Source organism: Aerococcus christensenii (genome assembly GCF_001543105.1).
Lineage (GTDB): Bacteria > Bacillota > Bacilli > Lactobacillales > Aerococcaceae > Aerococcus > Aerococcus christensenii.
In genome coordinates, this window is the sequence record NZ_CP014159.1 from 287,853 (window position 1) to 518,538 (window position 230,686).

Genomic DNA, 230,686 nt, shown 5'->3' on the forward strand with positions numbered 1-230,686 from the left:
CTAACTGTCTACTCGTCAGTCTTTCTTCTAATAAAGCCCGTCGATCCAACCAGCCCCATTCATTGAAGTATTGATCAGAAATCAAAACATAGGAGTCACTTTCATCCACTTGGCTGACTACTACTTGTTCACCTAAATGTTGGTCTGAGTATCCAGATGCTGATAATTGAAATCCAGGGACGCCCCACGGCTTGGTATCAATCGAGTAGCCTTTATTCACAATCTTCGCGTGATAAGGGGTGACACTCGTTGCTTCGAAATTATGGTCATCCACTTGAACAAATGCTCGCTTATCTAGCCAACCCAAACTTTCTCCCTTTTGAAGGGCTAAAACATAAGCCCGATTTTCACTTTCCATCACAAGAGTGACCGCTTCATTTAAGTGTTGGTTAGACCAGTCTAAGGTCTTAAAATCGTCCTCTCCCCAAGGCTTAGAATCAAAGGAATACCCTTTAGCAACAACCGTATCTTGATAACTCGGTAAAACGAATCCTTTGAAAGCACGTTTATCGATCCATCCTAATTCTTGATTGTTTTTCCAAATATTAGCATAGTAACCCGACTCATTTTCATAGCGAATCGTCACCACTTGATTTAAATAGTCAGCAGAAGTTCCTACCCCTGCTGATTGAAATCCAGATTCTCCCCAAGGTTTTGTATCTATGGTGTACCCCGTATGCGTAATTTCTGCCGTATAATATCTTTCAATTCCTTGACTATGATCAACGGTTAATGACTCACCTGTTGCTCCATGTTTTTCATTTTTGTGCGGAGCAAGTTGCTTTTTCACTAATTGAGTTTTTGAAACTTCCTGATTTTTTTGTGATGAAATGTTCTCTGTTTTACGATTGATGTTTGAATCACTTAATACCTGATCCGCTAAAACATCAGGGCAAATGAAAAGTAGTCCTGTCAACATAGCCATTCCACATACGATCTTATTCTTTAAACGCACAGTTACCACCTTTTCTTTATTTTATAAAAATTACTTAACGATATGACTAAAAAGTAACCCTAGGCTTACTCCTAAAAAAAGTCAAACCACTTACCTGAAGTCTATACCCCATGATAAATAACGTCAATCTCCCTTCATGATTTCCCTAAAAATATCTCTAAAAAGTCTTACTTCCTACTTAAACTCATTTTTTATAAACGCGACTTTCTAAAAAAAGGTTCCAATGCCAACTGACGAGCACTGAAACCTGCTGTTTTCGATGAAGCTTTGCGAACTTTTCCTATTTTTCTGAGAGATATCGCGTCAAGAATTCTTTCGTCCGTTGATGATTTGGATGATTAATGACTTGATCAGGCTCCCCATCTTCGACAATAACTCCCTTATCCATAAAGCAAATTCGAGAAGAAACATCTCGAGCGAAAGCCATTTCGTGAGTAACTACAATCATAGTTAAGCCTTCATGAGCCAATTCTGTCATGGTTTGTAAAACTTCCCCTACCATCTCTGGATCGAGAGCTGAGGTAGGTTCATCAAATAGAAGGATCTCTGGATTCATAGATAAAGCACGCGCAATCGCTACTCTTTGTTGTTGTCCCCCAGATAATTGATCGGGTCTTGCATCACGATAAGGGGCCATACCAACTTTTTCTAAATTTTTCAAAGCAATTTTTTTAGCTTCTTCTTCACTTCGTTTGAGAATCTTCACTTGTCCAATCATACAATTCTTTAAAACATTCATATTTTTAAAGAGATTAAATTGTTGGAAAACCATCCCCACCTTTGCCCGATAGCTATTCTGATCAAAGCCAGGCGTCAGAATAGAACTTCCATGATGGCAAATGTCTCCAGCTGTTGGGGTTTCTAGGAGATTCATACATCTCAAAAGCGTAGATTTCCCAGAACCAGAAGACCCAATAATTGAAATCACTTCGCCAGGAGCCACTGTAAAATCAATGTCCTTTAAAACTAAATTATCTCCAAATTTCTTCTCTAAGTGTTGCACTTCTAAAATTGCATTATTCATGAATGTTCACCTCACTTGTTGATGATTGATACACGGTATAATGATCGCTCCCTGACATTTTCTTTTCAACGAGACGTAACAAGCGGGTCGTTGCAAAAGTTAATACAAAGTAAATCACAGATACGATAAAGAATGTCTGGAAGGTAAGGTAAGTTTTACCAGCTGCGGAACGAGTCACGAAGAATAATTCTGTTACAGCGATAACATTTAACACCGAAGTATCCTTGATATTAATCACAAATTCATTCCCTAAGGCAGGAAGAATACTTCGAATAGCTTGAGGGAGAACAACAAAAATCATAGTTTGAAGATGGCTCATCCCAATCGCTTTAGCAGCTTCACTCTGTCCATTATCCACACTGATAATGCCTCCACGAATAACCTCTGCAAGATAAGCTCCAGTGTTAATGGAAACAATCAGAAAAGCAGCCAACATCGCGGACATATCAATATCTAAAAATAGTTTAGAACCATAGAAAATTAACATCGCTTGAACCATCATTGGGGTCCCACGGAAAATTTCAATATAAGCTACAATCACAAAATCGAATATTCGATAAATTGCTTGAACAATTGCATTTGCTCCATTAATTGGAGTAGAACGATAAATAGCGATCAAAAGTCCGATACAGAAACCGATAAGAGTTGACACCAAAGCAATCACCATGGTGTTCAAAGCACCCTTCATAAATTGTCCTTTGTAAGTTTTCCAAATACCAGCTACTTCTGACCAGAAGCCTTGACTTTCTCCCCGATTATTGAGGGCCACCATTTTGTCCATTAATTGGCTACGATCTTCAGAAGTAAAATTGTTTAAGACTTCATTAATCATAGGAGTTAATGGAGATCCCTTTCTTAAACCAACACAAGTCTCTGTGGATTGTCCCTTAAGATCAAATCCCTTTCCTTTTTCAAAACGAATAATCTGTAAATCAGAGTTAGCAGCAGTTGCAGCAAGTGCGCTCGGTCTTTCAGAAACATAACCATCGATTTTCTTACTTAGAACTGAAGAAATCATCGTTGGGAAAGAATCCATTGCTGTTTGTTTGTCTACACCTTCCATTTGATCAATAAGGCCATAGTGGAAAGTATTTAATTGGGCGGTTATCTTAGCTCCTGGGAAGTCTGCTAAGGAAGTCGCTTTTGCATATTTACTATCCTTACGTGTTACCACACAAATTTCAGAATCATAATAACTTCTCGTAAAGTCGATTTGTTCCAAACGTTGAGGTGTTGGGGACATCCCAGCGATAATAGCATCGATCTTTCCGGATTGTAAAGCAGGTGGAAGACCGTCCCATTCCATCTTTACAACTTCCAATTTTAATCCTAAGGCATCCGCAATACGTTTAGCGGTTTGAACGTCATAACCATTTGCGTATTCACCTTTCGCATTAGCGATTTCAACTGCCCCATCTTCCTTTGACGTTTGAGACCAGTTATAGGGAGCATAGTTAGCTTCCATCCCTACTCTAAAGACTCCTGGCGTTTCTAAGCCCTTATTCAAGGCTTCAGAATCGACGGCTACCTTCCCTCCTTCTATTGCCAAAACACTAGGTGCAGGAATTACTAATGCCATCATCATTAACACGGTGACTAGCCTACGCCATATTCTCATTGCAAAAACCCTCTTTCTTTTCAAAATCTTAGAAATAGAAAAAACCTCTATTTCTGATCGAAAAGAGGTTCACATTGTTTTTATTTAAAATCCTGTCCTTATTATTTATATGGGGGACAGGATTCAAAAACTGGATAGTGCTCCACAAATGTGACAGTCGTATGAATATTCTTCATACGCCCAACCCTTTCATCCGGCGACGAAAGCATTTCGGCGAATTCCCCTTTCCTTATCTTCCTAGCTCCCGCTCAGATAAGTACTGATGGTTTTCGCGCCTCTATCTCGATATGTTTATAATATAAAGTATTTTTGTTTTAAACGCAAGTCTTTTTTTTAACTTTTTTGATAAAAACGCTTTCATTCAATCCATATATCTTTACCTATTCTTTGATGCACTTCTCATAGGCTAGCCGTTCACTGCCGTCTAATAAACATATTTTTCCGCAGTAACGATATTCCTCTTGCTTTAAAATATGTCGCATACGCTGATTATCTGAGTGAGTATCTATCCGCACACTTTTCCTTCCTCCTTGTTTGATTTGTCTCTCAAACTGAGTAAATAACTGCCGACTAAGCCCCTCGCCTTTGACTAAAGGATTCATCACTAAACGATGAACGGCTCCGTATGATTCGTTCGACCAAATCCTATACTTTTCATAAACTTGATCATAGAAAGAAAGTCCATAAAAACCTATCGGCTCATTCCCCCGATAAACAAAATACCCTTCTTCAGCGATTAAAAGCGTTTTGAGACTCGCCTCCAAAGCTGGCCAATCTTGCCATTGATCAATTTCTTCTCGATTCAAATCCTCTCGTGCTTGTAAAAACCAAGTCTTCAATCTCTCAAAATCACTCTTATAAACCGCTGGATGAATCGTCCACTTTTTCATTCTTCCCTCCTTCCCTCTTAAACACAAAAACCGGGTCAACTTTCGCGCCCAGTTTTTGTTTAAGATTCATTCTATTTCTTTTGACGAACGTCTTCAAATTCTTTTAGCGTATCGTCTTTATCTGTCCAAGCTTTTTGATCAGCTCCGCCAGATACTTCTTTGATTTTGGCTTCTGTTTCAGCGCTTTGGTAAGCTTTTACCACTTTCTTGTAAAGCTCTTTATCTTTATTTTCAGCTTTCACAGCAATCACATTTTTGTATTGTGTTCCTAACTTACTTAAATCATCTGTATCTGAAAAAATGCCATCTTTTATCTTCAAACCTGCAGAAACTGCATAATTGGTATTGGCCACTACTGCATCTGCATCTTTCAATTTACTTGGGACTTGAGCAGCATCAACCTCTACAATTTTAAGATTTTTAGAATTTTCAGTAATATTTTGAACAGTTGGTGTTATCCCTGCTTCTTTATCTAATTTCAAAAGACCTGCTTGTTGTAAAAGTAAAAGCGCACGCCCACCATTTGTAGGATCATTAGGAATCACGACTGTTGCTCCATCTTTAAGGTCTTTAAGATCTTTTACTTTTTCAGAATAGGCGATCATAGCAGAAATATAGGTGTAACCAATTGGCACTAAATCTTTTTTATTCTTCTGGTCATAGTCATTCAAAAAAGCCACATGTTGAAAAGCATTCATATCAATTTCATTTTCAGCAACCGCCGCATTCGGTTGAACATAATCTGAAAAAAGTTTAACTTTAAGATCGATACCATCGTCTTTCAACTTTTTAGAAACATCGTTCCAAACTTTTTCTTCATTTTCCCCAGCTACTCCCACAGTCACTCGATTAGCTTTATCTGTTTTGTTGCCACATCCTGCAATGGTTAATACTGATAAGGCACTGACTAATAACACCTGCCATTTCTTCATTTGCTTCCCTCTTTCCTAATATTTCTAATGTTCGTAATGTTTAACGAGTCTATCAGCAATTGCTTGGCTAATAAACACAATAATCAAAATAATTAAAGTGGCTACAATCGTTATATCGTTTTGATAACGTTGATATCCTCTTGTAATCGCTAAATTACCAAGACCGCCTCCGCCAACAACACCAGCCATAGCTGTCAAGCTGATCACATTGATCACAGTTAGAGCAGATGTCCGAATAAGACCTGGTATCGCTTCTTTCAGATAAACTCTAATCACAATATCTCGAATAGAGCAGCCCATAGCTTGAGCGGCTTCAATAATCCCTTCATCAATTTCTAATAAGGCATTTTGAACTTGTCTCGCATAGAAGGGAATCGTTCCTACAATCAGCGGCACAAGAGAACCTGTTGTCCCAATAGAAGTTCCTACAATCAAGCGTGTAAATCCACCAAGCAAGGCGATCAAAATAACAAAAGGAATCGATCGACCGATATTAACGATCTTATCCAATATAGAATAAACCGCCCGATTTTCTTTTAAACCGCCTGGCATGTATAAGACCAACAAGACCCCTATAAGTATTCCAATAGCAAAACCTATCACGCAAGTAACAATCGTCATATACAAAGTTTCTAGGGTTGCTTTTAACATTTGATCTTGAATCGCTAACACATTAGGCATGATCGTTTTAAAAAAAGCCATTCTACTCTACCCCCTTTTTAGAAAAATCAATCGTATATTCTCGACATTTCACGCCATTATCCTGCATATATTGGAAAGCAGATCGAAGTTGTTCTTCCGTTCCATTTAAAGAAATTAACATGGTGCCTACAGGTGTCTGTTGTAAAATTTCCACATTTGCAAATAGAATATTAGCTGGCAATTGGAAACGTTGAGCAAGGGAAGCAATGAGAGGTTCCCCTGTACTTTCTCCTGTAAAATCAATGCGAATGACCCGATCATCTGGCTGAATATTTAAAAGATCTGGATTTTCTAAAATATTTTCGATTCCTTTTTCTGTTGGGCTAGCCGAACGAATAAAGTCTCTTGTGAGTGCTTCTTTAGGTTGACGGAAAATATCTAAGATGCTTCCTTCTTCAATTACTTTCCCGGACTGCATAACTGCTACCCGATCACAAATTTGTTTGATAACACTCATTTCATGGGTAATAATAACAATCGTAATCCCCATTTCTTTATTCACACGTTTTAATAATTCCAAAATTTGTCCTGTGGTCTTAGGGTCCAAAGCAGAAGTTGCTTCATCACATAAGAGAACATGAGGATCGTTTGCAAGTGCTCTAGCAATAGCGACTCTTTGCTTTTGGCCACCCGATAATTGAGAAGGATAAGCCTGACCTCTGTCACCTAAGCCTACTAAGTCCAACAATCGCTTGACCTTTTCATCAATTTCTTCTTGACTTAATCCAGACTCCTTCAAAGGAAAAGCAACATTTCCTGCCACAGTTCTTGCATTCATCAAGTTAAAATGCTGGAAAATCATTCCTATTTTCTTACGCGCTTCTCTTAAATCACGAGAATTTAATTCGGCTATATTTTCACCATTGACAATGACTTGCCCACTACTTGGTTTTTGTAGGCAGTTAATGGTACGTACTAATGTACTTTTACCCGCTCCAGAATAACCAATGACTCCAAAAATTTCTCCGTTATTTACGGTTAAAGAGACATTATCGACAGCTTTTAAATGACCATCTGGCGTATCAAAGGAAACGGAGACGTTGTTTAATTTAATCAAATGAACGTCATCCTTTCTACATCTCATTTATTTGTTTTTTTATTCTATCATCTTTTCCGACCTTATGACGAATCAAGTTTTTATTAAGTTTGATCGCTTTAATTGATCAGTCTTCCTTAAAAGCAGATTCTTTTACTTTTTTTCTTGTCTACTTTATAATTATTCTAAAGTAGAAATTAAAAATTGCTTTTGAAGGAGGAATTTTATGTCTTACACTAAAACTAAAATTGCGCTTAATCAACTCGTCGCAGATCTTGTACAGGGCCACACAGTCCTTCATCAAATTCACTGGTATATGCGCGGAGAAGGCTTCTTATTTTATCATCCTAAATTAGATAAATATATGGATATTCTCAGCGAACAACTCGATACCGTTTCTGAGCGATTAATCACCATTGATGGCTCCCCTTACTCTACACTTAAAGAATTTGCTGAACATACCAAAATTGAAGATCGTTCCGGTCAATGGAATACCAGCATTTCTGAAGACATGCACCGAGTTTCCACAGTTATTCGTCAATTAGTTGAAGACTATCAACAAGGCGTTGATGCCGCCAGTGAAGAAGGCGACGCGGCCAGTGAAGACGTCTGCACAGGCTACTTACGTGACTTACAAAAAGTCCTTTGGATGCTCCAAGCAGAGATAGGAAAAGCTCCAGAAATTGAGCGTTAAGATTTTTCTTATCAAAACCTCAAAAAAAGAGTCACTCCTTATTAAGCGAGTGACTCTTTTTGGTTTTAACTATTTTCCAAGAACTTGTTTCGCTTGGTCACAAATTGTTGCAAAAGCTTCTGGATCGTTGATCGCAATATCAGCTAACATTTTACGGTTAATATCAATATTGGCTTGATGTAAACCATTCATTAAACGGCTGTAGCTCAATCCGTTCACACGAGCTGCAGCATTGATACGTGTGATCCATAAACGACGGAAGTCACGTTTTCTCTTCCGACGATCACGGAAAGCATACATATAAGATTTCATAACGGCTTCTTTAGCCATCTTATAGTTTGTTGATTTTGCTCCAAAATAACCTTTTGCTAATTTTAAATATTTTTTACGACGACGACGAGTCACCGTACCACCTTTAACACGTGCCATATTATTCCTCCTTGAGTCTTTCTAAGATCTGTTCTATAAAGCTTCTCTTAATAAGCTTCTAACATTTGTTTGATACGTTTCATATCTGTTGAATGTACCAAAGTTGCTTGTTTGTGCTGACGACGTTGTTTCTTAGTCTTTCCATGGAAACGGTGAGAACGTTCTGAATGGCTACGTTTTAATTCGCCAGAAGCAGTCCGTTTGAAACGTTTAACTGACGCACGATGTGTTTTTTGTTTTGGCATATTTAAATCCTCCTGAAATTAATCTTCTTTTGGTGCTAACTGTAATTGCATGGAACGACCTTCCATTTTAGGTTTCTGTTCCACTACGGCAACATCAGCTAATTCTCCAGAAAAGCGATCAAGCACTTCCTGGCCAAGATCTTTATGAGTAATAGCACGGCCTCTAAAACGAATAGAAACCTTCACCTTATTATGCTTTTCAATGAATTTTCTTCCTTGACGTAATTTGGTTTGGAAGTCATTTTCATCAATAGTAGGACTCAAGCGAATTTCTTTCACTTGAATAATCTTTTGATTTCGACGTTGTTCGCGTGCTTTACGTTGTTGTTGATAACGATATTTACCATAATCCATAATGCGGGCTACTGGAGGATTAGCATTTGGTGAAACCATAACTAAATCCAAACCTTCTTCTTCCGCTTTACTTAAGGCGTCTCGTTTACTAATAACCCCGAGTTGTCCGCCATTGGAATCAATCACACGCAACTCTTTAGCGCGAATTTCTTCATTGATAAATAATTCGTTGTTCTTATTTTTAGCGATACCTATTCACCTCCAAAATTGACTATACTAACAATATTTGTGAGAGGTCTGCATAGAAAAAGGCGACGGAATAAGCATCCCCGTCGCCTTCACACATTCTTGTGCTTTTGTATCTATCAGCCCGAGGACTTCTTTGTCAACTCAGGCGAGAAACGGGTGTTTCTGCTTCTTTTCTCAACTTTTTTATTGTACTCTCTTTTTCTATCTTTGTCAAAGACTTTTTTATTTCTTATACTAAGAATTTTTATCAATCTTTTTTAGTTATCATACCGTCCTAACAATCGTTTCACTTTTTCATAAACTTTGAGGAAGGTCGGATGCGGAGACCAAGTAAAGGTACCCATTGTTCGTTCAGCATACCCATTAAAAGAAACTTTAAAACGAAAGAGGCCATTATTTTCATCAAACGGCTCACTAATTCCTAGAAAATTATAAACAGGAATCTTCTTATCCAAAGCCAATCGAATCGTTTGATCTTGAATAAGGTGAGGAGCATTAATCAAGGAATACTCTTCATTAGACCCTGAATAAAGATAGGTTAATTCGTAAGGACTAATAATAAAGAGTGCCACTGCCAACACTGTTTTTTCTTCTGTGGCTTGATCAATCCATTCCTTAGCATCTACCAAACGTTTGCCCTGTGCTTCATATTGCGAAAGGATTTCGCGATGTTGATTATTTTTCTTCCGACTATTTGGATTAAGGGCTAAGTCTGCTTCTAGAGCATCTAATTCTTCTTTGAGTACTTGCCGACGATTTTGGAGTTTTTCTTGATAGGCTTTAAAATCAATCTCAGCCAAAATAAATTGCGCTCTGTCCCCCATCGTCTGATAAACCTGTTCAAAATAAATATACTCTTTAGGCGAAATTCCTAAACGGTGGCAAGTTTTTTCATAACAAGCATAAAATCTAGGCATTTCCTCTAAACCCGTAATTTCACGAACAACTGTTGGATAATGATGGGCTTGCTTTAAAGATTGTTGTGCCCCTTTGAGATAAGATTTCTCTGGTTTTGAAGGATCCACACCCTTCAAATATTTTTTATAATTCCAATCAAAACCTGCAAATTCTGGACGAAGATCTAGTTTATGATAGCTATATCCTGCTTTTTGGAAAATCTCAATCAAAGATTCATTTTGAAATTTAGGATTTTCTCCACGAACATCTGTGACTACATAAGGCACATCAGGTTTAATCAACAAAGAAATGCCCCCATTATTTTTCACATAAGTCTGCAAGGCTTTTAAAAAGGCACTAACGGTCTCTGAATTCTCAGCAGATGAAGGTAACCACCCTTCTATTTCATAAGCTTTTCCTACACGAGTAGGAAGAGCTGCTAATAAGGCTGCTTCAAGGACTTGATGGTGATCATCTTCTAAGCCTACAAAATGAATTTTGCGACCACGTTTTTCCTTCAAATGTGCCATATCTATTGATTGTAAGTGATTACTCTTGCCTAATTTTTTAATCCATTGATCAAAATCTTCTGATGATAATTCAACAAATTTCATGTCTTCTACCTTCTCACCTTAATGTTTCTTCCCACTATGTCGACGTTTTTTATTCAATTGCCGTGCCATTTTCTTAGCAGCGAGTTCTTGGACCCGGTTCTTCTTTCGACGTCCGCCATCCATTCTACCAAATCCTCCCATGCCACCACCTGGCATACCACCCATTAATCCGCTGAGGGCACTCATGTCTCCATTGGTCATAGCAGACATCATTGTGCGCGTCTGATTGAATTGTTTGATCAATTGGTTGACTTGAATCAAAGTCGTTGCAGATCCTTTGGCAATACGTCTTCTTCGACTTTGATTAATGGCATCTGGGTTTTGCCGTTCTTCTTCTGTCATGGATTGAATGATCGCCTTAGTTCGTACCATATCTTTAGGATCAATATTCATTTTGTCAATGGGTAACATCTTATTCAAGCCAGGAATCATCTTCAAAATACTTTCAAAAGAACCTAACTTATTGACTTGATTCATCTGCTTCAAGAAGTCATTGAAGTCATAGGTATTGGCTTTCATTTTTTCAGCCATAGCCGCTGCTTCTTCCTCATCGAATTCTTTTTGAGCCTTTTCGATGAGAGTCATCATATCTCCCATTCCCAAAATTCGATTGGACATCCGGTCTGGATAGAATGTTTCAAGTTCAGTTAACTTTTCCCCCATCCCAGCAAATTTGATAGGTTTTCCTGTTATCGAGGCGATTGACAAGGCTGCTCCACCGCGAGTATCCCCATCTAATTTCGTCAAAACAACTCCTGTCACATCGATAGTTTCATTGAAAGTCTTGGCAACATTCGCTGCTTCTTGCCCTGTCATGGCATCAATCGTCAGAAGAATTTCATCTGGATGTACTGCTTCTTGAATATTTTTAAGTTCTTCCATCAAGGTTTGATCGATTTGTAGTCGCCCTGCGGTATCAATAAATACCGTATCATACCCCTTCTCTTCTGCATAAAGGAGTGCTTTTTTAGCGATTTCAACCGGGCTCACTTGGTTCCCTAATTGAAAGACAGGTACGTCTAATTGCTTCCCGATTGTTTCTAATTGATCAATTGCAGCCGGGCGATAGACATCCCCTGCAACAAGAAGAGGACGCCGATGATCTTCTTGTCGAAGATGGTTAGCTAATTTCCCAACTGTTGTCGTTTTACCTGCCCCTTGTAACCCAGCCATCATAATAACAGTTGGCCCTTCCTTAGCATATTGGATACCGACTTGTTCTCCCCCTAAAAGAGCAGTCAGTTCTTCATCCACAATTTTTATAATTTGTTGAGCAGGACTCAAAGATGCTAATACTTCACTATTTAAAGCTTTTTCTTGAACTTTTCGGACAAAATTTTTCACAACTTTGAAGTTCACGTCCGCTTCTAAAAGCGCTAGGCGAACTTCCCGCATCATTTCCTTCAAGTCACCTTCTGAAATTTTTCCTTTTTTTCCTACTTTTTCAACCGCTCCTTGTAAACGATCGGATAAACTTTCAAATGCCATGATTTTCCCTCTTCTATCTATTAATCTTTACTATCCTCAATGAGCAATAATTCTGTAAGTGTCTTTTTCAAATAAGTATCTGTTGGATATTGGGTATCAAAATAGCGAAGTAACTCTTCTCCCCGTTCATTTCTTAACTGATAATATTTTTTCAAATGTAAAATCTTTTCATAATGTTTTAAAATTTTTTCTGTTCGTCGAATATTATCATAAACAGCTTGCCGACTTACTTGACTATATTCCGCTATTTCTCCCAAAGAATAATCATCTCGATAATACATCTCGATATATTCTCTTTGTTTAGGCGTGAGGAGATCTCCATAAAAATCAAACAGTTGATTCACTTCATTGGTCTTACTAATTTCCACAAGATTCCTCCTTTGGGAATAGATACTTTCAACCCTTAAGAATACCGAAGGGACTAAAGAAAGTCAATGTATCCTCCATCTCTTCTAAAAAAGCCTCATTTCTGATGAACTACTCTTCAGGAAGAATGACGTCCAACATAGAAACAAGGTCCTTTCCTTAGTCTTTCACTTCAACCACTGATCGAACTAATTGATAAATGAAATTTTCAGCGCTGAAAATTTGTAAATCATCCATAGCTTCTCCAAGTCCAATTAACTTCACGGGAAGATCTAATTCATAACGAATAGCAAAAATAACCCCACCTTTAGCCGTTCCATCTAACTTCGTCAGAACTAATCCTGTTAAATCTACTGTTTTATGGAATTCTTTGGCTTGAACGAGCGCATTTTGTCCAGTTGTCGCATCTAAAACCAACAAAGTCTCGTGAGGGGCAGAAGGGATTTCTCTTTTGATTACTCGATTCATTTTTTCTAATTCATTCATCAAGTTGACCTTGTTTTGCAATCGACCGGCCGTATCAATGAGCAAGTAATCGTATCCTTCAGTTTGGGCTTTTTTCATCGCATCATAGACTACGGCTGAAGGATCTCCATTTTCTTTGCCGATCACCACTGGAACATCTAAGCGTTCTCCCCATTTCATCAATTGTTCAACAGCGCCTGCCCGAAAAGTATCGCCCGCAGCGAGAAGGACTTTCTTACCTTGGCTGGCATAGCGATAAGCCATTTTAGCAATCGTTGTTGTTTTCCCTACACCGTTGACGCCAACAAAGAGATAAACCGTTGGGCCTTCTTCATTTTCTTGAAGAACAACCTTTCCTTCTTCTCCCTTATCATAGATTCGAATGAGTTCTTCAATAACTGTTTGCTTGACTTCTTCTCCTTGGGTAATGCCTTTTCTTTGGATAGCTTCTCTGACAGCATCTGACAAGGCTAAAGTCATATCAAAACCCACATCGCTTGTTATCAAAGTTTCCTCTAAATCATCAAAGAAATCTTCATCCACTTCACGAAATCCTGCAAACAAATCATTCATTTTTTGAGAAAAAGTTTTACGAGTTTTTTCAACCCCCTTATCGTATTTCTCAAAAATAATTTTCTCTTCTTCACTCGATTTCGTTTGATGGGTTAAAGCGGGATCTTCTCCTGTAAACGCTTGTTTAATTCGATCAAATAAGCCCATTTTTATTTCTCCTTTTTGTCCAATATAAAACGATGAATAGCGTGAGCCACACCGTCTTCCCCATTACTCTTTGTCACATAAGTCGCATGGGCCTTCACTTCATCACTAGCATTAGCCATAGCGACTCCTGTTCCTGCCCACTCTAACATTGCAAGGTCATTTTGTTCATCCCCAATAGCCATCACTTCTGCTGCTTGAATTCCTAAATATTGACTCAGAGCTTCTAGTCCGGTTCCCTTATCAATTCCCTTAGGCATCACTTCCAATTGGTAAGGATGCGACTGCATCACAGAATAAGTTTGACTTAACCAAGCAGGCAAGTTCTTGATTTGACTTTGAAGATGTTCTTCTTCTGTATTAACAACAATTTTATAAAAATGATAGTCTTCCTGTAAATCATCCGACTGGTAAGAATAGAAAGGCATATAAGTCGTCAATTGATCATAGGTGCCTGGCCAGTCCTTAGGATAATGCATACGATAAGCGGCATCGATGCCCACCGCATCCACAGGTAAGTCTAACTCTTGCATAACCGCTTCGATCTTTTTCAAATCTTCTCTTTTCATGATTGTTTCAGAAATCACTTCTCGAGATTGATTTCTTAATACCAAACCGCCATTATAGGTAATACTATAATGATCAGAGCTATTCATTTGACATTGATCCAAGACAAATTGAATGCCTTCAATAGGGCGTCCTGTACAGATAACCACTTCCACTCCGGAGTGAATAGCTTGTTGTATGCTTTGACTATTCGCTTCACTAATCGTTTTATCGTCCCTTAAAAGGGTACCATCTAAATCAATCGCTATTAATTTTATCATAGACTCTTTCAAGCTCCTTCTTTGGCTTATTTTTGCTAGGCTTTATTATACCATGTCCTCCGTTTGATAAAGGCAAAGGTGCCGCGTAAACTTTCATTTAGTCTGTTAGATCGGCAACATCCTCTAATCGTACAGAGGCTAATTTAGATACCCCCCGTTCTTGCATCGTCACCCCATAAAGAATATTGGCGGATTGCATGGTTCCTTTTCTGTGTGAAATCACGATAAACTGTGTTTTCTCTGAAAAGTCTTGCAAATACTTGCCATAACGAGCCACATTATTATCATCCAAAGCAGCTTCTACTTCATCCAGAATCGAAAATGGAACAGTTTTGACATCTAAGATCGCAAACAAAAGCGCTATCGCCGTTAAAGCACGCTCCCCACCAGATAGCAAGCTTAATAATTGGAGACGTTTGCCTGGCGGTTGGGCCATAATCTCAATTCCTGTATGTAAAAGATCTCCTTCATCAGTTAAACGTAAGCTTGCTTTTCCTCCTCCAAATAGAGCAGGGAAAATCCGTTCAAAGGCCTGTTGAATAGCTCCAAAAGTTTCTTTAAAGCGTTCTGAAACTTCTGTATCCATCTCCTCTATCGTTTGGTATAAATTATTCATGGCCTCTAAGATGTCATCCCGTTGTTTGATCATAAATTCGTATCTTGTATGAACTTCTTCATATTCTTCAATCGAAGCAAGATTCACAGGACCTAATTGGTCAATTTGACGTTTGAGTAAACGAACTCTATTCGAGGCTTCTTCAACAGAAATTTTTAAATCACTCACTTCTCTCGCTCGCTCATACGTTAGCCCGTACTCTTCACGCAACTGCTCTAAGTGATTGTCAATGGCAACTTCATACCGACCGGCAGAAGCTTCCAATTTGGCCAATTTTTGCAAGAGAGATTGGAGCCCTTGATTGAGTTCTTTGTAAGCCTCATCATGTTCAGCTTGTTGATTTTGCATGACCCGCCGTTCAGATTTAGCGGTATGCAATTGTTTTTCTAATTGCTTTTTCTCATCCAACAAAGCTTGATAAGTCGTCTCAAGTTGAGAGAGGGAACTCTCTTCTTCCCCACTATGACTCTCCAACTCTTCAAGATAGTTTTCTAAATGAGTAATTTCTTCTTGACTAGAGGCTAGCTGCTGATCTTTTTCGCAATAAGCGATACGAGTTTGTTTAAGTTGTTCCTTTAAGACTGCCAAAGTCGTGCTAATTTCTTGATAATCTTTTTGAATTTGTGCTTCTTGAAGGGATTTTTCTTCTTCAGACATCCGCTGATGATCCATTTGCTGTTTGAGGGTGGTTAAGTGATGCGTTAAGTCTTCCAGAGAATCTTGCTTAGCTTGCAAGTCTTGTTGACTATCTTCCCTATCTTGAGAAAGAACAGTCTCATCATACTCTCCCGCTTGCAACTCTTTAATCACTTCTTGCAAGCGCTCATTGAGGGACTCTTCTTTTTCTTTAAGCCGCCGCTCTTCAAAGCGACTTTCATCGCCTTCTTTTTGTAAGGTCAAAAGCTCTTCTTGTAGAGCTTTTAAGTGAGAAGTAGCAGCTTCAAGCTGGTCTTCTTCTTCATGAAGGGACTGCGTTAACTGGTCAATAGAAGCTTGAAGTTGGCGCAGTTGATTTTTTCGAGAGAGCAGTCCCCCTTGCTTTTGCTTCGTAGCTCCCCCAGTAAGTGATCCCCCCGCATTAACTACATCTCCCGCAAGAGTAACCACCCGATAGCGGTAATGAATTTTTTTAGCAATTTGTCGCGCATATGTGAGATCCTGTGCCACCAAGATTTGTCCCATCAGATTCTCCATAATCGTCTTATACAAGGACTGGTAAGACACTAAATCGACTAATACGCCTAAGAAGCCATGCTCTTTGACCAGTTGAAGTTTTTGATCTCGAGGAATAGATCGACTTTTAATCGTATCTAAAGGTAGGAAGGTGGCTCGCCCTGCCTTTTTCTCTCGTAGACGTTTAATGATAGCTTGAGCCGAAGCGCCACTATCCGTCACAATATTTTGCATGGCTCCCCCTAAAGCGACTTCACAAGCAAGTGCATACTCTTCTGGAACTTCTAAGAGTTGAGCAACGGCTCCATGCATCCCTGAGAATTGTGCTTTCATAGCCAGCGCATTCTTGACCCCAAAATAAAAACCATCATGATGATCTGCTAAGGCTTGTAAGCTATCTTTTTGGGCTTTTTTCTGCAAAAGAGCAGTCGTCGTTTGCTGATAGCCAGCCTTTAGTTTCTCCACTTGCTTCTTTTTTTCAGTGAATGCTTGGGCTTTTTCTTGATAAGTTTTTACCAAAGAACGGACATGGTCGCTCGCTTCTTGCCAAGCTTTTTGATGAGCATTAACTTGATCCGCAAACGCCTTCTTCTGAGCTTCTTGCTCTTCTTTCCGCTTTTGAAGCCGCAAATTCTGCTGCTCATATTGGTCAAGATCTTTTTGTATTTGTTGAATCTGATTTTTTAAATCAGATTCTCTTTGTAGAAGGCTGATATAGTCATTTCGCAAGCTTTCTAAGTCTATCCCCTCTTCTTGCTTAATCTGCTGAAGGGATTCCTTCATGCGATCATAGAGGGCCTGCTTAGCTTCGACTTCCTCTTGTTGTTTTCTTTCCTTTGCTTGAAGGGCGTTAGCTTCATCCTTTTGTTGATCCAATCTCGTCTTCAACTGTTCCAAAGTTTGCTGCTGACTTTGTTGGTTAAGGAATTGATATTCTTTTTTTTGATTGGCTATTTGGATACGACTAGATGCTTTTTCTGCTTTTTGAACGACTTGAACGTAAGCTGCATTTAACTGATTAACTTTCATTTCGCTCTGGTCCAATTGAACTTGATCGTCGGCTAATTGCTCTTGTAAGTGCTCAAAAGCTTGACGTTTTTCTTCATGTTCTTTTTGATAAGCTTCTAAGTCTTTTTTAGTCAGTTGCCATTTTTCATTTAAAGTTTCAATTTGAACAGCTGTTAAAGCAATTTCAATTTCACTTAATTCCTTCTTCTTGATTTGATAACTCTCAGCAGCTTCTTTCTGAAGGCGAAGAGGCTCTAGACGTCCTTCAATTTCATGGACAATATCTTTTATCCGATTCAAATTTTCATGAGCTTTGAGAAGCTTGCGTTCAGCTTCTTGCTTACGCGATTTATATTTCATCACACCTGCAGCTTCTTCAAAAATTGCCCGTCTCTCTTCAGGCTTTTGAGAGAAAATCTCTTCTACTTTTCCTTGAGAAATAATAGAAAAAGATTCTTTACCAACTCCGGTGTCCATCATTAACTGCGTAATATCTTTTAGCCGACAAGCTTTCTCATTAATTTGATAAAGACTTTCACCGTTCCGGGTATAACGACGACTAATGCTGACTTGGTCGACCTCTGGCATCAAGATATGATTCTTATTATCAAAAATCAAAGAAACTTGCGCATACTGAGATTGACGCCTTTGGGAAGAACCGGCAAACACAACATCATCCATTCGTTTCCCACGTAAAGATTTTGCAGACTGTTCACCTAATACCCACTTAATCGCTTCTATAATATTCGATTTTCCAGATCCATTCGGTCCAATAATTGCAGTAAAGCCTTTATCCAATTCAATTCTTGTTTTATCTGCAAAGCTCTTAAAGCCTACCATTTCAATTGCTTTTAAATACACAAGACACTTCTCCTATTTTTGCTTTTCTACCTTATCCAAGGCCTCCTTAGCTGCTGCTTGTTCAGCCATCTTCTTAGAACTTCCGCTTCCATGTCCAATCACTTGACCATTCAAAGAAACCTCTACATCGAAATTTTTTTGATGAGAGGGGCCAGTTTCTTTGACAATTTCATAAGAAAGATGAATTTGCCCATTTTTTTGAAGTTCTTCTTGTAAGGCCGTTTTATTATCTCGATGATCTTTAAATTCGCCGCTCTCGATCTTAGGATAAACGGTTTGCTTTAAAAATTCCTCAACAGCATCTAACCCAAGATCGAGATATAAAGCCCCTACAACAGCTTCAAATAAATCACATAGTAGGGATGGACGCTTACGTCCACCATTTGCTTCTTCCCCATGTCCTAATCGAATAAATTGATCAAAGCCGCATTCCTTGCACCGTAATGAAAAAGAATCTTCACACACAATCAAGGCCCGCATACGAGACAAGTCTCCTTCTGGCAACTGAGGATAATGTTTATAAAGATAGGTGGATACCAATAATTCAAGAACAGCATCTCCTAAATATTCAATACGTTCATTATCCTCTAATTCTTCCATTTTTTTCTCATTCATATATGAAGAATGCGTCAAAGCAATATGGTAAGGTGCATCCTCTTGAATCACCAGACCAAATCGATTTTTAAATAAATCCCTAATATTGTCACACATACAAAATCCTCCTTTACCGTCGCATCTTTTATTCACAGTTCGGATGAATCGCTTCTAAAAGATCGCCTATCGTTTCAATATTTTCAACTGTTTTATCACTAATATTATGACCGAATCGATCCTCTAGCGTCATTACAAATTCTACCACATCTAGAGAATCCGCTCCTAAATCTTCTTTGAATCGAGTTTCAGCGGTTATTTTATCATCTTCAATGCCGTAACGATCTACGATCATTTCTCGAATGGCTTGTAATCGGGTCTCTTTACTCATTTTCTCTCTCTTCTTCCTTAACGGATGCCATACTTTTCAGTTCTTCAGCCAGCGCTTGGTACATCCCTGAATTTACAATTTTATAAGTTTGACGAAGGGTCGCCAAAACCGTTTGAGCAGAAGCATTGCCATGGCACTTAATCACTGGGGCCTTTACTCCAAATAAAGTCGCTCCTCCTGCCGTATCTGGATTAAAGGACTGTAAGGCTTCTTTTAAGGTTCCTTTAATCAACAAGCCTCCCAATTTGGTTTTCAAATCTCCTGACTTGATGGTTGTTTTTAAAAGTTGCAACAAATGCGTTGCGGTTCCTTCAATTGCTTTTAACACAGCATTTCCTGTAAAGCCATCAGAAACTACTACATCACAAACGCCGCCTAAAAGATCGCGGGACTCTACATTTCCAATAAAATGAATGCCTTCAGTTTCTTTTAGCAAGGCATATGCTTCCTTGGTGAGATGGTTACCTTTACTATCTTCAGTACCATTATTCAATAAACCTACTCGGGGTTGAGCGATTCCTAACACTTCTTGGGCGTATCGACTCCCCATTAAAGCATTTTGTTGAAATTGTTTAGCTTTAGAATCTGCGTTAGCTCCCATATCTACTAAAACAAACTGATGGGAAGGATCTGTCAAATTAGGCAAAGTCCCTAATAAAGCTGGTCTTGAGATTCCCCTAATTCGACCAACAATGATCGTCCCCGCCGCTAAAATTGCCCCTGTATTTCCTGCTGACACCAAAGCGTCCGCTTGACCATCTTTTACAGCACGGGCAGCCACCATCATCGAAGATTGTTTTTTTCTTCGAACAGCCTTTACGGGCTCATCTTCAAACTGAATCACTTGATCACAATGAATAATTTCAATGTTGGAAGGACGTTCATTTTTTAAATAAGGCGCAATTTCTTCAGATTTCCCATAAAGCTGAATCGTCATCTCAGGAAACTCTTTAGCAGCTAATAGCGCCCCTTCAACAATAGCACCAGGTGCGTTGTCTCCACCCATGGCATCCACAGCAATTTTCATAATTTTTTCTTCCTTTCGTTTATCCTTAGGCTTGATATTTTCCGATGTTTTCTTCTAACCATCTGAGCAAAAGGGGATAAGCTTTTGGATGATCTTTGAAATAAGAAACAAAACGCTCCGCATCTTGGCGAGCCGCCTCTAAAATGGATTGGTCTTCAATAGGATCTGCTAAAGCAAATTCTGGCCAACCACTTTGTTTCGTTCCAAAATAATCTCCTGCTCCTCTTAGTTCCAAATCTTTCTGACTTAAATAGAAACCATCTGTTGACTCCGTCATAATTTTCATACGTTCTTTGCCATTAGAACTATTAGGCATCGCCATCAGTAGACAATAAGAAGGGGCGGACCCTCTCCCTACTCTACCTCGCAATTGATGAAGTTGAGCCAATCCAAAACGATCTGCATCCAAAATCACCATCACTGTGGCATTTGGAACATTCACGCCCACTTCAACAACTGTGGTCGCTACCAGAATTTGCACCCTGTTTTCAGAGAACTCTTTCATCACCTGTTCTTTTTCATCACCAGTCAGTTGCCCATGAAGAAGCCCTACTTGAAATTGATTTTTAAACCTAGAGTGATAATCTTCATAAACCGCTTGTGCATTTTCTGCTTCGATTTTTTCAGATTCTCCAACTAAAGAGCAGATGATATAAGCTTGATGTCCCTTCTTTAACTCTTCTCGTAACAAATGATCCCCTTGCTCCATTTGATCCGTTTTTAGCCATAACGTCTTAATCGCTCGTCTTCCTATCGGCATTTCAGTTAATTGAGAAACTTCCATATCTCCCATAATTGTAATTTCTAAAGTCCTAGGAATAGGTGTAGCTGTCATATACAAAACATTAGGAACTTGCTCTTTATTTTTATCAATTAATTTTTGTCTTTGTTTTACTCCAAAACGATGCTGTTCATCAATAATCACTAACCCTAACTTATGAAAAACCACTTCTTCTTGAAAGAGCGCATGGGTTCCAATAACACATGGCAATTCTCCTGAAGAAAGTCCTTCTAAAATCCGCCTTTTTTCTTTAGCAGGCGTAGATCCACTCAAAAGTGCCACCTTAATATTCAACTTTTCAAAAAAGGAAGAGGCGGCTTGAAAATGTTGATCTGCTAAAATTTCTGTAGGTATCATCAAAGCCCCTTGGTAGCCCGCATTAACAACAGCCGCCAAAACTACAAGGGCGATAATCGTTTTCCCGCTACCGACATCTCCTTGAAGAAGCCGATTCATTGGATAAGGTTGAAGGAGATCAAAACAAAGCTGATTAATCACAGACTTTTGCCCATCTGTTAATTCAAAGGGAATAGTTTGAATACAAGCACGTAGCCACTGATTATCATAATGAGCTTGTACCCCATTAAGGTTTCTATGCCGCAAGTATTTTCTCCATCTCATTCTCAAAGCGTAGAGGAACAGTTCCTGATATTTAATCTGCCGACGAGCCGCTGAACTTTCTTCTTGATCTTTTGGAAAGTGAATGCCTCTTATCGCTTCTTTATGCGTCAAAAAATGATAATGCTGAGTAAGTTCCACAGGAAGTAATTCAGGAATAAGATCTCCGTAACTGTCTAAAGCAAGAGACACCCATTTTTTCAATTCTGTCTGGGAAAGCCCTTTTGTTGTATGGTAAACACACGCTAGTTCTTCTTGATCTTTTGGGTCAGCCGAAATATTCAAAATTTTAAAGCCATTAAGCTGTTGCTTAATCTGATCATAAACCCCATAAATCACGAGTTGACAATCAGGTTGAACCTGCTTTTTGAGATATGGTTGATTAAAGAAATTGACATTGATCACCGCTTCTTGAACCTTAAAACGAAAATGAAGGCGACTACCTTTGCGGCCTCTAAAGTAGTGCACAACGGGAGCTGTGACCACTATACCGCTCAGTGTCGCCTTTTGATTATTTTCTAATTCTTCAACGGATTTTACCGACAAATCCTCATAACGAAAAGGAAATTGGCACAACAAATCATAGATCGTTTCAATTCCAAGTCGCTTTAAAAGCTCTTCTTTTTTAGGACCTACGCCTGGCAAAACACTTACTGGATCTGTGATTTGTCGCATTGCCTTTCCTCCTATTTATCAATTTCTGATAGAATTTTGATCAATTCTTTCCGATTGTTGTACCCCGCTAATTGATTGATAACAAGGAATTCATCACAATCTAACTGGATATGTAGTTCATTAAATTTACGCTTCAATTCTCGAGGATTTCCTACTACTTTTGTGCATTCATAAGGTTCTAATTCCTTTAATTCTTCCTCTGTAAAAGGATAGTACTGAGATTCTTCTGTCGTTAACAACTGATATAGATTTCTCTTATTCCGTTTAAAGGCTAAAATCCATGCATTAAGCCCCTTTTCGAGCGGCTCGATCAGATTTTTATTCTTCGACGAAACAGCGTACATCGCTACTGATACGTGAGGACCAGTATGGGTGGCATTAGGAACAAAGTACTGACGATAAAGAGCAATTGCTTTTTGGCACTCTTCATAATCTGGATTTAAAAATAAACCAAAAATAATTCCCCATCCATTTTCAGCAATATACTTAATGTGTTTACAGCTCGAAACTAAAACATTCATAGGGATATCCTGATCGAAAAGAATAGGCATCGCTCTTGGTCTTCTTCTCTCTTCTTCTGGCTGATGGTCCGTTAAATAACAATGTAACTCCATTAACACTTCTTCATAAGGCTTCGTATTCTTAAAATCGAAACCTCCCATCTTTTCTTGGTCACTGCGTTCTTTGGCGTTGCTATAACCTACCCCAGCTTCAATCCTTCCAGGAGCTAAACAAGCTAAGACCTTAAAATTCTCAGCAATCTGATAAGCACTTAGATTGTCTAACATCACGCCCCCTGTCCCCAATTTGATAGAATGGGTTTGTGCAGCTGCGTAAGCTAACACTACCTGTGGACTCGAACCTAATAAAGCGGGGGTACTGTGATGTTCTGCATACCAATATCGCGATAAGCCTAATTGGTCCGCATATTTTAATAATTCGACAGAATATTTAAAAGCTTCAACAGCATCTACTTCTCGATCACGCGGAATAAAATCTAAAATTCCAAATCTTGATTTATTTTCTGTCATACGGATTCCAACTCCTTTAATTAATTCCTTATTCTACAGAAAGGAGATAGTTATAAACAGGTTGCTTGCCTTCATACATTTCGATTTCTAAATCTTCATAGCGTTCAGAAAGTTTAGTACGAAGAGCTTCTGCTTCTTCTGGCTGAACATCTTCCCCATAGATCACAGTTAATAACTCACTCTCTTCATCTTGCATTGCATCAATCGTTTGTAAGGTTACATTTTCAAGTCCTTGATCGCTTATCAAAATGTCGCCATCCACAATTCCCATAAAGTCACCTTCATGAATCTCTACTCCATTCAAAGAGGTATCTCGAATAGCGTGCGTAATCTGTCCACTCTTCACATCTTCCATTGCTTGAGTCATAGCCTCTTGATTGCTTTCTAAATCTTGCTCTGGATCAAAAGCCAATAAAGCAGAAAGGCCTTGTGTAATGAAGCGACTAGCTACAACCACTGTTGGAATCTCACTCACTTCTGCGGCTTGCTTGGCAGCTAAGAAAATATTTTTGTTATTAGGCAATAGGATGACTTTTTGGGCATTTCCCTCTTCAATAGCCTTAATAAAGTCTTCTGTTGAAGGATTCATAGTTTGACCCCCATTAATAATGGAGGTTGCCCCTAATTCCTTCAGCATGGTTTGAACGCCTTCTCCAACAGCTACGGCGATAATGCCATAATCTTTCTTTTCTTTAGGTTTAGCCTTATTTTCTAAAATATTATCATGTTGAAGACGCATATTGTCCACTTTTATCTTAATAAGTGTTCCAAACCTTTGTCCATAATTTAAAACATCTCCAGGATGTTCCGTATGTACGTGAACCTTAACTACTTCATCGTCATTCACAACAAGTAATGAATTGCCACGTTCATTAAGATAGTTTCTAAAGTTCTCATAATCAAAGTCTTCTTCCGCTTTCCCTTTTTCAGCTAATCTCACCATGATTTCTGTACAGAATCCATATTTAATATCTTCTGAAGAAACAGAATGCGAAGTTTTATAATAATTTTCTTCATGAGCTAACTCTGATAAATTCGCTTGAGATAATTCTTGACGATAGGCTGGCACAGCTTCCCCTGTCAAAGATTCTAAAAATCCTGCATAAATGAAACAAAGGCCTTGTCCCCCACTATCTACAACCCCAACTTCTTTGAGTACAGGTAGTAAATTAGGGGTGTTTTCTAAAGCTTGGTTAGCCGCCTGATTGGCCGCTTTCATCACTTCAATAACATCCTTTGTATTCTTGGCACATTCTTCTGCAGCTTCACTCGCTTCCCGAGCTACTGTTAAAATAGTTCCTTCTACAGGCTTCATCACTGCTTTATAAGCTGTTTTTACTCCTGATGTTAAACAAGCAGCAAAAGCTTTGGCATCTAATTCTTCTTTTCCTTGACAAGCCTTAGAAAACCCTCTAAAAATTTGAGACAAAATAACGCCCGAATTCCCACGAGCTCCCATCAAAAGTCCCTTAGCTAACGCATCTGAGACAGCCTCTACTGTTTGGCCATCACTTTGATTAACGCGGTCTAACCCTGCTGAAAAAGAAAGATTCATATTGGTTCCAGTATCTCCATCTGGAACAGGAAACACATTCAATGAATCCACATAATCTGCACCCGCTTTTAATCGATCACATCCTACTGCGATCATACTTTTTAATTGATTAGCCGTAATAATTTTTTCGCTCATTCCTTTGGCCTCCCTCCCTTTTACTGTTCTTCATGACGAATGCCTTGTACAAAAACATTCACAACATTTGCAAAAACGCCTAAATATTTACTGAGGTCATACTTAACTGAGTTTTGAACATTTCGACAGATTTCAGAAATTTTGGTCCCGTAATTAACCATAATATAAACGTCGACAATTACTCGTCCTTCTTCATTGCGAACGACGACCCCTCGCGTATAATTTTCAATTTTTAAAATTTCAGAGATACCATCCCGAATTTGCTTTTTGCTTGCCATCCCAACGACTCCATAATTTTGAGTAGTAGCCATTCCAACAACCTTAGCAATCACTTCATTTGTAATTTCAATTTGGCCGTATTCGGAATCTATTTTAACTGGCATGATAAGTCCTCCTCGTCTACTTCTTTTAATTTGCTAAAGAATTAAACTCTTCTATCAGTTTTTAAATTACTTCCTTAATTGTAACAATATTTTCCTCATTATGCACCATTAACCCTAATTTATTAGTCTGCTTCTTTTCTTTCATTTAAAGAAAGTAACTTCAGAACTAAAAGAAGTGCAGGTAGCCCTTGTCGTCTACCTGCACTTCTTTTGATTTTGAACGGTATCTCACGATGACAAAGTTAGTATTTATTCCCTCTCATCTGAAAAAAAGCCCTATCAAAGAGGGCTATGTATTATACACGTTCAATTTGACCTGATTTTAAGGCACGGGCGGATACCCATACACGTTTTGGTTTACCATCAATTAGTACGCGTACTTTTTGTAAGTTTGGTTTAAAGGTCCGTTTGGAAGCGCGTAATGAATGTGAACGATTGTTTCCGGATTTTGCTTTACGTCCGGTGAAATAACATTCTTTTGCCATGTGAATCTCTCCCTTCGTCAGTGTTTTGAACATACTAGAATAGTTTAACACATCTTGTAATATCTGACAAGTCTTTTCTGCCCACAAAAACTTCTTAACACATATACAACTATTCCATCTACTCACTCTCTAAAAGTAATAAAGACTTCAGTCCTTACTTTGTATAAAGATAAAAAGACCTTCTTCAAAATCAACAACAGCATATAGAAACTCTGGCAAAAATTCATTGCTAATAAAAGAACGAGGAAAATCACTGGAAAAATTTTTCAAGGTATACTTGCACTGAGACAAGTTCACCCCCTTCACTGCGCCAAAAGAAATTAAAGAAAAATAAGTCATTTCCTCTCTTGCCACTAGCTCATGGTGCCCAGGCTCAAGAAAAGAAACTACATTCTTATCATCTATCAAATGCAATCTTCCCCGAATCGACCAAAATCTTTCCTGAAGGACTAACCATAAATTGTTTAAACTATGGTCTAATCTTCCTCCTAAAGCGCCATATAAAAAATAACTTTCTGCATCTGGCCATCGCTTCATAATGGCATCCAAAGCCGCTTCAGAATCCGTTTCGTCCTTTTCACAAGGGAGGATAATCATTTCTTGGCTGTTGGTTTTAAGCTGTTCGAACTCTTCCTCGCTAACAGAATCAAAGTCTCCTACAGCCAAGTCCATCGCATAGCCCTTATTTGCTAGATAATGAGCTCCTCGATCCACACCAACAACTTTTATATCTGGGGATTTTTGAGCTTCTTTTAAGATCTCTAATTGCGAAACATCCACATACCGTGTACAAAAAGCTATCACTTTCACCATGATTTTCCTCTTTTCTAATTAATAACAAGCTTGTCGAAGCGCATCTATTGCCGCTTTAGAGTCTCCTCTATAGACAAAAGAGCCTGACACACAAACATCTGCTCCGTTCGCCTTGCAAGATTTAATCGTGTGATCATCTACTCCCCCATCGACCTCAATGAGATAGTGAGCTTGAATTTTTTCTCGGTAAGCTGCTAATTCTTTTATCTTGTCACAAACTTCTGGAATAAAAGCTTGACCGCCAAATCCTGGGTTCACGCTCATCACTAAGACCATATCTAGCATAGAAAGGATTGGAGTAATCACCGAAACAGACGTAGCCGGATTCAGAGCCACGCAGACCTTCATCCCATGAGATTGAATCAATTGAATCGTCCGGTGCAAATGCGTCACCGCTTCATAATGGACGGTCATAGAATCCGCTCCAGCTCGCGCTAAAGCTTCCACATAATCATCGGGATTATCTACCATCATATGGCAGTCAATAAATAACTTGGTATGTGGACGCAAAGCTTCAACCATATTCGCGCCAAAAGTCAAATTAGGTACAAAGTGGCCATCCATAATATCCACATGGACCCAGTCCGCTCCAGCATCTTCGATACGTTTGACCTCTTCACGCATCCGCCCTATATCTGCATTTAAAATACTTGGTGCAATCTTCACTTTTACTTCCTCCTTATATTTTTGGAATAGTTTGGTTTCCGATTCATAATTTCTTGATAAAAATCCAAATAACTTTCATAGCGTGATTTCGTAATCTGCCCCAGCTCCAGAGCCGCTTTAATAGCACAGCCAGGCTCGTGGGTATGACTACACTCACGAAACTTACAGTCTGCTTTTCGACTTTTCATTTCTGGAAAGTACTCCGATAAATCTTCACCCTCAATATGATCAAAAGAGATGCTTGAAAAGCCAGGCGTATCTGCCAGTAAACCAGAAAAAACTTTATGCAATTCTACATGACGGGTCGTGTGTCTTCCTCTCCCTAAAGCTTTTGAAATTTCTCCAGTCTCTTTATTTAATCCAGGTAACAGATTATTCAAAAAGGTTGTCTTCCCCACTCCGGATTGTCCTAAAGTAACAACAGTTTTCCCTTGAAAATAAGGTTTTAGTTGATCCAAGTTTTCCTTCAAAGCTAAGTTATCCAAACAAGAATAGCCAATTTCACAATACATTTCTCGCAAAGATTGAAATTCTAATTTCCTAGAAGCAGGTAATATATCTAATTTTGTAAAATAGATAAGCGGTTGAATCTTGTGGCTTTCTACAGAGACTAAGAGACGATCAATTAACTTTTGAGGGATTTTAGGATCTTCTACAGAGACGACTATAATGGCTAAATCTACATTGGACACCGGTGGTCGATGCAAAATATTTTTTCGTCCTTCAATAGCCATAACCAAACCTTCTCGCTCATTCTCCGCTTGGAAAGCGACCTCATCTCCCACTAAAGGGATTTGTCCTTTTTTTCGAAAATTCCCCCTTGCTCTTGTTTGAAAGATTTGCTGGCTATCATCTTCTTCAACATAGTAGAAGCCAGATAGGACCTTCATAATTTTTCCTTTTCTCAAAGGGACGGTTGCTTTATCACTCTTCACTCGCCGTCACCCGCTTTTCCATAATCACTCGTCCATTACGCATCACTTTAAATCGTGCGGATTTATTCGCTTTTGTTTCAAAATGTAAGGTATAAGCCGTATCATTATTTATTTTCAAAGTGTCAATTGGCGTGTCATAATTATGATTAAGATCATCCACATACACTTCTATGGAATCACTTTCTCCATTTCCTGAATAAGGAATAGTAAATGTATGCTTAAATCGCCGGCTTTGCCCTTCATCTCCCTTAGAAAGGGTCACTTTAATCTTCGTTCCTCGTGTAAAGGACGATCCCGGAGCTAAACTTTGATCTATAACTAACCCTTTGCCAATATGATCAGAATATTCTTCTGAAAATTCAACATTTAGCCCTACTGTTTGAGCATATTTTTCCACTCCCTTTCGGTCAAGGCCCTTAAAGTCTGGCATCGTGTAAAGCTTTTTGCCTTTGCTGACTTTGAAATGAAGGGTGGTTTCACTTGGAAGGACTTTCTTGCCTGGCGCAGGAGTTTGTTCAATAATTTTTCCCTTATCCAATCGATCACTCAGCTCTTCTGAGATTTCTACTTTAAAGCCTTTTTCTTTAGCACTTTTTTCAGCTTGATCCACATCTTTTCCGGTATAATCTTCAACCTCTACAGGTTCTTCCCCTTGACTAATGAATAAATCGATCGTTTCACCGCCTTTAACGCGTCTTCCCTTACCAGGATCTGTTCGAATAACATTTCCCTTAGCAATCTTTCGACTATATTCTTGTTTTTTCTCACCTACTTTCAACCCCTTAGCTTCTAAAGTTAACTTAGCATCCACTTCACTATAATTGGTAACATCCGGCACTCGAATATTTTTCCCCCGTGTCCATGACAATAAAAGAATCAAACAAACCGTTAAAAAGACAATCGCTGCTATTATTTTTTTAGGTATAAGAAACTTCTTATGCGGCTTTCCCTTATCTTTCGGCTTATCTGCCTTGGCATGTGTTTGAGGAGGATTTTTCCTAACAGAAGTTTGGGCTAAATCTTTGGAATCCTCTTTTACAGGTTGAAAACTCCGAGGAGTTGAAGCTAAACTTTTTTCTAAACTTGCCTTGTCCATCACACGCGTCTCTCCACCAGAGACACTTGGTACCACATAAGGGGCTTCGTAAGCTCGACTAGGATCAAGACTCGTAGAGAGAGCCTTAGCCATCTCCTCACAGGTCTGATAACGATCCTCTGGGTCTTTCGCTGTCGCCCGTCGAATCACATTTTGCATGGCCTGGGGAACATCTTTACGGTAATTAGAAATGGACGGCAAGTCTTCCTGAAAATGTTGAATAGCAATACTTACCGCAGATTCCCTATCAAAAGGCACCTGTCCTGTCAACATTTCAAAGCTGACAATCCCTAAGGAATAAATATCTGATTGAGGACTAGCCATGGATCCTCTGGCTTGCTCCGGAGAGAGGTAATGCACGGATCCAATAATCGTATTGGTTTGCGTAATCGAAGTTTCAGTAGAGATTAAAGCAATCCCAAAATCCATGATTTTAACCGTTCCATCCGGTTTAATCATAATATTTTGCGGTTTGAGGTCGCGGTGAATAATTCCCTTTTGATGGGCGGATGCCATTCCACTGAGGACCTGAAGCATAATCTCCTGGTATTCTCTAAGAGAAAATGGTTGATGATCCTTGATATAACTTTTTAAATCAACACCGTCTACATATTCCATAACGATGTAATTGCCATCCATATCCTCCCCAACATCATAAATATTCACGACATTCGGATGATCAAGTTCAGCAATAGACATTGCTTCCCGTTTAAATCGACGCTTGGCATCATCTAGTCCATTGCCACCGATACGAAGAAATTTAATAGCTACCTGTCGTTCTAAAATAGGATCATAAGCCAAGAAAACAGTTGCCATTCCTCCAGAACCAATGTGTTCAATAATCCGGTAACGTTCTCCTATAATTTGACCCGTTCTCACAAGAGGTCCCCCCTCTCTATTTCAGCTAAGATAACAGATATGTTATCTTTTCCACCAGCTTGATTAGCTGCCTGAATCAGTGCTTCAGCGGCTTGATTCAGATCTGTTTCTTGATTGAGAAGGTGGGTAATTTCTTCATCGGTCAACATATCAGTCAACCCATCGGAACACAATAATAGTCTTTCGCCTTCTTGAAGACTTACCCAGTGTGTATCAATTTTTATAGCATCATTGACCCCTACAGATTGAGTTACAATATTTTTTTGAGGGTGATTCTGAGCTTCCTCTGCTGTAATAATATGTCGGTCTAATAATTCTTGAACAAAAGAATGGTCTTTGGTAATAGGAATAAGCTTTCCATCGTCCACTTGATAAGCTCTACTGTCCCCCACATGAGCCACTAAGGCCTTCTGACCTAAAACAGCAATAGCTACAATGGTGGTCCCCATTCCTTCTAAATCAATATACTCTTTGGAGACTTCTACAATCCGATTATTAGCAGATTCAATTGCTATTTTTAACCATTCTTCTGCTTGGACAGGCACCATCTTTTCTGTCTTTTCCCAAGCTTTTCCAACATCAAAAATAGCCATTTCACTAGCTACATCCCCAGCATTATGTCCACCCATTCCATCACATAGAAGCAATAGCGTTTGCTGGCTACGATTTGAAAAAGTCCCTATTTGGTCTTGATTGGCTTTGCGCTTCAATCCAATATCTGTCAATTGACTAACTTTCATTACTTTTTTCTCCCATCTGTCTTTTCGAATAAAGCAATAAAGAATCCATCACTCATAAAATAATGTGGTAGGATTTGAAGAGTTCCATTCGTTTGAAGAGCCTCTTCTAAAGGCTTTGCCCAAGAGGTCAAAGGTACTAGGGCAAAATCTTGATGACTTTCTAAAAACTGTTGGACAACTTCTTCATTTTCTTCACCACTTATTGTACATGTACTGTAGAGTAATTTTCCCCCTTGTTTGAGTAAAGGGGACACCTTTTGTAAGATCTCCAATTGTAGAACTTGAAGTTCTTTTAAATCTTCTATTTTTTTCCTTCCTTTCGTATCTGGCTTTCGTCGGAAAAGACCTAAGCCAGAACAAGGAGCATCCACTAAAATCGCATCAAAACTTTCTTCCTCATATACCGTAGGAAGATCTCTAGCATCGTGGTTAACCACTTGAACCCGATCGGACACTTGCATTCTTTCTAAATTTTCCTGAATACGGTTTAATTTATTCGCAACTAGTTCATTCGCCACTACTTGTCCATTTTTTCCAACATATTCCGCTAATTGAACGGTTTTTCCACCTGGTGCAGAACAAGCATCCAATACCCGCTGCCCTTCCTTAGGATGCAGAAGGTCAACCGCTAAAGCTGCAGCTTCATCTTGAATGGTCAGTTTACCTTCTTTAAATAAAGCAGTCTGTAAAGGATTTCCTTTTTCAACGCGATAACTATGCGGATTGATAGGACTTTGTTGAAGAACTAGGCCTTGTTGTTGAGCCAGCTGCAAGCAGAGTTCCTTATTTTCCAAAGTCTTTCGTGAAAAGCGAACAGTAACTTGCGCAGGGGATTTCAAAGATTGAGCCAATTCAACCATTTTTTCCCAACCAAACCTTTTTTCAAAATAATTCACCCACTGCACAGGCAAACTGGCCTCCAAAGCGAGCTTCTCTTCTCTTTCTACCTCTTGGGAATCAATAAAAGAAGAAATATCTTCAAAGCGTCTCATCATTTCACGAAGTACGCCATTAACAAACCGTGCCAAAAAGCTATTTCCTCTTTTTTTGGCGATTTTTACCGCTTCATTCACTAAAGCATGTGCAGGAATAGCATCCAAATAATAAAATTGGTAAGCACTTAAAATGAGAAGTTCAATGACCCAAGCTTTACAACGATTTGGCTTACTAATCAACACCTTGAGTACAGTCATCAAGGTAAAATGGTATTGACTACTTCCATAGACTAATCGCGTATAGAGGTCTCTCTCTTTTTCGGGAAGTTGTCCTTGCGTCAGAGTTTTATTGACTTCTTGATGAATATAGTGCTGATGATGATAAATACTCACCAAGCTTTCCATAGCTTGATAGCGTGCCGTCTGTTTAATCACAAGCGGATTGGAACTTATCTCCGACTTCAAAATGTCCTGCCCCTCCATTCAAAAAGTTTTGTATGGTCATTGCCTTCTTTCCTGCTGGCTGAATTTCTGTAATAGCTAGAACTGTTCCTTGGCCACATGCTATCCAAAAAGCTGCCGGCTTTTTAGCCAACTTAATAAGTGTACCGGGTTCTTGCTGAGTTTCTTCTCCTTCTACTACTCGACTTGCCCAAATTTTCCAGCGCTTATCATTCCATATCGTATGAGCTACTGGCCAAGCATTAAAGGCTCGGATTTGGTCATGAATTACTTGAGCAGTTTGATGCCAATCGATTTTTTCTTGTTCTCGCGTAATATTAGGAGAAAAAGTAGCCAATTCTTCGTCTTGTTCGACCTCTTCCAGAACACCTGCAAATAAATCAGGGAGAGTGTCCATAAGGAGGTCTGCTGCTAATTCACTTAATTGGTCAAACAATTCAGAAACCGTCGTCTCAGATTCAATCGCTATGGTGGCTTGCGTTAAAATAGGACCCGCATCCATCTTTTTCACCATCCGCATGATAGTAATTCCTGTCTGTTTTTCTCCCTTCCAAATGGCATAATGGACAGGCGCTCCTCCACGATACTTCGGTAATAAAGAAGCATGGAGGTTAATGGCTCCATACCGTGGCAATTGCAACAAACGTTCAGGCAAAAATTGTCCATAAGCTGCCGTTACCAAAAGGTCTACTCCTGAATCCAAAAGTTCTTCTACCCCTTGGTCTTGACCAATCTTTTCCGGTTGATAGACAGGAAGTCCCGCCTCAAGAGCGGCTTCTTTAACAGGAGAAGGCGTTAATTTCCGCTTCCTTCCCACTTCACGATCTGGTTGAGTCACAACCCCCACCACTTCATAATCTGGTGAGTCTACTAAAGTTTTTAAACTAGGCACCGAAAAAGCAGGTGTCCCCATAAACACAATTTTTTTCATCTATTGAAATTCCTTTCTTACCTTTAGAGAAAAGTCATAGGTTCCACATCAATCATGACATAAATTTTCTTTTGGCTCCACTCCTGGGCCAATTTCTTTAGCGTTTCTAAGCTTTCTCTAATGGTTTCTAATTGCCGATAATGGTATAAAATCTGAAAATAATAACGATTTTTCTTTCGAGCGATAGCACTTTGACTAGGTCCAATAAGACGATTATCTTGAGAATAATCTTTCTCTTTGAGAGCATCTAAAACTTGATAAGCCTTTTTCAAAGCTTGTTTCTCCTCAAAACTAGAAATAGTAATACGAATGGTATAGAAATAAGGCGAGTAATGATTCAGTTTTCTAAAATGCATTTCTCGCTGATAAAAGCCTTCGTAATCTTGAGAAGCCGCAAATTGCAAGGCATAATGTTCCGGGTTAAAGGTCTGAATAATTACCCTTCCCTCTTTATCTCCTCTTCCTGTCCGCCCACTCACTTGTGTGAGCAATTGGAAGGTGCGTTCAGAAGCTCTAAAATCCGGTAAATAAAGAGAGGTATCCGCATTAATGACTCCTACTAAAGTGATATTAGGGAAATCTAAGCCTTTAGCAATCATTTGCGTTCCCAAAAGAATATCCGCTTGGCCCGATGCGACTTTAGAAAGCAAGCGTTCGTGCGCTCCCTTCTTACGCGTCGTATCATTATCCATTCGAACCACTGTCTGTTCAGGGAACAGCTGGTAAATTTCTTGTTCGACTCTCTCCGTTCCAGATCCAAAATCTCTTAAATGTTTTCCTCCACACTTCAAGCAACACTGAGGATAAGGGAGGCTATATCCGCAATAATGGCACTGGAGTTGTTTAGCTTGATAATGAAACGTCAAGCTCACATCGCAATCCTTACATTGAAAAACATAACCACAATCTCGACACATAAGATAATTGGCATACCCTCGTCTGTTTAACATGAGAGCTACTTGCTCACCTCGGCGAAAAGTTTCCTCCATCGCTTGCTTTAATTCATAAGAAAATTGATAATAATTTTTCTTTTTGAACTCTTGCCGCATGTCCACTAAAGTCACTTGAGGCAAGGCCATATGGTTTGTTCGATGAGACATTTTTAGTAACTGATAGACTCCATTTTGAGCGCGCGCTCTAGATTCTAAAGAAGGCGTTGCCGATCCCAAAAGAACAGGACAGTGATGGTAGTGCCCTCTCCATTTAGCAATCATACGCGCGTGATAACGCGGGGTATCATTCTGCTTGTATGTCGATTCATGTTCTTCATCTATAATAATGACTCCGATATGATCAAGCGGCGCAAATATAGAAGAACGTGCCCCGACCGCTATCTTCGCCTGTCCATTTCTTAATTTAGACCATTCATCAAAGTGTTCTCCCACACTCAATTGACTATGAAGAACAGCTACCAGCTTTCCAAACCTTCCTTTTAATTGCTCTACCATTTGTGGCGTTAAACTAATCTCTGGGACCAACAAAAGGGCTGTTTTCCCTTGATCTAAGGCATGTTGAATTAATTGCAAATAAACTTCCGTCTTGCCACTTCCTGTAACGCCTTGAAGAAGAAACACTTTCTCTTCCTCTGCATCCATGGCTTTCCTAACCGCTTCAAAAGCTCTTTTTTGTTCAGAAAATAGAGTCTTTGCCTCTTGCAATGGAATATTTTTGTGAGCATAAGGATCCCGAGATACTCTCTCTTCAAGCAGACGAAGCCATCCTTTTTCTTGTCCTTTTTTTATAATTTCTAAGCTGATATTTTTTTCATCTTTTAAGACTTTTACTGGGATTTTATGGGGGGATAACTGCATCAGTTCTTCACAAAGCTCTCTTTGTTTTTTGGCACGAGAACTTATGCCTTCTAATTGAATCTGTAACTGTTCAGGACTTAAAAGCGGCTGTACCCACTTCTCCATCTTATATGATTTTCGATCCTTCACCAAATACTTAATTCGAACTTCTCCTGCTTTTACCAACTGAAGATAAGTATTCAATTGTCCAAATTCATCACAAACCTTCCAGGTCACCTGGTTTTCTTTTGAAAAATATTTTTTTCGATTCTTCTGACTGATCGTGGGAGTTGGACAGAATACTTTGTCATAGTCCACCTTTAACAAACGAGGGAGCATGGTTTGATAACACTCTACAACAAAATTAAACAGGGAACGAGCCATCTTACATCCTAATTCCAAAAGTTCTTCTGTTAATACCGGCCGATCATCTAACAAGCCGCTTATTGTGCGAAGCTCTCCCGAAAAGATACTATTTTCACAAATCTCTACAACATAAGCCAATACTTGCCGTTGTCCAAAAGGAACACTTACTCGCATTCCTCGACTAACTAATCCTTGATATTGGTCAGGAATTTTATAATCATAAAGCTGATCCGTTTGCATGCTAGGGACATCAACAATCACACGAGCTATCGACTTACTTTTAACAAAGGCCATTCTCCCGCTCCTTTCTCCCTTTTTATTGTACTCGATTCTTTTCACTTTACCAACACTCAGCTAAAACAAAAACAGTAACTTTCGCAAAATACACGAAGAGTTACTGCTTTTTCAAGACAAGTCATTTTTTATTATTCCTCTGAAACAGAATTAGGATCAATAGTTAAATCATCACTGATAATCTCTTCAAGGGCTTGTCCTACATATTTAGGTGATTTATACTCTGATAACATTGGATTTTGATTCACTTGCAAATCAATTGCTCTCTTAGCTGCTAGTGAACACAAAGAATATTTCGAATTTACTTTTTTTAGCAATTCATCAACTGATGGATAAATAATCATTAGGCTTCTCCTTCTTCCAAATAATTTTCAACCACATCATCAATAAAGCGATCCACTTTTAGATGTTCAGCCTTAATAATAGTCTGAATACGTTCTACTGCCTTATTGACAGCATCGTTTTCAACCACATAATCGTATTGAGTCATGAGTTGTAATTCTCTACGTGCAGTTTCCATTCGTTCAGCGATCACTTCTGGACTATCTGTTCCTCGATTAACAATTCTAGACTCCAATTCTCTTAGGTTAGGTGGAGCTAAAAAGATAAATACCCCATCTGGCATACGTCTTTTAACTTGCAGAGCCCCTTGGACTTCAATTTCTAAAAACACATCCTTACCATTATTGGTCATTTCATCAATGTATGCTAAGGGTGTTCCATAATAATTGCCTACATATTCAGCATACTCTAATAATTCTTCATCTGCTATCATTTGTTCAAATTTATCTTTTGAAACAAAGAAATAATCCTTGCCATCTCTTTCACCTGGGCGCGCTTGACGTGTCGTGGCTGAAACAGAATAAAAGAATTGCTTTTTATCATGATCCGTTGCAAACAGGGCCTTACGTACCGTCCCCTTCCCTACACCAGAAGGTCCGGAAAGCACCACCAATAATCCTTTCGATTTCATAAAACACCTTTCATTCTTCAACAGTTTATAAAATTTATATTAACATAAAATTTTAGCCTGTGGAGCTTTTTCTTGCAAAATCTTCAAAAGCTTTTCAAACTTTATTCTCTTTGGCCCTTGATTGCCTCTGCTCACCTCTTTTTAGAACACATGTTTCTTTTCTTGACTATCAAACGCCTGTTCGGTATAATAAATTTAACAAACAGAACAAGTGTTCTAAAATCTTAATAAGGAGGTCTTTTTATGCAAAATCCTATTTCAATCCATTCACCCTTTCAAAAAATTCGCTCTATAAATTCAGAGTCTCCTAAACTCTTCCGCCTACACAGTCTCGTGCAAACCCAACACCCTATCTACATCCAAGTGAAGCGAAACATGGGCAATATGTATACCAAAGATACTCTTTTTGGGCGAGTAATTTCAATTTCTCACGCTAAAGATATGTTTCTTTTTGAAGACTTAAATAGTCAAATTAACTATCTCATTCCTCTTAATTCTTTAATCTCCATCCTTTCTCCACAGGATCTTACTGAATAATATTAAAACAGAAATATTATTTCTAATATCTTTATCAGCTTTAAAGCACATAATCTTTCAAAAATAAGAAAGATTATGTGCTTTTTTTCTTCTTAAAGAATAGGAGAAAGTAACCGAGAAAACTTCTGTTTAAACTTTTTCCAAGTGGATTGTTGTTCGAAATAAGAGAGACCTAAACGTGTACATTCCTTCATATCCGCTTCAAAGGCTGCATTTAAAGCAGCTACCTTTTTCGGATGATAGATAAATGCATTTACTTCAAAATTCAATCGGAAACTCCGAATATCAAAATTGGCAGTTCCAACACTTGCTATCGAGTCATCAATCGTCACAACTTTAGAATGTAAAAAACCTTTATCATAACGATAAACCATGGCTCCATACTCTAGCATTTCTTTCAAATAATATTCCGTTGCTCGATAAACAAAAGGATGATCCGGTTGAGAGGGTACCATAATGTGCACTTCAATCCCAGACAAAGCAGCCACTTGAAGGGCTTCATAAACTGCTGAATCCAAAATAAAATAAGGCGTTTGAATATAGATTCGTTTTCTTGCAATGGAGATCATTTTTAAAAATCCCATTTTAATCTGGTCAAATTCATCTTCTGGTCCACTCGACACAATTTGAATAGGGACTTCTTCTTTGCCATAAATTTGAGGGAAATAAACTTTAGCAGTTTCTAATACTTCCGATAGATTTCGGGTATCCACGTCCGTAGAAGCAGACCAATCTACAATAAATCGGCTCTGTAAGGCTTGAACAGCTTCTCCTACTAAACGAAGGTGCGTATCTCGCCATTCACCTAAAGAGCCTAAGCCGAGATAGTCTTTAGCAATATTGAACCCTCCAATATAGCCCACTCGACCATCTATAACTACAATCTTTCTATGGTTTCTAAAATTCACGCGGAAATTTTGAATCCATTTAGAATGTCCAAAAAAACTCGCAATTTGTCCCCCAGCCTCACGCAGAGATTGCAAATCTTTGACAGTTAATCGGCGACTGCCTAAAGAATCATAGAGCAAGCGAACTTCTACACCCTCTTTTGCCTTCTTTTCAAGCGCCTTCAAAAGCGGTTTCCCCATTTCATCCGGCGAAAAAATATAGTATTGCATATGAATATGATGCGTAGCAGATTCAATATCTTTTAATAACTCTGCCAACTTTTCTTGTCCATCTGTCAAAATTTTGACTTCATTGTGCATCGTTAACAAAGAAAAATTACTTCGATACAAAAGGATCATCATCTCTTGAATATCTTTGGGATAGTTTTTAATAAAAGGCTGCTTGCCCTTTTGATCCCTATTTCGATTGACAAGAGTCGTCATTCCCACAGCTTCTTTCTCATTCAGTTGAAAGATTTCTTCATCCGAAATCTTTCGGCCTAGAAAGAAATAAATAACAAAACCGAGTACTGGCAACAAAATCAAAACCAATAGCCAAGCCCAAATGGTCGCAACTGGTCGTTCTTGACGAAATACAGTATAAATAGCAGAAGCCGTATTAATTAAGAAAATTCCTAAGATAAATAGAGTGACTCCATTTTCCCTTATTCCTTCTAACATAAAGCGCCTCTTTTCACCCTTTATCTCAGCCAAATTTACCTAAAAAGAAAGCCCTCCAAGTTCTCTCACTTACAGGGCAGTCTCTTCAATTATTAATCATCATTTAATAAGCGGGACCGCTCACGTCTTGAAATATACGGCGTTGATTTAGGAATAAAATTCTTAGATGAAATATTCATCATCACAATCAAGATCAGTAATGAAATCACCGTATTCGCAAAAAAGCTCGTTAAATTTTCTTGCCACACGCCGTAAGTTCTTATCTCTGTTTGGTGAACGAAAAATGTGTTTATGACAAACCGACACATAAAGTAAGCCATCCAAGAAATAATGGTTCCTGTCACAAGATTTAAATAAGCAGACCCCATTTTGTGGTTATAGAGTGTCCGCTGTAAATTTCTAGCAAATAAACCAGCCATTCCAAGCAATCCAGAAGCGATGACTATTCCTACTAATTGAGGGATCTGAACACCAGGCTGGTTCAATCCTAAACAAGATAAAGTCCCTAAGACTATTCCCATCGACACACCAGCCAAAGCGCCACGTCGAAAAGAATAATAGATCAAAAGCGTATAACCTATCCTTACTGCAATATGCCAGGGACTGAGCACATCTGGAAAAGCAGATTGAATAAAGTAAGCCAATGCCACGTAAAACAAGCCTTCTACTAAAACGATGACTCTTTGTGATACTTTCATAGGCTATCCCTTTCTTCCTTTTTGATTTTTAGTATTCTTTGACGCTTTGGTGGCTTCTAATTCTTTCGTTCCTTTTTTGAAATTTCTCCTTCCTCTGCGATGAGAAGCTTCCATAATGACTGGGAGGACCATTGGCCGTCGTTTAGTTTCTTTAAAGAGATACTTAGCAACGACCTCCCTAATTGAAGACTTCACTTCACTCCATTCGAAGTTTTTCGAATCTTCTAGAGCTTTCTCCACCGTTTCGACGACTAAAGCCTTGCTTGCGTTGAAAAGTTCCTTATTTTCTTTCACATAGACAAAGCCTCGTGAAATAATTTCTACTTGGGAAAGAATCTTTCCTTCGTTCCGAGAAATAGTTAATACCACCACAAAGATCCCATCTTCTGATAAGATTCTCCGATCTCTTAGAACGATATTCCCAATATCCCCTACACCTGAACCATCCACTAAAACATTCTGAGCAGGAACTGAAGCGCCTAAACTCATTTGCCCTTTTTTATAGGTTAGAACATCTCCACGATTTAACAAGAAAATTTCGCTGTCTTGATAGCCCGTTTTTTTAGCTAATTTTCGGTGAGCATCCATTAAGCGGTATTCACCAGATACTGGAACAATATATTTGGGTTTAAAGAGTCCCATAAGAATTTCTAAATCTTTTGGAGAAGCGTGTCCACTTGATTTATAAGCAGATAAAACTTCTACAGCATGGCCTCCTGCTCGATAAATATCATCTTTAGTATCCGCCATTAAAGTTTCCAATCCTACAGACGGACTAGAAGTAATTAATACTTTATCTCCTTTTTGGATCGTTACACGTTTATGATTGCCTCTGGACATTTCTTGCAAGGTCTTCAAAATCTTACCGTGCCCGCCTGTTTCTAGAATAATTACACGATGATCTTCTGCTTTATCTAATTTATCTAAAGGTTGAATCAAATCTTTGGATGGAAGAGTCAATTTATTTAAGCGAATGGCTACATCAATGATTTGTTCCACTTGATCACCTGATAGGTAAACATTCCGATGTAACTTCTGAGCAACATTGAAAACTTGTTGTATCCGTAAAATATTACTATCTACTGTCGCAATAACTACTCTACCTTCTGCTTTACCCACTTCTTTTAAAATAGCTTGTTCCAAAGAAGCTTCTGAAGAATTTTCAAAATAAGAATCTGCATGTTGAGAATCTGCTAGTAAAGCAATCACTTCATTAGAAGCAATTTCATTCATTCGGTTAAAATTCGTTTGATAACCATTTCCAACGGTCATATCAAACTTAAAGTCTCCCGTATAGACAATGCTTCCTTGTTTCGTTTGAATGGCAATTCCTATAGATTCAGGGACGGTATGAGTGGTATTAAAGAACTTGACAACTGCTTCTTTAAAATCAATTTCATTGGAATCATCAATCACATAAAAATCTTTAAAATTCTTTACTCCCCGTTGTCTACATGTAATTTTAGCCAATTCAATCGTTAATTCTGTTCCAAAAACGGGAACGTTGACTTCTCTCAATAAATACGGCAAAGCCCCGATTGCATCCGCATGACCGTGAGTTAAAAATACCCCTGCCACTTGATCTTTATGCTCAATGACATAAGTAAAATCAGGAATCATAATATCAATTCCTAACATTTCATCAGGTGGGAAAATTAATCCACAATCTAATATAAAAATTTTATTATTCACTTCCACAAGGTACATATTTTTTCCGTCTTCACGTACCCCGCCTAATGGAATAATATTTATTCCACTCATTCACTTCTCCTCTTTCTATTTTCTTTTTTTAGAAAATTTGTTTGAAAGGCTTCTCTCCCTCTACTTATTTGTTTTAAATCAATCCGCGCTGAATCATAGCTTCTGCAATTTCTATTGAATTATAAGCAGCGCCTTTCCACAAATTATCTGACACTACCCACAAATGAAAGCCTGTCTTAACATCTAGATCTTTTCGAATTCTTCCAACAAAAGTTTCTTTTCGATTAACTGCTTGAATAGGTTGTGGGTAAATTTGTTCTAAAATATCATCTTGCACAAGCACATTTGGTGCTTGTGCAAGTACCTTTTGAATGGCTTCAATCGTCACGTCTTCTTTTTCGACTTCAATATAGACGGATTCTGAATGACCTTTTATAACTGGAACTCGTACACATGTCGCTGAAACAGGAAGGTTCGGTAAACCCATGATTTTTTTCGTTTCATTGGTCATTTTCATTTCTTCAAACGTATAATGATTATCTTGGAATTTATCAATTTGGGCCAATACATTGAAAGCCATCTGATAATGCTTTTTATCTCCACCAGTAGGTAAAATGTGAGGAACTTCTATGGGTTCTTCATTCAGAAGGCAGCGAAACTGATTTTTCATTTCTTCAACAGCCCGAGCACCCGCACCTGATACAGCCTGATAAGTGGAAACAATCACCCGTTTTAAACCAAATGCCTCATAAATAGGTTGTAAAGCCATTACCATTTGAATAGTGGAACAGTTAGGATTAGCAATTAAACCTTTATGGCTGTCTAAGGCTTCCGGATTAACTTCTGGAACCACAAGAGGCGTATTTTCATCCATACGAAAAGCACTCGTATTGTCTACTACAATAGCCCCAGCTTTCACAGCAATAGGGGCAAATTCTAAAGAGCGCTCTCCACCCGCACTAAAAAAGGCAATATCAATATTTTTAAAAGAGTCTTTCGTTAACTCTTCTACCTTATACATCTTGGCTCCAACTTTTAGCTCTTGACCAGCTGAACGTTTGGACGCGAGTAATCGTACTTGATCATAAGGAATCTTAGAATAAGCTAATAAATACCGCAATTGTTCTCCGACAGCTCCTGTAGCACCAACAATCGCTACGTTATATTTTTTAGTCATATTTTTCTCTCCTTATCCCATAAAAAGCTATTCTCATTCTACCAAACTATTATCACTTTAACAAATACTGATCCTTTTTTTCTAACTAGCCTTCCAAGAAAAATTTAAAAATTGTCACAAGTTTTCTTTTACCATTCAGAGTATTCTTTTACCATTCAGAGTATAATAAGGAAAACGAACGGAGTAACTACAGTGAAAAAATTTCTAAAATACCTTATCGGCTTAATTATTTTATTGGGAGGCGTTCTTGTAGGGATCTTATTCTTTACGAATCCATCTTCCCCATTCCAAACACCAGCAATAAGTCAGGAAGGGCCTTCTCCCGCTGCCCAAACTGCGCGCCAAAATGTTCAAGGATTAAATCCTGATTTAGATATTAAAGGAGCTTTGGTTTACCCTAATGCGCATATTTACGGTCCCTTGGTTGAAGGTCTTACAGAAGAAAATATGCATTACGGCATCGCTGCCTTCTATCCCGACGAGCAAACCTTAGGCGAAGGGAATTATCCCGTGACTTCCCATAATATCGACTATTTTAAAAAAGGCGTCTTACTGAGTCCTATTGTTACCGAAGCTAAAATTGGTGACTTAGTCTATGTCACAGATCTTCAAAATATTTACACATTTAAAGTTGATTTTAACGAAACCGTGCCTGAAACCCGTGTAGACCTTGTCGAAACAAATTGGGATCATCCCATTTTAACGATGATGACCTGTTCAAAGCCCGTACAGCCTGTCCACACTCGAAAAATTGTTCAAGCCTCTCTTGTGGATACCGTAGACTTTGACCATGCCGATGAAAAAATCCTTGAACTCTTCCAACCTAGCTATAACTTTTATAAATTTGATCACTTCCAAGTAAGCAATAGTGGGGATATGTAAGGATAAAAAAGTTCCCTCAACTACAAAAAGCTGACTTGAATTGTCTTCTCCTCGACATTCAAGCCAGCTTTTTCTTAGGGTCTATTGATTATTTTCTTCAAGGGCTTTCATGGATAAATTAATTCGCCCACGATTATCTACTTCAATGACTTTAACTTTGACTTCATCTCCCAAACTGACAACATCTTCTACTTTATTGGTACGTTGATTTTGCAATTCAGAAATATGAACCATCCCACTTTGGTGGCTCGTAATTTGGACAAATGCTCCAAATTTTTCAATTCGGGTCACTTTCCCTGTAAAAACTTGACCAACTTCTACCTCAAAAGTAATCTCTTCGATAATAGCGATAGCACGTTTAATCATCGCTTCATCTTCACTAGCGATACTTACACGTCCATCATCATCAATATCAATCTTAACTCCAGTTTCTTCGATGATCTTATCAATGGTTTCTCCGCCTTTTCCAATGACTTCTCCAATCTTCTTCGGATCAATAGTAATCATTTCAATCTTAGGCGCATAAGGGCTGAGATGGTCTCTTGGAGCTTCTAAAGCGGTTGTTAGATGATCTAGAATTTGTAACCGTGCCGTTTTGGCTTGAGCCAAAGATTCTCGCAAGATAGTCTCTGTAATTCCCTTAATCTTAATATCCATTTGTAAAGCTGTAATTCCTTGGCGAGTTCCGGCCACTTTGAAGTCCATATCTCCTAAGTGGTCCTCTAAGCCTTGAATATCCGTTAAAATTGTATATTTCTGATTATCTTTTTCATCCATAATCAAGCCCATTGCAATCCCCGCTACAGGCGCTTTGATAGGAACACCCGCATCCATTAAAGCTAACGTTCCCGCACAAATTGAGGCTTGAGAAGAAGAACCATTTGATTCCAAAACTTCCGCTACTAAGCGAATGGTGTAAGGAAAGTCTTCTTGACTTGGAAGCACACGTTGTAAAGCTCTGTGTCCTAATTCCCCGTGTCCAATTTCACGGCGACCTGGTGACCCATACCGTCCATTAGCCCCAACAGAATATTGAGGGAAATTATAATGATGCAAGAAGTAACGTTCCTTTTCTGGAGATAACCCATCTAAAGGTTGATATTCAGAAAGAGGGGCCAAAGTACAAATCGACAAAGCTTGGGTTTGCCCACGGGTAAATAAAGCGGACCCATGTGTCCGTGGTAAAAGGCCAACTTCAGAAGAAAGTGGACGAATTTCATCAATTTTTCGCCCATCTGGACGTACCTTTTCTTCTGTAATCAAGCGACGGACTTCTTCATATTCTAACTTATCTGCTGCCGCTGCCACCTGACGAGTTTTGGATTCAAGGTCTTCATCCTCAGCAAACTGTTCTTCATAGAAAGCAATCATTTCATCTTTGACAGCTTGTACTCCTTCTTCTCGTTCTAACTTATCAAAGATTTGAATGGCATCTACCATTTTTTGATGATAGCGTGCATAAATATCTTCTTCTAAGTCTTCAGGAAGAACTTCTGGTTGAAAATCTGCTTTTTCTTTACCGATGGCTTGGCGAACTTCCTCTTGGAAATAGCATAATTCTTTAATGGTGGCATGCCCAAATAATAGAGCTTCCAACATTTCTTCTTCACTGAGTTCTTGGGCAGAGGATTCTACCATGTTAATAGCGGTTTTCGTCCCTGCAACGGTTAACTCTAAATCGGATTCCTTTTGTTGTTCTAAAGTCGGATTAATCACAAAATCACCATGAACGCGTCCTACATTAACCCCAGCAATTGGCCCATCGAAAGGCACTTCAGAAATCGTTATAGCCAAAGAAGACCCTAACATTGCTGCCATTTCTGGACTACAATCGTTATCTACAGATAACACGGTGTTAATAATTTGAATTTCGTTCTTATAACCTTCCTTGAACATCGGACGAATAGGTCGATCAATTAAACGTGCAGTCAAGGTCGCATGTTCTGTTGGACGACCCTCCCGTTTAACAAAACCTCCAGGGATCTTACCTGCAGCGTATAATTTTTCTTCATAATTCACTTGAAGAGGGAAGAAGTCTTGATCTTCCTTTGGTTCTTTAGCAGCGACCATCGCTGTTAAAACTACTGTATCTCCATATCTTACCAAAACGGCAGACGTGGCTTGCTTGGCTAATTGGCCAATCTCTACTTGAAGCGGACGTCCTGCCCAGTTCATTTTAAATACCTGTTTTTCTGACATCTTGTCTCCATTCTACCCGCTTGCCCTACTAAACAAGGATATAAAGCTTCCCTAAGCAAGCCTCATAGCTTTGATTAGTAAGTACAAAAAGCGGGATGATTTAGTAATAATTTCCCCTTACTTGAGAAAAAGCGAGATTCAATAAGAATCTCGCTTTACGCTAATCATTAACGACGTAAACCTAAGCTTTGGATAAGGTTACGGTAACGTGTAACATCTTTTTTACGTAAATAAGCTAATAAGTTACGACGATGACCGATTTTCTTCATTAAACCACGGTAAGAAGCATGGTCTTTCTTATGTGTTTTGGCATGGTCGTTGAGGTGGTTAATATCTGCTGTTAATAAAGCAATTTGAACTTCAGCAGAACCTGTATCTCCTTCATGCGCTGCATATTTTGCAATGATTGCATCTTTTTCAGATTTTGTTAATGACATGTAACATTCACCTTTCTTTCTTTTAGTCGCCTTCTTCTGAGCCTATCGTCGGTGACTCACTAAGCCAAGAAGGAGGTCTATGTGCTATTGCACAACTATCATTATACGAACAAACAGACAAGTTTGCAAGAATCTATCTCTGTTTTTTATAAAATTATCAAACTTTTCTACGTCCTGCTTCTTCTCATATTCTTCCTATCATTTGATAGCGTATTCTGCTTTCAATTCTAAAAGAATATCTCGAAGTTCTGCGGCCTTTTCAAAGTCTAGAACTTTGGCTGCCGCTTGCATTTCTTGTTCGACATGATGCAAGGCTTCTTCTTTGTCCGTGCGATTCAAAGCACGAATCGTGTCTGCCAAAGATTCTGTTCTTTCTTCCTGAGGCTTAGACGTAATATGGATAGATTCTCGAATACCCTTTTGAATGGTTTTTGGAATAATCCCATGAGCTTGATTATATGCTTTTTGAATTTTCCGGCGCCGCTCCGTTTCAGTGATTGCAGCCTTCATAGAGTCCGTCATTTCATCTGCATACATAATCACATGTCCATGAGCATTTCGAGCAGCCCGTCCAACGGTTTGAATGAGAGACCGTTCATTACGCAAGAAGCCTTCTTTATCAGCATCTAAAATAACCACTAAAGAAACTTCTGGGACATCAATCCCTTCTCTTAGTAAGTTAATCCCTACCAAGACATCAAATACCCCTAAACGAAGATCTCGAATAATTTCTGTTCTCTCTAAAGTTTTGATATCACTATGAAGGTACTTAACTTTAATGCCAACATCTTCTAGATAATCTGTCAAATCTTCTGCCATTTTCTTCGTTAAAGTAGTGACAAAGACCCGTTCCTTCTTTTCTATTCTTTCATTAATTTCGCTGATTAAGTCATCAATTTGTCCCTGAATCGGACGAACTTCTACTTGAGGATCTAATAAGCCTGTTGGGCGAATAATCTGTTCAACAATTTCACCATTCGCCTTTTGAATCTCATAATCTCCTGGAGTAGCAGACACATAGATGGCTTGGTTCACCCGCTTTTCAAATTCTTCTAACTTCAGGGGGCGATTGTCTAAAGCACTTGGCAAACGAAAACCGTACTCTACCAGCTGTTCCTTTCTTGCCTTATCGCCATTATACATTCCCCGAACTTGAGGCATAGTCATATGAGATTCATCCACAATTAACAGATAATCCTCAGGGAAAAAATCCAATAAAGTATAGGGAGGTTGCCCTGGTTTTCTCCCATCCATGTGTCGGGAATAATTTTCAATTCCATTGCAGTATCCCATCTCTAAAAGCATTTCGATATCATAACGGGTTCGCTGTTCTAAACGCTGGGCCTCAAGTAACTTGCCTTCTTCCTTGAAGCGTTTCAATTGAATATCTAATTCTTCTTCAATTGTTTCTACGGCGCGATGAATCTTATCATAATCCACCACAAAGTGAGTGGCAGGATAAATGGGGAAATGTTTTACATCATTTTTCACTTCTCCTGTCATTACATCCACTTCACGAATACGATCAATTTCATCTCCAAAGAATTCCACTCGAACAGCTTCCCCTTCTCTGGAAGGTAAGAAAATCTCAACAATATCTCCCCTCACTCGAAAGGTTCCCCGTCGAAAATCAATATCATTTCTTTCATATTGCATATCAATTAGCTGCCGCATCAAATCATCCCGATCTATTTCTTGACCTTGCCGAATAGATAGGACATGATTGCGATATTCTTCTGGATCTACCAAGCCGTAAATACAAGACACAGAAGCCACAATGATGGTGTCTCTTCGCTCTAAAATCGATGATGTCGCAGAATGTCGTAACTTATCAATCTCATTATTCACAGAAGCACTCTTTTCAATGTAAGAGTCGCTCGAAGGAACGTAGGCTTCCGGCTGATAATAATCATAATAAGATACAAAATATTCCACCGCATTATTCGGGAAAAACTCTTTGAGCTCAGAATAAAGCTGGCCCGCTAAAGTTTTATTATGTGCCAATACCAAAGTAGGGCGATTGGTTTTCTCAATCACATTTGCCATGGTAAAAGTCTTTCCTGTTCCTGTTCCCCCTAAAAGGACTTGCTCCTTATCTCCCTTTTCGACGCCCCGAACCAATGCTTGGATCGCTTCGGGTTGGTCGCCGTTCGGTTGATAGGGAGCCACTAATTCAAATTGATCTTTCACGCCTCTGCCTCCTTTGCTCTTAGTTTAGCATGGATATTCATGAAAAACGATACTTCCGCTTTTCTATTTTCTCTGTCTCATTGCTGCCGTATTTTTTAAGAGTTTCATCTTTTCTTCTTGCATCACTTCCTTAAATTCTGTATAATAGTTTTGTTAGTGACCTGTTCACTTGAAAAAAGTTCGAAAAGAAAGAGGTGGACTCTGTGGCAAATATTAAGTCAGCTATTAAACGTGTTCGTCAAAATGAAAAGAATACCGCTCAAAACACCGCTAAAATTAGCGAAATGCGTACCGCAATTAAGGCTTTTAACCAAGCCGTAGAAGAAGGTGCTGATAACACCCAAGAATTATTCACACGCGCACAAAAATTAGTAGCTCAAGCAGCTAACAAGCACTTAATTCACGCAAACAAAGCAAGTCGTACAACAGCTCGTATGGCTAAAAAATTAAATGCTTAATTTCAATTTTTTTGAAAAAAAGGAACTAACGAAAAATTTTCGTTAGTTCCTTTTTTCTTATCTTAAAAGCCGATTCAAAAATCGAATTCTCCAATTTTTGAATTGGCTTTTATTTTAGAGGTTATTCTTCTATATTCCTTAACCTAAAGTCAGATCTCCTTCTTTGATCCAGCCTATCCGTTCCAATAAGCGTCTAAACAAGGGCGAAAGAATCGCAGGTAAAATGAAAGAAATTAAAATTAATCCCAAACCATCCATAAAAGTAATTCCAATTTTGGCGCCTGAAGCCACTTCATTTACCCAGCCTTGAATCACTTCAATTTGCCCACATAAACCACAGGTGCCCATCCCTGAATTAATGGCAGGGCCATTAATTTCTAACTTGAAGACACAAGTAGCCAAAGGGCCTGTCAGAGCTGACGTTATAATGGGTGGAAGCCATACACGCGGATTTTTAACGATATTAGGCATTTGAAGCATCGATGTCCCAATTCCTTGAGAGACTAAACCGCCCCATTTATTTTCTTTAAAAGACATCACCGCAAAACCTACCATTTGAGCACAGCATCTAGCAACAGCTGCCCCACCTGCAAGTCCGGTTAAACCCAATGCAGCACAAATAGCGGCTGAAGAAATAGGAAGTGTTAATGCAATTTCTACCACTACCGATACTAAGATTCCCATAATAAAAGGTTGTTGTTCAGTCGCCCACATAATCAACTTTCCAAAAGTCATAGCCGCTTTTCCAATAGGAGGAGCTATCCACCAAGAAAGTAAAATACCTAGCACAATAGTAACCAAAGGGGGCATCAAGATATCTACTTTCGTTTCTCCAGATACCATTTTCCCTACTTCAGCTGTTAATATAACTACAAAAAGAACCAACCGCTAAAGGGCCACCAGCTCCACCTAAAGCATTGGAGGCAAATCCAGCAGTCACTAAAGAAAATAAAACCAAGGGAGGGCATTTCAAAGCATATCCAATCGCTACCGCCATGGCAGGACCACTCATGGCCATAGCTAAGTCGCCTAAAGTATAAGCCTTGCCATTAATGGTCGCTAAAGTGTCCACCAAAAAGCCAAGTCCGGTTAGACTCCCTATCGTATTAATAATGGTTCCTATCAACAAAGAACAGAATAGTCCCTGAGCCATAGCAGCTAGGGCTTCAATCCCATATCTTTGAAAAGAAATTTCTATATTTTTTCGCTTAAGAAACGTTTGCATAAAGATATACCTTCTCCTCTATTTAAATTGTCTTTATTATGGGAGTTCCTCCCTGCAAATTCAACACAAACAAAATTGGTGATTTTCCTCTGGAAAGGCCAACTTATTTATCCTGAAAAAAGAAGTGAGGGAAGCCCTCACTCCTAAACCTTTTTGGAAAACCGTAAAATAAAATATTCAATGCCTAAGTTCGCTTCTACCTGTCCACTCTTGATCGAATAATCCAAATCCACTAATTTTTCATAAGCTAAAAGAATCTCTTGAGAAGCATAACGAGCGACTTGTTTTGCACCCATTTTTATTCGATAAGGATGCACACTCAGTGTCTGTGCTATTGCACCTTGATCATACCCGGCTTGATTCAAAAGCACGATTTGGCTATACAAGCGAAAATTAGATAATAGTAAAGCAAGAATAGCAATCGGCTGTTGCTTCTCTAAAACCAATGTCCGATACAAAGCTAACGCCTTATCTAATCGCTTCGTCATCACAAAATCCGTTAAATGGAAAATATTATTATCTAAAGATGGCACCACAACGGTTTCCACATCATGCTTAGTAATTTTGTCTGTCTCTCCCACAAACAGGAAAATTTTGTCAAGCTCATTCATGGCTTTGGAAAGTTCATAATTAATTCTTTCCAAGAAAACCTGCAAAACTTGTCGATCCATAGCATATCCGGCTTGACGGACATAATCCTTAACATAGGTCGTCACTGTTCGTTCGTCCGCTACCCCTACATCTACCAGAGTCGCTACCTTTTTCAAGTCTTTGACTAGTTTCTTTCGACCATCTAATTTTTCAAAGTCGCAATCAAAAACGACAACGACACCTTCTGCAGGCGAATGGACATAGTCTAGGAGAACTTGTCCATTCTCTTCTCTTTTCCCTCGTTCACTCGACAAAAAAGCTGGGTTCTTTATCCAGATGACTTTAGGTTCTGAAAAGAAGGAAACGGTATTCGCTTCTACCATGGCATCTTCTAAAGTCCATTCTTCCAAGTCTATTTTTACCCAGTTAAAATCGTTGACTTCTTCTTTAGAGCCAATAACTGCCTCTATTAGATGCTTTTCAAATTCTTTCTGTAAATATTTTTCCTGGCCCACCATTACATACACAGGATCTACTTTTCGAGACTTAAGCGCTCCGATGACTTGTTGAAAGCTCATAGCTACCTCCTTATATTCTCTGTTATTCTACCGAATAACAGAGACTTTGTCACTGATCATTCTCCCTAGCACATTGAAAATATCCTCCCAAAAAGGAATAAAAATAATGGGTTCCACCGTCTTGATCTGCTCGATAAACCATCACTTTCAAATCTTTTAAGTTTTTAATCACCCGTTTAGAAGGATGACCGTAAGTATTTTTCCTTCCTACTGAAATCCAAGCGACTTTGGGATGAATACGCTCTAGTAAGTCTTTAGGACTAGAATAATCTGAACCATGATGCGCCACCTTCAAGACATCGACCTTTTTTCGACGAAGATTATCGACCATTTTTCTTTCAGCTTCTCCACCAATATCTCCCGTAAAAAGATAGGTTTTTTGACCTAAATGTGCATAAAGTGCTAGTGAGTCTTCATTTTTCCCTTGACCAATATGATCTGGCATTAAGACTTCAACCTTTTGCCCTTTATCCAAAATCAATTGTTGTCCCTTCCCTAACCAATGCACCTGAATTTTAGGATTTTTACTTGCTTTTAATCCTTCCTTTAAGATCCTTAACACTTTCGTATTTTCTTTCATTCCTATAGGCAAATACAAATTATCTACCGACCACACCTTTAATAATTCTGGAATAGAGCCATAATGGTCTATATCGCCATGCGTTAAAAAAATTCCCGCCAATGATCGAATCCCTTGTCTCCTTAAAGTAGGCGTAATTTCCCGACTAGCTAAAGACTCTATCGGACGCTCTTGCCACGCTTCTTTAGGAAAAGAAGGGAGACCACAAGCATCGATCAAGTAAGCTCGACTCGAATAAGGCGCTTGAAACATTAAACAATCCCCTTGTCCCACGTTCAACATAGCGACCTGACCAATCGGGCGAAGACTTGGCCAAGCATAAAGAGCTCCCAAAAGGCCTAATAGTAAAAGACTCGTCCTTCGACAATTTTTTCTTAAGATAAAGCTATCGATCCATTGGCCTATTCCTAACACTAACACCAGTACTAAAATTCCTGGAAGATATCCAATGATGACATGAAAAATCTCCCAAGTGATCATTTCCTGACTGATAGCTTCTGTTGTTTGAATACCTAAAGCAACCAATCCTCTTAAAGGGCTCAACATCCAACCTAATCCCAGCCAATATCCAAAAGCTAACAACAGTAAACAAGGAAATAGAATAACCGTAAATAGCCAAGCATAAAAATAATTAGCAAACACCATCAAAAGATTAAACGAAGCATAAGTCTGAATCAAAAAGGGTAGCGTGATCAAAGTACAAGTTAAAGCATTTCCTAAAGTTAACTGCCAGCTTTTCCATTGATCTCTGGCCTGACTAATAAAAAATAAACCCAAAGATAAAGCATACGTCAATTGAAAGCTTAAAGAAAAAAGGGCTTGAGGTTTGAAAAGTAAATGGGCTAGCATTACCCCACATGTACTTTCTAACAGATGGGGGCGTTTTTTTCGTCGGCGTTGAATAAATACCAACACATATACCCCCACCGCTCGAAACATACCGTAAGGCCATCCCAAAATTGTTCCATAAATTCCTAATACCCCTAGGGCCACCCAATCATAATATTCTCTCAATACACCTATTCTCAAAAGTGTCTTTTTCAAAAGTTTGAGTAAATAATTCACATGAAAACCTGATAAACTAAAAAGATGAATAATTCCAATGGCTTGATAGGACTGCATGACTTCCTTGTCTATTCCAGACCGTTCATTAAAAAATAGAGCCTTCACATAATTGCCAATAATAGGTTCTCCCATACCTTCTAAAGAACAATAAATGGCCTTCCTTACATTAGACAACACCGCCAGTGGCCCTCTCATGTTTCCTAAAATTTGAAGGTGATCCACCGATAGGGGCCAATAAATCTCTTCTCTTTCTAAAAATTGACGATAATTAAATCCTCCCAGATTATTTGCAGCATTGGGGACCTTTAATTCGCCAGTGACTTTTATAAGCAAAGATTGCCCTCTATTTAGCCAACTTTCTTTCACTTCTAATTGAGGTAAGCGATAAAAACTCACTAGCCATTCTCCACTTTTTACTTCTCGCCCCATGAATTGTAATAAATCTCCTTTTACTTTCACTTCATGGATGGGAACTTCCAGAATAAAAGTCCCTCTGCCTTCTTGAAAATGACTCCCTAACCGCCAATAATAGCCCATAAGAAAAGCCAGCAGAAGGGCATCATAGATCAGCACTTTCTTTAAAAATTTCTTATCCGCCTTTTGTTCTAATAACCACACATAATAAACCAAAACACCGACTTCCCACGTACTCCCATGAAAAATTAAAAGGATCTCTAAAATATACCCAATCGTTACCCATATAAGAACTCGTTTCATCTGTTACACCTTAATCTGAGAACGAATTTTCTCTAAAGTTTTCTTGCCAATACCGCCGACTTTCGTTAGTTCATCCACAGATTTAAATCTTCCATTCTGCTCGCGATATTGAATAATATCATTAGCCTTTTTAGGGCCTATCCCTGAAATATTTTGAAGCTGTTTCGCATCCGCTGTATTAATGTTAATTTGAGAAGTACTCTCCTTCCCAGCTACTCCACCTGTTCTTTCTCCTAAATTGCCTCTCAAAAAGTCAGGGACTTCTTCTCCTTTTTTAGGGACATAGATGACCATTTGATCGGTCAATTTCTGAGACAAATTCACTCCCCGATCCTCTGCTTCTTCTAACAGTCCGCCTGCTTTATTCAAGGCATCCATCACTCGTTCTTGAGCAGTCATGCGATAGACCCCTGGTTGATGAACAGCACCTTTAATATCAATATAAATTTCTTCCTGAGTATTCTCTTTGTCAGGACTTTTTTCACTTGTCGATTGACTTTCTAAAGGAGCTTCCAAAGCTTCTTCAGGAGAAGAAGGCTCTTGAGAATGCCCTCGTCCTCCCAAAATAAACACTACGACAAGGATACTCACTAGCCCTCCTATTGCCAATTTCCCATATTTTTTCAGGAAATCTTTTTTATCTAATTGTTCCAGAATTTTCCAATACTTATCCATGACGATCACCTCTCATTGAGTGTCTCCGCCTTTTTTTAGGAATTTCACGTCCTCTCTTTGAATAGAACATGTCTTTCGATTTTTATCAACAAAAAAACGTTGGAATAGCCAACTTAGGCCCCCAACGTTTTGATATACAAATTTTTTATTTAATTTTTCATTCTGCCAATCGGTAACAAACTACCCGCGTAATACCATAGACCACATTCCTAAAGCAGACTAACTGTCCCACCTTTTCGGGTAAATTATCTTCACTTCCTAATTCACAAACAAGCGTCGCCCCATCAGAAAGCCACTGCTCCTCTTGAAATTGTTCTAGTAAAGCCAACAAAGTCTGCCCCTTATAAGGAGGATCTAAAAATATCCAATCAAAAGTTAACTGCGGCTCTTCTTGTCTTAGTCGCTTTAAACTCCGTTGATTGTCCGCCGTTAGCAGACGATATCTACCTTCAACATGCGTTTTAGCAATATTTTTGAGAATAGTCTCTTGGGCCTGTCGGTTCTTCTCACAGCCATAAACAAAATCCGCACCTCTTGACAAAGCCTCAATTCCTAAAGCGCCAGATCCTGCGTAAAAATCCAATACGCGTCCCCCTTTGAGATGCTGCCCGATAATATTAAACATGGATTCCTTCACCTTACCCGTAGTCGGTCGGGTATTCTTACCCGGAACCGCTTGAAGCGGAATGCCCCCAAATTCTCCGGCTATCACACGCATTTTTTTCTTCCTTTCCCTTTTTTCTCTTTATAAAAGCGGTTCTTGTGTAAGAACCGCTTGAACATCTTCTATCCATCTATTTCAGAGGATATTCAAAATCATTTTCTTTTTTTAAACGTTCTGCTCGCTCAGTTTCCGGTTCGAGCGCTACAGAAAAATCATAATTAATCGTTTGCCGAGGCGAAAGACTCACCTCTTTTACAAAATCAAGGCTCGAGAGGGTTTGAATAACCTCTTCCCCCTTATCTGTGTACAGAATGGCATAACGACGGCGATTAGACACGTAGTAAATCTTCCCATATCGATAAAGATATCTTATTTTCTTCATATTTTTCAGCCAAACGATAAGTTCTTGGCGTTGAGGTAGTTCTAAAGACATATTTTTTCCTCCCTTCTTTTTTGCTGTCATTCCTTCAAAAAAGTTTCTTTTATTTTTCATTTTGGAGATAAAGTGCTCGCTGATTGCGATCATCAATGGCAAGCGCTAATCCCAACATAATCCCTGTCGTCAAAATTGAAGATCCTCCATAAGAAATAAACGGGAAAGTTACTCCTGTAATAGGAATAAGCCCTGTAATTCCTCCCAAATTGACTAAAATCTGGCTCAAGAAGTAAAAGCCGATTCCAATCATAATCAGCTGATGATAGTTATTAATAATTCTTTTAGCTCTGTAAAAAATATAAAAAATCAAGTAAAAATAAGCTAATAAGATTAAAAACATCCCTATAAAGCCATATTCTTCTCCTACAATCGCCATGATAAAATCAGTGTGTGCTTCTGGCAGGTAACCTGTCTTCTGAATACTGTTGCCAGGTCCTCGTCCAAGTAATCCCCCCATAGCTAAAGCATAATAAGAATTCACTAATTGCAGACCTGTTCCCTTGGCATCCCGAAAAGGATTAGCAAAAGAAATCAGTCGCGCTAACTTATAAGAAACTTTAGATAGAAAAGAGAGATTGAAAAGTTTCAAAAAAACAACAGAAAACAAGTAAACCCCTGTTCCCCATCCTAAGAAACGCTTCGTAAAAATTAAGGGGATCCCTGAAGCAAGGGTCATGCCTATTAAAATCAAGCTTAAAAGTAAAACCCCACCTGTATCCGGGAAAAGAAACACAATAGCCAACCAAGCCAACAATACCAAAGGCAATTTAAAATTCTTTTTTAAAGTGGAGCCCATGCCTTCATTGACCACCTCTTGTTGATGCCGATCTAAATAATCTGCCCACAACAAAATCATTAATGGCTTTAAGAATTCTACTGGTTGAATAGAAATAGGTCCCAACACAATCCAGCCCTTTGCTCCATTAATGGTAGGCATAAGGAAGAAGACCACCACTAAAACAACAGACATACCAACAATTAAAAAATTTTTGAGTTGATTCCTTCGAAAAATTTCCGGTCGTATGCGATAAACAAATAAGCACATCAATCCCCCAAAAAGAGCAAATATAATCTGGCGAACCAGATAAGTAATAGATGACGCATATTGACTTTCAACTAACGCTTTATAATTGGAAGCAGAGGCCACTGCAACTAGTCCAATCGCTAATAACAATAAGCTCGGAACGATCAAATTAAAATTTAATCCCTTAGAAAAATTCTTAAAGAAAGGATTTTCCCATTGCTTTTCTCGCTTTTTGTCAACATGTAAATTCTTTTTTGACACTTCTTTCCGCCCCTTACCCTAGACTAACAATACAATTATAGCACAGCTAGAGACTTCTTAATAGATTTCATCTTTCTGACTTCCTTCATTACTAAAAAAGGACCTCCTTACACAGGAAGTCCCTTACTGCCTAGCTATAGTAGATTAACTATTTTTCTTTTGACGTTTGGTATGACGTGCACGTTCAGCCTTATTTAAGATTTGTTTACGTAAACGAACATTTTCTGGAGTAACTTCGCAGTATTCGTCATCATCCATAAATTCCAAAGATTGTTCCAAGTTCAAAATCTTCGGTGCCTTAATCGTAGCGGTTTGGTCCTTGGTTGCAGAACGGACATTGGTCAAATTCTTAGCCTTAACAATATTCACATCAATATCATTTTCACGTGAATTTTCTCCGACAATCATTCCTTCATAAACTTCGGTTCCTGGATTAACGAAGATCGTTCCTCTATCTTCTACTTGCATAATTCCGTAAGTGGTTGCCTTACCTGTTTCAGTAGAAACCAAAGCCCCATTCCGACGGCCGCCCAGAGGGACTTTAATATTGGGTTGATAGCATTCAAAAGTATGGTTGATGATCCCATAACCATGTGTCATTTGAACAAATTCAGTGGAATAACCAATCATCCCACGGGAAGGAACTAAATATTCCAAACGAACAGTCCCACGCCCAGTGTTCACCATGTTACGCATCGTTCCTTGCCGTTCGTTCAAGGATTGAATAACAGCCCCTTGATATTCTTCTGGTGTATCAATTTGAACAGCTTCAAATGGTTCACACATTACGCCTTCTATTTCTTTATGAATAACCTTTGGACGAGATACTTGCAATTCGAATCCTTCACGACGCATAGTTTCAATTAAGATAGATAAGTGTAATTCCCCACGTCCGGATACGATCCATTGATCAGGTTGATCTGTGTCTTCTACCCGTAAGGAAACATCTGTATGCAATTCATATTTCAAACGGTCTTCAATATTACGTGCGGTCACCTTTTCACCTTCACGACCCGCAAAAGGTGAATTATTGGTTAAGAATGTCATTTGTAGGGTTGGTTCATCAATATGCAAGGCTGGTAAAGCTTCTTGAATAGTGGTGTCTGTTACCGTTTCACCCACGTAAATATCTTCCATACCAGAAACTGCAATAATATCTCCGGCTTTTGCTTCCGTAATATCAATACGATCTAATCCTAAGTAACCAAATAATTTAGTGACACGGAAATCTTTCTTGGTGCCATCTAACTTATTCAAAGTAACGGTGTCTCCTACACGAATAGTTCCTCTAAAGACACGTCCCACCCCAATACGTCCAACATAATCATTATAATCTAACATGCAGACTTGGAATTGAAGAGCTTCATCTTCATTATCCTCAGGGGCTGGAATATTATTGATAATGGAATCAAACAAATAATCCATGGTTTTTTCTTGATCTTTGGGATCGGAGGAAAGCGAAGTTGTTCCGTTCATTGCAGAAGCATAAACCACTGGAAATTCGATTTGGCTTTCATCTGCACCTAATTCAATGAATAAATCCAAAACTTCATCCACAACTTCTAAAGGACGAGCGGCTGGTTTATCAATTTTGTTAACAACCACTACCGCAGGTTTGCCTGCTTCAAAAGCTTTTTGCAAAACAAAACGTGTTTGGGGCATAGTTCCTTCAGCAGCATCCACTACTAAAACTACCCCATCTACCATGGTCATAATCCGTTCAACTTCTCCACCAAAATCGGCGTGCCCTGGTGTATCCATAATGTTGATACGGGTTCCTTTATAGTTAACGGCGGTATTTTTCGCTAAAATGGTAATGCCTCGTTCCCGCTCAATCGCATTAGAGTCCATTGCCCGATCTTGTAATTGGGTACGTTCATCTAAAGTATCTGATTCCTCTAATAATTGGTTAACCAAGGTGGTTTTTCCATGGTCAACGTGAGCGATAATTGCTACATTACGAATATTTTCGCGCTTTGCCATTGTTTACATTCCTCCCGTTTATTCGTTTACTCGACGATTCATTGTACCACGCATCCTCAAAAATGCCTAGTTTTTTATCTATATCTCTTTTAAAACAGTTAAAAACTCCAAAAACTTCAAGTTTTAAGCAGCTGCTTCTCCAAAAGAAAATCACCAGCTTCTTTTATTAAGAAAGAATGATCCTCTGCTAATCCTTATAGTTTTCTAAAAAAGTCGCATACGCACTCGGATAAGCCATCAAAGCAGGAGTTTCGGTCATAAGGTTGATCTCTCCCCCGTCTAGGCGTGTTATCCGAATAGGCGTCCCCTTTAATAAAGCCATCCCTGCAGCTAGATCCCAAGGTTTTAAATTCATTGCCGCATAAAGAGCAATATCTCCCTTTAACAAAGCCAAAATTTCCATGCTGGCAGATCCATAACATCTAAAGCCTAAAGAATGATCCACAATTTCTAAGAAATTGTGGCTATTTCCCAAGACTAATCGCGAACTTGCCGCCATTAAACTGTCTTTTAGAGCCTTATCTTGACAAGGAAGGGAATACACTTGTCCATTCCGACGAAGTTCTTTCCCACAAATTCTTTCAAAATAATCATCCTGCATCACATCATAGATAGCTCCAAAAGCAGGGCTTCCGTCGACAAAATACCCGATCATAATCGCAAAATTCTTCTTCTGACAAACAAAATTTGTCGTACCGTCAATCGGATCAATAATCCAAACAGACCCTGTTAGGTCTTTAATTTGATCCTTGCCGCCTTCTTCTCCTAAAATTTTATCATTCGGATAAGTCTTTTGAATCTTCTCTCTAAAAAAAGCTTCTGTCGATTTATCGATATTGGTCACTAAATCTTTGGGACCTGATTTCGTTTTCACCTGCATAGGGCGTGTCAACTGTTCTCTAATCCGTTGACCAGCCTCTTGCATCCAGTTTCGAACTTCTTCAGCTAAGTTTTCTATTTTCAAACGCTCGCCCTCTCTCTAATCTACATGTAAAGCGGCTTTGGAATCTGCCGCATTCGCCAACTGTACCACTTGATACAAACTATACCCAGATCTTTCCTCAAATTCCTTCCCTAATTGCTTTTCTTCCATCTTCGAAGGAACAATCCGCTTAAAGGCCTGATATCTTTCCAAGAATTTTTCAGCACGGATTTGATCTTCATAGGCCTCTTCTACAGCCACCCATAAATCAATTAAAATACTAATTTCTTCATTAGAAAGTCCCGAAAGTAAGGGATAAGAATAATTATTCATCTGCGTAACCTCTTCATTTTTTCTTTTTATTATAGCATATCACGAATTTTTATCGAAAGGTTCCTAAAAAGCCAATAAAGGAAAGAAGCCTGATCGTCAGAGTTTTCTTTCCTTTATTTGTTAAAATTTTAATTGTTTAGAAAGTACAGATAACAAGAAACAAATTCCCCAATAACAGGCTGCCATAATCACAAACATAGGAATCACTTGATTGGTATTCTGACCATAAATAATTCGCGCATTGTGAGTAAGTTCTGGCAAGGAAATAATAGTAGCTAAAGAGGTGTCCTTAATCAAAGCAATGAGTTGGCTAACCAAAGCAGATAGCATAGACCGAATCGCTTGAGGAAGAATAACATGGCCAATAGCTTGAGGATAAGTTAAGCCGGTAGAAAGAGCTGCCTCTGTCTGCCCCTTATCTACCGCTTCCATACCTCCACGAATAATTTCAGAGATCATTGCAGACTCGAAAACTGTCATTGCTGCAATCGCAGACCAGAAAATATTCAAACGGAGTACCATTTGTGGCAGAGCAAAATAAGTAAAAAATATAATAAGAAGCAGCGGTAGATTGCGTATAATATCAATCACAAAACCTACTCCCTTGGATAGGAAAGCAATCTTAAGATAGCGAATAATCCCTAAAAGCGTTCCAAACAAAAGACTGAGCAGAATTGTAATCACAGTCACTTGAAGGGTTACTCTTAAACCTTGCCAAAGGAAAGAAAGATTTGCCCATTGAAAAGCGCCTAAAAAATCCATAACATTCTCCCCTTTCTATTGTAGAGCTAAGTGCCGTTCTAACTTTTTCATCAAATAAGTCAGAGGAACGGTAATCACTAAGTAACACATTCCCACAAGGATATAAGATTCAAAAGTCGCAAAGGTTTCACTCGCAATAACGTCCCCATAATACATAATATCCAAGCCGGCGACCATTGCCAATACACTAGAATTCTTAACCAAATTAATAAATTGATTACCTAAAGGTGGAAGAGATAAACGAATAGCTTGAGGGAAAATAATATAGCGCATCACTTGCCGTTTAGTAAATCCTTGAGACAGTCCGACCTCTTTTTGACCCTCAGGAACGCTTTGAATGCCACCTTTCACAATATCTGCAATAAAAGCAGACGTATAAATAGTCAACCCAAAAAGTCCAGCTGTAAAGCCATTAATTTTAACAAAATAAAGGGGAATTACCACATAAAAGAACATGCAAATAACTAAAAGGGGAATATTTCTGAAAAATTCTACATAAATATTTCCTATTTTCCGAATACCCAAATACGTGGAAGTCTGCATCATCCCTATTAGACTACCGATAATGGTTGAAAAAAATAAGGCTAACAAACTAACTAACCACGTATTGCAAAAACCTGCCCACAAAAGAGATGAATAAGTTTCTAATAAGTTAATCAACTTTATTCCTCCTTTTCCGTCATAATCGACGAATCTTCTGCATCTTTAGGGAACCATTTGTCAAAAATCTTTTGGTAACTTCCATCAGCCACTAATTCATCCAAGGCTTCATTAATCGTATCTAGCCAAGCCTCTTGTCCTTTATCAACAGCTATGCCATAAGGATCTCTTGTATAGATTCCTCCTACTAAGTGATAACCGGGGTTATTGGTCATAATTCCTAGTAAGATCGAATTATCTGTTGTCATAGCATCTCCTTGACCGGATTTGAGTGCTGTGAAAGCTTCCGAATAACTTTCCATTTCTAACGTTTTAACGCGAGGAGCTACTTCTTTGATCTTAGAAGCTGCGGTAGTCCCCTTAACGGTTAGCACAATCTTTCCTTCATCCAAATCTGACAGAGACTGAATAGAAGAATTTTCTGGTACCATAACGGCTTGGCCAGCTTTAAAGTAAGTTTTTGAAAAATCTAAAATTTGTTTTCGTTTATCTGTTATCGTCATAGTGGCCATAATAGCATCAATATTTCCATTTTTGACTAATGGCACCCGCGTTTTAGCTGAAACTTCTACAAATTCTGCCTCAGCTTCAGGTCCAGCTATTTTTTTCGTTAAAGCCTTAGCGAGATCAATATCAAACCCCTCAATTTCTTGGTTTTTAATGCTGTAATAACCAAAAAGATTAGTGTCAACTTTGACTCCCCAACGAATAATTGCTGGAGAACTTTCATGAATCCGTTCAGAGATATCCTCTGGTCGCTCTCCTTTATGGCATCCACTCAAACTCATCAAAGCAAATAAAAGTGAAGCCATTCCTAAATTCTTGATTTTTTTTATTTGTCCCATACAGTCTCCTACTCTATGCCTTCTAAGGAAGAAATAAATTCTTTTGCCCGTTTAGAATTCGGACATTCAAAGAAATCTTCACTTGGCCGATCCTCTATAATTTCTCCATTAACCATAAAAATAGTTCGGGTGCTGACATGACGAGCAAATCGCATTTCGTGCGTAACCACAATCATTGTCATATGATCATCTCGTGCTAAGCTCTTCATAACATGGAGAACTTCCCCTACCATTTCTGGATCTAAAGCCGAAGTAGGTTCGTCAAACAATAGCACTTTAGGCCGCATAGCTAGGCCTCTCGCAATAGCTACTCTCTGCTTCTGACCGCCTGAAAGTTGGCTCGGATAAGAATCTTTTTTATCCCACATATTCACACGTTTTAATAATTTTTCCGCGCGTTCATATGCTTCTTCTTTACTTTCTTTTAAAACTTTTACGGGAGCTAATGTGACATTTTCTAATACTGTCATATGTGGATAGAGTTCGAAATGTTGAAATACCATTCCAAAATCTCTGCGTATCTTTCGAATATCACATTTTGAATCCGTCACATCCTGTCCATCACAATATAAATGTCCGGAAGAAATTTCTTCTAAAGCATTAATACAGCGAAGAAGAGTCGACTTTCCAGATCCAGAAGGTCCAATTAGGGTGACTACCTCACCTTCATCAATTTCTAAATTTATATTGTTTAAAGCATGAAAATCACCATAATATTTTTCTACATCTTTGAATTGAATAATCAACGCTTTCACCTCTTCTAGTGTTTTCTATCCATTCATGAATTCTTATAAAATTTGAGTGACAGATAAAAAAATTGTACAAGTATTCAATCAATAAGTCAAAATATTTCACACAATCCTTTCAAAAGTATAAAACAAAAAAGCAGAGTGCCTCACGGGCATTCTCTGCTTTTAAACTGTTTGTGAACTTTCTAATTAGGCTATTAGAAAGTTCAATTTATTTTTAAATTACATGTGAATAGCTTGTCCTAAGACACCTTCAGCTGTATCCATCATAATTTCACCAAGTGATGGGTGACCATGGATGGTTAAAGTAATATCTTCTGCATTCATTCCGGCTTCAATTGCTAATCCAGCTTCAGCCATAACATCAGAAGCGCCTACTCCGACCATTTGTGCACCAACAATCACATGATCTTCTTTAGTAGCTACAAGGCGAAGGAATCCTTCTGTTTGATGTAAGGATAAGGCACGTCCATTTCCAGCTAATGGGAATTTCGTTGATTTAACATTCAAACCTTTTTCTTTGGCTTGTTTTTCTGTTAAGCCATAGGAAGCTACTTCTGGATCCGTGAAAGCAACAGATGGCATTACACGGTAGTCTACTGCAGCAGGTTTCCCGGCAATAGCAGCTGCAGCCACTTTACCTTCATAAGAAGCCTTATGTGCTAAAGCAGCACCAGGAACGATATCACCAATAGCGAAGATGTGATCTACACTTGTCCGGCCTTGATTATCAACTTCAATTAAGCCACGTTCATTCATTTTAACGCCGATAGCTTCTAACCCTAAGTTTGAAGTATTGGGACGACGACCTACACAAACTAATACGTAGTCTGCAACGATTTCGTTAGCTTTGCCGTCTACTTCATATTTAACAGTTACAGAATCTCCATTATCAATAGCTTCTTTAGCCATTGCTTTAACATGGATATCCATTCCTTTGGCTTTCATTCCTTTTTGAACAACAGCTACTAAGTCTTTTTCAAAGTTTGGCAAAATTTGTGCCGAGCCTTCTAGGATAGTGACTTGACTGCCTAAGTTTGCATAAGCAGACCCTAATTCAGACCCAATAACACCCCCGCCAATAACGACTAATTTCTTAGGAACTTCTTTTAAGTTCAAAGCGCCAGTGGAATCAATCACACGGCCACCAAATTTAAAGCCTTTAATTTGAATTGGAGTAGAACCAGTGGCAACAATCGCATTGTTGAAGCTATAAAGTTGATGAGTGTCATCTTTACCCATTACGGTTAATTCATGACTTCCATTAAAGTAAGCTTCCCCACGAATAATTTGAACCTTGTGTTTCTTAAGTAGCATTTCAACGCCACCTGTCAAGGTCTTAACCACTTTATTGTCTTTCCATTCTTGAGTCTTAGTGAAATCTAGAGTAGCTTTAGAATCTACCCCAAAGATTTCTGACCCATGATTAGCATTATGATAAGCATGTCCTGCTTGAATTAAAGCTTTTGATGGAATACAACCTACATTTAAGCACACGCCACCAATATATTCCCGTTCAATAATGGCCACTTTTTGACCATCTTCAGCTGCACGAATAGCAGCTACGTATCCGCCAGGGCCAGCCCCAACGACAACGGTGTCTAACTCAATCGCCATTGCACCAACAACCATTTATCTGAAAACCTCCCTTAAGATTCCATTAATAATAATTCTGGATCAGCTAGCAAACGTGAAATTTCGTTTAAGAATTTTTGACCTGTCATGCCATCTACAATACGGTGGTCGAAGGTCAAAGATAATTTCAAGACACGTCCAACTGCTAATTCGCCGTTTTCATCTACAACTGGTTCTTGAACAATAGAGCCAAATCCTAGAATAGCTACTTCTGGGTAATTAATGATTGGGGTGAAGAATTCACCACGCGCGGAACCAATATTAGAAATGGTAATTGTACCATTTGACATGTCATCAGGTTTTAATTTACCTGCATGAGCCAATTCAGCTTTTTCATTAATTTCATCAGCAATATCAAACATCGACTTGCTATCTGCCCCATGAATAACTGGAACAAAGAGACCTTGTTCTGTATCTGTAGCAATTCCAACATTGTAGAAATGTTTAACGAGGAATTCATGAGCATTATCATCAACAGAAGCATTTAACATTGGATACTTCTTAGCAGCAGCTACTACAGCTTTTACTGCGTATGGTAAGAATGTTAACTTGGTATCACGTTCAGCAGCAATCCCTTTGAATTTCTTACGATGTGCCCAAAGTTTAGAAACTTCCACATTCTTGAATAAGGTAACATCTGGAGCAGTGTATTTAGAAGTTTCCATTGCTTTAGCGATAGCTTTACGCATTGGAGTCATCTTCACATGTTCTACTTGACCTTCGAAGTTTTGTGGAGCTGGAGCGGCTGGTGCGGCTTCAGCAGCAGGTGCTGCAGCGGCAGCTGGAGCAGCGGCAACGGCTACGCCACCTTGGAAGTTATCAATATCTTGACGTAAGATACGTCCATTTTTACCAGTACCTGGTACTTGTTTGATATCTACACCTTTTTCGCGCGCATATTGGCGAACAGATGGCATAGCTAAAATCAAACGATTTGGATCAACAGCAACAGGTGCTGGTGTTGGAGCAACTGGGGCTGGGGCAGCAGGTGCAGCTGGTGCTGGTGTTGGAGCAGCTGGGGCTGGGGCAGGTGCTGGGGCAGCTTCTGCAGCCGGAGCAGCTTCTGCAGCCGGAGCAGCTTCTGCACTGTTATCTGGTAAACCTTCTCCTTCAAAGGAAATAAGAGGTTCCCCGACCATTGCAACTTCCCCTTCTGGTACATAAATCTTAACGACTTTACCACTTACTGGGGCAAACACTTCTTCAACAGATTTATCGTTTTGAACTTCAACAATAACGTCTTCTTCTTTTACTTCGTCGCCTTCAGCAACATGCCAGCTAACAATCTCGCCTTCGCTCATGCCTTCGCCGACATCTGGCATATTGAAAATATAAGCCATATTTGCAAATCATCCCTTCTGTATTTATCCTAACTATTAGAAGTTAATAGTTTTCTTAACGGCTTCCTTGATGTCTTCTACATTTGGTAACCAATCATTTTCAGCTAAACCAAATGGATAAACAGTATCTGGAGAAGCAACAAATTCTACAGGTGCTTCTAAGGAAAGAATATTCCGCATAGAGATTTCAGCAATAATATTGTTTCCAGCACCAGCTTCACGCTGTGCTTCTTGAACCATGACTACACGTCCTGTCTTTTGAACAGACTTGCCGATGGTTTCATAATCAACTGGAGAAACAGTTCTTAAGTCAATAACTTCAACAGAAATGTTTTCTTTTTCTAATTCTTCTGCTGCTTTGAGGGATTCACGTACCATGTAACCATAAGAAATGATTGTTACATCTTTCCCTTCACGTGCGACATTTGCTTCACACAATGGAACGGTGTATTCTTCTTCAGGTACTTCTTCACGGAAAGAACGATACAATTTCATATGTTCTAGGAAGATGACTGGGTCATTATCACGAATAGCTGAGATTAAAAGTCCTTTAGCATCATAAGGGTTAGAAGGAATAACCACTTTAATACCTGGCGTTTGAACAAACAAACCTTCAACAGAGTCTGCGTGCATTTCTGGTGTATGAACACCACCACCAAATGGTGAACGAACAGTAATTGGGAAATTACGTGTTGCGCCATAACGGAAGCGGTAACGAGACATTTGACCTGCAATAGAGTCCATTACTTCAAACACAAATGCGGAGAATTGAATTTCCATAATTGGACGGAACCCTTGTAAGCATAGACCGATAGCTAAACCACCAATACCGGATTCAGATAATGGAGTATCGATAATACGGTCTTCACCATATTTATCAAACAAGCCTTTTGATGCACGGAAAACCCCACCGTTCTTACCAACATCTTCACCAAATAGTAAGAGCTTGTCATTACGTGCCATTTCTTGATCCATCGCTTCAGTGATGGCTTCAATCATTGTTTTTCCTTTTGCCATGCTTAGTCACTCTCCTTTGCTTCAAAAATAGCAATTTGTTCTTTGATATTTTGTCCTGGATTTTCAAACATGTACTTCAAGAAGTCAGAAACTTTTTGTTTAGGTTCAGCTTCAGCAGCTTTAATTGCTTCTTGAATTTCTTCTTTCAAGCTTTCAACATATTCTGTTTCTGTCTTTTCATCCCAAAGTCCCTTGTTTTCAAGGAAAGCACGGTAACGAATTAATGGTTCACGAGAAGTCCATAATTCAATATCTTCTTTTGTACGATAAATCTTAGGATCATCACCAGAAGTAGAGTGTGCGCCTAAGCGGTTTGTGATGGTTTCAACTAAAACAGGACCATTACCTGCTGCTACCCATTCACGTGCTTGTTTAGCAACTGCATAAACAGCTAATGCATCGTTTCCATCTACTTGTACTCCAGGGAATCCCGCTGCAACTGCCTTTTGTGCTAAAGTTTTAGCAGCACTTTGTTTAAAGCGAGGTGTGGAAATCGCAAATCCGTTATTTTGAACAAAGAACACGATTGGAGCTTTGAAACGACCTGCATAGTTCCATGCTTCATAAGAGTCACCCTGGCTAGAACCACCATCACCTGTATAAGTATAAGAAACATTCTTGGAGCCATTTAATTTTTGACCAACGGCATTCCCCATACCTTGCATTAATTGTGCCCCGATAATAATTTGTGGAGGCATTGCGTTCAAACCTTCTGGATATCTGTTTCCATCAACGTGACCACGTGACCAATGGAAAGCTTTTTCAATAGAAAGACCTTTAGCCACAAGTTCTGGGATATCACGATAACCTGGGAATAGCCAGTCACCTTCTTCAAAAGCATAAGAACTTGCCATTTGGGAAGCTTCTTGGCCATAAGTAGGTGCATAGAATCCTAAACGACCTTGACGAGAATAAGCCATAGAACGTTCGTGAAGAGTTCTAGAGAAGACCATTCTCTTCATCAATTCTACGAGTTGATCGTCTGTCAAATCAGGCATAATGTCAGGATTAACGACATTTCCTTCTTCGTCTAGTATGCGAACCATCTTAAATTGGTCAGCGATACCAGCCAGTTGTGCTTCATAATCTACTGGTTGTTTTGCCATCTGTACACATTCCTTTCTGAATAAAAACCTATTAAAAAGTGTATCTAAATTGTTCTAATCACTCTTCACTCTCTCAATTTATCATCTTCCAAAATCAATTTCAACGAAACCTCTTCCAGATTTTAAACTTTCTATATTAATACAGCTCTCTTATATGTGAAAGCATTAACAGAATATACATGTTAACGCTTTCACATTACCGTCGTTACACTGTTTGCTGAGGGAGCAGCTTCTTTTCAGTTCACTGTTCATCTGTTTTATTTCTGTTTCTTTTTTTATTCCTTGTTTATATAACATCCGACCTTTGACTTATTCTCTATTATTTGAGAAAATATGTTATTGTAAGACACGTGTTTGATCACGTAACGTTGAGGAGGAACTTTATGTATTATATGAATGACATTACCAGAGACGGAGAGCCTGTCCTAAGACAAGTTTCTGAAAAAATCGAATTTCCTTTAACCAAAAAAGATTTGCAACTCGCCCATGATATGATGGAATATCTCTACAACAGTCAAGACCCTAAAATCGGTAAGGAAATGGGACTTCGCGCAGGGGTTGGCTTAGCTGCTCCACAAGTTGGTGTAGGTCGCCAAATGATAGCCTTATTAGTTCCGAAACTTGATCCAAACGCTTATGCTGACGATTTCGACCTAGAAAAAGTGATGGTCAATCCTAAAATTGTGAGCCATTCCGCCGAAAAAATCTGTTTGAAAGAAGGCGAAGGCTGTCTCTCCGTAGATGACGATGTTCCTGGTTATGTTCCACGTTACGCGCGCATTACCGTTACTTATCAAGATATACAAGGGAATTCCTACAAAAACCGTTTTAAAGGATATCCCGCTATTGTCCTCCAGCATGAAATCGATCACTTAAATGGTCATCTTTACTATGATCGAATCAATCATGAATCACCTTTTACATTGGAAGATTTAACTTATTTACTCGGTGAAGAATATTAATAAAGGTGCTAAAAAGGCTGCTCTTTCTCTCTTAAAGGAAAGAACAGCCTTTTTTTCTCTTAGTGACGATCCCGTTGAATTTCTTGCAAAATAGCAGCCGCAATCTTAAATTTATTAGCTAACGGGATCTTAACTTCAGAATGCTGAGTGAGAATAGTTACCGCATTATTTTCAGAACCAAAACCTATATTTTTTTGACTGACATCATTGGCAACGATCATATGCACGCCCTTTCGTTGAAGTTTCTCTTTGGCATAGTCTTCCACATGATCCGTCTCCGCTGCAAATCCCACTAAATAGGTCGTTTCATTCGATAACCCTTTTAAAATATCTGGATTTTCTACAAGATTGAGTTGCAGACCAGTAGCTTTTGGTTTAGACTTGTCCTTTTTAATCTTTCGTTGACTTTGATTTTCAACTCTAAAATCACTCACCGCAGCTGCCATAATAAGCACATCCGCCTCAGCATTAAGTGCGGTCATGACATCATTTAATTCGCAAGCGGTTGTTATCTCTCGGGTTTGGATTTGAGGTAAAACAGGTAGTACTTGTGCACTTTTGGCACAAACAAGGGTCACCTCTGCGCCCGCTAAGGCTGCCACATAAGCCAAAGCGACTCCCATCTTCCCACTTGACCGGTTTCCAATGAAACGAACTGGGTCAATAGCTTCTTCAGTTCCTCCCGCACTAATGGCGACTTTTTCTCCAGCTAAAGAAAACTTCCCTTTGAGATCTTCTAAAGCACTCAAAGCATATAGCGCCTGCAAAATTACCTCCGGATCAGGCATTCTTCCCTTGCCAGAATATCCCTCCGCCAGAAAGCCATCCTCAGGCTCAATCACAAAAAGGCCAGCTTCTTTGAGGGTAGCTATATTTTTTTTTGTGGCAAAATTAGACCACATGTTACTATTCATCGCTGGAACAAGCATCTTCGGACACGTCATCGCCAAGAGTGAAGAGGTTAGCTCATTATCTGCCAGTCCATTTGCCATTTTAGAAAGAGTATTGGCAGTTGCTGGAATAACTACTGCTAAATCTGCCCAATCCGCTAAATGAACATGTCCCACCTCTTCTGGATAAATCTGCAGTTCTAATAACACAGGATATTTGGTCAAGACCTTTAAAGTCTCAGCTGTCACAAATTTCTCAGCTTGGGGTGTCATGGCTACTCTGACTTGAGCGCCTGCCTTTATCAATCCTCTTACAAAAGAAGGAACCTTATAAGCTGCTATTCCTCCTGTTATCATAACAGCAATTTTCTTTCCTTTTAGCACAATAATCTCCTTCCTCTATTTCTTTTTCTGATGAATAATTGCCAAAACATAATCTTTCATTTCTTCTACTGTAGCTTCCATCCGATGACGAACAGGTGCTTGAAATAAAGCTGTAATTGTCGGTGGAAAAGCTATCCCACTTTTTTGGTGAATAAACTCTAATCGCTCTCTATCTGTTTCAGGATTTTCTACAGCTAAAGCTTTTAAAATAGCTTCAGGAAATTTATAAGGACTAGCCGTTGAAACAATAATATTTTTCCCTTTTAAACCCTTCTTTGCCTTATGACCACATACAGAAGCCACCGCTGTATGGGGATCCATAAGGTATCCTTCTTTAGTGTATACTGTTCCAATCTCTTTTAAAGTTTCTTCTTCACTCGCATATTCTCCCACAAAATCTGACAGCTGTTTGCGAACTTCATCAGAGAGATGATAACTTCCCTTAAGATTGAGAGCGTCCATATAGTCCTTTACTTCTTCACTGTTTTCTCCAACCGCATAGTATAAGAGACGTTCAAAATTAGAAGAAATCAAGATATCCATCGAAGGGGAAATCGTTAACTTAAAGGGACGACATCTGTCATAAGTTCCTGTTTGGAATAAATCATAAAGAACCGTATTGTCATTGGAAGCACACACGAGCTTATCCACAGGAAGCCCCATTTTTTTGGCATAATAAGCCGCTAAAATATTTCCAAAATTTCCAGTAGGTACTGTAAAATTGATCTTCTCTCCCTCTTTTATCTGTCCTTCTTTAAGGAGCTGCGCATAAGCATAAAAATAATAAACTATTTGAGGAAGCAGACGGCCAATATTCATAGAATTTGCCGACGAAAACTGACAGCCTTCTTGAGCTAGCTTTTCTCTAAGTGAAACATCATTGAACAATTTCTTCACTTGATTTTGGGCATCGTCAAAATTCCCTTCTACGGCTATGACATAAGTATTTTCTCCTTCTTGCGTAATCATCTGACGTTCTTGAATGGAGGAGACCCCTCCTTTGGGATAAAAGACGATAATCTTTGTCCCTATTACATCCTTAAAGCCCGCCATAGCCGCCTTACCAGTATCTCCAGAGGTTGCCGTTAGAATCACAATTTCATTTGTATTGTGATTCATTTTAGCAGCTTTTTTCATCAAATGAGGCAAAATAGAAAGTGCCATATCTTTAAAAGCAATCGTTTGTCCATGAAACAATTCCAAGTGATAGTGGTCTCCTACCTGCACCAAAGGCGCCATCCTCTCATCATCAAAATTCTCACCATAAGCCGCTTGAACACAAGCCTTAATCGATTCTGCACTAAAATCCGTCAAAAACAGCCCCAACACCCATTCCGCCATCTCTTGATACGTATAGGTCTTCACTTCCTGCCATGTCCGATTGATTCGTGGAAAATCAACCGGCACATAAAGCCCCCCGTCTTCTGATAAACCTTGCAAAATCGCTTGTGAAGCAGTTATTCTGATCCGATTGTCCCGCGTGCTTGTATATAACATAGATGCCCTCCTCAAGTCACTAATCATCGTGTTAATCATATCATACTTCCTTTCGCCCTGAGGAAAAACTTTCTTTTCCCTTTTAAATCCCTTCTAACATAAAAAACGTCAAAAAAGACGTTCTTTTATAGAAAAGAACGTCTCATGTATGCGATATAACTGAGAAGAAAGCTTTATTTTTTAGGCTGATACAACACAGGAGCCGTTTTGAGTAAAAGTCCCACAGCAATCGCTGCAACCACCCAAGTGGCCAGCCCTGTTCCACCATTCACCATCAGCGAATACATCCAAGGATTCATCCCTTTCGGGGCATAAGACCGCCAAAAGAAATAACCCGCTAGAAAATGAACAAAATATTGTACAAACATCCCGATAAAAGTTGACGCACCTACCCAGGTAAAGAAGGAAGCCAACTTCTTCTCGTCCAGTGCCTTTTTGATTTGAGGAGCAAAAGTCCCCGCAAATCCCGCCATCATAAAAGCGAAGAAATATTCGATAAACACTTGAACGGGTGTCAGAATCGTTGCTTGCCCCGTCAGTAATTGGATCATTCCAAATAAAAAGCCTGCATACATACCCGCACGCACATTATGACGAATAGCTATCACATAGAGAGGAATCACTCCTAAATTGACCCCTAACCCACTCCCATTCGTCGTCGGTAAAAGACCAATAAGATAAGCAAGAACCCCCGCCATAACAATTTCTAATAGATATAATAGCCGCTTATTCTGTCCCATAGGATACCTTCTTTCTCTTCTGTTGGAAGATCATGTGGCCCTTTTATTTTTTCTGCTACCTTGCCCCTCTTTCTATCCTTCTGTTAATAATAAAAACAGGTAAGAAAGTCCCCTTACCTGTCCAGTTAATCGCACTTTCTTTCGCTAGCATTACCTAGTTACAAGTTCAAAGGGTCTGTTTCTCACATCTCAGCTTAACGCTCCCCTAGTGTTTCAATGATTGAATAATGTATACGCCGTCTTCTGGGTCACAATTTTTGATCCGCACCTGCACCGCTTCTTCTCGAGAAGTGGGAATATTTTTCCCTACAATGTCTGCTCGGATCGGTAGCTCGCGATGACCTCGATCAATCAAAGTCACCAAAGAAATTTTACTTGGGCGACCATAATCTACCAACGCGTCCATTGTAGCACGAATTGTTCTTCCTGTCATCAACACATCATCACAAATAAAGACATGTTTACCAGTCACTGAAAAATCTAACTGATTTAAGTGGAGTGTTTGCTTTCTTTCCAGACTGGTTACATCATCCCGATACCCACTAACATCCAAAAAGCCTAACGGAATCTTAACTCCTTCTAATTCTTCAATACGCTGTGCTATCCGTTCCGCAATCACTGCTCCTCTTGTTCGAATACCTACAATAGCCATATTTTCATGTCCATGATTTCTTTCTAACACTTCATAAGTCATTCGGGTTATTGCGCGACGCATCTCATCTTCATTTAGTACTTCTTTTCTTTTTTTCATACTCGTCTCCTCATTCTTTTCTCTGGTATTATTGTATCGAATCCTTTGCTATTGTGCAATGCATACCCTAAGCCTTATCTCCTTTCTCTTTATTCTACCTACAACTTCCGCTATACTAAGAGTATTACAAAAAGGAGACGATAATAAGCTATGAGGTCTACACCCTTTTACCATTTATCTCTAAAAGAAAGATTAGAAATCCTTGTTCAAGGAGGTCATATTACCCCTGACCAAGCAACTTTATTAGAAAACAACCAGTCTCTTCCCCTGGCTACAGCTGACCACATGATCGAAAATGCCATTGGAACTTACACCCTCCCTTTAGGAATTGGAAAAAATTTTGTCATTAACGGCAAAGAAATCCTTATTCCGATGGCTATCGAAGAACCAAGTGTGGTGGCCGCCGCTTCAAATGGTGCTAAAATGGCTCGAGCAGGCGGAGGTATCACCGCCCATGTCCTTACCCGACTACTCACCGGAGAAATTGTTTTCACCGGCCTTTCTTCCCAAAAAGAAGCTAAGATTTTGGAAAGGTATATTCACTCCCACCAATCCCCCCTCATTCAGCTAGCGGAATCTGCCCACCCTTCTTTAAAGAAACGCGGCGGAGGGATCAAAAAAATTACCCCTTACTTCCAAGAAGACTCCGAAGAAAATTTTTTCATATTATATGTCACTTTAGATACTCAAGAAGCCATGGGGGCCAATATGACAAATACCATGTTGGAAGCTTTAGCACACCATCTAGAAACACTCAGCCAATCCGACAAAAATTTGCCGCCTTTGACTTGTTTAATGGCTATTCTAAGTAACTATGCCACTAAATCTCTCGTTCAAGCTGACTGTGAGGTTCCTGTCCAAGCTTTAGGCAAATCCATAGAAGCCGGTACAGCCATCGCTGAACGCATTGTTCAAGCTAGTCGTCTCGCTCAAATTGACCCTTACCGCGCATGCACTCACAATAAAGGCATTATGAACGGAGTAGACGCTGTTCTTATTGCTTCAGGAAATGACTGGCGAGCAAACGAAGCCGCCTGCCACGCCTATGCTGCAAAAGATGGAAAATATCGGGGACTAAGCCAATGGACTTTCGATAAACAGACTCAACGCTTAAAGGGAACACTCACCCTTCCCCTCACAGTAGGAAGTGTCGGTGGCTCTATCAAAATTCATCCCACCGCTCAAATTGCCCATCAACTGATGCAGTCCCCCAATGCCAAAGAATTAATGCTTATGATTTCTAGTGTCGGTCTTTGTCAAAATCTTGCCGCTTTGCGTGCTCTAGTCAGTGAAGGCATTCAAGCTGGCCACATGGCCCTTCAGTCTCGCTCCTTAGCCATGAGCGTTGGAGCAAAAGAGGATGAGATCGAGCCACTCACAACTCTCTTAAAAACAAGCTCCACCCTTTCCCAAGAAGTTGCAAGGCGCCTTCTCTCTCAACTTCGTCAAAATACCCTTTAACAATAAAAAAAGCACCGCTTTTCCAACTAGCTCTCAAAAGTTGACGATCTAAGTTCAACTTTTCAAAGCCGCTCTCTAAAAGTCGGTGCTTTTTTGTATGGATATTCTTTTATTTTCTATAATACCGGCAATGCCCTTCTAACTTATCCAATCTAAAGAAATCCTCATCTCGGTGAGGAGGAATATTTTGTAAAGAGCCGTCTTCAACCAACCCTTCTTCAAAAAAGTTTTCATATTCTGCTATACTTAATTTTTGGCGCCCATTAAGAAGATTAGCATGAGCAGTTGGCTGAAGGTAATTCTCGAAACCTTCCACTAATTCCAAAGAATAAAACTCACCTACTGCGCCTGATCCATAACTATACATCCCAATTTTATCTTGGGCTTGAAGATTTTTTCCATTTTCTAATAAAGAAAAGAAGCTCAAATACAAAGAACCGGTATAAATATTCCCTACGCGCTTATTGTAAAGGCGACTCGCTTCATAGTATTCATAATAAGTGGCCTTGTCCTCTTCCGCCATATCCTTCGTCAATTGATTTAGGCCTTTCTTCCCCATCTTAGTATAAGGGAGATGGAAACAGAAGGCTTTGAACTCTTTCAAATCTCGGCTATGGGTTTTGCGGTAATCTGTCCATGTTTCTTCTAAAGCTTTCAAGTAACGATCGTTGGAATAATGACCATCTACGCAAGCATTCCTCGTATAATTCGGACGCCAAAAGTCATTAACATTGACACTATAATAAGTAGCATCGTCTTTCACCACGGCAACGGAAGGTTGAGCTGCAATAATCATTGCCACAGCTCCTGCTCCTTGAGTGACTTCCCCTGAAGTTTTTAACCCATAGCGAGCAATATCCGAACAAACTACCAAGGCTTTGGAGTTAGGATGAAGTGTCACATGTTCAACAGCCGTTCTTAAAGCAAAAGTTCCGCTATAACATGCCTCTTTCATTTCTATACAACGTGCTTTAGCTTGAATGTTTAAACCGTCATGCAAAAGAATCGCTCCGGCTTTGGATTGATCGACACTTGTTTCAGTAGCCAAAATAACCAAGTCAATCGCCTGACGATCCTCTTCTGTGATTAAGGGATAAGCGGCATTTAAAGCCAAACTAATGGTATCCTGAGACAAGGGAGGTACCGCTTGTTCTTCTTGACCCAAACCAATCAGATATTTATTCGGATCTTCTCCTCTAGCCTTTGCTAAATCTTTTAAATCAATATAATACTTTGGTACATAAAAATTGAACCGATCAATTCCTACTTGCACTTTTTATCCCCCTTACACATTCTTACTCTTTCCAAAGATTTATTGTAACACATCCCCTCCTTTTGCATGAAAGAGGAAAATAGGACTTAATAAAAACAAAAGATTTCAAAATCGTCCGTTGCTATATGCTATAATAAAATAAAATAGAATTGGAATGAGGAGGAAAAACATGTTTAAGAAAGCCCTCACACCTGCTCAAAAAAAGCGAAACCATAAAATAATCTGGTATTCTTTTTTACTCATTATTTTATTGATTCAAAGCTACTTAGACCGTAAGAATAACGCTTAGTCATTCTCCTTTTATTTACAGAAAAGCCTGAAAAAAGATGTTTACTTGTCTTCTTTCAGGCTTTTTGTTTGATATTTTTAAGCTTGACGTAATTGACGATAATAGTCGACTTCACTATCTAAGCAGTAAATAAAGTGCCCAGGAGAAACTTCATGCATACTTTCTTCACCGGTAAACTCTTTATGATCATAAGGAATACGGTGACGATTGCGTTCATGAATAGGGTCTGGTTGAGGAACAGCAGAAAGTAAACTTTGAGTATAAGAATGAAGCGCGTGATAATACAATTCATCCGCTTCTGCTAATTCTACTAATTTGCCATGATACATAACGCCAATGCGGTCAGAAATATATTTAACCATGGATAAATCATGTGCAATAAAGAGATAGGTTAACTTATATTCTTTTTGAAGTTGTTGTAAAAGATTAACAACCTGCGCTTGAATAGAAACATCCAAAGCAGAAATTGGTTCGTCCGCAATAATCATCTTTGGATTGACAGCTAAAGCCCGGGCAATCCCAATTCTTTGTCTCTGACCCCCAGAAAATTCATGCGGATAACGAGAAACATGATCTGGTTTCAAACCAACCACTTTCAAGAGTTCACGCACACGCTCTTTGCGTTCTTTGTCACTAGCTCCAATTTTATGAATGACTAATCCTTCCGCAATAATATCTTCTACTTTCATCCGTGGATTTAAAGAAGCGTAAGGATCTTGAAAAATCATTTGAATATCTTTTCTAAAAGAGAGTTCTTCTTGATAGCTCTTAATTTTAGAAATATCATTTCCTTCAAAAATAATTTCTCCTGAAGTGGGTTTATAAAGATGCATAACCGCCCGTCCAGTTGTCGTCTTTCCAGAACCAGATTCTCCAACTAAACCGAATGTCTCCCCTTCATAAATTTCAAAGTTAATATCATCAACCGCTTTAACTTCATTCTTTTGACCAACATTAAAATACTGTTTTAAATGTTTAACGGTTAATAAGGCTTTATTTTGATCAGTCATGACAAGCCTCCTTCTTTTGTGCTTGTTTATGGGCTTGATCTAAGACCCCAATATTTTCATGCGTATCTGTTGCGCCTTGTGATTGAAGTTCTTTATACACTTCAAATCGACGTTGAATTTCATCAGGTGCTTGTACTGCTGGACAGTCTGGATGAAGCAACCAAGTCGCTGCCGCATGCGTCTCTGAGACTTTAAACATCGGAGGTTCTTCTTCATAATCAATAGCCATCGCATAATCACTCCGCAAAGCAAAAGCATCTCCTTTTGGAGGATCTAATAAATCTGGAGGAGTTCCTGGAATAGAGAGGAGCTCTCCTTCCGTATCCAACGTTGGCATGGAAGTAATTAATCCCCAAGTATAAGGATGCTGTGGATTGTAGAAAATTTCATCCACTGTTCCGTATTCTACAATTTTGCCGGCATACATCACTGCCACACGGTCAGCCACATTAGCTACTACTCCTAAATCATGAGTAATAAAAATAATTGACGTCTGACTAGTTTCTTGCAAGCTCTTCATTAAATCTAAAATTTGTGCTTGAATAGTCACATCTAAAGCGGTTGTTGGCTCGTCAGCTATTAAAATCGATGGACGACAAGCCAAAGCAATGGCAATCACAATACGCTGCCGTTGTCCACCAGAAAATTGATGAGGATAATCTTTCATACGGCGCTTTGCATTTGGAATACCTACTTGTTCCAGCAACTCTAAAGCCCGTTTATAAGCTTCTTCTTTGCTGGTGTTTTGGTGGATCCGAATAGGCTCTGCTACTTGATCTCCAATTCGCATAACTGGATTCAAAGAAGTCATTGGATCTTGGAAAATCATAGCAATATCTTCCCCACGAATGGCTTGCATTGCCTTATCATCTTTTTCGAGGAGGTCTTCTCCTTTAAAGATAATATGTCCTCCTTTATAAACAGCGTTATTCGCTAATAGGCGCATAATCGTACGAACAGTCACAGATTTTCCTGACCCAGATTCTCCAACAATAGCTAAAGTTTCTCCTTTTTTCACTTCAAAAGAAACGCCTCGAATCGCTTGAACTTGGCCAGCAAAAGTATCAAATCCGACTTCTAAATTTTTTACTTCTAAGATATTTTCACTCATTGCTAACCTCCTAATCATTTATCTTAGGATCTAAAGCATCCCGTAACCCATTGGCTAACATATTAAAGGAAATCATCACTGAACAAAGAACTCCAGCTGGATACCACATAAGATGTGGCAAGAATCTGAAAGTCTTGTATCCATCATTAATCAATGTTCCCAAAGAAGCTTGGGGTGCAGGAATTCCTAATCCAATAAAGCTCAAGAACGCTTCAAAGAAAATCGCTGCTGGAATAGAAAAAATGGTTTGGATAATCACTACCCCTGCAATATTAGGTAAAATATGCTTCACCGCAATATTAAAACCCGATTCCCCTAAAGAACGTGCAGCTAACACATATTCTGCATTTTTGATTTTTAAGGTTTCTGCCCGAACTAACCGAGCCATAGTGATCCATTCTGTAAAAGCTAAAGCAATAATAATGGAAGCAATCCCTGGTTTTAATACTAATAAAAGCAAAATCACAATAACAAGATTTGGTACCCCAGACATAACTTCTAGAAAACGTTGCATCAAATTATCGACTCTGCCACCAAACCATCCAGAAACAATTCCGTAAGGCACCCCAATCACTAAATTAAGAGTAGCTGCAACAATACCAATAAAGAGAGAAACGCGCGTTCCGTATAAAATCCGAGATAAGAGATCTCTTCCTAAAGCATCCGTTCCTAAATAGAAATATTGCCCATTCGGCACTCCAGCGTGTGCATAAGCATCAATCGCTGCACCTGCCACTCTCGTTTTTCCATCAAATAAAGATAACCATTCTAATCCAGGAATTTTAGGAGGTAAGTTAGCAAATTGAGCGTTTTGAGCTGCATAATCATGAGGAGCTAACAGGGGAGCCATTAAAGCCAAAACTGTTACAATAACTAAAATCACTAAAGATACAATTGCGGCTTTATTTTTCGTTAATCGACGCCAAGCATCTTGAAGGAAGCTCAGAGAAGGTGCAGAAATGGTCTCAGCATCCATAAAGTTTTTATGGGACACTGGTTTAAAATTATCCGCTGACATAGCTTTTATAGCGAGATTTTTTTCAGCCATCTAATTTTCCCCCTCACTAGCCACACGAATACGTGGATCAATAATACCGTATAAAATATCAACAATTAATAAAATAACAACTAAGGAAGTCGAATAAAACATCGTCATTCCCATAATGGTCGAATAGTCATTTGTTGTAATTGACTTAACGAATTGTTCTCCAATTCCCGGAATAGCAAAGATATTTTCAACAACCATTGACCCTGTCATCAAGGCAACAGATAGAGGCCCTAGGATCGTTACCAAAGGAATCAAAGCATTTCTTACTCCGTGCTTGAAAGCCACCGCTGTTCGACTCAATCCCTTAGCTCGCGCTAATTCAATATAATCAGAATTCAACACATCCACCATCTCCGTACGTACAAATCGTGCAGAGTTCGCTAAAGGCGAAATAGCTAAAGCAATGGTTGGAAGAATAGAAGAAGCAAATCCTTTATCCCACAAAGCAATTGGAAACCATCCCAATTTCACCGCAAAAATAAGTTGTAATAACACAGCAAACACAAAGTTAGGAATAGATTGCCCTAAAATAGATAAGAAGGTTAATGTTGAATCTATCCATGTATTCCGATACATAGCAGACAAAACACCAAAAACTGTTCCAATCACAGTCCCTAAAACTAAGGCTTGCGCCCCTAATTGAATAGATGGCCAAATTCTTGCTCCTAATAATTCGGAAACAGGCGTATTATTAAATTGGAAAGAAATACCAAAGTCCCCTTTGACCATTCCAAAAATATACCGAATATATTGAACAAAAATGGGATCATTTAAGCCATAGCGTTCATTCATAATATAAATTTGCTCAGGTGACAATTTATCTTCATTAGAATAAGGGGTTCCTGGCAGTAACTTCATCAAGAAAAATGTAATCGTTGCAATTAGAAATAGTGTGAGAATCATAAAAAATATTCTTCTAAGTAAAAATTTCCCATAAGATTTCATAAATTGCAGCACCTCCTCATTTATGGTAACTTAAGACTAATAGGAAAGAAAAAGAAAGGGACACCATGAAAAAAAAATTAAAATTAATTTTATTGATCGTTTTAACGCTATTACCCCTACTCTACCACTTAACCCTCTCTTCAAAGGGATTCTTTTTAGACCTTAGCAACGGCTATTTTATGATAGCCGGCTTTATCCTTATTCCTTCTTTAGGTCTATGGATCATCCATTCTGGGACTTTTGACAACTTCCATGCTATGTGGAAGAAATATGGCCTTCACCTGTTTCGACCAAATCCCGTTCAAGATAATCAAGAACCTCTTGTTCCTTTGTCGGATTTAATGACAAAGAATTATCAACAAGGACTAATGATAGGTGGCTTTTTCTTAACGTTATCTCTTACATTTTTAATATTATACTTACTATTTTAGCAAAAATCATTGCACTTTTGTTTGAAATTTCATAAAAATTTAAAAAAACGCCAAAATTTAATCTTTTTTTGAAGGAAAAATCGTTTTATTGAGATTCCATCCAAAATTCCACTCCTTTTATGGCATAAAATCTAACACATTCTTCTTTTCCTAACCTTTTTAACATTTTTTCTTCTCATCATCTCCTCCCAATCTCTACCAAAAAAGCTAGGCCCTCTTGCCTAGCTTTTTTTGCATCTAGTAGAGAATCTTTTCTCTTAGTCATGTCATAAATGGTTCACTTCTGAAATTATTCAAAATAAGCTGTTCTAAAGTCAAATTCTAAATTGACAGGTCTAAAGATAATTCCCTTTAAGCGAGGATTGCGCAATTGAGTTTCTGCCGCTTGATAAAGAACTACTAAAGCATGATCATCGGTCAATATTTTTTGCGCTTTTTTGAAATCTTCCCAACGTTCCTTAGGTTTCAACGCATCTTCATTGGCAGCTTTAGCTAAAATGGCATCATATTCTGCATTACTATAATCCCCTGAATTATACGCATTTCCTGTCTTATAAAGGTCATAGAAGTTAGAAGCATCTGCATAATCTGCTCCCCATTCCGTTAAGACCAAATCAAAATCTTTCTTTTTCATTTGTTTTAAGCGATTTTTCTTTGGAACATTAACCAATTCTACTTGAACACCTGGCAAATGATTTTGAATCTGCCCTTGAATATATTGACATTCTTTTTTCGCTTTTTCATCATCATCTGCTAACAAACGAATGGTCAGTTGATCTTTTCCTAATTCTTTTTTAGCTTCTTCCCATAATTCTTTAGCTTTGTTACCATCTGCTTTTTCTGGGACAGCAACTTCATCTACAAAGTCTTTTTGAGTGTCTGGATTAAAATAAAATTTCTTTGGCAAAAAGGTAGAAGTAGCAACCGATCCATCTCCAATAATTTGTTGGGTAAGAGCCTTATTGTCGATAGCAAAATCAATAGCTTCACGAAGCTTTGCATTATTTAGATAATCTTTTTTCCGGTTAAATTCAAGATAACTTAGCCGTGCTTTTTCTCTCTTCACTGCTTTAGGATGATCTGCAAATTGTTTCACCGTCTCACCCGTTAAAATAGCATTATCGATTTTTCCAGCCTCAAATAAATTCACATTAGTCGAAACTTCTTTCATTACTTGAACTTCGATTGTTTCAACCTTCACCTTATCTGCTGCAAAGAAATTAGGATTTTTCTTTAACGTCCACTTATTAGAGGAACCATCCCATTCTGTGATTTGGTAAGGTCCACTTGCTAAAACATTTTCTGCAGACGTCCCATACTGATCGCCTTTTTCTTCTACAAACTTCTTGTTTAAAGGATAGAAAGAAACAAACGCCAATAAGTGATTAATATACGGTGTTGGACGATTTAATCGAATTTCAATCGTATAATCATCCAAAGCTTTTACTCCGATCGTTTGATAATCTTTTTGTCCCTTCAAAATTTCAGGACCATTTTCAAAATTTTCTAGCAAATATGAATAGGAAGCTCCTGTCTTTGGATTTGCTAATCTTTGAACTGCATATACAAAATCATGCGCTGTAATCTTATCCCCATTAGCCCATTTGGCATCTTCACGTAATTTTATTTTAACTAATTTTCCATCTTTAGAAATTTCAGGAAGCTCCTTAGCTAACGAAGGATGAACTTCATTTTTTTCATCTTCCCAAAATAATCCTTCTTGCAAATGTCCAAGATAGTTAGCTGCATTGATATCTTGAACTAACGAAGAATCTAAAGTGGATAACTCAGTTGGTGCCGCATACACTACTTTATTTTCAGCTGCTCCTTTAGAGTTCTCTGAAGATTGACTACACCCAGCACTTATCAAAGCCATTCCTGTTAACCATCCAACCATTACTTTCTTCAATCGCATGATTTGTTTGCCTCCTTAAAAATTAGATATTTTTACCATTTTATCTCTTTTTTAACAAAAGTCAATCAATTTTGAAAATACAAACAAATAAAGCATCTTGATTATTAAATGTAAGGAAAGTACTCTGATAATCCTTCTAACCTCTTCTTAATTTAAAAGAAAATCGTATCAGATTACCACTTAAAAAGTGATGCTCTAATACGATTTTCATCTATTTTATTCTTCTTTATTCTTCTAATTCTTCACTAAACTTATTTGGCATCTTTATCGATATAAGCAGAACGATAATCAAAGTCTACCCCGCCACTCCGGTAAACAATACCTTTTACACGAGGATTTCTTAATTCAGCATCTTTAGCTTGATAGAGAACCACAGCAGGAACATCTTCTGTAAAGAGTTTTTGAGCTTTTAAAAAGTCTTGCCAACGTGCTGCTGGATTTTCTGCATCTTGTATAGATGCTTTCTTTAATAAAGCGTCATATTGAGCATTTGAATAGTTAGAACGATTGTAAGCATTTCCTGTTTTGAATAAGTCAAAGAAGTTGCTTGCATCTGCATAATCTGCTGACCAACCAGATAAAGCCATGTCGTAATCTTTATTATTAACCTTAGCAATTCGATTTTTACCTGGCAAAGTCACAAGATCTACATGAACGCCTGAAAGGGTATTTTGAATTTGCCCTTGAATATATTCTCCAACTTTCTTAGAGCCTTCATCATCAGAACACAATAATTTCACAGAAATCTCGCTCTTACCCAATTCAGCTTTGGCCTTTTCCCATTTTTCTTTTGCTTTATTCACATCATAAGCCGAAGGAATATTAGCATCGTCGACAAAATCAGCCCCCGTTTCTGGGTTAAAAATAAAGTCTCTAGGAATAAAAGTACTGATCGCTGTAGAGCCGTCTGCTTTAATCTTGTTTGCTAACTCTTCATTGTTAATCGCATGAGCAATAGCTTGTCTGAAATCTTTATTTTTCAGTGCAGGATGTTCATGATTCATTTGAATGTAATAAGTTGAAGCTTGTGGGCGATATTGAAGCGATGGGTTGCCTTTATATTGTTTGACCACTTCTCCACGTAGAAGAGCATTATCTACTTCTCCGTTTTCAAATAAATTAGCTGCCGTCGCATTTTCTTTAATAACTTGGACATTAATTTCGTTTAATTTTACTTTATCCGCGTTGTAGAAATTAGGATTTTTCTTCAATTTGAATTTTAATCCTGTTCCATCCCAATCAGTAACTTGGAAAGGTCCAGAAGCAATAGAATTATCAGAAGATGTCCCATAGCGATCGCCTTTTTCTTCTACAAATTTCTGATTTAATGGAGAAAAACAACAAAAGGCTAATAAATGATTTAAGTATGGAAGAGGTTTGGATAATTTAATTTCAATGGTGTAATCATCCAAAGCTTTTACCCCAATTTTATCAACAGGCGCCTTTCCAGCTAATACTTCTTCAGAATTTTCAAAACCATCTAGCAGATAAGAGTAGGCTGCCCCTACTTTAGGATCTGCTAACCGGTGAATAGCATACACAAAATCATGCGCTGTAATCTTATCTCCGTTGGACCACTTGGCATCTTGTCTCATTTTGATAGTATGCGTCAAACCATCTTCTGAAACTTTTGGTAATTCTGTTGCTAGATCAGGTTGAGGTTGATTCTTTTCATCCTCCCAATACAAGCCGGCTTGGACTTGTCCAATGAAGTTTCCACTCGTCGTATCTTGACTAAGGGTTGAATCTAACGTTGACATTTCTTGTAATTCTGTTCTATTCACTACATCCGTTTTGGAAGAGTTTCCCCCACCACATCCAGCGAGACCCAAAGCAGTTCCAGCTAAGAAAGTTAATGCATATTTTCTTAGTTTCATATAAATCCCTCCTATTTCTTCTTGGATTACATTAGCAAATATAACTCCCAATTTACTGACAATTATAACAATTCTCCCAGCTATTAAACAAGCCCTGTCAATGCTTCTTAAGTGATATTTTTTTATTTTTTATCCAAAAAACTCTTATTTTCTTCACTTTTTAACTTTCACACTTTGCTCAGTTTTTATTTTCTATTTTTAGAGTTCTTCAAGTTGTCCAAGTTTTCTTAGGGTTTCTGTATACAAAGCCAACAACGTTTCAAGCGAATCTATACAAATATACTCGTTAGCTTGGTGAGCAATTTTTTGATCGGTTGGCAGACTTGCTCCAAAGCTAACACAATTAGGAATAAATTTACTATAAGTGACTCCCCCACTAATTTGTAATTCTTGATCCAAATCTGGATAAAATTCTTTATAAGTCTGCATCAAAGCCTGAATAGCTGGGCGATTAGCATCCTGCAGAGTCCAAGGAACATCATAAGTCACTAAAAATTCAAAATCCGGGAAACTTTTTTGCAATTGCTCAGCTAACCAACGACTATCTGTTGAATTTGGATAGCGAATATCAATTTCAAACATAATTTCTCCGCTTTCTTTCCAATGGATTGTTCCTAAGTTAAAGGTTAATTTTCCCATTTCCTTTGTTCCTTGAGCAATCCCTACACCTTCTCCATTAAATTGTCCCAATCTTTCAAAAAGATAGCTGGCATAATCATCTTGATAAGCTTCTGATACAAGTGCTAATGCTTGTACGATCGCATTAATCCCTAATTCAGGCGTTGAGGCATGCGCCCCTACTCCCTTAATGTCAATTTGAACCTTATCTTCTACTTTGTGTATTACCGCATCTATATTGTGCAAGTTGCAATAGACTTCAGCCGGCTTACTATTTGAGGTCTTAAGAATAAGTGTAGCTGAAGATGCCACCACATTAGAACCTTCTCCTCCCTTCAAACTGAGGATCAAACTTTCTTTTGGAACTTGACTGCTACATTCAACAGTGTAAGCTCCCTTTTCCCCTATACAAAGTGGGAAAGTTCCATCCGGCGTAAAGGCAAAATCAGGAGCAGGAACTTGCCAACGATAGTATTTCATATCATCCATATTCGTTTCTTCATCCCCACCATAAACTAAACGCAACTGATTTTTCAAAGGAATGCCGTAATCTTTTAAGATCTTGAAAGCATAGTAGACTAAAACGGCAGCTCGTTTCATGTCATCAGTGCCGCGCGCATAGAGACGATTTCCTATAATTTCTGCAGAAAAAGGATCTCTATCCCATCCAGCACCCACGCCAACAACATCTAAGTGACTAACGACCTCCACAGTCTTTTCCTTCCCGGTATGAGGAGAATCAATAGTGACTACATGTCCTTCATAATTTTTAACCACAAAGCCATCCTTTTTAGCCATATTCTCTATCCAATTCAAAGCTTCAGCTACCCCTTTACCATAGGGCTGCCCTTCTTTAGCAGTCGTCATATCTCGTACAGACGGAATACGTAAACAAGCTTGTAAACTTTCAATTAAATCCTCACGATAAGCAGCAAAATCTATCCTTGCCATGAAATCTCCCTCTTTCCTTCACTTATCTTTTCTCTAGTCTAACAAAACCTTAAGCTAAGATCTATTACTAAAAAAGAATTTATTCTTTAGATTCATGCTATAATAAGGACAAATCCATTTATAGGAGGTTGCCTATGTCGAACAACAGGCTGGAAATATTAAAACATACCCTTATTCAAAATCATCTTGATGCATTCCTTATTTCCGATCCTTTTGCCATTTCTTACTACTATGATATAGAGTTTGATCCTAACGAAAGAATTTGGTTAATGATTGTTCAACCTGATCAACAACCTATCCTTATTGCTAATGAATTATTTGTATTCGAGCAACCAGAAGGCACAAAAGTTCATTGGATTAAAGACGGAGATTCTATTGTAGATTGCTTAGAAAGTTCTGGCTTCCTGTCCTCTTCCTCTCCTTCGCTTACGATAGGTGTAGATAAGTCAATGATTGCCGGATGGTTAATGCCTTTGATGGAAGCTTTCCCTCAAATTACTTGGCAATTGGCAGGAGACATCGTAGATAATCAACGGGCGATAAAATCTTCCGAAGAACTTACAGCTTTAAAAGAAGTGGCCAACATCACCGATCGGTCCATTGCACGTTTGATTGAGGAAGTTATTCCTTATGGGCCAAGTGAAATAGAAGCATGCGAAGCCTTGAAAAAAATATTCGTTGAAGAAGGAGCGAATGGAGGCTTAAGTTTTGAACCAATTATCGCTTATGGAGCGAATGGTGCAGACCCCCATCATGTTCCAGACCATACTCTCCCACACTTAGGTGATTCTATCATTATTGATGTTGGATGTCGTCATAATTTTTATTGTTCAGATATGACTCGAACTGTCTACTACGAACAGCCCTCCCAAGAAGCCCTAACTATCTATCAAACAGTAAAAAGAGCTCAAGAACTCGGCTTTGAGGCAGTCTCTGTCGGTCAGCCCTTAAGTCAAGTAGACCTCGCCGGAAGAAACTATATTAGTCAAGCTGGTTATGGCCAATACTTTACTCACCGTATTGGTCATTTTATTGGACGACAATGTCACGAAAAAGGAGACGTTTCTTCTGTTAACGATCAGCTGATCCAAAACGGAAACGCCTTCTCCATTGAACCTGGTATTTACCTTCCTGGAAATACTGCCGTACGTATTGAAGATATTTTCATCGTGCATGATGGCAAAGCAGAACGTTTAAATAATTACTCGCATGAATTACAGATAATTTCCCCTAAAAAATAAAAAAACTTTTAAAGTCTGGTCACTTTGAAGAGCGATCAGACTTTAAAAGTTCAAATAACTAAAACTAAAATGTACCATCCGATTAAATAAGCGCATAATCATTGGTCCAACTATCCAAGCTAATATTAGCGCAATTAAAACTAAAAAAATAACTCCCCATCTCTTTGAGGATTGGGTGGGAGAAGACCAAGATCATTGTCGCTTTTTTTGAGTTTCAAAGAAAATCTCATTGGTATCTAAATCTTGGAAATTAGTTGAACGGAGTTTTTCCTGACAGGCCTTTTGAAAAGCTTGGCGATTGAACTCTTCTGTATTCTGATTGTACTGCATGGGATGAGAGTGGGTATTTTTTTCATGCTCATAAATTTTTCTGGCTTGTCGGTAGTCGCTTCTTCTCATCTCATCACCTCATTTACTTATAGTACAACCGCTACAATCTGTTGCTTTTCTGTTCTAAGTTTACCACAAATTTATTTTAATTGATAATGCTATACAACCTTACAAAATCAAACTTATGTGCTATGATACTAAAGATATGTATAAAGATAGGAGGATCCTATGTCAAAGGAAAAAAAATTATTTACTAGTGAAAGCGTCACAGAAGGTCATCCCGATAAAATTGCGGATCAAATTTCTGATGCTATTTTAGATGCTGCTTTAGCCCAAGATCCAGCCAGTCGTGTGGCATGTGAAACAATCGTTAACACGGGCTTAGTTGTCGTTTTTGGTGAAATTTCTACCCAAGCCAATCTTAACTATCAAAATATCGTTCGCGAAACCGTTCATAAAATTGGTTACTCTCGTGGAAAATACGGATTTGATTCAGAAAACCTAGCCGTAATCGTGGCATTAGACCAACAATCTCCAGATATTGCACAAGGCGTGGATATGTCTCTAGAAGCTCGCTCAGAAGAAGACTCCCAAGCAAATGAATCGGCTGTTGAATCTCTTGGGGCTGGCGACCAAGGCCTAATGTTTGGCTACGCTACTGATGAAACTCCTGAATTAATGCCTCTTGCTATTACCTTAGCACATCGCCTCACCCAACGCCTTGCTGAAGCTCGAAAAAGTAACGGACTCCCTTACCTTCGTCCAGATGGGAAGGCGCAAGTAACGGTAGAACTCGATGAAGAAGGACGTCCTTTCCGTGTGGATACCATCGTAGTTTCTACACAGCATTCAGAATCTGTCAGTCAAAAACAAATTCACCAAGATGTCCGCAAATATATTATTGAACCCGTTATTCCACAAGAACTATTAGATGATCACACCACCTACTATATCAACCCAACTGGTCGCTTTGTTATCGGGGGGCCTAAGGGAGATGCAGGCTTAACAGGTCGTAAAATTATCGTCGATACGTACGGAGGAGCTGCTCGTCACGGTGGAGGAGCCTTCTCTGGAAAAGATGCAACCAAAGTTGATCGTTCAGCTAGCTACATGGCACGTTATATTGCCAAAAATATCGTTGCTGCTAAATTAGCAAAACGTTGCGAAGTTCAATTAGCTTATGCCATTGGGGTCAGTGAACCTGTTTCAATTAGTGTGAACACTTTTAAGACCTCTACAGTAGATGAAGACAAACTATTAGAAGCCGTTCGTGAAATTTTTCCACTTTCTCCTTCCGGCATCATTTCTTGTTTGAACTTACGTCAACCAATTTACGAACCTACTGCAACCTATGGACATTTCGGCCGTCCTGCCGAAGGGAACTTCTTCTCCTGGGAAAAAACTGACCGCGTTCAAGCGCTTATTCAAGCTGTTAAATAAAATTTAATTACTGAATAGATAAAATTCTATAATACTTGGTGCTGATGAAAGTCCTTAACTCTTCATCAGCACCTTTTCTTTTTACAAACATACTTTCCACGCAAAGCACGTATTTTTTCAAAGATGAAAAAGTTTCCCTATTTCTCCGGCTATTAAAAAGCTCCCTTCTTAGAGACTATTAAACTCCTCATCTGGCAAGTTGACATAAAACCCTCTTTTCTTATAGAATTACAAAAAAGATATTTCAAGTAAAAAACTCTATTTTAGGCACACATGTTTGAGGCTTTTAAATGATTTCTCATTTCATAAAACACTGATATAGAACTTATGCTCGTATACTATACACGTCATTAAAGAAGATTTTTTAACTTAAGTAATAAACGTATTAAAAGGAGTAATGAGATGGAAAAAAGAATAATATCTTTAATTATTACAATAGGTTTTCTTGTCGTTTTAATTTTCAACTTTTTTAAAGACTTAAATTTATTGCTTCTAATTTCAAACTGTATAGGCTTCTTTTTGGTTATGACTATTTTAATTACCCATGTAAAGTATTTAATTTTTAATAGTCATAAAAATTAGTGGAATGAAGTCAATCACATCTTATATATCAAAGAAAAAATTCTGGTTCTCTACTATGCGGTGCCGAGAAGAGTTAATGGCTCTTTCTTGACACCTTTTTTAATATTCAAAAAGTGATGTGACCCCAAAAAGTTAGACTTTTTTAAACGTAGTAGTTTTATCGACTGCTACGTTTTTCTATGCAGCCGTAAGGCTGATCCGATATTGAACAGGACTCATCCATCCTAGTCGTTCTTTGATTCGTTTTTCGTTATAGTACTTGATATATTTCTCTATGGCGGATTTTAATTCTTCGTAACTGTAATAGATAACCCCATAATAAATTTCTTGTTTTAGTAAGTCCAAAAAGTTTTCCATCACTGAATTATCGTGACAGTTGCCTTTCCTGGACATACTTTGGAAAATTCGTTCTGCCTTTAAGCAATCTGTATAACTTTTCATCTGATAAGCCCAACCCTGATCTGAATGAAAAGTACGACGATAAGGACAATCTGATGTTACTTGAATGGCTTGATCTAAAGCTGTCATCACATTGATAGCAGAAGGGCTTCTATCGATACTATAACTTAAGATTTCGCTATTAAACATATCTATAAAGGAATCTAAATACAGCTTAGCTTGTGCATCGTCATACGCCCCTTTTTATCGACTTCGTAATATTTAAATTCAGTCGTGTCAGTTGTCACCTTTTGGTGAGGAATCGAGGTGCAGAAACGACGATGGATTCTATTAGGCGCTATTCGACCATATTTACCTTTATAAGAATTATATTTTCGACTTTTTCTCGTGTATGAAGTAACTTGAAGCTTTAATTTTTGCATGAGTCGTTGAATTTTTTTCTTATTGATCAGAAAGCCTTGATTTTTCAGCGCAGCGGTCATACGCCGATAGCCGTAATCTTTATTTTCTTGGCAAATTTCTATGAGTTTTGTTTCGATTTCTTGATCTGGATTTTTTCGATTGAATCTTTTCTGCCAGTACATAAAAGTGGCTTTTGGCATACCTGTATATTTGAGAAGATCTTTCAGTTTGAATTGTCCTCGGAGGCTGTGTATGATGTTAGCTTTTTTTTCGTTTTGGCTTCTTCCTCTAAACGCAACCTCCTCAACTCTTTTAAAAAAGCATTCTCTAACTTGGCCCAATATCATTCATCTTCCAACTGTTTAATCCGATCTGTACTCGTATCTACTGAATCTGCCCCATTGGGACGTTTGCCTTTCTTCTCTTTCTTTTCTCTTGTTTGTTTATCCATCGTCGAATTTGACTTTTACTTTTTATTCCATATTGTTTAGCAAGAAATGCGCAGCCACCTTTACCTTCTAAGTAAGCTTGAACAACTTCTTTCTTAAATTGATAGCTATACTTTGACATAAAAATACCGACTTCCAAAATCTTAAGAATATCTTACTTCTTTGAACTTTATCCTAGCACTTAGTTCATATAGATTTATGCTAAAATAGAACTACTTAACAAGAAGAGAGGAATTATTATGATTAGTGCCTACCATCGTCCCACGCGGATTACGGTTTCACTTCCAAATATTTTACACAACTATCAACTCTTAAAAGGACTCAGACAACGCCCTGTTTTTGCGGTCATTAAAGCAGACGCATATGGGCACGGCAGCCTGCCAATTGCTAAGGCTTTGGAAGCTATCGAAGCTGACGGATTCTGTGTCGCTGTTTCTGATGAAGCTTTAGAACTGAGACAAGCAGGCATCACTTCTAGAATTTTAGTTCTTGGTTTAACTGAACCCCAAGACGCTTGTTTACATGCTCAAAAAAATATAGATCTCACCGTCTCATCTCTCGATTGGCTAAAAAAAGCTTATGATTTTCTCAAAAACTCTTCCTCGCTTCCCCTTAATGTTCACTTAAAAATAGATTCTGGTATGGGAAGAATTGGAGTCAGAGATACAAAAGAAGCTCAAGCCATTATCGACTATATCAAAGATCACCAAGATCACTTAACCTTAGCAGGTATTTTTACGCATTATGCCACAGCGGATAGCAGCCAGGCAAATTGCAAAAACTATGTAGAAAATCAAAGTCAATTTTTTAAAGAAAAAATCGATGCTCTTCATCTTGAAGTCCTCACCCATCGCCCTATTATTCATCAATCAAATACGGCTTTAAGTTTCTGGTATCCTGAAAAGACTTTAGATGCGATTCGTTTAGGGATTGGATTATACGGCTGCAATCCTTCTGATGGAGAAGTGACCCTTCCAAGTGATCTTCCAATTCTTCCGGCGCTCTCTTTAACGACAACTTTAAGTTACGTGAAACAGCTCCCTGCAGGTCAGTCCATCTCGTATGGGGCAACTTACACGACTGAAAAAGATGAATGGATAGGGACACTCCCTATTGGATACGCAGATGGTCTCCCGCGTTCCTCAACCGGTTATCAAGTGCTGATCGATGGTCATCTTTGCCCTATCGTAGGTAGAGTCTGCATGGATCAATGTATGGTTCGGTTACCTTACGCCATGCCTACTGGGACCCTCGTCACTATTATAGGGACCGACCCTATCAGTGGTCAGTCTCTCTCTGCTGAGTCTCTCGCTCAATATAACCATACCATTTCCTATGAACTATTTTGTGGATTTTCTCCACGTATTCCTCGCCACTATCTCAACTAAAGATACCTTTTCCCAGCGAGGTAGCCTTCTGTATTCGGACAAGATTCCTAAAAGTTAATCCGTATATGACTTTTGGAATCTTGTTTTCTTTTCAAGCAAAGATTTTTTTGATGCCATTTTTATGTTATGCTTAATTTATAAGGTAAAACTCGTCAACAAGGAGAAGATCATGTCTACTACTATTCCTTACCGCATTAAAGTTACTCCTCTTCGGAAAGAACAATTCGAAATTTATAATCGATCGCTTTACCACAGAAAAGAATTACTTTTTGTGATTCGCCCTTTTCGCTTACTGATTAATCAGAACGAAGTTGCTCTGAATAAACAGCAAATTCTTGTCCTTCCCTCCACAATCAACGCTCAATTTATTCTTGAAGAAAACATTAAAGAGATCAGCCCTATCTACGCTTACCTCTTCTCAATCGGTGAACCCTACTTAGAAACCATCACGGATTCCTTTGTTACCACTCCTGAATTGCAACATCTCTTTCTAAAATTACAACGTTTTTCTCCTACACCTACCGCATTCAAACATCTTTTGACGATCGTAAGGGAAATGGACCGCACTCAGTATTTTAAAAAGAGTGACCTCCAGCAAAAGAGACTCTATGCCCTGACTTGTCAACTTTTAATAGATATTTCCCATCTTTCTACTCACGAAGGCTTCCAAATTACCAACCGCCCACATCCACAACTTGCAGAAGCGATTCGGCATTATATTGACGAAAATTACCAAGCAGCTATTCGTCTCAGTGATCTCAAAGAATTATTCTCCTGTTCACAATCCACACTCAATCGGATTTTTGAACAAAATTACCACTCAACCATTCATCAATATATTATTAAACGACGCATAGAATACGCACATGAAATGATCACCTTAGGGCATCCGATCAAAGAGAGTTGGCAATCAGCAGGATTTAATGATTATTCCAGTTTCTATAGAGCCTTCAAAAAGTTTTATAAATATCCGCCTCATTTAACCGGCAAATAAAAATCAGCCTCCTCTATTGAGAAGCTGATTTTTATTTTAAGACGCTTTTTTGCCTATTCCGTTTTATTTTTTAACTTTTTATCCAACTGACGCATCGTATCCACAATGTAATCTTCAGCTTCTTCCACTAAATCTAAATACAAACCATAATAAACATAAGCGCTTTGATAAGCATGCATAATCATTGAACGACTGGCCACTGCTTTCAAAGCATTAACCATATCTGGATTAGGATAATCCACAATGCGATAATCTTTCTTAAATTGTAAAAGTTCTTCACCTTCTAAAGGTGTCACTTGACCAATCTTTTCTTGCAAATGATTTAGCCGTTCGCGTGAACGTGAATTATTGTCATCCCAAGCTAAGCTAATATAGTAAAGCTGAGCTGCTGCTTGTTTTTCTCCTTTCTTTTCATAGAAGTAAGCGAGGTAAGACATTCCACGCGAAAAGTCCTCACGACGTATCGCATGTCTAAAGCCATTAAAAAGAGTAGCATAGCTCATACCATATTGTTCCATCAACAAATACACCCCTGCCAAATTAAAGATCGTCTTGGCATTATAAGGGTTCCATAATAAGGCTTGCTGATAAGCGTCCGCAGCTTCTTGCCATTCATTAGCCGCCATCAAAATCTCAGCATAGGCAATATACAAACGCGAATAATCACGTTTCGTTGGCCGTAATTCAAGGCCTGCCGATTCATACCATGAAAAAATAAACAAATCAATTAAGTTAAAAACGCTATAGTATTTTACATTTAGCTTAGGCTTATAGTCTTTAAACTCTGACTCCATCGCATTAATAAAGACATTCATTTCAAATTGCGCATCTGTTGCGCGATCTTCCGCCACCAGCTGATTCATTCTTTGAATAAAAGCGTCATCCGATCCGGTCGTCAAATCCATCCATAATTGTTGAATAGGGGCGCTTTCTTCAGGATAAGCCTCCAGAAGTACTTTTTCAATATGCTTTCTTAAAGCTTCATCTTTTTCTAATTCTTTAAAATGTTCCTTCACTTCATTGACAATATAGGTGATGTCTTCTTTAAAATCGCCTGTAAAATTTCGACTTAACTCCTCTAAAAGACTTTGTTGTTGTTGCTTCATAAGTATCCTCTCAAATCCTCTTTGTCCCTAAATATTAAGTGCTCTCTTGTAAGGAGACCTTTTTGCCATGTGTGCATCTTCTCCTAGAGCTTACTCACTTCACTTATTATAGCATATTCTTTTTCTACTTTAATGTGAGAAAAATCCAAAAGAATTTCCTAAAGGCAAATAAATCTGCTATTATAATTAAAAAATCAGGATTTTTAATGAGGAGGATTCCCATGACGGCTTATTTTCCAAAAGGAAACTGGGAAGAAACGTTATATCAGCGGTTAAATCAACTTATCGATACCTTTCACGCCTCTCCCAACACACCCCTTCATGAGCGGGCTTATGTTGTTTTTGATTTTGATAATACCTCTATCTATAACGACATAGAAGATCACACCACGCTCTACATGACACAACAGCTCGCCTTCCGTATGACAGCAGAAGAATTCTCTTCTTCCCTTCAAGCAGGCCCTTTTGATTTTAATTTGCCCATTAGTCCTGAGTTTTCTTCCCTAACTACCCTCGACTTTATTCAATTATTAACGACTGATTACTGCCAACTTTACACCCAATATCTCTCCCCTTCAACCTCCTCCAGGCCTTCCCTCTCACTCCTTCAGCGTTCTCCTCTTTTCCAACGCTTTTATTTTCATATGCGCGTTTTTTATACTGCCTTCAACCAACGTTACACCCGTCTTGCTGGGCAAGCTTGGCCGGCTTATTTCTACCAAGGCTATTCTTCTACTGATTTATTCACCCTCACGCAGCAGGCTCTCAAATGGGGAAGTCAGCTTCCCTTGACTTACACCTCTTTGACCGCCCCTCTTCTTCCCTCTTCTACTCAAAACTTCAGACCTGGCTTTTCTCAAGGCTTGCGCCTACCGCTTGACATCCTTCATCTCTATCAAGCCTTTAAAGCCCATCAAATCGAAGTCTACATTCTTTCGGCCAGTCCTCTCCCACTGGTTCAAGCCGCTGTTCATTATTTCGGCTATCCCCTAGCCCCAGACCATATTCTAGCCATGAAATTACAAAGAGATTCCACAGATCATATGCAAAACAGAATGGCTAAAGGTGCTTTCATTACTCAAGGAAAAGGAAAAAAAGAAGCCTTAGATCAACTTCTAAAGCCTCTTCATCGTCAAAAACTGCCCATTGCTTTTTTCGGAGATAGTATGGGGGATTATAATCTCCTTCAACTAGGCCCACAAATGAAAACCGCTGTCCTTTTTAATCGTTATCTCAAGGACAATACTCAAGCTTTTGCCCAAGAAGCCGTTCGAACTTATCAAGATCCCTCCGCCATCTACTTCTTACAAGGCCGAAATGAGCAAACGGGACAATTATACCCTAGTCAATCGAGCTTAGGTTTAGATAATACGCTTCACCTCTTCGTCTAAAAGAAAACGCCTCTTGATGCTCTTCAACAGAAAACAAAAGGCTTTTTCTCTTAGATTCCTACTCTACTTTTAAATCTTCATCTACCTTGTAAGTAAGCTCAATTCCATTCTTAGCATAAACGAGGACAACATACTCTTCTAAAGTTAAGCCGTGACGGTCAATATAATCTGCCGCTTCTTTACCCACATAGCGAAAATGCCAAGGTTCAAATTGATAACCGGTTTCTTTTTCTCTCCCTTTAAGATATCGCAAAATAAAGCCATAGTCTTTAGCGTGAGTTTTCATCCACTGAGCTTCAGGGGTTTCGGCAAAATCTTCTACCAATCCTTTTCCTCCTTGATCCCACTGTTGCGTCACAATATCCAAAGCTAATCCCAAAGAATGTTCAGATGTTTTGGGAGGAGCCACATACTCTCTGGCTTTTTTTTCGGCTTCTTCTGGAGAAAGACCTTGCTGAAGATAAACTTGCTTATAACTCTGATAATTCGCTGTCTGTGTCGCTAAATTACGATAAGCAGAAACGATCTTCAGCTTATAATTCTCCTTTTCTGAGGCATCCATGAAGGCTTGAACAGATTCTTTGATTCTTTCATCGTAAGTCTGTCCGTCTATTCCTACATAGAGTGGAGACGTAATATCTTCCTTCAAAGGGAACAGCTCATTAACAATTTGGAGCTTCCAATCTTTAGGATCTACTTGTTCAGGTAAATCCTGTAATAGATTCCAAACCGAAGTTTCTGGATGGTTCGATTGAATACTTTCTAAAGTGACGGGTTGAATCTGTGTGTCCTCAACTGAAGCAATGCTCACTTCTTGCTTCTCTAATTTTTCTGAAATTTTTGCCAAATCTAGAGTTTCTGCTGAAGAATCAGCTGGCGAATGTACTGCAAAAAAAATATCTGTTCCCACAAAAGCTAACAAATAAACAAGAACAATAACGAGAATAAAGGCCTTTGGGTGTCTTTTTAACCAATTTTTCATTGTTATCCCCCTTTTTCTTTTATTCTTTATTATACCACGAGATGAATAGAGAAACTTTAGTAAAATTGTGGTACAATGCCATTATCTATGGATATAAGAAAGTAGGAATTTCATCGTGAGTCGCAAAAAAATCTCTCAAGCGAAACGTATTGTTGTCAAAGTAGGGACCAATTCTCTCATGACCCCAAAAAACACGATTCGCTATCGACGAATTGATCGTTTAGCTTATGTTCTCTCTGAATTAACACAAAAGGATCGCGAAATCATTTTGGTTACTTCTGGCGCTATTGGTGTTGGATGCGCTAAAATGAATTTAGCTAAACGCCCACATAAAATTTCAGACCAACAAGCAGTCGCTGCCGTGGGACAAGTCGCCTTAATGAACACTTATGCACGCTTCTTTGACTATTATAGCAAACAAGTTGCCCAAATCTTGATGACAAGGGATGTCGTCGACTTTCATGACTCCCTTTTCAATCTCAAAAATAACTTTGACTCTCTTTTCCACCATCAAATTATTCCTATTGTCAATGAAAACGATGCAATTGCTGTGGATGAGATGGATCACAAGGTTCGCTTCGGTGACAATGATAGTCTTTCTGCCTTAGTCGCTTCGATTGTAGATGCCGACCTTCTCATTTTACTTACTGATGTCGACGGCTTCTACGATTCCAATCCTCAGACCAATCCAAATGCTAAGAAATTTAATGTAGTGAATGATTTAAGTGATGACCTACTCACAATGGCTGGTGGCAACGGTTCTAAATACTCAACAGGAGGGATGAAAACAAAATTAAGGGCTGCTAAACGTTGCTTAGACGAAAACCGCTCCATGGTCATTATGTCTTCCAATGATCCTACACAAATTTTCGATCTGTTAAACGAACAACCTGTCGGTACACTCTTTACACGTTAGGAGGCAAAAAAATGATTAATGAAACAGATTTAATAAAAATGGGACAAGCCGCCAAAAAAGTGACTCAACTTCTAAGAAGCTTGTCTAGGAAAGAAAAAGATCAAGCTTTATTCGCAATGGCTGACGCTTTACGAAAAGGCACCGCTGACATTCTTTCTGTGAACCAAGAAGAATGTCAGCAAGCCCTAGATAATGGTAAAGGAGAAGCCTTTATTGAACGGATGACACTCACTCCAGACCGCATAGAAGCCATGGCAAACGGTCTAGAACAAGTGGCACAACTCCCTGATCCTATTAATCACGTGGATGAAATGTGGATCAACAAAGACGGCTTACAAATTGGAAAACGTCGGGTTCCGCTTGGGGTTATCGGCATTATTTACGAATCTCGTCCAAACGTTACTTCAGATGCTGCAGGACTTTGTTTTAAAACGGGAAATGCTGTGATTTTACGTGGGGGGAAAGAAACCATCCAAAGTAACCAAGCTATTATTAATGCCTTACAAGCCGGTCTAAAAGCAGTTGACCTTCCTGAAGAATGTATTCAATTTATTGATAATCCTAGTCATGACTTAGCCAATCAGTTTATGCAACTTCACTCTTATGTCGATTGCCTAATTCCTCGTGGGAGCAACCGACTCATTCAAAATGTCGTTCAAAATGCCACCATTCCAACCATCGAAACCGGTGTAGGGAATTGTCACCTTTATGTCCATCAATCAGCTGATCTAGAGGTTGCCTGCAAGCTCTTAGTGAATGGTAAAACTCAGAGAATTTCTGTCTGCAACGCCTTGGAAAGCTTAGTGGTGGACAAAGCGATCGCTGATCAATTCCTCCCTATGGCTGAAAAAGCCCTCAACGCCGTTCATCCAGTAACCATCCATGGCGATGATCGTTGTTGTGAGATCCTTCCTCATGCCCTTTTAGCTACAGAGGATGATTTTGCTAAAGAATATCTTGATTATGAAATCTCTGTAAAAGTGGTAGACGATTTCCAAGAGGCCGTCTCCCATATTGAAACCTATTCCACTCATCATTCAGATGTCATTGCTACTCAAGACTATCAAGTCGCCAATGACTTCCTAAATGCTATCGATTCAGCTTGTGTGTATGTCAATGCTTCTTCCCGCTTTACAGACGGAGAAGTTTTCGGGTTTGGAGGAGAAATTGGTATTTCTACCCAAAAATTACATGCCAGAGGGCCTATGGGTTTAGAAGCTCTTACTTCTTATAAATACGTTATTTACGGACAAGGACAAATCCGTTCTTCATCCTTAATAAAAAGGCGTCTTTCTTCTTGAAAGTCAAGAAGAAAGACGCCTTTTAGTTTGAAAAGTGATTCTCTATGATTGCCCTTTACGCATCCACAACCGTTACATCGCTCACCGTTAAATCGAGATCATCTAATGAATAGTTCGCCTTAGTAGGTGTTCCTTGCATTGGAATATCATCCACAACCATAATTGCAAAACCAGAGGCCCAGTTGCCTAAAAATTCAGAAGGAATTTCCCAGTCTACATCTTCAAATTGTACAGCAAAATCGTTCACCTTAAACTCTAAATGTGCATTAAACGCTTTAATGGACTTCCCCGTCAAATTAATCATCACAAAAGCCGTCCGTGCGGTATGTTGTCTCAAATTAGGTTGAGCTTCAATCGCAAATAAATTGACTTGTCCTTGTTCAAAATATTCTTCGTAAGTATCTACAAAATTTTGAACGGTTTGCAAGATGCGGCTAACATCTTGCTTGGCCATTGAGGCTTGTAAATGTTGTAACTCTTGATTTTGAGCAAATGTAAGGGCTGCACGTATTTTATTTGACATAATCTTCTCCATCCATTCTTTTATTTATTGGTTTAATATCCTTTGCTAGTGTCGGAGCCTTGACCTGGCTTTTCATCCAATCAACGAATCCCATCCCCAAAATTGTTAACAAAAAATATCCCAACTTTCTCATAAGGCATGGTCTTCTTCTGATTTGAACTCTTCTAATTCAATCTCTTCATCACTGTATCCATAACCATAATAAGCATCCATCGCTGAAACATCCGCTCCATTATAAATAGCGCCTATCACTCGAGCATTCACACTATCTAAAAGCCCTTTGGATTTTTGAACATTAGAATAAGTAGCGACACCTTCTCTCAAAACAAAAATCGTCGCATCTGTTCGACTCGCTATAATTTGAGCGTCCGTAACAGGGAGTAGCGGAGGGGCATCAATAATTACAATATCAAATACCTCACTTACATCACTTAACAGGTCATTCATACGCTTAGACGATAAGAGTTCTGCAGGATTTGGTGGAAGAGGTCCTGCAGGCATCACATACAGATTGACTTCTGGAATATACTCACACACGTCCATATAAGACACTGTACGATCTGTCAAATATGTGGTCAATCCTCTTCTAGAATGCAGATCAAAAGTCTTATGGACAGTAGGCTTGCGCAAGTCTCCATCAATCATCAAAACTCGAACGCCATCCAAATCTGCCATCGTTGTGGCCACATTTGCTGCAACCGTAGACTTTCCCTCAAAAGGGCCTGATGACGTAAACATCAAAGTCTTCAACTGAAATTCTTCCACAGCAAATTGAATGTTTGTCCGGATCGTTCGAAATTGTTCAGATACCACATGATTAGGATCATTCACTGTCATTAATCCCACACCCAATCTTTGAACCTTATTCTTCTTATCCATCTGTCTTTTTTTCCAATTAAACATCCTTGTTGCCCCTTCTATTAGACACGCTTTTTAAGTGAACGATTGTCTTCTTTTCCAGGAAATTGGCGATTAAAGCGAGAAATATTAATCGATTCACTGCTCATTTGAGGAATAACTCCCATCAGAGACCATCCCATCCATTTAACAACTTCTTGATGACGGATGGAATCATCTTTGACAATACGAACGATTTGAATGATTAAAGCAACGAGTCCTCCTACACAAGCTCCTAGCAAAAGATTTATCCAATGAATAGGAGAAACTGGCCTTTTATTCACTTTAGCTGGAGTGAGTAAAGTCACTTGATCCACAGGAATTACTTTGGGAACTTCTGCAATAAAACGATCCGATACTTTTTGGGCGAGATCAGCTGCCCTTTGGGGATTACTATCTGACACATGTAACTGAACCACCGTAGATTGCTCATCGGTCTCTAACTGAATCTTCTTGCTCAGCTCCTCCCCCGATAATTGATAGGTCTTGGCAATCTCATCCAAAACCAGCGGCGTATGAACTAAATCGCCATATGTTTTGATCAGATCTAAACCTCCATCTTGTCCTGTTTGATCCGCATTGCCTCTTTTTATCGCAATCTGGGTATGCGATTGATAGACTTCCGGCGCCAAAAGGAAGCTGTAAACACTCATCCCTAACACTCCCAGTAAGACGCCTAAGTAGATAGGCAGCCATTTCTGTTTAGTTCTTCGCCATATCTTCTTCACTGAATACTTTGCTGAATGATTCATGATGTACTTTCCTACTCCCTTTAGGCTTATAATACCATATCTATGCTTTATAATCTAAACCATTTCTCAAAGAAATGAACGGCTTTATTTTCTAAGAAATGCGGTAATTGGAGAACCGTTTCTCCATTGACTAACGCTTTAGCATTCTCCTGCAAATTAAAAGAAAAATCATTGCCATATTCTTTTGCTATCAATCGATAGGCTTGCTTTAAACGATAATCTCGTGCGCATTCCGCAAAAGATCCCATCGATGTCACCAGTCCATGATTTAATAACCAACGCGTGTTCTTTTCTGGGTCTTTTCCTACTTCTCCTAAATAAGCGTTGGCAGAAATTTGAAAACAGCACCCTTGATCCACTAAATTATACAACCATTCAGAATTTCCCATGAGTGCTTTATTCTTTTCAACACCTACTAAGACTGGTAAAATTTCTTGATTCAAACACGCAAATAAAAACGGTTGAAGGCCTTCTGCTGTCACATCTTCTGATAATTCAACCAAAAGATAACGATTATTCAAATCCATATAGAGCAAATTCTCAAAGTCTAACTCGCCCTCAAAGGGTTCCTCTATTTTTAAAATTTGCCCAGGGAAAACCACCACAGAGATGCCTCGCCGATCGAGCTGCTCTTGAAATCGAGAAATTCTTTGCATTGCCTTTTCTGTTTGGGATAATTCACCTTCATATCTCTTTGTCATTAAGAGATGCGTAACGCCGCTCTTCCACGCTTGATTCACTAAATCTAGACTCTTTTCAAAAGCTTCTTGACTATCCTCTTGTAGTGAACAGCAAGCTACATCTACTAGCATTTTGATCCCCCTATTTCCATGTTTGACTTTCGATTAAACGCCCTTTCTCATCGTAAACCACCTTAATATCAAAAGGTGTCTGTCCCAAAAGTAAAGGTTCGAGGAATTTAACATCCCCTGCCCATAAATTTAAGTCAAACAGCTTTTCTTTGGGGATCCATGCCATCACCCCTTCATCATTTTCAACAACCTCATCACTCGCTATGGTCCCTGTATACACAAACATATATAAAGGGGGATCTGTTCCATAAATAAAGGTCACTATCCCTGCAAAATGAGGAGCTAACAAATCCCAACCAGTTTCTTCCTTAACTTCTCGTTTCGCACACTCTAAGGGACTTTCTCCTTTTTCAAATTTGCCCCCAATGCCTACCCATTTCCCGCAATTTATATCTTTTTCTTTTTTTACGCGATGAAGCATCAACAAGCGATTATTCCGTTCAATATACACTAAACTTGTCAAAGTCATAAGAAAGTCCCTTTCTTAAGTATTCACGTCAAAGGTTTAAGCTTGCGGATAATTCTCTAAACTTGGCAAAACAGCTAAACCTAACGTGCCTATGCCACCGTGATTACCAACAACAGGCGTTAACCAATCGATTTCTAAGGAGATATCTGGCAATTGTTCATGAATAAGGCGCGCCATTTCTTCTGCCCCTTCTCTACTATCGACATGCACCAAAGCGCCTGAAACTCGGTGAGAATATTTTTTAGCTTCTTCAATGAAACGATCGGCTAACCATTTCAAAGCCCGCCGTTGGGTACGTACCTTAGCTACTAAATCTATCGATCCATCCTTACCAAATTCAATAATAGGAACAATTTTTAAAAGAGAAGCAATAATCCCCTTAGCGCGAGAAGCTCGTCCACCTTGAACTAAATGATTAATATCTCCTATAGATGCCCACATGGTGGTATGGTCATTTAACCATTTGAACCGTGGCAAAATTTCCTCTGTTGAAAGTCCTTCTTCCACCATTTTGATCGTTTCTTTCACTAAAAAACGAAGAGGTAACCCTACACGACCATTACTTAAAGTAACCGTCTTAATTTGGTCTTCATATTCTTTGGCAACAGATTGCCCGGTTTGATTGGTTCCACTTAAAGCATAAGATAAAGGGATAAAATAAACAAGATCATATCCCTTATTGATCAAAGACTGATACACTTCATGAAAAGCTTGAGGTTGGGGTTGAGAGGTCTTAGGAATTCTATCTGCTTTCTGAATCGCATGATAGACTTCTTCTATTTTTAGGCGATCAGGGACTTCTGTAAATGTTTCTCCCGATGAAAAATTAAGTTGTAAAGACACATAATAAACATGTGGATGATTTAATAAGTTTTCATCTAAAGTAGCGGTACTATCTGTTAAAAATGCAATCTTCATTATTTACCTCCATTATTTGCCCTAAAATGGACAATTCTCTATTTTAGGTAAGACACAAAAACCAAAACTTCCACTCCCTAAGTGAGTTCCAATAACAGGAGGGATGGTGGCATATCTTATCTCCAGCTCTTTGCCCCAATCTGTATTTTGAATCATTTCTTGTATCTGTTGACAAGAATCCTCTTCAGGAGTCCCTAACAAGCAAACTTGGTATCCCTTTTCATACATCTTACCTTCTTCATGAATAATCTCTACCATTCGGTGAATGACTTTCTTACAGGTTCGAATTTTTTCGCTCATCCCCAACTCTCCAGAACGTTGGACATAAATGAGAGGAAGGATTTTTAAAAGATTTCCTAAAACTACCATACTCTTGCTGGCACGTCCTCCCTTAACCAAATTATTCAAATCTCTCACTGTCACATAGATAACCATTTGCTCATCTAGCCATTTTAAACGGTCGACAGCCATATCTAAATCTAACTCAGCCACTAATTTTAAGCCATTCTCAACCAAATAAGCTAATGACAAGCCCGTTTGCCGCGTATCAATAAGTCGAATCTTTAACTTATCTTGATACTCCCCAGCAACTAATTGACAATTTTGAAAAGTTCCACTTAGAGCAGAAGACATAGTCATCACGAGGACCTGATCATAGCCTTTCTCCACTAAACTTTCCATCACATCATAGACTTCTCCAACACTCGGTTGGGAAGTTGTCGGCAGGGTTTCCATACTTTTCAATTCACTATAATAAGTTTTGAGAACAGTTTCATCAGTTGTTTCTTCTAAACTATGCCCATCCGGATAAATAACACGTAAATGAATCACATAAACATCCGGATGACTGGCTAAAGATTCAGGAAGAGACGATGTACTATCTGTAATAATTGCTGTTTTCATAATATTCTCCATTATTTGCTTTTCTTAAAAAGGCCGGAGTTTTGTCCCCCGACCTATCATTTCTCTCAGAATACTTAGGATTCGATTGATTTTTAAATAGGGAAGACTTACCGGACATCACCATTATAGATGCTTGGAATCACAACATAATCCACTGTCCGAATGGCCTCTAGGTCCTTGCCTCCTGCATAAGAAATCGAACTTTGTAAATCTTCTTGCATCTCTTTTAATGTATTGAAGAGACTACCGCGACTTTCAATTAAAATTTTCTTACCTTCTACATTTTTATATTCACCTTTTTGGAATTCTGAAGCCGAACCAAAATATTCTTTGTATTTTTGGCCATTTTGCATTACTTCTTCACCAGGAGATTCTTCGTGAGCAGCTAAAAGTGATCCAATCATCACCATACTTGCTCCAAAACGAATACTTTTAGCAATATCTCCATTGGTACGAATTCCGCCATCAGCAATAATCGGTTTACGTGCGGCCTTTGCACATAAACGAATAGCTGCTAATTGCCAGCCCGCTGTTCCAAATCCTGTTTTGATCTTAGTGATACATACTCTCCCAGGTCCAACACCTACTTTTGTAGCGTCTGCCCCAGCATTTTCCAAATCACGAACAGCTTCTGGGGTTGCAATATTCCCAGCAATAACGAAAGCATTGGGTAATTGTTGCTTAATATACTTAATCATTTTAATGACTGACTGTGCATGCCCGTGTGCAATATCAATAGTTATGTAGTCAACCAGCTCGCCTGAAGCCTTTACTTCATCAATAAAATCAAACTCCTCAGGCTTTACCCCTAGACTAATCGAAGCATAAAGGCCTTTTTCATTCATCTTCTTAATGAAGTCTAACCTTTTATGAGGTTCAAAACGATGCATAATATAAAAATATCCATTTTCTGCTAATTTTTCGGCTAATTCTTCATTTAGAACAGTCTGCATATTAGCTGGGACCACCGGGATTTTAAAAGTTCGTGGTCCAAATTGAATACTCGTATCACATTGTGAACGGCTTTGAACAATACACTTAGCGGGAATCAACTGAACTTGTTCATAATCAAATGTCTGCATATTTTATCTCTCCTAAAGCGTACACTCTTTTACTGTCTTCATCCTAAGACAATTTACATTGTATCATGCAAGCTTTAAAAATCAAGTCACCTTACTCTCGGCTCAACGAAAAGATTGTTCTCTACACCTCCACTCTGTTCTAAAAGAAAAGCCGTAAAAAGAATCTCTTCTACGACTTTTTTCGTTTAATTACTCTGATTCTGTTTGCTTTTCAACGCTTGATAAACATTATTAGGCACTAATCTTTCTATATTTCCACCTGCAGTAAACACAGCTTTCACCATACTCGAAGACAAGTAACGATATGTCGGATCCGGCAACAAGAAGACCGTCTCAATATTTGGAGCGAGTTCCTTATTAATAGCTTCTATTCCAGCTTCATATTCCAAATCTTGGGGATTACGGATTCCACGAAGAAGCACCTGACAGTCCAATTTCTTTGCCAGATCTACAGTTAACCCTTGGGGAGAAACTATCACTTCCACGCCTGAAATAGACGATAAAGCTTCTTTTACTAAACTCAACTTTTCTTCTAACGAAAAATAAGACTGTTTTTCTGAATTATGCGCAATCGCAACATAGACATGATCAAATACATTTGCTGCTCGCTTAATAAGATCCACATGTCCTAAAGTTATCGGATCAAAACTTCCAGCAAATAAGACTTTCCGTTCCATAACATCAGTCTCCTTTTTCTATTACTGAACAACTGCTTGCGGTTTAACAGAAAGCGGTACTACTGATTGAGGAGGCTGAACTTCAGAAGGCTCTTCAGGAGCAACAGCAGGTCTGCTTTCAACCGTAGATTGAGGGGCGCTCACTGAAGGAGCCGCTGCTGGTCTTGGTTCCTGTTGAGGACTTGCAATATTGGCTCTCTCTTCTGACGACACATCCGGTAAGCCATTATTTGCTTGTATTGCTCGACTAATTTGTTGAGAGGGTTCATGCGTTTTCTCATACATTAGCCCATCTTCTCCAAAGAACTTTCGAATCAACGCATCTAAATCTTTGCGTTGATAAACGCCAGGATCAATCAACATATCCCCCGAATCTAAGATGCCATTCTTATTCGTATCTTCCACAGGGAAATAATCCGGTATGACCCCAAATTCAATAGGATACACAATTGCTGACTGCGTAGGTTCTAAACCTAACAATTCACGAATTTGATTCGACATCTTAATGCGATCTGCTTCTTTTAACATGAGATACCATCCAAAAGGAAGCTTCAAGTCCACCCAATCTTCAAAAACCAAATGAACAGGTTTTTTGACAGCTTTTAAATAGTTCTTCTGTAGATCCATCATGTCTCTAGCTCTCAAATCAGTTTTTAGTGATTGACCCAATTTTTCTAAAATTTCCTCATAATTAAAGGCAGTATCCACAGATAAGAATTTATCAATCACAGCTTGAACAACTTGCTGTTGCCGTTTTTGTCGACCGATATCGCCTTGCGGATCTTTTTCCCGCATTCTGACATACTGCATAGCTTGTTCCCCATTAATATGCATCGTTTGTCCTTTAGTGAAAAAGGCACCATCTTGTTCAAACGTCATCGGTGGAACAACATCAATCCCATCCAAGCTATCAATAATATCAATAAAAGCTTTCATATTAACTTCTACATAATGGTCAATCGGAATATCTAATAACCGCTGTACAGAATTAATAGTATCTTTTATCCCACCATCCATATAGGCGTGGTTGAGCTTATCAAATTTATTGCTCGTCCCCTGAGCCGCTAGCGTGTCCCGAGGAATACTCAAAATCGTGGATTTATTTTCTTTCGGATTAATAGTCACCACCATCATGACATCTGTACGCCCTTCTTCAATATTTTTATACATCAAAGCGCCGTTATCGACCCCTGCTACTAAAATACTTACCGGATCTTCTTTCTTCAAAGAAATGGCTTCTTTCCGCATTTTTTGACGATCAACCGCTTGATAAATACTATCCGTAAAATGAAAAATATTGTTTAAAAAGCGCCCCACGCCATAAACAAGTCCACAGGCCAGTAAAAGCGATAAAATAATCATCACTAGCCGCTTTTTATTTCTACGCGGAGGTTTTGGTAATTTTTGGGTATGTCGATGACTTCTACGTTCCATCCGTGAATGACCTTCATTCAACGTCATGCCGTTGCCCCTTTCTTTATTCTAAATTATAGTCGATCTCTAAATTTGTGATGCCTAAGGCTTGATCCCCATCTTCCCAATTTTGCATAGTTAAGATACGTGGTTTTTGGGAGGTTATCACTAAAGTATGCTCATATTGCGCACACCAAGAGCCATCAACGGTCCGCGCAGTCCATCCATTACTATCGATGGTGGCATGCCAATCTCCCATGGTAATCATTGGTTCAATACAGATAGTCATCCCTTCTCTTAGACGTTTTCCCCGTCCAGCAATTCCATAGTGAGGGACTTGAGGCTCTTCATGCATGGTAGGTTGGATTCCATGTCCCACAAAATCTCTAACGACTCCAAAGCCACAAGATTCTGCATAAGATTGAATGGCCTCTCCGATATCTCCTAACCGATTGCCCGCAACGGCTTGCTCAATTCCTAAATACAAACATTTTTTGGTGACATCCATAAGACGTTGAACTTCTTCATCTACTTTTCCTACTGCAAAAGTATGACAAGTATCTGTAAAAAAGCCATCCAAAGACAATACCGTATCTACTGAACAAATATCCCCAGCCCGAAGTTTTTTCTTGCTAGGAAAAGCGTGACAAATTTCATCATTAGTCGAGGTACAAGAGGCATAAGGGTAGCCTTCAAATCCAATTTCTTCAGGAACAGCTCCTGCTTTTCGAATTCTCTGTTCTACAAAATCATTAATATCTAAAGTCGTCACTCCCGGTTCAACCATTGTCCGTAAATCTTCCATAATTTTGGCTACAATAGTACCTGCTTGATCCATAGCTTCTATTTCCCGTTCGGATTTTATAGTGATCACAATTGATCATCCCTTCTCTGAAATCTTTTCTACGTTAGTATACATTAAAAGAGAGCATAAAAAAATAAACTTTCTTCAAAGAAGTTATTACAGAGCTCGGGAAATTGTACGATTTTTTAGAATTAATCGTTTTTTACTAGTTTTTTTGCGCTTTATCCTATACAATAAGATCTGCAAGAAATGCTAAATTTAGTTTATTGCATATTTCTGGCAAATTATTCCATAGATGGGGAGATGGATTATGGGAAAACAACAAAAATTAGAACAGATATCGTACCTCTACATTAAAGACCAAATTATTCAAGGCCTATGGTTACCAGGACATCACATTGTTGAATCCAATATTTCAACAAAACTCGACATGAGTAGAAGTCCTATTCGTGCGGCTTTAGCTGTCCTATCTGAAGAAGGTACGATTGAAATGCGTCCATATCGTGGATTCTATGTCAATGAAAAATTAAGCAAAGATGTACTCGTTCCTTTTAGGTTACGTTACTTTATCATTTGCTACTTCCGCTTAATGGATCGTATTGTCAAAAGCCGTACAAACGGGAGAAGCTGTGCAGAACAATTAACAGTTGAGCTTAATAAATTAAAAGCAGCTTTTGACCATAAAAACTACGAAGAATGCGCCCAATTAGAAATGGCTATCTTTAAAAAATTACTTAGCTTGGCCAATCATCAATTCTTAGTAGACGAAGCGCTACTATGCTACGAATCCGTAGTAACCAAAGTACACAAAAATCTCAGTTCCGCTTCTGCTTCCACTCAAGAAAACTATCAACGTCGCAACATCATTTATTTAGAAGATATCATTACTTTGATCAGCCGAGATAAATTTGACGAAACACGTACCATCTGCGAATTATTAGCGATACACCAATATCACCAACTTTCTGCAAAAGAACAAAACGCATTTGACCACGCTTCGCCTTACCTCATTAAATAATAAAAAAGCAATGTCTTATAAAAAGGCATTGCTTTTTTATGCCTTTCATAATCTTTTAGGCTTTTTTAAATGCCTAATTTTTGCTATAATTTAGAATATCTTAAGAAAGGTGACAAATTTTCATGAACGCTTTAATTGTTTACGCCAGTATGACAGGCAATACAGAAGAGGCCTGTGATGTTATGATGGCTGCCCTAGAAGATCTAGGCGTCACATGTGAAATGGAATCTTCTTTAAATATTTTTGGTGAAGATTTTCTCGATGTCGATATTTGCGTCTTGGGGACTTATACCTATGGAGCAGAATTACCAGAAGAAATCATAGATCTTTACGAAGACTTAGACTCTCTAGACCTAAGTCAAAAAGTCTTTGTCACCTTAGGCTCTGGAGATCACGCTTATGAAGCTTTTTGCCAATCTGTCGATGATTGCTATCAACAATTCATAAAAGCGGGAGCTCATCCTGCTGCTCCCCCTATTAAGATTGAATTAGATTGCAAGCAAGAAGATATTTCTACTATTGAAGTAGCAGCTGCATCAGCTGTTGAGTGGGTTCAATCTCACTCTGCTTAATTGAGAATTCCACCCAAAAACTTTATTAACGAGGAGGTCATTATGAAGGGACCAAAAAAAGCCCATCAACTTTTAGAAGATATCGAAAATCTCAAGCTTGATGAAACCTTAGAAAATTTAGATAAAGGTTCTCCTCATTTAAACTGGGGCTACCTCTTCATCGGGTTGGTGGCTATTTTCTTAGTTGTTTGGTTAGTAGTCGAATGGGCTTCACCTAATAAAACAGACCTTTACGTTCAAACACAAACCGAACAAATCCAACAGCTCGAACAAAAAGTCCAGCGGTTAGAACACCGCATGCAAGTACTTGAAGATAAACAAAAGGCTAGTTAGCAATTTAACTAGCCTTTTATCTTACTAGCAAAAAACTTTAGCTTCCTTTAACTTTTGAGAAATTGCATGGGAGTAAGGGGAATGATAGAATGAATAATGAAATTTTAATAAAAAAGGAAATGACGCCATGAAGAAAAAATATTGGTCCTGCCTCTTTTGTGTCCTAGCCTTGCTGGCTCTCAGCGGCTGTCACAAAGTAAGATTTACAGACCCTAAAAAAATAACCTATGATACGCCAGACCACAAAGAGCCTACTGCAAAACATCCTCGAACAGCACTAGGTCTATCTACGCAGCATAAAATTCATAGCCTCAATCCTAACAAAGTTCAGTCCGGCTACGAGCTAGCAGCTTTAAATATGTTAGGAGAAGGTCTTTTTCGCCTAAACGATCAAGGAGCCATTCTTCCAGGTGTCTGCAATGGTAAGATTGAACGGTCTAATAACCAAATTACTTTCCATTTAAATCCTGAGGCACGTTGGTCCAATAATCAACCCGTAAAAGCTGAAGACTTTGTCTATGCTTGGCAAGAATTAGTTCGACCAGAAAATCATCATTTTTACGGAAATATTCTTAATGACATCGTCGCTCAAGCAACAAACATTCAAAAAGGAGATTCTTCTGTCGATCAACTCGGCATTACTGCATTAGATGATCACACTCTTCTTTTAACTCTAGAAAAGGAGACTCTTCCTACTCAAGATCTCAAACGTCTTTTAGCTTTTCCTGCTCTGTTTCCAATCAATAAAGACTTTGTTCAACATATTGACTATACCCTTTATGGCGATAAAAGCGCCAATAGCTTAAGCAACGGTCCTTACAGTCTCGAAAACTGGGCACCAGAATGGGATACTTGGTCATATGTTCGAAATGAAATGTATCCTGAGAAATCAGACTATCCTACCCAAAAAATCACTGTGCAATATGCCAAAAATCTATCAATCTTTGAAAAATCTTATCAGCAACAAATTTTGGATATGACTTTTTCTAAAAAAACTTCAAAAAATAACCAAGCCTCTCTTCACCCTAAGCATACCGTACTCCATCTCAACGGAAACTCTAACAACAAAAAGCATCAACTTTTAACAGATGAAACTTTCCGAGCTCTTCTCTGTCAATCAATTGATCAAAGTGCTCTCAAAGAAAATCAATCTAAAGAAGCAGACAACGTTCAATTAACGTCTTCTATGGACCCACTAACACCTGATCTATCTCTAGAGAATCCTTCCTCTTCTCTAGATGCTCAGTCTACCCTTTCACGCCTTTTGAAGGAAAATCATTATCAAGCTTTTGAATTAAATCTCATTACCGATGACACAGCAGACTCCGTTCAATTGGCTAACCAATTAAAAGATCAGTGGCAAAATCAACTTTCCCACTTAACTATTAATGTTCTCGCCTTACCTGAAAGTACCCTGCTTACTCGTTATCAAGAGGGCGATTATGATCTAGCGCTTTTAAATCATCAAAGCTACGATAATCAAACTAACCGTATTTTCTACACCCCTTATCTCAACTCTGCCTACCAACAAAGTTTAGGGGAAGATTACGCTAGCTATTCCCAATTACTAACGGAGCAACCCCTTACTCAGAGATTAGAGGATACTACTTGTCAAAAAGCCCAACAGTTCCTTCAAAACCACTATTTACTCAAGCCTCTCTTAAGATCTGAGAGCTACTATCATTTAAGAGATCAAGTAGTAACACAATCGCCATTCCAATCCTCGCTTCTCATAAACTTTAAAGGCATGGCCTACCAACCTAACGACCAAACAATTCCAATTCTTCCTAAAAAGTCCAGTTTAAAGAAATAAGACAAAACACTCCCAACTTTTCTTGAGAGTGTTTTATCTTTGATAAGAAAAGTCATAAATTTCCCTATTTTTTACTTATAAATTGTCTCTTTTGCAGTTCTTAAGAAAATATTTAAAATTAAAAGCAAATTATTCAAGCTTTTTTCAAAGCTTCCTCCTATAATAAAAGAGGTTTTATTTTGAAGAAGCCCTCATTGGGAAAACTCCATTTATAATGAAGGAAAAATATTTCTCTTTGAATAAGTTCTCTTTTTAATTCCAATATGATCTAAATATACAATAGAAGGATGAATCTACCATGAAATTCAATAAAAAATATCTCTACACCTTATTGATTACCTTGGTTTTGGCAATTACTGCCGTCGGTTACCATTTCAATGTTTATGGAAGGGTTGAACAAAAAATTCACGAGCATCTCTCAGGAAAAGTAGGAATAAATGACCTCTACTTTAATGGTAACCACGTTTATCTCAAAAAAGATCTGACTCAGGAAACTATCGATCAAGCAAAAAAAGACGCAGATAGTCTTTCTGATGAATCTAAAAAGAAATATCTCGAAGAAATTGATAAAGTCCAACATAAGTTTGATGTCATCAATGATTTAGGGACTCTCTTTTTAGTCAATGACAAACCTGTGATTAACGGGGATCAAACAGGGGAAACCCTCCTAGTCAATCCTGATCTTTCTGATGATGAGATTCGAAACCGCAAAGGGCTCTATACCTTTAATTATAATGATGCTCTTAATGATGAATTCAAAGTTCGTTATAAGGCAGCCGAAAACGTTGCAAATCTTTCAACAAAATTCACTCAACTCATTGACAAATTGCCTAAAAATTATCAATCTAGCCAGCTAAATGATGACTTACAACACTTCCAAGAAGTTTCCGATCTCATAAAAGATTTAACTCCTATTCATCGCCAGCAACCTAAGATCAAGGCCAAAGTAGATGAAGTTCAAGAAAAAGCCAAGATTTTCTCAAAAGATCTGATCAAACATAAAGGTGATCTTACTGATGATCTTAAGAAAAAGATTTTCAACATTTCTGTTTTAGCTGATCCACTAACAGGAAGCGAAATTGATAATCGAAAACTCTTTGTTTTAACCTTTGATGATGGTCCTTCTAAAAACACCTTAGATATTTTAGATATTCTCGACAAATACCATGTTAAAGCCACTTTCTTCCAACAAGGTAACCACGCCAGTGAATATCCTGAAATTTCAAAAGAAATTATCAAACGCGGCCATCACATTGGAAACCATACCTATGATCATCCGAACATGACGAAGGTTTCTCGTAATGAACTTACAGATCAAATTAATCGAACTCAAAGAGTCATTGAAGAAGCCACAGGCGGCTATAAATCCACTAGCTTCCGTTGCCCTTATGGTGCAGGGATGGACCGTGTAGGCGCTAGCTTCCCAGATCTTACTCCAGTCTTTTGGTCTATTGATTCCCAAGATTGGAAATCTTTAGATCCCGATACAATTGTCAAAAAAGTACTCAATGAAGTGGATCGTCAAAAACATAATATCGTTCTCCATCACGACACCATCGAAGCTACTACTAAAGCCATCGATCGTTATATTCCAGAACTTCAAAAACGCGGCTATGTCTTCGTCTTCCCAGAACAATTACCAGATTTGAGACAAATCACCCCTCACTAGTGCTTAAAATAGTAATAAAAAAGAGTAACCAAATTGAAATGTACCGACCTCCAAAAGTTAGATTTTTGGTCTAACTTTTTGGGGTCACATCAAATTGAAGCGGTTACTCTTTTTTATTATCGCTATTAACCCTAAATTTCGAAAATAAAACCTTTCTTCAAGAATTAAACTCCTATTTTTTATCTCCTAAAAGAGTCCCTGCCTCATATAAGCCAGGTGAAACTTCCTTACTTAAATGTGTCTTACAATAAGTTTGAAAACTCTCATTACGAGGTTGTAAAACCAAGACTTTGTCAACCTTTTGTAAATCTTCAGCATGGAAATCATGACTAGAGATATGTACTTCAGGCGTCCAAAAATAATGAGCACATACATAATAATAGAAACGATCGCTAGAAATATCCCCAGTCACTACTAAATAGCGCTGATGAGCTTTTAAGGATTTATCTGCTAAAAGTCCTCTTATCTGTCGGGGTTGACTATAGAGTCCTTCAGCAGCTGAATGGTATTCCGTATAAGCCTTATGGAAACTTCCCAGAAGAAAAACGCCTAACATCAGTCCAATGATTCCAAACTTAAAGCCTGTCATCTCTTCTTTATCAACTTGGCTCAAGTAATCATTCAAAGTCATAAAATAAATACCAGACATGTAGATTAGGATAGTTTCCATATAACGTCCATAGGTCGCTATACGAACCGCATCTTCGATTGGCATTGCAAACCAATAAGTAGCCAACAAACCTATCCAATACACCCCTAAAATAGTCAGAAGAGAAAATACCACTTTTTTCAAATGCATGCCTTCCTTAAACCAATACCTACTAATGATCCAGACGCCGCCTATCATCACTATCAACAAAGCAAGCGATCTAAAAGATAAGGTATGCCAATTCAAGACTTGTGCAACAAACTTTTAAAGAATCCCTCGATAAAAATCCCCCGTCTTATTCGCAGCACTTACAGCATGCTTGGCATGGCCTAATTGTGAAAAATTGGCCTTGATATGGGCTTCCCACAGAAAATAGCCTAAAAAGCTAAATACTCCCACAAATGCTAAACATTTTCTCTTAAGTGACTTCCCCACATCAGAATATCTAAGACTATAAGCGTAATAAACTAAAGAAAAAATAACCAATATAAGCGCACTTCGTTTCACTAAACATAAAAAATTCAAAATAACACTCACACTTATGGCTTGGTAAACTTTGTTCTGGGAATAATAACGAATATAGGCCAAACTCGCCAAGGCAATCAAAGCTAACAAACTATCCACCATTAAAGTCGTCAACAAACTATCATGCAACGTCAACAGAAAAAATCCCACCATGGCCACTTGGCTTAAATAAGGCAAAACTGTTTTGGGCCGATCTTTCAAAGAAAAAATAGCAGATAAACTCGACAAAATAATCAAGAACTGCCCCACCAACATGTGACCTTCCGAGAAGCCTACCATGGTCACAAAATAATCCACAAAAAGAGAGGTTGTCGGCGGATAAATATAAAAGCTAATCAGCTTATCCCCAGCTTGCGGCAATCGTCCCTCTTGGTATAAGAACTTCACCATAGTCCCCCAATGTGAAAAATCATCATTATGATAGAATCCATTCTTACTTAAATACCATACACCGAAAAGAAACATCACCCCTAAAGTTACTAACCGCCAATCCAACTTCCCCTTAAATTCTTGTCTCGGACTGAGCACTAATCCCGCTACAAGAGCGATTAACCCTAACCCAAAGACACCATAAATAAAGAAAGGAAGTCCTCCTAATAAAGCGCCTAAATAAAGCACCAAGCTCTCCAAAGAAATCACAAAAAGACTGACCAAGGTCCATGGCATCCGCATCCATTTCTTAACCCATAGTCCGTACCCTAAGTGAGACAACAAAAATATAAATAATAAAGCAGCACTTTTCATCTTTTTCCCTCAATAACCCTTTATTGCTTATTTTCCTAAATAAGTCTTATACAAGAATCCATAAATATTACTGTTAAAATCTAATATTCGAAGCGCCAGCCGCTTTTGCCAAGGAATTGACACCTGATGGCCATAGCGTAACCGAGTTTTCTGAATCTGCTGGCGTAAAAGGGTCAGGTACTCTGCAGTTAAATCGTCCGGAATGGATTGAGATAATTTAAAGCCAGTAGACAAGTAGCCGTCTACCACCTTATTCACCGCTTCATTCACTAAATTTGGAAAAGTCACTTCTACATCTTCAAGTAACTTCAACCGCTGCCAAACATTATCATATTGCTTCTCACTGAAAGACGAACTCACAATACTGGTTGGATTTTGAATATAGTAATAACCATAATGATCAGAAATCGTCACTTGCTGGCATTTTTTCAAATAGGAATAGGTTGTGTAGACATCTTCATAGAGATGCCCTTCAGGATACTCCACACCTGCAAACAAATCCCGACGATAAATCTTATTCCAAGCATAGAATTCCGCTCCTGAATAATGAAAGAGAGCCTTTAAAGCAGATTCTCTATCTATATCTTGTAGAGAACAACTTTTTAAAGGAAATTCTTCGTGTCCGTTCATACGCTTAATATTGAAAACGAATAGATCTGTTTGCTCTGATCTTTCCCTTTCAAAACTTTCAAAGATATCTTTTTCATAATAGTCATCACTATCAATAAAAGCTAAGAATTCTCTTTTGGCTTCTTGAATACCATAATTTCGAGCAGAAGAAAGCCCTCCATTTGGTTTATGAAAGACTCGGATCCGAGCATCTTTTTGGCCAAGCTCGTCACACAAACGTCCACTCCGATCAGTAGATCCATCGTCTACCAATAATAACTCAAAATCAGAATAAGTTTGTTCTAAAACACTCTGAACCGCCCGTTCCAAAGTACTTTCTACATTATATACGGGCATGATAACGCTAATCATACCTTTCTCCCTCCTAAATACCATTCATATAAACTCACATACACTTTAGGGCAACATTTATATAGCCACCAAGCCCACCGATAAGGAGGTCGAATAACAGACGACTCTTTAAAATCCTCCCGATGTTTCTTCGCTAAGGCTAATAACTGAGGCCTGTAAGTAGCTTGGTAGTCTGTCCTTGGCGAACAGGTTAATTTATAGGCTGTCCCAAGTAACCCATCCATTAATTTCTTAGCCGTTAAGCCAACCAAACACGGAAAATCTTGGCGCATCACTTCCAATTGTCTTTCCCTCTCATAAACGCTATCCATTTGCCGAGGTTGAAATTTTTCCCCTACTAAGCTCTCTGAAGAAGCATAATAGAACACGCCCACTTGACAAGAAGTCACTACCTTTTTCGCATGAGAGACCGCTTGATAAGACACATAAATATCCTCATAAATTTTTCCTTCTGGGAAGCGGATAGACTCAAACAAGCGACGATCAAAGATTTTATTCCATACATAAAAATCTAATCCGTTATAACTATAAATGGCTCGAACAGCCTCTTCAGCTTCGGTATAAATAGCATCCACGGCCTGTGCGACTTGACGACTATCCTCATCTACCTGTTCATAGTTAAAAATATAGAGATCCATTTGCTCTGCATCTAAGGTCTCTTTAAATCTTTCCAATATTCCTGGTTCATAAGTATCATCACTATCTAAAAAAGCGATGAAATCTCCCTTAGCTTCCTGAATTCCTCGATTTCTTGCTACTGAGGGACCACTATTTTCGATATGCAAAGCCGTAATTTGAGAAGATTTTCGGACCCATTGGTCGCACATTTCAGGTGTGTGATCCTGAGAGCCATCATCTACTAAGATCAATTCAAAATCTTGAAAGCTTTGATCCAAGACGCTTTGCACTGCTCGATCCAGAGTACGTTCTGTATTATAAGCTGGCATAATCACCGATACTAGCATGTATTCTCTATCCTTTCCGTCTTTAATCCTTAGAGGGAATCCTCCTCTTAAAAAGTTTCTCCATTCAAGAAAAGATTCCTACCGATCACTTCTGCAGGAATCTTTAAAAATCAAACACTCTTCTAATAAAGAAGGCTTATTTTTTGTGAAAGCGAAATTTTTCAACTGCCCACTTAGGACAACAAGGATTAGAAAAACCTTGCTTATAGGCAACTACATTCAAAAAGCCAGCATAGGTCCAAAATACCCAACCAATCGGATCTCTATTCGACAAAATAAAATGATTTTCGACAAGATCTAAAACTAAAAGGCTCATCAAAGTGATTAAAAGAATAGCGGCCAAAGTCTTCTGATCTTTATCAACGTTCCAGTCTTTAAAGAATAAATTCTTTAAGTGTGACAAGAGATAGGACACCATGAATCCTCCCATCAAGAGAAAGCCTATCCCCCCTGTTTTCACCAATAAAGCCACATAGGAACTATGCATATTACCCATAGCCCGCTTCAAAGAAGCACGCTCACTCGTTGAGAGTTGGGACATATTCACTTGATCGGTGACTTCATCTGGCTTCATTCGCCGATAAAGGTCCGCATCCGCTAAACCAAAGAGCGGCCGTTGCTTCATTGCCTTTAAGCCAGACTTCCAAATGCCTAAGCGCCCCGCTGAAACCTCTTCATTTCCATCATCATGATGAATCTTAACAGGGGCAGCAATCACATCGCTTAATTTTTTCCCATTTTTTTGTCGTTCTGCAGACAAAAATTCTTCTCTAAAGTTAGCGTCTGTGGCTAATAAATACAGGCCTTGATTCACTATAGGAACATAAGAAAGGACTTTAGCAACAGAGCCATTCACAGAAACCACTAAAAAGATAACCAAAATCGTTTTCCCAATTCTCTTTCCAAAATGAGCAGGTGATGCGGATTGTAATAATTGACCCCCTCTATACAACAAAAACAAGATCCCGGCAGCTATTAAAGCGAGGGTCGTCCCTCTTGAAGAAGCCAAGATGAAATAAAGATATTGCACGATAGCATTCGCCACATATAATTTTTGAAAATGTCGCCAATTGCCTCTTTTTAAAACATTATTCACCAAAGAGGCCGCTACCGATACTGCGCCTAAGGCAGATCCCAGATTAGGACTTGTATATAATCCGAACAAACGATTTTCAATAAAGCCCTGTCTTTGCCAATAGGTTTGTGTCCCATCCAAGACCCAGTAATGGATACTAAAGGCATACAAAATGAGAGATAAGGCGCCTAAAATAAAAATCAATCCAATGAAACAATCATTGAAGCGTTTCATCCACATCTGATTCTCTTTTCCTTCACTAAAAGAAAAAGGATAAACAAGAAAGACAGCCTGCATCGCATAGACCCAGTTAATGGCCGTATCTGGAAATTGGTAAGGAAAATTTAAAAATACAGAGAAGGCAAATCCCACACCAAAGAAGAAGAGAATGGGCCAAAAGCGTGCCGTAAACATTCTTCTTTCAAAGAAAAAATCTTTGGCAATGAGATAAATTCCCCATACAAAAGCAATTTTCATAGGATAATTGGTAATATACAAAGCACTTGGTACAATAAACAAAACATTAATAACCAGTGATATCAATCGAAATAGGTGAGGGTTGTTGATCCCCGCTACTATTTTTTTACTTATCGCCATAAACAAACTCCTTTAACGATTGGGTGGATTAATCATTCAACATGTCATCCATTAAAGTCGTATCTTCTGGCAAGTCTTCCTTAACGGTTTTCCCAATAATTTCATTAATACGTTTAGGTGCAATCCCTGTCCCTGGACGTTTAAAGGTTATCATTTCTCGAGTTAACGCGGTTCCTGCTTTCACATCTTGGGTTAAGACGATCGAACGGCGAGCATTTTTACGAGCAGCGGCTTGTGCTTCTAAATCAGCAGTTGCTTTTCCACGAATTTTCATTTGAAATTCCAATCCCGCTTTAAGAATCTTCATATCTTCTGGATCCATGGCATGGTAATGATCGTTGCCTGGAAGCGTCTTATCTAAAGTGTAATGTTTTTCGATAACCTTTGCTCCTAAAGCCACCGCCGTCTTGATAATATCCATTTGTGGATCTGGGCGAGTATGGTCTGAATACCCAATAATATAATCTGGGAATTCCTTAATCAAGGTTTGAATAATATTCAAGTTAGCATCTTCATTAGGGGTAGGATACTCTAAGACGCAATGCATAATCACAATGTTCTTATTTCCTGTTTTTTCAATGGTTTGAACCGCTTGACGAATCTCTTCTAAGGTTGAAGCTCCCGTAGAGAGAAGAATAGGTTTGCCTTTTTTAGCTTGATATTCAATAAAAGGAAGGTTCGAACAATCTGAAGAGGAAATCTTATAGATATCCATCAAATCATAGAGATAGTCTGCTGATTCAAAATCAAAAGCAGTAGAGAAGAATTCAATTCCTACTTGCTTACAATACTCAGAAAGTTCCTTATATTCTTCATAACCAAAAGAATCAAACTTCTTGAATAATTCATATTGGGACGTTGTTTTTTCTTCACTCGTATCCCAGTAAGAGGGAGAGAACTTGGAAGCGATCGTTTCTGCCTTATAGGTTTGGAATTTAACAGCATCCATCCCTGATTCCTTGGCCTTATCAATCATTAATTTAGCGGCTTCCATCGGCGTGATTTCATTTTCCTTAGCAATATCATAATAGTTCACACCAATTTCTCCAATGACATAATACCCTTGATTCTCTAAAACTGAAAATAAACTCATTTTTTTCTCCTTATTCTAAGATAATCTTTAAAACACGATTTAAACCATGACGTAAGTCATTTCTTACCATTTGTTGACGCATTTGTTGGCGAATTTGTGGAGTTTCCATTAACCAAGTCAAAGTCCTCCCAATGGTTTCTGAATCCAGATGACTGCCTAAGCCTAGATTCATAAAGCCATTGGTAAGGTACCCAAACTCATGCGTCATCTCTCGCTCATTTTGAGCCATCAAGACAGTTGGCACGCCCATTGCTGCTAATTCTAACATCGTTCTTCCTTGAGAAGAAATTGCTAAATCTGCCTTCTTCATATAATCAGACATCACTTTCACATTTTGAATGACATCAATGGCATAAGGCAAGCTTGCAGCTTCTTCTTTCAAAGCTTCATAGGCTTGGTAACCTGGGCCCACAATAATCGTAAAATGAATAGCTTGATTTTGAGAGACATAGGGAATAGCTTCCAGTAATTTTTGACTCAAATTATTCGGATCTACTCCTCCAAAAATCACTAGGACCTCTTGAACCTTCTCGTGAAATTCACTCACTGAAGCAAATAAAAATTCATCTCGAATGACATAGTAGTCAGATCCCCAATAATACTGATTGCCCGACTTTTGAGGGGCATAAAGGTCATTAATGACAGCATCCGCAAGATCTGCCCCAGGCCCTAAATCTTCGAAATTAATCAAGCGAACAGGAAGTTCTTTCAAAGCTTCCATATAAGACAAACTCGTATTGAGCATATCATTCACCACAACATCCGCATGGTAAGTTTTGATAAGATCAATCATTTCTTCATCCGAAGAAATCACAGAGTATGGGAAGTGACTGGCTTCCAATTTCTTTTGAGCCAAATCTGATTTTTCACTCGTTACAAAGTGAACTTGATGGTGGATTAAACCATAAGCTAAAGCTAAGCCTCTATAAACATGTCCCAATCCAATTTTGGAATAGCCTTCTACCCGAATCAGAATGGTTTTCTTGGATAATTCATTTTCACATACCCACCAATCTTGTGGGCGATCTATATCCACTGCTTCGTTCTCTGGGACTTCAAATACAGACAGTTTCTTCCCAATTCGACTATTTTCTTGCATAGCCTGAGCACGAGTAATCAGAAAGGCACCTGTTTCAAAATAATTAGCCGGCAAATATTGACGATTTAACCGTTCTTTATAGTGAGGAATAATTTCTCCTTCTTCATTCTTCCCCCAAGACAAGTGTGGATGATTCACAACACTAATAATCGTTTCTACATCCTCATGCTCCATTAAATAATCAATGGCCTTATCCAAGGTTTTCGTCGTTAGAAGAGGAGAGGTAGCTTGTAAGGTAATAATTACATCATAAGTTTTTCCCTTTTTCTCTTCCATTTTTTGATAAGCATCATAGATAACCGGATCTAGCGTCACATGATCCTCTGCTAAGCCTTGTCCCCGATCAATCACCTGAGCATGATAGGAAGTAGCAACTCGTGCAATCTCTTCATCATCCGTTGTGACACACACATCCATATCATACTGACTTTTTTGGGCATTACGAATGGCATACGCAATAAGAGGATGGCCCTCCAAAATTCGAACATTTTTTCGTGGAATGCCTCTAGAACCTCCACGTGCTGGAATAACAGCAAGAATTTTCATTTTATTTACTCCTTTGATACTGAGTATTTACTTAGGCTATTATAGCACAACAAAAAGCGCCTAGGCATCACCCTAAGCGCTTTATTCTTAACTTTAGGCACTTCTTAAAAATTTCCTTATTCCATTTCTGACTTTCCTTTGATCCAATCTGCGGTTTCTGCGATTTGTTCAGGATATACAAAGATATAACCCTTCTTCTTCAGCATAGGGATGAGCCTCTTTAAGGCTTGGCGACTCATAGGAATAGAGGCGTGTTGACGAATCACTGTGTGTCGTTTCATTTGAGACAACAACCGATAATAAATGCCTTCTTCTGTTTTTTCTTTCCAGTCATTCGCAGAATTATTCCAATAAATTCCCTTCAAAGGCGCACATAACTTTGCTGTTCTCTCTCTTTCCTGCCCATAAGGCGTTCTGAAACTTGTCGGTTTAAAACCCGTTACTTTTTCAATAATTTCTTGAGTTTTTTGAATTTGATCTTTAATTTGCTTGTCTGTTAACTTAGAAAACGGTGAGTGATCATAACCATTATTTCCCACATGGAAACCTTCTTCCACAATTTTCTTCGCTAAGTCGGGATTCTTTTCCACTTGTGACCCTTGCAAATAGAAAGTTGCTTTCACGTCATTCTCTTTCAGAATTTCTAGGACTTCTTCTGTGCCTTCGTCGGGGCCTCCATCAAAAGTTAAGGCCACTAGCGGGCGAAAATCTGCTGGAGAACCTGTCAATAGGTCTGCCAATTCCTCATGAGCAAACAAGTGATCTAAAGGCTGACTTTCAGTACTTTCATCTGCTGTTTGATTTTTCATAGAGGTCGCATAATCTACTAAATGTTCCTTAAAAATCTTATTCTGTAAAACATTATTTAGATGCTCTCGCTGCTTAACCACTTCTTCATAAGCCTTCGCATACTTTTCAATATCTTCTTCTTCTCTCGTTGGGCTAAAGATCGCCGGCAAATCCTTCAATATTTTATCGATTTTCTCTTTTTCTTTTGCAACTTCTTTGATTTTTTGATAGGCCGTCTTAAGCTGAACAACCAAATCATCTTCATAATCAAAATCAAAAAGTGCCGACTTCTCTTCCACTGCTTTCATCTTGACATCACTATCCAATACCCACTCTGCATTGACTTGTGTGCCTACAATCAAAGGGTGCTTGTTTTCTACACAGTTATTCAAAAACGTAATGGCTTCCTGCTTACGTTGAGCCTTTAGAACAAGTTCCTCCAACACTTTTCCTTTTTCTCCACGTAATTGGCGAGTATCATATTTGGCTTTTTCAAACTGCTCAAAACTAATATTGGGATTAATATAATCATACTTTTCATCAAAATAGAGTTGACTCACTTCTTCTTCAACCTTTTCCTCCGTTACCTTTCGGTTATAAACCAAAAGCGAACACACTATTATTAATCCCAAGAAAAGCACGGTGAGAAATATATACTTTTTCTTTTTTGTCATAGCTTGCCTCTATTCTTTCAACGATCTCCCTCTTCTCAATGAAAAAGGACTAGTGACCTTCATTTCCTTTTTTGAAAATAAAATGTTTCTGAATTTGATAAGATACCAAAAAGAGAAAAATATCAACACCAACTTTTATCAAGGTTATTCGACTGGAAGCTAATTCTAGACTCAACAACCATACCAAACTTGCTGATGCTAACATTTGAATAATAACCAAACTGAAATACTTGATCATACTCTTCTCAGCATTAGAGCGAAAAACCCAAAATCGATTCAATACGTAATTAAACAAGCAAGAACATACTCGTGCAAACACGGTCGCTCCATACACTATTTTAAAAGAAGACTCTGTTCCACTTAAAATTTTAGAAAAAATATAGAAAAGGGATAAGTCTAAAACAAACGAAGTCAAAGCCGATCCGACATATTTCAAAAATGTTCCTTCAGCTGCCAAGTAACTAAAAAAAACACTATAAATAGCCCAGGAATCTTTCACCGGCTGGAAATGCGTTCCTTCATTATCATTGTGATAAATCGTTGCAATTGGAACTTCGATCAAAGGCACGCCCTGCTTAGCGGCATCAATAATCATTTTTAATTCATATTCAAACCGATCGCCACTCAATTTCATCAGCCGTTTTAAATATGTCCGAGGAATCACCCGAAGACCCGTTTGCGTATCTGTTAAAGAAATCCCAGTCACCGCTTTTAAGATCGTCCGCGTCATCTTATTTCCAAATTCACTTTTCCAAGGCACATTATTTTGAAAATCTCTCACGCCCATCACCAAAGCGGTCGGATGTTCTTCAAAACAAGAAATACACTTCATCATATCTTCATAGGTATGCTGACCATCTGAATCAATGGTTATCACACCTTCTACGGTAGGCATCTGATTCAAAATATAGTCAAAAGCCGTTCGAAGTGCACGCCCTTTGCCATAATTTCGATCATGTTCAAGCAAGATAACCCCGTATTCCGATTGAGCCTGTTTAAAATAACGCTCATAATTTGAGCCAGACCCGTCATTCACCAACAGAATAGGGAAATTTCTGGTTTCTAATCTTCGAATATTCGCGAGTAAATCTAACATTTTATTATCCGGCTCTAAGGACGGAATAATGATCGCAATCTCAGCCATAATAACTCCTTTTCTCTTACCTTTTAAGAAGCAAGTTTTTTCATAGTATTACAAGACAAACCACCCCCGAGAAGAATCGAACTTCCGGCACATCGTTTAGGAAACGATTGCTCTATCCACTGAGCTACGGGGGCATGATCTAAGAAAGCAAACAGTCTTTCTTAGTAAATGTATTCTTTTTTCCCATCCTTTAACCTAAGCAAAGGATCAATCATTTCTTTAGTATAAGGCTTTTCTTTCACGAGATCAAGTTTTTCAAAAAGCCCCTCTTAAAAATTTCCGAAGCTTCCTATTCTCCGCAATCTCCTTTTAACTAAAGGGAGTTGCAAACCTAAAGCCCCCCTCCTAACAAGAAGCAGCGTCCATAGTCACTAACTTTTCAAATAAGTCTTCGGAATCTTTGGGAACAAACAGTCGGTCCTGGTACAAAGCAGTCACTAAATGAAGAAGTGAGCGACTATTGTCTAAGACTTGTCGGGTATGCCTATCCGCCTGATCATAATACATCCGATACACCCACTCTGTTAAAAATAAAACCGGTGTCTTTTCTTCAAAAAGCAAATAAGGAGAAAGTGCTGCTGTGGAGTTCACAGTCGTCATGATCAAGTTCTTCGTATCAAAAAATAAGAGATATATCTCCCATGGAAGATCAGTTTCTAAATAATCCACAGGTCCATACTTTCCTTTAGGAGAACGGGGATGTAATTTCACGAAAGCCTTCCACCCCACTTGATCGGCTACTTCCTTTACTCGCTGATACACAGCCACCTCATCAATCCCTGTCTTATCATGCAAGAAAGGCTGATCAAAATACAGAAGTCCATGTTCACTCTCCTCTTGAGGGTGAATCTGATAAGCCTTCTGAAAGACTTCCCGAATGATTTCTAAAGCAGGGTTTCCCGCTTTAAGAGGAGGAAGAGAGATCTTTTGATCCGCTAAAGGGCGCTTCACCAAATCTGGGCGATAAAGATACTCCGATTCCCATTTTCCCGAAAAGAGAGAATGTTTATTCCAATCCAACTGTAATTGGTCCACCCAATTATTGACCTGCATAGGCGGTACTCCTAAATAAGGAGCCATCCCATCTTCAAAATAATGGAGGTGAAACTTTTTCCCACTCTTATGGTGCTGAGCATACAACAAACGTCCAAAATAATTATCCCCTGGAAAATACAGATGATCAAAAAATTCCTCAGTAAATGGATTCGTATTAAAGAACAAACGCGGAATACTCCGATAGTTAGGTCCCATCTTCTGATAAGAGATGCGCACCACTCGAATATCTTTCCGTAATTCCCTCAAAGTGCGATATAAGGTCTCTGCTTGAGTAAATTCATCGTAAAGATAGAGGGTCACATCTTCCCTTTTTAAAAAGTTCTCAATCAAATTTAAACTCGTCACCACATGAAGCGGTGTCCAAGCCAGTAAAGCGTGTCTCATGCCTTAGATCCTTCCTTTTTATGTTTCAACATATTTTGTGCCATGGTCTTGAGCGTAGGAAGATCCCGATGCAACAAAAGAAAGGCAATCATTAGATAGAGGACGACCTTGTACAAGAAATTCTGCCACATCAAAGGCCCCTCAGGATGACAAATATCGTAGAACAAGCCCATGCCACTCCCTAAAATCAAAATTCCGACATACCCCAACAAACGTTTTATCTTAAAGTCTACCGGCTCAATCTTACGAGATAAGAGATAAACAATCCCAGTGGTTAACATCCATTGCAATAAAAGAACAACTGCCGGCGTCATCAAGCCCAAGACTTGCGTCAAAGTGGCCGATAAGAAAACACTTAATAAAGAACCCGATAAGGTTGCCAAGAAAATAAACCGCGTGGCCTTGGTATTATAAAAGAGTGTATTCACATAAAACAGATAAATGGAACGAATCTGATAAGCAATCAAAATCACAGGCACTAAGGTCCACGCCAACAAGTAGGAAGGATGGATAAAGATCTGAATCACTTCTTTAATGAAGAAGGCCATGCCTAAACTTATCAAAAGATACAGTCGACTTAAAATATCTGTAAATTGAATGGCCTTCTCCTTTTCCTTACCTCCCATGTCCATCAAGGAATAAAACCAAGGAACATAAGCTGAATTCACGGAATATTGAATGGTATCAATAATCAACATAAACTGAGAAGCTGTAGTATACAAGCCAGCACTCGCCGTAGATACTTGATTATTCAAGAATAACCGCGACACAAAATCCGCAATCTGCGTAGACATTAAATGCGGTAGCAAGGGAACTGAATAAGTCAACGCTTCCTTGAGATAACTCTTGTTAAAACGAAAAGAAATAATATCCTGTTGGTACAAACTCACCAAGGAATACACTCCAAAAGTGAGCCCGGTCAAGAGATAAGACATTAACTGCCCGCTCGCTCCCCATTGAAAAATGACGATAAAGAGGATGTTGCAGGTGACCATCATTGCAAAATTCAACAAACTATTAATGGCATAAGTCTTCGCCCGCTCCATCGTCTGCAAAAGAGTCTGATAGATGGTATAGATAGGATTAACAATAACCGTTAAGACGCCCATAAAGATATAAGGATAAAAAGCAATGCTGCTAATAAAAGGCTCAATCAAAATATCCTTCAAAAGAACGATGATGCCTCCTAAGAGACAACTATTCAACAGAATAAAAATCATGATCGTCCCGTAGAAACTCTTTAATTGCTCCCAGTTCTCTCGATAACGATAATAGTATCTCTGGACCGCACTATTCAAAGAAAAAGTAAATAAGAGCGTTAATACAGCCGTTAAAGAATTAACCACTCCCACAATTCCATAATCTTGAGGGGTCAGATACAACGTATATAAAGGTAATAAAATAAATCCAATCGCCTTTTGAAAAATAGAGGTAATCGAATAAATTCCTGAGTTGATGAGGACTTTTTTTGCTGAAGACGGTTTTTCGTTCGACATAGGTCATCTCCCTTCATAAGATTCCAATATACCTTATACCCATAACGAAAACAAAAAGCAAGAAAAAACTTTGGCTTTAAAAAAAACTTAGAATTTTTCTTACTTTTTGTCCTTTTTATTTTGAATCCGCAAAAGAACCCGTCTGTATAATTTCTTAGCGTACGTCTTACTTCGCTACATAAAAGCAATGCAAAGTCCCACAAATAAGTTTCTGAATTTGGAACGGGTCTCCCTTTTACTCCTCCGTTCCTTTCCATACAAAAAAGCTGCCGAAGCAGCTTCTTTATTGAATATCTTGCAAAATTTGTTTAATATTTCGTTTACCATAAATAACACGTACAAGATTCACGTGCTTTTTCTCTTCGTCAATAAGATAAACAAGCAAAAAGTGATCAACTACAACCTTCCTTAACTTCTTATTCCTTTCGTAATCATGTGTGGCTTTTGACTTTCATCAATATAATAAACTTGCGCCGACTTCAAATTCTTTCTGAAATCAGCCCAGGAGTAATCAGGATCCTCTTTAGACCCCTTCCCTGTTAAAGGTTGTTGTTGGAGTCCATACAAAGGAGATTCATTCAGACGTAAACCTGAAATTTGGCCAGAGTTATCCGTTGCACTGACCGTAATGATTGTCTCTTCGCCCTCGTAGACATGAATTTGCGTGATATTTCCGTTCTGTTGTACGTAAGGTTGACTGCCAGGGGCTGTGGAAGAGACCGTCACCGTCACTTCTGGAGTGACCGTATCTACCGCTCCATTCCGTGATCGCGTCATTCCTCTCACAGGAGTTCCTAAAGGCATAAACGCCGAACGCTCTTCCCTCTTTTCTTCGTGTAAATCAATTGAAGAAAGACTTCTTTGTGTTCGCCTGGACCGATTTGTAGAAGTTGCAGGCTCTTCTTTGGGAGAAGATAGGCTGTGCGTATTTTGAGACTTTGGAGAATCTTCAAGGCCTTTAGAAGACGTCTTTTCAACTTTACCCTCTACGGCTTGTACAGACGTAATAGCCGGGAGAGGGACCTCCTTCAAGGCTTGAAGCTTAGCTACAAGCATCTCCTTCTCTGGACCATCTGCGAGCAAAGTCACCGCTTGATTCGCCTTTTGTTTAGCGGTCAGAACGGCTTGCCACAATTCTTTCAAGTACTGGTGTTCCTCTTTTGTAATTTTGTGATCTGATTGGCTTTGCTCTACAGCTTCTAGGAAGATTTGATAAGCTAGCTGCGCTTGCTTCACTTCTTCTAAGAGAGAGGAATTCACGAGTGGTTTAGGTGCAGACACTTGTTTTTTGGAAGAGACTTCCTTCGAAAGAGGAATGACTTCTTGAGTGCCCTTTTTTCTTCAAGAGGTAAAATCTCTGAAGAAACTCCCCCTTCAGAGACTGAACGATCGACTCCTTCTGCATGAACAAGGGAAGATTCACTAGCAAATAAGAGCCCTGAAGCTATAGCTACAGAAGCGACACCAACGCTTAACTTCCGGATGCCATAATAAGTCATCTTCTCCCCTTTCTTTTTCTCTTTCATCAACTTGTTTTTTGTACTAAACATTTCTTCATCCTCCCTATGCATGCATTACGAAAACATTCTTGTCCTTTGCAACAATTGCTTTTCCTACATACTCAGAATAAAACACTCTTCTTTTCCTTTCTATGCCTGCTTTTTGTACTTTACACTTCTTTTTTTTGAGCGGGTTGTCCCTTTAATTTTTGTTTTGAGAATAATTTGAAATTCTGTGTTTTTAATGAAAGAGGAACAAAGAAGGCCAACCCTATAAAATAAAAAAGCCGCTCTTTGTATAAAAAGAGCAGCAAACTATGGATACTAATAAGATAGTCTTCGTCGCTTAAGAAGACGCCACAAGGTGATCCATATCTTCCAATAATTGATTGAGTATTTGTTTATTTGACATAGTGGTAATCACATGGCAAACTGCACCTTTAACAAGAGGCATATGAGCGCTTAAAAGCACAATATCATAGTCACAATTCGTTTCCGCAAAATTAATCACCCGTGAACAAGTTTCAATCATCGCTTTATTTCTCAGCATCTCTTGGAGAGCATTCTTATACTTCTCGTCGAAGGCATAATTCCCTGTATAGACCAAAATCTTAACTGGACGTACAAGACAAGGAAGTTCCTGAATAAGATTAGGCCAAAGAGAAAGCAACTTAAACAAATACTTGACGCTCCTTTCTTTTGAAGAGTATTGAAGAAGGAATTCCCCTTCTTATGCGATTCAATTTCCACTTTCTACTCAAGAACTTGAAGACAAAATGAGTAATTGTGTAAGATGGAGAGAATCTCATCTTTATATGGGTATACTATACCTTATCGTTTTTATTTCATAAAATTCTCACCCAGAGAGTAAGAGATTGAGGAGCCCATCAAGTATGAAAAAATCCTGTGCCTACTGATCAAATAGAGAACCTAAGTGGATAAGCTCTATTTCTTGATTATCACTACTCTTCTGCACGCGAATCAGTGAGCGATAAGTAATCGGAAGTTTTCTCTCATGAACATCAGATTCGGCAAATACCACAGCCCCGACAACTTCACACTCGAATTCTTTCACCAGACTATGCATTCCCTTCATGGTTCCTCCAACATTCATATAGTCATCTACAATCAAAATATTTTGATGGCGGGATAAACTATTTTTAGTGAGTCCCATTTTTTTTACTTGATTATTATTTCCAGCCACATAAGTGACCGAAACCGTAGAGCCTTCTGTTAATTTGGCTTCTCTTTGAACGACAACAAAAGGCACATTTAAAGCGTAGGCCACTGCTTGCGCTAAAGGAATTCCCTTCGTGGCCATTGTCATGATCACATCAATTTCTTGATTAAAGTAAGCAGAGGCAATAATCGTTCCAATCTTCCTTAAATCTTCAGGATTCCCTAAAATATCGGAAAAATAAAAATAGCCGCCGGGCAAAATACGTTGATTATCACTCAAGCGGAGCGCTAATTGCTCCATATATTTTCTAGATTGATCTTCGGCTAGTCTCGGACGAAAGACTACTCCTCCCGAAGCTCCAGCAAGGGTTTCTACTTTTCCAATGCCGGCTTGTTTAAATTGATCTGCAATAATGCCTATGTCCTCAGATATCGAAGATTTCGCTGCATTATATGCTTTTCCAAAAAATGGCAAAGGAATCGTCGTATACGGGTGATTGAGTAAGTAATGCGTCATATCGACTAATCGATGACTGCGCTTCATTTTCATAAGTCAAACTCCTTCAGTTATTGCTTTTTTTATTATAGGGGAAATCTCCTAGAAATCAATAGTGCCGGCTTGAAATTGTTCGTTTCTCTTACAAAAAAGATTTCCCTCTTAGGGGGTTCCTCCTAGTTTTGATGAAAGAAATGACTTTTTACAGTCATTTTTAGAATGATTTCATGATGCTGAGCCCAATACTTTCTAAAGCAAACAAACCCACAAAAAGGGCTGCAATCGTTGCTCCAGGGGGCGTATCAAAGGTATAGGATAAAACCAGTCCACCTAACATCCCTATCAAACTAATGCCAACTGCTAACAGAATAACGCCATTAAAGCTTTTCATTAATCGCATGGCAATGGCAGCGGGCATGATTAAGATAGAGGAGACTAACAAAGTCCCTGCAATAGGCATCATAATGGCAATCGCCAATCCTGTAACAATGGAGAGACTCATGGAGATCAATTGCGTTGGCAAACCAGAAGTATAAGCAATATCTTCATCAAAGGCATCCACATACAAAATCCGTTTCAAAACAAGATAACTCAGCAAGACGAGAATAGCGAGTACGATTAATAATTTGACTTGAAGGTTACTTACTGTCACAATCGATCCAAATAAGTAAGACTCAATACTATTGGCAGACTCCACGCGAGACATGAGGAGAAGGGCAAGGGCCATCCCTCCAGACATCAACATGGCGATAGAGATGTCGGAATAATGACTATAAACTTTCCGCAAGTATTCGAGTAAAATAGCTGCCACACACACGACACCAATCGTAGTGAGTAAAGGATCGATCTCTAATAAGAATCCCAAAGCCACCCCCGCTAAAGAAATATGCGACAGCGTATCTGACATTAGGGATTGCTTGCGTAAAACTAATAATAACCCTAAAACTGGAGCAAAACAAGCGATGGCTCCACACGCAATAAAGGCGCGAATCATGAATTCATACTGAAACATCGCCATGGCGATCCCTCCTCTCGCGTTAGATGGATATGTTTATCAAAATATTCTTCTAGTTGAATATCTTCATGGGTAACCATTAAAATAGCTTTTCCGTGCTTATGCGTATTATGTTTTAGCAAGCGATAAAAATCTTCTCTCGATTGTTTATCCATACCTGTTGTAGGCTCATCCAAAACAAAAAGATCAGGGTCTGTCGCAAACACACGAGCCAAACAAATTCTCTGCTTTTGACCGCCAGACAGTTCTCCAATTTTTTTGTAGGCTTGTTCTAACATACCCACCGATTCTAAAGCTTTCTTCACATGCTCATGATCCTCTGGCGTTAACCGCTTAAACCAGCGTCCTTGTTGATAACGTCCCGATTGAACAAATTCATAAACTGTAGAAGGAAAACCTGCATTAAAACTCGCCACCATTTGTGGAACATACCCTATCTGGAGGAAAGTGCCGGATACGTTTGTTTTAGAAATCTTAACTGTTCCCACGTCCGGTTTCAATAGGCCTAAAACATTCTTAAGCAGCGTTGATTTTGCTGCTCCGTTCTCTCCTGTGAGAATCACAAACTCTCCCGGATCAACGGTAAAGGTTATGTGATTCAACACCGGTTCACTGCCATAAGAAAATCGAAGATTCTCTACTTCAATATAGTGCATGGACTCAACTCCTTTCATTTTCTTCATTATAAGGCACCAATAAAGTGCAAATCGTAAAGCTTACGATTAACTATAGCATACTTTCTATTTCACCACAAGATCCCAGCAATAGATTCCTTCAATCACTTCTCTTATTCACCCTTAATAAGAATGGGCACTTCCCTATCTTCTCTTACAAAGTTACTCAACTCCTCCTTCATTCTTCCAATTTCATATTTTTGGTGTTCTTAGCTATCAGCTATGATACAATGGCAGACAGAACATGACTCAATAATAAAGGAGATTAAACATCATGCGGACGCATCAAGCGACTTACGAAACCACTATGAAGGCAAGCTTCCTCGCTTATATCGTTCAAGGAATCGTGAATAACTTCACGCCTCTTCTGTTTATTGCCTTTAATCAACATTACGGCATTCCTTTGGAGCAAATTACCCTCTTAATTACTGTGAACTTTACCCTCCAATTAATAATGGACATTGGCTCGACTGCCTTTGTTACACGAATTGGCTATCGCGCTTCCTTATTACTAGCAAACAACATGGCTGCAATAGGCATGGTCCTTCTCGCCATTCTCCCAAATTTCCTATCTAACACTTATCTCGGAATTCTGATTGTCTCCTGCTTCTATTCCATTGGTGGCGAGCTCAACGAAGTTATCGTGAGTCCTCTCGTGGAAACCACGCCATCGAAAAATAAGAAACAAGCCATGAGTCTGCTCCATTCCTTCTATTGTTGGGGATACGTCGGAGTCGTCCTTCTCTCTACCTTCTTCATGGCAGTCTTTGGTACGGAATTTTGGCCAATCCTCGCTATACTTTGGTCACTGGTTCCTCTCGTGAATGCCTATCTCTTTACCTTTGTTCCAATCGCTCCACTTATTCCAGAAGGTGAACTCGGTCTCTCTTTCAAAGAACTCCTCAGTCGGAAAATGTTCTATATTCTCTTCATTATGATGTTCGCAGCAGGAGCAAGTGAAATTGCCGTTGCTCAGTGGGCGAGTCTCTTTGCAGAAAAAGGATTGGACATTTCAAAAACGCTTGGTGACCTCTGTGGTCCAATGATTTTCGCTCTCTTCATGGGGACCTCTCGTCTCTTCTACGGAAAATATGGAAACAAGATCGACTTCGACAAGTATATGCTAGCTAGTGCTTCTCTATGTATCCCGAGTTACCTGCTCATCGGTCTTGTCCCACACCCTCTAGTCGGTTTGTTAGGCTGTGCCCTTTGTGGATTCTCAGTCGGTATTTTCTGGTCAGGGACCTATAGCACATCCGCATCTGTTATCCCTAATGGTGGAACTCTTCTCTTTGCCTCTTAGCTCTTGCAGGAGATATCGATGGCTTCATGACAGCCAAAATAGGGGGAGTCTGCGCTTCGGACTTCTTTGTGCCATCATCTTTCCAACTATTATCTTGAGCTTGTTACTCATTATCCACCACGACAAAGTAAAACGTGCCAAGACTCTATTCGAATCAAACGTTTAAATAAGCCAGTCCTCATCACTTGAAAAATCAAATTTTGGATACAAATAATAAAAAGGCGGTCCTTTGTGAGCCGCCTTTTTCCATTCGTCAAATTTCTAGTCACTAGCATTCGCGTCTTGTAATTGCTCCTTAAAGAAGCACACGGTCTTCTTGACTTAATTGACTAATGTAAACTTCTCTACAAAATCCCTTCAATGCATTGTAAAGATTTTTCGCCTTCCGTTGAGTTTTGGCAAAACCGATAACGGTAGCGCCGCTTCCTGTCATGGTTACCCCTAAGGCGCCAAATTTTATCATTTTTTGCTTTAAAATCTTTAATTGAGGATATTGATTAAAAGTGACTGCCTCTAAATCATTTCCTATCTGGTTAAACAAAGCTTCTTCGTTTTCGGATTGAATAGCCTTAACCACCTCTGGCGTACGGAACGAAGAAAGAGGGCGCATCTTTTTCCACAATTTTAACATTTTAGTGGTTGAAACAGAGATCGGAGGCTTAATAAGAACCACCCAGTAAGAAGGGATATTCCCCAAACGCTTGATTTGATCTCCTCTTCCCCAAATATGACAAGTTCCTCCGAGCAAACAATACGGAGCGTCCTCGTCAATACTTAAAGCTAAAACAATTAAGTCTTCTTGGGAGAGATTTAATTGCCACAAGCGATTCAATCCTCTTAGAACAGCTGCGGCATCACTCGATCCCCCACCTAAACCCGCAGATACAGGGATATTCTTTTGAATGGTGACTCTTAATCCTTTCTTATATTCTGCTTTTTTCATCATTTGATATGCCGCTTGGTAAGCATAGTTTCGCCAATCTTCCGGCAAAAAACTTCGTGTAGTTTCCACAATTAATTGAGGCGTCGGAATCTCTTCTATGATCACTTCATCCGTGAGTGTTAGTGATGTCATTACCATATCAAAAGTCAATTGATCCTTGTCTATCTCATAATTCAAGTCCTGAGATAAATTAATTTTAGCAGGTGCTCTTTCAATAATTAGCATTCAATCCCTCCTTCCTTCATTTTTAATCTTTCATCCTTTAACCTAAATACTGACACATCACTTTCTTTTACAAGACTCTTCCTCACTAGAAAATAAAAAAGTGCCAACGCCATCTTTCTGTCTGATGGACGTTAGCACTTTGAGCTTAAGCTTCCAAAAACGCAATTTCTATAGATTCTGTCAACAAATCTGCATAGGAATAACAAACCCGTTCGAATTGATTTTCTTCTTGATCTAATTCCACGACAAAAACAGCCGGGAAAATATTACTTAAAATACCATGCCTTGTGGTTATTCTCTTTCGTCCTGTTTGCTGTGTGACTTGAATCGGTTTGCCAATATTTTTTTCTAGCCCTCGTTTAATTTCTTGTAAATCTTGTGGCATACCCTCACCTCTTAACTTCCTTATTCTAACATACATCAGAACTTTTTACAATACCACTATCGAATTTGAATGTCAACCCCTTTTTATATATTTCATTGAATACTCATACTGGCGATGGGAGGGTCACCTCTTCAAAGAAATCTAACCGTTCGAAATCTGAGGGATAAGCCCTTCTTGATTGAGAGCCTTTTCCAAACGCGCAAAATCTGCCAAATCAAATTTCTCAGCGCGAATCTTAGGATCGATGGTACACCTCTCCAAAGCACGCATCAACCGTTCTTCTACTTGATCTCGTCCGCTGAAAAAGCGTTTCAAATTATTCCACAGTGTTTTACGCCGTTGCTGGAAACATGCTTGCACCCATTTGAAGAAAAAATCTGGATTGACTAATTCTACAGGAGGTTCTTTTCTTGCTTTCAAGTAAAGAACAGCTGAGTCCACTTTGGGTTGAGGTTTAAAAGCCGTGTGAGGGACTTTGAGGGCAATCTCTGCTTGTCCATAATAATCCATAACCACCGTAATGGCACCATAAGCCTTGGTACCTGATGAAGCTGTTAAGCGTTCTGCTACTTCATACTGCATCATTAAAGCATAGGCTTCAATAGGAAGTTGTGCTTCTAACAAGTGAAAGAGAATAGGAGTCGTTATGTAGTAAGGGAGGTTGGCGACAACCACTAGCCGTTGAGAATCTGGAAAATAGTCAGCTACTTCTTGTTGAAGATCTACTTTTAGAATATCTTGAGGAACGATTGTTAGATTCTCATAGTGCCCTAATTCCGCTTCTAGTACAGGAAGCATCCGTTGGTCCAATTCAAAGCTAACCACCCGTCGTGCACGTTCTGCTAAAAATTCTGTCAAAGCCCCAATTCCCGGACCTATCTCGATCACATCTGTCTGTTTATCCACTTCAGCAACATGAACCATGTCTTCTAGGACTTGAGGATCCATTAAAAAATTCTGACCTAAACTTTTCTTAGCCTGTAATTGATAGTGTTTTAAAATTTCACTGGTTCGTTTAGGCGCTGCTATCCATTCTTTACGCATGAGAACTCCTTTCATAAGCTTGCATCACTTGACACACCTTGTCATAGGGAATACCAAAAGCATTTAATCGTTTTCCCAACTGTTTGCCGCTAACATGTCCCAATTTCAAGGACTGACTCAGGTATTCTCTCCGCTGGCTAGAGGAAGGCTGTCCTATCAACCCTAAAGCCATCAGTTGACTGGGGCGAATCTTTTCCTTAGTGGAATCCTCTTCAACAACTTCATACACTGCTTGCAAAGCCTCATCAATCGCTTGAAAATTAGCATGCTCCACACCCAAACTCCCCTTGTGTTTCGGCTTAGCAGCTTCACGATCCAAAAAAGCCTGCTGAACACCAGGGACAGCTTCAACGATGGTTTGTCGAATGAGTTGGCCAGAAATATCTGGATCAGTAAATACAATCACTCCCCTAAGGGCTTGTGCTTGACGAATCGCTTCTAAAGTCTCTGGACTTAAAGCAGACCCATTTGTTTCAATGGTATCTACTTGGTAATACTGACGTAAGCGCTGAGTGTCATCCTTGCCCTCAACAACGAGGACTTGATGAATTTTGGGCTTTTTACACATGTTTAACTTTCACCCATTGCCCTTCTTGCCCTTCTTGCCATTCAATACCAAATAAGCGACAAGCATTCTGGTAACTTAAAGCAGCCACCTCTTCATAAGAAGTTTCTCTCGCATCAGCGATCCGATTGCAAACATAACGAATGTTAGCTGTCTCATTGCGCTGACCACGTTTAGGTTCAGGCGTCAAATAAGGGGAGTCTGTTTCTAACAAGAGGCGATCGGCTGGACAATAAGCAGCTACTTCTCGCACTTCCTTTGTCTTTTTAAAGGTGGCCACTCCAGAGAAAGAAAGGTGCATGCCTAAATCTAAAAAGCGCTTTGCTTCTTCTAAGCCTTCTCCAAAGGTATGCATGATCCCTCCAATCTCCCAAACGCGTTCATCTTTTAATATCCGATAAATATCTTCGCTTGCTTCTCGATTATGAATCACGATAGGCAGATGTCTCTCTCTTGCTATTGCAATTTGACGACGGAGGATCTTTTCTTGAACATCGAGAGGATCCTCATCCCAAAAGGAATCCAATCCCATCTCCCCCATGGCTACCACTTTGGAGGAAGAGAGTGCTGTTAGTAAAAGCTCTTCGATTCTCTGATCATACTTGCCTGCTTCCGTAGGGTGCCAGCCGTAAATACCGACCATATCTGCATTTGCTTGAACTAGTGGCATTCCTCGACGAATAGAATCTTCATCAAAACCGACAATGGCCATCCCTGAAACTCCAGCTTTTCTTGCACGCTGAATGGCTTCTTCTCGATCTTCATCAAAGGCATCTGTATTAAAATGCGTGTGCGTATCAAATAGCATTTTTCTCCTTCTTTCACTCAAAAAGAGCCTGAAGAGCTTCCTTCAGACTCTCTTTTTTTCTTAACCTAAAATACTCCCATTTGGAAGATTTTCTGAAACGAAAACCACTTCGAGTCCTTCTTCTTTTTCAACAGAGAGAATCATCCCTTGAGAGATTTCGCCTTTTAGCTTCCGTGCCTTAAGGTTCGACACAATGATAACCTTCATGCCAATAAGCGCTTTAGGATCTGGATAATAGACCCGAATTCCGGATAGAATTTGCCGGTCTTGATTGTCTCCAGCATCTAAACGGAATTTCAAAAGTTTATCCGCTCCTTCTACAAAATCTGCGTCCTTAATCTCAGCTACTTTTAATTCGACATGATCAAATTCATCAAATTTGATGAGACCTTCTTTGCTGTTGGCTAATTCTGTTTTTTCAGGTTCCCAACTGCTTGTCGTTTGAGAGGAGACCATTTGAGATTGAATATAGGCGATTTCCTCTTCTTTGTCTAGACGTGGGAAGATAGGAGTTCCTTTACTAATTACTTGCCCATCTTCTGGATACAAGCCCACTTTTAAATCTTCGAATCGAAGTGCTTCTTCACTGAGGCCTAATTGTTCAAAAATTCGTTTTGGGGTTTGTGTCATTACCGGTTGAATGAGGATAGCCACTAAACGAAGCGTGTCCACCAAGTGGTACATGGCAGATTGAAGTTCGGCCTTCTTGGTCTCATCTTTCGCTAATACCCATGGCATGGTTTCATCAATGTATTTATTGGTACGTGCGATGAGTTCCCAGACTTTATCCAAAGCAACAGAGAAATGCAATTGCTCCATCTCTTGATGATAAGCAGCTACCGTTTCTTCTACTAAAGCTTCTAAGTCCTTATCATAAGCGGTGACTTGTCCTGGATAAGTTCCAACTTTTCCTGATTGATACTTATTCACCATGGAAATCACACGGTTGAGTAAGTTCCCTAAGTCATTCGCTAAATCGAAATTAATGCGGTTGACAAAGTTCTCAGGTGTGAAAACGCCATCTGAGCCAAATTTCACTTCACGCATTAAGTAATAGCGAAGGGCATCAAGGCCGTAACGATCGATAAGCATCCCTGGATAGACAACATTGCCTTTAGATTTAGACATTTTCCCGTCTTGCATGAGCAGCCAACCATGTCCAAAGATTTGCTTAGGAAGCGGAAGTCCTAAGGCCATCAGCATAATAGGCCAGTAAATAGTATGGAAACGCACAATTTCCTTGCCGACCAGATGAACGTTCGCTGGCCAGAATTTCTTAAAGTTACTATCATCTTCACTGCCGTAACCCAAGGCGGTAATATAGTTGGTTAAAGCATCTAACCAAACATACACCACATGTTTAGGATTAGACTTCACAGGGATTCCCCAATCAAAAGAAGTCCGAGTTACTGCGAGGTCTTCAAGACCTGACTTAATAAAGTTGTTGATCATTTCTTTCTTCCGAGATTCTGGGAGAATAAAATCTAAATGATCTTCATAATATTCCAACAAACGATCAGCATACTTACTCATTCTGAAGAAATAAGATTCTTCCTTAACAAGTTCTACCTCATGTCCGGAAGGGGCCTTTCCGCCGATTACTTTACCATTCTCATCCCGATAAACTTCTGCCAGTTGAGTTTCTGTAAAGTATTCTTCATCTGATACGGAATACCAACCTTCATATTCCCCAAGGTAAATATCTCCTTGCTTCAAGAAACGTTCAAAAATCGCTTGAACGGCTTTGACGTGGTATTCATCCGTGGTTCGAATAAATTTGTCATTCGAAATATCTAAGGACTTCCAAAGATCCTGCATGCCCTTTGCCATCTTGTCAACATAGGCTTGGGGGGTAATCCCTTGTTCTTCTGCTTTTTGTTCAATTTTTAATCCGTGTTCATCTGCCCCAGTTAAGAAGAAGACATCGTATCCCATCAAGCGTTTATAACGCGCCAGAGCATCTGCTGCAATGGTGGAATAAGAATTGCCAATGTGGAGCTTACCACTTGGATAATAGATCGGTGTGGTTACATAAAAAGTTTTCTTATCTTCAGTCACGAATGAGTGCCTCCTCTTTTAATCTCTTTAGAAAGTATAGCATAAACCCTAGTTTTGAGGTAGGAGTTGTCCACTCAAAAAGAGACTGAAAGATATTCCTTTCAGTCTCCTAGATCCCACTTAATCTTCAACTGTCATTAAGAAATATTTTTTCTTCCCACGACGAACGACAATATATTTCCCGCCAATCGCATCTTTAATGGAGATTTCGTAATCTACCTCTTGAATCCGTTGACCATTGATGTAAATAGCCCCATTCGTAATATCTTCTCTAGATTGACGACGAGAAGATTCTACCCCATGATCGACTAACCACACCGCTAAATTAGTAGCTTCTTTAGGAACGATTTCTCCAGGCATATTACCAAAGCCTTGACGAATTTGGTCAGCACTTAAAGCCCTAATATTTCCTGAGAATAGAGCTTCAGTAATCGTTTGAGCATCTTTAAGTCCTTCTTCTCCATGAACGAAACGGGTCATTTCTTCAGCTAGTGTCCGTTGAGCCTCTCTCTTTTCCGGTTCTTCTTCAACTTTTTGAGCGAGGGATTCAATCGTTTCTTTGTCCAAGAAAGTGAAGTATTTCAAGTATTTAATCACATCTGCATCGTCTTGATTAATCCAAAATTGATAAAATTCATAAGGAGAAGTCTTCTCTGGATCTAGCCAAACAGCACCACCTGCTGTCTTACCAAATTTTGTCCCATCTGATTTCAACATTAAAGGAATCGTTAATCCAAAGGCTTGGGCTTCTGGTCCTTCAATTTTTCGAATTAAGGCTAATCCTGCGGTGATATTTCCCCATTGATCCGCTCCACCAATTTGTAGGCGAATATCTTCTTTTTGGAAAAGATGTAAGAAATCCATAGATTGTAAAATTTGATAAGTAAATTCTGTGAAGGAAATTCCCGTATCTAATCGAGAAGCCACCACATCTTTAGCTAACATATTGTTGATATTAAATAATTTCCCGTAGTCTCGCAAAAAGTCTAATAAGCTTAACTGACTCATCCATTCATAGTTGTTAAACAAACGAAAATCAGAATCTTCCTCATTTAAAAATAACTTTTTCATCTGAGCGGTCAATTTCCGAGCGTTTTCTTCAACGACTTCCATAGATTGAAGTTGACGTTCTTCCTTTCTTCCGGAAGGATCCCCAATCGAGCCAGTTGCTCCCCCAATGACAATCACTGGACGATGGCCAAATTTTTGAAATCTCTTCAACATAATAAACGGAATCAAGTGCCCAATATGTAAGGAATCTCCTGTAGGATCCACTCCACAATATAGGGAAATTTTGTGATTTTCAACATATTCTCTTAATCCTTCTTCATCCGTCTGTTGATTAATCGCTCCGCGCCATTCCAATTCATCAATAATATTCATACCTATCTCCTTCCATAAAAAAAAGCCCCTGCATAGCTATACAGGGACGATAATTACCGTGGTACCACCCAAGTTATCTCATCTAAGATCACTCTCGTGCTTTATCGGGCACATCCGTTACAAGGCAATTCCTAAATGTAATTCAGTTCTAGTCTGTACTGGTTCGCACCTTCCACCAGCTCTCTCATCAGCAGTTCCTATTGCCTACTTTTTTAGGACTTGTAGTTATTCATTTAGAATCAGTATAAAGAAGCCCCTTCTATTTGTCAAACTTTCTCTAGAGAAGTTTTCCATATTTTTTGACATAAAAATGTTTTACTAAGGTGACTAAGATTAAGTATCCCAAAGTCGTTCCCATCAGCAAAATAAAGAAGCTAGATGGTAGAGGGGCAAGTCCAAGATAATATCCTAAGTGTTTGAAGGGAAGCAAGGTTCCCAAAATAATCGCAACTGTTGTAATCGTCGTAAATATAAAGGATGGACGACTTTGAATAAAAGGCAGTTTCCTTGTCCGTAAGGTGTGAAGAACCAGCGTTTGCGTCCATAAGGAAACAACGAACCAGCCTGAGTGGAAAATCGCTGCAAAGAGTTCATGCTGCTCAACCGTCAAACTCCCATAACTTCCCCCAAGTACTCCAGGAGCAATGATAAAGAATAAGGCTGCAAAGCTGAGCACGTCAAAAATCGAACTCACAGGGCCAAACCACATCATAAAATATTGAATGCGAGATGCATCCCAATTTTTGGGTGTCTTGAGATAATCTTCATCCATATGGTCCCAAGGAATTGAAATACAAGAAATATCATAAATCAAATTCAAAGTTAGTAATTGAGCAGGCATCATCGGCAAAAAAGGAAGGAAAACAGAAGCCACTAAAATGGATAACACATTCCCAAAATTCGAAGAAATCGTAATATTGATATACTTCATAATATTACCGAAGATTTCTCTCCCAGCAACTACTCCTTTTTCTAAGATCATCAAGTCTTTTTCCAACAAGATAATATCTGCAGATTCTTTGGCAATATCTACTGCCGTGTCCACAGAAACTCCAACATCAGAAATCGTTAAGGCAGGAGCATCATTGATGCCATCCCCCATAAAGCCAACAACATGTCCATTTTTTTGTAATTGTTTCGTAATCTGAGCTTTCTGTTTAGGCGAAACTTTTACAAAGACTTGATAATTTTCAACCGCTTGCTCTAATTCCTTGTCATCTAATTGGGATAACTCTAAACCGTTAATAATCTTATCAGCTGAAATTCCTACTTGCCCACAGACTGCTCTCGTCACTTCTTCATTATCTCCAGTGAGGACTTTCACACTGACATGATGATCTGCCAAAGCTTTTAGAGCAGGCTCTGTCGATTCTTTTGGCGGATCAAGGAAGGCTAAATAGCCAATCAACAGCATATCTTCTTCATCATCAATCGCAAATTCATTCACCTTTGGCGGATTCGTCTTTTGGGCAATTGCAATCACTCGTAACCCATCTTCATTTAGTTCCTTTACTTGATGCCGAATTTCGTCTTTTAATTGGTCTGTTAAAGGTAAGACTTGTTGATTCTTCAAAACATTCGTAGAAATTTGAAGCATTTCTTCAATGGCACCCTTAGTGATTAATTGCGTCTTACCATTTCTATCTTCAACCACAACACTCATCCGTCGCCGCTCAAAGTCAAAAGGTATTTCGTCTACTTTATGGTAAGCACTTTGATCAAAATCTAATTCTCGATGGGTAGCTTCGATAATAGCGACATCCATCAGATTCTTTAACCCTGTTTGGTAATAAGAATTGAGATAAGCATGTCGAAGAACACGACTGTCTTCTTGACCGTCACAATTCAAATGCCTTTCCAATACAATCTTATCTTGAGTCAGTGTTCCTGTCTTATCTGTACACAGGACATCCATAGCTCCAAAGCTTTGAATAGCGTTCAGATTTTTAACAATCGTTCCTCCTTTAGCCATGGTGGAAGATCCCTTCACTAAATTAGAGGTAACAATCATCGGAAGCATCTCTGGCGTTAAACCGACAGCAACTGAGATCGCAAAAATTAAAGCATCGATCCAATTATTCGTATGCAAACCATTAATCAAGAAAACGACCGGTACCATCACCCCCATGAAACGCATGAGTAATTTGGATACTTTTCTCAAACCAATATCGAAATTCGTTAATTGGTCTTCTTGCGTCATCCGCTTAGCAATATCTCCAAAGAATGTGTTATTCCCTACGGCGACAACAATTCCTATGGCGCTCCCACTAATGACATTCGATCCCATAAACCCTAAAGTCGGTTGATCAACATCTGCAACTGACTCTACACTTTCTTTCGCAAATTTTTCAACCGGATACGATTCTCCAGTGAGCGCCGCTTGAGAAATAAATAAGTCTTTAGTTTCTATTAAACGTAAATCAGCTGGAATTAAATCACCTGCCGCTAATTTGACGATATCTCCACATACCAGTTCTTCTGTCGGAATCTCAGAGAACTGCCCGTTCCGTTTGATATTAGCCGTTACTTTGACCATTTCTTTCAACCGACCAGCAGCTTCATTCGATCTCTTAGATTGAATAAAGGACATAGTTCCGCTAATCATAACCATGGTCACAATAATAACAGAAGAGGTAAAATCTCGACTATCACTTTCTGCCAGAACATAATCTGTGACAAAGGAAATAATAGCTAAAACAAATAAAATCAAAGTAAATGGCGTAATGTAAGCACGGACAATTTCTGAAAGTAGGGAGGGCTTATCTCCATATTCAATCTGATTATTTCCATAGCGATTCCGAAGTTCTTCGACTTCATGCTCTGTCAAACCGTTACCATCAATTCCAAAATAAGACAGTAGTGTTGCCTTATCCATCTGTGCAAATTTTTGATACTTCATTGTTTCTTTCATGGTTAACCTTCTTTCTAGTTCGCCTAGAGAAACAAAAGTCAAGCCCTCATAAGGAGACAATCAAAGGATTTTTTCTTTACCTCCCGCTTGCTCTTGATTACCCTAGGCCCGGGATGTTCAACAGGTTTTTCAGATGATTCCATAATTATCTCCCTCCTTTTTCATTCAAAAACATCAAAAAGACCCCATTATTGTTAAGTAGGGGTCTCACAAATAGGCATAAGTTGCTTCGTCTGAGTTTTAGCACTGTACAACGTCAAGTGACTAATTTTCATTCGCCACTTAGCTATCTGGAGAAAGCCTTAGTTCGACAATCTCTGTTTAACCCATTGGTGTCTCTCGACATTTTTGGACGATAGCTTATATTTGTACAGGAGCCTCACCTAACACTAAATGGATGTTTTATTCTGTTCTTTAACCATAGATATCTTACGCTAGAAGTACAAGAATTTCAAGTGTTTTCTCCTTTATTCCTAAAGAATTCCTAAGCTCTTTTTTGAATGTTGGATTCAATACGATCTAGACAGTCTGTGGCCTTCTCTTTCAAGTTTTGTGCCCGCTTTTCGTACTGGGCAGCTTGCTTGCTGTCTTTTAACAAAGGACTATTCACATTAATATTTTCATATGCTCCCTTTAACGCTCCCATAAGATGCAGACTTCCCACTTGAACATCTGATAAAATCGAAGGCTTCGCTAACTGACTAATGACCACCATTTTTTCTAACGCTTCTTGTGCGATTTGCATTATACGAATAGGAACTTCTGTAGCTTCTTTTAAAGCTGCTTGAATATGGGCATGTCTCTCTTTTTTTTCTTCTTCTGTTCTTGCCTTAACTTTATAAGCTGAAAACAATCTACCAGAGACACGTTCATCTTCTTCACCAAGCTGTAGGAGTTGTTGCCCATATCGATCCATTGCTCTCTCGGCTTCTTGTAATCTTTCAGGCGCTTCTTCTTTTAAGCGGTCGCGCGTGACCGCACTCGCCATTTGCCCAAGAGCAGCTCCCATAGCACCTACAACCGCTGAAACCGCTCCTCCTCCTGGACTAGGAGCAGAAGAACCCACGGCTTGAATAAATGATTTTATTTCCATATTTACTTCCTCTTTCTTTACCCACCTTTTCTATAAGAAGTGTTTTTAGTTTTACCCTTCTTGTGGATTCAAAAATTTTATAAATCTAATTTTACAAGACTTCCTTTGAAAAAGCATCTTATTCCGTTCCTTACTTAACGGCTCCTCAATCCTGTCTCTTTTTCTTATTTTTTTAGTTTTTTTAAATTAATTTTTTAAAAGGCTTGTCAGTTACTTATGGTTGTGTTATATTTTCTTACATAGAATGGTTTTAATGCATAACAATTATAAAGAAGGAAGAGGAAAAATGAAACATATTACAGCAGATCAAATCCGCCAAGAAATCAAAGAAAAAAACGTTCACTTTTTACGTCTTACTTTTAGTGATGTAAATGGTAACCTTAAAAATGTTGAAGTTCCTGTTAGTCAAACAGAGAAAGTGCTCAGCAATCAAATGATGTTCGACGGATCTTCGATCGACGGCTTTGTTCGTATTGAAGAATCAGATATGTATCTTGTCCCAGATCTCAACACGTGGTTAATTTTCCCATGGTCAGCAGACGAAGGCAAGCGCATCGGTATGTTAATTTGTGATATTTACACCACAAGTGGTGAGCCTTTCTCTGGAGATCCTCGTGGGAACCTTAAACGAATGGTTGGTCGCCTACAAGAAATTGGTTTCAAGAATTTCAATTTAGGTGCAGAAGCAGAATTCTTCCTCTTCCGTTTGAAAGAAGATAACGAACCTTCCACCAAAGTTAATGACCATGGTGGTTATTTTGACCTCGCACCAGTTGATCTTGGTGAAAACTGTCGTCGTGAAATTGTCCTTACTCTTGAAGAACTCGGATTTGAAGTAGAAGCTAGCCACCATGAAGTTGCTCCAAGTCAACATGAAATTGACTTCAAATATTCAGATGTTGTAGATGCCTGTGACAAAATTCAAATCTTCAAACTTATCGTTAAGAGTATCGCTCGTAAACACAATCTTTATGCGACCTTTATGCCAAAACCTGTTTACGGCATTGCTGGGTCCGGTATGCACTGCAACATGTCTCTATTCACTGACGACGAGAATGCCTTCTATGATGCTAACGCAGAAGATGGTATATCTAATCTCATGAAACACTTTATCGCTGGAATTCTTGCCCATGCTAAAGCTATCACCGCTATTGGAAACCCACTCGTTAACTCTTACAAACGTTTGACACCAGGATATGAAGCGCCAGTCTACATCGCTTGGTCTGGACAAAACCGTTCACCTTTGATTCGAATTCCGGCTTCTCGTGGAAAATCAACCCGTATTGAATTACGCTCAGTAGACCCATCCGCGAACCCATACTTAGTCATGGCTGCCTGCATCAACGCTGGTTTAGATGGCGTAGAAAACGAACTTCATGTTCCTACTCCAACAGATCGTAACATTTACTCCATGACTCCTTATGAACTCAAAGAAGCACATATCGATCAATTACCAGCTACCTTAAAAGAAGCTATCCAAGCCCTTGAAGACGATCCAATTATTTTAGATGCTCTAGGCAAACATATTGCTAATAACTTTATTACTGCCAAAAGTATTGAATACAACGAATATGAAACGCAAGTAACGGCCTGGGAAATCGAACGTTACCTCAAAGTCTTCTAATAGACCTAAATAAACAGAATTAAAAATCCTCTGACTAATCATCAGAGGATTTTTAATTTATTATCTAGTCTCTATCATTTCCTGTAAAAATAATAATAATTCGTAATAAGGAAATCAAGCTCGCTAAAGTTCCCGCTACATAGGTTAAAGCTGCCGCTTGTAAAGTCTTTTTAGCATAAGGTAATTCCTGAGTTTCTAAAAGGTTTAAATTTTCCAAAGCTTGTATAGCCCGATAGGAAGCATTAAATTCAACAGGAAGCGTTGCTAGCTGAAAAATCAAAGCAAAAGAAAATAAGAAAATTCCAATATGAATAAGGGTTGCATTCATTCCTAACAGAAGCCCAAACAAGAGTATCGGCATCGACATATTGGATCCAATATTAACTATCGGAACTAAATGTTCTCTTATTCGCATAAAAGCATAATCATTAGCATCCTGTAAAGCGTGCCCACATTCATGAGCCGCCACTCCAATAGCTGAAATCGATTGAGCATCCGCTACCCGATCAGACAAGCGCAATTCCTTATGGACCGGATCATAATAATCCGTTAATTTTCCGCTGACTCGAGTAACTTTCACATTTCTAATTCCATAAGACGCTAACATGCGCTCAGCTACTTCTGTTCCTGTTAACCCTAAACGATTATCATAGCGACTATATTTATCAAAAGTTTGATTCACATTCCAAGAAGCCAAACTTGCAATTAATCCCCCAATCACTAAAAGAATCATTGTAGGATCAAAAAAAAGAGAAAATCCTATCATTTGTATTCATCCTTTCTTCCCTGTTTATTATAAACCCAACCCTCCTTTACTGCTTAAAATACAATAGGAGATTGTATAATCTTAGCTACTAAATTTTGAGCTTCTTTCGCTTCTAGAAGATGCAACAAATGAAAATCGTGAGGCATGGAATCAAAACTATAAAAAGCGGTCTGCGGATCTACTGCCTTCATTCGCTGATAAAAATTCTTCACTTGTTCATAGTGACGATCATATGTCCCTACAATAAACCGTAAACAGGGTGACCCTTCTGTTTCGATCCCCGAGAGATCAACCGATTCATCAACTTTCTCCCATAAGGTACGAATAGCAATTTCTTTAGCCAAATCTATCCCATAATCATGATCTTCTTGAACAGCTTTATCAAGCCCTTCATTCGAGCTAGTAAGCCAAGGACTCATAACAATTAATTCTTCAATCAACACATCTTTTCTAAGATCTCTAGCCACTTGTAAAGCAAACATCGCACCCGTATCTGAAGAAAGGAAATGAATTTCCTCATCGCAGTAAGCCAAACTCAATTCATTCACTAAGGCTGCCAAACGCGCACTTTCTTCTCTGAAACGCCGTTTTCCATTTAATGGCTCCGCATAAGGAATAATTATCCTTGCCTGTACAGCTTCTGATAACCGACTTATAAATCTCCACTCTCCTTCTCCCAAAGGATGTACACGATGCCCTCCAGAAAAATAAATAATCAAACGATTGGATAAATTTTCCTCAGGCGTGTAGGTCCAAACCTTTCCGTTAAAATATTCTTTAAGTTGGAGGCTTTCAAGTAAACGGTGATCCCTAGGAGGCGTTAAATCTTGTGCGTTATTTATTCCTTCTTCTAAAACTTTATTATAATCACTTGGGGAATGGAAAGAGAGGATTATTCTTTCTTTCAGAGTATGTCTATCCTCCATCAAACGACTGCGTACACTTCGCTCTTCTCTATATAATAAATGATAAACATACCCCAATAGTGGAGCCACTAGCCCAACTAAGTATTTCCATTTGAAATCCTTTATTCGTTTGAATTTTCCCATTTTTTCACTTCCATCCCATAAAGTTCTTGGTACTTCTTCATTATAAAATCAAAATTTTAGGGAAAGGACTGTTCTCTCAAAATAACATGTAATTGTAAAACTTTAACCTTTTTGTAACTTTTATCCAATAAAAAAATTCCTCTCTCTGCTTTGAGAAAAGAATTTTTCTATCATTACACACGTAAGCGCGAAACAAAAGCCGAAAGTTTTTCCACAGCTTGTTCCAATTCTTGAATAGAGTAGGCATAAGAAATTCGAATAAATCCTTCGCCTCCTTGGCCAAAAGCCGTTCCTGGTACAACTGCTAATTTCTCTTCATCTAACAAACGTAAAGCAAATGCCTCACTCGTCATTTGAAATTCTCGAATATCTGGGAAGCAATAAAAGGCACCTTCTGGTTTAAAACAAGGGAGTCCTATTTTTTGAAAACACGTTAGTAAGTAATCTCTTCTTTGACGATAAGCTTGTTTCATCTCTAAAACTTCTTCTTCACATTCTGTTAAGGCCGTAATTGCAGCATACTGAGAAGTAGTCCCCGCAGCCATAATTGCATACTGATGAATTTTTAGCATCTGCTCAGAAATTTCAGGCGGAGCGCAAACATAACCTAACCGCCAACCTGTCATCGCAAAAGCTTTTGCAAATCCATTAATATAAATTGTCCGTTCCTTCATTCCTTCAAAAGAAGCAATCGAAGTAACAGGTTCAGACCTGTAATTGAGTTCTGAATAAATTTCATCACTAATCACATAAAGATCATGCTTAAGAATAACATCCACTATATCTTTCAATTGCTCTTTCGTCATTTGAGCTCCTGTGGGATTATTAGGGAAATTAATCAATAAAGCCTTCGTTTTTTCAGTGATCGCTGCTTCTAGAGTTTCCGGATCTAAAATAAAATCTTCATCTGGATTCAAAGCCACCGGAATAGCTTTCCCATCTGCCATGGTAATCGAAGGGGCATAAGATACATATCCAGGGTCTGCACATAATACTTCATCTCCAGGATTAATCAAAGCTCGACAAGCTATATCAATAGCTTCACTGGCCCCTACAGTAACAAGCGTTTCTGTTTTTGGATCGTAGGTCAATTGATACTTTTTCTGTAAGGACTGACAAATTGCTTGTCTTAATTCCATCAAACCTGCATTAGCAGTATAATGCGTTTTACCTTCTTTCATGGATTGAATACCATCTTGGCAAACCTTCCAAGGGGTTTTAAAATCCGGTTCCCCTACTCCTAAAGAAATCACATCTGGAATTTCACTTGCTACTTCAAAAAATCTACGAATTCCAGATGGAGGCAGCTCTATAATTTTTCGACTTAAAGACTTCGTCATCGGGAAATCACCAACCTATCATCTGTGGGTGCTTTAAAAATCGTTCCATGATCTTTATAACGTTGCATCACGATATGCGTAGAAGTCCCACTCACTTCATCTAAAGTAGCCAACTTATTAATAAAACGAGAAATGGCATGCATAGGTAGCCTTTTCGTAATAAGTAAATAATCATACGCTCCGCTCATTAAATACATCGCTTCAACTTCTTCAAATCTATAAATAGACTCTGCAACTCTTTGATAAGTAACTTCCTTATGCAAATTTACAGATACTTCTACAACAGCAGACACCTGCTCATTATCTGTTGCATCCCAATTCACCATTGCTTGTGTTCCAGAAAGAATACCTTCTTGGTGAAGGTGCTCCAATTCTTCTTCAATTGTTCGAGGCGCTTCTTGCATTAACGCTGCTAAAGTCTCCACCTTAATACTGGCATCTTCTTCAAGTAGTCGTAATAATTCATATCTTTTCTCATTATCCATATCTATCGCCTCTTTCTATTTTTTTGGCTTTTATAAAGGAATATATTCTTATTTTATCAGAGTTTCTCCTAAATATCTGCTTCTAATTGCTAAGAATCTCTTAAAGTTGAAAAAATGCATAAGCTTTTATTAACGCTTTCCTAAAATTTAGGCCGACTCTTCAATGGTATAATAAATTCATAGAAACAATTCCTAAGGAGGTTCACAATGAATATACTCAAAAAAAAAGCCACACAACTTCTTCTAAGCTTAGCTCTTATTCCCTTACTATTACCCAGTTACACCGCCAAAGCAGCCAACCAAGAGACTATTTTTACCTACGGAGAATCTCTAACCCAACCTCAGTTAAAAGAAACTGAGAGACTTCTCAACGTTCCAGAGAAAGCAAAAGCTCTTCCTGTTTACATTAAAGAACTCAATGGTTTACTTCAAGATACCTATCCTTATAGCCAAGTCTATTCTTCTACCTTAATCACACCGACTTCCAATAAAGGGAAGGTTACCGTTGAGATCCTAACCCCTAAAACGATTACCGCTATTACCCCTCTTCAATATGAAAATGCTGCACTTACAGCAGGGGCTACCAACGTTAATATCAAAGTTGCTTCTGCAGTAGAAGTCGATGGGTCAGGCGCACTTGCTGGCGTATACAAAGCCTTCCAAGATAGTGGAAAAGCTCTTAACAAAGAGGCTGTCATCGTTGCTCAAGACGAACTTCGAACCGCTTCTAATATTACCAAAGATAATAAGAATAAACCCGGTTATTCCGATGAAGCTTTGAATGCTGCTATTGCGGATATGAAAACCCAAATTCAACAAACCAAAGCTAAAAACGGAGGCTCTATTGACGGGAATACCATCCAATTAATTGTTAATAACGTCATCAATAACTACCACTTAGATCAACAACTTAGTCCAGAAAATATCCAACAACTCCAAAACCTCATGCATCGTTTTAGTCAAATAGAACTCACAGAAGAACAAAAAAAGGCGATCTCTCATTTTGGAAAGACACTCGCCGATAAAAGTGGGAAGCTCGTAGATTCCGCAAAATCTGCTTGGAATAATATGGATGCTAAAGATAAAGAAGGCATTATGAACTTCTTTAGAGAGTTGTGGGTAAGTTTCAAAAATCTTATCAACAGTTTCTTAAAATAGACAATCGCTTAAAAAGCAGGCCAACAGTAACGGTCTGCTTTTTTGTTCTCTCTTATTTATGATAAGGTTCATTATGAATAATGCGAAAGCTCCTATAAATCTGCTCTGTTAGAACCAATCTCATCAATTGATGCGGTAAAGTCATCTTTCCAAAAGATAGTAATCGATCGGCCCGCTGATTAATGGCCTGGCTAGTTCCCAAAGACCCTCCAATCACAAAGGTCAATGAAGATCTTCCATAGGTCATGCAGCGTTCAATTTCAGAAGCCAGCTCTTCTGAACTCACAAGATCTCCCTTAATCGCTAATACAAAAACATAATCTTCCAGACGAATATGGGCTAAAAGACGTTGCCCCTCTTTTTCTAATACTTGGCGAATTTCTTCATCACTGGCATTTTCCTTGGTGGCTTCATCCTTTACCTCTACCATTTCTAACTTAGTATAAGCGCCCAAACGTTTTGCGTACTCTTGAATGCCTTGTTTTAGATATTTTTCTTTAAGTTTTCCTACTGAAAGTATCCTAATTTGCATAACCGTCTCCTTTTTTCTTTTATTTTATCATATTTCTCACTTTCACAAGCATTTATCCACAATTTTATCAACAAATCCACAGCCTGTGCCTTTTATTTCCTATATTACCGCCCTTTCTCTTTTTAAAATTTCTAATTTTAAACATATCCACCTTTTTATCACACCATTTCCCACATACTCCTTCTTAAGTTTCTGCTTATCAGGAGATTTTTCCACATTTTCACAAACTTTTTCCCTGTTTTATCCACATTTTTCTTTGTATAAGTCCCTTTTTCTTTTTGTATATGTGGATATCTCTATCCACTCTCTAAAAAAGACTTGCAATCACTCGGATTACAAGTCTTTTAGTCTTTTGATTAAGATTCTTCTTGAGCGTGAAGTTTCACTTGCAAGGTTTGACTCTTTCCATGTCGATAAATTGTGACTTCCACTTCATCATCTGGTCCGCAAGCATACAAGGCCTGACGTAATTCATTTGCATTAGTTACCTTTCGTCCTGCGAATTGTGTAATAACATCATACACTTTTAATCCTGCTTGATCTGCAGGGCCTCCCTTGAGAATATCCATCAAAACGGCCCCATCTTTTACTTCCTTAGGTAAATGTAATTTCTTCTTCTGATGCTCCAATGGGAATTGATACAAACTAGCCATACGGACGCCTAAATTTGGACGAATGACCTTGCCATCCTTCTCCAATTGGCTAATAATTTTTTGAACTTCATTACTTGGAATGGCAAATCCCATCCCCTCTACCTTAGCTGAAGAAATTTTCATCGAATTAATCCCTATCAACTGTCCAGCAGCATTAACCAAAGCACCTCCTGAATTTCCTGGATTAATCGCTGCATCTGTTTGAATAGCACTGACCGTAGTATCTGGATGCCCATCTTCATCCACATCCATTGGGACTTGACGATTTAAACCGGACACAATCCCAGCCGTCACAGAAGAAGCAAAATCCGATCCTAGAGGCGAACCAATAGCTATAGCAGTTTGTCCTACCTTCACTTTGGAAGAGTCTCCAAACTCAATCACTCGATTCACGTATTTAGATGGCATCGCTAAAACAGCCAAATCTGTCCATGGATCTGCTCCCACTAATTCCACAGGCACTTGCTTGCCATCATTTAAGATAATTTCTAAAGCATCGCTCCCTCTAATCACATGATTGTTGGTTACAATATATGCTTTATCTCCTAAAACCTTGTAAATAACACCAGACCCTTCTGAAGCTGTTTTATACTTTTTATCACTGTTTTCCGTTTTACTAAATCCAAAAATATCATTCACTCTGTCTTCTGTCCGCTCTAAATTAACGACAGAAACAACGGCATCATGGACCTTCTCTGCAATATCCGAAACATCCGATTTAATATTGACTTCCGAACTTTTTGCTTTGCCATCCTCTCCGATATTTTGTTTACTACGATTTAATTTAGCATCAATCATTCGGTCAATTTCACTTTCAGAAAGATTCGTGGTATCTTGATAGAATTTCCCGTCTACTCCAGCCACAATAGCGGCGCCTACGAGTCCACTCACCAAAGCAATTCCCCACTTGGAATGCACAAGTTTTTCTTTGATTTTTTTAGGGTTTACTTCTTTCATCTTCTCATCCTCCTAACAGCTTTTATTTTATTATAAACTGGATTTATGAAGAAATTGTGAATAAAGCCTCACTTAAAGTGTAAAAAGTTCAGTAGGTTTCAGATGATTCGTTTCATACAAATGAAAATCATGATTGACTGCAAACCCATTCTCCTTCAAAATCAGTTCATTGGTTTGTAGAGCCAGAGCTTTTAAATTATTGTGTTGAGAAATATGTCCAAGATAAATCCGCTTCGTCCTATCTCCAATCATTTTCGTCAAAGCTTCCCCTGTCTCTTCATTGGATAAATGTCCTCTATCAGAAAATATTCGTTGCTTCAAAGCCCAAGGATATTTTCCCATTCGAAGCATATCATTATCATAATTACTTTCAATCATAAAGGCATCTGAATTATACACTAATTTAGCTAATCGATCGCTAACATAGCCTAAATCTGTCATCATCGCATACTGCTTATTATCTTTTTGGAAAGCATAGAATTGTGCATTAACAGAATCATGACTCACTGGAAAAGAAAGAATATCCATATCTCCAAAAGTCATTCTTTCCCCTGGTTCCATAATTTGCTTGAGCCCAGAAGGAATCTTTCCACATTTCTTCTCCATTTCTTGCCAGGTTTCTGTATTCGCATAGACCGGTATTTCATATCGTCTGGCCATCACGCCAACTCCTCTCGCATGGTCCGAATGCTCATGGGAGATCAAGATGGCGTCCAAATTATCAGCCTTTCGTCCAATACTTTCCAAAAGATTTTCGATCTGTCGGCCACTTAGTCCAGCATCTACTAATAAAGAACGCTTGGGAGATTCAATATAAGTCACATTACCTGTCGATCCCGAGGAAAGAATGGAAATATGTAATGTAAAATCTTCTGATTCCTGTTCCAAAATAACACTCACACTTTCTAATTCTTACTTCATTTTTCTAAAGTCCCTACCTTCAATTCCACTGAGGGCTTGATATAAAGGGCCATAGCTTCCTCCTTGATTAGTCATTGCCTGATAGCAGGCATGGCTTCTGTTTGAAATAAAACTGTATAAAAGATCGCGATCTGTTTTCGATGCTTTTTTCTTCATTGTTCTGAAATATTTCTTATACTTTGCTTGGGTTTTTCTTCCCGTTGCATTGTACACAGGGAAAGAATACCTTCCAATCACTATCTCTAATCCCAATAAAATCAATAAGACGCCCATCCAGACATAGCCACCGTGCAATTGAAAACTTAGTCTTAAGCTATACAAGAAACTACAGAGTGTGATTAAAATATTTACTAACCAGAAAGTCGAAAAACTAATCGTTCCTCTCATATCTTCCAATTGCCAAGCTTTCATTTGTTGTTTAATTGCTTGGCGAATATCTTTTAACAAAGTCTTATAAGCAAGCGTCTGTTTATGAGAGTGAACACTTTGTTCTCCTGTTTTGAAAATCAAATAATCAAACCATTGCCCTTTCGAAACTTTTTGAAAACAAACTAAAACGATAGATTCTACAGGATTATCTGTCACAGTCGATTTCACGCGAATAATTGGTCGAAAATGTCCTTTTGACTCTTGAAATTCTAAACTCAAAAGATTTTTATGCACCAATTCATAAATAATTAGCCATAAATAGTCTTCCGATGCTTTTCTTATTTTGAGAACTTTTGCGACTTCTATCGGCCGTAAAGCAGGGGCATAGACGTTTGACTCATCTTCTAAAGGTAACTTCTTATATTTCAAGAAGCTTACAGTATAAGCGCCTACAAGAAGCACTACAAATATAACCAGCCCTCTTAATTGCCACCAGAGTTTTCTATGGGCTTGTTCTTTTTCCTGGGTTTTCTTATCAAGTTCTTGAATAATCTGTTCTCCTTTTGATTTTGGACCTTCTCCTGAAGTATGAGGCATATATTCTGCAGGTAAAACCATAGTAACGTGAAGAGGCGCATGCGCTGAACGATCTGTCATTTTCACAACGTAAGTCTGGTCATCTTTAAAGTAGCTCGTATAAGAAGCTTTACTCTCCAACCACACTTTAAACTGGCTTTTATCCACACTTTTTGGGAATTTAAAAGTTAGGGTAACTTGATCCACATCAAACGGGGCTAAAGCAAACTCTTTTTGTAAAATAACGGACTGATCATATCTCATCCAAGCTTCGGAAATGACTGACTGATAATGCGTGACTTCATCATCCCCAGACATCGTATTATAAAGAGAAACTTTTGTATTTTTTCCATCTTTTGATAAAGAAAAAGTCCCCACCGTATGCGAACTACTTTCTACAAAAGGGAAAGGCTGATCTGCTGAATCGGTTTTCATATCAACTGCTAGGTGGGATAATTTGCCACCTTCCCCTAAACCAATGTAGTGACTGATTTGGTCCACTTGTTTTTGAAAACGATATCGTATTATTTCTTCTTCAGTGATTTGTCCTTGATCATCATTTGTTACAACAATCTCATAATTCTTAATCTGAACGCCCTTATTTTGTTCATCCGCTTTGACTTCTCCACTATTGATAAAGAAAAGTCCAATCAGGGCGATCACCCCTAAATATTTTTTTAAATCCATGGCTTCTTCCTTTCTTAATCGTGCCTATTGTCTCCTCCTTGACCTTTTGGCAATAAATCAGAAGGGTTTTGAATAATTGTGCCGTTTATTCCATCGACATAAACAGTCTTCAAAGAATGAGCATCTAATCGAATGACAATCGCCCATACAGGCTTATAGACAATAATATCTTCTACTCTAAGAGTCTGTTGATAGCTAAGTTGGGCCGAAACCACACTTGACTTTGAAGGGATCTCATTATAGAGATATAAATTTTCTACAGCTTTTTTAGAAGAGATAAGAGACCTTACCTGACCTTGGGGCTGAACCTTTTGAATGTGGCTCATTTCATAAGAAACAATTTCATTTTGATCATTCAAATGAAAAATGAGTCGTGCGGTAGAATCAGTAATCAAGCGATCGTCATATCCTACTTGCCCATAATAAATCATTTTACGTTGTCGATTATACACCAAAAAGCGATAAGACTCCCCTTCTTCAATACTTCCCTCTGTCAAAAGTTTATTAATAGGAGAAAGTACTTCATTAGGTAAACGAGTAGGGTCATCACTTACTTGCTTCAATCCTTTTAAAGCAATCGGATGAGCAAATTCTCCATAAAGTTGCCCAGTATCCTTATCCCATTTTAAACGCTGAGCTTGTGGTCGATTCTCTCCTTCTGTCGAGAGTTTCTGTTGCTTCCCAGCGATAAAAGGCTCTTTGCCTTCTTCACTGGATAAATCAAAAGTCAAATTAATTTCATTTGCTTTTAATTCTTGTTCAATATTAATATTGTCCTGACTTAGAGAAGTCATCAACATATTTTTCCCAAATAAGGTGTAGGCGAGAAAGGTGTTGAGCAAAAAGAAAGCAATAATTAAAATATTCTCTATCCTTCTAAAATCCACAAGTATCCGCCTCCTTATCTCTTCACTTTCCGGCTATTAGGAAAATATCTTTCCTCTTCCTTAGCATCTATTTCTGCAGGTTGGACAGTATCTCCCTGTTTTTTAAATTCGATATAAATAGGAGCTTTTGTGTTCTCATCTCGGGTCACACAATCTTCATGTTTATGCATATCCACTAATTCATCTAATACATAATAATGGCCTTCTTTTTCTATCATCCAACACGGCAAAAGACTGACCAAGCGATTCGATTTAGGACTTGGCACCCAATAATATCCCAATTTTAAAGAATCAATATCTTCCGAAGAAATTCCATTTGCTTCTAAAAGGTGGAGAATTTTACTTGCTGGTTGCAATTCAAAGTGCTCGGTCAAATCCGTAATAGGGGTTTGAATCGCTAAAACAGAAAACTTGCTATCTATCTCATTTTCTTTCGTTGTCTCTATCTTCAAACGCGAAACATAATTGGACCCATAGATAGGAATTCCGTTCACATTTTTTCTAAAAATCACTTGCTTAGTATCCGAATCATAATGAGCAAATGACCAATCTTCCTTGGTAATCCATAATTTTTCTAAACCTTGAAAAGCCTGAATTACTGCTTCTAACTGATCTTTTGCTTTTTTCTCAACATTCGTATGCGTATAATGCACTTCAAAATTCTTATTATTAACAATTAATCCTTTATTCTCCGTATAATATCTAGCACTCTCAACATCCGAATAATCGTTAACCTGATCTGGTAAGTCAAACAAAAGCTGCAAAAAAGTGTCGTTAGGTTGTCGATCTACTATATAAGAAAAAGTAGGCACCGAAATTTTTTCATCGAACAAGTAATCATGGCCTTGCTTCAAATGAACTAATTTACTTTGTTTGAATTTCTTTTTATTCGCTTCTACTTCATTTTCAACGACTTGATAATCTATTTTTTGCTTCAAAGGAAGTTTATAAGCTAGATTTTTACAATCATCCAATACATAAAGAGCTTGATCCCCTTTAACATATGCAATTCCTGTTGCTGAAAAATTTCGCCAAGCATCAGGCAAGGCCTCCTTATTTAAACCAAACAAATGGACCGGTAAGTTATCAGAATATTGAAGCTCAAAATACGACTTTCCTAACGCATACTGTTCAAATTGATCCATCGGCTGACTCTCTAGATGATCGGGTAAGTTATTGCCTAAAGAAAATTGAAAAAAATTCTCATTAAATTCTCTCATCAAATCCTTGTCTAAGGTTTTTAAATATTTTTTTCCGTCAGAATAAATAAAAGCTCCCGGTGAAAAAGCCTTCAACAAAGGAACTTCTTCCCCCTGACTAACCATTTGAGTAGGGGTAACGATCAATGACTGTCCTTCAGGAGCCTTTTTTCTTTGTATTCGACTCGATAAATTAGAAAAAGGCCCCATAATATTCAAAGAGAAAAATACACTCATTAACACCAATACCGCTAATAGTAAATGGGGGATTCCTGCCCAAAATTTATGCATTAACTCCACTCATCCTCTCCGATTGTTGGGTCATAAGGTAAGGAAATATAGAAACTTGATCCCTTGTTTTCAATACTGTTCACCCAAATTCGTCCATTCAATCTTTCTACGACTTCCTTGGCAATAGCCAAGCCTAAGCCTGTTCCTCCTTGTTCCCTGGACCTTGCCTTATCTACACGATAAAAACGTTCAAAAATATGCGGGATAGCCTTTTGCGGGATTCCTAGTCCTTGATCCTGAATACTTAACAAAGCCTCATTATGGGTGGTCATTAAACGTACCGTAATATTTCCCCCATCTGGTGAGTACTTAATCGCATTATTTAAAATATTATCAATAATTTGTGTTAAGCGATCTTGATCCGCTTCAACCCATATTGGCTTATCAGAAAGTTCTCTTAAAATCTTATAATCCTTATTCGCATATTCTTCACTACTGAGCATCATATCAAAGCGATCCAAAATATGATCGACTAAACGTGACAAGTCAATTAATTCTAAATTCATTTCTTGGCGATTAGAGTCCATTCGAGACAAGTTCAGCAAATCAGAGATCATCCGAATCATCCGATCCGTTTCTCTTTGAATCACATCTAAGAATTCTCTCGCTAATTTTGGATCTTCCAAAGCGCCATCTGACAAAGCCTCGCTGTATGAACGAACAGACGTTAAAGGTGTACGTAATTCATGAGAAACATTGGATACAAATTGACGACGATCCCGTTCAATCTTTTCACGCTCTGTGACATCTGTTAATACCCAAATCAACCCAGAAACATACCGTGATTCCCGTTGAATAACTGAAATTTCTCCCTTTATAATCGATTCTTGTCCATCTTCATTCACAAAAGGGATCAAAATATCGTGATCCATATTTAATAATTCTCTAAAGGTATACTTATCCCTTAGATTTAAGACTTCCATAATAGAATGCCCAATCACTTCTTCTTCGGTTTTTCCAATAAAATCCAGTGCCCGATTATTAGTAATCATCACTCTACTCCGACGATCTGTTGCAATCACGCCGTCAGTCATGTGTTTGAGCACGGAATCGAGTCGTTGACGTTCAGCCTCTGTGGTCTCCTGAGCTTCCTTCACGCGCACAGAAAGGTAATTAATAGAACGTGCTAAAATTCCCATCTCATCTTTGGAATAAATTTTGACTTGATCATTATAATTTCCATCTGCTATCTTCTCAATTTGATCCGTCATAGCCTGAATAGGACGAGTAATTCCCTTCGATACCAAAAATGCTAACAAAATAGAAAAAACTAAGGCGATAACAGAAGAAGTGATAAAGATTAACCCAATGTTTTGCACTTGATTGTATACTGTTTCAATATTGACTGTGACACATAAAACGCCAAGTAATAGCCCTGCATTTTCAGAAGAGAAGATAGGGACTACAAACTTTTTGATTCGAATATTTTCATTACTATCAAAATATTCTTTGTTCAAACTCATATTGTTATAAAGAACTGAACGAATAGTGGTATCTGTCGTCTGTTGCCCAACATTGCCTTGATTAGAAGGATTAGAAGACGCCAAAATCTGGCCATTTGCATTCACAACTACCGTATCGAGAACGTTGCTCACATTAAAACGACGCAACGAATTAATCAATTGCGCCTTTTTGTCTGCTTCATTTCCTTCTTTTTCTTGAATAACAGGCCGCACACTATCTTCCAAAAAGCCAATCTGAACACTCATTTGATCATCAAAGGTTCTCAACATTTCTTTTTCAAGATTTCGGATAAAATAAGCCCCTACAAGTTGCAAGCCTAATAATAGAACCAGAATAATAACTAAAGGAATTTTAAAATGAATAGAAGAGAGGAAGCCTAATTTTCTTTTTCTAGACATACCTCTACTCCTGACTTGCTTCTTGAAGGAAATAACCTACACCACGTCTTGTCATTAAATACTTGGGTTGAGAAGGTAAGTCTTCGATTTTCTCACGTAAACGTCGAACAGTGACGTCTACTGTTCGAACATCTCCAAAATAATCATAGCCCCATACCGTCTGAAGAAGATTTTCTCTCGTCATCACTTGCCCTAAATGCTTAGCTAAATAATGAAGAAGTTCAAACTCCCGGTGGGTTAGCTCAATTTCATTTCCATTTTTTGAAACATAGTAGGCATCCTCATGAATAATCAAATTCCCTACTACAATTTCATTCAATCCACTATCATCTTCCGTTTGTTCTTCTTGCTTAGATACATCCGAACGCCGAATATTGGCCTTGATCCGAGCAGAAAGTTCTCGATTAGAGAAAGGCTTGGTCACATAATCATCTGCGCCCATTTCAAGACCTAGCACTTTATCAATTTCTTCTCCCTTAGCTGTCAACATAATAATAGGGACATTTGAAGATTTACGAATTTCTCGACAAACTTCTAACCCATCTTTTTTGGGAAGCATTAAATCTAGAAGAACAAGATCTGGTTGATAGTCCTCGAAGATTTCTAAAGCTTCTTCTCCATCAAAAGCGGCTTTTGCTTCATAACCCTCTTTTTTCAGATTAAAAGTAATAATATCAGAGATAGCTTTTTCGTCATCCACCACTAATATCTTTTTCATCACTACACATCCTCTCTTCCCATCAATAATCCTTTGAATTTAATATATTATACCGTGAAAACTGTAAAAAACCAACGTGTCCTCTTCTTCCTTCATTCCTCATAAAAAAAAGCACTCTTAAAAGTGCTTTCCAAATTTGAACAAAAGAAAAACGAGAGGGGGAGTCTCGCTTTTTCTATTATTCTTAAAAGTTAATGAATTGACAAGATGATGCAACCGCAGCTGGAATGGTACGATAGTTGACACCTGATACTCCAGCATAGTTCATTTCAGAAATTTGGAAAGAGCCATCTGGATAAACAGCTTCAACAAAACCAACGTGACCATAACTAGAAGCACCCGCTACTCCAGCTGGGAAGCTAACAGCGGTTCCTACTTGTGGGTGGTTCGAAACAGCTAATCCATACTGAGCAGCATAAGCTCCCCATTCATTAGCATTTCCCATCATTCCAGGCACTGGACGTCCTAATCCATACAAACGATTAATTACATAAGCTGTACATTGTCCTGCAGGCGCAAGATTACGTGGATCCACTGAACCATTATAAGGTCCGTGTTGTGCAATCTTAGCAGTTGGTTGTGCGACAGCTTCTTTCTTTTGAGCTTCACGAGCTTGACGTGCAGCTTCTTTTTGACGTGCTTCTTCGCGAAGTTGAGCTTCTTGAGCTGCTTTCTCTTGGGCTGCCTGAGCTTGACGTTCTTGTTCAGCTTTTTCTTGGGCCGCCTGAGCTTGACGCTCTTGTTCAGCTTTTTCTTGGGCCGCCTGAGCTTGACGTTCTTGTTCAGCTTTTTCTTGAGATTTCTGAGCTTGAGAAACAGCTTGTGGACTTACAGCTAAAACTTGACCAGCATAAATAAAATCACTGTCTAAACCGTTAGCTAATTGTAATTCTTCAACATTTAACCCGTAAGCTTCAGCAATTTTAGCAAGTGTATCTCCTGGAACGACTGTGTATTCACTCGTTGCAGCTTGCTCTGTAGAAGGTGCATCTTTCGCATATTCTTCAACAATAACTTCATCGTCTTGATCGTCAGATACCTTAGCTGTTGAAACAAGTCCTACCTTAACTTGTAAAGGTTGACCTACAAAAATTAAGTCTCCTTGAATTCCATTAAGGTCACGAATTGCTTGAGCAGTCGTCCCAAACTCTTCAGCAATACGATTCAAGGTATCCCCTGCAAGGACAGTATAAACACCATTTTGAAGAGCAGAATGAGTGTCCTTTTGTACTTCTTCATGATGTTCCACTGCAGCGGTTTCCTTAACTTCTTGTGTTTGAACAGGATGTTGTGGAGCAGCTTCCTTAGTTGCTGTAGGAATTTCAAAAGTTTCCCCAGCAAAAATCTTATTGATGTCTTGAATATTATTAGCATCGCGAATTTCTTCGATAGTCGTATTAAATTGTAAAGCTAACTCTGATAAAGTATCTCCAAATTTAACAGTATAAGATTCCGCATTGACTTGTGGCGCAGTAACTGCTGCAATAGCCGCTGTCGCCGCTAAAGATGTCCCTACTACTAATTTCTTGTGCTTCATATATTTTGTCCCCCAAAATTAATATCTGTATTTTTGTTAACACTCGTTTAATTTACAAGTATTATTATACGCTGTCTCTCAAAAGAATTGGTTAACAGTTCTATTACAAAATAATCTCTTCTAGAGTCCTTCTGTTTTCTCTTTTCTCCCTTTAAACATTTCTTAAAAATCAAAGAGACTCAATACTCTTTTAACTTTCTTTACTTTTTATTTGTCTTTTTTAAATATCTTGATTTCCTATTTGTAACAAAGCTGTAATATTGGTGTCATTCACTGACTCTTTTTAAGCCTTCTATTTCTTACCATTGAAATTTTTTTGCATAAATAAAAAGAAGCTATTCTTTCTTCAAAGATAAGCTTCTTTAAACTTATAGCTTTATTTATCATGAACCGTTAACAAAACAGTGGCTAAAATAAATCCCATTCCTAAGTAATCCAATAGCACAAAAGATGTTTTCAGTAAAAATACAGTTAGCAAAGTTGAAGCCACAGGTTCTACCGTTCCAATCAAACTCACAGGGAGCGGGCCGAGGTATTGAATCCCCTTTAAATACAAAACATAAGGTGTTAAAGTCCCCACAATCACAGTAAGCACTAACCACAATATAAAATGTCCATTCATTAAATCCAAATGATTCCACGGATGAATAAAAAGAGATAAGCAAAGACCGCCGATAGCCATTCCTATTCCTGTAGTAGCTAATGGACCATAGCGTTTAATTAAAGGGAGAGGCAACATATGATAAAATACCATTCCTACAGCGCTCAACATTCCCCATACTAGTCCCTCCTTAGAAAGGACCAATTGTCCCACTTTTCCATGCGTGGTAATTAAAAGAATGCCCACAATCGTAAAGAGAATAGCAAAAATTTCCTTACGTTTTGGCCACCTTTTTCCAACTAAGCAATAATAAATCAATAAAAGAATAGGTGCTACATATTGAAGAATGGTGGCTGTTCCAGGATTCGTTAACGTAATCGTTTTTAAATAAGAAAATTGATTAAACACTAATCCTGCAATAGCAAAAGCAACAAATCTTTTCCAAATCGATGAATTTTCAAAGAATTCCTTTCCAGGCAATTTTTTTCGAAGCGTTAAATAAATCAAAACTCCTCCACCCGTAATGCTCATTCTAAGCATTGTTAACTCTTGGGGTAAAACATGAAAAGTCTGCATCACATGTTGACTCAACACGCCTCCTAATCCCCAAAACATACACGCAATAATTGTTAGAATGACCGCCATGATTTTTTTTGTGCCCATATGAATTCCCCTTTTTTCATTCTTGGCTTTTATTATAACGTTTTCCTTTCTAAAGAAAAGACCTTTTCCTCAAATCTTTTGTTACAAAAACACCTTTTCTTTAGAAAGCCACAGCAAATGCATCTCGCATCAAAGAAATTATTTCTAACTAATTTTCTCCTTATTAAATAGGAAAATAAACAACTACATGAGGGGTCAAAATAGGATCCGGTTGGCGACTTTATTTTCTTGTGGTATGATGCTAGGGATTATAGTCATAGAAAGGATAAAGCCATGCAACTTCCTAGTGCCTTTATAAAAAAATACCAGCGTTTACTCTCCTCCACCGACTCTCCACCTTTCTTGCACGAACTTGAAGAAGGAACCGTAAAAAAAGGATTTCGGATCAATTCACTGAAAGAAAACGCCTTAAAGATTTGTCAAGAAGAATTGCCCTTTGACTTAGATCCTGCTCCCTATGCACCGCTTAGCTTCTACGGTGAAATAGACGGTAAGTCTCCTCTCCACCAAGCAGGATTGGTATATAGTCAAGAGCCCTCCGCTATGAGTGTGGCTACCGTTGTAGATCCCCAGCCCGGGAAATGTATCCTTGATCTCTGTGCCGCTCCTGGTGGCAAGTCTACCCAACTTGCTGCCGCTCTCAAAGGGAAGGGCCTTCTTGTGGCAAATGAAATTATCCCTAAGCGTGCCAAAATTTTAGCTGAAAATATCGAACGTTTAGGCATCACTAACGCTATCGTAACTAACCACTCGCCAAATCAGCTGGCTCAACATTTACCTGGCTACTTTGATAAAGTGTTAGTCGACGCCCCTTGTTCTGGAGAAGGCATGTTTAGAAAAGATAATCCCGCAATCAGTGAATGGACACCTCAAACGCCTCTAACCTGTCAAGCTCGTCAAAAAGAAATTCTTCCTGAAGCTCTTCGCTTACTCAAACCAGGTGGACAACTTATCTATTCTACCTGCACCTTTGCCCCCGAAGAAAATGAAGAAATTATCGCTTGGCTGGTAGACCATTTCCCGTTGCATGTTGACCCTATCGAAAATTTTTCTACTAATATTGTCTCTTCAGGGCTAATGATCTGGGGACAAGGAAACCCAGACTTGGAAGGAACTCGGCGAATCTGGCCACACCTCCATCCTGGGGAAGGTCACTTTGTCGCTCGCCTCACCTATCAAGGTCCTACTCAATCTTCTCCTTCTCAATTCACTTCTCGCTCCAAAAAGAAATCTGAAAAATCTTCTTCCCGCTCCTTGTCTAGAGAAGAAAAGCTCTACTTTGAAGAATTTGCTGACCGCTTTAACCTTCAATCTATTTCTGCGCCTTCACTCCAAGTTTTTGGACAAGAACTCTGGCTACTGCCTACCCCTTGTCCTAATCTCTCCGGCCTACGCTGCTTAAGGCAAGGGCTTCACTTGGGGAGTTTCCTCAAGAAAAGATTTCATCCCAGTTTTGCTTTAGCCATGTCTCTTTCCCCAAGTGCAAGTATTCCAAAACTTGATCTCTCCTATGAAGAATGGAGCCATTATATCCAAGGAGAAACTTTTCAAAAACCAGGGAACCAAGGTTGGTGCTTGCTTTGCTACCATCATATGAGCATAGGATTTGGTAAACAAGTTCAAGGAACCGTCAAGAATTTCTATCCCAAAGGTCTACGATTTATCCCTCATTAAAAGTGGTATAATGAATATTGAATTTATGATCGTTTTAGAAGAGGAGAACTTGTTATGATACGCTTATTTGCCACAGATATGGACAGCACTTTTTTGAACAAAGATCGTCTAATTTCTAACCGTAACGCTGCTGCCGTTCATGCCTTGCAAGATGCTGGTGTCGAATTCTTAATTGCAACCGGCAGAGGCTATCCTATGGCTAAGCCCCTTTTGGACCTTGCTTCTATTTCCTGTTCTATGATCAATCTCAATGGGGCTATTTTTACAGATGATAACGGAAAATTCTTACATCCCTATTCTCTTCCTTTTCACTTAGTTCAAAATATTATTGCTTATTGTAAACATCGGCAGATTAATTACGCCTTAATGAGTGCAAAGAGATACTATGTTGAAAATCCAAAAACTTACCTACAACATGTGTTAAGCGATTCCTCCCCTCATGCAGATTATCTAGCCGATCGCTTTAAAGAGGAAGGCTTACGTTCTCTTCGTGATTTCTCTATCCAAGAAAATAATCTTCCACTCAAAATAATGATCTTTGCTAAGGAACCTTCTGAAACAGAAAGTGTTCGCGCAGCTTTTCAAAAGGAAAAAGATCTAAGCATCACCTCTTCCCATCTCCTTAATTTGGAAATTACGCGCTATCAAGCGACAAAAGGGGCTGCTCTCAAAACTTATATAGCAGAAAAAGGCTATCAAGCAGATGAAGTCATCACAATTGGAGACTCTCTCAACGATCTCTCTATGCTAAAAGATTTTCCTCATGCTTATGCCATGGCTAACGCTCACCCTGAATGTATAAAAGCCGCCCCACATCTTGCTCCTAGCAACCTTTGTGATGGTGTAGGCCAAGTGATTGAGCAATTACTAGCCAACCACCTTCATTGCCAATAACTTCTTCCTTTTCAAAGAAATTTTTCAACTTACATCTTAAATAAAAAAAGAGGACTGATAGCTATCAGTCCTCTTTTTAGCAAAATCGCTGCTAGTGCAATTAGAGGTTCAAAACTTTTTCTAATTTTTCGAAAACTTTTTCTTTCCCCATACCTGTCAAAATTGGGATCCCCATAATCACTTTATCTTTAATGTTGTCTGGCACAGCTGTTGTTGAAACAACGGCATCATAATCATCAATATGGTTCACTTCTGAAGCCACCTTCGATTGAATAATTGTTACTTCTTTGTCCCAACCTTTTTCAGCTAACCAAGTTCTCACAGCTCCTGTTACAACTGTAGAGGTTGCAATACCTGAACCGCACATAATCAATAGCTTCTTCATATTCGCTCTCCTTCTTTTTAAATGTCAGTAGTCTTCTTTTTATTAATGTAATACAAACTTCCTAAACAAACAAGGAAAATCACGCCAATAATTATCCATGGGAGTGTCTTAGCAGCGAAGACAAATAACCACGTTGGCCATAATCCCCCTTCAAGCAAGGCCGTGATAGAATGATTGCCGCCTAAGTCAAAGTTAGCAGCTTGAGCAGCACTAGTTACGAGAGGTGCTGCCCAAGAAGTAATGTAGAAAATCGAAGAAATGTAAGCCATACCTGCTACAACAGTCCGCACGATATTTCCTTTGAAGACAGCTGCCATTAAGCAAACAGCAAATGGGATCGTAGCTAAATCACCAAATGGCAAAGTCTTGTTGCCTGGTAAAATAAAGGCTAAAGCGATTGTAATGGGCACAAGAATTAAAGAACTGGATAAAACAGCTGGGTGACCAACAGAAAGTGCAGAGTCCATCCCAATATTTAATTCACGTCCTGGGAATCGTTTTTGAACAAACGCATTAGCTGCTTCAGAAATAGGAGTTAATCCTTCCATTAATAAGGCAACCATACGTGGCAAGAGAACCATAACACCAGCAAGAACAACTCCTAATTGAAGAGTCTTACCAATTGGGAAGCCAGCAAGTAATCCTAAAACGATCCCGATAATTAAGCCCATCACAGTGGTTTCACCAAAAATACCGAATTTTTCTTGAATCGTTTCTGGTTTGGCGTCGATTTTGTTAAAGCCTGGGATACGATCAAATAACCAATTCAAAGGAATAGCAATCAAGAAACCAGGCGCTGAGGTTCCGTGTGGAAAGGTGATATTAGGAAATCCATAGAAGTCCCCAATCGTTGGAGCAATAATATCCCCTAAAAGATACATTAACAAGAGATACGTAATCATTGCAAATAAACTAAGCGGATATTGTTGGGTCACTGCAAAAACTAATGAAGCCACAAAAGCCGCATGCCAAAAGTTCCAAATGTCCACCATCAAGGTTTTCGTCCAGCCTAGGAATAATAATACGAGGTTCACAGCAATCCCAACAGGAATGGCTAAACTTCCTAGCAAGGTTCCATAAGAAATAGCAGAAGCTGCTGGCCAGCCAACATCAATAGTATTCAAATTAAGGCCAAAACGTTTAACCATTTCTTGAGCGGCTGGCCCGATGTTACTTCCTAAGAGGCCAATTACTAAATTCAAGCCAATAAACCCAATACCAACGGTTAAGCCTGCATTAAAAGCTTTTCTTGGTTTAGTACCTAAGGCTAAACCAAAGATAAAAATTAAAATAGGGAGAACAATCGTTGGTCCTAACGCAACAAATTTTTGTAATATATCTATCATCAAAATCCCCTCCTTAGATTATAATTTGATGTTCTTGTAATAACTGTGCTGCTGCAGCGTGTCCTTCATCGCTATCTTCTAGATCCAATAACGCTTTAAGAGCTTCCTGATCTTGGAAGAAGGTCATTAATTTTTGAAGCATATCCAAATGTCCATGCGCATCTTTAAGGGCTAACATGAAAATCATACTTACAGATACGGTTTCAGTGGTAGATCCCATTTGATAAAATTCAACAGGTTCTTGTAGGGTCATCACAGCAATTTTTGAATGATTGACATGAATATTATCTGTATGAGGAATTGCAACTCCTAATTGATTTAAGGCTAAGCCTGTCGCAAAATGATTTTCTCTATCAATAATTGCTTCTTTAAAACTTCCTTTAACGTCACCATTTGTATATAAGCGATCGGCTAAGTAAGTTAACGCTTCTTCTCTACTATTGATATCTTTCTTTTGTAGATCTGTTAAATACATGTTTTCCATCATCTCCCCTCCTTTCAAATAAGATGACTACTCACTCATTATTAAGTTTTGTAGATATCGTTAATTCTTTAAAGCTCGAATCATCGATCTGAGAACGGAAGCAGGATCTTCTGCTTGGGTAATCCCACTAGTACATCCTGTCCCATCCGCACCTAAGGCTATGACCCGACGGACATCTTCAGCTGACCGAATGCCTGCCGCTTCCATAACCGCAATCTCCGAATCAATTGTATGAATGGCTTCGATGGTGGAATGAACATAAGATGTATCACTCACTTGTCCTGTCCCAATCTGCGCCGTTTCTTCGCACAGTAAAATATCTGGACGAAGGGTAGCAATGGCCCGCGCTTCCTCCACAGAGTCCGCGCACACAATAGAGAGTATTCCCAGTTCTTTTGTTTTTTGGATACTTTTGACTAATTGGGTCAATGTTAAAGGATGTTCGGCATGGTTTAAAAAAGTTGCTCTGGCCCCAGCTTGATAAATAGATTCTCCTAAAACTGCACCCATTCCTCTCCCAGGCTCTAATCCATCTAAGTGTTGAGCCGTTACAATAATATGAGAAGTCTTGTGTGCTAAACGTTCAATATCCGCATAGGGAGCAGTCACAAAGACTTGAACACCCATTTTTTCTGCCATTTGATCTGCTTCAAGTGCTAATTCTTCCAAAGGCTGTCCATACAAATAAGATTTTGGATTAAAAATAAAGAAGGGGGCTTTCACTTCTAATAGATTCTTCAAAAAATTTCCTCCTCTCTCACTCATTATCTTCTTGGATATTTTGGTGTACCAAAGACAGCGTAATAATGAGATAAAACAGCTTCCATTGCTGATTGTCCTTTCTTTTTGACTTCAATCCAATCTTTAAAGGCAGGCCATTCCTTCAAAGCTTGGAAAGCAGCATCCACAAAATCTGTATAAATATTAATCTTAGCAATGCCCCCTTCTGCACATCGCTTGAGATTCTCATCCCCACTTGAAGAGCCTCCATGAAGAACCAAGGGAAGATCTGTCACTTGGCAAATCTGACTTAAAGCTTCAAAGCTAATATGAGGACTTCCCTTATAAAGGCCATGAGCAGTTCCAATCGATACCGCTAAAGAGTCAACCTTTGTCTGGGCGATAAAAACTGTCACACTCTCTGGATCCGTATAAATAGAACCCGTATGTCCTAAATCTTTCACTAAGTCATTGGCACCAACATGGCCTAATTCTGCTTCGACAGGGATATCAAAAGCATGCGAAAGAGCGACCACTTCCCTGGTGAGACGAATATTTTCTTCAAAACTTTCACTAGAAGCATCTATCATGACAGAATTAAACCCTAATTGAATGGCCTTAGCAATAAAGTCAATATCTTCTCCATGATCAAGATGTAAAACGACTGGAACTGTGGCTTTTTTTGCAAAATAATTGCCAATAGATGCCGCTTCTTCTAAAGATAAAATGCCTTGATGTTTTTGGGCATAAGCAAGAATTAGCGGACGATTTTCTTTTTCTGCTACTTTTAGAAAAGCACGAGCAGAATCACTGTCTATATAATTACAAGCTGGAATTGCATAATGATTGGCTTTGGCTTCTTGAAGCATTTTTTTACCATTTACTAACATTTGTCTTCTCCTTATCGATTGCCTATGATCGTTACTTGATAGGTGCGTTTCCTTTCACGCGTTTGATCAAAATCTACAAAATAAACGTAGCCTGTTTTCCCTAACCCAAGTTCTCCATTACTTAAATCGATCGCTACATGATTTCCAATCAGGCTGGCTCTCAAATGACCATCTCCATTAAACAAATCTTCTATTGAATCATGAGGTAAATAATCCTGAGGATTCGACCACGATCGGACAGTCTCCAAATGTTTAGGCCCTGGGTACTGATATTGATAAGACGCCTTATGCGGAGGAATAATATGATCAAGCACCCGATTCAAATCTGCTTGAAGGAAATCTTCACCTTCTTCATTCTTATCATGCACATACTCTTCCAAAAAGATAGAACACGTCGTGTGAGCCGTTAAGACGGTAATCAAGCCCTCTCTTATCTCACTTTCAGACACGGCCTGTCGAATTTGAGCGGTTATATCATGATAACTGACTTGAGAGGCTAAGGTTTCAACTTCAAATTTTTGTTTATAAAGTTCCACATCTTTTCCTTCTTTCTAGTTTGTCAATAAGTTAAAAACTTCATGATTATCTTTACTATTTAAAAGTTTCTGTTCAATATGAGGTTCAGCAAAGTGCCGAATAACTTGTCGGATTTTTTCCTTGTGGCTGTCTTTTTTGGGGCAAATAAAGAGCGTTAAGATGATCCGAATCTGACTTGCCTGATCATTCCAATAAAAAGGTTTCTCTAATAAGAAAAGATAAATCTTAGAAGAAGGAATTTCTTCTGCTTCCATATGAGGCATCACTGTATAAGAGCCTATCTGAACGCTTCCCAGTTCCTCGCGTTCTCTCATAAAGTCTTCTAACTGTAGATGGGACATTTCTTCCTTAAAATCTGTTGTTAATTGCTTCATTAACTGGGAATAATAAGCTGAGCGGTCCGCAAACTGAGTAAAGCGCTGAACTTTCAAATAATCCTCATAACACATACCGACTTCTCCTTTTACTTATTTCCAGTTATTTGTTCGATCATTCCTTGAATGCGTTCACAATCTTTAACAGTTAGCATGGCTGAAATTAATAAAGTCGAGATCGGAAGTTTAGGGGTATAATCAATAGTCGTTAAAATTAACTGAACGTTATCTACGTCTCTAAGGGCTTGATCAATTTCTAAACGAGAAACAACCTGCATCACTTCCAATTGTGGAAATTTATTTTTCACTTTCACGCGAATGAGCTCTGAAGTACCTACCCCTGTCGTACACATTATAATCGTTTTAATAGGACCTGAACTATTCTCCATTACCCGAGCAAAGTAAACCGTTAAAAAGCCTATTTCGTCCGCACTGATCTTACCGTACTGACTCTCTATTCCTTCTACACATTCTGTTAACGCTTTAAAAATTTCTGGATAAGCCGCTTGAATCTGTCCAAGGAGTGGATTATGGATGTAAATATTATTCTCCAAGCGATTAATCAGAGGCTTCATATGCTGAACCAGATCATTGATTAACTTGGCTTCATGGAAATTCCGATTGAGCTTTCTTTCCACTTCATCAATCAAATCTTCTGTTAAATCTTTCAATGCATGGGAATAAATCATCTGCTTTTCTGAACGATGAGTGAGCCGACACGAAATTAAGTATTGATAGAGATAGAAAACTTCTTTTCGATTCAAGGCACGATGCAAATAATTCTCAGTGGTTTCAATAATCGATGAAGCAATTTGACGATATTCGTCATTTCCTCTCATAGCCTCTTCTTCCTCTTCAGAAAGAGCTTGGTTCATGTCTTCTGAATATCCCTTTCGACTTCTTGCAATCAAAATGTATAAATGAGAGAAAATATTAATATTATAAGGATAAGGGATATGGGACCCTATACTCTTTTCAATTTCAGAGAGTTGGACCGACACAAACAAAGAATCATACTTATTAAAATGATTCGACAGACAAAACTTCTCCATATCTGTCACTTCAAGCGGTTGAAAAAGTTCTACCAAAGCTTTTCTTATATGAATTTCTGAACCCACAATCGATAGCCTCTTATTTTGACGCACTAGTCGTAAATGAAAGGGCTCCAGCAATTCAATCATCATTTTTTCATCTAAAGCAATTGTTGAATCACTGATATAATCATTCATATAGAGTTCTTCTACCTTCATGGGATGAGGCGAGCACAACAATAAAGTTTCAATGACTCTATTCTGCCGGCTCCTCGGATTGATCTCCCTCCTCTGCAGACTGTTCCCTTGTGAGATATACCGATCATAATCCAGCTTATAGCCTTTTCCTCGTTCAGATATAATCAAAGGGAACTCTTCTTGTCTCTCATTGATCGCCTTTATTTCTCGATAAATACTCTTCTTGGAAAGATTTAACAGTTTACTTAGCGTATCAGCTGTCACAAAATCCCTTTGTTCATATAAAATCAAGAGTAATTTTGTCATCCGCTTATTCAGGTGATCCATCTCCTCTCCCTCCTCACGTATCTATTGTACAGTAAATAATAATAAAGCAGCTATCAAACAATGTCCATTGCAACGGCCATTGTTTCTTGCATAAATAGGCTATTGAAAAAATTAAATAGCCTATTTGTATATAAAGATTTCCCTTATTTTAATTCATTTATAGATCCCTCGTACGCCAATTGAAGAGCTTTTTTGTTCATGTTATAATGATGAAAATATATTTAATAATGAAAGGGAGATTAAGTTGGGATCGGTTTATACGAGTATTCAAAATTTCTACGAAAATTTAACGGCTACCGAACAGCTCGCTATTGACTACATCTTAAAATATCCAGATCTTACAAATTTGAAACTAAAAGTCATCGAGCAAGAACTTCATCTCTCTGCACCCACGATCGTTCGCGGAATCAAAAAATTGCACTACCATTCGTTTACAGAATTTAAGTATGCGGTCGTTCACGAGCAAGAAGGGCAAAAAATTTCTAACAAGAAAAGTAGTTCATTGGATCAAGAGGTTAAAAAGTGCCGCAATGATATTCTTCAAACCATTGCTATGTTAGACCAAGACAAACTTCTTGAAATTGGACATATTCTCAAGAAGGCTCACCACATTTTTTGCGTAGGTGTCGGTTCTTCTGCTTATGTAGCCTCTAATTTTAATCATCGGCTTAAAAGCATTGGGTTGTGGTCAAATGATTATACTGAATTTTTTCAAATTAGAGATATGCCAGAAATCGTTAAAAGTGAAGACTGCCTCTTAGTCTTTTCTCTCAACGGCTCAAAAAATAACGTCCTTGAAAGCATTTCCGCTTGCAAAGTAAAAGGTTGCCAAATCATAGCCATTACAGGCTTCTCCACGAATCCCCTCACTGAATTAGCAAGCATAAGCGTCAGAACTCACCCTTCAAAATCCAATCGCGAAAAAATGAAATCTCGATTGATGCTTTATGTAGCCAGCGATCTCTTATTTGAGGCTATCTATTCTATCCTTTAAGTCTTCCAGTTCTTTTATATACAAAAAACAAGACGAAGTCATTCACTTCGTCTTGTTTTTTTCTTTATTTTCCTGATAATAAATGTTCTCCCAATTCACTAAATGTTTGAATAACAGTTGTTACTTTACCTAGAACTGCCGGAGCTGCATGTGCTAAACAGAAAGACTGGTCTGCTTCCTCAAACATGGAGCTATCATTTTCTGAATCTCCCACACAAATGAAATGCAAATGGCAATGCTCTGCCAACATTCTAAGCGCTTCACCCTTGCTAATTTCTTTTGGCGTAATTTCAATACGTGCATTTCCGCTCTTACAAATCGTCAACTGTGGGAAGTGCGCCCGTAACGTTGCCAACATTTCATCAGCTTCGTCGCTCTTAGGCCGTAAGTTAATTTTATAGATTTTTTTCTCTTTGAGTGTTTGATAGAGATTTGGAACAGTCATCAAGCGCATATTCCATAGTTTCTTCAAATTCGTTGTTGTATAAGTTCCAATTCGATCCACATTATCCAAAGCATCAAAAATAATCTGATGTTCTTCAATATAATCCATTAACTCAGCGAGGTCATTTTGTGGCAAGGCACAATCCTTTAACCGCTGACCTTTATAGTCAATAATCCCGCCATTAAAAGCAATCTTAATGTCACAAATCAGTCCACACTGCTCTTCAATATAGTGGATCTCCTTCATTGAACGTCCTGTCGCAATTCCAATATACATCTTTTCAGACAGTTGATGGAGAAGTGCCTTATCTTCTTCAGCCACTTGCGTCGAATCCGCAACCAATGTGCCATCTAAATCTGTAATAAAAGCAACAGCATCGTTTAAAGCTTGTTGTTCTTCTATCATAACCTTATTCCACCATTCCAAGAATTTCTCGAATTTCGACTTTCAATTGGTTGGCTCTTCCTCCATAAATAGATTGCATTTGCATACCTGATTTAGCAAATCCCATGGCTTTTAATTCGTTAACGATGAGATCTTTATCCACCAAAGATTCATCTTTCACATTAATTCTTAGTCGTGTGATGCAGGCGTTAACGTTCGTGATATTGTCAGGGCCCCCATGCGCATCAATAAGAGCAAGTGCTTGACCATGGAGTGTTAATTCTTTATTTGAAGAGCCTTCCATTTCATCCTTAATGGATTTAACTCCTAATTTTTGACGGGTTTCCTTCTTTCCGTGAAGAGCAATTGTCGAAGGATCCTCCTCTCTCCCTGGTGTCTTAAAGTCGAACTTCTTAATAGCAAAAGTGAAGACAGCAAAGTAAGCGAAGAAGCAAATAACCCCAATAATTGGTAATAACCACCAATGGGTCCGTGTGCCTTGAAGCACCCCATAAATAATATAGTTAATAAGCCCATGTCCAGTTGGTGTCAAGAAAGCTGCCCCACAAAGATTAGTTGCGAGTAAGGTGAAGCCAGCTAAAACAGCATGGATAACATAAAGAGCCGGTGCTACAAACAAGAAAGTAAATTCAATAGGTTCCGTAATCCCGGTTAAGAAAGCTGTTAAAGCAGCAGCAAGAAGTAAAGATCCTACCGTTTTCTTATTTTGAGGTTTGGCGCAAGTATACATGGCTAAAGCAGCCCCTGGTAAACCGAACATATTGTAAATAAATTTACCAGATGAGAAACGCGTAATCATTGGATCAATCGCACCGTTAGTCCCGAGGGAAGCCATATAAGCAGAAATTGTACCTGCGTATTGTTTGCCTCCAATGGTAAATATTCCCCCTAATTCTGTCGTACGAATTGGCCAATTCAAGCCATGGTGTAAACCAAATGGCAAAAGCAAACGTTCAACAATTCCATAACCAAGTGTTCCAAAATAGCCAGAACGAAGAATAGCTACAGAAAGTTCATTAATCCCTTGTTGAATAATTGGCCAAATAGCAAAGAAGACGAGTGCAACAACGGCCATCACAGGAATCGTTAAAATAGGAACTAACCGAGGGCCACTAAAGAAGCCGAGCACTTGCGGCACTTTCATTTTAATAGCTTTCTTATGAACGAGGTAAACAATCACCCCAGTAATAATCCCACCAAAGACATTCAAATCCATGGTTTGAATACCTAACACCGTAGTTTGCATGTGTTGAGCAAGTAGAGCGCCTGTTGGATCCTTAGCCATATTCACTAAAGTGCCACTTACCTTCAACAAGTAATTCAAAGTGTTATGCAAAACCAAAAAGCCAAGTAAGCCAGATAAGGCCGCAGATCCTTTCTCTTGCTTCGCTAATCCTACTGCAATCCCTACAGCAAAAATAACTGGCAAATTCTTGAAAGCGACGCCTCCCAACATGCTAATAAATCCCATAATCAATTGCAAAGTCTTATCTGCCATCCAAGGATGCATAGCTATGGTTCCTTTATTAGTAAAGGCTGAACCGATTCCTTTAAGAATACCAGCAGCAGGTAAAACCGAAACAGGGAGCAGGAAGGAACGACCAAAAGTTTCAAAGGTACGCATACATTTTTCTTTAAAACTTCGTTTCTCCACTTGAGGAGCAACAGTTGTATTCATTATTAATAACCCTTTCTATTGATAAATTTGTTCTTATTATAGCTTGTTAGCGCCTTCAATATACGAAATCGTTGCACAAAACATCCAAAAGAAAAAAACTAGCTTTTGAGTAAAATTTTACTTTGCTAGTTTTCCTTAAAAGATTATATTCAATTTCAAATAAAAACTTTCTCCGGCGCTTTGTCTTGCCCTAAATACCTAAGATATATATCAAAAGTAAGGCAAAACACACTTGACATAGTCCAACGCCTATCCCATAAAGCAGGAAGCGAGGGCCTTCTGCCATGAATTTTTTAAAATCTAGTCGCAACCCAATAGCCGCTAAAGCGATTGTTTCGAACCATGAAGAAACAAAATGGGCGCTTTCTGCTAACCAATGAGGAAGCGGTAAGAAGCTATTGATCACGCAGACCAAGATAAAACCAGTCACATACCACGGTAATTTCTGTTGAGAGCGTTCCATGTGTCCCTCAAAATCCACATGGTCCTTCTTATCCTTAGACTTAATAAAACGTTGGAAAGACAAAACCACAAAAACTAAGCACAAAATACGCATAATTTTGAAAAGCATTGCATAAGTCACCACTTGACTATCTAGCATAGAAGCCGCGGCAACTACTTGTCCCACCGATTGTAAGATTCCACCAATCAAAGCACTTTTTTCAATGAGATTATCTCCAAATAAAGCGAGGCCTAAAAAAGGGACTGTCAACATCATCACAGTTCCGAGTAAGTTTACGAGGGTTATCATTTGTCCTTTTTCTTGATCTTTGGCTCCAATAGCTGGTGCAATAGATCCAATCGCTGAAGAACCACATACCGCATTTCCTCCAGCCATAAGAAGAGAAGTCGTCGGTTGAAAGCCTAAGCGACGTCCAATCTGATAAGCAGCAATAATCGTTAATGTCATCAAAATTCCTACATAAAAGATACTCTTCAGTCCTAATTGACTAATCGTTTGAAAAGTCACCGTTGCTCCTAATAAAACCACCGAATACTCTAACAAACGTCCTTCTGAAAATTTAGTCCCAGCCTCTAAATACGGCTGCTTAAAATAAACATTTCCTAAAAGAATACCTAATAAAATCGATAAAGTCGCTCCACCCAATTGGGGAAGAAACAGACCTAATCCCTTTCCTAAAATTGCTACCATTATAGAGAGCAATAATCCTGGTAAAATTTTCTTACTCTTTGCCTGCATGTTCTCGCCTTCTTTCTATACTTAGGCATTATAACAAAGATTTATGAAATTCTTCCATAACATTTTGGAAACTAATTCTATCAAAAAAGAATAGCTCCCCACAGCAGAAACCCTTCCTCATAAAAATAGGCGAGTGACCATATTCAGTCACTCGTCTATTCTTTAATTATTCATGACTTATTCTATTTTATACGATTTTTTACAAACCGATAAAGGGTTTTGACAGGGACACCCGTTGCTCCTTGTGGGAGGTAACGATAAGACTTTTCACCAAAAGCTGGGCCTGCAATATCTAAGTGAGCCCATGGTTTTCCTTCTACAAAGTGTTCTAAAAAGACACCTGCGGTAATGGTGCCCCCAAAACGTCCGGCACTATTCAACAGATCGCCATTCGTTCCTTTTACTTTTTGACGAAGGTCTTCTGTCATTGGCAATTCCCAAATAGGCTCTCCCGAGTCACTAGCCGCTTGATTTAATTCCACTAATAAGTCACGGTTATTCGTCATGATAGCAGAAGTTCTCTCACCTAAAGCGACTAAACAAGCTCCCGTTAAGGTAGCCAAATCCACCACACATTCACTATTCACACGTGTAGCGGCATAATACAAGGAATCTGCTAAAGTCACTCGGCCTTCTGCATCGGTATTCACTACTTCAATAGTTGTTCCCTTCATGGAACCAATAATATCCCCATTTTTGTAGGAGGTAGCAGACACAAGATTTTCTGTTAAGCCAGCAATACCCACCACATTTTTACATACCTTATTCTTTGCTAAAGCATATAAGGTACCTACCACTGCAGCAGCTGCCGCCATATCATCCTTCATATCCAGCATAGAGTCAGCCGGTTTAAGAGCATAGCCACCTGAATCGTAAGTAATTCCCTTACCGACAAGAGCGATGGCTTTCTGGTCTTCTCCTTCAGGGAGGTATTTCATCACTAAGAAACGAGGTTCGTTAACAGATCCCGCATTAACAGCGAGTAAAGCCTTCATCCCCATTGCTTCAATTCGAGCTTTGTCATAAACTTCGACCTCTACGCCTACTTCTTCCAATAGCTTCTTCACTTGATCTGCCATTTGAGCTGGGCTTTGGTCATTCGATGGCGTATTCACCAAATCACGTGTATGATTAATCCCTTCTACTAAAACCTCGACTTCTGCTACTAATTGATCCAAGTTAGCGACTTTTTCAGGGACATTGATCACTTTCAAGCTAGCACTCGATTTATCCGTTAGATAGCGATCAAATCGATACTCTGCTTGTAAAAAGCCTTCCATCACTGCTTGAAGAGCTTGACCATTATTTACCTGCCCTTTAACCTCTAGATGAATATTTGCTGACTCTATATGCACTCCATTTAAAGCCTTGGCTGCTTGATAAGCGGCATAAACGTAATCATCTGCTGTAAGATGACTTTCTTCGCCTAATCCGACTAAAAGGATTTGGCTGCCTTTAGGGCCAAAGTTTTGATAGATCTGTCCCTTTTTGCCCTCAAAGGATAAGACACCTCTGACATACTCTTCTTCTTCTTGATCAAGCATGGTAAGTTCTTGCCCTTGACTAACAAAATAGACTTGTGTTTTAAAAGATTCATGGGCTGTAAATTTCATACACACATTGCCTCTCTTTCTTGTTTAGCATTAGATTGACAGATAAACTCTACTTATCTTCTATTATAGCAAGACTTCCCCATTTCGCCAATCTAGGCTCTTAAATCATGCAAGCTTGACATTCACTGTCTCCTGAACAAGTGAAGTTACTTTTGGTCGATGCAATGACTTGGTCTTCTGCATAATGCTCACTACCATCTAAAACGTCTTGACGGATGCGCACATAGTAGATCGAGTCGCAGCCTTTGCTAAAGGCATAGATATAAGCACGGTTTAAATCACGAGTTGTCGCTTCAGAAGTCATAAATAAGGTTAAGGAAATGGCTTGATCGACGTGTTTTTGTGCAGCTGCCACAATATCAATAATGGCATTAGGCCCCACTTCATAGGCTCCTTTTTGATAATAGGCATAATTTTCATCATCAATTCGGAAAGCTGGAACATACACTCTTCCTAATTTACCTTCTTTACGAACTTCTACCGGGGACACCACAGGCTGCAAACTTGGCGTACAGGAAGATAAATAAGAAATAGATCCCGTTGGAGCCACAGCTAATAGGTGAGCATTCGCCATCCCAGTCTTTTGAATCCGTTCACTCAGTTTCCGCCAATCTTCCGCTGTTGGAACTTCTAGTCCGTACTGTTCAACTAATTCTTTGACGCGAGAAGTTTGTGGCTGTTTATCTTCTGTTAGATATTTTTCGAAGTAAGTACCATCCGCATATTCTGATTGCTCAAAGTTTTCAAAATTCCCATATTGTTCGGCTAACCGGTTAGACGCCTTGAAAGCATGATAAGCCACACAATAAAAGAAAATATCTGTAAAGTCAACAGCTTCTGGCGAATCATAGTAAATATGGTTGGTCGCTAAAAAGCCGTGTAGGTTCATTGCCCCTAGACCAACGGCATGGTTTTTCCGGTTGCCTTGTTCAATAGATGGCGCACAACCTAAATCAGCAGAACGTGACACATGGTCTAAAGCCCGGATGGCATCTTCCACCAATTCTCCAAAATGAGGCGCTTCTTCCATTACTTTCGCTATATTCAAAGAACCTAAATTACAGCAAATATCATCTCCAACCGTTTCAAAGGATAAATCTTCTTGATAAGTACTTGGAGTAGATACTTGAGCAATTTCTGAACAAAGATTAGACATAACAATTCGTCCAACCTTCTTGTGAGGATTGCGACGGTTTACAGTATCTTCAAATAAAATATAAGGATAACCTGATTCGAAGTGAAGCTCTGCAATCGTTTGGAATAATTTCCTAGCAGAAGTATAGGTCTTTTTAATCCGTGGATTAGCCACTAAACGATCATACTCTTCAGTAATCGAAATATCCGTCATCGGTTTTCCATATTCCCTCATAATATCATAAGGAGAAAAGAGAGCCATATCCTTATTGTCTTTTGCTAATTGGAAGGTAATATCAGGTACAACAACACCCAAAGATAAAGACTTAATCCGAACTTTCTCATCTGCATTTTCTCGTTTCGTATCTAAGAAACTCAAAATATCCGGATGGTGTACATTCAAATAGACTGCCCCAGCTCCTTGACGTTGTCCTAACTGGTTAGCATAGGAGAAGGAGTCTTCTAATAATTTCATTACTGGAACAACACCAGAAGCTTGGTGAACAATTCCTTTAATAGGTGCTCCAGCTTCACGTAAATTCGTTAAGCATAAAGCGACGCCTCCGCCACGTTTTGATAATTGTAAACTCGTAGAAATGGATCGCCCAATAGATTCCATTGAATCTTCTACACGGAGCAAGTAACATGACACATATTCGCCCCGACGTAATTTTCCTGCATTAAGGAAGGTAGGCGTAGCTGGTTGAAAACGATTATGGATAATATCTAAAACTAACTTCTTAGCTAAATTCTCGTCTCCATTAGCTAAGAATAAAGCGTTCATCACTGCTCGATCTTCAAAATCTTCTAAATAGCTTTTTTTATCATCTGTCATCAAGGCATAAGCTTGATAAAACTTCATAGCCCCCATCAAACTTGGAAATTTAAAACCTTGAGCATAGGCAAGATCAAAAATTTCTGCAATAAAATGGAAATCATAGGAAGCAAGAACAGCCGGATCATAATACTTTTCTTGTACTAAATAATCTAATCTTTCCTGAAGGCTGTTAAAATTTATCCGACGAGGAGCAATAACCTCTTCCATATAAGAAGCCACTGCTTCTTTGTCTGATTCAAAATGATAGTGTCCTTTTTCATCTCTAAATTGCGTCAAAGCATTTAAAGAAATATAACTTTCTTCTTTGATTCCTGTCATTCTTTCTCTCCTTCATTAAGCGTCTCTTGAACCAATTTCTTCACACGCTCAACATCTTCTATCGTTCCTAACAATTCGAATTGATAAAGGAGAGGGACCTGTAACTTATTAGATAATACGGGTCCTGCAATCGCATAACTATCTCCAAAATTTGTGTTTCCAGATGAAATGACTGCTTTACAGTGTGACCGATTCTCTTCATGATTTAAAAAATGAATAACGGGGTTAGGAACTGCGCCTTTGACAGACACTTCCCCATTTTCTTTTTTGACTCCACCTGCATAGGTAGGAACAATTAAAACATAATCCCTATCTACAAACAATTCTCCTTCTCCATCCATAGGAATGCGTTCGTTTTCATAGCCTAATTTTTGAACAAAACGATGCGTGTTATTAGATTTCGTTGAATAATAAACAATTAACTCTTTCATTAGAATTCCCAGTCCTCATCTGTTGTTTCTTCTGTTGTTCCGATAATATAAGATGATCCACTTCCAGAGAAGAAATCGTGATTCTCGTCTGCTCGAGCAGATAATTGAGCAAAAACTTCTGGCGAAATATGTGTTTCTTCTTCAGTAAATGGGGAATCATATCCTAAGTTTTGTAAAAATTTTCCTGCATTATATAAGCTGAACCGAATAGCATCCTCTGCAATATCAAAACCTTGATACAAGTCTCTTAAGTAAGCTTTTTCTAAGTCAATCAAGTGATACATTAAATCAAAAACAAATTTCTTCATTTCTGCTTGTCTTTCTTCACTTAATTTAGCGACCTTCATCTGATACTTGTAACCACTATAGAAATTATGAATTACCTTATCTCTTAAAATAAGACGGATAATATCCGAAGTATTCGGTAACTTCCCACGTGCAGAAAGATAGAACGGTAAATAAAACCCTCCATATAATAAGAAACCAGGCATCAAAGCAGCGGCTACCTTTGATTTCAAAGGATCGTCTTGCGTATAGAAAGGAATCAAAGCTTTTGCGCGCGCTTGCAGTAATTCATTGTCCACTACCCATTCATGTGCTTCCTCAATTTGTTCACTAGAACAAAGTGTCGAAAAAATCGTTCCATAAGAACGCGCATGAACGGCCACCATAAAAGCAAAGTTGGCGTATACAGCTCCTTCAATATCGGTTAGAGAATGACGAATTTGAGCGATGTCCCCGACAGAAGCTTGGATAGTATCCAACAAAGTAAGCCCTGTAAAAGTTCTTGTAATTAATTGCTGCCAAGCCTCACTCAACTCATGCCAAGAAGGGAGATCATTAGAAACTGGAATATTTTCTGGAAGCCAGAAATTTTGAGTCACTCGATTCCAAACTTCCAAATCTTTTTCATCAACAATTTTATTCCAATTTATCGCATGCATGTTGCACCCTTTGTCATTAAATGCGTAGTCTACCGGCGCTTGTGATCGTTCAAAATAAGTTTCACTCATTTTTTAACTCCTTATTTTCTAATTTTCCTTTTTGAATAAGAACTCTTCTTTTTCAAAACCTTTATCAGACTACCACAATATATTGTGTTCCTCAAGTGAATTCTCATCATTATATTGTGTTATACAAAATAAGTGCCTCCCTAAAAAGCTTGTCACTCTCTTCTTGTCGTTTTTAATATTCCTTTAGCCATCGCCTTTTCGAGTTTTATTATTTTGTTGCCTTTATATACAAAAAGTGTTCTTTTTAAAGTGGATAGTATTTATTTTTAACTTTATTTTTCTCGATTCCAAACAAAAAACGTCAAACAAATTAGCAAAAGTTTTGTTTGACATTTTTTCCTTATTCAGATTATATCAGGAGATCTCCTCCTCTAATCTGCAATATCTTCTTTACTAATATCATTATGAAATACTGCTTGTCCATTATGATAAATCGTTTCTGGATAATTTTCTTTAGCATTCAGCAAACGTGCAAGGGCAAAAAAATAATCAGATAGTCGGTTAACAAATTTTATAGCGACCTGATTGGTAGGCATCGTCCACTAAAAAGTAATCATTTCTCGTTCTGCTCGACGTGCAACGGTTCTCACCAAGTGTGCCATACTTGCCGCCAAGCATCCCCCAGGTAATACAAAGGTACTGACTTCTGGCGGGATTTGAGCGTACACATCGATTCTTTCCTCAAGCCAATCCAACACTTTCCTGTTTTAACCGATAAACTGACGGGCCCTCTGGTGTCGCAATATCATTCCACAATCAAACAACAACTGTTGAATCTGTTCAAGTTCTTGTTTTAAGGCTTTGTCTTCTATCAAAGCTCCCAATACGCCTAAAGCGCTATTCAGTTCATCAATCGTTCCATATGCTTTTACACGATCATCATCTTTAGGCACACGTTGTCCCCCCCACTAAGCTAGTAAATCCCTTATCACCTGTTCTCGTATAAATTTGCATACTTCAACCTCCTATAAATTCCTACTAAGCTAGATTCATAACGATTACCCTAATTCCTCAGGCCTGTCTAAATTTTCTAACTTAAGATGTTCTTCTCTGTCATCATAACACGCTTCCTTCGTAAAAATCCTCAAAAGACATCGATTAGAAGTGGAAACCATTTTCCACTTGATCGCTTTCATTCCTTAAAAAACATCGTATTCCGAGCAGATGCGATGTTTGCTGACTATAATCCTGTAAAATTTTCGACTTTTCAAACCTATTTGCAATTAATAATTCTTTCCCGAATCCATTGCTTGAATCCTTGACGATCAATCGTCACTGGAACAACACAATTGGCTGGGCGATCTGTCTTATGTTTAAGGTCTACCACCGTTTGCCCATAGGTTAATGGAGATACTAATTCAACTTCTACATTACATTCTTTTTCTTCAAATAGTTCTGGTGCTAAAAGATAGCATACAGCCGTTGGGTCATACATTTCCCATTCACCATCTTGAAGAGAAGAACGATAGTGCTTTAGCATAGCATTAAGCATCTTACCGGTTTCACTATGTTGTGCCCAATCTTCTGCTTCTGCTGGACTCACTGTTGCGATGTTGCCAATATCCAAACCTACCATTACCGTAGTTAGAGAGGATCGGAAAACCATTTGAGCGGCCTCAGGGTCCGTCCCAATGTTAAATTCATCCATCACATGTTTATTCCCACGGTTGAAAGATCCGCCCATGATAATAATTTTTTCAATCTTTTCTTTGACTTCTGGGAACATAGTCAATAAAAGTGCAATATTAGTCTGTGGGCCCACAGCAACAATCGTGATTTTTTCATCACTTTCCATTAACACGCGGCGCATTGCGAGTACCGCATGTTCGTCCAATAATCGTGATAAATCAGGAGCAGGGAATTCATAGCCATCCATACCGGATTCACCATGCACATCTGAAGCATCTTCAAACTCTGCCAATAACGGACCATGATTTCCAGCAGCTACAGGAACATCTTTCCCGAAAAATTCCACTAATTTCACAGCGTTCGCTGCTGTTTTTTCTAAAGCAACATTTCCACCAATTGTTGTAATTAACTTAAGGTCCACTTCTTCTGCATTCAAGAGAATAGATAAAGCAATCGCATCATCAATCCCTGGGTCTGTATCAAAAATAACCGGTATCTTTTTCATTCGTAATCCTCCTAAAATCTGACTTCTTTTGATTTAACTTTTCCTACACTAAAAATCCAACAATAATTGCTGTTACCATAGAGATTAGATTCGAAATGAAGACAATCTCTAAAGAGACTTTGGCAATCACTGAGTCTTGGTGGTCATCAACGGCTTTAATGCCTCCGACTTTATCTCAGCTCATATTCTTCATGCCAGCTTTCTAAGACTTTTCTTGTGGTGATTCTAACCTTTCTATAATCTGATCCAAACCTGGCATTGCTGCTTGTGGCCCATAACCTTCTGTCGATAGAGAAGCCCCCACAGTTGCGAAACGAATAGCTTTCTCCAAGCTCTCTCCTCTAGCAACTAAGCTGGCTAAAATTCCATTGAATGTATCTCCTGCTCCAGTGGTGTCCACAACATCCACGTTAATAGCCGGGAACATATGAACCTGACCCTCTATAACCGTCAGTGAGCCTTCACTCCCCTTAGTTAAAATCAATTGTGTATCGTTTTGTTGCACCCAATCCACCATCGCTGCTTTGAATTCTTCACGCGTCGTTAATTTTCTACCAATTATATTTTCAAATTCGGTTTCATTAGGCGTCACTATGTCCACATATGGCAATAAATCATTAACAATTGGATGATAAGGCGCTGGGTTTAAAATGTTGATTACCTTTAATCCCTTAGCTTTCCGTAAAGCATACTCCAAATCTGAAAAATTCGTTTCCAATTGCGTTAATAAAACTCTCTTTCCAGGAAGTTTTTTATCAATGGCTTGCCGCGTTTGTTCATTAGCCACCTTATTTGCTCCATTAGCTACAACAATAGAGTTATCCCCTTGTATTTTTAAAACTGTAGCCATTCCTGTATGAGCACCTTTTAACATCATAATTGTATCCGTCGGTAGACCTACTTGTCCGAGCTGTCTAATAGCAGTCTGTCCAAAAGAGTCCTCTCCTACACAGGCAATAAAATCTGTCCCTTGAGAGATCTTATACGCTGCCACAGCTTGATTGGAACCTTTGCCCCCTAATTGATAATCTACTCCTTCGCTAAGAATAGTTTCTCCAATTCGAGGTAATTGATTGACCTTCAATGAAATGTCCATATTAATACTTCCCAATACAAGCACATCGCTTTTGCTCATCTTTTTCACACTCCTTAACCCTCAAAAATTATAATTGATTTTGACTGAAACGTAAACGTCTTTTACTGAAAAGAATCCTATTCCTTATTATCCTACAATAAATTTTCACAAAGGAGAAAGCAAAAGTAGTCCCTCCAAAACCACAACAACTGTACCCTAACATTGGCAACTTCTCATAAAAATAAAAATCCCCCGCCTTCAGACGAGGGATATTATAAATAAGTCACTTTTACTTATACTCTTAGGCTTTTTGGAAGACGATATCCACTAATTCTTCAGGGGTAATGTCACCAAGATATTTCTTAAGATCTACACCTTGAAGAGCTTCTACCATGTCTTTCTTATCATATTTTACACCCACTAATTTTTCTTCAACATCAGAGATTTCTCCTAAACCAAAGAAGTCCCCGTAAATCTTAGCGGCTGTAATATGACCACCGCTCACATTCAAGCGTAAGTCAACGAAGCCAAATGGGAATTTGTGACTGCCCGAAACATCAAAATCAGGAGATTGGCCATAGTTCCAATTCCAATTTCCCATACGTTCAGCATGCAATTTCTTAACACCTTCCCAAATTTCATCTGTTAGATGGAATTCTGGCACTTCTTCTCTTGAAGAGACACCGAATATCTCAAGTAAAATACGGTCACGAAATTCTTCTGTAGAAAGATTCCGATACTCAGGATCAACAAAAGGCTTGATGTTTGTGACACGCGAGCGAACAGACTTAATTCCTTTCGATTCAAATTTTTCCTTACGAGGTTTTAGGGCATTATTAACTTCATTGAGGTCTGCATCGAATAAAATCGTTCCGTGTGCAGTCATCCGCCCATTCTTCGCATACATAGCGTTACCTGAGAACTTCTGATCTCCAATCACAAGGTCATTTCTCCCTTTGAGCGCAGCCCCTTTCACACCCATTTTATGCAAAGCGTCAATGACAGGTTTAGTAAAACTTTCAAAATCGCGGAAGCTTCCATCATCATCTTTAATAAAGCAGAAGGAGAAATTCCCACGATCATGGTAAACAGCTCCCCCGCCAGACATCCGACGCACTACCTTTATGTGATGCTCGTCAACGTAAGGTTGATTGATTTCTTCATAAGTGTTTTGATTGCGACCAATAATAATCGACGGATCGTTAATATAGAACAAAAGAATAGGTTCGTCGACTAAACGATTTTCAACTAAATAAGTCTCTAAAGCAATATTCATATCTGCATCATAACAATTGCCATTATCTACAAAAATCATAAAAAACCTCATTTCTTTTTTTACAACGCAATAAAACTCACCAATTCTTATTATACCATGTTTTTCTGATTATGAATACGCTTTATTTTAGGAATACCTTCTATAGAAAATAGTTTTTTTATCTTCTTGCTTAATTAAACGCCTCTCTATCAAAAAAAGAAACGTCTGTCACGTTTCTTCATGTCAATAAACAATCCCTCTCTTTTTATCAATCAGCTATCCACTGAAAAGAGAGGGATGGGTAGATAAGAAAAGAGGGGGGAATTAATCACTAGTCCGTTTGAAACCTATTAAAAATACAAACGATGCATAAGATTTGTCACTAGTTGGGGAAATTAATTCCTACAGGTAACTGATTCCTTACAGTTTCATCTGCTAATAATCAAAGACATTCTCCAATACCCTGTATCTCCCTTTCTTACCTTTTGGTGAAACGATTTCTCGCCTAACTACCAGTCTAGCATGTTTTTCCTTTTTGTGGGCTCCCTAATTCAAAAAAATGGCACATTTTTCATTAATTTCCTTTATTTGAGACAAACTGAACTTGTAGGGGTGTAACCTGCTCTGTTGGTCAGTTCATTCCTCTGAGTCGGCTTTGTACTCTACTTTTATGCTCAACCAGTACCACAACTTTAAGTAAAAATGTAAACTATCTTCTCATTAAAAGCCTTCCATCATAAAAAAGCGTTGAATTTATATCAACGCTTTTTTATTTTAAGAGGAAGCGATCTTTATCCTTTAGATTTCTCAATCACTTCTGCTGTGTCCTTTCCTTTATCTGATGAAGGAGAAGGAATTGCTTCTTCTTGAGAAGCGTTGGTTGTCTGGCTTTTATCCTGAGCTGAATCTTTTTCTGACTCTAGCTTCTCATTAAAAGCCTCCTTAGATTCCTCTTTTGGTTGATCAGATGGCACCCCTTCTGATTCTCCCTTTTTCTTCGTCTCTTCCTCTGTCTTTTCTTCAAATCTCAATTCGTAGAACCAAGCCTCCTCCCTTTGGAACACACGATAGCTATTATTCAATCCTGTAAAGTCTTTCTTTAAAGCTTCTTTAGCCGCTTTTTCTGCATTTTCCTTGCTAATATAACCAAGAGTATCATTATCTTCTGTAACGGTCACTTTTTGCCCATTCTTACGCATCCATTCTTCGACCTGTCGGAGTTCAAATTGTTCTAATTCTCCCAAGGGAATAAAATGTGTATGGCTGCCCTTATCTGTTACATGAGTAGCATTTACCCCATCAGATTCAACGCTAATAATTGAGTCTTTGGTGAAGGTATAATTATCGCTAGTGGTGTATGGCTTTCCGTCTAGTCCTTTATTAAATTGTTTGATCCTGCGTCCATTGAAGGTTGCATAGCTAGGGACTTTTCCATAATCTTCACCAGGTTCCACTCCAAAGCCATTCTCCGGTGGCAATTTATATTCTGGATGTTGAAGTAAATAACGCATAGAGGCTTTTGCCTTTTCGATCTTTTCTTGATCATTATTAAACCAAGTATTCAACAGGGAATCATCAATCGTATGCCAATGGTTATAATGATAGACATAAAACTTGCCGTCCTTTTCATGGTGTGGGTAAGCTATTTGAATATTGATTTCTTTGAGTTCTTGAGCAGTGAAAAGGTTTTTCGGATATTCGGTTTTAGGCTTTGGAGTATCTGATTCCTTTTGATCCTCTTGGGATGGTTTCGACTCTGGACCTTTTTTATCCTCTTGGGATGGTTTCGACTCTGGACCTTTTTTACCCTCTTCAGACGGTGTCCATTTTTGCATGAGGTAATATTCCGCTAATTCGCGTTCTAATGCTGTTAAGCGTGATTTTTCAATCACATGATGGTGATCGCCGTGCGGAACGACATAAGCCGTTCTATTATTCGTTTCTTTTTCTACCATTTTCGGATCAAAGATGAGGTCCCCATCTCTTGTCCGTTGACTTTCAGGAAGACTCTTCAAATACGCATATTTTTCTTCTGGGGTCTTCCTTGAAACAGCAGGGGCATCTTCTTCCTTTGATTGCTCTTCTTGATCAGTCTCAGATTCCTCTTTATTGGATTCATCCGTCGAAGAAGAAGAGTCATGTTTATGTGCTAAATAAGCTCGAGCTGCCGCTAATTCTTCTTGAGAAAGATCTGCTTTAGGAACATAGTGTTTGTGATCTTCATGACGACAGATGTAGGCATCCCCCTCATCGGATAGAATACTTTCTGGGGTGAAAATATAACCATCATCTGTCGTGTAGCGACCTTCTCTTCTTGCTTGAGTCACGGCATCATCCGTACTTTGAGATTGCCCTGTTCCTTCATCAGATGGTTGTGATGAATTCTCCTCACTGGTCTCCGTTGGACGGTCTGACGAGTCCTTTTGGTCTTCATCTTCTGTTGAAGTATTAGCATTGTCAGCTCCTTGATACACAAAATCTGGGCGATTTAAATGCGCTTCTGTTGCTGCAACTTCTAAATCAGACAATTGATCCAACGGAATCACATGGAAATGATCCCCATGAGGATGTACATATCCCATCGGTGTCCGCTTGGTCACTTTCATCGGATCAAACACTAACCCGTCTGGTTCAACATGGCGTTGATCCATCGGTAAGCTATACAATTGATCAAGCATTTTTTGAAGAGGATCTTGCACACTGGAAGAAGAGTCCTTTTGATCTTCTTGTTCGTTATTTGCTTGTCTTTCTTCACCATTTTGATCTTCTTGTTCGTTATTTGCTTGTCCTTCTTCACCATTATTCTCTACGAATTGACCATAACCGCTTTGTGCTAAACGTTGAGCGACATAGTCGTCATCTTGGCTAACAGCGGTCGTTCCTCCTTCATTTCCTACGCTACGTCCTGCCATATAGGCCTGCGCAGCTGCCAATTCAGCTGGCGAAAGGTCTGCTTTAGGGACATAATGGAAGTGGTCTCCATGTGAACAAATGTAAGCATCCCCTGCATCTTGAACAATAGAACCTACCGTGAACACATATCCATCATCTGTTGTATAGCGTCCTTGCGCTTTAGCCTGCGTTACAGCTTGACTTTGTGCTTCCGACATTGGTTCGTCGCTACCACCGTGCTCTTTGACATTATGAAGTTTACGTTGTTCTTCAATTTGTTCCTTTGTTCGAACATTTTTGGCATTCTTAGGATCTTTGAGGTAGAGGTAATATTTACCATTAACTTTAATAATGTAACCGTCTTGAACTTCATTAATAATATCTTCTTGACGTAATTGGTAATTAGGATCTTTCATCACCAATTCTTCACTAATAATGGCATCAAAAGGCACCTTGCCATTGTAATAGTGGAAGTGATCTCCATGTGAAGTGACATAACCTTCATCTGTAATCTTAACAACAATTTGTTCCGCTTCAATCGCATCATCCGCATCCGACAAATTCTTAGCATCTGATTGTCCGGAGCCGTCGCTATCAATATATTGAACGCTACTTTGATCCGCCTTATTTTGTCCAATAACATAACCAGCATAGCCTGTTCCTCCTAAAAGAACGGCAGCCGCTGATGCCCCTAAGGCGAGCTGTTTTATTTTTTTAACTGGCATCTCATATCCTCCTTATTTTTCTTGTTTCAAAGCCTTATATAAGGTCTCTAAGTTGTCGTCTAAATTTTCAATCATATCTTTTTTATTTTTAGGATCGGCTTCTAAGGGACTTAATGTTTCAATCTTTGTTCCCGTTGCTTGAGCAATCACTTCTGCAATTTTTTTGGAAACCTTTGGTTCTACAAAAATCGTTTTGACTTGGTACTCTTTCACGAAGTCTTGAATTTCAGAAATTTTTTGAGCAGAAGGCTCTTGTTCAGGTGCAATCCCCGAAATTCCTAATTGTTTCAAACCAAACCGATTCGCTAAATAGGAAAAAGCTGTATGTTGTGTCACAAAGGTTTTGTGTTCTAGACCTTTGAACTTGTCTTGATATTTATCCACAAGACCTTGGGCTTCTTTTTGAAATTTATCGGCATTTTTTTTATAGATGTCGGCATGATCTGGATCCATTTCACTTAATTTTTTGGCAATGGTTTGGGCTTCTTGACCAGCCAAGACTGGGTCTAACCAGGAATGAGGATCATAGAGTTTCTTTTCATCCATTCCTTCTGTTACTTCTACATTCTCTAAACCAGGCACTCGATCAAGTGTCAGATCTTCTGATCCTTCGATCACTTTCACGGAAGAGCCTTTAAGATTTTCTTTAAGATTTTTTGCCCAAGATTCTAAAGTCCTAGAATGATAAACGAATACATCTGCCTTTTCAATATGAGCAATATCGTTAGCAGAGGGTTCAAACGAGTGAATCCCCGCTCCACTTTGAATCATTTTAACGGTATTAATATCCCCGCTAACAGCTTTTACCATTTCATACACAGGATAGAAGGATGTGACAATATTTAATCCTTTCTTTTCCTCTTTATTTGTTGATTTCCCACATGCACTTAAACCGACCACTAACCCTAATAAACTAGCTAGCAGTACTATCTTTTTGAATACTTTCATAATTCCTCCTTCGTTTATAAACCGTAATGCTTACGATTTATATTAAACAAACTTTACCCCTCTTGTCAACTGTTAATCGGAATTATTTCGATTTATTTTTTATTTTCTTTCCATTGCTATTCTTCTTTCTTTTTTAAGCATAAAAATAGCGTAGATGATCACAGATCTTCTACGCTTAAACTAAATTTCGAAAGCAATTCCTTCTTCAAAAAGAAACTATAATCTCTCTAAATAATCAATCTTATCAAATTTTTCATTGTTCGCAACCGCCACGACAATGTCATCTTTTTCAAATTCGTAATCCGCTCCAAATTGGGTATACAGGGGGTCTTTAGAATGTTTACGAATTCCGATAATATTAAGGTCATATTTCTTACGTAAACTTAGCTCATTCAGACCTTGTCCAATCCATACCTCGGGTGCTCTAAATTCAACAACTGCAGTTTCATCATCCAAATTAATCAAATCTTCAATGGATTGGCGACTAATCACATCCGCCACATGATACCCCGATTCAACTTCTGATAAGACCACCCGTGAGACCCCTAATGCGAGGAGAGCTTGTCTGTAGCGCTGATTCTTAGCCTTACAGATAATGCGTTTGATCCCCAGTTCTTGGCAATTGATCACACCCAATACAGAAGATCCCAAGTCTCCACCTGTTCCAATGACTACGATGTCACAATTAGCAAGTCCTACTTCTTTTAAGAAATCAATATCTGTAAAATCTCCAACGCTTCCAATGGTAAGACAATCTTCAAGCTCGGAAACATGTTTTTCTAGCCGGTCACACCCAATCACTTCTATTCCACGTTTTGCCAAACGTTTAACAATTGCTGAGCCAAATAATCCTAATCCTAAAACGCCAATTACTCGTTTTTTACGTGCCATAATAGCCTCCTAACCAATAATGATATCTGTCTCTGAATAACGGACATCGTATATTTTACTTTTCTTACCTAAACTCATAATCATCGTCATGGGTCCAATGCGTCCCATATACATAAGAAGCATTAGTATCCAATGACTTGCTGTACTTAAAGTAGGAGTTAGTCCGGCAGATACCCCTACTGTCGCCAAAGCAGAAATAGTTTCAAATAATAATTTTAAATAACCTGCTTCAGGGTCAAATGTTAAGAGTAATCCCGAACCTATTAATAAAGTTAAAATATACATCAAAGCGATGGTAAAAGCGCTTCGCATAATAGCATCCGGCACCGTTCGATGAGCAAAATTAACATATTTTGTTTGTCTAACTTCTCGAACAGCTAATAAAATAGTTAAAGCAAAAGTAGTGACCTTCAGTCCACCTGCAGTTCCTCCAGGACCACCACCAATAAACATAGTGCAAACAAACACCAATAAAGAAACAGGCTTCACCAAGGTATAATCCACAGTTGAGAAACCAGCAGTACGCATGGTAATGGTTTGGAAAAAAGCAGTCATAATCTTATTCCCTACCGATAAATTCCCAATAGTAGAAGGATTATTCCATTCCGCCATTAAAAACAAAATCACACCACTTAAAATCACTGTTCCTGTCATTATCAAAACCAGTTTCGTATGTGGCATCAAGTGTTGAATATAGAATTTTATATTTCTGCCATTGGTCTTGTTTCTGAAATGACCCCATTGTTGAGCGACATCAAACCAAACAGAAAACCCAATACCACCTAAGACAATCAGCGCCATGACTGTCCAATTCAAAATAGGAACAGTTTGATAATCCACAAAACTATTATTACCAATAGCATCAAATCCCGCATTACAAAAAGCAGAAACTGCTGTAAAAATACTATTCCATATTCCCTTTTTAAACCCTAATAGAGGCACAAAGAAAAAGGTGAGCAATAACGCTCCGGTTGATTCAATAACCGCTGTATATTTTATAATCCGTGATAGGAAACTACCTAAGTGTGTTCTTTCTGAACTGTTGATAGCCTCTCCCATAGCTATTTGATTCTTTAAACCAAAAGATTGCCCCATGGAATGATAAATTGATCCAACAATTGTCATGAGCCCAAGCCCCCCTGTTTGAATCAAGATCACCATAACTATTTGTCCTAAAATATTATACGAATCGTAAATAGACTCTGTCCACAAGCCTGTCACACAGACAGCAGATACAGAAATAAATAAATTATCCAGATAAGTTACCTGCGAATTTGCGGTTTGACAAATAGGCAAAGTAAGCAACACAGATCCCGTTAAAATCACCAGAAGAAAACTCAATGCAATTTTCTGAGAAGTACTCAATTTTTGAAATAATTTATCCATACGCCTTCCTTTTTTCTATCGGTCCCTTCTATGAACCAATTTTATTCTAAAATAAGGGAAATGAGCCCTTATCTACTCTGATTTCCCATAAAAACAACAGATTCAACTCATAAAGTCGAACTTTTATATAGAATAACGCTTTTAAAAAAGAAGTCAAGCTTTCACTAAAAAAAGAGCTCCTTGGAGCTCTCCTTTATTAACCAAATCGGCCTGCCACATAGTCTGCCGTTTGTTCTTTTTGTGGATTATTAAAAATTTGTTCTGTTGGCGCATATTCCAGAATTGTCGAATGTCCTCCTCCTAATTCTGGATCTGCATAAAAGAAGGCAGTATAGTCTGAAACACGAGCGGCTTGTTGCATATTATGGGTCACAATAGCAATCGTATATTCTTCCTTCAAATCATTAATCAAATCTTCTATTTTCAAAGTAGATATTGGATCCAAAGCAGAGGTCGGCTCATCCATTAACAAAACTTCTGGTTTCACAGCTAAAGCCCGTGCAATACATACCCGCTGCTGTTGCCCACCAGAAATGGAAAGTCCGCTTTTCCCTAAATCATCCTTCACTTCATCCCAAATTGCTGCCCCTCTTAGAGATTTTTCAACAATTTCATCCAATGTTGCTTTATCACGAATACCATGCGTTCTAGGGCCATACGCTACATTATCATAAATGGACATCGGAAAAGGATTAGGTTGTTGAAAAACCATCCCTACTTCTTTTCTTAAGAGATTGAGATTGACACTTTTATCGTAAATATCTTTGCCTTCTAAAGTAATATCTCCTTCAATTCGACAGCCTTCTACTAAATCATTCATACGATTTAAACTTTTTAAAAAAGTTGATTTTCCTGTTCCAGATGGGCCGATAAAAGCAGTTGCTTGATTTTCATAAATATCAATACTAATGTCTTCTAGAGCTTTAAAATTACCATACCATAAGGACATATTTTTTACACTCATTTTAATTTTTTTATCTTCTGTTGTCATTTTTATTAATGGCCTCCTTTGGCTCCTACTTTACGAGATAGCCATGTTGATACTGAATTAATCACTAAGACTAAAGCTAATAAAACCACTCCAGTAGCCATGGCTTCATTCCGATGCAAGCCTTCTGTCGATAAAACATACATATGTAAAGCTAAAGTCCTCCCAGATGAAAAGAGAGAGTGAGGAGAAGAAGTGGACGTCCCCAAAGTATACATTAAAGCCGCCGTTTCTCCAACAATTCGTCCCACAGCCAAAATAATTCCAGATAAAATTCCAGGCATAGCAACTGGTAAAACAATTTTAAAAATTGTTCGCAATTTTCCTGCACCGAGCCCATAGGAAGCAAAACGTAAAGAATCTTTTACAAACATAAGACCTTCTTCTGTATTTCGAATAATGACAGGCAAGACCATAATTGCCATCGTTAAAATTCCAGAAATTAAAGAGAATTGAAATTTAGCATCTAAAACAAAAGCTAACATTCCGAATAGCCCATAAACAATAGAAGGAACTCCAGTTAAAGTATCTGTAGCAATTCGAATAGCTTCGACCCACTTATTATTTTTCCCAGCATATTCTACTAAATAAAAGCCTGCAAATACACCGAGAGGAACCGCTAATAAAAGTGACCCCACCACAAGGAAAAGTGTGGTAAAAATAGCTGGCAGCATGGAAACATTCTGTGTCGTGTATTTCCAAGAGAATAGGCTCAATTTCAAATAAGGAAGGCCATGAATCAACACATAAAGGATAATAAAAAATAGCCAAGCGAAGGTAAAAAAGGTAAAGAAATAAGTCAAAAAGCGTAGCGTTTTGTCTTTCATTAATGACGCACTCCTTGCCGATTAATATAAGCTAAGCTGGCGTTAATAATCAAGATAAACACAAATAACACTGCACCTGTAGCAATTAACGCACTCTGATGGGTCCCAGAGGCATAAGCCATTTCCATCATAATATTGGTCGTCATTGTACGCACTCCTTGAAATAGTCCTTTAGGGAAACGTGCTTGATTTCCAGCCACCATAATCACGGCCATTGTTTCTCCAACTGCTCGCCCTATTCCTAAAATAATCGCAGATATCACTCCTGACCGCGCAGCTGGAACCATAATTTTATACACCGTTCTATCATGCGTAGCGCCTAGTCCAATCGAAGCTCGATAATAGGCCTTAGAAACCGCACGTAAAGAAGATTCAGAAATAGTAATAATGGTAGGCAAAATCATAATACCCAAAACTAGTCCAGCTGCCAAAAGAGACATTCCTGTCGTTTGAATTCCTACTAATCGGCAAAATCTACGAAGTGCAGGGACTATGACCGTTAGGCCAAAATAGCCATAAACAATCGAAGGAATTCCAGCCATCAAATTAATAGCCGGTTTTAACCATCTATGTAGTTCCTCTGGACAATAAAAAGCCATAAAAGAAGCTGTAAAAATTCCAGCTGGCACGCCAATTACCAAAGCCAATAAGGTTACATAGAGTGATCCCACAAGCATAGGCGCAATTCCAAATTGTCCTACCTTCGGCTTCCAAGTAGCTCCAAATAAGAAATTCCAGATCCCATACTCTCTAAAAAAAGGCAGGCTTCCCATAAAAATAAAATAGCAAATGGCAAATAGGGCTACAATAGATACCACAGCTGAAATACAGAATACCCATTTCATTAAGCTTTCTAGTGTATTCTTTTGCATAGTTTTCTCCCTTTAATAATATATATTAACTCTATTATAATATAAAACATTCCAAATAAAACAGGCTACTCTCTTCCAAAAAGTAGCCTTCGTTCTCGCAATTTTCTTACTGGATTTCCTTCCAATTTAATAACTTGCCTGAGTAAATATCGCGAATTGTCGATAGGCTCACATCATCTAAAGGATTTTCTTTATTCAAAATCACTACAATACCATCTAAGGCCATAACCACTCCTGTGACATCCTTTTCGTTTTCCGTGAGTTCTCTTGAAGACATCCCGAAGTCATTGGTTCCTTGAGCAGCCCCTGTTATCCCAGCACTCGATCCGTTTTGCGTGATATCAATTTGAGCATTAGGGTTGAGTTGTTCATAAGCTTCTTTTAATTGTTCCATTAAAGGTCCTACTGAAGTAGATCCAGAAATATTCACAGTTCCACTTATTTCCTTGACATGATAAGAAGGAGCGTCCTGTTTCACAGGAACATAGCCCGCTTTTTTAACAAGATCTTGCCCTTCTTTAGAAAAAATAAAGTCATAAAAATCTTGAGCAGCTTCTTTCAATCCTTCGCGATAAACTAAAACGAACGGTCTAGAAATCTTATAACTGCCATTCATAATCGTCTCTTCACTGGGAGATACTCCATCTACTTTAGCAGCTTTGACCATATCATTTAAAGAGCCTAGAGAAATATATCCTATTCCATAAGGATCGTCTGCTACATAGCTAATGATTTGGTCTGTTCCATTTTGAATCAAGGCTTCTTGTACAGGATCTTCCAAATTAACAATTTTTTGAAAGGCTTCTCGCGTTCCGGAACCTTCTTCACGTATAATGACATTGATGGAATCTCCACTCTCACTACACGCAGAAAGTGTTACTAACATTCCTAAAGCCACCAAACAATTTCTTACTGTTAGATGCATGCCATTTTCCTTTCTACGACTCACTAACAATTATTTTCAGACTTATTATACATGGTCAATGTAAAATTAAAGTGAGTTTTTCAAAAAAAATCAAAGGAATGTAAATTTTAAGTGAATTTTGGAGAGAATTATGCCGCTTCATGCTTCTTTCAGTCTTCTTCTCCTCTCGGATCACTCGGTAGATAAACAGTAAAACATGTTCCTTCTTGCCATTTACTTTCAACTAAAATATGTCCATCCATAGATTTGACTAAATTTCTAACAATAGATAAGCCTAATCCCGTTCCTCCAGAAGCTTTACTTCTCGCTTTATCCACCCGGTAAAAGCGTTCAAAAATACGAGGAAGGTCTTTTTTAGGAATGCCGATACCATTGTCCTTAACTTTAATAATAACTAACCCGCTTTTAGGTTGACTATCGATACTAATCCAAACATCTCCTCCTTGAGGGTGATTATATTCAATCGCATTAATAATCAAATTCAGCATAATCTGCTTAATTCGACTAGGTTCACTAATGAGGTCTATAGACTTAGAAAATAAATTTTCAAAATGTAATTGCACTTGACGCTTTTGAGCCTTTTGCCTTAATTGAATCAGAATCTCTTCGATCAGTTCATCTAAACACACATTTTCAATTCTGTGTTCGCGCTTATCTTGCTCAATTCGAGCTAAATCTAAAGTATCATTAATTAATTGGCCTAACCGATTACTTTCCTTATCCATGAGTTCCACAAAATATCTAGCAGACACAGGGTCTTCCAAGGCGCCATCCAGCAGAGTCTCTGTAAATCCTTTAATGACTGTGATCGGCGTCTTTAATTCATGCGAAGCATTGGCTACAAACTCAGATCTTACTTCTTCTAGGTGACGAATCTCTGTAATATCATAGAGTAACACAATAACCTGCTCTCCGAAACTCAACTCTTCCCGATTCTGTGGGACATAAAGAACATTGACATCGACAATACGTTTTTTAGTCGAGTGAAAAGTAATTTCTGATTTCGTATTTTTCTTCTTTTTGTAGCCCTTAGCAATCATTTCTTTTAATTCTTGATCTTTTAGGATCTCTTCATAGGTATGATTGAGAACTTTATCATTTAAATTTAAAATGCGATAGGCAGCACGATTGACTACTTTAATTTGATGGTCTTTATCCATCATTAAAATTCCTACAACCAGATAATTCATTAAGAGTTTTAGCCGTTCCTCTTGCATAGAAATTTGGCTACCTTGTTGAGACAAATTATCTGCTAAGCGATTCACTAGATCTCCTAAAGCATCTAACTCTTCTACTCCTAATTGATCATAACGAAGAGAATAATCATGCTTATTGAGTTTTCCAACTAATTGAGAAAGAGAATCAATTGGCTGACTTATCTGACGGAAATAAATTCTCAAGGCCACATACAAAAGCACAGTCATCATCAAAGAACCTAAGATGGAAAAGCGGAACAAACGTAAACGGCTATCGGCTATATCTGTGGCCGGTCTTACAATGCGTATATAAGCTAAAAAATCTCCTTGCTGATTCGTCAAATTCCCTGAATATTCATAAAAAGCCTCGTGGTCAGGACGGCCTAATCGTTTAAACTGAAAATCGTTTGACGAATCTGGTGAGGAAGAAACAACTCCCGGATTTTCACTCTTTAAGCGATCATTCCCTAAATGACAAATTTCTTTTCCCTCTTTGTTATAAACACTCACTTTTTCTACCGAGTGAGACACTGACAACAATTCTTGACGCACAACCCTCCAGTTTTCTGTTTCATTTGTCAAATCCTCTGAGGTTAAATTTTGGCAGGCTTTCTCCAAAGTATGAGCTGTTTCTTCCATGAATGTTTTTGTTTGATCTTCCATACTTGTTTGAACCAAAGTATTCGCATTTAAGGAAAAAATAAGACTAAAAGTAAGAAAAAGAATAGAAAAAATAGCCGTTAAGCCTAAAGTAAGACGTTTCATCGGCTATTCACAATGGCTAACATATAGCCAAAGCCTCTCACAGTTAAAATATATTCAGGATGTTTAGGATCTTTTTCAATTTTTTCACGAAGGTTGCGTATATGCGCATCAATCATTCGGGACTCGCCTGAATAATCATAATTCCAAATGGCTTTGACCAAGTTTTCACGCTTAACTGTTCGAGTTGCCCGCTTAGCTAAATAAGTTAAAAGTTCAAACTCTTTTCGCGTTACACTCACTTCCTGCCCTCTCACTTTCACCCAAGCTTCTTCAGTGTGAATTTCGACATCCCCACAAATAATGAGTGCCCCTTCTTGAACCATTTTCTGTTTACTTACTGTGTCCTGATCAGATTTCCTATGCGTAGATTCTCTCTCTTCATCTTCCTCCATGTAGTCATACCGTCGAAAGATGGCATTGATCCGCGCGAGTAATTCCCTAGGGCTAAAAGGCTTTGTCATATAGTCATCTGCCCCTAATTCTAAACCAATAATTTTATCTAACTCTTCATCTTTAGCAGTTAACATCATAATGGGCGTCGTGACATGGGCTTGCCGGAGTTCTTTGCATACTTTAGTTCCAGATAGTCCAGGCAACATCAAATCTAAAATAATAAAATCATATTTACCTGTTAAGCCTTTTTCTAAGGCAACTTGGCCATCACCAACGCCTTCCACAACAAAGCCTTCTTTTTCCAAATTAAAAGTGAGTAAGGTTCGAATCGACTCTTCATCATCCACAACTAATACACGTTTCATCGCTTCCATCCCTTTCCCATAAATTCTTTTCCTTATTCTCCGAGTTGATTTTTCAAATAAGCATCAATAAATCCGTCGATTGCTCCATCCATTACCTTATCACTATTTCCTTCTTCATAATTCGTTCGGTGGTCCTTCACCATTTGATAAGGATGGAAAACATAAGAACGAATCTGAGCCCCCCACGCAATTTCTGATTTTTCACCCCGAATTTCATCTAATTCTTTGGCATTCTTTTCCTCTAAAAGGTGGGCTAATTTAGCTTTCAACACTTTCATGGCCGTCTCTCTATTTTGAAATTGAGAACGTTGACTTTGTGAAGTTACGACTGTATTTGTTGGCAAGTGAGTAATTCGAACAGCGGAAGACGTTTTATTGATATGCTGTCCTCCTGCTCCACTCGAACGATACACATCAATTCGTAAATCATCCGGATTGATTTCAATTTCTGTTTCTTGTGTAATCTCTGGCATCACTTCTACCGAAGCAAAAGACGTATGTCTCCGTTTATTGGCATCAAATGGCGAAATACGGACTAAGCGATGAACGCCATGTTCAGACTTCAAAAAGCCGTAAACATTATAGCCTTTCACTTCCACACTCACGCTTTTAATTCCTGCTTCATCTCCTGGCTGATAATCCAAAATACTGAATGTAAATCCTTGTTGATCCGCCCATCTCTGATACATTCTCAACAACATAGATGCCCAATCTTGAGACTCTGTTCCCCCAGCGCCTGGATGAATTTCCAATAAAGCATCACATGCATCGTGTGGTCCAGAAAGAAGGAGATTACGTTCATAAGTCTTAATCTTATGAGAGAAGCTGGTCAAAGCTTCCTCTAACTCTCCCTTGATTTCTTCGCCCTCTTCATCTTCAGCAACGAGCTCATACAAATCTTTTAATTCTTCATTTTCTTTTTTTAGATCATGATAATTTTCGTAAATTTTCTTAGCTTGGTTAGAAGCTTCGATGATCTCTTGAGCGTGTTGATTATCCTCCCAAAATCCAGGCTGCATCATTTCGTCTTGATACTCTGCTAATTGAATTGCTAATTCCTCTAAGTCAAAGAGACCTCCCGAAACTAGCAATTTTTTCTTGATAAGTTTCTAATTGATGATGAATATCTGATAATTCCATAAATTTCCTCACATTCTCTTTTAGTTATTATTCCATTTTAACTCTGATAAACGTTTTTAATAAAAAAAGTAAGGGGGCAAAGCGACGAGATCGCTAATTCCCTTACTTTGCGAGTCAACTAAACTTGTTGTCGTTGGAGATTTTGACGGATTTCTGAATTCATAAAGATTCGAGTAGCATCATACTCAATCCCTGAAATCATATCATTAAACCGTTCGTAACCTTCTGTTTGATATTCCACTAAAGGATTATTTTGAGCATAAGCTCTTAGGCCTACTCCTTGTCGTAATTGATCCATGGCATCGATGTGATCTGTCCATCGCGTATCCACTGCACGTAAAATAATGACTTTTTCAAATTCCAAAATCAAATCTTTGTTATTAATATTATCTAATTTTTCTTGGAAGCGTGCGTGAGCTTTATCAACGATCAAAGTTTTCAATTCTTCTGGATTTTTTCCATTTAAGTCACTTAACGCTAAATCATCAGCGCGAAGAATTTCTGTTGTTAAGACATCGTATAAGCCTTCAATATTCCATTCTTCTCCCTCTTCTTCTGTATATTGATCAACCAAACCTTCCATTGCCCGTTTAATCATTCCCCACATAATATCATCTAAAGATTTAGTTTCATTGATGACTTGTTGACGTTGACTATATATAATTTCACGTTGTTCACGCATAACTTCATCATATTCCAAGACGCTCTTACGGGTGTCATAGTTATTTCCTTCTACCCGTTTTTGAGCAGATTCCACTTGGCGAGTAAGCATTGGATTTTCGATGGAAATATCTTCCTCTTCATCCATATTGAGATTTTCCCAAATTTGTTTCACGCGTTCAGAACCAAATCGTTTCATCAAGTCATCTTCTAAAGAAAGGTAGAAGCGTGAAAAACCTGGGTCTCCTTGACGACCAGACCGGCCACGTAATTGATCATCGATACGACGAGATTCATGACGTTCTGTCCCAATAACTGCCAAACCACCGAGTTCTTTCACTCCAGGTCCTAATTTAATATCGGTCCCACGACCAGCCATATTCGTAGCAATCGTAACAGCTCCTGGTTGTCCAGCCTGTGCCACAATTTCAGCTTCTTTGGCATGGTTTTTCGCATTCAACACATTGTGAGGAATATGACGTTCATTCAACATCTGAGACAATAATTCGGAGGTTTCAACGGCTACCGTTCCGACAAGGACAGGTTGCCCCTTGCTGTGGCGTTCTTCAATTTCGTTTGCTACCGCTTTGAACTTCGTCTTCAAATTTGGATAGATCTTATCGTTGGCGTCCACCCGTTTAACCGGTCGATTGGTAGGAATTTGAATAACATCCATATCATAAATTTCACGGAATTCTTGTTCTTCCGTCTTCGCTGTCCCGGTCATTCCTGCCAATTTGTTATACATACGGAAGAAATTTTGGAAGGTAATGGTGGCCATTGTCTTGGATTCATTTTGTATAGGAACATTTTCTTTGGCTTCGATTCCTTGATGGAGACCGTCAGAATAACGACGCCCTTCCATAATACGTCCTGTAAAGCCATCCACAATCTTCACTTCATCTTCTTGAACCACATAATCAATATCTTTTAACATAATGTAGTTTGCTCGTAAAGCAATATCAATATGATGAATTAATGGTCCATTTTCAACATCATACATGTTGTCCAAATGGAAAACTTCTTCTGCCTTATCGACCCCTTGTTCTGTTAAACTAATGGTTTTTGATTCGAGATCGATGACGTAATCTTCTTTTTCTTTTAAGGCCTTTGCAAAATAATCTGCACGTTTATATAGAGCGGTTGATTGTTCTGCTTGCCCAGAAATAATTAAAGGCGTCCGCGCTTCATCAATTAAAATGGAGTCCACTTCATCGACAATTGCGTAATTTAAAGGACGTTGTACCATTTGTTCCTTATATACCACCATATTATCCCGCAAATAATCAAAACCTAATTCATTATTCGTAGAATAAGTAACATCACAATTATAGGCTGCTCGTTTCTCAGCAGCAGACATTTCATTAGTATTCAGCCCAACTGTAAGACCTAAGAAACGATATACTTCCCCCATGTCCACAGAGTCCCGTTGCGCCAAATACTCATTGACTGTAACCACATGAACCCCTTTACCTTCAAGAGCATTCAAATAAACAGGCATAGTTTCAGTTAAGGTTTTCCCTTCACCAGTTTTCATTTCCGCAATATTTCCATAGTGAAGAGCTAATCCCCCTACAATTTGAACATGGTAAGGGTACAATCCAAGTACTCGCTTAGCGGCTTCCCGTACTGTAGCAAACGCCTCTACTAAAATATCCTCCAGCGTTTCTCCGTAAGCTAAACGTTCTCTGAAGGAAGCGGTCTTAGCACGTAATTGTTCATCTGTATATTTACTATATTGTTCGGATAATGCTTCAACTTTTTTTGCTTGCTTATTAAATTTCTTTAGCACATGTTTATCATTATCAAACATTTTCTTTAAAATGTTAGCCATGAAATTCTCCTTTACCGTATATCTAATCAAGCTTCGCCCTATCTGCTAATTGTTGAAAAAATTTAAAGAAGCTCAACCGTCTAGTATCTTTTTATTTTAGCATTCCTATCCAAAAGATAAAACTAGAAAATACTGTCTTATTGATTGTAACAAATATTTTGCTTTAATGGTATGAATTCGACAAAATTCTTCATGGAAATCCCAAAAAATTTATTCAAAATGCCTTCATCTTTTTGAAGATCTGTATCTTAACTATACCATATTCCGATTGAACGGTTTTCTCACAAAAAAAGTCGCTTCTCAAGAAGCGACTTTCCTCTGCTCAGTATAAATTTTTATTCTGCAAACTCTTCTTCAATAGCAATCAAGCCATATTTACCATTGCGGCGTTTATAAACTAAAGAAATGGTTTCATCTTCAGAATTCTCAAAGATAAAGAAACTGTGTCCCAACATTTCCATTTGTAAAACAGCCTCTTCAGCGCTCATTGGTTTTACTGAGATACTCTTGGAACGTACAATAGCAATTTCGTTATCGCTGTCGTTGCTCTCATTTCCCACCTCATGGAAAATAGCTTCCGGAATCCCTTTTTCACGAGATTTTCGATTAATCCGTGTTTTATATTTCTTCATTTGGCGTTCCAATTTATCAACAACTAAGTCGATGCTTCCATAAAGATCTTGGGAAATTTCTTCAGCACGTAAAGTTAACCGTGGCAAAGGTATAGTCACTTCTACTTTTGCATTCCCATCTTGGTAAACTTTTGCATTCACGTGTACTGTTGCTTCAGGAGTGTCTTTAAAGTATTTTTCAACCCGAGAGATTTTGTTTTCTGCATATTGACGAATAGCAGGAGTAATCTTAATATTCTCTCCGCGAACGTTATAAGTAAACATAAATACTCATCCTTCCTAAAACCAGCTAACTGGTCGAAGCTTCTACAGCTTCTTTTTTACTACTTTTATTATATTAAATAAAGCGTTTTTATTCAAGTTATTTCCCTTTTAAAAAGAAGATTTTTGACTAATTTCCTCTTTTCTTTAACGGGCTAAGGTTATTCCTTGAATAGAATAAACCCCCGCTCGTTTTAAAGCCGATGCCATTTGATGCATAGTAGCACCTGTCGTATATACATCATCAAATAAAATCACAGGCTTCGTTAATTTTTCAAGGTGATGGATCCAAATCTCTCGCTCGTGATGTAATCGTTCATACCGATTACGATAGGCTTGTTTTTCTCCACTATCCTCAACCTCAAAAACCATTTGATAGGGAATTTTCGCTTCCTTCAAAAAGAGAATCGTTTGATGAAAGCCACGTTTCCTCAAATTCTCATTCGAAGAAGGGAGAGGAATCCAAATATAAGAAGAGAAATCATGATAAAGCTGTTTTAGGGGGTGACTCAAACAACCAGCTAAACGAATATCCCCTTGCATTTTAACCGCATGTAGCCAAGTTTTAAACGTCGCATTATAGGCAAATAAGGCGCGATTTCGTAAAATTTCTCCCTCCTTTTTCTTCCACTTTTCACAATCTAAACACAATTTCTTCGTTTTCTCTCGACCACATCCTGGACACACAGGAGATTCTAAATATTCAAAGCCAGCTTGACAAGTCGGACAAAGTACATCTTGCTCCTCCTTAAACATCAAAAATTGACGTAAAGTTATCACAGAGTGGTACCTTTTCTCACATAATAAACACTTAGTCATCAATCAGCCCCTCTTCCCTCGCTAACACATTCAAAGACTGAATTTGCCGGATCGCTGACTGACTGGCTTTTGTCTTTCCTTCATGCAAAAACCACACTTTGCCTGTCGGACAATCTGACTTTCTTCCTACTCTCCCTGCGATTTGAACGAGTGCTGAGCGTGTAAACACCTCATCTTCGCTCCCCAAAACCATCACATCAATTCCAGGAAAAGTCACCCCTCTTTCCAAAATCGTCGTAGTTAATAAAAAGCCATAAATCTGACGTCTCATGTTTTCAACTTTTAAAAGACGTTCAGGATCTCTAGAAGACACGGACGTAAATGTCACATTCGAAAATTTTTGATGTAAGAGTTCTTCTAAGCGTTGCATCAACGCAACATTCGGCATAAAAATCAAAAAATCGCGTCCTTCCTCCAAACATTCCTTCAAGCATTTCAAAAAAGCTTTAGGAACAATCCCTTTTCTTAATTTTTCTCGCCAGTCTCCTACCCAAACCATCCGAGGAAGTGGAAGAGAGTGACGATGATATCTTGCCGGAAGCATGGAATAAGAGAGTTGATTTTTTTGGATAGCTTCTTCTTGTCCTCGGGTCGGCGTTGCCGTCAATTCGACGCGAACGCCACTTTTTTTCACCGCTCGAAAACTGGCCACTTCTAAACGTTTATTTCCTAGATAAGGAAATGCGTCGACTTCATCCACTACCAATAAATCAAACGCCTCTCTAAACCGAAACAACTGATGAGTCGTTAAAATCGTCAGCGGCGAGCGAAAATAGGCTTCTTTCAATCGTCCATGCATCAACTTAATCGTCACTTGAGGAAAGGCCGACTGGAATCTCGGAAACAACTCATTACACACATCCACTTTAGGGCTTGCAATCGCCACACGATCCCCGCTTCTTAAGGCGTAATCCACTAACGGCAAAATCATCTCCGTTTTCCCCGCACCTGTGACCGCCCAAATCAAGTGATCTTTGCCTTGTTGATAAGCGTGAAGGACTTCTTTCGCACATTTCTCTTGAGAAGAAGATAACTTTCCTTGCCATTGTAAATAAGTAGCTTCCCGTTTCCAATCTCCCTTTGTATCTTCCTCTCGATAATACAAACGATCACAGGTTCGTATTTTCCCCATCTTCAAACAAGATAAACAATAATAACACTCTTTTGCACACAAACATTCATTAGGATAAAAGTCCTGTTGATTGAAACAACGCTGGCAAATCTTTTTCTCTCCTTCTTGAACAATTGCAGGCATCCAAGCTAGCCCTTCTATCTCCCCATTCAATTCTTTGTCAGTTAATAATCTTCCCTTTATTTGATCTTTGTCCATTTTTCTCCCCCTTTTTATTAATCACCCGTTTAAAAATGAAAAACTCACTCTTTCTCCTAGTATTTCCCCTTAAAATTAGCTAAAATGACTTATAACACTTAGGAAGCGTTAAGGAGGATATTATGATTGAATATCGAACCATACGAACAGCTACTAGTCATGAAATTGTCATCAAAAAATCACGATTCATCTGCAACATAAGCCAAGCTTTCACTAAAGAAGAAGCGGAAGATTTTATCTCCAAAATTAGTAAGCAGCACTACAAGGCCACTCATAATTGTGTAGCTTATCAAATCGGCAATCATAACGAAGAACAAAAAGCCATAGACAACGGTGAGCCTTCTGGAACAGCTGGTATTCCCATGTTAGAAGTTCTCAAACAAAACGACCTCAAAAACGTCGTCTGTGTGGTTACGCGCTACTTTGGAGGTATCAAATTAGGAACAGGGGGGCTCGTCCGCGCTTACAGCCACTCTGTTAGCGAAACAGTCAAATCTATCGGCATCATCGAGCGCTGTCTCCGTATTCCTCTCTCCCTACAAGTCGACTACACTTTAAGTGGAAAAGTCGACTACTGGATCGCTAACTCTTCCTATTCCCTCACAAACACCAACTATCTTGAAAAAGTAACCTATACTTTAGACATTCCTCCTAAAGAACTCGATCAAGTAAAACTCGACTTAACCAACCTTACAAACGCTCATGTTACTTTCACAATAGGACAAGAGCATTATGTGGATCTTGCAGTATCCATATAAATACTTACTTTAAGTTTTCTTTTATAAAAGTATCTCCCCCTTAAAGATACAAATAAAAAATCGGCGGATTTTCACTAGTAAAATTCACCGATTTTATTCTCTTCTACTTTTCTAATTTCTGTTTCATCAGCCGCTCATATTCCTTTAAAAGTTGCTGCCTTTCATATTCCGAAGTGACCTCTGAAATCCGATTACTAATCGCAATTAATCTGAAATCAAGGGGATTGGACTCAAGAGACTTATTTTTATCCTCATATTGCTTCCAGTTCCCCTTAAATTTCAAAATTTTTTGTTCTTCGATAATAAGTAAGGTATCCGCTATCCGATTAACAAATGCGCTATCATGTGTAACAAATAGTAGAGGGCGATCATAGCCTGTTAGTAAATCTTCCAAAGCTTCAAGTGACCTCATATCCAGCTTGTTTGTGGGTTCATCCATAATTAAATAATTAAAATCACTCGTCAACAGCTTCGCAAGTTTAACTTTCGCTTTCTCGCATTCACTAAGGATCTCCACCTTCTTAGAAAGATCCTCTGTTTTAAATCCTAATCGTGCCAATACCCGCCTAGTCATCGTTTGATCATAGATAGAAGTCTCTCGCACATTTGTTAGAATAGTTTGAGCCAAATTTAAGCTTTCGTTTAATTGACTATAGTAGCCTATTTTCAAAAGCGGATGTGTCCAAACTTCTTGGTTAAAAATCATTTGAAGTAAAGTTGTTTTTCCGGAGCCGTTCTCGCCTAATAAAGCTACCTTACTGCCATTTTCTATTTCAAATTTAGCTTTATTAAAAATCATTTGATTATCAAAGTGTTTACTGAGATCTTCTGCTTTAAGAAGTATCTTAGCATGTATTTTTTTATTTTCCCCCACTGTTAGCCTAATCAATTTTTCTTCTTGAGGTTTGCACTTTACCTCCAAGCGGTCCAGTCTAGAAGTTACTGCTTTTGCTTGTTTATCCAGTTTTTTCTTATTTTGTTGTCCTCCCATCTTGTGAAGCCTAGCTTCTGAATTTCCCATACGTTTCGGCGTCGTTTGTATCTTCATTGATTGAACCTTTATCCGCTGCGCAAGATTCGTTAACCTTCTTTTTTCAGAAATATAAGTATCATATTCTCTTTGAATAAATTTTTGACGCTTTCTTTTTTCTTCAAGATAGAAAAAATAATCGCCATTAAAGACTTCCAACTCTCCATGTGACAATTCAAAAATCTTAGTACAGGTTTTGGCAATAAAATTCCGATCGTGAGACGCCAAAAGAAAACCTACGTTCCGTTTTTTCAATTCCTTCATTAATGTTTCTTTTCGAGGCATATCTAAATAATTGGTAGGTTCATCCATCAAAAGAAACGACTGTCTATCCTTTAAAAGACGACTGATTCTCAACCACTGATATTCTCCCGGACTCAATGTATTTCTGACTATTTCATCCTCGTTTGAATAATCTCTGCTCGACGTCCACTCAATATCCGAATTTCCGAGCCAACAATTAATCTTAATTTTCCTTTGAATATATCCCTCATAATCATTATCTCTACCTGCTAAAATTTTCAAAAAAGTCGTTTTTCCTTCTCCATTATTTCCAATGAGACCGATTTTTTCATTAGCATGGATATGAAGTCTATTAATAGTCAACAAATTTCTCGTACCTATTGTCTTTAGTAATGAATCGATATGTATCATAAATCCTCCTTTATCGCATTCGAGAGGATTTACCCTCTCTATTAGTTACAATAAAATTTATTGATTACCATCTTCCTATACCTCCAATTCTCTTTAGAAATCAACTTTATTATACTAAAAAAACATTAAACGGTAAAAATTCTACCTAGCACATACTTTTTATCAACAGCTTATAATAACTATACATGACATTCGCTTTCTTCTTCCACAGAATTCTGTTCCTTCTTAACATATATCCCCATTTTTTTATATAAATTCGGATTTTCTCCAAAAGCACATCCATTTATTCACATTTTTTCAACAAACTATTCACACTTTCCACAGGGTTATCCACAAATCCCTTTGTTTTCCTCTTTTTAGACGTGAATAACTTTTACTCAAAATAAAAATTCCCAAAGTTCTGGCTTCTTCTATGTTTTCTTCCAACCTTTCAGTTGATTCAAACAAAGTTTGAAGAAAATTCCAAAACTTTGGGATTTATTAAAAAGTTTCTTTTTTAAAATCGAGGGTATTCTCCTGGGGCACTCTCAAAACCACCAGCAGCCAAAAATTCATTATACAAAATTCTTCGAACATCCTCTTCCGTTAATTGTTGGGTATCCTGCTTAGTATCCTTGGATCGGTTATAAAAACGATGAATAGCTTGAATACTAAAGCCTTCCGCCAAATAATCCTTAATCTCCAACAGTCGATCGACATCGTTTAAAGAATACATTCTTCGATTAGTTTCTGTCCGTTGAGGCGCCACTAATTTTTGTTCCTCATAATAACGGATTTGCCTAGCTGTTAAGTCGGTCAATTTCATCACGGTCCCAATAGGAAATACTGCTTTAGATCGTCTTAATTGCTTTTCTCTCATCTTTGTCCTCCTCCCAAGTTAAATCACCATAAATATGTTACATTATCTAACATACAAAGTCAACAATTTCCCATAAGGAGCTCAAAATTTCTCTTATCAGTTATTGTAAACTTCCCATAGAATAAAAAGCCCTCGATTAATTCAAGGGCTTTGTCCAATTAAACAATTTATTATCTTATTCCACTGGGAAAATCCAACCTTCTGGAGCTTCAATATCTCCGTATTGAATACCTACTAATTCATTATACAAACATTGTGTAATCGGTCCAACTTCTGTTTCAGAATAGAAGTAAAATGTTTTATCTCCATGATCAATTCTGGAAATTGGAGAAATAACTGCAGCAGTACCCATCGCTCCCGCTTCTGCAAAGCGATCAAGTTCATCTACATACACATCTCCCTCTTCGACTTCTAACCCTAATCGTTCTTTTGCTAAATAGAGTAAGGAATATTTCGTAATTGAAGGAAGAATGGATGGAGATTTTGGTGTGATAAATTTATTGGTTTCCTTCTCAATCCCATAGAAGTTAGCAGAGCCAATTTCTTCAACTTTAGTATGGGTAGCAGGGTCTAAGTAAACGACATCTCCGTAACCTTCAGCATGCGCATGTTGACCTGGAAGAAGAGAGCCTCCATAGTTTCCCCCAACTTTTGAAGCCCCTGTTCCAAAAGGAGCCGCACGGTCATATTTGGAGGTTACAAATGGCATAGGTGCCAAACCATTTCGATAATAAGGGCCTACAGGCATACAGAATACTGTAAAAATATATTCCGGTGCAGGAGAAACCCCAATATTATCGCCAACCCCTATTAATAATGGACGAATATATAAAGAAGCACCACTTCCATAAGGTGGGACATAATCTGCATTCGCTTGAACCGTCTTTTTCACTGCTTCAATAAATTTTTCTACAGGATATTCTGGCATTAATAACCGTTTAGCAGAATTCACTAAACGTTGCGCATTTTGATCAACACGGAATAACTGAATTTGCCCAGTCTTTGTTCGATAAGCTTTAAGTCCTTCAAAAGCCTCTTGCCCATAATGTAGACTCGTTGAGCCTTCAGAAATCAAAAACTTTTTGCCTTCTTCTAATCCTTCTTTGTACCATTCGCCATCTTTCCAATAAGCACGCCAACGATAAGGCAATTCCATATAAGCGAACCCTAATTGGTCCCAATCAATATTTACTGACATTACAATGCTCCTCTCATTATTTTTATTTTCATTTCATCAAGCACCTAACTTCATGTTACCGACTGGATGATTAAAAATATGATACGCTATTATTTACCATTTGTAAACGATTTTTGAAAGAATAGCGAGACAATTCTTATTTTTTCCAATTTTGGGCAATAAACTGATCTCTTCCAGAGCCCCTTCGATAATTATTATAGTGGTTTGGATTTTTCTGATAAAAATTCTGGTGATAATCTTCTGCCGGATAAAAAGTTTGTGCAGGTTCAACGGTTGTCACGATCGGTTGATCAAACCGATCACTTGCTTCAAGTGCTTGTTTAGATGCTCTGGCCAAACGTTCTTGTTCTTCATTATGATAATAAATAACCGGACGATAAGATGAACCTCGATCCGCAAATTGCCCCATAGCATCTGTAGGGTCTGTCTGTTGCCAATAAATTGTTAATAACTCTTGATAGGACATTTGGTCAGGATCATAAGTAATTTGTATCGCTTCGGTATGTCCAGTTTTTCCTGTACAAACTTCCTCATAGGTTGGATTCTCTACATGTCCCCCTGTATAACCAGACACTACTTTTAAAATACCCGGCAATTGATCAAAGGGATGAACCATACACCAAAAACATCCACCTGAAAAAGTCGCTAAAGATTTTTTTTGCTCAGTCATCAAATCAACCTCCCTTAAGTTTTCTACTATTATAAAGAGTATCCGTCTTAATGTAAAAACATTATTTTGTTTTTTTAAGCTTTTCCATAATAGTTGTCAAATAATAGCTGTCAAATATTAAAAAACGACTCTTCGCCCTAAAAAGGATCCGAGTCGCTCTTATTAAATTCTAAAGTTTCTTCTTATTAATTAAAGCTACACTATAGCTTGCCACAGCAAGAACTCCTGTTGCTCCAGTGACAACCACTATCCATTTCTTTTTCCCATTCCATCCATCTGTAGTTTCTTCAGAATTCTTCGTCTTTGAACTTCCAACCTCCTCTGGGGAAGAAGAAGTGGTAGATTCATCCTTATGACTTTCTTCAGTATTTTTTTCAAGATCTTTCTTTTCTGAAGAAGTGGAATCTGTATCAACTAATGGCACATTTGAGGGATTAATTGTAACTATAGATCCTAGATGAGCTCTTCCTTGGCGGTTTCTTACTGTAAAAGTGCGGGCAGAAATTGCGCCTAAATTCTGATTTTGTATTGGATGCCATTCCTCTGTGTGCTCCAGTTGCGAATTTGTCGTTAGCTCTGTGGCCGACATTGAAGTTAGCTCATGAGTTTGTTCCGACTTTTGTTCTGGAGTTGATACTGAATTTTCTTCAGTTTTAGGCTCCAACGTAGAGTCTAATTTTAGATCTAAAGTTGGCATAGGTTTCATATCTGGGCTTGGTACTGGTGTCGGTTCTGGCTTCGGCCTTGGACTTGGTACCGGTGTTGGCTCTGGCTTCGGCCTTGGACTTGGTACCGGTGTTGGTTCTGGCTTCGGCCTTGGACTTGGTACCGGTGTTGGCTCTGGCTTCGGCCTTGGACTTGGTACCGGTGTTGGTTCTGGCTTCGGCCTTGGACTTGGTACCGGTGTTGGTTCTGGCTTTGGCCTTGGTTTAGGTTCGACCTTTAATGTCTGAGATTCCTTATCTAATCGGAACTGCCCCTTGCTTTCAAATAGACGTCCTAAATTGAGAAGGGTCAGATCGCTTCCTTTAGTACTTTGGAATTGAATACCTAAAGGTAATCCCTCTTTGGTTACAAAAGTAGGTAAACTAATAGCTGGTTCTCCTGATAAATTTGCTAACTGCGTAAACGGCGTTTTGGCTAATCCATGGAACCAAGCATCGTTAATTAATTGAAGACGTTCTTCAAAAGTCGGTAATTCATCAATTTTTCTAAGTTTTGCTTGCCATTCTGGTAAAATGGCAGGATCTGTATTCAGCGGCGCAGCAGTGGCTGTCGTTGGCGTTAAATAAATCGGGTATTTCTCATGAAAGTCCTTCATTTGCTTAGCGATAATTGCTAATTCTGTATTCCAAGCTTGTTTAATGTTTTTTGGGGCTTTCACAGAAGCTCGGTAAAGTGCATAAACCAGCAGACTCACCTTTTGATCATCTACATCTTTTATGCTTAAATTATGTCTTTCTTTTTGTGGTAAATGATTATTAAAAATAAAGTTAGCAACAGATCCATTGGATACCGCATGAGCAAAATAAGCTTTCATTAAAGCTTTTCCATCCACAGGAGCCGCTTGTTCGACCACTTGGAAACCTTCTTTTTTCAAAAAGTCCACTGCCTGTAATACAGCTTGTTTGGCTTCGGCAGAGACAGGTGTCCCCACAGGCGAAGTGAGACTGTAGGCAATTGGGAATTCCTTCAAAACTTCTACTTGCTTGTCTTCCTGAGCAACGCCCTTTTTAGCGAGTCCCTTAAATAAAGTTTCTAAATCTTGGGTCGACCGACCAAGAGCAAAGTTAACCACACCAATATTATCAGAATCCTTAGAAATAGCTCCTTGCGTTGGTTTTAAGCCGACAAGTCCTGACCAAGAAGCAGGTATTCGCAAAGACCCCCCTGCGTCATTCCCAGTTGCTAAAGGCATCCAACCTACAGCAACAGCGGCCGCCGCTCCTCCTGAGGAACCTCCTGGGTTATGGTCTAAATTCCAAGGGTTCTTGGCAGGGCCATAAAGAATAGAATTCGTAATATTTAACAAGCCCATTTCTGGCGCATTAGTCGATCCCATGATCACAAATCCTAACTCCTGCAAGCGTTGAACAAATAGACCTGTGCGTCGAGAAGGCTTGAAATTCTTATCAAAAGGTAATCCATTGTTATTAGGGAACCCTCGATAAGGCTGAATAAGCATCTTCACTAAAATAGGGACTCCGTAGAAAGGCATCGTACTCTTATCCTTTTTCTTCAGATTCTCTATTTGATCAGCGATATCTTCCGGCGTATTCTCATAAATCACACTATTTAAAGTTGGGTTCTCCTTTTTTATCCGCTGGTAAACATATATGGCTAAATCTTCCGGCTTCATTTGGCCAGTTTTGACAAGATTAGCCCACTCCAAAGCACTCTTTTTCTCTGTTAAAATCTTGATTTTCTGACTGTTTGTCTGTGGAGTATTAAACTCAGATTGAATCTGCTTGTCTTCTTTTTTAGGAAGAACTTGTTTTTTCTTATTAACGATAACTTTCGTCAGTTGTTTTTCTGGTTCTTTCTTTGGCTTTTGGCCATCAAGTGAATGAACTGATGTCACTTGTGCCTTAGTTGGCTCTGAAGAAGGAATGGTTTGTGCATAAAAGACATTTCCTTGACTCATGAATACCGTTAATAACAATCCACTGGTTAAACCTAAACGAAGAAGAGAATGACTTCGTTTTTTCATTATTTGCTTTCCACTTCCTTTACTTGAGCGAACATCTATAAAGACTGACAACAATTTTATTTTTTCTTTTCCCCACCTCCTAATCTTTTTCCGCATTTCATCCTACTCGGAAAGCGCTTCCTAGTCAATAATAACTTACCAATTAACCTTACTTTTTATTGATCACACACATATTTCTATCATGTATATACAAAAATCGATCTTTTTAAACAGTTCGCAGATCTTTAACTTTTTCTCTCCCAATAAAGCTGATACAATATCAGTAAATTCCCCTGTAGAAAGGAAATGCTACTTATGATTTCATTCAAAGCCCACAATTCTGATGCTACTGCCTTAGCCCACCGTATCCAAAAGGGCGACATTTCTCCCATAGAAGCTGTCGAAGAGTGTTTCAAACGTTTGCCTGATCTTCAAAAGAAAACAAACGCCCTCACCTATCTTGATAAAGAAGGTGCAAAAAATTATATTCATCATCACTTACCTAAAAAAGCCCCCTTCAGAGGTGTGCCTATTCTTTTAAAAGGCCTTGGTCATGCCTTTAAGGGATACCCTTCTACCGCAGGATCACGTCTTCTCAAAGATGCTCACTATCCTCAAACTGATTTCTTTACTCAGAGCCTCTTAGATGCCGGATTTGTTCCTATCGGCCAAACCAACGTCCCTGAATTTGGATTAAAATATATCAGCGACTCTGCCCTCTTTGGTCCTGTTAAAAATCCAATGAATCCAGCCTACTACGCGGGTGGCTCTAGCGGTGGCTCTGCCGCTGCCGTCAAATCGGGAATGGTTGCGATAGCTTCCGCTTCAGATGGAGGAGGTTCTATCCGTATTCCCGCTTCATTCTGCGGATTAGTCGGTTTAAAACCTACCAGAGGACGCACAGCTACGGGGCCCACTTCCTTTAGAGGATGGGAAGGTGCAGCCATTCACTTCGTTCTCGCCAAGTCCGTTCGTGATACCGCATCTGCTCTTCTCGCTCTTCAACGACAACAAGACGCTTCTCCTTTTCAAGTCCCTCTTCTCCAAGAGAAAGACTTCGACCAGGCTTTTGACGCCTTGCACACTTTAACCATTGCCTACTCAACAGAATCCCCCTTAGGAGAAAAAGTATCTGATGAAGCCATTTTAGCCGTTGAAAAAACAGCAGAAGCTCTCTCAAAATTAGGCTTTAATGTCAAAAGAGCTACCCCCAAAATTGATGGGAAGACCTTACTCAAAGGCTACTACCTCATGAACGCCGCAGAGATGCAAGCTGAATTTCAAAGTATGGAAGAAGCCTTCCAATCCCCTATCCATGTGGGAGAAGTCGAACCCATCTCTTATGGACTTGCACAACTCGGAAAAGAAATTAAAGCCTTTGAATATCCTAAAATTTTTAATCAATGGGATCAGGCAGCTTACGCCATGTCACTCTTTCATAAAGATTTCGATCTCTTTTTACAGCCTACTACAATGTCTCCAGCACCCGCCTTATCTGATACACTTTATCAAGAAAAAGATCTTGAAGATCTGACTAAATGGTCACAGACAGGAAATCGTGAGCAACTCTTTGCTACGCTTTACTCACTCTTCTCAACCGGACACCTTACTGCTTCTTGGCCATTTATTTACAATTTAACAGGACAACCTGCACTTACTCTTCCTCTTCATAATTGTGCAAACGGTCTGCCACTCGGCGTGATGTTTTCCGCACCAAAAGGTAGGGAAGATCTCCTATTAGCTCTAGCCGCTTTCTTAGAGAATAACGATCTCTTTTAAGTTGTAAGGAATCTCAATTTTTGTACAAAAAACGCACAGAGAATAGATTTTCAAGTCTATCCTCTGTGCGTTTTTAAATGTTATGTATTTTTAATTAGAAGGCAGAAAGATTATTCAAAACTTCTTTGGCTTCTGTAACAACGCTTTCGATAATTTCTTTCACTGGACGAATAGCTGTCACATTCCCTGCGACTTGTCCAATCGTAACGATACCTTCTTCAGTATCTCCTTTGGTCAATGCTTTAACAAGAGCTCCTAAATTCAATTTTTCAAATTCATCTCGGCTCAAACCACCCTTAATTTGATCTGCTAATTCTTTAACCGCATCACTCTTAATCAAACGAACAGGTGCTCCAATTTCACGGCCAATAACTACCGTATCCGTTAATTGACAATTCACAATAGCTTCTTTATATTCTTGTGCAATTGGTGCTTCTTGGCTCGCACAAAATACAGTTCCCATTTGAACACCTTGAGCGCCTAAAGCAAAGGCTGCTGCCAAACCACGTCCATCACAAATTCCACCTGCAATAACAACTGGAATATTGACAGCTTGGATAACGGCACGTGCTAAAGGAAGAGTAGTTACTTCGCCCACGTGACCTCCTGCTTCAGTTCCCTCGCAAACGACAGCGTCTGCGCCAGCATCTTCTACTTTTTGGGCTTGATGTGCATTCGCAACCACAGGAATCACCATAATACCAGCTTCTTTTAAAAGTTCAATAAATGGCACAGGGTTCCCTGCTCCTGTCGTCACAATTTTCACGTTTTCTTCTACAACTACCTTAAGAACCTCTTCTGTCCGATGAGATAAAAGCATGACATTCACAGCGAATGGTTTAGAGGTTATTTGGCGAATTTGGTGAATTTGATCACGAACCCATTTCCCATCACGACCTGCAGTTGCAAGAATACCCAAACCGCCAGCCTCAGAAACAGCTCCTACTAGAGGCGCTTCAGCAACCGCTGCCATAGAACCTTGGAAAATAGGATACTTCACACCTACGACGTCACAAATTGATTTCATATTCTTCACTCTTTCTGATTATATATGTGTTATTTTTCGCTCTTATTATGCGCTGTAAACATTTGAATGTAAAAGAACTTTTTATTTGTTCAATCTATTCCGAAGCGGTTATGGATTGCTTTATCTTTCCTTTAAATAGTCCACTAACTCCTTTGCACTAGCAAAAGTTCCTCCATTTAAGGGATGATCAACGTACTTTTTCTCTTCATCTGTAAGATCGCATTCCGGCAAAAAATAAGTTCGTAAACCTGCATGAACAGCACTTAACAAACCCGTCACTGAATCTTCTACCGCGCAAGCTTCCTCTGCTGCAACTTTTAATTTTTCCAAAGCTTTCTGATAAATATCCGGCTGGGGTTTCCCTCTTTGAACTTGGTCCCCATAAACCACCACTTCAAAGTATTGCAAAAGTTGACTCGCTTCTAATTCGGATAAACCACGTTTTTGATAAGACGAAGTCGCTACACCTAAATGTACCCCTCTATCTTTTAGAAAATTCAACAAAGTTAAAATATGAGATTTCACGCGAATAGCCCCTTTGGCAATTGCTTGATCAAAATAAGCGTCTCTTTTCGCTCTTGCCTCTAACATCTTTTCCTCGTCTCCTCCTAACCAAGATTGAACAAGGCTATTATTGTCCGTTCGGGTGTGCCCTCTCAATTGATTGAGCTGTTCTTCTGTCACTTGAACCCCGTATTCAGCTAATACTGTGTGCCATCCCTGATGATAAATCTTCTCCGTATCCACCAAGGTGCCATCTAAATCAAAAATCACTGCTTTTGGCAGTTGATAACCTTTATTTTTCCCATCCATCTTTGTTTCTTCTCCAGCTCATTCAACTTTGTAATAAAACACATCTCGACTAAAAAATCTGTCGACCATAGACGTCTTCCCAATCTTTTGAGAAATCTCTAACCGCCTCTTGTACATTAGCGTGTCCCAAAAGCTTATCTACAACTCCTTCACCTAAAGTTACCCACTCTGCTCCAGCTGACAAAGTCTTTGTTACTTGGCTAACATTTTTGAAAGAAGCAGCTAAAATTTTTGTTTCCAAGCCACTTCTCTCTAACTGTCCATTTAACCAATAAATCGTTTCATAAGGATCTATTCCTAAATTTTCCATGCGATTAATATACGGAGCAAGAAATTCTGCCCCCATTTCTGCAGCAAGTAAAGCCTGCATATCCGTATAGATAGCCGTTGCCGTAATACGAATCCCTTCTCGTGTGAGCCTTTTTATGGCTTTCAATCCATCTTTCGTAACTGGAACTTTTACGCACACTCGGTCATTAATATTTTCTACAATTCGATGAGCATCGTCCAAAATGCCTTGATAATCATTAGCAATAACTTGTACATGTAAATCTTTATCTCTTCCAATAATTTCCTGTAACCTCTTGAGGTGTTGAATAGGCTCTACTCCTCCCTCTTTCTTCAAAATACTTGGATTGGTAGTCACTCCTTCAACAGGTAAATATTCAATGTACTCTTTTACTTTTTCTATATTAGCAGTATCTAATACTAGTTTCATCATTTTGTCCTTTCTATATCATAAATTCTCTAAACTATAAACCAATAATAAAAAGCTCCCTTGACATTTATATCACAGACTTCTTTTCCTATTTACCCTATCAAAAAATGATACCGCTATCAAGCGTGTCCAAGGAATTTTAAGTCGCTCTCAAAATTTCCTGTATTAATTTCAATAAACAGCTTTTTTATACTAAAATTGTAATCGAAAACGTATACGCCTCGATTCAACAAAATGAAAGGTGGATTTTAATTATGGAAGATTGGTTAGGTATTAAGGGCCGTGTAGTCATTGTCACAGGTGCATCATCAGGAATCGGAGCTTCTGTTGTCCAAGAATTGTTGGATGATGGTTGCCGAGTAGCAAATTTTGATATTAAGGATAACGGACTTGTTCATGAAAATTATCTTTTTCTTCAAACCGATGTTTCTTCACGCGAAAATGTTGAAGCTTCTGTTCAAAAAGTAGTAGATGAATGGGGAAGTGTAGATGCCTTAGTCAATAATGCTGGTATTAATGTTCCTCGCTTATTAGTTGATCCTAAAGATCCTAAAGGGAAATATGAATTAGCTGATAACATCTTTGATAAAATGGTAGCTATTAATCAGAAGGGCGTATTCCTTCTTGCTCAAACTGTTGCTCGTATTTTAGTGAATAAACGCCAAGGGGTTATCATCAATATGTGCTCAGAATCTGGTCTTGAAGGTTCTGAAGGGCAAAGTCCTTACGCAGGGTCAAAAGCTGCCGTTTATTCTTATACCCGCTCTTGGGCAAAAGAACTTGGCAAGCATAACGTTCGTGTAGTAGGTGTTGCCCCTGGGATTTTAGAAGAAACCGGCTTGCGAACCCTTGCGTATGAAGAAGCGCTTTCCTACACACGTGGAAAAACAGTGGAACAATTACGAGCAGGCTACGCAAGTACTACCACTACCCCTCTTGGTCGAAGCGGAAAATTAACAGAAGTCAGTGATTTAGTGGCTTACCTAGTTTCCGATCGGTCAAGTTATATTACTGGAACGACTATTAATATTGCTGGAGGGAAAACTAGAGGATAATAAGGAGAGATCTTATGGCACTTGTTGATCGTTTATATGATATATTGAATATTTTGCAAGTTCATTCTTCTATTTCTCAACAAGAACTTGAAAATAGCTTACAAACAAGTCGCCAAACCCTCCGTAAACAAATTCAATTATTAAATCAAGAAATGAGTGATATTGCTTCGATAGTCTTAGAAAATCGGAAATATAAATTAATTATTCAAGACTACGATGCGTTTGAGCAAATTGCTAATGGAGCTTTAAAACAAGGAACAGACTTTAACTCGACAAATAAGCGGCAAGCTTATATTTTAAAGCAACTTGTTGAAAGTTATACTCCTGTTTTAATCGATGATTTAGCCAGCCAAGTCATGGTGAGTCGAGGCACAATAAATAATGATATTAACCAATTGCGCAAAGTATTAGAAGTCTATAAACTTTCTGTTATTGGGACTCCTAATCGAGGCCTAGAACTTCAAGGTTATGAATTAGATATTCGAACAGCCTACATTAATATTGTGCTTTCCTATTTTAACTGCCAAAATCTGAAGTTAACAGATAAGCAAGTGATCCTCAAAAACTCACCCACCCCACAAACTTCTATTTTTACAAAGTCTTTATTAATAAAAGCTGTATATACAACCGTTCTTCGCATTAAGCAGGGACATCATTTTGAAGAAGACATTCCTTACTACCACAATTTTATTGAAAAAAATATTGAATTTGAAAATTTTATTGCCAGTCTAGAAGTTCACTTCAATCTTACTTTTAGTCATTACGAAATTACTTATCTTGCTTTTCCTTTTAATATTTATAATCGCTATATGATTAATACAAATGATTACGATCAAGATTTTTTATATCATCTTTTTCAACAAATGTTGAGATATATTAATCAAAAATTAGGTTTAACTATTCCTACACATCCTCTTTTTGAAGACCTTGAACAGCATCTTATCTATCTAATTCATCGTCTCATTTTTAGGATTCCTTCTCGGGACTTATTTCTTCAAGAAATCAAGCAACGGTATCCGCTATCTTTTGAAATCGCAAAACTAAGTGCTCATATTCTTAGCAAAGAACTCCATCGTGAGATTCCAGAAATTGAAATTTCTTATTTAGCTCTTTATTTTGAAATGGCACTCAGCAAACGTGTCGCGCCAGAAAAAAGGAAAATTGCCGTTGTTTGCCATACAGGATTAGGAACAGCAGAAATCATAAAGAATCAACTGCAACGAATTCTAGGGCCGAGTGTTCAACTCATTTCCATGACTAATGAAAATATTTCTCAATGCGACGTCAAAGAATTCTTTGCTGTTTTTTCTACACTTCCTTTGGATCAAAAGAATTATCAAATTCCTGTTATTCAAATTAATACACTTTTTGATGAAGAATATATTCGCTTACAATGGAAGAATCTTGCTAAACATCATCCCTTATCAAATGATCAACTGACAATCATTCTCATTCCTCTCCATGAGGTATCCGATTATAAGTCTTGTTTATCAATAATGTGTCAACAGTTATATGATAAAGGACTCATTGCCAAAAATTTTGCTGAAAAGATTTTTCAACGAGAAGCTCTAAGCCCCACTATTTTTGATAACGGTGTTGCTATGCCACATGCTATGAACAATCATAAAAACAAAACCGTTTTGGCAATCGGTCAATTGCACCCCGCTTTAAAAACAACTGCCCATTCAGTAGAACTCATTTTCATGTTAGCTATTCCAGAACTTGAGCAAGAGACTACGAATGAAGTTCTTGTCCAAGTTTACGAATTCATTTTTAGCGCCGCTAATCACCTCAATAAGCGACATAAATTACTCCAAACAACCAGTTCAAAGGAGTTATTACATATTATTCAGAAAGGAAAATATTTATGAGTTTTATTTACTTATTTGCTGGAATGGCTTTGGCAGCTTTTTTGTGTCAATCCCTATTCGGTTACTACCAAATTAAACATTTTAATCATGTTTATCAGGTTTTAAGGCAAAAAGGAAGGGTAGCTATTGGGAGAAGAGCAGGTAAAATCCAAGCAGGAACCATTGTCATGTTTGCAATTGACGATACAGGGAAAATTTTAGATGCGCGTCTGATGCAAGGCATTTCGGTGATTGCACGTTTTAAAACCTTACCTGATTACATCGGCGAAGATTTAAATTTTATTGACCGTTATCATCCTCTGGTTCAAAAGGAAAACAAATTAACGCAATTAGCCATGGAAAACGCGCGCGAAATTTATTTGCGTGTTGAAATGGGAAATTACGAAGAAGAGCCTTCGCTTTCTCCTTTGCAAAAACTTTCTCAAGGCTTATCTCAGGTCACTACAAAAATTGAAAATAAAATTAAAGGACGTGAATAATTATGGACTTTGTTGTTAAATTTGCTGAAGGCTTCATTAAGTTATTCCAAACAGGTGCAACGACCTTCATTAGCTGGATGGGCTCCATCGTTCCTCTTGTCTTAATGTTGATGGTTGCTATGAACGCCTTCATTAAGCTTTTAGGTGAAGATAAAGTAACTGCCCTAGCTAAAGTAGCATCTAAAAATGCTGTGACACGTTACATGATTTTACCGTTTGTTTCTGCGTTTATGTTAGGGAATCCAATGTCTATGACTATGGGAAGATTTTTGCCTGAATTTTATAAACCTGGGTTCATTGCAGCACAAATGCAATTTTGCCATACTTCAAATGGTATTTTCCCACATATTAATCCTGGAGAACTCTTCGTTTGGTTAGGAATTGCACAAGGTATTCAAACACTCGGCCTTAACCAAATGGAACTCGCAATCCGTTATCTTTTAGTTGGTTTAGTGATGAACTTCGTTGGCGGATGGACAACAGACTTTATTACAGCAACAGTCTGCAAACAACAAGGCATCACATTGTCTAAAACTGTTGACGAATAATAAGGAGTGAATAACCATGACTCAATTTAAAAGCATTCAAATCGTTAAAGGACAAGGTGGATTTGGGGGGCCTATTACGATCACCCCTACCGCAAGTAAACATAAATTCATTTATGTCGTAGGAGGCGGTGAACGCCCTCAAATCGTTGATAAAATTGAAGAATTAAGTGGAATGGAAGCTGTTAATGGCTTTAAAACATCCATTCCGGATGAAGAAATTGCTCTTGCTATTATTGATTGTGGAGGTACCTTACGTTGTGGTATCTATCCTAAAAAAGGTATTCCAACAATCAATATTATCGCAACAGGTAAATCTGGCCCACTTGCACAATACATCCGCGAAGATAACTACGTTTCTAATGTAGGCCTTGCAGAAATTAGCCTAGCAGATTCTCAACAAATTTCTGCAGAAGCCGAGGCCACTCCAAGTGCCTCCGAAACAAAAGCAACCTCTACTTATGACACTTCCAAAAAAATTACAGAACAAACCAAGAATCCAAGTTTTATTGCTAAAATTGGGATGGGTGCTGGACGTATTGTTTCTATTTTCAATCAAGCTGCGCGTGAAGCGATTCAAACCATGTTAAATACTATTATTCCTTTTATGGCTTTCGTTTCTCTTCTAATTGGGATTATTCAAGGATCAGGTGTTGGACAATGGATTGCTAAAGGGTTAGCTCCTTTAGCAGGAAACGGAGTTGGCTTAGTCATCATTGGTTTTGTATGTTCTCTGCCTTTTCTTTCTCCATTGCTAGGCCCTGGTGCGGTTATTAGCCAAATTGTCGGTACCCTAATCGGTGTGGAAATTGGCAAAGGAAACATCCCACCTCATCTTGCACTCCCAGCTTTATTTGCTATTAATACACAAAACGGTTGTGACTTTATTCCTGTAGGCTTAGGGCTCGCCGAAGCAAAAGCGGAAACCGTTGAAGTAGGTGTGCCTGCTGTTCTTTATTCTAGATTCCTTAACGGGGTTCCACGCGTCCTTGTTGCATGGATTGCAAGTATCGGGCTCTACAGCTAATATTCTACAAAAATGAAAGGACAATAGATAATATGTCAATATTCCAAACAGAAATTAAAAAAATCGGAGCCAACGCCCCTCTCTTTAAAGAAGAAAAAATGATAGTTCTCTTCGGAGATAATGCCCCAGTTGATCTTGCTGATTATTGTTATAACATCATCATTAATCCTCTTGAGGGCTCTATTCAGCCCGGACAATCCGTCCACTTTGATAATCAAACCTACATAATTACTGCTGTAGGAAATGTTGTTGAAAAAAACCTAACTAATCTTGGACATATTACCTTACGTTTTGACGGGGCTACAGATGCTGAGCTCGCAGGGACTTTATACCTTGAAGCTAAAGAACTTCCGGAAATTAAAGTAGGGACACAAATAAGAATTGAGAACTAATCATCTAACAACCCAAAATTTCAAACAATATATCTATAAAAAAAGAGCAAACAGTTTCAACTGTCTGCTCTTTTTTTATATTCCTTCATTCTCATTTTACGATCAATAGCGTTAGCTAATAGATATTCCCTTTACACTTGCTTATTCTCTCCACACTTGCTAAGATAACTTCAATCCTTAGAAAGCTTTCCTTTACTATAGTTTCCCTATTTATTCTTCAAAAGAATAATTATATTCTAATTGTGAAAATTCTACTTATTTATTTCTTGTTATACTCTAAGTAGTGAAAGCGATCGCATTTTAATAATGAACTGAATATTCTACAACTACTCAAGTTCATTATCCACTCTACTGATCATTTTATAAATAAATATGTGAATAAATTAACATTGAGAAGCTCATTAGATACGGAGGTTTTTATATGAATAAGAAGGTCTCAATGAAGCAAACCTTAGCGGGTTTAATCCTTATATTGTTACTCGTTATATTCGGTATTTATGTTGGCAGCTTAAATGCTTCTATGCCAATGTATTTATTAGCTGGTGTGTTACTAGGATACACCTTAACACGCTCACGGTTTGGATTTGCCGGAGGAATTAAACGTATTTACATGCGTGGTGAAGGCAGTTTAACCAAAGCTATTTTTGTACTTATTCTCGTCACTGCTGCTGTCTTTATGGGAATTCAATGGCATGCCCAACTTTCAGGGGCTATACCAAGCTATCTCGCCAAAAACGGCGAAAAAATTATCCCTGGTACCCAAAATGTTTACTTTACAAATATTGCAACTATCGTAGGTGGATTCATTTTCGGAATGGGAATGATGCTTGCCGGCGGATGTGGGTCTGGGACTGTGGCAGACTTTGGTGAAGGTCAAGGGCGGGCCTTAATCGCCTTTGTCTTCTTCGTTTTAAGTGCTGCGCCTGGTCACTGGGCACGTCAAGTGGTCGATAGAAGTGCGATCGGTAAAATCGGTTATCGCTTGCATCTTCCACAAGCCATTGGCTATGTTCCTTCTCTGATTTTAACAGTAGCTCTCATCGGACTACTCTACTGGGGCATTTTGAAATATGAGGCTTATCGGAAACAAACAAATACCTCTAGCGATCCTAAAGGAGACTATGAAGACTTTGAAAAGCCTCTCAAATTAACTGAACCTCAACCTTTTTTCAGCTATGCTACCTACCACAAACTCTTTATTGAACGTTGGAGCTTTACCGTAGGCGCCTTAGTCTTAGCTTTAGCATCTATCTTCGTGATGGTTACCACCAATAAACCTTGGGGAGTTTCTTCTCCATTAGTTGGTTTAGATATCTTTATCTTGCAAAAATTCGGAATTACTTTCTCTCCTGAGAACTTCGGAAGCCATCTTAAAATTGTTCAAGCCGGACTCTTAAGTCACGGAGGAACAGTTCGAAACATTGGGACCTTCTTTGGATGTACCCTTTGCTTCTTACTCGGAAATCGTTTCAAAATTGATTTTGATTTCAGCTTTACAGACGCTTGCTACTATGCCTTAGGTGGACTTATGCTTGGCTTTGGTTCTCGCTTTGCTTACGGATGTAATATTGGGGCAATGTATTCCGCAATTACTTCCTTCTCCCTTTCTGGATGGGTATTCCTAATTGCTATGTCACTTGGCGGAATCACAGGCATGCTAGTATTTGCTGGTAAAGTTAATATCTTGCCTAAATTAAATCTAAAATGTCAAACAAAATCTTAGTTATTTAATCAAAATATTATAAATAAAAAATAATATTAATACAAAGAATTGGAGGAATTTTCAATGAGTAGAAAAGTTATTGTTATTGGTGGCGTTGCTGGTGGGGCTTCGACGGCCGCTCGTGTTCGTCGTTTAGATGAATTTGCAGAAATTAAAATGTTTGAAATGGGACCTTACGTTTCCTTCTCTAACTGCTGTATTCCTTTCCACATTAGCGGTACCGTTGAAAAAGCAGATAATTTGATCTTAATGAGCCCAGAACAATTCAAAGCTCAATATAATATTAACGCTTTCGTTAACCATGAAGTGATCAGCATTAACCGCGAAGAAAAATATGTTGAAGTGAAGAACTTAGTAACTGACGAAGTCTTCAAAGAAACCTATGATACACTTGTACTTTCTCCAGGGGCTAAAGCTCTTCGTCCTAAGAGCATCGAGGGCGTAGACAGCGACCATGTCTTTGTCATGAAGACCGTTCCAGATCTCAAGAAATTCATGCAATATGCTGAAACCCACGAAATCAAAGATGTTGCGGTTATCGGTGGTGGTTTCATCGGAATTGAAGTCGCCGAAAACGCTAAAAAAGCTGGTTACAACGTTTCCGTTATCGAAGCTCAAGATCAAATCTTAGCTCCACTAGACTACGATATGGTTCAAATCGTTAACCGTCACCTCTATGACAAAGGCGTTCATCTTCACCTTAGCGACGGTGTAAAAGCTATTGAAGCAGATAAAGTTGTTCTTCAATCCGGTAAAACAGTTCCAGCTCAAGCTGTTGTCTTAGCTATTGGGGTAGTTCCAAATACTCAACTCGCTAAAGAATCCGGCATTGAATTGAATGCCCGTGGTTACATCAAAGTCAACCATCACTACCAAACAAATGACCCTGATATCTACGCTGTAGGTGACGCTATCGAAGTTAAAGACTTCTTTACAGGCGAAGCTACAAAATTAACTTTAGCTGGACCTGCACAACGTCAAGCTCGTGCAGCTGCTGACAGCATGTATGGTAGAACTTACGTGAATACAGGTGTTATTGGTTCTTCCTCTGTTAAAGTCTTCGATATGAACGTTGCTTCTACAGGATTGAACGAAAAACGTTGTAAAGAAGAAGGTATTAATTACGGCTTCTCCTACATTATTCCTAAAGACGGTGTTGGTTTAATGCCTGGGTCCAATAACATGTTCTTCAAACTTCTCTATGCTTATCCTTCTGGTCAAGTGATTGGAGCTCAAGCTGTTGGTTTAGGAAATGTTACAAAACGTGTAGACGTTATCGCAACTACCATCATGCTTCACGGAAACTTAGAAGACCTCAAAGAACTTGAATTAGAATACTCCCCACACTACGGAACAGCAAAAGATGTTGTTAACCACGCCGCTTTAGTCGCTCTTAACATTTTGAATGGCGAATTCAAAAAAGTTCCAGTAAGCCAAGTACGTGAACTTGTAGAAAATAATGCCTTCATTATTGATGCACGTGAAGAAGACGAATACGCTCAAGGACATGTTATTAATGCGCTCAACATTCCTCTTAGCCAATTCAGAGATCGCTTAGATGAAATTCCAAAAGATCGTCCAGTTTACATCTACTGCCGTTCTAGCCAACGGAGCTATAACATGGTTCGTGCCCTTGGCCAAAGAGGTTACGAAAATGTCTACAACATGGACGGCTCCTTCTTAGGAATCAGCGAACACGAATACTTTAACGATCAAATAACAGGACGTAAACCAATCGTTACAGAATATAACTTCATTTAAAGCTTATAATTATTTTACGAAGTTTAAATGTACTGCTTCTAATTTCAGAGGCAGTACTTTAAACTTTTTATGCTAAACAATACTTTCATAAATTTAAAATACATAGGATGGGAGATACTATCATGAAAACAAAAGAACCTTTTATAGGTTTTATTCTTGTTTTTTTAATTTTATTATTTGGTTATTTTTATTTACAAAACGATATGTTATTTTTCCGCTTAATGATGGGATGCACCTTAGGTTACGCCCTATCTAGAGGATACATGGGATTTGCTGGAAGTGTGAACCGAGCTTACTTAACAGGTTCTACACGGTTAATGCGAACATTAATGCTTCTCTTCTTTATCTCAGCCGCAGGATCTCTCGCTGTACTCTTTCACGCAGATGCTACTAGCTTTGGTTTATGGGTTAATCCTATTAATCTTGGACTACTTCTCGGAGGAATACTATTCGGGGTCGGCATGGCCTTCTCCTCTTGCTGTGCATCCGGTGTTTTGACAGACTTAGTGACTGCTTTACCTCGTGCTCTTGTTACCCTGATCTTCTTCTGTGCTGGTGTTTTCTTGGGCTTCCCTATTCAAAATACAGCTTCTTGGATTCAAGAATCTTGGTTTACCACTAAAACAGGAGCAGCTATAGGGACCAAAGGCGTCTATCTTCCTGATCTTTTCGAATTTGATGGACTCAATGGGTACCTCGGAGCCCTTCTTGTTACAGCAGCCTTCTGCCTCCTTGTGGTTCGTCTTAGCTATGCTTACGAAAATAAACATAAAAAAGAAGGCACCTACAAACAGCACTTTGAAGAAGGCATCCAGAAAAAAGTCGTGGAAGAACAACTTAACGAAAAAGATACTCCTCTATTCTCACCAAAAGGTTATGAACGTTTCTTTGTTCGTCCATGGACATTAAAGACTTCTATCTTTGTGATTTCGATTGTCTTTATTCTCCTAATGGGAGTAACCAAAGAAGGATGGGGAGCAAGTACTCCTTATGGATTCTGGTTTGGAAAATTGCTCATGATTTTTGGAGTAAGTGCTGAAAAAATTGCCCAATTTACTCATGGATCACCTAAACCTTATATTCTTGCTTTCTTCAGACATCCTGTTACCTTACAAAACGTGGGGATTTTACTAGGAACTGCTTTTTATCTCTTAACTTCTGGACAACTTATTCAAACAGCCAAAGCCAGCTTCCATATTACGAAAAAACAAGCCTTCTTCTATGCACTAGGCGGATTCTGTATGGGATTTGGAACCCGTTTATCCAACGGGTGTAACGTAGGTGCTTTATATACGCCTATCGCCAACTTCTCCTTGTCTGGTTGGATTTTCCTTATTGTGTTAGTTATCGGGGGTTACTGGGGAAATCAAGTAGCACACAAAGTTAACCTTTAGTTCGTAATTTTTATGGAGAAGTAAGGCCCTGACTTTCTATTCAGCGACTTTACATTCTCCATTTTTATTTAAAAAGCCCCTTTTATAAAAAAAGAAAGGGTGGATGTTATATGCACACTTTATTCAAAAAAATACCCATTGCCTTTTTAGTCTGGCTCCTTATTTTTATCACTTGGATTTTCTACACCGAGTGTATTCAGCCGGATGCTGTGATGATTCCTTCACCTCAAATTGTTTGGACTAGTTTTTTAGAAACTTTAAAAAATGGCTATGGAGGAGTCAGTTTAGCTGTTCATCTAAGAAGTAGCTTTGTCCGTTTATTTCTTGCTATGGTTCTCGCTTTCTTCACTGCCGTTCCCTTAGGATTTCTTAGTGGCTATTCTCGTTTAGTACAAAGCATTGTAGATTCGATCGTTCAATTTTATCGTCCGATTCCGCCTCTGGCTTACTACCCGCTTCTTATTCTCTGGTTGGGGATTGATGACCGTTCCAAAATAACCCTTCTCTATCTTTCTGCTTTTGCTCCCCTTTATATTGCCTGCGTTTCGGCTATTAGTAACATGCGTTACGATTACATTTTAAGCGCTCGCTCTTTAGGAGCAACTTCCAAAGATATTTTACTCCGAATTATTTGGCCATCTTGCTTACCAGAAATTTTTACAGGACTAAGAACCTCTTTTGGTTTTGCCTATTCTACTCTAGTTGCTACTGAAATGACAGCTGCCACCTCAGGCATCGGTTGGATGGTTATGGATGCCTCTCGTTATCTGAAAAGTGACATTATTTTCCTTGGAATCATCATTATGGGATTAAGCGGATTAATTATTGACAGATGCTTATACTTCTTAGAAACCCATCTTATTTTTTGGAAAGGAGTCCGCTAATGCCTACCCTATCTCCTCTAACACTCCGCAAATGGTTACGAAAGTTTATTATTGTTTTCCTTTGTTTTGGATTTATCATCACTTATTATCATTACCGTTCAAGTTCTGAAAGTCATCACCCTCGTGTGGTAAATATTGGCTATCTGCGCGTGCCCAACGATGAGATGTTAGCTATTAGCCAAGATTCTATCAAACAAGCGCTCGCTAAAGAAAATATCAACGTACATTTTACAGTGTTTGACTCTGGCGTTGAAGCCAATCAAGCCCTTGCTTCTAAAAGTATTGATTTTGCAAGCATGGGCATCACCAACGGCGTTATTGCTATGTCCAAAAATCTTCCTGTCGAACTGATCTGGATTCATGAAATTTTGGGGACCAATGAAGGTCTAGTTGTTAAAGACAATCAAAATATTCACTCCTTATCTGATCTCAAAGGGAAAACTCTGG

Annotated in this window: 205 protein-coding genes, 1 tRNA gene, 3 pseudogenes and 3 riboswitches (2 of these 212 only partly in view); of the genes and pseudogenes, 38 read left to right on the forward strand and 171 right to left on the reverse strand. The window is 38.6% G+C overall.

What is annotated here, in order from left to right; all coding sequences use genetic code 11:
• From AWM71_RS01460 to AWM71_RS01490, 7 genes are all read right to left on the reverse strand, one after another.
• Positions 1 to 955, reverse strand: partial view of a GW dipeptide domain-containing protein gene (locus AWM71_RS01460; protein WP_060776325.1) — the 5' portion only. It extends 536 nt beyond the left edge of the window; only the first 955 of its 1,491 coding nucleotides appear in the window; its start codon is at positions 953 to 955; the stop codon falls past the left edge of the window.
• 280 nt (positions 956 to 1,235) lie between these two features.
• Positions 1,236 to 1,979 carry an amino acid ABC transporter ATP-binding protein gene (locus AWM71_RS01465; protein ID WP_060776326.1) on the reverse strand — a complete coding sequence of 248 codons (744 nt, stop codon included), beginning with the start codon at positions 1,977 to 1,979 and terminating at the stop codon, positions 1,236 to 1,238.
• Positions 1,972 to 3,597 (reverse strand): ABC transporter permease subunit, encoded by a 1,626-nt coding sequence (locus AWM71_RS01470; RefSeq protein ID WP_060776327.1) that lies wholly within the window; start codon positions 3,595 to 3,597, stop codon positions 1,972 to 1,974. The genes AWM71_RS01465 and AWM71_RS01470 overlap by 8 nt, the downstream gene beginning before the upstream one ends.
• A 127-nt stretch (positions 3,598 to 3,724) precedes the next feature.
• A riboswitch (Lysine riboswitch) is annotated at positions 3,725 to 3,885 on the reverse strand.
• Between the two features lie 92 nt (positions 3,886 to 3,977).
• Positions 3,978 to 4,487 carry a GNAT family N-acetyltransferase gene (locus tag AWM71_RS01475; protein ID WP_060776328.1) on the reverse strand — a complete coding sequence of 170 codons (510 nt, stop codon included), beginning with the start codon at positions 4,485 to 4,487 and terminating at the stop codon, positions 3,978 to 3,980.
• A 71-nt stretch (positions 4,488 to 4,558) separates the two neighbouring features.
• Positions 4,559 to 5,419, reverse strand: a complete 861-nt coding sequence (locus tag AWM71_RS01480) for a MetQ/NlpA family ABC transporter substrate-binding protein (RefSeq protein WP_060776329.1) — start codon at positions 5,417 to 5,419, stop codon at positions 4,559 to 4,561.
• A gap of 24 nt (positions 5,420 to 5,443) precedes the next feature.
• Complete coding sequence (locus tag AWM71_RS01485) at positions 5,444 to 6,121, reverse strand: methionine ABC transporter permease (protein ID WP_060776330.1); 678 nt, start codon at positions 6,119 to 6,121, stop codon at positions 5,444 to 5,446.
• Between the two features lies 1 nt (position 6,122).
• Positions 6,123 to 7,178 carry a methionine ABC transporter ATP-binding protein gene (locus tag AWM71_RS01490; RefSeq protein WP_197415359.1) on the reverse strand — a complete coding sequence of 352 codons (1,056 nt, stop codon included), beginning with the start codon at positions 7,176 to 7,178 and terminating at the stop codon, positions 6,123 to 6,125.
• Positions 7,179 to 7,383: 205 nt separating this feature from the next.
• Between AWM71_RS01490 and AWM71_RS01495 the strand changes: the two genes are divergently transcribed.
• On the forward strand, positions 7,384 to 7,851 hold the full coding sequence (locus AWM71_RS01495) for a Dps family protein (protein ID WP_060776332.1): 468 nt from the start codon (positions 7,384 to 7,386) through the stop codon (positions 7,849 to 7,851).
• Positions 7,852 to 7,920: 69 nt separating this feature from the next.
• Here AWM71_RS01495 and rplT read toward each other — a convergent pair whose 3' ends face one another.
• The 27 genes from rplT to gmk form a co-directional block, all read right to left on the reverse strand.
• A complete protein-coding gene (gene rplT / locus AWM71_RS01500; protein WP_060776333.1) occupies positions 7,921 to 8,280 on the reverse strand; it encodes a 50S ribosomal protein L20 in 360 nt (119 codons plus the stop codon).
• Positions 8,281 to 8,327: 47 nt separating this feature from the next.
• Positions 8,328 to 8,525, reverse strand: a complete 198-nt coding sequence (gene rpmI / locus AWM71_RS01505) for a 50S ribosomal protein L35 (RefSeq protein WP_060776334.1) — start codon at positions 8,523 to 8,525, stop codon at positions 8,328 to 8,330.
• 18 nt (positions 8,526 to 8,543) lie between these two features.
• Positions 8,544 to 9,068, reverse strand: a complete 525-nt coding sequence (gene infC / locus AWM71_RS01510; protein ID WP_144428613.1) for a translation initiation factor IF-3 — start codon at positions 9,066 to 9,068, stop codon at positions 8,544 to 8,546.
• 257 nt (positions 9,069 to 9,325) lie between these two features.
• Positions 9,326 to 10,579, reverse strand: coding sequence for a peptidoglycan bridge formation glycyltransferase FemA/FemB family protein (locus AWM71_RS01515; RefSeq protein ID WP_060776336.1), 1,254 nt, complete (start codon positions 10,577 to 10,579; stop codon positions 9,326 to 9,328).
• An 18-nt stretch (positions 10,580 to 10,597) separates the two neighbouring features.
• Positions 10,598 to 12,067: a signal recognition particle protein gene (ffh, locus tag AWM71_RS01520; protein WP_060776337.1), complete on the reverse strand. Its 1,470-nt coding sequence runs from the start codon at positions 12,065 to 12,067 to the stop codon at positions 10,598 to 10,600.
• 20 nt (positions 12,068 to 12,087) lie between these two features.
• Positions 12,088 to 12,435 (reverse strand): putative DNA-binding protein, encoded by a 348-nt coding sequence (locus tag AWM71_RS01525; protein ID WP_060776338.1) that lies wholly within the window; start codon positions 12,433 to 12,435, stop codon positions 12,088 to 12,090.
• A 157-nt stretch (positions 12,436 to 12,592) separates the two neighbouring features.
• Entirely contained in the window at positions 12,593 to 13,618 is a 1,026-nt protein-coding gene (gene ftsY / locus AWM71_RS01530; RefSeq protein WP_060776339.1) for a signal recognition particle-docking protein FtsY, read from the reverse strand.
• Positions 13,619 to 13,620: 2 nt separating this feature from the next.
• Positions 13,621 to 14,442: a Cof-type HAD-IIB family hydrolase gene (locus tag AWM71_RS01535; protein WP_060776340.1), complete on the reverse strand. Its 822-nt coding sequence runs from the start codon at positions 14,440 to 14,442 to the stop codon at positions 13,621 to 13,623.
• 97 nt (positions 14,443 to 14,539) lie between these two features.
• On the reverse strand, positions 14,540 to 18,100 hold the full coding sequence (smc, locus tag AWM71_RS01540) for a chromosome segregation protein SMC (protein WP_060776341.1): 3,561 nt from the start codon (positions 18,098 to 18,100) through the stop codon (positions 14,540 to 14,542).
• 12 nt (positions 18,101 to 18,112) lie between these two features.
• The gene (rnc, locus tag AWM71_RS01545) at positions 18,113 to 18,811 is read right to left on the reverse strand and encodes a ribonuclease III (protein WP_060776342.1); all 699 of its coding nucleotides are present in this window, start codon (positions 18,809 to 18,811) and stop codon (positions 18,113 to 18,115) included.
• Between the two features lie 28 nt (positions 18,812 to 18,839).
• Entirely contained in the window at positions 18,840 to 19,082 is a 243-nt protein-coding gene (acpP, locus tag AWM71_RS01550; protein WP_060776343.1) for an acyl carrier protein, read from the reverse strand.
• Complete coding sequence (plsX, locus tag AWM71_RS01555) at positions 19,075 to 20,109, reverse strand: phosphate acyltransferase PlsX (RefSeq protein ID WP_060776344.1); 1,035 nt, start codon at positions 20,107 to 20,109, stop codon at positions 19,075 to 19,077. The genes acpP and plsX overlap by 8 nt, the downstream gene beginning before the upstream one ends.
• Before the next feature lie 25 nt (positions 20,110 to 20,134).
• Positions 20,135 to 22,183 carry an ATP-dependent DNA helicase RecG gene (gene recG / locus AWM71_RS01560; protein WP_060776345.1) on the reverse strand — a complete coding sequence of 683 codons (2,049 nt, stop codon included), beginning with the start codon at positions 22,181 to 22,183 and terminating at the stop codon, positions 20,135 to 20,137.
• A gap of 11 nt (positions 22,184 to 22,194) precedes the next feature.
• Positions 22,195 to 23,214, reverse strand: coding sequence for an MsnO8 family LLM class oxidoreductase (locus AWM71_RS01565; RefSeq protein WP_060776346.1), 1,020 nt, complete (start codon positions 23,212 to 23,214; stop codon positions 22,195 to 22,197).
• A 28-nt stretch (positions 23,215 to 23,242) separates the two neighbouring features.
• The gene (locus AWM71_RS01570; protein WP_060776347.1) at positions 23,243 to 24,904 is read right to left on the reverse strand and encodes a DAK2 domain-containing protein; all 1,662 of its coding nucleotides are present in this window, start codon (positions 24,902 to 24,904) and stop codon (positions 23,243 to 23,245) included.
• A gap of 20 nt (positions 24,905 to 24,924) precedes the next feature.
• Entirely contained in the window at positions 24,925 to 25,287 is a 363-nt protein-coding gene (locus tag AWM71_RS01575) for an Asp23/Gls24 family envelope stress response protein (RefSeq protein WP_060776348.1), read from the reverse strand.
• 296 nt (positions 25,288 to 25,583) lie between these two features.
• Positions 25,584 to 25,772 carry a 50S ribosomal protein L28 gene (gene rpmB, locus AWM71_RS01580; protein ID WP_060776349.1) on the reverse strand — a complete coding sequence of 63 codons (189 nt, stop codon included), beginning with the start codon at positions 25,770 to 25,772 and terminating at the stop codon, positions 25,584 to 25,586.
• Positions 25,773 to 25,919: 147 nt separating this feature from the next.
• Entirely contained in the window at positions 25,920 to 26,585 is a 666-nt protein-coding gene (locus tag AWM71_RS01585) for a thiamine diphosphokinase (protein ID WP_060776350.1), read from the reverse strand.
• Positions 26,586 to 26,603: 18 nt separating this feature from the next.
• A complete protein-coding gene (gene rpe, locus AWM71_RS01590) occupies positions 26,604 to 27,251 on the reverse strand; it encodes a ribulose-phosphate 3-epimerase (protein ID WP_082632692.1) in 648 nt (215 codons plus the stop codon).
• 2 nt (positions 27,252 to 27,253) lie between these two features.
• Positions 27,254 to 28,141, reverse strand: coding sequence for a ribosome small subunit-dependent GTPase A (gene rsgA, locus AWM71_RS01595; RefSeq protein WP_060777424.1), 888 nt, complete (start codon positions 28,139 to 28,141; stop codon positions 27,254 to 27,256).
• 34 nt (positions 28,142 to 28,175) lie between these two features.
• On the reverse strand, positions 28,176 to 30,161 hold the full coding sequence (gene pknB / locus AWM71_RS01600; protein ID WP_060776351.1) for a Stk1 family PASTA domain-containing Ser/Thr kinase: 1,986 nt from the start codon (positions 30,159 to 30,161) through the stop codon (positions 28,176 to 28,178).
• On the reverse strand, positions 30,158 to 30,901 hold the full coding sequence (locus tag AWM71_RS01605; protein WP_060776352.1) for a Stp1/IreP family PP2C-type Ser/Thr phosphatase: 744 nt from the start codon (positions 30,899 to 30,901) through the stop codon (positions 30,158 to 30,160). The genes pknB and AWM71_RS01605 overlap by 4 nt, the downstream gene beginning before the upstream one ends.
• The gene (gene rsmB, locus AWM71_RS01610) at positions 30,901 to 32,301 is read right to left on the reverse strand and encodes a 16S rRNA (cytosine(967)-C(5))-methyltransferase RsmB (RefSeq protein WP_158320026.1); all 1,401 of its coding nucleotides are present in this window, start codon (positions 32,299 to 32,301) and stop codon (positions 30,901 to 30,903) included. The genes AWM71_RS01605 and rsmB overlap by 1 nt, the downstream gene beginning before the upstream one ends.
• Complete coding sequence (gene fmt / locus AWM71_RS01615) at positions 32,264 to 33,229, reverse strand: methionyl-tRNA formyltransferase (protein WP_060776354.1); 966 nt, start codon at positions 33,227 to 33,229, stop codon at positions 32,264 to 32,266. Before fmt ends, rsmB begins: the two co-directional genes overlap by 38 nt.
• 23 nt (positions 33,230 to 33,252) lie before the next feature.
• On the reverse strand, positions 33,253 to 35,679 hold the full coding sequence (priA, locus tag AWM71_RS01620) for a primosomal protein N' (RefSeq protein WP_060776355.1): 2,427 nt from the start codon (positions 35,677 to 35,679) through the stop codon (positions 33,253 to 33,255).
• Between the two features lie 131 nt (positions 35,680 to 35,810).
• Positions 35,811 to 36,023, reverse strand: a complete 213-nt coding sequence (rpoZ, locus tag AWM71_RS01625) for a DNA-directed RNA polymerase subunit omega (protein WP_060776356.1) — start codon at positions 36,021 to 36,023, stop codon at positions 35,811 to 35,813.
• On the reverse strand, positions 36,023 to 36,652 hold the full coding sequence (gmk, locus tag AWM71_RS01630; protein WP_060776357.1) for a guanylate kinase: 630 nt from the start codon (positions 36,650 to 36,652) through the stop codon (positions 36,023 to 36,025). Before gmk ends, rpoZ begins: the two co-directional genes overlap by 1 nt.
• 243 nt (positions 36,653 to 36,895) lie before the next feature.
• Here gmk and AWM71_RS01635 point away from each other — a divergent pair, with 243 nt between their 5' ends.
• Entirely contained in the window at positions 36,896 to 37,189 is a 294-nt protein-coding gene (locus AWM71_RS01635; RefSeq protein ID WP_060776358.1) for a hypothetical protein, read from the forward strand.
• Between the two features lie 92 nt (positions 37,190 to 37,281).
• On the opposite strand, the gene cls is transcribed toward AWM71_RS01635, so the two are convergent.
• The 4 genes from cls to AWM71_RS01655 form a co-directional block, all read right to left on the reverse strand.
• Positions 37,282 to 38,757, reverse strand: a complete 1,476-nt coding sequence (cls, locus tag AWM71_RS01640) for a cardiolipin synthase (protein ID WP_060776359.1) — start codon at positions 38,755 to 38,757, stop codon at positions 37,282 to 37,284.
• 92 nt (positions 38,758 to 38,849) lie between these two features.
• Positions 38,850 to 39,455, reverse strand: coding sequence for an energy-coupled thiamine transporter ThiT (locus AWM71_RS01645; RefSeq protein ID WP_060776360.1), 606 nt, complete (start codon positions 39,453 to 39,455; stop codon positions 38,850 to 38,852).
• A 3-nt stretch (positions 39,456 to 39,458) separates the two neighbouring features.
• Positions 39,459 to 41,216: a ribonuclease J gene (locus AWM71_RS01650; protein WP_060776361.1), complete on the reverse strand. Its 1,758-nt coding sequence runs from the start codon at positions 41,214 to 41,216 to the stop codon at positions 39,459 to 39,461.
• A 73-nt stretch (positions 41,217 to 41,289) separates the two neighbouring features.
• Complete coding sequence (locus tag AWM71_RS01655; RefSeq protein ID WP_060776362.1) at positions 41,290 to 42,333, reverse strand: aspartate-semialdehyde dehydrogenase; 1,044 nt, start codon at positions 42,331 to 42,333, stop codon at positions 41,290 to 41,292.
• Positions 42,334 to 42,525: 192 nt separating this feature from the next.
• Here AWM71_RS01655 and AWM71_RS01660 point away from each other — a divergent pair, with 192 nt between their 5' ends.
• Positions 42,526 to 43,215, forward strand: a complete 690-nt coding sequence (locus AWM71_RS01660; RefSeq protein WP_060776363.1) for a class A sortase — start codon at positions 42,526 to 42,528, stop codon at positions 43,213 to 43,215.
• An 81-nt stretch (positions 43,216 to 43,296) separates the two neighbouring features.
• Here AWM71_RS01660 and pnp read toward each other — a convergent pair whose 3' ends face one another.
• From pnp to uvrB, 3 genes are all read right to left on the reverse strand, one after another.
• On the reverse strand, positions 43,297 to 45,414 hold the full coding sequence (gene pnp, locus AWM71_RS01665; protein ID WP_060776364.1) for a polyribonucleotide nucleotidyltransferase: 2,118 nt from the start codon (positions 45,412 to 45,414) through the stop codon (positions 43,297 to 43,299).
• A gap of 167 nt (positions 45,415 to 45,581) precedes the next feature.
• On the reverse strand, positions 45,582 to 45,851 hold the full coding sequence (gene rpsO / locus AWM71_RS01670) for a 30S ribosomal protein S15 (protein WP_060776365.1): 270 nt from the start codon (positions 45,849 to 45,851) through the stop codon (positions 45,582 to 45,584).
• 198 nt (positions 45,852 to 46,049) lie between these two features.
• The gene (gene uvrB / locus AWM71_RS01675) at positions 46,050 to 48,041 is read right to left on the reverse strand and encodes an excinuclease ABC subunit UvrB (RefSeq protein ID WP_060776366.1); all 1,992 of its coding nucleotides are present in this window, start codon (positions 48,039 to 48,041) and stop codon (positions 46,050 to 46,052) included.
• 203 nt (positions 48,042 to 48,244) lie between these two features.
• Here uvrB and rpsT point away from each other — a divergent pair, with 203 nt between their 5' ends.
• Positions 48,245 to 48,499 (forward strand): 30S ribosomal protein S20, encoded by a 255-nt coding sequence (gene rpsT, locus AWM71_RS01680; protein WP_060776367.1) that lies wholly within the window; start codon positions 48,245 to 48,247, stop codon positions 48,497 to 48,499.
• Between the two features lie 138 nt (positions 48,500 to 48,637).
• Here the strand turns inward: rpsT and AWM71_RS08410 are convergent, their stop codons facing one another.
• The 19 genes from AWM71_RS08410 to pdhA all read right to left on the reverse strand — a co-directional run bounded on the left by AWM71_RS08410 (position 48,638) and on the right by pdhA (position 67,667).
• The gene (locus AWM71_RS08410) at positions 48,638 to 49,342 is read right to left on the reverse strand and encodes a PTS sugar transporter subunit IIC (protein ID WP_236701134.1); all 705 of its coding nucleotides are present in this window, start codon (positions 49,340 to 49,342) and stop codon (positions 48,638 to 48,640) included.
• A 10-nt stretch (positions 49,343 to 49,352) separates the two neighbouring features.
• Complete coding sequence (locus AWM71_RS08415; protein WP_236701135.1) at positions 49,353 to 49,724, reverse strand: PTS sugar transporter subunit IIC; 372 nt, start codon at positions 49,722 to 49,724, stop codon at positions 49,353 to 49,355.
• A 143-nt stretch (positions 49,725 to 49,867) separates the two neighbouring features.
• Positions 49,868 to 50,893 carry a DNA polymerase III subunit delta gene (gene holA, locus AWM71_RS01690; protein ID WP_060776368.1) on the reverse strand — a complete coding sequence of 342 codons (1,026 nt, stop codon included), beginning with the start codon at positions 50,891 to 50,893 and terminating at the stop codon, positions 49,868 to 49,870.
• 49 nt (positions 50,894 to 50,942) lie between these two features.
• Positions 50,943 to 53,255 carry a DNA internalization-related competence protein ComEC/Rec2 gene (locus AWM71_RS01695; protein ID WP_060776369.1) on the reverse strand — a complete coding sequence of 771 codons (2,313 nt, stop codon included), beginning with the start codon at positions 53,253 to 53,255 and terminating at the stop codon, positions 50,943 to 50,945.
• Positions 53,256 to 53,258: 3 nt separating this feature from the next.
• Entirely contained in the window at positions 53,259 to 53,930 is a 672-nt protein-coding gene (locus AWM71_RS01700) for a helix-hairpin-helix domain-containing protein (protein WP_236701136.1), read from the reverse strand.
• 157 nt (positions 53,931 to 54,087) lie between these two features.
• Positions 54,088 to 54,648, reverse strand: coding sequence for a 16S rRNA (guanine(966)-N(2))-methyltransferase RsmD (gene rsmD / locus AWM71_RS01705; RefSeq protein WP_060776370.1), 561 nt, complete (start codon positions 54,646 to 54,648; stop codon positions 54,088 to 54,090).
• 76 nt (positions 54,649 to 54,724) lie between these two features.
• On the reverse strand, positions 54,725 to 55,027 hold the full coding sequence (locus tag AWM71_RS01710) for a DUF2129 domain-containing protein (protein WP_158320027.1): 303 nt from the start codon (positions 55,025 to 55,027) through the stop codon (positions 54,725 to 54,727).
• A gap of 49 nt (positions 55,028 to 55,076) precedes the next feature.
• Positions 55,077 to 56,315, reverse strand: a complete 1,239-nt coding sequence (locus tag AWM71_RS01715; protein ID WP_060776372.1) for an FtsW/RodA/SpoVE family cell cycle protein — start codon at positions 56,313 to 56,315, stop codon at positions 55,077 to 55,079.
• Positions 56,316 to 56,459: 144 nt separating this feature from the next.
• Positions 56,460 to 58,298: a translational GTPase TypA gene (gene typA / locus AWM71_RS01720; RefSeq protein WP_060776373.1), complete on the reverse strand. Its 1,839-nt coding sequence runs from the start codon at positions 58,296 to 58,298 to the stop codon at positions 56,460 to 56,462.
• A 187-nt stretch (positions 58,299 to 58,485) separates the two neighbouring features.
• Complete coding sequence (locus AWM71_RS01725; RefSeq protein WP_236701137.1) at positions 58,486 to 59,262, reverse strand: inositol monophosphatase family protein; 777 nt, start codon at positions 59,260 to 59,262, stop codon at positions 58,486 to 58,488.
• A gap of 15 nt (positions 59,263 to 59,277) precedes the next feature.
• Positions 59,278 to 59,553: a UPF0223 family protein gene (locus AWM71_RS01730; protein ID WP_060776374.1), complete on the reverse strand. Its 276-nt coding sequence runs from the start codon at positions 59,551 to 59,553 to the stop codon at positions 59,278 to 59,280.
• A 120-nt stretch (positions 59,554 to 59,673) separates the two neighbouring features.
• Positions 59,674 to 60,315, reverse strand: a complete 642-nt coding sequence (locus AWM71_RS01735; RefSeq protein ID WP_060776375.1) for an amino acid ABC transporter permease — start codon at positions 60,313 to 60,315, stop codon at positions 59,674 to 59,676.
• Positions 60,316 to 60,330: 15 nt separating this feature from the next.
• Positions 60,331 to 60,975 carry an amino acid ABC transporter permease gene (locus AWM71_RS01740; protein ID WP_060776376.1) on the reverse strand — a complete coding sequence of 215 codons (645 nt, stop codon included), beginning with the start codon at positions 60,973 to 60,975 and terminating at the stop codon, positions 60,331 to 60,333.
• A gap of 2 nt (positions 60,976 to 60,977) precedes the next feature.
• A complete protein-coding gene (locus AWM71_RS01745; RefSeq protein WP_101659649.1) occupies positions 60,978 to 61,811 on the reverse strand; it encodes a transporter substrate-binding domain-containing protein in 834 nt (277 codons plus the stop codon).
• Between the two features lie 17 nt (positions 61,812 to 61,828).
• On the reverse strand, positions 61,829 to 62,563 hold the full coding sequence (locus tag AWM71_RS01750; protein ID WP_060777428.1) for an amino acid ABC transporter ATP-binding protein: 735 nt from the start codon (positions 62,561 to 62,563) through the stop codon (positions 61,829 to 61,831).
• A 228-nt stretch (positions 62,564 to 62,791) separates the two neighbouring features.
• A complete protein-coding gene (lpdA, locus tag AWM71_RS01755) occupies positions 62,792 to 64,201 on the reverse strand; it encodes a dihydrolipoyl dehydrogenase (RefSeq protein WP_060776378.1) in 1,410 nt (469 codons plus the stop codon).
• Between the two features lie 17 nt (positions 64,202 to 64,218).
• Positions 64,219 to 65,544, reverse strand: a complete 1,326-nt coding sequence (locus AWM71_RS01760; protein ID WP_060776379.1) for a dihydrolipoamide acetyltransferase family protein — start codon at positions 65,542 to 65,544, stop codon at positions 64,219 to 64,221.
• 36 nt (positions 65,545 to 65,580) lie between these two features.
• Positions 65,581 to 66,561, reverse strand: a complete 981-nt coding sequence (locus AWM71_RS01765; RefSeq protein ID WP_060776380.1) for an alpha-ketoacid dehydrogenase subunit beta — start codon at positions 66,559 to 66,561, stop codon at positions 65,581 to 65,583.
• A 2-nt stretch (positions 66,562 to 66,563) separates the two neighbouring features.
• The gene (pdhA, locus tag AWM71_RS01770; protein WP_060776381.1) at positions 66,564 to 67,667 is read right to left on the reverse strand and encodes a pyruvate dehydrogenase (acetyl-transferring) E1 component subunit alpha; all 1,104 of its coding nucleotides are present in this window, start codon (positions 67,665 to 67,667) and stop codon (positions 66,564 to 66,566) included.
• A gap of 383 nt (positions 67,668 to 68,050) precedes the next feature.
• Between pdhA and def the strand changes: the two genes are divergently transcribed.
• Positions 68,051 to 68,629 carry a peptide deformylase gene (gene def / locus AWM71_RS01775; protein ID WP_060776382.1) on the forward strand — a complete coding sequence of 193 codons (579 nt, stop codon included), beginning with the start codon at positions 68,051 to 68,053 and terminating at the stop codon, positions 68,627 to 68,629.
• Between the two features lie 59 nt (positions 68,630 to 68,688).
• Here the strand turns inward: def and coaBC are convergent, their stop codons facing one another.
• The 4 genes from coaBC to pyrR form a co-directional block, all read right to left on the reverse strand.
• Complete coding sequence (gene coaBC, locus AWM71_RS01780; protein ID WP_082632688.1) at positions 68,689 to 69,903, reverse strand: bifunctional phosphopantothenoylcysteine decarboxylase/phosphopantothenate--cysteine ligase CoaBC; 1,215 nt, start codon at positions 69,901 to 69,903, stop codon at positions 68,689 to 68,691.
• Between the two features lie 15 nt (positions 69,904 to 69,918).
• Positions 69,919 to 71,427 carry a threonine synthase gene (thrC, locus tag AWM71_RS01785; protein WP_060777430.1) on the reverse strand — a complete coding sequence of 503 codons (1,509 nt, stop codon included), beginning with the start codon at positions 71,425 to 71,427 and terminating at the stop codon, positions 69,919 to 69,921.
• 146 nt (positions 71,428 to 71,573) lie between these two features.
• On the reverse strand, positions 71,574 to 72,140 hold the full coding sequence (thiT, locus tag AWM71_RS01790; RefSeq protein WP_060776383.1) for an energy-coupled thiamine transporter ThiT: 567 nt from the start codon (positions 72,138 to 72,140) through the stop codon (positions 71,574 to 71,576).
• A 119-nt stretch (positions 72,141 to 72,259) separates the two neighbouring features.
• Positions 72,260 to 72,357, reverse strand: a riboswitch (TPP riboswitch).
• Positions 72,346 to 72,891: a bifunctional pyr operon transcriptional regulator/uracil phosphoribosyltransferase PyrR gene (pyrR, locus tag AWM71_RS01795; RefSeq protein ID WP_060776384.1), complete on the reverse strand. Its 546-nt coding sequence runs from the start codon at positions 72,889 to 72,891 to the stop codon at positions 72,346 to 72,348. It overlaps the preceding riboswitch by 12 nt.
• 150 nt (positions 72,892 to 73,041) lie before the next feature.
• Between pyrR and AWM71_RS01800 the strand changes: the two genes are divergently transcribed.
• Positions 73,042 to 74,352 (forward strand): hydroxymethylglutaryl-CoA reductase, degradative, encoded by a 1,311-nt coding sequence (locus tag AWM71_RS01800; protein ID WP_060776385.1) that lies wholly within the window; start codon positions 73,042 to 73,044, stop codon positions 74,350 to 74,352.
• 109 nt (positions 74,353 to 74,461) lie between these two features.
• On the opposite strand, the gene AWM71_RS01805 is transcribed toward AWM71_RS01800, so the two are convergent.
• The 5 genes from AWM71_RS01805 to opp3b form a co-directional block, all read right to left on the reverse strand.
• Entirely contained in the window at positions 74,462 to 75,625 is a 1,164-nt protein-coding gene (locus tag AWM71_RS01805; RefSeq protein WP_060776386.1) for a hydroxymethylglutaryl-CoA synthase, read from the reverse strand.
• 366 nt (positions 75,626 to 75,991) lie between these two features.
• Complete coding sequence (locus AWM71_RS01810; protein ID WP_060776387.1) at positions 75,992 to 76,924, reverse strand: ABC transporter ATP-binding protein; 933 nt, start codon at positions 76,922 to 76,924, stop codon at positions 75,992 to 75,994.
• On the reverse strand, positions 76,917 to 78,035 hold the full coding sequence (locus tag AWM71_RS01815; RefSeq protein WP_060776388.1) for an ABC transporter ATP-binding protein: 1,119 nt from the start codon (positions 78,033 to 78,035) through the stop codon (positions 76,917 to 76,919). The genes AWM71_RS01810 and AWM71_RS01815 overlap by 8 nt, the downstream gene beginning before the upstream one ends.
• A 10-nt stretch (positions 78,036 to 78,045) precedes the next feature.
• Positions 78,046 to 79,083: an oligopeptide ABC transporter permease gene (gene opp3C, locus AWM71_RS01820; protein ID WP_060776389.1), complete on the reverse strand. Its 1,038-nt coding sequence runs from the start codon at positions 79,081 to 79,083 to the stop codon at positions 78,046 to 78,048.
• Complete coding sequence (gene opp3b / locus AWM71_RS01825) at positions 79,084 to 80,028, reverse strand: oligopeptide ABC transporter permease (RefSeq protein WP_060776390.1); 945 nt, start codon at positions 80,026 to 80,028, stop codon at positions 79,084 to 79,086.
• Between the two features lie 65 nt (positions 80,029 to 80,093).
• Here opp3b and AWM71_RS01830 point away from each other — a divergent pair, with 65 nt between their 5' ends.
• Positions 80,094 to 80,459, forward strand: coding sequence for a DUF3899 domain-containing protein (locus AWM71_RS01830; RefSeq protein ID WP_060776391.1), 366 nt, complete (start codon positions 80,094 to 80,096; stop codon positions 80,457 to 80,459).
• A 289-nt stretch (positions 80,460 to 80,748) separates the two neighbouring features.
• Here AWM71_RS01830 and AWM71_RS01835 read toward each other — a convergent pair whose 3' ends face one another.
• The 3 genes from AWM71_RS01835 to AWM71_RS01845 all read right to left on the reverse strand — a co-directional run bounded on the left by AWM71_RS01835 (position 80,749) and on the right by AWM71_RS01845 (position 85,820).
• Positions 80,749 to 82,374, reverse strand: coding sequence for a peptide ABC transporter substrate-binding protein (locus AWM71_RS01835; protein ID WP_060776392.1), 1,626 nt, complete (start codon positions 82,372 to 82,374; stop codon positions 80,749 to 80,751).
• A gap of 251 nt (positions 82,375 to 82,625) precedes the next feature.
• Positions 82,626 to 84,251 (reverse strand): peptide ABC transporter substrate-binding protein, encoded by a 1,626-nt coding sequence (locus AWM71_RS01840; protein WP_060776393.1) that lies wholly within the window; start codon positions 84,249 to 84,251, stop codon positions 82,626 to 82,628.
• Positions 84,252 to 84,449: 198 nt separating this feature from the next.
• A complete protein-coding gene (locus AWM71_RS01845) occupies positions 84,450 to 85,820 on the reverse strand; it encodes a Sapep family Mn(2+)-dependent dipeptidase (protein ID WP_060776394.1) in 1,371 nt (456 codons plus the stop codon).
• Positions 85,821 to 85,954: 134 nt separating this feature from the next.
• On the opposite strand from AWM71_RS01845, the gene AWM71_RS01850 reads away from it, so the two are divergent.
• The gene (locus AWM71_RS01850; protein WP_060776395.1) at positions 85,955 to 87,061 is read left to right on the forward strand and encodes a M24 family metallopeptidase; all 1,107 of its coding nucleotides are present in this window, start codon (positions 85,955 to 85,957) and stop codon (positions 87,059 to 87,061) included.
• Between the two features lie 192 nt (positions 87,062 to 87,253).
• Here the strand turns inward: AWM71_RS01850 and AWM71_RS01855 are convergent, their stop codons facing one another.
• The gene (locus AWM71_RS01855; protein WP_060776396.1) at positions 87,254 to 87,460 is read right to left on the reverse strand and encodes a hypothetical protein; all 207 of its coding nucleotides are present in this window, start codon (positions 87,458 to 87,460) and stop codon (positions 87,254 to 87,256) included.
• Between the two features lie 159 nt (positions 87,461 to 87,619).
• Here AWM71_RS01855 and metK point away from each other — a divergent pair, with 159 nt between their 5' ends.
• Complete coding sequence (gene metK, locus AWM71_RS01860; protein WP_060776397.1) at positions 87,620 to 88,831, forward strand: methionine adenosyltransferase; 1,212 nt, start codon at positions 87,620 to 87,622, stop codon at positions 88,829 to 88,831.
• 759 nt (positions 88,832 to 89,590) lie between these two features.
• Here the strand turns inward: metK and AWM71_RS01870 are convergent.
• Positions 89,591 to 90,784, reverse strand: a pseudogene (locus AWM71_RS01870) (IS3 family transposase).
• A 118-nt stretch (positions 90,785 to 90,902) separates the two neighbouring features.
• Between AWM71_RS01870 and alr the strand changes: the two are divergent.
• Entirely contained in the window at positions 90,903 to 92,051 is a 1,149-nt protein-coding gene (gene alr / locus AWM71_RS01880; protein ID WP_060776400.1) for an alanine racemase, read from the forward strand.
• Between the two features lie 169 nt (positions 92,052 to 92,220).
• Positions 92,221 to 93,045 (forward strand): helix-turn-helix domain-containing protein, encoded by an 825-nt coding sequence (locus tag AWM71_RS01885; RefSeq protein WP_060776401.1) that lies wholly within the window; start codon positions 92,221 to 92,223, stop codon positions 93,043 to 93,045.
• Between the two features lie 53 nt (positions 93,046 to 93,098).
• Here the strand turns inward: AWM71_RS01885 and AWM71_RS01890 are convergent, their stop codons facing one another.
• Positions 93,099 to 94,151 carry a hypothetical protein gene (locus tag AWM71_RS01890; RefSeq protein WP_060776402.1) on the reverse strand — a complete coding sequence of 351 codons (1,053 nt, stop codon included), beginning with the start codon at positions 94,149 to 94,151 and terminating at the stop codon, positions 93,099 to 93,101.
• Positions 94,152 to 94,372: 221 nt separating this feature from the next.
• Here AWM71_RS01890 and AWM71_RS01895 point away from each other — a divergent pair, with 221 nt between their 5' ends.
• Complete coding sequence (locus tag AWM71_RS01895) at positions 94,373 to 95,542, forward strand: haloacid dehalogenase-like hydrolase (RefSeq protein ID WP_060776403.1); 1,170 nt, start codon at positions 94,373 to 94,375, stop codon at positions 95,540 to 95,542.
• Between the two features lie 58 nt (positions 95,543 to 95,600).
• Here AWM71_RS01895 and AWM71_RS01900 read toward each other — a convergent pair whose 3' ends face one another.
• Complete coding sequence (locus tag AWM71_RS01900; protein WP_060776404.1) at positions 95,601 to 96,524, reverse strand: M15 family metallopeptidase; 924 nt, start codon at positions 96,522 to 96,524, stop codon at positions 95,601 to 95,603.
• A gap of 115 nt (positions 96,525 to 96,639) precedes the next feature.
• Between AWM71_RS01900 and proB the strand changes: the two genes are divergently transcribed.
• A complete protein-coding gene (gene proB / locus AWM71_RS01905) occupies positions 96,640 to 97,440 on the forward strand; it encodes a glutamate 5-kinase (protein WP_061096470.1) in 801 nt (266 codons plus the stop codon).
• Between the two features lie 11 nt (positions 97,441 to 97,451).
• Positions 97,452 to 98,741: a glutamate-5-semialdehyde dehydrogenase gene (locus AWM71_RS01910; RefSeq protein WP_060776405.1), complete on the forward strand. Its 1,290-nt coding sequence runs from the start codon at positions 97,452 to 97,454 to the stop codon at positions 98,739 to 98,741.
• Positions 98,742 to 98,796: 55 nt separating this feature from the next.
• Here AWM71_RS01910 and AWM71_RS01915 read toward each other — a convergent pair whose 3' ends face one another.
• From AWM71_RS01915 to map, 11 genes are all read right to left on the reverse strand, one after another.
• Positions 98,797 to 99,264: a hypothetical protein gene (locus AWM71_RS01915; protein ID WP_060776406.1), complete on the reverse strand. Its 468-nt coding sequence runs from the start codon at positions 99,262 to 99,264 to the stop codon at positions 98,797 to 98,799.
• A 129-nt stretch (positions 99,265 to 99,393) separates the two neighbouring features.
• Complete coding sequence (locus AWM71_RS01920) at positions 99,394 to 100,167, reverse strand: CpsD/CapB family tyrosine-protein kinase (RefSeq protein WP_060776407.1); 774 nt, start codon at positions 100,165 to 100,167, stop codon at positions 99,394 to 99,396.
• A 17-nt stretch (positions 100,168 to 100,184) separates the two neighbouring features.
• The gene (locus AWM71_RS01925; protein ID WP_060776408.1) at positions 100,185 to 100,913 is read right to left on the reverse strand and encodes a YveK family protein; all 729 of its coding nucleotides are present in this window, start codon (positions 100,911 to 100,913) and stop codon (positions 100,185 to 100,187) included.
• A gap of 47 nt (positions 100,914 to 100,960) precedes the next feature.
• Complete coding sequence (locus AWM71_RS01930) at positions 100,961 to 101,725, reverse strand: CpsB/CapC family capsule biosynthesis tyrosine phosphatase (RefSeq protein ID WP_060776409.1); 765 nt, start codon at positions 101,723 to 101,725, stop codon at positions 100,961 to 100,963.
• Between the two features lie 10 nt (positions 101,726 to 101,735).
• Positions 101,736 to 102,194 (reverse strand): NUDIX hydrolase, encoded by a 459-nt coding sequence (locus tag AWM71_RS01935; RefSeq protein ID WP_060776410.1) that lies wholly within the window; start codon positions 102,192 to 102,194, stop codon positions 101,736 to 101,738.
• A gap of 36 nt (positions 102,195 to 102,230) precedes the next feature.
• Positions 102,231 to 103,112 (reverse strand): DegV family protein, encoded by an 882-nt coding sequence (locus AWM71_RS01940; protein WP_060776411.1) that lies wholly within the window; start codon positions 103,110 to 103,112, stop codon positions 102,231 to 102,233.
• 21 nt (positions 103,113 to 103,133) lie between these two features.
• On the reverse strand, positions 103,134 to 104,015 hold the full coding sequence (locus AWM71_RS01945) for a DegV family protein (RefSeq protein WP_158320028.1): 882 nt from the start codon (positions 104,013 to 104,015) through the stop codon (positions 103,134 to 103,136).
• A gap of 107 nt (positions 104,016 to 104,122) precedes the next feature.
• Positions 104,123 to 105,097 carry a GMP reductase gene (locus AWM71_RS01950; protein ID WP_060776413.1) on the reverse strand — a complete coding sequence of 325 codons (975 nt, stop codon included), beginning with the start codon at positions 105,095 to 105,097 and terminating at the stop codon, positions 104,123 to 104,125.
• A gap of 185 nt (positions 105,098 to 105,282) precedes the next feature.
• A complete protein-coding gene (gene coaD, locus AWM71_RS01955; RefSeq protein WP_060776414.1) occupies positions 105,283 to 105,774 on the reverse strand; it encodes a pantetheine-phosphate adenylyltransferase in 492 nt (163 codons plus the stop codon).
• A gap of 21 nt (positions 105,775 to 105,795) precedes the next feature.
• A complete protein-coding gene (locus tag AWM71_RS01960) occupies positions 105,796 to 107,235 on the reverse strand; it encodes an LCP family glycopolymer transferase (protein WP_060776415.1) in 1,440 nt (479 codons plus the stop codon).
• A 16-nt stretch (positions 107,236 to 107,251) separates the two neighbouring features.
• The gene (gene map, locus AWM71_RS01965) at positions 107,252 to 108,061 is read right to left on the reverse strand and encodes a type I methionyl aminopeptidase (protein WP_060776416.1); all 810 of its coding nucleotides are present in this window, start codon (positions 108,059 to 108,061) and stop codon (positions 107,252 to 107,254) included.
• 241 nt (positions 108,062 to 108,302) lie between these two features.
• Between map and AWM71_RS01970 the strand changes: the two genes are divergently transcribed.
• From AWM71_RS01970 to AWM71_RS01990, 5 genes are all read left to right on the forward strand, one after another.
• Complete coding sequence (locus AWM71_RS01970) at positions 108,303 to 109,010, forward strand: GntR family transcriptional regulator (protein ID WP_060776417.1); 708 nt, start codon at positions 108,303 to 108,305, stop codon at positions 109,008 to 109,010.
• Between the two features lie 122 nt (positions 109,011 to 109,132).
• Positions 109,133 to 109,582 carry a flavodoxin gene (locus AWM71_RS01975; RefSeq protein WP_060776418.1) on the forward strand — a complete coding sequence of 150 codons (450 nt, stop codon included), beginning with the start codon at positions 109,133 to 109,135 and terminating at the stop codon, positions 109,580 to 109,582.
• Between the two features lie 42 nt (positions 109,583 to 109,624).
• A complete protein-coding gene (locus AWM71_RS01980; RefSeq protein WP_060776419.1) occupies positions 109,625 to 109,915 on the forward strand; it encodes a hypothetical protein in 291 nt (96 codons plus the stop codon).
• A gap of 127 nt (positions 109,916 to 110,042) precedes the next feature.
• A complete protein-coding gene (locus tag AWM71_RS01985) occupies positions 110,043 to 111,728 on the forward strand; it encodes an ABC transporter substrate-binding protein (protein ID WP_060776420.1) in 1,686 nt (561 codons plus the stop codon).
• A gap of 298 nt (positions 111,729 to 112,026) precedes the next feature.
• The gene (locus AWM71_RS01990; protein ID WP_060776421.1) at positions 112,027 to 113,397 is read left to right on the forward strand and encodes a polysaccharide deacetylase family protein; all 1,371 of its coding nucleotides are present in this window, start codon (positions 112,027 to 112,029) and stop codon (positions 113,395 to 113,397) included.
• A 172-nt stretch (positions 113,398 to 113,569) separates the two neighbouring features.
• Here the strand turns inward: AWM71_RS01990 and AWM71_RS01995 are convergent, their stop codons facing one another.
• From AWM71_RS01995 to AWM71_RS02080, 18 genes are all read right to left on the reverse strand, one after another.
• Entirely contained in the window at positions 113,570 to 114,190 is a 621-nt protein-coding gene (locus tag AWM71_RS01995; RefSeq protein ID WP_144428616.1) for a hypothetical protein, read from the reverse strand.
• A 120-nt stretch (positions 114,191 to 114,310) separates the two neighbouring features.
• The gene (locus AWM71_RS02000; RefSeq protein WP_060776423.1) at positions 114,311 to 115,315 is read right to left on the reverse strand and encodes a hypothetical protein; all 1,005 of its coding nucleotides are present in this window, start codon (positions 115,313 to 115,315) and stop codon (positions 114,311 to 114,313) included.
• Between the two features lie 27 nt (positions 115,316 to 115,342).
• Positions 115,343 to 116,296, reverse strand: a complete 954-nt coding sequence (locus AWM71_RS02005; RefSeq protein ID WP_060776424.1) for a glycosyltransferase family 2 protein — start codon at positions 116,294 to 116,296, stop codon at positions 115,343 to 115,345.
• Positions 116,293 to 117,261: a glycosyltransferase family 2 protein gene (locus tag AWM71_RS02010; RefSeq protein ID WP_060776425.1), complete on the reverse strand. Its 969-nt coding sequence runs from the start codon at positions 117,259 to 117,261 to the stop codon at positions 116,293 to 116,295. Before AWM71_RS02010 ends, AWM71_RS02005 begins: the two co-directional genes overlap by 4 nt.
• A gap of 136 nt (positions 117,262 to 117,397) precedes the next feature.
• Positions 117,398 to 118,933 carry an O-antigen ligase family protein gene (locus AWM71_RS02015; RefSeq protein ID WP_060776426.1) on the reverse strand — a complete coding sequence of 512 codons (1,536 nt, stop codon included), beginning with the start codon at positions 118,931 to 118,933 and terminating at the stop codon, positions 117,398 to 117,400.
• Positions 118,934 to 118,961: 28 nt separating this feature from the next.
• Positions 118,962 to 120,026: an N-acetylneuraminate synthase family protein gene (locus tag AWM71_RS02020; protein ID WP_060776427.1), complete on the reverse strand. Its 1,065-nt coding sequence runs from the start codon at positions 120,024 to 120,026 to the stop codon at positions 118,962 to 118,964.
• A 10-nt stretch (positions 120,027 to 120,036) separates the two neighbouring features.
• Complete coding sequence (locus AWM71_RS02025; protein WP_060776428.1) at positions 120,037 to 121,671, reverse strand: cytidylyltransferase domain-containing protein; 1,635 nt, start codon at positions 121,669 to 121,671, stop codon at positions 120,037 to 120,039.
• 116 nt (positions 121,672 to 121,787) lie between these two features.
• Positions 121,788 to 123,134, reverse strand: a complete 1,347-nt coding sequence (locus AWM71_RS02030; protein WP_060776429.1) for a polysaccharide deacetylase family protein — start codon at positions 123,132 to 123,134, stop codon at positions 121,788 to 121,790.
• A 49-nt stretch (positions 123,135 to 123,183) separates the two neighbouring features.
• Positions 123,184 to 124,278, reverse strand: a complete 1,095-nt coding sequence (locus AWM71_RS02035) for a bifunctional glycosyltransferase family 2/GtrA family protein (protein ID WP_060776430.1) — start codon at positions 124,276 to 124,278, stop codon at positions 123,184 to 123,186.
• Positions 124,279 to 124,339: 61 nt separating this feature from the next.
• Positions 124,340 to 124,412 (reverse strand) — tRNA-Arg (locus AWM71_RS02040).
• 211 nt (positions 124,413 to 124,623) lie between these two features.
• Positions 124,624 to 125,718: a polysialyltransferase family glycosyltransferase gene (locus AWM71_RS02045; protein WP_060776431.1), complete on the reverse strand. Its 1,095-nt coding sequence runs from the start codon at positions 125,716 to 125,718 to the stop codon at positions 124,624 to 124,626.
• On the reverse strand, positions 125,715 to 127,214 hold the full coding sequence (locus AWM71_RS02050) for a lipopolysaccharide biosynthesis protein (protein ID WP_060776432.1): 1,500 nt from the start codon (positions 127,212 to 127,214) through the stop codon (positions 125,715 to 125,717). Before AWM71_RS02050 ends, AWM71_RS02045 begins: the two co-directional genes overlap by 4 nt.
• A 408-nt stretch (positions 127,215 to 127,622) precedes the next feature.
• On the reverse strand, positions 127,623 to 128,450 hold the full coding sequence (locus AWM71_RS02055; protein WP_144428617.1) for a GA-like domain-containing protein: 828 nt from the start codon (positions 128,448 to 128,450) through the stop codon (positions 127,623 to 127,625).
• A 20-nt stretch (positions 128,451 to 128,470) separates the two neighbouring features.
• Positions 128,471 to 128,785, reverse strand: coding sequence for a YSIRK-type signal peptide-containing protein (locus AWM71_RS02060; protein WP_082632665.1), 315 nt, complete (start codon positions 128,783 to 128,785; stop codon positions 128,471 to 128,473).
• Positions 128,786 to 129,059: 274 nt separating this feature from the next.
• Positions 129,060 to 129,392, reverse strand: a complete 333-nt coding sequence (locus AWM71_RS02065; RefSeq protein ID WP_060776435.1) for a hypothetical protein — start codon at positions 129,390 to 129,392, stop codon at positions 129,060 to 129,062.
• A gap of 231 nt (positions 129,393 to 129,623) precedes the next feature.
• Positions 129,624 to 130,442, reverse strand: a complete 819-nt coding sequence (gene purR, locus AWM71_RS02070) for a pur operon repressor (protein ID WP_060776436.1) — start codon at positions 130,440 to 130,442, stop codon at positions 129,624 to 129,626.
• Between the two features lie 160 nt (positions 130,443 to 130,602).
• Positions 130,603 to 131,406 (reverse strand): metal ABC transporter permease, encoded by an 804-nt coding sequence (locus tag AWM71_RS02075; protein WP_060776437.1) that lies wholly within the window; start codon positions 131,404 to 131,406, stop codon positions 130,603 to 130,605.
• Positions 131,379 to 132,059: a metal ABC transporter ATP-binding protein gene (locus AWM71_RS02080; RefSeq protein ID WP_060776438.1), complete on the reverse strand. Its 681-nt coding sequence runs from the start codon at positions 132,057 to 132,059 to the stop codon at positions 131,379 to 131,381. Before AWM71_RS02080 ends, AWM71_RS02075 begins: the two co-directional genes overlap by 28 nt.
• A gap of 292 nt (positions 132,060 to 132,351) precedes the next feature.
• Here AWM71_RS02080 and AWM71_RS02085 point away from each other — a divergent pair, with 292 nt between their 5' ends.
• Positions 132,352 to 133,380: an MFS transporter gene (locus AWM71_RS02085; RefSeq protein ID WP_236701138.1), complete on the forward strand. Its 1,029-nt coding sequence runs from the start codon at positions 132,352 to 132,354 to the stop codon at positions 133,378 to 133,380.
• Between the two features lie 295 nt (positions 133,381 to 133,675).
• On the opposite strand, the gene ispE is transcribed toward AWM71_RS02085, so the two are convergent.
• From ispE to AWM71_RS02130, 9 genes are all read right to left on the reverse strand, one after another.
• Positions 133,676 to 134,548, reverse strand: a complete 873-nt coding sequence (ispE, locus tag AWM71_RS02090; RefSeq protein ID WP_060776439.1) for a 4-(cytidine 5'-diphospho)-2-C-methyl-D-erythritol kinase — start codon at positions 134,546 to 134,548, stop codon at positions 133,676 to 133,678.
• 145 nt (positions 134,549 to 134,693) lie between these two features.
• Positions 134,694 to 134,933: a Veg family protein gene (locus AWM71_RS02095; RefSeq protein ID WP_060776440.1), complete on the reverse strand. Its 240-nt coding sequence runs from the start codon at positions 134,931 to 134,933 to the stop codon at positions 134,694 to 134,696.
• 141 nt (positions 134,934 to 135,074) lie between these two features.
• Positions 135,075 to 135,977, reverse strand: coding sequence for a 16S rRNA (adenine(1518)-N(6)/adenine(1519)-N(6))-dimethyltransferase RsmA (gene rsmA / locus AWM71_RS02100; protein ID WP_060776441.1), 903 nt, complete (start codon positions 135,975 to 135,977; stop codon positions 135,075 to 135,077).
• The gene (rnmV, locus tag AWM71_RS02105; RefSeq protein ID WP_060776442.1) at positions 135,970 to 136,545 is read right to left on the reverse strand and encodes a ribonuclease M5; all 576 of its coding nucleotides are present in this window, start codon (positions 136,543 to 136,545) and stop codon (positions 135,970 to 135,972) included. Before rnmV ends, rsmA begins: the two co-directional genes overlap by 8 nt.
• The gene (locus tag AWM71_RS02110; RefSeq protein WP_060776443.1) at positions 136,538 to 137,350 is read right to left on the reverse strand and encodes a TatD family hydrolase; all 813 of its coding nucleotides are present in this window, start codon (positions 137,348 to 137,350) and stop codon (positions 136,538 to 136,540) included. Before AWM71_RS02110 ends, rnmV begins: the two co-directional genes overlap by 8 nt.
• Positions 137,351 to 137,410: 60 nt before the next feature.
• Positions 137,411 to 139,408: a methionine--tRNA ligase gene (metG, locus tag AWM71_RS02115; RefSeq protein ID WP_060776444.1), complete on the reverse strand. Its 1,998-nt coding sequence runs from the start codon at positions 139,406 to 139,408 to the stop codon at positions 137,411 to 137,413.
• Positions 139,409 to 139,528: 120 nt separating this feature from the next.
• Positions 139,529 to 140,791, reverse strand: coding sequence for a tyrosine--tRNA ligase (tyrS, locus tag AWM71_RS02120; protein ID WP_060776445.1), 1,263 nt, complete (start codon positions 140,789 to 140,791; stop codon positions 139,529 to 139,531).
• Between the two features lie 277 nt (positions 140,792 to 141,068).
• A complete protein-coding gene (gene mgtA, locus AWM71_RS02125; protein ID WP_060776446.1) occupies positions 141,069 to 143,702 on the reverse strand; it encodes a magnesium-translocating P-type ATPase in 2,634 nt (877 codons plus the stop codon).
• A gap of 215 nt (positions 143,703 to 143,917) precedes the next feature.
• Positions 143,918 to 144,100, reverse strand: a riboswitch (M-box (ykoK) riboswitch).
• An 86-nt stretch (positions 144,101 to 144,186) separates the two neighbouring features.
• Positions 144,187 to 144,795, reverse strand: coding sequence for a cyclodeaminase/cyclohydrolase family protein (locus tag AWM71_RS02130; RefSeq protein ID WP_060776447.1), 609 nt, complete (start codon positions 144,793 to 144,795; stop codon positions 144,187 to 144,189).
• A gap of 286 nt (positions 144,796 to 145,081) precedes the next feature.
• On the opposite strand from AWM71_RS02130, the gene glnA reads away from it, so the two are divergent.
• The gene (gene glnA / locus AWM71_RS02135; RefSeq protein ID WP_060776448.1) at positions 145,082 to 146,419 is read left to right on the forward strand and encodes a type I glutamate--ammonia ligase; all 1,338 of its coding nucleotides are present in this window, start codon (positions 145,082 to 145,084) and stop codon (positions 146,417 to 146,419) included.
• A gap of 64 nt (positions 146,420 to 146,483) precedes the next feature.
• On the opposite strand, the gene AWM71_RS02140 is transcribed toward glnA, so the two are convergent.
• From AWM71_RS02140 to AWM71_RS02155, 4 genes are all read right to left on the reverse strand, one after another.
• Entirely contained in the window at positions 146,484 to 147,185 is a 702-nt protein-coding gene (locus tag AWM71_RS02140) for a zinc metallopeptidase (protein WP_060776449.1), read from the reverse strand.
• Between the two features lie 53 nt (positions 147,186 to 147,238).
• Positions 147,239 to 148,234, reverse strand: a complete 996-nt coding sequence (locus tag AWM71_RS02145) for an alpha/beta hydrolase (RefSeq protein ID WP_060776450.1) — start codon at positions 148,232 to 148,234, stop codon at positions 147,239 to 147,241.
• Between the two features lie 173 nt (positions 148,235 to 148,407).
• On the reverse strand, positions 148,408 to 149,574 hold the full coding sequence (locus tag AWM71_RS02150; RefSeq protein ID WP_060776451.1) for a pyridoxal phosphate-dependent aminotransferase: 1,167 nt from the start codon (positions 149,572 to 149,574) through the stop codon (positions 148,408 to 148,410).
• Positions 149,571 to 150,059, reverse strand: coding sequence for an Lrp/AsnC family transcriptional regulator (locus AWM71_RS02155; RefSeq protein ID WP_060776452.1), 489 nt, complete (start codon positions 150,057 to 150,059; stop codon positions 149,571 to 149,573). Before AWM71_RS02155 ends, AWM71_RS02150 begins: the two co-directional genes overlap by 4 nt.
• Positions 150,060 to 150,266: 207 nt before the next feature.
• Between AWM71_RS02155 and AWM71_RS02160 the strand changes: the two genes are divergently transcribed.
• On the forward strand, positions 150,267 to 151,217 hold the full coding sequence (locus tag AWM71_RS02160; protein ID WP_060776453.1) for a DUF1002 domain-containing protein: 951 nt from the start codon (positions 150,267 to 150,269) through the stop codon (positions 151,215 to 151,217).
• 52 nt (positions 151,218 to 151,269) lie between these two features.
• Here the strand turns inward: AWM71_RS02160 and rlmH are convergent, their stop codons facing one another.
• The 10 genes from rlmH to AWM71_RS02210 form a co-directional block, all read right to left on the reverse strand.
• Entirely contained in the window at positions 151,270 to 151,749 is a 480-nt protein-coding gene (gene rlmH / locus AWM71_RS02165; RefSeq protein WP_060776454.1) for a 23S rRNA (pseudouridine(1915)-N(3))-methyltransferase RlmH, read from the reverse strand.
• A gap of 356 nt (positions 151,750 to 152,105) precedes the next feature.
• On the reverse strand, positions 152,106 to 153,359 hold the full coding sequence (locus AWM71_RS02170; protein WP_060776455.1) for a S1C family serine protease: 1,254 nt from the start codon (positions 153,357 to 153,359) through the stop codon (positions 152,106 to 152,108).
• A gap of 72 nt (positions 153,360 to 153,431) precedes the next feature.
• Positions 153,432 to 154,250 carry an MBL fold metallo-hydrolase gene (locus AWM71_RS02175; RefSeq protein WP_082632670.1) on the reverse strand — a complete coding sequence of 273 codons (819 nt, stop codon included), beginning with the start codon at positions 154,248 to 154,250 and terminating at the stop codon, positions 153,432 to 153,434.
• Positions 154,251 to 154,271: 21 nt separating this feature from the next.
• The gene (locus AWM71_RS02180) at positions 154,272 to 155,912 is read right to left on the reverse strand and encodes a DUF2207 domain-containing protein (protein WP_060776456.1); all 1,641 of its coding nucleotides are present in this window, start codon (positions 155,910 to 155,912) and stop codon (positions 154,272 to 154,274) included.
• Positions 155,913 to 155,926: 14 nt separating this feature from the next.
• Positions 155,927 to 156,799, reverse strand: coding sequence for a two-component system regulatory protein YycI (locus AWM71_RS02185; RefSeq protein WP_060776457.1), 873 nt, complete (start codon positions 156,797 to 156,799; stop codon positions 155,927 to 155,929).
• A 14-nt stretch (positions 156,800 to 156,813) separates the two neighbouring features.
• A complete protein-coding gene (gene yycH / locus AWM71_RS02190) occupies positions 156,814 to 158,289 on the reverse strand; it encodes a two-component system activity regulator YycH (RefSeq protein ID WP_060776458.1) in 1,476 nt (491 codons plus the stop codon).
• Entirely contained in the window at positions 158,289 to 160,151 is a 1,863-nt protein-coding gene (gene walK / locus AWM71_RS02195) for a cell wall metabolism sensor histidine kinase WalK (RefSeq protein ID WP_060776459.1), read from the reverse strand. Before walK ends, yycH begins: the two co-directional genes overlap by 1 nt.
• 4 nt (positions 160,152 to 160,155) lie before the next feature.
• Positions 160,156 to 160,869, reverse strand: a complete 714-nt coding sequence (gene yycF / locus AWM71_RS02200) for a response regulator YycF (protein WP_060776460.1) — start codon at positions 160,867 to 160,869, stop codon at positions 160,156 to 160,158.
• Positions 160,870 to 161,053: 184 nt separating this feature from the next.
• Positions 161,054 to 162,406, reverse strand: coding sequence for a LysM peptidoglycan-binding domain-containing protein (locus AWM71_RS02205; RefSeq protein WP_060776461.1), 1,353 nt, complete (start codon positions 162,404 to 162,406; stop codon positions 161,054 to 161,056).
• Positions 162,407 to 162,782: 376 nt separating this feature from the next.
• Entirely contained in the window at positions 162,783 to 163,670 is an 888-nt protein-coding gene (locus AWM71_RS02210) for a DMT family transporter (protein WP_060776462.1), read from the reverse strand.
• Between the two features lie 273 nt (positions 163,671 to 163,943).
• On the opposite strand from AWM71_RS02210, the gene AWM71_RS02215 reads away from it, so the two are divergent.
• Both AWM71_RS02215 and AWM71_RS02220 read left to right on the forward strand, forming a co-directional pair.
• Positions 163,944 to 165,344 (forward strand): RsmB/NOP family class I SAM-dependent RNA methyltransferase, encoded by a 1,401-nt coding sequence (locus AWM71_RS02215; RefSeq protein WP_060776463.1) that lies wholly within the window; start codon positions 163,944 to 163,946, stop codon positions 165,342 to 165,344.
• 54 nt (positions 165,345 to 165,398) lie between these two features.
• Positions 165,399 to 166,238 carry an HAD family hydrolase gene (locus AWM71_RS02220; RefSeq protein ID WP_060776464.1) on the forward strand — a complete coding sequence of 280 codons (840 nt, stop codon included), beginning with the start codon at positions 165,399 to 165,401 and terminating at the stop codon, positions 166,236 to 166,238.
• A gap of 100 nt (positions 166,239 to 166,338) precedes the next feature.
• Here the strand turns inward: AWM71_RS02220 and AWM71_RS02225 are convergent, their stop codons facing one another.
• The 8 genes from AWM71_RS02225 to AWM71_RS02260 are packed head-to-tail and all read right to left on the reverse strand — an operon-like array spanning position 166,339 to position 172,530.
• The gene (locus AWM71_RS02225) at positions 166,339 to 166,623 is read right to left on the reverse strand and encodes a PTS sugar transporter subunit IIB (protein WP_060776465.1); all 285 of its coding nucleotides are present in this window, start codon (positions 166,621 to 166,623) and stop codon (positions 166,339 to 166,341) included.
• Positions 166,624 to 166,640: 17 nt separating this feature from the next.
• On the reverse strand, positions 166,641 to 167,969 hold the full coding sequence (locus AWM71_RS02230; RefSeq protein ID WP_060776466.1) for a PTS galactitol transporter subunit IIC: 1,329 nt from the start codon (positions 167,967 to 167,969) through the stop codon (positions 166,641 to 166,643).
• Positions 167,970 to 167,982: 13 nt separating this feature from the next.
• On the reverse strand, positions 167,983 to 168,456 hold the full coding sequence (locus AWM71_RS02235; RefSeq protein ID WP_236701140.1) for a PTS sugar transporter subunit IIA: 474 nt from the start codon (positions 168,454 to 168,456) through the stop codon (positions 167,983 to 167,985).
• 57 nt (positions 168,457 to 168,513) lie between these two features.
• Positions 168,514 to 169,194 (reverse strand): triose-phosphate isomerase, encoded by a 681-nt coding sequence (locus tag AWM71_RS02240; RefSeq protein WP_236701141.1) that lies wholly within the window; start codon positions 169,192 to 169,194, stop codon positions 168,514 to 168,516.
• 23 nt (positions 169,195 to 169,217) lie between these two features.
• Positions 169,218 to 170,063, reverse strand: coding sequence for a class II fructose-bisphosphate aldolase (locus AWM71_RS02245; protein ID WP_060776469.1), 846 nt, complete (start codon positions 170,061 to 170,063; stop codon positions 169,218 to 169,220).
• 11 nt (positions 170,064 to 170,074) lie between these two features.
• Positions 170,075 to 170,599: a YjbQ family protein gene (locus AWM71_RS02250; protein ID WP_060776470.1), complete on the reverse strand. Its 525-nt coding sequence runs from the start codon at positions 170,597 to 170,599 to the stop codon at positions 170,075 to 170,077.
• Between the two features lie 15 nt (positions 170,600 to 170,614).
• Positions 170,615 to 171,049: a PTS sugar transporter subunit IIA gene (locus AWM71_RS02255; protein ID WP_060776471.1), complete on the reverse strand. Its 435-nt coding sequence runs from the start codon at positions 171,047 to 171,049 to the stop codon at positions 170,615 to 170,617.
• A gap of 14 nt (positions 171,050 to 171,063) precedes the next feature.
• Entirely contained in the window at positions 171,064 to 172,530 is a 1,467-nt protein-coding gene (locus AWM71_RS02260) for a BglG family transcription antiterminator (RefSeq protein ID WP_060776472.1), read from the reverse strand.
• 244 nt (positions 172,531 to 172,774) lie between these two features.
• Between AWM71_RS02260 and AWM71_RS02265 the strand changes: the two genes are divergently transcribed.
• On the forward strand, positions 172,775 to 173,524 hold the full coding sequence (locus AWM71_RS02265) for a MurR/RpiR family transcriptional regulator (protein ID WP_060776473.1): 750 nt from the start codon (positions 172,775 to 172,777) through the stop codon (positions 173,522 to 173,524).
• A gap of 64 nt (positions 173,525 to 173,588) precedes the next feature.
• Here AWM71_RS02265 and AWM71_RS02270 read toward each other — a convergent pair whose 3' ends face one another.
• From AWM71_RS02270 to AWM71_RS02395, 27 genes and pseudogenes are all read right to left on the reverse strand, one after another.
• A complete protein-coding gene (locus AWM71_RS02270) occupies positions 173,589 to 174,374 on the reverse strand; it encodes an HAD-IIB family hydrolase (RefSeq protein WP_060776474.1) in 786 nt (261 codons plus the stop codon).
• A 4-nt stretch (positions 174,375 to 174,378) separates the two neighbouring features.
• Positions 174,379 to 175,998 (reverse strand): PTS transporter subunit EIIC, encoded by a 1,620-nt coding sequence (locus tag AWM71_RS02275; RefSeq protein ID WP_144428649.1) that lies wholly within the window; start codon positions 175,996 to 175,998, stop codon positions 174,379 to 174,381.
• Positions 175,999 to 176,242: 244 nt separating this feature from the next.
• Positions 176,243 to 177,253, reverse strand: a complete 1,011-nt coding sequence (locus tag AWM71_RS02280; RefSeq protein ID WP_060776476.1) for a YeiH family protein — start codon at positions 177,251 to 177,253, stop codon at positions 176,243 to 176,245.
• 182 nt (positions 177,254 to 177,435) lie between these two features.
• Positions 177,436 to 178,866: a leucyl aminopeptidase gene (locus tag AWM71_RS02285; RefSeq protein WP_060776477.1), complete on the reverse strand. Its 1,431-nt coding sequence runs from the start codon at positions 178,864 to 178,866 to the stop codon at positions 177,436 to 177,438.
• Positions 178,867 to 178,966: 100 nt separating this feature from the next.
• Positions 178,967 to 181,156, reverse strand: coding sequence for a class 1b ribonucleoside-diphosphate reductase subunit alpha (gene nrdE, locus AWM71_RS02290; RefSeq protein ID WP_060776478.1), 2,190 nt, complete (start codon positions 181,154 to 181,156; stop codon positions 178,967 to 178,969).
• The gene (gene nrdI, locus AWM71_RS02295; protein WP_060776479.1) at positions 181,153 to 181,587 is read right to left on the reverse strand and encodes a class Ib ribonucleoside-diphosphate reductase assembly flavoprotein NrdI; all 435 of its coding nucleotides are present in this window, start codon (positions 181,585 to 181,587) and stop codon (positions 181,153 to 181,155) included. The genes nrdE and nrdI overlap by 4 nt, the downstream gene beginning before the upstream one ends.
• The gene (nrdF, locus tag AWM71_RS02300; RefSeq protein ID WP_060776480.1) at positions 181,587 to 182,600 is read right to left on the reverse strand and encodes a class 1b ribonucleoside-diphosphate reductase subunit beta; all 1,014 of its coding nucleotides are present in this window, start codon (positions 182,598 to 182,600) and stop codon (positions 181,587 to 181,589) included. Before nrdF ends, nrdI begins: the two co-directional genes overlap by 1 nt.
• Positions 182,601 to 182,971: 371 nt before the next feature.
• Positions 182,972 to 183,136 carry a hypothetical protein gene (locus AWM71_RS08640; RefSeq protein ID WP_417859118.1) on the reverse strand — a complete coding sequence of 55 codons (165 nt, stop codon included), beginning with the start codon at positions 183,134 to 183,136 and terminating at the stop codon, positions 182,972 to 182,974.
• A gap of 6 nt (positions 183,137 to 183,142) precedes the next feature.
• Positions 183,143 to 183,493, reverse strand: a pseudogene (locus AWM71_RS08645) (cob(I)yrinic acid a,c-diamide adenosyltransferase).
• Positions 183,494 to 183,813: 320 nt separating this feature from the next.
• On the reverse strand, positions 183,814 to 184,734 hold the full coding sequence (gene rihC / locus AWM71_RS02310) for a ribonucleoside hydrolase RihC (RefSeq protein WP_060776481.1): 921 nt from the start codon (positions 184,732 to 184,734) through the stop codon (positions 183,814 to 183,816).
• Between the two features lie 202 nt (positions 184,735 to 184,936).
• On the reverse strand, positions 184,937 to 185,869 hold the full coding sequence (locus AWM71_RS02315) for a ribokinase (RefSeq protein WP_060776482.1): 933 nt from the start codon (positions 185,867 to 185,869) through the stop codon (positions 184,937 to 184,939).
• A 241-nt stretch (positions 185,870 to 186,110) separates the two neighbouring features.
• The gene (locus AWM71_RS02320) at positions 186,111 to 187,124 is read right to left on the reverse strand and encodes a lipoate--protein ligase (protein ID WP_060776483.1); all 1,014 of its coding nucleotides are present in this window, start codon (positions 187,122 to 187,124) and stop codon (positions 186,111 to 186,113) included.
• Positions 187,125 to 187,855: 731 nt separating this feature from the next.
• Positions 187,856 to 190,681 (reverse strand): pneumococcal-type histidine triad protein, encoded by a 2,826-nt coding sequence (locus tag AWM71_RS02325; protein WP_060776484.1) that lies wholly within the window; start codon positions 190,679 to 190,681, stop codon positions 187,856 to 187,858.
• Between the two features lie 12 nt (positions 190,682 to 190,693).
• The gene (locus tag AWM71_RS02330; RefSeq protein ID WP_060776485.1) at positions 190,694 to 191,629 is read right to left on the reverse strand and encodes a metal ABC transporter solute-binding protein, Zn/Mn family; all 936 of its coding nucleotides are present in this window, start codon (positions 191,627 to 191,629) and stop codon (positions 190,694 to 190,696) included.
• Positions 191,630 to 191,845: 216 nt separating this feature from the next.
• Positions 191,846 to 192,520: a potassium channel family protein gene (locus AWM71_RS02335; protein WP_060776486.1), complete on the reverse strand. Its 675-nt coding sequence runs from the start codon at positions 192,518 to 192,520 to the stop codon at positions 191,846 to 191,848.
• Positions 192,521 to 192,529: 9 nt separating this feature from the next.
• On the reverse strand, positions 192,530 to 193,906 hold the full coding sequence (locus AWM71_RS02340) for a TrkH family potassium uptake protein (protein WP_201783957.1): 1,377 nt from the start codon (positions 193,904 to 193,906) through the stop codon (positions 192,530 to 192,532).
• A 196-nt stretch (positions 193,907 to 194,102) separates the two neighbouring features.
• Positions 194,103 to 194,870 (reverse strand): phosphate ABC transporter ATP-binding protein PstB, encoded by a 768-nt coding sequence (pstB, locus tag AWM71_RS02345; RefSeq protein WP_060777434.1) that lies wholly within the window; start codon positions 194,868 to 194,870, stop codon positions 194,103 to 194,105.
• Between the two features lie 32 nt (positions 194,871 to 194,902).
• Entirely contained in the window at positions 194,903 to 195,721 is an 819-nt protein-coding gene (gene pstA, locus AWM71_RS02350; protein ID WP_060776487.1) for a phosphate ABC transporter permease PstA, read from the reverse strand.
• Positions 195,721 to 196,593, reverse strand: a complete 873-nt coding sequence (gene pstC, locus AWM71_RS02355; protein ID WP_060776488.1) for a phosphate ABC transporter permease subunit PstC — start codon at positions 196,591 to 196,593, stop codon at positions 195,721 to 195,723. The genes pstA and pstC overlap by 1 nt, the downstream gene beginning before the upstream one ends.
• A 106-nt stretch (positions 196,594 to 196,699) precedes the next feature.
• Entirely contained in the window at positions 196,700 to 197,518 is an 819-nt protein-coding gene (locus AWM71_RS02360) for a substrate-binding domain-containing protein (RefSeq protein WP_060776489.1), read from the reverse strand.
• Between the two features lie 149 nt (positions 197,519 to 197,667).
• Complete coding sequence (gene pnpS, locus AWM71_RS02365) at positions 197,668 to 199,479, reverse strand: two-component system histidine kinase PnpS (RefSeq protein ID WP_060776490.1); 1,812 nt, start codon at positions 199,477 to 199,479, stop codon at positions 197,668 to 197,670.
• A complete protein-coding gene (locus tag AWM71_RS02370) occupies positions 199,476 to 200,237 on the reverse strand; it encodes a response regulator transcription factor (protein ID WP_060777435.1) in 762 nt (253 codons plus the stop codon). Before AWM71_RS02370 ends, pnpS begins: the two co-directional genes overlap by 4 nt.
• 32 nt (positions 200,238 to 200,269) lie before the next feature.
• Positions 200,270 to 201,377 (reverse strand): peptide chain release factor 2 gene (gene prfB / locus AWM71_RS02375; protein ID WP_101659376.1). Its coding sequence is split into 2 segments (ribosomal slippage): positions 200,270 to 201,304 and positions 201,306 to 201,377, totalling 1,107 coding nucleotides; the frame shifts between segments, so codons are not numbered across the junction.
• A gap of 118 nt (positions 201,378 to 201,495) precedes the next feature.
• Entirely contained in the window at positions 201,496 to 203,871 is a 2,376-nt protein-coding gene (gene secA / locus AWM71_RS02380; RefSeq protein WP_060776492.1) for a preprotein translocase subunit SecA, read from the reverse strand.
• A gap of 335 nt (positions 203,872 to 204,206) precedes the next feature.
• The gene (hpf, locus tag AWM71_RS02385; RefSeq protein WP_060776493.1) at positions 204,207 to 204,767 is read right to left on the reverse strand and encodes a ribosome hibernation-promoting factor, HPF/YfiA family; all 561 of its coding nucleotides are present in this window, start codon (positions 204,765 to 204,767) and stop codon (positions 204,207 to 204,209) included.
• A gap of 144 nt (positions 204,768 to 204,911) precedes the next feature.
• On the reverse strand, positions 204,912 to 205,583 hold the full coding sequence (locus AWM71_RS02390) for a ComF family protein (RefSeq protein WP_060776494.1): 672 nt from the start codon (positions 205,581 to 205,583) through the stop codon (positions 204,912 to 204,914).
• Positions 205,576 to 206,913 carry an ATP-dependent helicase ComFA gene (locus AWM71_RS02395; RefSeq protein WP_060776495.1) on the reverse strand — a complete coding sequence of 446 codons (1,338 nt, stop codon included), beginning with the start codon at positions 206,911 to 206,913 and terminating at the stop codon, positions 205,576 to 205,578. Before AWM71_RS02395 ends, AWM71_RS02390 begins: the two co-directional genes overlap by 8 nt.
• Before the next feature lie 122 nt (positions 206,914 to 207,035).
• Between AWM71_RS02395 and AWM71_RS02400 the strand changes: the two genes are divergently transcribed.
• Positions 207,036 to 207,671, forward strand: coding sequence for a YigZ family protein (locus AWM71_RS02400; protein ID WP_060776496.1), 636 nt, complete (start codon positions 207,036 to 207,038; stop codon positions 207,669 to 207,671).
• 103 nt (positions 207,672 to 207,774) lie between these two features.
• On the opposite strand, the gene abc-f is transcribed toward AWM71_RS02400, so the two are convergent.
• From abc-f to AWM71_RS02425, 5 genes and pseudogenes are all read right to left on the reverse strand, one after another.
• Entirely contained in the window at positions 207,775 to 209,355 is a 1,581-nt protein-coding gene (gene abc-f / locus AWM71_RS02405; protein ID WP_060776497.1) for a ribosomal protection-like ABC-F family protein, read from the reverse strand.
• A 496-nt stretch (positions 209,356 to 209,851) separates the two neighbouring features.
• Entirely contained in the window at positions 209,852 to 210,214 is a 363-nt protein-coding gene (locus AWM71_RS02410; RefSeq protein WP_060776498.1) for a MerR family transcriptional regulator, read from the reverse strand.
• Positions 210,215 to 210,389: 175 nt separating this feature from the next.
• A pseudogene (locus AWM71_RS02415) lies at positions 210,390 to 211,424 on the reverse strand (branched-chain amino acid aminotransferase); the annotation flags it as partial.
• Positions 211,425 to 211,548: 124 nt separating this feature from the next.
• Positions 211,549 to 212,082: a peptide-methionine (S)-S-oxide reductase MsrA gene (msrA, locus tag AWM71_RS02420; protein ID WP_060776500.1), complete on the reverse strand. Its 534-nt coding sequence runs from the start codon at positions 212,080 to 212,082 to the stop codon at positions 211,549 to 211,551.
• A gap of 169 nt (positions 212,083 to 212,251) precedes the next feature.
• On the reverse strand, positions 212,252 to 214,792 hold the full coding sequence (locus tag AWM71_RS02425) for an amidase family protein (protein ID WP_060776501.1): 2,541 nt from the start codon (positions 214,790 to 214,792) through the stop codon (positions 212,252 to 212,254).
• A gap of 294 nt (positions 214,793 to 215,086) precedes the next feature.
• On the opposite strand from AWM71_RS02425, the gene AWM71_RS02430 reads away from it, so the two are divergent.
• The gene (locus AWM71_RS02430; protein ID WP_060776502.1) at positions 215,087 to 216,550 is read left to right on the forward strand and encodes an amidase family protein; all 1,464 of its coding nucleotides are present in this window, start codon (positions 215,087 to 215,089) and stop codon (positions 216,548 to 216,550) included.
• Positions 216,551 to 216,644: 94 nt separating this feature from the next.
• On the opposite strand, the gene AWM71_RS02435 is transcribed toward AWM71_RS02430, so the two are convergent.
• The 3 genes from AWM71_RS02435 to AWM71_RS02445 all read right to left on the reverse strand — a co-directional run bounded on the left by AWM71_RS02435 (position 216,645) and on the right by AWM71_RS02445 (position 219,108).
• On the reverse strand, positions 216,645 to 217,577 hold the full coding sequence (locus AWM71_RS02435) for a nitronate monooxygenase (protein WP_060776503.1): 933 nt from the start codon (positions 217,575 to 217,577) through the stop codon (positions 216,645 to 216,647).
• Positions 217,578 to 217,697: 120 nt separating this feature from the next.
• Positions 217,698 to 218,390 carry an HAD family hydrolase gene (locus AWM71_RS02440; RefSeq protein ID WP_060776504.1) on the reverse strand — a complete coding sequence of 231 codons (693 nt, stop codon included), beginning with the start codon at positions 218,388 to 218,390 and terminating at the stop codon, positions 217,698 to 217,700.
• A 49-nt stretch (positions 218,391 to 218,439) separates the two neighbouring features.
• Complete coding sequence (locus tag AWM71_RS02445) at positions 218,440 to 219,108, reverse strand: fructose-6-phosphate aldolase (RefSeq protein WP_060777436.1); 669 nt, start codon at positions 219,106 to 219,108, stop codon at positions 218,440 to 218,442.
• 254 nt (positions 219,109 to 219,362) lie between these two features.
• Between AWM71_RS02445 and AWM71_RS02450 the strand changes: the two genes are divergently transcribed.
• The 11 genes from AWM71_RS02450 to AWM71_RS02500 all read left to right on the forward strand — a co-directional run.
• Positions 219,363 to 220,163 (forward strand): SDR family oxidoreductase, encoded by an 801-nt coding sequence (locus tag AWM71_RS02450; RefSeq protein WP_060776505.1) that lies wholly within the window; start codon positions 219,363 to 219,365, stop codon positions 220,161 to 220,163.
• Positions 220,164 to 220,177: 14 nt separating this feature from the next.
• A complete protein-coding gene (locus tag AWM71_RS02455) occupies positions 220,178 to 222,034 on the forward strand; it encodes a BglG family transcription antiterminator (RefSeq protein WP_060776506.1) in 1,857 nt (618 codons plus the stop codon).
• Positions 222,031 to 222,513: a transcriptional regulator GutM gene (locus AWM71_RS02460; RefSeq protein ID WP_060776507.1), complete on the forward strand. Its 483-nt coding sequence runs from the start codon at positions 222,031 to 222,033 to the stop codon at positions 222,511 to 222,513. Before AWM71_RS02455 ends, AWM71_RS02460 begins: the two co-directional genes overlap by 4 nt.
• Positions 222,514 to 222,515: 2 nt before the next feature.
• On the forward strand, positions 222,516 to 223,061 hold the full coding sequence (gene srlA / locus AWM71_RS02465) for a PTS glucitol/sorbitol transporter subunit IIC (RefSeq protein ID WP_060776508.1): 546 nt from the start codon (positions 222,516 to 222,518) through the stop codon (positions 223,059 to 223,061).
• 16 nt (positions 223,062 to 223,077) lie between these two features.
• The gene (gene srlE / locus AWM71_RS02470; protein ID WP_060776509.1) at positions 223,078 to 224,085 is read left to right on the forward strand and encodes a PTS glucitol/sorbitol transporter subunit IIB; all 1,008 of its coding nucleotides are present in this window, start codon (positions 223,078 to 223,080) and stop codon (positions 224,083 to 224,085) included.
• A gap of 32 nt (positions 224,086 to 224,117) precedes the next feature.
• Complete coding sequence (locus AWM71_RS02475; RefSeq protein ID WP_060776510.1) at positions 224,118 to 224,477, forward strand: PTS glucitol/sorbitol transporter subunit IIA; 360 nt, start codon at positions 224,118 to 224,120, stop codon at positions 224,475 to 224,477.
• A gap of 421 nt (positions 224,478 to 224,898) precedes the next feature.
• On the forward strand, positions 224,899 to 226,200 hold the full coding sequence (locus AWM71_RS02480; protein WP_060776511.1) for a YeeE/YedE family protein: 1,302 nt from the start codon (positions 224,899 to 224,901) through the stop codon (positions 226,198 to 226,200).
• Between the two features lie 63 nt (positions 226,201 to 226,263).
• Entirely contained in the window at positions 226,264 to 227,961 is a 1,698-nt protein-coding gene (locus AWM71_RS02485; RefSeq protein ID WP_060776512.1) for an FAD-dependent oxidoreductase, read from the forward strand.
• A 122-nt stretch (positions 227,962 to 228,083) separates the two neighbouring features.
• Complete coding sequence (locus AWM71_RS02490) at positions 228,084 to 229,355, forward strand: YeeE/YedE family protein (RefSeq protein WP_060776513.1); 1,272 nt, start codon at positions 228,084 to 228,086, stop codon at positions 229,353 to 229,355.
• A 110-nt stretch (positions 229,356 to 229,465) separates the two neighbouring features.
• Positions 229,466 to 230,239 carry an ABC transporter permease gene (locus AWM71_RS02495; RefSeq protein WP_060776514.1) on the forward strand — a complete coding sequence of 258 codons (774 nt, stop codon included), beginning with the start codon at positions 229,466 to 229,468 and terminating at the stop codon, positions 230,237 to 230,239.
• Positions 230,239 to 230,686, forward strand: partial view of a taurine ABC transporter substrate-binding protein gene (locus tag AWM71_RS02500; protein ID WP_060776515.1) — the 5' end (the start) only. 623 nt of this gene lie beyond the right edge of the window; 448 of the gene's 1,071 nt are visible here — the first part of the coding sequence; the start codon lies at positions 230,239 to 230,241; the stop codon falls past the right edge of the window. The genes AWM71_RS02495 and AWM71_RS02500 overlap by 1 nt, the downstream gene beginning before the upstream one ends.

Coding starts and splice junctions, on each gene's coding strand:
- AWM71_RS01465 (WP_060776326.1), bottom strand. CDS start 1,979: ATGAATAATGCAATTTTAGAAGTGCAACACTTAGAGAAGAAATTTGGA.
- AWM71_RS01470 (WP_060776327.1), bottom strand. CDS start 3,597: ATGAGAATATGGCGTAGGCTAGTCACCGTGTTAATGATGATGGCATTA.
- AWM71_RS01475 (WP_060776328.1), bottom strand. CDS start 4,487: ATGAAAAAGTGGACGATTCATCCAGCGGTTTATAAGAGTGATTTTGAG.
- AWM71_RS01480 (WP_060776329.1), bottom strand. CDS start 5,419: ATGAAGAAATGGCAGGTGTTATTAGTCAGTGCCTTATCAGTATTAACC.
- AWM71_RS01485 (WP_060776330.1), bottom strand. CDS start 6,121: ATGGCTTTTTTTAAAACGATCATGCCTAATGTGTTAGCGATTCAAGAT.
- AWM71_RS01495 (WP_060776332.1), top strand. CDS start 7,384: ATGTCTTACACTAAAACTAAAATTGCGCTTAATCAACTCGTCGCAGAT.
- rplT (WP_060776333.1), bottom strand. CDS start 8,280: ATGGCACGTGTTAAAGGTGGTACGGTGACTCGTCGTCGTCGTAAAAAA.
- rpmI (WP_060776334.1), bottom strand. CDS start 8,525: ATGCCAAAACAAAAAACACATCGTGCGTCAGTTAAACGTTTCAAACGG.
- AWM71_RS01515 (WP_060776336.1), bottom strand. CDS start 10,579: ATGAAATTTGTTGAATTATCATCAGAAGATTTTGATCAATGGATTAAA.
- ffh (WP_060776337.1), bottom strand. CDS start 12,067: ATGGCATTTGAAAGTTTATCCGATCGTTTACAAGGAGCGGTTGAAAAA.
- ftsY (WP_060776339.1), bottom strand. CDS start 13,618: ATGGGCTTATTTGATCGAATTAAACAAGCGTTTACAGGAGAAGATCCC.
- AWM71_RS01535 (WP_060776340.1), bottom strand. CDS start 14,442: ATGATAAAATTAATAGCGATTGATTTAGATGGTACCCTTTTAAGGGAC.
- rnc (WP_060776342.1), bottom strand. CDS start 18,811: ATGTGTGACAATATTAGGGATTTATTTAAAAATCGATTTGGTCTGGTG.
- acpP (WP_060776343.1), bottom strand. CDS start 19,082: ATGAGTAAAGAGACCCGATTACAAGCCATTCGAGAAATGATCGTAGAT.
- plsX (WP_060776344.1), bottom strand. CDS start 20,109: ATGAAAATTGCTGTGGATGCCATGGGTGGAGACAACGCACCTGGTGCT.
- recG (WP_060776345.1), bottom strand. CDS start 22,183: ATGCGACAAATCACAGATCCAGTAAGTGTTTTGCCAGGCGTAGGTCCT.
- AWM71_RS01565 (WP_060776346.1), bottom strand. CDS start 23,214: ATGACAGAAAATAAATCAAGATTTGGAATTTTAGATTTTATTCCGCGT.
- AWM71_RS01570 (WP_060776347.1), bottom strand. CDS start 24,904: ATGAGCGAAAAAATTATTACGGCTAATCAATTAAAAAGTATGATCGCA.
- AWM71_RS01575 (WP_060776348.1), bottom strand. CDS start 25,287: ATGCCAGTTAAAATAGATTCCGAATACGGCCAAATTGAAATTACAAAT.
- rpmB (WP_060776349.1), bottom strand. CDS start 25,772: ATGGCAAAAGAATGTTATTTCACCGGACGTAAAGCAAAATCCGGAAAC.
- AWM71_RS01585 (WP_060776350.1), bottom strand. CDS start 26,585: ATGGTGAAAGTGATAGCTTTTTGTACACGGTATGTGGATGTTTCGCAA.
- rsgA (WP_060777424.1), bottom strand. CDS start 28,141: ATGAAGGTCCTATCTGGCTTCTACTATGTTGAAGAAGATGATAGCCAG.
- AWM71_RS01605 (WP_060776352.1), bottom strand. CDS start 30,901: ATGAAAGTTAGTCAATTGACAGATATTGGATTGAAGCGCAAAGCCAAT.
- fmt (WP_060776354.1), bottom strand. CDS start 33,229: ATGAAAAAAATTGTGTTTATGGGGACACCTGCTTTTTCGGTGCCTAGT.
- priA (WP_060776355.1), bottom strand. CDS start 35,679: ATGGCCTTTGTTAAAAGTAAGTCGATAGCTCGTGTGATTGTTGATGTC.
- rpoZ (WP_060776356.1), bottom strand. CDS start 36,023: ATGATTATTTATCCATCAGTTGATGAATTGCTAAAAAAAGTAAATTCG.
- gmk (WP_060776357.1), bottom strand. CDS start 36,652: ATGAAATCGAAAGGATTATTGGTGGTGCTTTCCGGACCTTCTGGTGTA.
- AWM71_RS01635 (WP_060776358.1), top strand. CDS start 36,896: ATGCAAAATCCTATTTCAATCCATTCACCCTTTCAAAAAATTCGCTCT.
- cls (WP_060776359.1), bottom strand. CDS start 38,757: ATGTTAGAAGGAATAAGGGAAAATGGAGTCACTCTATTTATCTTAGGA.
- AWM71_RS01645 (WP_060776360.1), bottom strand. CDS start 39,455: ATGAAAGTATCACAAAGAGTCATCGTTTTAGTAGAAGGCTTGTTTTAC.
- AWM71_RS01650 (WP_060776361.1), bottom strand. CDS start 41,216: ATGAGTGGAATAAATATTATTCCATTAGGCGGGGTACGTGAAGACGGA.
- AWM71_RS01655 (WP_060776362.1), bottom strand. CDS start 42,333: ATGACTAAAAAATATAACGTAGCGATTGTTGGTGCTACAGGAGCTGTC.
- pnp (WP_060776364.1), bottom strand. CDS start 45,414: ATGTCAGAAAAACAGGTATTTAAAATGAACTGGGCAGGACGTCCGCTT.
- rpsO (WP_060776365.1), bottom strand. CDS start 45,851: ATGTCATTAACAAAATCTGAAAAAGATGCAATCATTGCAAAATATGCA.
- AWM71_RS08410 (WP_236701134.1), bottom strand. CDS start 49,342: ATGGTATCTGGAGAAACGAAAGTAGATATCTTGATGCCCCCTTTGGTT.
- AWM71_RS08415 (WP_236701135.1), bottom strand. CDS start 49,724: ATGCAAACGTTTCTTAAGCGAAAAAATATAGAAATTTCTTTTCAAAGA.
- holA (WP_060776368.1), bottom strand. CDS start 50,893: ATGAGCTTTCAACAAGTCATCGGAGCGCTTAAGTCTCGAAAAGTAGAT.
- AWM71_RS01695 (WP_060776369.1), bottom strand. CDS start 53,255: ATGAAACGAGTTCTTATATGGGTAACGATTGGGTATATTTTAGAGATC.
- AWM71_RS01700 (WP_236701136.1), bottom strand. CDS start 53,930: ATGGATAAGTATTGGAAAATTCTGGAACAATTAGATAAAAAAGATTTC.
- rsmD (WP_060776370.1), bottom strand. CDS start 54,648: ATGCGTGTGATAGCCGGAGAATTTGGGGGCATTCCGCTTCAAGCGGTT.
- AWM71_RS01710 (WP_158320027.1), bottom strand. CDS start 55,027: ATGTCTTTAGAACTACCTCAACGCCAAGAACTTATCGTTTGGCTGAAA.
- typA (WP_060776373.1), bottom strand. CDS start 58,298: ATGGCAAAGCGCGAAAATATTCGTAATGTAGCAATTATCGCTCACGTT.
- AWM71_RS01730 (WP_060776374.1), bottom strand. CDS start 59,553: ATGAATAATTATTCTTATCCCTTACTTTCGGGACTTTCTAATGAAGAA.
- AWM71_RS01735 (WP_060776375.1), bottom strand. CDS start 60,315: ATGGATTTTTTAGGCGCTTTTCAATGGGCAAATCTTTCTTTCCTTTGG.
- lpdA (WP_060776378.1), bottom strand. CDS start 64,201: ATGGTTGTTGGTGCAATGGCGATTGAGTTAGACACCGTTGTCGTTGGG.
- AWM71_RS01760 (WP_060776379.1), bottom strand. CDS start 65,544: ATGGCTTATATTTTCAATATGCCAGATGTCGGCGAAGGCATGAGCGAA.
- AWM71_RS01765 (WP_060776380.1), bottom strand. CDS start 66,561: ATGGCAAAAGGAAAAACAATGATTGAAGCCATCACTGAAGCGATGGAT.
- pdhA (WP_060776381.1), bottom strand. CDS start 67,667: ATGGCAAAACAACCAGTAGATTATGAAGCACAACTGGCTGGTATCGCT.
- def (WP_060776382.1), top strand. CDS start 68,051: ATGTATTATATGAATGACATTACCAGAGACGGAGAGCCTGTCCTAAGA.
- thrC (WP_060777430.1), bottom strand. CDS start 71,427: ATGATTAGTGACTTGAGGAGGGCATCTATGTTATATACAAGCACGCGG.
- thiT (WP_060776383.1), bottom strand. CDS start 72,140: ATGGGACAGAATAAGCGGCTATTATATCTATTAGAAATTGTTATGGCG.
- pyrR (WP_060776384.1), bottom strand. CDS start 72,891: ATGAAAAAAAGAAAAGAAGTACTAAATGAAGATGAGATGCGTCGCGCA.
- AWM71_RS01800 (WP_060776385.1), top strand. CDS start 73,042: ATGAGGTCTACACCCTTTTACCATTTATCTCTAAAAGAAAGATTAGAA.
- AWM71_RS01810 (WP_060776387.1), bottom strand. CDS start 76,924: ATGACTGATCAAAATAAAGCCTTATTAACCGTTAAACATTTAAAACAG.
- AWM71_RS01815 (WP_060776388.1), bottom strand. CDS start 78,035: ATGAGTGAAAATATCTTAGAAGTAAAAAATTTAGAAGTCGGATTTGAT.
- opp3C (WP_060776389.1), bottom strand. CDS start 79,083: ATGGCTGAAAAAAATCTCGCTATAAAAGCTATGTCAGCGGATAATTTT.
- opp3b (WP_060776390.1), bottom strand. CDS start 80,028: ATGAAATCTTATGGGAAATTTTTACTTAGAAGAATATTTTTTATGATT.
- AWM71_RS01830 (WP_060776391.1), top strand. CDS start 80,094: ATGAAAAAAAAATTAAAATTAATTTTATTGATCGTTTTAACGCTATTA.
- AWM71_RS01835 (WP_060776392.1), bottom strand. CDS start 82,374: ATGCGATTGAAGAAAGTAATGGTTGGATGGTTAACAGGAATGGCTTTG.
- AWM71_RS01840 (WP_060776393.1), bottom strand. CDS start 84,251: ATGAAACTAAGAAAATATGCATTAACTTTCTTAGCTGGAACTGCTTTG.
- AWM71_RS01845 (WP_060776394.1), bottom strand. CDS start 85,820: ATGGCAAGGATAGATTTTGCTGCTTATCGTGAGGATTTAATTGAAAGT.
- AWM71_RS01850 (WP_060776395.1), top strand. CDS start 85,955: ATGTCGAACAACAGGCTGGAAATATTAAAACATACCCTTATTCAAAAT.
- AWM71_RS01855 (WP_060776396.1), bottom strand. CDS start 87,460: ATGAGAAGAAGCGACTACCGACAAGCCAGAAAAATTTATGAGCATGAA.
- metK (WP_060776397.1), top strand. CDS start 87,620: ATGTCAAAGGAAAAAAAATTATTTACTAGTGAAAGCGTCACAGAAGGT.
- alr (WP_060776400.1), top strand. CDS start 90,903: ATGATTAGTGCCTACCATCGTCCCACGCGGATTACGGTTTCACTTCCA.
- AWM71_RS01885 (WP_060776401.1), top strand. CDS start 92,221: ATGTCTACTACTATTCCTTACCGCATTAAAGTTACTCCTCTTCGGAAA.
- AWM71_RS01890 (WP_060776402.1), bottom strand. CDS start 94,151: ATGAAGCAACAACAACAAAGTCTTTTAGAGGAGTTAAGTCGAAATTTT.
- AWM71_RS01895 (WP_060776403.1), top strand. CDS start 94,373: ATGACGGCTTATTTTCCAAAAGGAAACTGGGAAGAAACGTTATATCAG.
- AWM71_RS01900 (WP_060776404.1), bottom strand. CDS start 96,524: ATGAAAAATTGGTTAAAAAGACACCCAAAGGCCTTTATTCTCGTTATT.
- AWM71_RS01910 (WP_060776405.1), top strand. CDS start 97,452: ATGATTAATGAAACAGATTTAATAAAAATGGGACAAGCCGCCAAAAAA.
- AWM71_RS01915 (WP_060776406.1), bottom strand. CDS start 99,264: ATGTCAAATAAAATACGTGCAGCCCTTACATTTGCTCAAAATCAAGAG.
- AWM71_RS01920 (WP_060776407.1), bottom strand. CDS start 100,167: ATGTTTAATTGGAAAAAAAGACAGATGGATAAGAAGAATAAGGTTCAA.
- AWM71_RS01925 (WP_060776408.1), bottom strand. CDS start 100,913: ATGAATCATTCAGCAAAGTATTCAGTGAAGAAGATATGGCGAAGAACT.
- AWM71_RS01930 (WP_060776409.1), bottom strand. CDS start 101,725: ATGCTAGTAGATGTAGCTTGCTGTTCACTACAAGAGGATAGTCAAGAA.
- AWM71_RS01935 (WP_060776410.1), bottom strand. CDS start 102,194: ATGACTTTGACAAGTTTAGTGTATATTGAACGGAATAATCGCTTGTTG.
- AWM71_RS01940 (WP_060776411.1), bottom strand. CDS start 103,112: ATGAAGATTGCATTTTTAACAGATAGTACCGCTACTTTAGATGAAAAC.
- AWM71_RS01945 (WP_158320028.1), bottom strand. CDS start 104,015: ATGAAAACAGCAATTATTACAGATAGTACATCGTCTCTTCCTGAATCT.
- AWM71_RS01950 (WP_060776413.1), bottom strand. CDS start 105,097: ATGCAGACATTTGATTATGAACAAGTTCAGTTGATTCCCGCTAAGTGT.
- coaD (WP_060776414.1), bottom strand. CDS start 105,774: ATGGAACGGAAAGTCTTATTTGCTGGAAGTTTTGATCCGATAACTTTA.
- AWM71_RS01960 (WP_060776415.1), bottom strand. CDS start 107,235: ATGACGTTGAATGAAGGTCATTCACGGATGGAACGTAGAAGTCATCGA.
- AWM71_RS01970 (WP_060776417.1), top strand. CDS start 108,303: ATGGGAAAACAACAAAAATTAGAACAGATATCGTACCTCTACATTAAA.
- AWM71_RS01975 (WP_060776418.1), top strand. CDS start 109,133: ATGAACGCTTTAATTGTTTACGCCAGTATGACAGGCAATACAGAAGAG.
- AWM71_RS01980 (WP_060776419.1), top strand. CDS start 109,625: ATGAAGGGACCAAAAAAAGCCCATCAACTTTTAGAAGATATCGAAAAT.
- AWM71_RS01985 (WP_060776420.1), top strand. CDS start 110,043: ATGAAGAAAAAATATTGGTCCTGCCTCTTTTGTGTCCTAGCCTTGCTG.
- AWM71_RS01990 (WP_060776421.1), top strand. CDS start 112,027: ATGAAATTCAATAAAAAATATCTCTACACCTTATTGATTACCTTGGTT.
- AWM71_RS02000 (WP_060776423.1), bottom strand. CDS start 115,315: ATGAAAAGTGCTGCTTTATTATTTATATTTTTGTTGTCTCACTTAGGG.
- AWM71_RS02005 (WP_060776424.1), bottom strand. CDS start 116,296: ATGATTAGCGTTATCATGCCCGTATATAATGTAGAAAGTACTTTGGAA.
- AWM71_RS02010 (WP_060776425.1), bottom strand. CDS start 117,261: ATGCTAGTATCGGTGATTATGCCAGCTTATAATACAGAACGTACTCTG.
- AWM71_RS02015 (WP_060776426.1), bottom strand. CDS start 118,933: ATGGCGATAAGTAAAAAAATAGTAGCGGGGATCAACAACCCTCACCTA.
- AWM71_RS02020 (WP_060776427.1), bottom strand. CDS start 120,026: ATGAGTTTATTTTCAGTTTTAGAGAATCAAGGGTATTATGTCATTGGA.
- AWM71_RS02025 (WP_060776428.1), bottom strand. CDS start 121,671: ATGAAAATTCTTGCTGTTATTCCAGCACGTGGAGGTTCTAGAGGCATT.
- AWM71_RS02030 (WP_060776429.1), bottom strand. CDS start 123,134: ATGACAAAAAAGAAAAAGTATATATTTCTCACCGTGCTTTTCTTGGGA.
- AWM71_RS02035 (WP_060776430.1), bottom strand. CDS start 124,278: ATGGCTGAGATTGCGATCATTATTCCGTCCTTAGAGCCGGATAATAAA.
- AWM71_RS02045 (WP_060776431.1), bottom strand. CDS start 125,718: ATGAGACACGCTTTACTGGCTTGGACACCGCTTCATGTGGTGACGAGT.
- AWM71_RS02050 (WP_060776432.1), bottom strand. CDS start 127,214: ATGTCGAACGAAAAACCGTCTTCAGCAAAAAAAGTCCTCATCAACTCA.
- AWM71_RS02060 (WP_082632665.1), bottom strand. CDS start 128,785: ATGCATAGGGAGGATGAAGAAATGTTTAGTACAAAAAACAAGTTGATG.
- purR (WP_060776436.1), bottom strand. CDS start 130,442: ATGAAAATGAAGCGCAGTCATCGATTAGTCGATATGACGCATTACTTA.
- AWM71_RS02075 (WP_060776437.1), bottom strand. CDS start 131,406: ATGGCGATGTTTCAGTATGAATTCATGATTCGCGCCTTTATTGCGTGT.
- AWM71_RS02080 (WP_060776438.1), bottom strand. CDS start 132,059: ATGCACTATATTGAAGTAGAGAATCTTCGATTTTCTTATGGCAGTGAA.
- AWM71_RS02085 (WP_236701138.1), top strand. CDS start 132,352: ATGCGGACGCATCAAGCGACTTACGAAACCACTATGAAGGCAAGCTTC.
- ispE (WP_060776439.1), bottom strand. CDS start 134,548: ATGCTAATTATTGAAAGAGCACCTGCTAAAATTAATTTATCTCAGGAC.
- AWM71_RS02095 (WP_060776440.1), bottom strand. CDS start 134,933: ATGCCACAAGATTTACAAGAAATTAAACGAGGGCTAGAAAAAAATATT.
- rsmA (WP_060776441.1), bottom strand. CDS start 135,977: ATGCGTAAAGAATGGATAGCAGCGCCTAAACGAACCAGTGAAATTTTA.
- rnmV (WP_060776442.1), bottom strand. CDS start 136,545: ATGTGTAAAAAGCCCAAAATTCATCAAGTCCTCGTTGTTGAGGGCAAG.
- AWM71_RS02110 (WP_060776443.1), bottom strand. CDS start 137,350: ATGCTATTTGATACGCACACGCATTTTAATACAGATGCCTTTGATGAA.
- tyrS (WP_060776445.1), bottom strand. CDS start 140,791: ATGAATATTATTGATGAATTGGAATGGCGCGGAGCGATTAATCAACAG.
- mgtA (WP_060776446.1), bottom strand. CDS start 143,702: ATGAAAGAAACAATGAAGTATCAAAAATTTGCACAGATGGATAAGGCA.
- AWM71_RS02130 (WP_060776447.1), bottom strand. CDS start 144,795: ATGGAAATAAAATCATTTATTCAAGCCGTGGGTTCTTCTGCTCCTAGT.
- glnA (WP_060776448.1), top strand. CDS start 145,082: ATGAAACATATTACAGCAGATCAAATCCGCCAAGAAATCAAAGAAAAA.
- AWM71_RS02140 (WP_060776449.1), bottom strand. CDS start 147,185: ATGATAGGATTTTCTCTTTTTTTTGATCCTACAATGATTCTTTTAGTG.
- AWM71_RS02145 (WP_060776450.1), bottom strand. CDS start 148,234: ATGGGAAAATTCAAACGAATAAAGGATTTCAAATGGAAATACTTAGTT.
- AWM71_RS02150 (WP_060776451.1), bottom strand. CDS start 149,574: ATGACGAAGTCTTTAAGTCGAAAAATTATAGAGCTGCCTCCATCTGGA.
- AWM71_RS02155 (WP_060776452.1), bottom strand. CDS start 150,059: ATGGATAATGAGAAAAGATATGAATTATTACGACTACTTGAAGAAGAT.
- AWM71_RS02160 (WP_060776453.1), top strand. CDS start 150,267: ATGAATATACTCAAAAAAAAAGCCACACAACTTCTTCTAAGCTTAGCT.
- rlmH (WP_060776454.1), bottom strand. CDS start 151,749: ATGCAAATTAGGATACTTTCAGTAGGAAAACTTAAAGAAAAATATCTA.
- AWM71_RS02170 (WP_060776455.1), bottom strand. CDS start 153,359: ATGAAAGAAGTAAACCCTAAAAAAATCAAAGAAAAACTTGTGCATTCC.
- AWM71_RS02180 (WP_060776456.1), bottom strand. CDS start 155,912: ATGGATTTAAAAAAATATTTAGGGGTGATCGCCCTGATTGGACTTTTC.
- yycH (WP_060776458.1), bottom strand. CDS start 158,289: ATGCATAAATTTTGGGCAGGAATCCCCCATTTACTATTAGCGGTATTG.
- walK (WP_060776459.1), bottom strand. CDS start 160,151: ATGTCTAGAAAAAGAAAATTAGGCTTCCTCTCTTCTATTCATTTTAAA.
- yycF (WP_060776460.1), bottom strand. CDS start 160,869: ATGAAAAAGATATTAGTGGTGGATGACGAAAAAGCTATCTCTGATATT.
- AWM71_RS02205 (WP_060776461.1), bottom strand. CDS start 162,406: ATGAAGCACAAGAAATTAGTAGTAGGGACATCTTTAGCGGCGACAGCG.
- AWM71_RS02210 (WP_060776462.1), bottom strand. CDS start 163,670: ATGGGCACAAAAAAAATCATGGCGGTCATTCTAACAATTATTGCGTGT.
- AWM71_RS02215 (WP_060776463.1), top strand. CDS start 163,944: ATGCAACTTCCTAGTGCCTTTATAAAAAAATACCAGCGTTTACTCTCC.
- AWM71_RS02220 (WP_060776464.1), top strand. CDS start 165,399: ATGATACGCTTATTTGCCACAGATATGGACAGCACTTTTTTGAACAAA.
- AWM71_RS02225 (WP_060776465.1), bottom strand. CDS start 166,623: ATGAAGAAGCTATTGATTATGTGCGGTTCAGGTATTGCAACCTCTACA.
- AWM71_RS02230 (WP_060776466.1), bottom strand. CDS start 167,969: ATGATAGATATATTACAAAAATTTGTTGCGTTAGGACCAACGATTGTT.
- AWM71_RS02235 (WP_236701140.1), bottom strand. CDS start 168,456: ATGATGGAAAACATGTATTTAACAGATCTACAAAAGAAAGATATCAAT.
- AWM71_RS02245 (WP_060776469.1), bottom strand. CDS start 170,063: ATGTTAGTAAATGGTAAAAAAATGCTTCAAGAAGCCAAAGCCAATCAT.
- AWM71_RS02255 (WP_060776471.1), bottom strand. CDS start 171,049: ATGTGTTATGAGGATTATTTGAAAGTTCAGCGCTTTACTCAGTTTGCG.
- AWM71_RS02260 (WP_060776472.1), bottom strand. CDS start 172,530: ATGGATCACCTGAATAAGCGGATGACAAAATTACTCTTGATTTTATAT.
- AWM71_RS02270 (WP_060776474.1), bottom strand. CDS start 174,374: ATGATAGAAGAACAACAAGCTTTAAACGATGCTGTTGCTTTTATTACA.
- AWM71_RS02275 (WP_144428649.1), bottom strand. CDS start 175,998: ATGCGTACCTTTGAAACTTTTGGTCGTTCCTTCCTGCTCCCTGTTTCG.
- AWM71_RS02280 (WP_060776476.1), bottom strand. CDS start 177,253: ATGCAGGCAAAGAGTAAGAAAATTTTACCAGGATTATTGCTCTCTATA.
- AWM71_RS02285 (WP_060776477.1), bottom strand. CDS start 178,866: ATGAAATTTACAGCCCATGAATCTTTTAAAACACAAGTCTATTTTGTT.
- nrdE (WP_060776478.1), bottom strand. CDS start 181,156: ATGACAGGAATCAAAGAAGAAAGTTATATTTCTTTAAATGCTTTGACG.
- nrdI (WP_060776479.1), bottom strand. CDS start 181,587: ATGAAAGAGTTAATTGTTTATTATTCAACGAAATCTAATAACACGCAT.
- nrdF (WP_060776480.1), bottom strand. CDS start 182,600: ATGAGTGAAACTTATTTTGAACGATCACAAGCGCCGGTAGACTACGCA.
- AWM71_RS08640 (WP_417859118.1), bottom strand. CDS start 183,136: ATGCCTACCAATCAGGTCGCTATAAAATTTGTTAACCGACTATCTGAT.
- rihC (WP_060776481.1), bottom strand. CDS start 184,734: ATGAAAAAGATACCGGTTATTTTTGATACAGACCCAGGGATTGATGAT.
- AWM71_RS02315 (WP_060776482.1), bottom strand. CDS start 185,869: ATGAGCAAAAGCGATGTGCTTGTATTGGGAAGTATTAATATGGACATT.
- AWM71_RS02320 (WP_060776483.1), bottom strand. CDS start 187,124: ATGATTTTTGTAGATAATGGCAATTGTTATGATGCAGATATGAATATT.
- AWM71_RS02325 (WP_060776484.1), bottom strand. CDS start 190,681: ATGCCAGTTAAAAAAATAAAACAGCTCGCCTTAGGGGCATCAGCGGCT.
- AWM71_RS02330 (WP_060776485.1), bottom strand. CDS start 191,629: ATGAAAGTATTCAAAAAGATAGTACTGCTAGCTAGTTTATTAGGGTTA.
- AWM71_RS02335 (WP_060776486.1), bottom strand. CDS start 192,520: ATGGCACGTAAAAAACGAGTAATTGGCGTTTTAGGATTAGGATTATTT.
- AWM71_RS02340 (WP_201783957.1), bottom strand. CDS start 193,906: ATGGATAAATTATTTCAAAAATTGAGTACTTCTCAGAAAATTGCATTG.
- pstB (WP_060777434.1), bottom strand. CDS start 194,870: ATGAGTGTAAAAAATATGTCCTTATGGTATGGTAATTTTAAAGCTCTA.
- pstA (WP_060776487.1), bottom strand. CDS start 195,721: ATGAAAGACAAAACGCTACGCTTTTTGACTTATTTCTTTACCTTTTTT.
- pstC (WP_060776488.1), bottom strand. CDS start 196,593: ATGCAAAAGAATACACTAGAAAGCTTAATGAAATGGGTATTCTGTATT.
- AWM71_RS02360 (WP_060776489.1), bottom strand. CDS start 197,518: ATGCATCTAACAGTAAGAAATTGTTTGGTGGCTTTAGGAATGTTAGTA.
- pnpS (WP_060776490.1), bottom strand. CDS start 199,479: ATGAAACGTCTTACTTTAGGCTTAACGGCTATTTTTTCTATTCTTTTT.
- AWM71_RS02370 (WP_060777435.1), bottom strand. CDS start 200,237: ATGAAACGTGTATTAGTTGTGGATGATGAAGAGTCGATTCGAACCTTA.
- secA (WP_060776492.1), bottom strand. CDS start 203,871: ATGGCTAACATTTTAAAGAAAATGTTTGATAATGATAAACATGTGCTA.
- hpf (WP_060776493.1), bottom strand. CDS start 204,767: ATGTTTACTTATAACGTTCGCGGAGAGAATATTAAGATTACTCCTGCT.
- AWM71_RS02390 (WP_060776494.1), bottom strand. CDS start 205,583: ATGACTAAGTGTTTATTATGTGAGAAAAGGTACCACTCTGTGATAACT.
- AWM71_RS02395 (WP_060776495.1), bottom strand. CDS start 206,913: ATGGACAAAGATCAAATAAAGGGAAGATTATTAACTGACAAAGAATTG.
- AWM71_RS02400 (WP_060776496.1), top strand. CDS start 207,036: ATGATTGAATATCGAACCATACGAACAGCTACTAGTCATGAAATTGTC.
- abc-f (WP_060776497.1), bottom strand. CDS start 209,355: ATGATACATATCGATTCATTACTAAAGACAATAGGTACGAGAAATTTG.
- AWM71_RS02410 (WP_060776498.1), bottom strand. CDS start 210,214: ATGAGAGAAAAGCAATTAAGACGATCTAAAGCAGTATTTCCTATTGGG.
- msrA (WP_060776500.1), bottom strand. CDS start 212,082: ATGACTGAGCAAAAAAAATCTTTAGCGACTTTTTCAGGTGGATGTTTT.
- AWM71_RS02425 (WP_060776501.1), bottom strand. CDS start 214,792: ATGAAAAAACGAAGTCATTCTCTTCTTCGTTTAGGTTTAACCAGTGGA.
- AWM71_RS02430 (WP_060776502.1), top strand. CDS start 215,087: ATGATTTCATTCAAAGCCCACAATTCTGATGCTACTGCCTTAGCCCAC.
- AWM71_RS02435 (WP_060776503.1), bottom strand. CDS start 217,577: ATGAAATCAATTTGTGACGTCGTAGGTGTGAAGTATCCTATTTTCCAA.
- AWM71_RS02440 (WP_060776504.1), bottom strand. CDS start 218,390: ATGGATGGGAAAAATAAAGGTTATCAACTGCCAAAAGCAGTGATTTTT.
- AWM71_RS02445 (WP_060777436.1), bottom strand. CDS start 219,108: ATGAAACTAGTATTAGATACTGCTAATATAGAAAAAGTAAAAGAGTAC.
- AWM71_RS02450 (WP_060776505.1), top strand. CDS start 219,363: ATGGAAGATTGGTTAGGTATTAAGGGCCGTGTAGTCATTGTCACAGGT.
- AWM71_RS02455 (WP_060776506.1), top strand. CDS start 220,178: ATGGCACTTGTTGATCGTTTATATGATATATTGAATATTTTGCAAGTT.
- AWM71_RS02460 (WP_060776507.1), top strand. CDS start 222,031: ATGAGTTTTATTTACTTATTTGCTGGAATGGCTTTGGCAGCTTTTTTG.
- srlA (WP_060776508.1), top strand. CDS start 222,516: ATGGACTTTGTTGTTAAATTTGCTGAAGGCTTCATTAAGTTATTCCAA.
- srlE (WP_060776509.1), top strand. CDS start 223,078: ATGACTCAATTTAAAAGCATTCAAATCGTTAAAGGACAAGGTGGATTT.
- AWM71_RS02475 (WP_060776510.1), top strand. CDS start 224,118: ATGTCAATATTCCAAACAGAAATTAAAAAAATCGGAGCCAACGCCCCT.
- AWM71_RS02480 (WP_060776511.1), top strand. CDS start 224,899: ATGAATAAGAAGGTCTCAATGAAGCAAACCTTAGCGGGTTTAATCCTT.
- AWM71_RS02485 (WP_060776512.1), top strand. CDS start 226,264: ATGAGTAGAAAAGTTATTGTTATTGGTGGCGTTGCTGGTGGGGCTTCG.
- AWM71_RS02490 (WP_060776513.1), top strand. CDS start 228,084: ATGAAAACAAAAGAACCTTTTATAGGTTTTATTCTTGTTTTTTTAATT.
- AWM71_RS02495 (WP_060776514.1), top strand. CDS start 229,466: ATGCACACTTTATTCAAAAAAATACCCATTGCCTTTTTAGTCTGGCTC.